The sequence below is a fragment of the Streptomyces sp. 63XJN7_1_ISO-PGPR-S23-121 genome (genome assembly GCF_056173025.1).
Window position 1 is genome coordinate 5,731,421 of the sequence record NZ_CM149653.1, and the last position, 223,618, is coordinate 5,955,038.

Consider the following 223,618-nt stretch of genomic DNA (forward strand, 5'->3'; position numbering starts at 1 on the left):
GACGGCGGCGTGCGACTCCTGCCACGTTCGGTTCAGCTCCTGTGTTCGTGCGGCCGTGGGGGCACCGGAGGTCCCGGGCGGGCGTCGAGCGCGGTGAGCGCGTCGCGCAGCCCCCGGTGTACATCCTCGTACACCGCGACGTGGCCGTCGGTGGCGAGGTGGTCGGCGTCGGCCAGGCGGCGCAGCGCGGCGTCCACCTCGGCGTCGCCGGTCGCGGTGCGGGGGACGCCCAGGGGCGCGGGGGCGGCCGGGTCGTGCGCGGGCGCCGCCTCCTGCTGCCCGGCCTCGGCCGCGGCACCGGCGGTGGCCTCCTGGAACCCCGTCTCCGGGACTGCGTCGCTCATGCCCCGACGCTACCGCGAACCGCTGCGGTACGGTCTGTCCCGATGGCGACGACTGAGGAGTGCCGTGCCGCACTCGAAAAGCTCTCGGACAGCATGGGCGGTGCCGAAGGGGACCTGCGGTCGGCGACGGCTTTGGACCGCTCGGTGAGCTGCCACATCACCGACCTGGACATCACCTTCGCGGGCCGCATGGCGGACGGCCGGATCGACGTGCGCGAGACCCTCGAGGGGCCGCCGCGCGAGAAGGCCGAGATCAGACTGGCGATGACCGGCGACGACCTGGTGGCCCTGGTCGACGGCGAGCTGAACTTCGCCAAGGCGTGGGGTTCGGGCCGGGTGCGGCTGGAGGCGGGTCTGCGTGACCTGTTCCGCCTCCGGAAGCTTCTGTGACCGCCGTCAGGACGCCTTGGTCGCCGACACCTTCTCCCGCTCGGCGCCGCCCGTGACGCGTGCCTTGCGCGCGGCCGGCACCACCAGCGGCGTGCCCGTCTCCGGGTCGTCGATGATCTGGCAGCGCAGTCCGAAGACCTCCTCGACCAGTTCGGCCGTGACGATGTCGTTCGGCGCCCCCTCCGCGATGACCTCGCCGCCCCGCAGGGCGATGAGGTGGGTGGCGTACCGGGCGGCGTGGTTGAGGTCGTGCAGGACGGCCACCAGGGTGCGGCCCTGGGTCTCGTGGAGCTCCGCGCACAGGTCAAGGACGTCGATCTGGTGCTGGATGTCCAGGTAGGTCGTCGGCTCGTCGAGCAGCAGCAGCGGGGTCTGCTGAGCGAGTGCCATGGCGATCCACACGCGCTGGCGCTGACCGCCGGAGAGCTCGTCGACGTACCGGTCGGCGAGTTCGGTGATGCCGGTCTGGGCCATCGACTCCCGGACGACGCGCTCGTCCTCGGCCGACCACTGGCGCAGCAGGCCCTGGTGCGGGTAGCGGCCCCGGCCCACCAGGTCGCCGACGGTGATGCCGTCGGGCGCGATGGACGACTGCGGCAGCAGGCCGAGGGTCCGGGCGACCTGCTTGGCGGGCATCGACTGGATGACCGACCCGTCCAGGAGCACCCGGCCCCGGGCCGGCTTGAGCATCCGCGACAGGGCGCGCAACAGGGTCGACTTGCCGCAGGCGTTGGGACCGACGATCACCGTGAAGGAGTTGTCGGGTATCTCCACCGACAGCTGCTCGGCGATGACCCGCTGGTCGTAGGCGAGGGTGACGTTCTCGGCGGACAGACGGTTCACGAGGCTCCCTTGGTTGTTCAGTCCGCCGGCGGCGGCGTCGGCGCTCATATCCTGCCCGCCCTGCGCTCGGTGACCAGCAGCCACAGCAGGTAGACACCGCCGACGACACCGGTGACGACGCCCACGGGCAGCTGGTCGGCGCCGAAGGCCCGCTGCGAGACCCAGTCGGCGCCGACCAGCAGGGCGGCACCCATGCACAGCGACGGCAGCAGGTTGGGCCCGGGCGAGCGGGTCAGGCGCCGGGCGAGCTGCGGCGCGGTGAGCGCGACGAAACTGACCGGCCCGGCGGCGGCGGTCGCGGCGGCGGTGAGCAGCACGGCGGCCACCATCAGCAGCATCCGCACCCGCTCGACGCGCACCCCGAGGGCGTACGAGACGTCGTCGCCCATCTCCATCAGCCGCAGCGCCCGGCCGTTGGCGAGGACGAGCGGCACGAGCACCGCGCACAGCGCCAGCAGCGGCCACACCTGGGCCCAGTCACGGCCGTTGAGGGACCCGGTCATCCAGACGACGGCCCGGGCGGCATCGACGATGTCGGCCCGGGTCATCAGGTAGCCGTTGACCGCGGTGACGATCGCGGACATGCCGATGCCGACCAGGACCAGCCGGTAGCCGTGCACCCCGCGCTTCCAGGCGAGGACGTAGATGCCGATGCCGGTCACCAGGCCGCCCGCGAGCGCGCCGGCGGTGACCTGGGTGGCGGTTCCGGAGAACAGGACGATCATCACGAGGGCGCCGGCCGTCGCTCCCTGGCCGAGGCCGAGGACGTCCGGACTGCCCAGCGGGTTGCGCGAGATGGCCTGGAACAGGGCGCCGCCCAGCCCCAGCGCGGCACCGACCAGCAGCCCGACCAGGACCCGCGGCAGCCGCAGTTCGTCGACGATGAACTCCTGGCTGGGGTTGCCGTCGCCGAGCAGGGTCTTCAGCACGTCCCCGGCGGGTATCTCGAACTCGCCGGTGCCGATCAGCAGGACGCTCGCGGCGAGCGCGACGACCAGCAGCAGGGCGACGACGACCACGGCCCGGACGTCGAGGCGCAGCGACAGCCCTCCCGGACTCCGTACCGCACGATGGGTCCTCACAGCTGCGCCGTCCTCCGTCGTCGTACGAGAAAGATGAACACCGGTCCGCCGAGGACCGCGGTGACGATGCCGACCTGGAGCTCCGAGGGCCGCGCGACGATCCGGCCGAGCACGTCCGCGCCGAGCAGCAGCACGGGCGACAGGATCGCGGCGTACGGCAGGATCCAGCGCAGGTCCGGCCCGGTGAAGGACCGCACGATGTGCGGGACCATCAGGCCGACGAAGACGATCGGCCCGCAGGCGGCGGTCGCGGCCCCGCACAGCACGGTGGCGGCGAGCATGGCCAGCGCCCGGGTGCGGTTCAGGTTGGCGCCGAGCGCCTTGGCCGTGTCGTCGCCCATCTCCATGGCGTTGAGCGGCCGGGCCAGCGCGAGGGCGAGGACCGTGCCGACGGCGAAGAACGGCAGCACCTCCTTGATGGTCCCGTTCGTCGCCGAGGACAGCGAACCGACGGTCCAGAAGCGCATCCGGCCCAGTGCCGCGTCGTCCATGATCATGACGGCCTGGAGGTAGCCGAAGAGCGCGGCGCTGATCGCGGTGCCGGCCAGCACCAGCCGCACCGGCGTGGCACCCCGGCTGCCGCCCAGGAACCACACCAGCGCGCCCACGCCGGCCGCGCCGAGGAAGGCGAACCAGACGTAGCCGGTCAGTGAGGTGACGCCGAGGAAGGTGATGGCCGTGACGACCGCCGCCGAGGCCCCCGCGTTGATGCCGAGCAGGCCGGGGTCGGCCAGCGGGTTGCGGGTGAGCGCCTGGAGCACGGCCCCGGCGAGGCCGAGCGCGGCGCCGGCCAGCAGACCGAGCGCGGTCCGCGACAGCCGCTCGCCCACCACGACGTCGCCGTAGGTGCCCGAGTCGTGGAACAGGCCGTGCCAGACCTGCGCCAGCGACAGGTCCTTCGCGCCGACCGCGATGCTCGTCATCGCGATCAGCACCAGGACCGCCGCGGAGACGGGCAACCCAACGGCACGGAGCGCACGGCGCTTCGGGGGCGCGGGGGCGGTCTCCGCGCGCTGTTCGGGGGGACTGTCGACCAACACGCAGTTAGGTTAGCCTACCCTGCCAATCGATCACGATCCCGAGGACGCCACCGCGGCACCGCCCGGCCGGGCCACTTCCCTCCTTCCAGCGCCCGACCCCGGCTCACAGCCCGAGCCGCGCCAGCGCCTTGCCCCCGTCCAGCGTGCATCCGTTCTCCCCGCCCGCCGTCCAGGCCGCCGCGCACAGCGCGCGCAGACCGTCCAGCGCCTCGCCGTCGCCGTCCAGCTCCAGCCGTTCGTCGCCCGCGGTCGCCGTCCAGCCGCCGCAGCGGAACCCGCCGTCCGCGTCCCCCGTGACCTCCGGCTGCCCGGTGAGCAGTCCGCGCAGGTCGGCGTCCACGTACGTCGGCCGGTGCTGCGGGGGCGCGGCCAGCAACTGGCGGCCGTCGGTCACGCCGGTCAGGACGAGCAGCGAGTCGACGTCCCCGTTGAACGCGCCCTCGATGTCGGTGTCCAGCCGGTCCCCGACCACCAGGGGCCGCTTCGCGCCGGTCCGCAGGATCGTCTCCCGGTGCATGGGGGGCAACGGCTTCCCCGCGACCTGGGGGTCGGCCCCGGTGGCGATCCGCACGACCTCCACCGCCGCCCCGTTGCCCGGCGCGATCCCCCGGGCACCCGGGATCGTGAGGTCGGTGTTGGAGGCGTACCACGGCACGCCCCGCGCGATCGCGTAGCACGCCTCGGCGAAGCGTCCCCACGGCAGCTCGGGCCCGCCGAAGCCCTGCACCACGGCCGCGGGGTCGTCGTCCGCCGACTCGACCGGCTCGAGCCCGCGCTCGCGCAGCGCGACGCGCAGCCCCTCCCCGCCGATCACCAGCACCCGCGCGCCCGACGGCACCTGCTCGGCGATCAGCCGCGCGACCGCCTGCGCCGAGGTGATGACGTCGCCCGCGTCCGTCGGTATGCCCAGTTCACTCAGGTGCGCGGCGACCGCGTCGGGCGTCCGCAGCGCGTTGTTCGTGACGTACGCCAGGTGCATGCCGCCCGATCCGGCCGTGGCGAGGGACTCCACCGCGTGCGCGATCGCGTTCCCCCCGGCGTACACCACGCCGTCCAGGTCCAGCAGCGCCGTGTCGTACGCCTCGCTCAGGCCCCGGTCGCTGCCGTCGGGGCTCGTCCTGACGCTGCGGCCCATTGCGCATCGCTCCTCTTCGTTCGCCTTTCCCCCGATCATCCCTCATGGCACCGTCACACGTACGATGCCGGGATGGATACTGCGGGTCACCCGGAAGCAACGGCGCCCCGGGGCCTGGAACTCACCCCGTTCCGAGGCCTCCGTTACGACCCCGACCGGGTCGGCAGTCTGGCCGCCGTGACATCCCCTCCGTACGACGTCGTGGTCCGCCCCGACGGGCTGCTCCATCTCGAGTCCGCCGACCCGTACAACATCGTCCGGCTGATCCTGCCCCAGGCCGCCACGCCGGAGGCCCGCAACGAGCAGGCCGCCGACACGCTGCGCCGCTGGCGGTCCGAGGGCGTCCTCACCGCCGACGCGGAACCGGGCCTGTACGTGTACGAGCAACGCGACGGTACGGGCCTGCTGCAGCGCGGCATCATCGGCGCCCTGCGGGTGTCCGACCCCGCGGACGGGGTGGTGCTGCCGCACGAGGACGTCATGTCGCGGGTCGTCGCCGACCGCGCGGCGCTGATGCGGGCCACGTCGGCGAATCTCGAGCCGCTGCTGCTGACCTACCGGGGCAACGGCGCGACGGCGGCGACGACCACCGTCGTGGAGCGCGCCGCCGGCCGGCCGCCACTCCTGTCGACGACCACGGAGGACGGCTTCTCCCACCGCCTGTGGTCGCTGACCGATCCGGACGACGTGGCCCGTGTCCGGGCCGAACTGGCGGAGCACCAGGCGCTGATCGCCGACGGTCACCACCGCTGGGCGACCTACCGCAAGCTCCGCGCGGAGCACCCCTCCCCCAGTCCCTGGGACCACGGCCTCGTCCTACTGGTCGACACGGCCCGCTATCCGCTCCGGGTCCGTGCCATCCACCGCCTGCTGCACGGCCTGCCGGTGAGCGAGGCGGTGGCGGCCCTGGACGGCCACTTCCGCGTCCGGCGCCTGGAAATCCCCCTGCCCGAGGCCCTGAACGCCCTGGCGGAGGCGGCCGGCGCGGGCAACGCGTTCCTGCTCGCCGGCGACGGCGCCTTCCACCTGGTCGACCGGCCGGACGCGGGCCTGCTGGCCCGCACGGTCCCCACCGGCCGGCCCGAGGCCTGGCGCACCCTGGACGCGACCGTCCTGCACGCCACGCTCCTCGCCCACGTCTGGCACGTCCCCGAGGATTCCGCGGCGCACATCTCGTACATCCACGACACGGCGGCCACGGTCGAGAAGGCGGAACACGACGGGGGTACCGCCGTACTGATGCACCCCGTGCGCGAGGAGGTCGTCCGCGACCTGGCCCGGCAGGGTGTCACGATGCCCCGCAAGTCGACGTCGTTCGGCCCGAAGCCGGCGTCGGGACTGGTGCTGCGCGCGCTGGATCTGTGACCCGGCATGACGAAGGGGCGGGACCGTGTGCCGGTCCCGCCCCTTCGTCATGCCTCGTGGACGTCAGTCCTTCCGGCCGTCCTCGCCGTCCTCGCCGTCCTCTACGTCGTCGTGGGACGGACCGTCGACGTCGCTCCGGCGGGCGTCGTCGTCCTCGCGCTCGTCAAGGGCGTCCACGAACTCCACCCCGTCCAGCTCGGCGAGGCGGTCGGAGGCGTCCGTGCTGCTGTCCCGGTCGGACTCCACGGCCTTGGCGAACCACTCCCGTGCCTCGCGTTCCCGGCCGGCGGCGAGCAGCGCGTCCGCGTAGGCGTACCGCAGTCTCGCGGTCCACGGCTGGACGGAGTTGGAGGCCAGCTCGGGGCTCTGCAGCGTCACGATGGCCGCGTCCAGCTGGCCCATGTCGCGCCGGGCGCCGGCCGCGACGAGCCGCATCTCGACCTGCCCGGCCTTGTCCAGCTTCTGCACCTCGGGGGCACCGGCCATGTCCAGCGCCTTCTCCGGGCGGCCGAGGCCGCGCTCGCAGTCGGCCATGACCGGCCACAGCTCCACGGTGCCGGTCATCCGCCGGGCGGCCCGGAACTCGGCCAGGGCCTCGCCGTACTTCTGGTTGGCGTACGCGGCGAAACCGCCGGCCTCGCGCACAGCGGCCACACGTGACGCCAGTCGCAGGGCCACCTTGGAGTAGCCGTACGCGGCCTCCGGGTCCTCGTCGAGGAGCCGGGCCACCATCACCAGGTTCCTGGCGACGTCCTCCGCGAGCGTCTTGGGCAGGCTCTGCAGTTCCTGCCGTACGTCCTTGTCGATCTCCTCGCCGGTGACGTCGTCCGGGATCGGCAGCCGCTTGATCGGCTCCCGGTCGCGGTCACGGTCGCGCTCCTCGCGGAAGCGACCGCCGCCGCCCTGCCGGTCGTCGCGTCCGCGGAAGCCACCGGGCCGGCCGCCGCGGTCGTCGCGACGGGGACCGCGTCCGCCGCGGTCGTCCCGGTCCCGGAACCCGCCACGGTCGCCACCACGGCTGTCGTCGCGCCGCCCGAAGCCACCACGGTCGTCACGCCGGTCGTCCCGACGGAAGCCGGGACGGTCGCCACGGTCGTCCCGGCGGTCGTCACGACGGAAGGACGGACGGTCCCCCCGGTCGTCCCCCCGGTCGTCACGCCGGTCGTCCCGACGGAAGGACGGACGATCGCCACGGTCGTCGCGACGGAAGGACGGACGGTCGCCGCGGTCACCGCGGTCGTCACGCCGGTCGTCCCGACGGAAGGACGGACGATCGCCACGGTCGTCGCGACGCTCGTCACGACGGAAGGACGGACGGTCCCCCCGGTCGTCACGCCGGTCGTCCCGACGGAAGGACGGACGGTCGCCGCGGTCGTCACGACGGAAGCCGCCACGCTCGTCGCGCCGCGGACCACGGTCGTCCCGCTGCCCGTACCCACCACCGCGGTTGTCGTCACGGCGGAAGCCGCCGCGGTCACCGCGATCGTCACGACGGTCATCCCGGCGGAAGTCACTGCGCGGCCCGCGGTCGTCACTCCGCCGGTCGTCGCGCCGGCCGAAGCCACCACGCTCACCGCGGTCATCGCGACGCTCGTCGCGGCGGAAGACGGGACGGTCTCCGCGGTCACCCCGGTCGTCCCGACGGAAGGACGGACGGTCGCCGCGGTCGTCACGACGGTCGTCACGACGGAAGCCGCCACGGTCGTCGCGCCGCGGGCCACGGTCACGGCCGTCGCGACGCCCGTATCCGCCACCGCGGTTGTCGTCGCGGCGGAAGCCGCCACGGTCGCCGCGATCGTCCCGACGGTCACCGCTGCGGTCACCGCTGCGGTCATCACGGCGGTCGTCGCGGCGGTCATCCCTGCGGAAGCCGCCCCGATCGCGGTCGCCGCCCTCACGGCGGCCGTAGCCGCCGCGGTCGTCGCGACGGAAACCGCCGCGGTCGCCGCGCTGACCGCCACGGTCACCGCGGTCCCCACTGTCCCGTCGCCGCTGGTCGCGCTCCGGTCGATCGTCGGGAGAGTTGGTGGACATCGGTGACTCCTGTCTTCGGTACCGCAAAATCATTTTCGCGCACCGGGTACCCGGTGCGCCCTGGAAAAACGAAAGGACCCCTGGTCCCCAGCTGAACGCTGGGGACCAGGGGTCCTTCCCAAAGATTGTTCGGCGGCGTCCTACTCTCCCACAGGGTCCCCCCTGCAGTACCATCGGCGCTGTAAGGCTTAGCTTCCGGGTTCGAAATGTAACCGGGCGTTTCCCCTACGCTATGACCACCGAAACCCTAATGGTTTCGAGCGAACAAGCACACTCTTCAATTGTGCGTTCTACTCAAAGCCGGCAACGGTCGTTGCCTCAGAACTAACACAGTGGACGCGAGCAACTGAGGACAAGCCCTCGGCCTATTAGTACCGGTCACCTCCACACCTCACGGTGCTTCCAGATCCGGCCTATCAACCCAGTCGTCTACTGGGAGCCTTACCCCATCAAGTGGGTGGGAGTCCTCATCTCGAAGCAGGCTTCCCGCTTAGATGCTTTCAGCGGTTATCCCTCCCGAACGTAGCCAACCAGCCATGCCCTTGGCAGGACAACTGGCACACCAGAGGTTCGTCCGTCCCGGTCCTCTCGTACTAGGGACAGCCCTTCTCAAGACTCCTACGCGCACAGCGGATAGGGACCGAACTGTCTCACGACGTTCTAAACCCAGCTCGCGTACCGCTTTAATGGGCGAACAGCCCAACCCTTGGGACCGACTCCAGCCCCAGGATGCGACGAGCCGACATCGAGGTGCCAAACCATCCCGTCGATATGGACTCTTGGGGAAGATCAGCCTGTTATCCCCGGGGTACCTTTTATCCGTTGAGCGACGGCGCTTCCACAAGCCACCGCCGGATCACTAGTCCCGACTTTCGTCCCTGCTCGACCCGTCGGTCTCACAGTCAAGCTCCCTTGTGCACTTACACTCAACACCTGATTGCCAACCAGGCTGAGGGAACCTTTGGGCGCCTCCGTTACTCTTTAGGAGGCAACCGCCCCAGTTAAACTACCCATCAGACACTGTCCCTGATCCGGATCACGGACCCAGGTTAGACATCCAGCACGACCAGACTGGTATTTCAACGACGACTCCACCCATACTGGCGTATGGACTTCAAAGTCTCCCAGCTATCCTACACAAGCCGAACCGAACACCAATATCAAACTGTAGTAAAGGTCCCGGGGTCTTTCCGTCCTGCTGCGCGAAACGAGCATCTTTACTCGTAGTGCAATTTCACCGGGCCTATGGTTGAGACAGTCGAGAAGTCGTTACGCCATTCGTGCAGGTCGGAACTTACCCGACAAGGAATTTCGCTACCTTAGGATGGTTATAGTTACCACCGCCGTTTACTGGCGCTTAAGTTCTCAGCTTCGCCCCACCGAAATGGAGCTAACCGGTCCCCTTAACGTTCCAGCACCGGGCAGGCGTCAGTCCGTATACATCGCCTTACGGCTTCGCACGGACCTGTGTTTTTAGTAAACAGTCGCTTCTCGCTGGTCTCTGCGGCCACACCCAGCTCAGAGTGCAAGACTCGTCACCAGACGTGGCCCCCCTTCTCCCGAAGTTACGGGGGCATTTTGCCGAGTTCCTTAACCATAGTTCACCCGAACGCCTCGGTATTCTCTACCTGACCACCTGAGTCGGTTTAGGGTACGGGCCGCCATGAAACTCGCTAGAGGCTTTTCTCGACAGCATAGGATCATCCACTTCACCACAATCGGCTCGGCATCAGGTCTCAGCCACAAGTGCGACGGATTTGCCTATCGCACGGCCTACACCCTTACCCCGGGACAACCACCGCCCGGGATGGACTACCTTCCTGCGTCACCCCATCACTCACCTACTAACCGCTTGGTTCAGCGGCTCCACCACTTTCCTTTCCCCGAAGGGTCCGGAACGGCTTCACGGCCTTAGCATCACGATGCTCGATGTTTGACGCTTCACAGCGGGTACCGGAATATCAACCGGTTATCCATCGACTACGCCTGTCGGCCTCGCCTTAGGTCCCGACTTACCCTGGGCAGATCAGCTTGACCCAGGAACCCTTAGTCAATCGGCGCAAACGTTTCTCACGTTTGTATCGCTACTCATGCCTGCATTCTCACTCGTCAACCGTCCACAACTACCTTCCGGTGCTGCTTCACCCGGCAGACGACGCTCCCCTACCCATCACAGCGCCCGTTGGGGCTACATGCTGCAATGACACGACTTCGGCGGTACGCTTGAGCCCCGCTACATTGTCGGCGCGGAATCACTAGACCAGTGAGCTATTACGCACTCTTTCAAGGGTGGCTGCTTCTAAGCCAACCTCCTGGTTGTCTGTGCGACTCCACATCCTTTCCCACTTAGCGTACGCTTAGGGGCCTTAGTCGATGCTCTGGGCTGTTTCCCTCTCGACCATGGAGCTTATCCCCCACAGTCTCACTGCCGTGCTCTCACTTACCGGCATTCGGAGTTTGGCTAAGGTCAGTAACCCGGTAGGGCCCATCGCCTATCCAGTGCTCTACCTCCGGCAAGAAACACACGACGCTGCACCTAAATGCATTTCGGGGAGAACCAGCTATCACGGAGTTTGATTGGCCTTTCACCCCTAACCACAGGTCATCCCCCAGGTTTTCAACCCTGGTGGGTTCGGTCCTCCACGAAGTCTTACCTCCGCTTCAACCTGCCCATGGCTAGATCACTCCGCTTCGGGTCTTGAGCGTGCTACTGAAACGCCCTGTTCGGACTCGCTTTCGCTACGGCTTCCCCACTCGGGTTAACCTCGCAACACACCGCAAACTCGCAGGCTCATTCTTCAAAAGGCACGCAGTCACGAGACATCAGCAAGCTGATGTCCGACGCTCCCACGGCTTGTAGGCACACGGTTTCAGGTACTATTTCACTCCGCTCCCGCGGTACTTTTCACCATTCCCTCACGGTACTATCCGCTATCGGTCACCAGGGAATATTTAGGCTTAGCGGGTGGTCCCGCCAGATTCACACGGGATTTCTCGGGCCCCGTGCTACTTGGGTGTCTCTCAAACGAGCCGCTGATGTTTCGACTACGGGGGTCTTACCCTCTACGCCGGACCTTTCGCATGTCCTTCGCCTACATCAACGGTTTCTGACTCGTCCTGTCGCCGGCAGACGACAGAAGAGAGATCCCACAACCCCCACGACGCAACCCCTGCCGGGTCTCACACGTCGTAGGTTTGGCCTCATCCGGTTTCGCTCGCCACTACTCCCGGAATCACGGTTGTTTTCTCTTCCTGCGGGTACTGAGATGTTTCACTTCCCCGCGTTCCCTCCACACTGCCTATGTGTTCAGCAGCGGGTGACAGCCCATGACGACTGCCGGGTTTCCCCATTCGGAAACCCCCGGATCAAAGTCTGGTTGACGACTCCCCGGGGACTATCGTGGCCTCCCACGTCCTTCATCGGTTCCTGGTGCCAAGGCATCCACCGTGCGCCCTTAAAAACTTGGCCACAGATGCTCGCGTCCACTGTGCAGTTCTCAAACAACGACCAACCACCCATCACCCCGGGACAACATCCCGAGTGCACTGGGGCCGGCACCGAAGACCCAGCCATACGGCCGTGCCCTCAGACACCCAACAGCGTGCCCGACACCCTCGCCACCCGATCCCGTTCCACGCCGAAGCAGTACTAGGAGACCGAGCTGGTCAAGTGTGCCGAGTAGTCAACGTTCCACCCATGAGCAACCAGCATCAGACATTCGCTGATGTACTGGCCTCTGACCTCACCCCGAAGGACTCGGTAAGAAGTGCTCCTTAGAAAGGAGGTGATCCAGCCGCACCTTCCGGTACGGCTACCTTGTTACGACTTCGTCCCAATCGCCAGTCCCACCTTCGACAGCTCCCTCCCACAAGGGGTTGGGCCACCGGCTTCGGGTGTTACCGACTTTCGTGACGTGACGGGCGGTGTGTACAAGGCCCGGGAACGTATTCACCGCAGCAATGCTGATCTGCGATTACTAGCGACTCCGACTTCATGGGGTCGAGTTGCAGACCCCAATCCGAACTGAGACCGGCTTTTTGAGATTCGCTCCACCTCGCGGTATCGCAGCTCATTGTACCGGCCATTGTAGCACGTGTGCAGCCCAAGACATAAGGGGCATGATGACTTGACGTCGTCCCCACCTTCCTCCGAGTTGACCCCGGCGGTCTCCCGTGAGTCCCCAGCACCACAAGGGCCTGCTGGCAACACGGGACAAGGGTTGCGCTCGTTGCGGGACTTAACCCAACATCTCACGACACGAGCTGACGACAGCCATGCACCACCTGTACACCGACCACAAGGGGGGCACTATCTCTAATGCTTTCCGGTGTATGTCAAGCCTTGGTAAGGTTCTTCGCGTTGCGTCGAATTAAGCCACATGCTCCGCCGCTTGTGCGGGCCCCCGTCAATTCCTTTGAGTTTTAGCCTTGCGGCCGTACTCCCCAGGCGGGGCACTTAATGCGTTAGCTGCGGCACGGACAACGTGGAATGTTGCCCACACCTAGTGCCCACCGTTTACGGCGTGGACTACCAGGGTATCTAATCCTGTTCGCTCCCCACGCTTTCGCTCCTCAGCGTCAGTATCGGCCCAGAGATCCGCCTTCGCCACCGGTGTTCCTCCTGATATCTGCGCATTTCACCGCTACACCAGGAATTCCGATCTCCCCTACCGAACTCTAGCCTGCCCGTATCGACTGCAGACCCGGGGTTAAGCCCCGGGCTTTCACAACCGACGTGACAAGCCGCCTACGAGCTCTTTACGCCCAATAATTCCGGACAACGCTTGCGCCCTACGTATTACCGCGGCTGCTGGCACGTAGTTAGCCGGCGCTTCTTCTGCAGGTACCGTCACTTTCGCTTCTTCCCTGCTGAAAGAGGTTTACAACCCGAAGGCCGTCATCCCTCACGCGGCGTCGCTGCATCAGGCTTTCGCCCATTGTGCAATATTCCCCACTGCTGCCTCCCGTAGGAGTCTGGGCCGTGTCTCAGTCCCAGTGTGGCCGGTCGCCCTCTCAGGCCGGCTACCCGTCGTCGCCTTGGTGAGCCATTACCTCACCAACAAGCTGATAGGCCGCGGGCTCATCCTGCACCGCCGGAGCTTTCGAACGTCACAGATGCCTGTGACGGTCAGTATCCGGTATTAGACCCCGTTTCCAGGGCTTGTCCCAGAGTGCAGGGCAGATTGCCCACGTGTTACTCACCCGTTCGCCACTAATCCCCACCGAAGTGGTTCATCGTTCGACTTGCATGTGTTAAGCACGCCGCCAGCGTTCGTCCTGAGCCAGGATCAAACTCTCCGTGAATGTTTACTCGGCCAGTGAATTAACACCGCCGGTGCGACACACACGGGAGCGGAACAGTCGGAGGAATGATCCGACCGTTCACAGCGTCCTCGCTGTGTTTTTTCAAAGGAACCTCGTCCCAGCCTGACGGCCGGAGACGGGGTATCAACATATCTGGCGTTGACTTTTGGCACGCTGTTGAGTTCTCAAGGAACGGACGCTTCCTTTGTACTCACCCTCTCGGGCTTTCCTCCGGGCGCTTCCCTTCGGTCTTGCGTTTCCGACTCTATCAGATCTTTTCTGACCCGATTCCCGGTCGGCGGGACTTGTCAAGGACTTCGGACTTTCGTCCGTCGGCCTTTCGACATTCACTACGTTAGCCGATCTCCCTGCCGACTCATAATCGAGCCGACCGGTTCGAATTCGGACGTGCGAACACGTCGAAATCCGCCCCGCCAGGGGAATCGTTGTAGTGGGTTGGCCGCTCCGGCTGCAGGCGAACGCCGTACCCGGTCCAGCGGCTCGGGCCACGTTACGCGCCTCGGAGGGGAGAGTCAACTCCGGCGGCGCCGGGGCACATGCGCCCGGTACGGACTGACCGTCGGGTCGTCCGCGACCCAGTAGCGCCAGGGGTGGACGCCGCCCTCGCCGGCCACGCCGGTGCGCGGGCCGTTGCGTACCCGGCCGCGCGGCACGGGGGCTCCGGTGAGTATCCGCAGCGGGGTGTCCTCGTCGGTGCACGCGTCCGTGCCGTTCAGGGCGCGGTCCACGCCGAGGGCGGTGGCCAGGCGGGCCGGGCCCTTGGCCAGCTCCTTGTCGTTGCGGGCCGAGAGGCGGCGGGTGCGGGCCAGCTCGGCGCCCTCGACGATCTCGCCGGCACGCAGCAGGACCGCGCTCGACCTGCCCTCGGGACCGCAGACCAGGTTCATGCAGAACCACATGCCGTAGGTGAAGTAGACGTACACGTGTCCGGGGGGACCGAACATGACGTCATTACGGGGTGTGCGACCTCGGTAGGCGTGGGAACCGGGGTCGTTCTCGCCGTCGTAGGCCTCGACCTCCGTCAGGCGGACGGCGATCGGACCGTCCGGGGTGTTCCGCACGAGGGTGCGGCCCAGGAGGTCGGGGGCCACCTCGAGGACGGGCCGGTCGAAGAATTCCCGGGGCAGGGGCGTACGGTCGGGGGTCGCGATCATGCCGTCCGAGCGTAACGCAGGCGGCCCGGTTCGCAGGGGTGGTCAGCGGGCGCCCGCCTTGTCAGGGTGAGGGGCGCGGAACCGGTCACGGCCGGATCGCGTTTCAGGGATCAAGGGTTCACACACAGCCTGGAGAGGGAGAGACATGGCGTTCAAGAAGCTGCTCGCGAGCCTGGGGGCCGGCGGAGCTTCGGTGGAGACCGTGCTGAGTGAGGTCAACGTCGTTCCGGGCGGTGTCGTCCAGGGTGAGGTGCGGATCCAGGGCGGTTCCGTGGATCAGCGGATCGAGGGTCTGTCGGTCGGTCTGCAGGCCAAGGTCGAGGTCGAGAGCGGCGACCAGGAGTACAAGCAGGACATCGAGTTCACGAAGGTGCGGCTCGGCGGCGCCTTCGAGCTGAAGGCGCAGGCGGTGCATTCGGTGCCGTTCGGGCTGGAGATCCCCTGGGAGACGCCGGTCACGATGATCGACGGGCAGCCGCTGCGCGGGATGAACATCGGGGTCACGACCGAGCTGGAGATCGCTCGTGCCGTGGACTCGGGCGACCTGGACGCGATCAACGTGCACCCGCTGCCGGCGCAGAAGGCGATCCTTGACGCGTTCATCCAGCTGGGCTTCCGCTTCAAGAGCGCGGACATGGAGCGCGGTCACATCCGGGGTACACGGCAGCAGCTGCCGTTCTACCAGGAGATCGAGTTCTTCCCGCCGCAGCAGTACCGCGGGCTGAACCAGGTCGAGCTGAGCTTCGTTGCCGACGCGCAGGCGATGGACGTCGTGCTGGAGATGGACAAGAAGCCGGGTCTGTTCAGCGAGGGCAGCGACACCTTCCGGTCGTTCAAGGTGGGGCTGAACGACTACCAGGGGACCGACTGGGTGGCGTACCTCAACCAGTGGCTGTCGGAGGTCGGCAGCAAGCGGAACTGGTTCTGAACGATCTAGGCTCGGTCGTCTCAGCACCAAACGATCAGGAGGTACCGAGGTGACCGAGCTCAAGCGGCGTCCGCTCCCCCATGACTTCCACCCGCCCGTGCCGTCGTTCACGGTCACGAGTGACGACGTCCAGGAGGGGGCGGCGCTCAAGGAAGCCCAGGTCCACGCGGCCGGCAACACCTCGCCGCACCTGCGGTGGGAGGGCTTCCCCGCCGGGACCAAGAGCTTCGCCGTGACGTGCTACGACCCGGACGCCCCCACGGGCAGCGGCTTCTGGCACTGGGTGGTGTTCGACATCCCGGCCTCGGTGACCGAGCTGCCGGCGGGCGCCGGCAGCGGCTCGTTCGAGGGGCTGCCGAAGGGCGCGGTTCAGGCGCGCAACGACTACGGCAGCAAGGACTTCGGCGGTGCCGCCCCGCCGCCCGGGGACGGCCCGCACCGTTACGTCTTCACGGTGTACGCCGTGGACGAGGAGAAGCTCGGCCCGGACGCCGACGCGACACCCGCCGCCGTGGGCTTCAACCTGCGGTTCCACACGATCGGGCGTGCCCAGCTCGTCGGTGAGTACGAGGTGCCCGCCGGCAGCTGAGCAACCGAGCGTTCATGGAACGTTTGCCCGCCCCTGGTCTTGGAAGTGATCAGGGGCGGGCATTTTCGTTGCCGGGGGCCTGGGAGGGGATGCGGGGACGGCCCTCGTGGTGAGCGGCGGATATTGCGTTGTCCATCCCGGCGTGCCCGGCCAGAGTTGATCCCAGCCCGCCAGGGGGTGGGCCGGTGCACACGGGAGGTGGGCTGGTATGCGGGACACGCTGGTGCTGAACGCGAGCTTCGAGCCGCTGTCGACGGTGACGCTGAATCGAGCCGTCGTTCTGGTGCTCCAGGACAAGGCCGTCGTCGAGCAGGCCCACCCCGAGCTGCGCATGCGCGGAGCCGCGCTGGACATACCGGCGCCCCGGGTCATCAGACTGTGCCAGTACGTGCGGGTGCCCTTCCGAAGACGTGCGCCGTGGTCCAGGCGCGGTGTGTTGGTGCGGGACCGGCACCGCTGCGCGTACTGCGGCCGGCGGGCGACGACCGTGGACCACGTGGTGCCGAGGTCGCACGGCGGGCAGGACACGTGGCTGAACACGGTGGCGTCGTGCGCGGAGGACAACCACCGCAAGGCGAACCGGACTCCGGAGCAGGCGGGCATGCCGCTGCTGCGGACGCCGTTCGAGCCGACGCCGGCCGACGCGATGCTGCTGGCGCTGGCGCGAGACGACTTCGCAGCGCTGCCGGAGTGGCTGGTGCTGGACGCGGCGTAGAGCGTCCGCCGGGTCGGGCCGCGTTACGGCTCACGGTCGCGTGCGGCCGGTCCCGTCTGCGCGGCTCAGCCGCATGTCGGCACGTCCCCCGCACCTCCGAGGGGTGCGGGGGACGTCGTTCCAGGGAGTCCGTCAGTCGATGCTCGGCTTCTCGCGGCGTTCCTGGGCGGGGACCGAGCCGCTCGCGGTGCCGCCGCCGCTGCCCGAACCGCCGCCCAGGCCGCCGAAGTTGCCCATGGCGCCGGACAGTCCCTTGAGGGCGTCGCCGATCTCGCTGGGGACGATCCAGAGCTTGTTGGCGTCGCCCTCGGCGATCTTCGGCAGCATCTGGAGGTACTGGTAGGAGAGCAGCTTCTGGTCCGGGTCGCCGGCGTGGATCGCCTCGAAGACCGTACGGACGGCCTGGGCCTCGCCCTCGGCGCGCAGCGCCGCGGCCTTGGCCTCACCTTCGGCGCGCAGGATCTGGGATTGCTTCTCGCCCTCGGCGCGCAGGATCTCGGACTGCCGGACACCTTCGGCCTGGAGGATCGCGGCGCGCTTGTCCCGGTCGGCGCGCATCTGCTTCTCCATCGAGTCCTGGATGGAGGTGGGCGGCTCGATGGCCTTGAGCTCGACGCGGTTGACGCGGATGCCCCACTTGCCGGTGGCCTCGTCGAGGACGCCGCGCAGGGCCGCGTTGATCTCCTCGCGGGAGGTCAGGGTCCGCTCGAGGTCCATGCCGCCGATGATGTTGCGCAGGGTGGTGACGGTGAGCTGCTCGATCGCCTGGATGTAGCTGGCGACCTCGTATGTCGCGGCGCGGGCGTCGGTCACCTGGTAGTAGATGACGGTGTCGATGTTGACGACCAGGTTGTCCTGGGTGATGACCGGCTGCGGCGGGAAGGGGACGACCTGTTCGCGCAGGTCGATGCGGTTGCGGATGGTGTCGATGAAGGGGACGACGATGTTGAGTCCCGCGTTCAGCGTCCGCGTGTAGCGGCCGAAGCGCTCGACGATGGCGGCGCTGGCCTGTGGAATGACCTGGATGGTCTTGATCAGGGCGATGAAGACCAACACCACCAGGATGATCAGAACGATGATGACCGGTTGCATCGTGGCTCCGCGTCCCCTTCTCCGCCTGGGCGCTTCGGCGGATATCCATGACCCTGTCGGTCCTGGTGACCCTGATGACTGCTGATCCTACGACTGTTGAAGATCTTGCTGGTCGAGTCTGACAGACCGTCGCACGACTCGGGGTGCGTTCGGTCCGTTTGCGTCGAGCGGGGTCACATGATGATCGCCGTGGCCCCCTCGATGTCCACGACGTCCACTTCCTGGCCTTCCTCGTAGGCGCGGCCGGTGTCGAGTGCGCGTGCCGACCAGACCTCGCCGGCGAGTTTGATCCGGCCGCCGTTGCCGTCGACCCGCTCGAGCACCACGGCCTGTCTGCCCTTCAGGGCGTCGACGCCGGTGGCGAGTTGGGGCCGTTGGGAACGGTGCTTGGCGGCGACGGGCCGCACCACGGCGATGAGGGCTACCGAGACGAGGACGAAGACGAGTACCTGGACGACGAGTCCGGCCCCGACTCCGGAGGCGACGGCGGCCGCGACCGCGCCGACGGCGAGCATCCCGAACTCCGGCATCGCGGTCACCACGAGCGGGATTCCGAGCGCTGCCGCGGCGACGAGCCACCACACCCATGCGTCGATGTCGTTCACGTGGTCATGGTAGGTCCGTGACACGTACGGGGGACAGGGCGCACGGGGGGCGGTCAGGAGAGGGGCAGCCCCTGGGCGGTCCAGCGGTCGCCGACCTGCTCGACGACGAGCGGGAGGCCGAAGCAGAGGGACAGGTTGCGGGAGGTGAGCTCGAGTTCCAGGGGGCCCGCGGCCAGGACCTTGCCCTGACGGATCATCAGGACGTGGGTGAAGCCCGGGGCGATCTCCTCGACATGGTGGGTGACCATGATCATCGAGGGGGCGATGGGGTCGCGGGCGAGGCGGCCGAGGCGGCGGACGAGGTCCTCGCGGCCGCCGAGGTCGAGGCCGGCGGCCGGCTCGTCCAGGAGCAGCAGCTCGGGGTCGGTCATCAGGGCGCGGGCGATCAGCGTGCGCTTGCGCTCGCCCTCGGAGAGGGTGCCGAACCTGCGGTCCAGGTACTCGGTCATGCCGAGGCGGTCGAGGAAGGCGCGGGCGCGCTGCTCGTCGATGTCCTCGTACTCCTCCTGCCAGCCGGCGGTCATGCCGTAGGCGGCGGTCAGCACGGTCTGCAGGACGGTCTGGCGCTTGGGCAGCTTGTCGGCCATGGCGATGCCGGCCATGCCGATGCGCGGGCGCAGCTCGAAGACGTCGGTGCCGGGCCGGCCGAGGGTCTCGCCGAGGATGGCGGCGGTGCCCGTGCTGGGGTAGAGGTAGCTGGACGCGACGTTGAGGAGGGTGGTCTTGCCGGCGCCGTTGGGGCCGAGGATGACCCAGCGCTCGCCCTCCTTGACCGACCAGGAGACCTGGTCCACCAGAGCCCGGCCCTCCCGGACCACGGATACGTCCTGAAGCTCCAGAACATCGCTCATGAGCGCAGTGTCTCCCCTTGCAGTGTGGCCGGTCTCGGCTGTCGCGTACGCCTGTGGCTCGGGCCGCCGCGCCGGTGGGCGCAGGCCCTCCAGGAAATCTACGCCACCGGTCGGCTTCGCTGTTCCATCGGTCCGGTCCTTAGGGTGGGGGCATGCTCTCGGAACCACGCGCAGGGCGCCTTGCCGCCTGGGGAAATGCCCTTCTTGCCGGAATCGTCCCGCCTGATGACGCCGCGGTGGCGATCGTCGGGGAGGACGCGGTGCACCGGGTGGAGGGGCTGCCGGGCGAGGCGGGGCCCGTCGGTCTCACGCTGGCCCTCGGGCGGTTGCGGGCGCTCGGAGCGACCGGGCTGCGGGTCGCGCTGCCCGCTCCGGGACATCCGCTGGGGCTGAGCGGGCCGCCGGAGTTCAACGCGCGGGCGCTGGAGGCCGAGGAGGCGGTGGTCTGTCATGGGGCCGCGCTGGGGCTGGTGCCGGAGGTGTACGGGGCCGGGCCCTCGGGTGATGTGCACGTCGAGGTGGTCTGGCACTGCCTGCCGGTGCGGGAGGCTCCGCCGGCGGACGTGCCGTCGCTCGGAGAGGCGGAGCGGGAGCTGGCGGAGGCGCTGCGGGACGCGACGGAGGTGCTGACGCGGTTGGACGTCGCCGGGTCGGGTCCGGTGGCGGAGGCGGCGGTGGCGGCGTACCGGGTGCGTGCCGAGCGGGGGCGGGAGGTGCTGGCGCCGGGGTATCCGCCGCGGGCGGTGCGGGTGCTGGAGCTGGCGCAGCGGGTGGGGGCGCTGGTGGCGCTGGCGTACGAGAACGGGCACGGGGGTGCGGTGAGCGCGTCGGAGATGGCGGCGCGGGGGGAGGCGCTGCGGCCGGTGGAGCGGACGGCTCGGCGGGCGCAGGTCGCGGCGTACAACTCCGTTGTGGAGGAGCGGGAGCGGTGACGTCCCTTGGTGGGTGCCCGGCGTCGGCGTGACACGGGGGTGGGGTGCGCGGCCCGGCGCTGACGGGGTGCCGCCTGCGCCCACCCGTGCCGCCCCAGCGGCACGACTGCCCGCAGGCTGGGCGGGGAGGGCGGGACGGCTGACCGCGGGGCCGTGGGTGCGTGTGGCCTCCCGGGTGGGGCGGGAGGCCGGGGGCGTGGGGCGTGGGGTCAGCGGTTGAGGCCCAGGTTGCCGAAGGCCGGGTTCAGCAGGCCGATGACGTTGACGCTGTTGCCGACGGCGTTCACCGGGATGTGGACCGGCGCCTGGATCACGTTGCCCGAGACGACGCCCGGGGAACCGACGGCCTGACCGTGGGCGTGGGAGCCGTCGGTGGCGGAGGCCATGCCCGCGCCGGCGGCGATCAGCCCGCCGGCCACCATCGTCACGGCCGCTGCCTTCTTCAGGTTCTTCACGTGCGAAACCCTCCCTAGCGATGGCCGCGGCACTCGCCGCGGCACGCACTGGAGAACGGCCCGGCGCGCAGAAGGATGCGCCATGTGGGTGACATTCCCACGACGGTATGAATCTCCGACCGGAGGGGAACCCTCCAGGCCGCCGCGGCGTACCGGCCGGGCCGTCAGGCAGGTCAGCCGGCCACACCGTGGCGTACGGCCCACAGCGCGGCCTGGGTGCGGTCCGCCAGGTCGAGTTTCATCAGGATGTTCGAGACGTGGGTCTTCACGGTCTTCTCGGAGAGGACCAGCGCCCGGGCGATCTCCCGGTTGGACCGGCCGTCCGCTATCAGGCCCAGCACCTCCCGCTCCCGTTCGGTGAGGGAATTCCCTCTCCCCTGGCCGGAGCCGCCCTCCTCCTGGGACAGAAGGGCGCCCGCGATCTCGGGCTGGAGCAGGATGTGCCCGGCGCGGACGGAGCGGATGGCGCCGGCCAGCGCGTCGGGGTCGACGTCCTTGTAGACGTAGCCCGCCGCGCCCGCCCGCAGGGCCGGGACGACGGTGCGCTGCTCGGTGAAGCTGGTGACGATCAGCACGCGCGCGGGGTTGTCCAGCTCGCGGAGCCGGCGCAGCGCCTCGACGCCGTCCATGCCCGGCATCTTGACGTCCATGAGGATCACGTCGGGTTTGAGCTGCTCGGCGCGTTCGACGCCCTCGGCGCCGTCGGCGGCCTCGCCCACGACCACGATGTCGTTCTGCACCTCCAGGAACGTGCGCAGCCCCCGGCGGACCACCTGGTGGTCGTCGACGAGCAGCACCTTGATCGCATCAGCCACCGGGAACCTCCATCTCGATCGTGGTGCCCCGGCCGGGGGCCGACTCCACGGTCAGCCTGCCGCCGGCGCCGTTCGCCCGGTCCCGCATCGAGACCAGGCCGAGGTGTCGTCCCGCACGGCGCACCGCGCGCGGGTCGAAGCCGCCGCCGTCGTCGGTGACCCGCAGCACGGCTCCGGGGCCGCGCCGGTCCAGGGTCACGCCGACGTGTTCCGCTCCGGAGTGGCGCAGCGCGTTGTGCAGCGCCTCCTGGGCGACGCGCAGCACGGCCTCCTCCTGGGCGGCGGGCAGTGCCTTCACCCCGTGTCCGGCGAAGGTCACGCGCGCGGTGTGGGCCCGGTCGAGGACCTGGATCTGGGTACGGAGGGTGGCGACGAGCCCGTCCTCGTCCAGGGCGGCGGGGCGCAGCTCCACGACGGCGGCGCGCAGCTCGTCGGCGGCCTCCGCGGCGAGCGCGGCGACCTGCTGGAGCTCGCCCTTGGCGCGTGCGGGGTCGCGGTCGACCAGGGTGGCGGCGGCCTGGGCGGTCAGGCGCAGCGAGAACAGCTTCTGGCTGACGGCGTCGTGCAGGTCGTGGGCGAGGCGGGAGCGTTCCTCGGCGATGGTCAGCTCGCGGCTGCGCTCGTAGAGGCGGGCGTTGGTGAGGGCGATCGCGGCGTGCTGGGCGAGGATGCCGAGCAGCTCCTCGTCCTCCTCGGTGAAGCCGCAGCCGCCACGGGGCTTCTCGTACGGGGGGTGTGGGGGGTGCCCCCCGACAGGGCGCAGCTTGTTCGCCAGGAACAGGGCGCCGATGACCTCGTCGCCGTCCCGGATCGGCAGGCCCAGGAAGTCGGCCAGATCGGGGTGGGCGGACGGCCAGCCCTCGAAGCGGGGGTCCTTGCGGACGTCGGCGAGGCGCTCGGGGCGGGCCTCGCGCAGCATCGCGGCGAGGATGCCGTGCTGGCGCGGGAGGGGCCCGATGGCCTTCCACTGCTCGTCGCTGACGCCGTCGACCACGAACTGCGCGAAGCCGCCGTGGTCGTCGGGGACGCCGAGGGCCGCGTACTGGGCGTCGAGCAGCTCGCGGGCCGAGGCGACGATCGTCTTGAGGACGTCGCGCACCTCGAGGTGCCTGCTCATGGCCAGCAGCGCGGAGCTCACCGCGGCGAGGCCGGACCGGGGGCCGTGACTCATGTCCTCACGGTACCGGCGGGCCGTGACGGCGCGGATCGGACCCGTGACGGCCTCCGCCCGGGACTCCGGACCTAGGTCTTCGGGTCCAGGACCGGGGTCCGGGTCGCGGGGCCCGGAGCGAAGGGCCCCGCGCGGTTGCGGCCCGTGCCCGAGGCCGTTCAGTAACGCCAGTGCACTGGGCGCGGAGCCGCTGGCGCGGCTGGAGGAGCTGCCGCTGGGCGGGCTGCGCCGGGCGCTGGAGGTGAACACGGTGGCCGCGCTGGGTCTGGTGCAGGAGGCGCTGCCGCTGCTGCGGTCGGCCGCGGCGGGCACGGTGGTCACGGTCGGCTCGGACGCCGCCGCCGAGGCCTACGAGACGTGGGCGGTTACGGGGCGTCCAAGGCGGCCCTGGACCAGCGGGCGGCGGTGCTGGCCGCCGAGGAGCCGGGGCTGCGGGTGTGGGCGGTGGACCCCGGGGACATGGCGACGGACCTGTACGCGGCGGCCGTACCGGACGGCGACGGTCCGCGACCCGACCCGGCGGAGGTCGTCCCGGCGCTGCTGCGGCTGCTGGACGAGCGGCCGGCGAGCGGGCGCTACGCGGCTCCGGCGCTGCTGGAGGGACGGCGGTGACGCCGACGACGGGGTCCCCCGCGCGCGGGCCGGTACGGGCGTGGGGGAAGGTGCACGAGGAGAGCCGTGCGGGCGGTGGAGTCGGCGGCCGGTGACGACGGGGTCGTACGGGCCCGGGAGGGGTGGACCGGTCTGGTCGTCACCCCGGAGCGCGGGGTGCGGGTGGTGGACGGGCTGCTGACCGGGCTGCACGAGCCGGAGGCGTCGCATCTGCTGATGCTGGAGGCGGTGGCGGGACGTGCGGCGATCGACCGCGGCTACGAGGCGGCGCTGGCGGGGCGCTACCTGTGGCACGAGTTCGGAGACGTCCACCTCCTGCCGTAGGAGGGGCCCGGAAACCCCCTCACCCATCGCATTGCTCAAGCAACTGGCAGTGAGATGGCTGTGCCCCCGATGTGAGCCCCCGCATAGGGTGCACGTCACGTACGAAGCGGAGTAGGAGAACGACTCGTCCGTTTTGAGCGGGCCTACGGTCCTGTCTGCCCTGTTTTGCCGGACCCTGATCCACTACCCGGGATCGTACGTCACACCTTTGCCTCCCGATTTTGCGGCCGCTAAGAATTGCTCTCGTCGCTCAGTGCGGCGGGTTTGGCCCCGCAGCGCTTGTGCCCCGGAAGCACCCCTGTCCCCACCGGACGAGAGCGACCTCCGCGCTACTCGAAGAGGTCTATCCCGCCATGCCCAAGAACATCCTCACCCGTGGTTATCGTCGTTCCCTGGACCGCGTTCAGCAGCTGAACCGCGCCCAGAAGGCAGCGGTCGCCGGCGTCGGCACGCTCGGCGTCACCGCCGTCGCCCTCGCCGCGTTCCCGGCCGGCGCGCAGACGACGACCACGAGCGAGGCCGCTCCGGCGGCCAAGGTGGCGTACAGCAGCCAGCAGCAGATCAAGGACGTGCACGCCGGCGTCGCCGATCAGCTCGCCGGTGCCAGCCAGAAGGTCGCGGCGATCGAGGCGAAGAAGGAGGCGGCCGCGAAGCAGGTCGCCGCCCAGCAGAAGGCGGCCGCCGCGAAGAAGGCCGCTGCGAAGAAGGCCGCCGCCCAGCGCGAGGCGAAGGAGACCGCGAGCCGGTCCGCCAAGCGCACCGAGGTCAAGAAGGTCTCCTACCCGAACAACCTCGACGGCTGGATCCGCGAGGCCAAGTCCATCATGGCCAAGCACGACATCCCGGGCACCTACAGCGGCATCCACCGCAACATCATCCGGGAGTCCTCCGGCAACCCGAAGGCCATCAACGACTGGGACATCAACGCCATCAACGGCATCCCGTCGAAGGGCCTGCTCCAGGTCATCCCGCCGACGTTCAAGGCCTACCACGTGCCCGGTACGTCCTGGAACATCTACGACCCGGTCGCCAACATCGCCGCGGCCTGCAACTACGCCGCGGACAAGTACGGCTCGATGGACAACGTCGACAGCGCGTACTGAGGTCGGCGCGGACCTCTTCACGCCGACGCTCCGCCGAACGCCGAAGGGCGGCACCCTCCTGACGGGGTGCCGCCCTTCGGGGCGTGAGGCCGGACCTACTTGCGCATGACCTCGGGCTCGTGGCGGCGCAGGAAGCGCGCCACGAAGAAGCCGCAGATCACGCCGAGGGCGATCAGCGCGGCCATGTCCAGGCCCCAGGCGCCGGCGGAGTGCTCCCACAGCGGGTCCGTCCCGGCACCCTCCTCGGGCGGGCTGATCCGGTTGAAGTCCAGCGTGGCACCGGCGGCGGCGACCGCCCAGCGGGACGGCATCAGGTACGAGAACTGGTTGACGCCGACCGCGCCGTTCAGGGCGAAGAGACAGCCGGTGAAGACGACCTGGATGATCGCGAACATGACCAGCAGCGGCATGGTCTTCTCCGCGGTCTTCACCAGCGACGAGATGATCAGACCGAACATCATCGAGGTGAAGCCCAGCGCCATGATCGGCAGCGAGAGCTCGATCATCGTGGCGCTGCCGAGGATCAGGCCCTCCTGCGGGATCTCCCGGCCGGCGAACCCGATCACGCCGACCAGCAGACCCTGGAAGACGGTGATCACACCGAGCACGAACACCTTCGACATCAGGTACGCGGAGCGTGACAGGCCGGTCGCGCGCTCCCGCTCGTAGATGACCCGCTCCTTGATCAGCTCACGGACGGAGTTCGCGGCACCGGCGAAGCAGGCGCCGACCGCGAGGATCAGCAGGACGGTGGTGGCGGTGCCGTTCGGGATGATCCGGCCGGTCTTCGGGTTGGCCGGGTTGGGCAGCAGGCCCTTGTCCGCGTCGATGAGCAGGCTCACCGCGCCGAGCACGGCCGGCAGGATCACCATCAGGGCGAGGAAGCCCTTGTCGGAGGCGATCACCGAGGTGTAGCGGCGCACCAGCGTGACGAACTGCGACATCCAGCCCTGCGGCTTGGGCGGCTTCATCGCCTGCATCGGCGGGACCTGTACGGACTGCGGCGCGACCGCGTCGATGTCCGCGGCGTACATCTGGTAGTGCTGCGAGCCCTTCCAGCGGCCCGCCCAGTCGTAGTCGCGGTAGTTCTCGAAGGCGGAGAAGACGTCGGCCCAGGTGTCGTAGCCGAAGAAGTTCAGCGCCTCCTCGGGCGGACCGAAGTAGGCGACGGAACCGCCGGGGGCCATCACCAGCAGCTTGTCGCAGATCGCCAGCTCGGCCACCGAGTGGGTGACGACGAGGACGGTGCGGCCGTCGTCGGCGAGGCCGCGCAGCAGCTGCATGACGTCGCGGTCCATGCCCGGGTCGAGGCCCGAGGTGGGCTCGTCCAGGAAGATCAGCGACGGCTTGGTCAGCAGCTCCAGGGCGACGGACACGCGCTTGCGCTGGCCGCCGGACAGGGAGGTGACCTTCTTGTCCTTGTGGATGTCGAGCTTGAGCTCGCGCAGCACCTCGTCGATGCGGGCGTCGCGCTCCGCACCGGTGGTGTCGGCCGGGAAGCGCAGCTTGGCCGCGTACTTCAGGGCCTTCTTGACGGTCAGCTCCTTGTGCAGGATGTCGTCCTGCGGGACCAGACCGATGCGCTGGCGCAGCTCGGCGAACTGCTTGTACAGGTTCCGGTTGTCGTAGAGGACCTCGCCCTGGTCGGCGGGCCGGTAGCCGGTGAGCGCCTTGAGCAGGGTCGACTTGCCGGAGCCGGACGGGCCGATGACCGCGATCAGCGACTTCTCGGGGACTCCGAAGGAGACGTCCTTGAGGATCTGCTTGCCGCCGTCGACCGTGACGGTCAGGTGGCGGGCGGAGAAGGACACCTCACCGGTGTCGACGAACTCCTCGAGCCGGTCGCCGACGATGCGGAACGTCGAGTGGCCGACGCCGACGACGTCGGTCGGGCCGAGCAGCTGGGAGCCGCCCTTGGTGATCGGCTGGCCGTTGACGTACGTGCCGTTGTGCGAACCGAGGTCGCGGATCTCCATGCGGCCGTCGGGCGTCGCGTGGAACTCGGCGTGGTTGCGGGAGACCTGGAGGTCGGAGACGACCAGGTCATTCTCCAGGGCACGGCCGATGCGCATGACGCGGCCGAGCGAGAACTGGTGGAACGTGGTCGGGCTGCGGTCCCCGTACACCGGCGGCGCCCCCGCCGCGCCGCCGGGTACGTGCTGCTGGGGGAAGTGCGCCGCGGCCTGCTGCGGCTGCGGTGCGGGCTGCTGCTGCGGTGCGGCCTGTTGCGGCTGCTGCCAGCCGGCCTGGTGCGGCACCTGCGCCTGCTGCGGCGGGGTCTGCTGCCGCGGCGGCTCCTGCACGGGTGCCTGCTGCGCCCAGCCCGCGTTCGCGCCCTGCGCGGCGTACGGCTGGTGCTGCTGCGGCTGGGCCTGCGGCGTGCCGGCGGCGGACTGAGCGGCGGTCAGGCTGAGGCGCGGTCCGTCGGTCGCGTTGCCCAGGTTCACCACCGTGCCGGCGCCGAGTTCCATGTGCTGGATCCGCCGGCCGTGCACGAACGTGCCGTTGGTGCTGCCGTGGTCCTCCACGACCCAACTGCGGCCGTTGAAGGTGATCGTGGCGTGTCGCCAGGACACCCTGGCGTCGTCGAAGACGAGCTCCCCCTGCGGATCGCGCCCGAGCGCGTAGGACCGGGACGGATCGAGCGTCCAGGTCCGTCCATTTGATTCCAGTACGAGTTCCGGCACTCCATGCCCCACTGAGTTGTCCCCCGAATTGCCCCCGTCGCGGGGAGTCTAGGGATGTCGAACATCGGGGGGAACTATTCCAGGCCCGGCCCTCTGACCGAAAGTCGGGCCTTGTGAAAACCGGGCGCACGCCCACCGGCCGTTTCCGTTGACGGGGTTGAAACCTGCCCGGAGAGTGGTAATCCACGCGAGGGGGGACATGCGCGGCAACCCCACCGCGCCGCGGATCGGGGGGTCTGCCATGAGCGCGTGCACGAGCGCCGGGAACGAGGGGTACGGCACGAGGATGCCGTGGGCGGACGTGGTGCTGTCCGCGATCGCCTCCGTGAGCTGGGCGTTGATCGGCATGGCCGGGACCGCGGCGCTCGGTCTGCATCTACTGGACGCGGATACGGAGGGCGCCCTGGGGCCGATGACGGCGGCGGCCGTGGCGCTCGGCGCAGGTGGGTCGGTCACGCCGTCCGGCGATGTGTCCGCCTTCGGACTGAAAGGCGCCGAGGCGCACACGGCCATCGAGATCACGCCACTGGGCGTGGGTCTCGTCGGTGCGGTGCTGCTGTCGTTCTTCTTCCTGCGTTCCCTGCGGGCGGCGGGAGTTGTGGTCGCGCCCGGCGAACTGCTGGCCCGCGCGGGCGCGGTGACGGCCCTGTTCGTGGCGATGCTGGGCGGGCTGGCCTGGGCGGGGCACGACGTCGTCACGATCGACGGCGGCTCGCTCGGGCTCGACGACCTGCCCGGTGGCGGGGGCGGCGGGGTGGAGATCCCGGGGCTCGGTGACCTCGGGGACGTGGGCGGGCTGCTGCCCGACCGGGTCGGTGACCTCGTCGGTGCCGAGGCCGCGGTCGGGTTCCGCGTCGAGACCGCGCCGACGCTGCTGGGCGGGCTGGTCTGGTGCGCCGGCGTCCTGCTGATCGCGCTGCTGGCCTCGCGCCGCACTCCCCTGCCGCGCGGGTGGCAGGCCGTGCACCGGGTGGTGCGGCCGGCGGTGTCCGCCCTGGTCACGGTGGCGCTGACGGCGGTGGCGGCGGGGTACGCGGCGGCGGCGTACGCGGCGGTCGGCGACGACCGTCCCCGCCGGATCGCGGGGGCCGCGCTGCTGGGGGCGCCCAACGGTGTCTGGCTGGGCGCGCCGATCGGCCTGTTCGTGCCGTGGGACGGGCGGGTGACCGGTGCGCTGACCCGGTTCCTGCCGGACCCGCTGGACGAGTTGCTGAGCACCGGTGCCGACGAGCCGGTCACGCTCGGACGGCTGGCGGAGCTGGACGGTCGGGTGTGGCTGCTCGGCGTGGCGGCGGTGTCGCTGATGCTGCTGGCGGGGGTGCTGACGGCGGTACGGACGCCGGTCGCTCCGTCCGCCGCCCGCGCCCCGGGTCTCGCCGGGTGGTGCGCGCTGCGGCTGGGGATCGCCACCGCGGTGGCGCTGCCGCTGCTGGCCCGGCTGACGGAGGTGTCCGTGGACGCCTCGCTGTCGGTGCTCGGCATCGACGCGTTCGGTGCCGGCGTCGTCCTGCACGGGAACACCGGCGCGGCGCTGCTCCTGGGCGCCGCGTGGGGCGCGGGCGCGGGGGCCGCCGGGGCGCTGCTGGCCCGGGCGAGCGGAGCGACGGGACGCCGGGCGACCCCACTGGCACGGGATGCCACGGGGACGGGCCCCGCCGGGGCACCGGGGAGCGCGGGGACGGGGCATGGCGGGGCCGACGGGCGCCGCGGGGTCTGCGGGGCGGGGCCGTACGGCTCGGGCTCCAGGTCGCCGTACGGGGATGCCCCGAACGCCGGGAGCGCCGGCCAGGCGTCGCGCGCCGCCCCTCCGTACGGGTCGCCGGGGCCGTACGGGCCGGGCGGGGTGCCGTATCGGCCGCCGCACCCGGACACCAACCCCTACCTGCGCGCGCCGGAGGACGCCCGGCCCGCGGACGCGGGGGCGGCCGCGCCGGGCGAGCGGCCGGCCGACGACGGGGACGACCTGTACGGCGCCGAGACCGTGGTCGGCCCGCTGGACCCGTCCCCGCGTCGCCCGGAGCGGCCACCGCGCTCCGGGGAACGGCCCGGGGGCCGTCCGTCGTCCCGGTGGGGCGAAGGCCCCCCGCCGCCGCAGCCCCCGCCGCCGGCGCCGCCACGGGGGCCGAGGGGCGGGCAGTGATCCGTCGCCCGCGCCTGGGCGGGAAGGCCGGGACGACCGGCGGGCGCCTCCCGGGCCGGGCGGCGGTGCCGGCGGGACGCCGGTTCCCACGCCCCGCGGCCGTGCGGTCCGGTCACCTCCGGTCCACCCGTGCGTCGCCGATCGTTCCGTGTCCGCCAGGCGGACCTCGCAGGCGGAAGGCACGGCGTGCCGGATACGGTAAGAGCACCATGAGCGCTACGCAGACCTCTGACGTTCCCACTCTTCTCGTCAAGATCTTCGGCAAGGACCGGCCGGGCATCACGGCCGGCCTGTTCGACACCCTCGCCGCCTTCTCCGTCGACGTCGTCGACATCGAGCAGGTCGTCACCCGTGGCCGGATCGTGCTGTGCGCGCTCGTGACCGAGCCGCCCGGGGCGCTGGAGGGTGATCTGCGGGCGACCGTCCACAGCTGGGCGGAGTCGATGAAGATGCAGGCGGAGATCATCTCCGGCCTCGGCGACAACCGGCCGCGCGGCCTCGGCCGCTCCCTGGTGACCGTGCTCGGCCACCCGCTGACCGCGGAGGCGACGGCCGCCATAGCGGCCCGGATCACCGGGACCGGCAGCAACATCGACCGCATCTTCCGGCTCGCCAAGTACCCCGTGACCGCCGTCGAGTTCGCGGTGTCAGGGGTGGAGACCGAGCCCCTGCGCACCGCTCTGGCCACCGAGGCCGCGGCGCTCGGCGTGGACGTCGCGGTGGTCGCGGCCGGCCTGCACCGGCGGGCGCAGCGCCTGGTGGTGATGGACGTGGACTCCACGCTGATCCAGGACGAGGTCATCGAGCTGTTCGCGGCGCACGCGGGCTGCGAGGACAAGGTCGCCGAGGTGACGGCCGCCGCGATGCGCGGGGAGCTGGACTTCGAGCAGTCGCTGCACGCGCGCGTGGCGCTGCTGGCGGGGCTGGACGCCTCGGTGGTGGAGAAGGTGCGCGCCGAGGTGCGGCTGACGCCGGGTGCCCGCACCCTGATCCGCACCCTGAAGCGGCTCGGCTACCAGGTGGGGGTCGTCTCCGGCGGCTTCACCCAGGTCACCGACGATCTGAAGGAGCGGCTGGGGCTGGACTTCGCCCAGGCGAACACGCTGGAGATCGTCGACGGCCGGCTGACGGGCCGGGTCACCGGGGAGATCGTGGACCGGGCGGGCAAGGCGCGGCTGCTGCGCCGGTTCGCCGCCGAGGCGGGCGTGCCGCTGTCGCAGACCGTGGCGATCGGTGACGGCGCCAACGACCTGGACATGCTGAACGCGGCCGGGCTCGGGGTCGCCTTCAACGCCAAGCCGGTGGTGCGCGAGGCGGCGCACACCGCGGTGAACGTGCCGTTCCTGGACACGGTCCTGTACCTGCTGGGCATCACGCGCGAGGAGGTCGAAGCGGCGGACACGCTGGACGACGGCCCCGCCGACGGCCGGGACCCGCTCGACCGGGTCTGACACGCACCGGCCCGTCGTGAGGCCGGAGGGCGGCCTGCCCGCCGGTACCGCGAGGGTCCGGAACCCCGCGCGGATGCCGGGCCCTCGCCGCGTCGGGCCGGGTCAGTCGGTCGGCGCCCAGTAGTCGTCCAGCGAGGCCATGCCCGGCTCCACGGTCTTCCAGGAGCCGGTGAAGGACAGGACGGCGAAGGCGGCGGCCGGGAAGCCGCGGCGGCCCATCCGCTCGCGGACGTCGTCCTCGGCCGAGCCGGCCAGGACCTCGGTGAGCCCCTCCATGCCCGGGTTGTGGCCGATCACCAGCACGTTCCGCAGGTCGTCCGGGGTCTCGTTGAGCAGGGCGATCAGCTCGCCGGGCGAGGCCTCGTAGATCCGCTCCTCGTAGACGGTTTTCGGCCGCTTCGGGAACTCCGCGACGGCGAGCTTCCAGGTCTCGCGGGTCCGCAGCGAGGTGGAGCACAGGGCCTGATCGACGGGGATGCCGGTGTCGGCGAGCCGGCGTCCGGCCTCTGCGGCCTCCTTTCGGCCCCGATCGGCGAGCGGTCGCTCGTGGTCGGACACCTGTGGCCAGTCGGCTTTCGCATGCCGGAAGAGGATGATCCTGCGGGGTTCTGCGACGCTCATGGCATCCAGCTTCGCACGAAACAGGCCACGGGGCGCAGGGAGTTGACATGGGGATTCACCGGGGGAACGCACGACCGGGAGGTGTCGCCGGCCGGTCGCGTGCGCCGGGCCCGCCGTGCGGCGTCAGCGGGCGGTCAGGTGCCGCACCCGTTCCAGGAGGTGCGCGATCACCGGCTCGCCGCCGGCCGCGTGGGCGTCCGAGGGATTGAGCATCAGCAGGAGCAGCGTGACGAAGGCGAGCGCGGGCAGGGCGAGCGCCCACCAGGGCAGCCGCATGTCGAGGCGGCCCCGGGTCGCCGGGTGGGGCCGGGTGTACGTAGGGGCCGGCATGAGTGCCTCCGCTGGTCTTCGGACGTCCCTGGTCCGTGCTCCGCGATCCGTCTGTCGCGGTCACATCTCGAAGCTACGGAAACCGGGGCGCCCGGCCCATCCGGAGGTCCACCCACTCGACCCTGACCCTTGCCCCCTAGGGGACGGGGGGTTAACCCCACCCCCGGTGGGTCACGGCGAGGCGATCGTCGCCACGACGCCGATGACCACGAAGATCGCGAGGATGGCGCCGAAGACGAGCAGCAACTTCTTCTGGCCTTGCTGGGGGTTCGGGTCCAGGACTGGCATGGCCCCAGTCTCGCACCCCGGCCCGGCGCCGCGGTCAGCGGGCCGCCTCCTCCTCCACGGTGCGGTCGCGCCCGGCGAGGACGCCCACCACCATCTGCGGCACCATCAGGGTGGCCATCATCGCGATCGGCAGCCCCCAGCCGCCGCTGTGCTGGTACAGCACGCCCACCAGGAGCGGTCCCGGGATGGAGATGAGGTAGCCGGTGCTCTGGGCGAAGGCGGAGAGCTGGGCGACGCCCGCGCCGCTCCTGGCCCGCATCCCGACCATGGTCAGGGCGAGCGGGAAGGCGCAGTTGGAGACGCCGAGCAGCAGCGCCCAGGCCCAGGCGCCGCCGGCCGGGGCGAGGTACAGCCCGGCGTATCCGGCGAGTCCGCACAGGCCGAGGACGACCACGATGGGGCCCTGCTGGGGCAGGCGGGTGGCGACGCGCGGGATGACGAAGGCCAGCGGGACGCCCATCACCATGATGACGGCCAGCAGCAGACCGGAGGTGCCGGCGGACACTCCCGCGTCCCGGAAGATCTGCGCCGCCCAGCCCATCGTGATGTAGGCGGCGGTGGCCTGGAGGCCGAAGAAGACGGCGAGCGCCCAGGCGGTACGGCTGCGGGTGATCCGCAGGACGGGCTGCCCGGCCGGCCCGTCCGTGCCCGCGGGGGCGATGCGGCCGGCGGTCTCCCGGGCGGCGGGCGCCTTCCGGTCCCGTACGAACGGCAGCCACGGCAGTACGGCCAGGGCGGCCGGCGCGGCCCACACCGCGAGCCCGGGCTGCCAGTCCCCGCCCAGCGCGTTCGTGACGGGCACGGTCGCCGCCGCGGCGATCGAGGTGCCGAAGGCGAGGGCCATCGAGTACAGGCCGGTCATGGAGCCGACGTGGTCGGGGAAGAAGCGCTTGACGATGACCGGCATCAGGACGTTGCTGACGGCGATGCCCATGAGCGCGAGGGCGCTGGCGGCCAGGAAGCCCGCCGTGCCGCCGGCGTACGGGCGGATCAGGAGACCCGCGGCGATGGCGGCCATGCCCGCGCACACCACCGCGCCGGGTCCGAAGCGGCGGGCGAGCCGCGGGGCGGTGACGCCGAAGACGGCGAAGCAGAGCGGCGGGACGGAGGTGAGCAGCCCGGCCACGCTGCCGCTCATGCCGAGCCCGTCGCGGACCTCCTCCAGGAGCGCGCCCAGGCTGGTGATGGCCGGGCGCAGGTTGAGCGCGGCCAGGACGATGCCGAGCGTGAGCAGGCGGGTCGTCCACGTCGTCCATACGCGCGTGCCGGGGTGCCCCGGTTCCGCGGAGCCGCCGGGGCCCCGGGCGTCGGGTGCGGCCGGCTCTCCGACGGTCGTGGAGTCCGGCGTCCGGGTTTCCTCACTAGCCATGAAGCCCATCATAGAATCATGGGATGATTGGTTGTCCACCGCGGCTGGTCCGCCGCGGGATCCGCGTGCGAAGGTGAGCCATGCCCCTGAGCCATCCCCGTCGTTCGGCACTGTCCGAACAGGTCATCACGGCGTTGCGGCAGCAGATCGCCTCGGGCGAGTGGCCGGTCGGCTCGCGCATCCCGACGGAGCCCGAGCTGGTCGAGCAGCTCGGTGTCGCCCGGAACACGGTCCGTGAGGCCGTCCGCGCCCTGGCCCACAACGGGCTGCTGGACATCCGCCAGGGCTCCGGCACCTACGTCGTGGCGACCAGCGAGCTGGCCGGCGTGATGCACCGCCGCTTCGCCGACGCCGACCCGCGGCACATCGCCGAGCTGCGCTCCACGCTGGAGTCGTCGGCCGCCAGACTCGCGGCCGAGCGGCGCACGGAGAAGGACCTCAAGCAGCTCGACGCGCTCCTGGTGCGCCGGGAGGAGGCGTGGGAGTCGGGCGACACCGAGGCGTTCGTGACCGCGGACGCCACCTTCCACCTGGCCGTGGTGGCGGCCTCGCACAACGACGTGATGACCGCGATGTACGCGGATCTCGGCGAGGTGCTGCGGGACTGGCTGCGCGAGGACGTGGGCAGCGAGCTGACGCCGGAGACGCACATGGACCACACCCGGCTGGTCGACGCGATCCGCGCGTCGGACGCGGCGACGGCCGGTCGGGAGGCGGCGGGCTATCCGTTCCTGTGCCGCCCCGGCCGGATCGGCCCGCCCGCCGGTGATGTCAGCCCACCCGCCGGTGGCTGACCCGGGCCGCCCGTACGTCCTTCCGGCACCGCCCGTCCAGCCGCACGGTCCACGCGGGCCCGGCCCCGACCGCCGGCCCGTCGCTGTCGAGGTCCCGCCGGCGGGCGTGCTCAGGACATGCCACGGGCCCGCGCCCCGGCGGGGACACGGGCCCGGGAGGGCGCTCCGTCAGGCGCCGACGGCGTGCAGACCGCCGTCGACGTGGACGATCTCACCCGTGGTCTTCGGGAACCAGTCGCTCAGCAGGGCGACGACGCCCTTGCCGGCCGGCTCCGGGTCCTTCAGGTCCCACTCCAGCGGGGCGCGGTTGTCCCACACCGAGGCGAGCTCGGCGAAGCCCGGAATGGACTTGGCGGCCATGGAGCCGATCGGGCCGGCCGAGACCAGGTTGCAGCGGATGTTCTGCTTGCCGAGGTCACGGGCCATGTAGCGGCTGGTGGCCTCCAGGGCGGCCTTGGCCGGGCCCATCCAGTCGTACTGCGGCCAGGCGTACTGGGCGTCGAAGGTGAGGCCGACGACCGAGCCGCCGTTCTGCATCAGCGGCAGGCAGGCCATGGTGAGCGACTTCAGGGAGTACGCCGAGACGTGCATGGCGGTGGCGACCGACTCGAACGGCGTGTTCAGGAAGTTGCCGCCGAGCGCGTCCTGGGGAGCGAAGCCGATGGAGTGCACGACGCCGTCCAGGCCGCCGAGCTCCTCGCCGACGACGTCGGCGAGGCGGCCGAGGTGCTCGTCGTTGGTGACGTCGAGCTCGATGACCTTGGTGGGCTTCGGCAGCTTCCTGGCGATGCGCTCGGTCAGCGTGGGCCGCGGGAACGCGGTCAGGATGATCTCGGCGCCCTGCTCCTGAGCCAGCTTGGCGGTGTGGAAGGCGATGGAGGACTCCATCAGCACACCGGTGATCAGGACGCGCTTGCCCTCGAGGATTCCGCTCATGGTGTTCAGTGACCCATTCCCAGTCCGCCGTCAACGGGGATGACGGCTCCAGTGATGTACGACGCGTCGTCGGAGGCGAGGAACCGCACCGCCGCGGCGATCTCCTCCGGCTGCGCGTACCGGCCGAGCGGCACCTGCGACACGATGCCGGCCCGCTGCTCGTCGGTGAGCACCTTGGTCATGTCGGTGTCGACGAAGCCGGGCGCGACGACGTTGAAGGTGATGTTGCGCGACCCCAGCTCACGGGCGAGGGACCGGGCGAAGCCGACCAGGCCGGCCTTGGAGGCGGCGTAGTTCGCCTGCCCCGCGGAGCCGAGCAGCCCGACCACCGACGAGATCAGCACGACGCGGCCCTTCTTGGCGCGCAGCATGCCGCGGTTGGCGCGCTTGACGACCCGGAAGGTGCCGGTGAGGTTGGTGTCGACGACGGAGGTGAAGTCCTCCTCGGACATGCGCATCAGGAGCTGGTCCTTGGTGACACCGGCGTTGGCCACGAGCACCTCGACGGTGCCGTGCGCCTCCTCGATCTCCTTGTAGGCCTGCTCCACCTGCTCGCTGTCGGTGATGTCGCACCTGACGGCGAGGAAGCCCTCCGGCGGCTCACCCGAGCGGTACGTGATGGCGACCTTGTCGCCGGCGTCGGCGAACGCGCGGGCGATGGCGAGGCCGATGCCCCGGTTGCCTCCGGTGACGAGAACCGAGCGGCTCAACGGATCACCCTTTCAATTGCGGTCTGGTGTCCGCCCGCCACCCGGTCGACGGGCGGCGATGACAGGCGGCTTCCCCGAAAACCTATCGGTCCCCGCCCCCTCGCGGGGAATCGGGCACCCACAGTGGCTCACCGCACTCACTGTCGGATCCCTACAGAAAAGCACCCGCCGCCGACGGAAAGGTGTGGCCCCCGTACCGGCCGACGCGACATGATGCGGCGCAGCCCCCGGTGCCGCCGCGGACGACCGGTCACGTCGACAGAAAGAGACGCAGGTGCCTCATAGCATCGACGAAGCCTTCACGGCACTGCCCCTACGCGCCCTCGCCGACGCCGCCCTCGCGCGGGCGCGTTCGCTGGGCGCCGAGCACGCGGACTTCCGGCTGGAGCGGGTGCGCAGCGCCTCCTGGCGGCTGAGGGACGCCAGGCCCGCCGGGTCCTCGGACACCACCGACCTCGGGTACGCGGTGCGCGTGGTGCACGGCGGGACCTGGGGTTTCGCGTCCGGTGTGGATCTCACGCTCGACGCGGCCGCCAGGGTCGCCTCGCAGGCGGTGGCGATGGCGAAGCTGTCCGCGCAGGTCATCAGGGCAGCCGGGTCCGACGAGCGCGTGGAGCTCGCCGACGAGCCCGTGCACGCCGACCGGACGTGGATCTCGTCGTACGGGATCGACCCCTTCACCGTGCCCGGCGAGGAGAAGGCGGCCCTGCTGGCCGACTGGAGCGCGCGGCTGCTGGCGGCCGACGGGGTCGACCACGTGGACGCCTCCCTGCTCACCGTGCACGAGAACAAGTTCTACGCCGACACCGCCGGAACCGTGACCACGCAGCAGCGGGTCCGGCTGCACCCGGTGCTCACGGCCGTGTCGGTGGACGACTCCAGCGGCGAGTTCGACTCGATGCGCACCCTGGCGCCGCCGGCCGGGCGGGGCTGGGAGTACCTGACCGGGACAGGCTGGGACTGGGACGCGGAGCTGGCCGGGATCCCGGAGCTGCTGGCGGAGAAGATGCGCGCGCCGAGCGTCGAGGCGGGGCTGTACGACCTGGTCGTCGACCCGTCGAACCTGTGGCTGACCATCCACGAGTCCATCGGGCACGCCACCGAGCTGGACCGCGCCCTCGGGTACGAGGCGGCCTACGCCGGTACGTCCTTCGCGACCCTCGACCGGCTCGGCAGGCTGCGCTACGGCTCGGAGCTGATGAACGTCACCGGCGACCGCACCGCCGAGCACGGGCTCGCCACGATCGGGTACGACGACGAGGGCGTCGAGGGCCAGTCCTGGGACCTGGTGAAGGACGGCACGCTGGTCGGCTACCAGCTCGACCGGCGCATCGCTCGGCTCACCGGGTTCGAGCGGTCCAACGGCTGCGCGTACGCCGACTCCCCCACCCACGTGCCCGTGCAGCGCATGGCCAACGTCTCGCTGCGGCCGGATCCGGCCGGGATGTCCACGGAGGACCTGATCGGGAGCGTGGACCGCGGCATCTACGTCGTCGGGGACCGGTCCTGGTCGATCGACATGCAGCGGTACAACTTCCAGTTCACCGGCCAGCGCTTCTTCCGGATCGAGAACGGTCGGCTCGCCGGTCAGCTGCGGGACGTGGCCTACCAGGCGACGACCACCGACTTCTGGGGGTCCATGGCGGCCGTCGGCGGCCCGCAGACCTACGTCCTGGGCGGCGCCTTCAACTGCGGCAAGGCCCAGCCGGGACAGGTCGCGGCCGTCTCCCACGGCTGCCCGTCCGCCCTGTTCAAGGGAGTCAACATCCTCAACACCACCCAGGAGGCCGGCCGATGAGCGTCCGCACCGGGACCGGCCGGGGGTCCGGGGGTCGTCCCCCGGGTCAGCACAGTCTCAACACCACCCAGGAGGCCGGCCGATGAGCGTCCGCACCGGGACCGGCCGGGGGTCCGGGGGTCGTCCCCCGGGTCAGCACAGTCTCAACACCACCCAGGAGGCCGGCCGATGAGCGTCCGCACCGGGACCGGCCGGGGGTCCGGGGGTCGTCCCCCGGGTCAGCACAGTCTCAACACCACCCAGGAGGCCGGCCGATGAGCGCGCGCAGGAGCAAGCCGCACGAGATCGTCGAGCGGGCGCTGGAGCTGTCCCGGGCGGATGGGTGCGTGGTCATCGCCGACGAGGAGTCGACCGCCAACCTGCGCTGGGCGGGCAACGCGCTCACCACCAACGGCGTCACCCGCGGGCGCACGCTCACCGTCGTCGCGACCGTCGACGGGCAGCGGGGCACGGCGTCCGGGGTCGTCTCGCGCTCGGCGGTGACCGTGGACGAGCTGGAGCCGCTGGTGCGGGCCGCCGAGGCCGCCGCGCGCGGCGCCGGTCCCGCCGAGGACGCGCAGCCGCTGGTCACGGGCGTTCCCGCGTCGCCCGACTTCACCGACGCGCCCGCCGAGACGTCGTCGGCCGTGTTCGCCGACTTCGCGCCGGCCCTCGGGGAGGCGTTCGCCCGCGCGCGGACGGGCGGCCGGGAACTGTACGGCTTCGCCCGTCACGAGCTGACGTCGACGTACCTGGGCACGTCCACGGGGCTGCGGCTGCGGCACGACCAGCCCACCGGGACGCTGGAGCTGAACGCCAAGTCCCCGGACCGCACCCGGTCGGCGTGGGCGGGGCGTTCCACGCGGGACTTCAAGGACGTCGACCCGGCGGCGCTCGACGCCGAGCTGGCCGTGCGGCTCGGCTGGGCCGAGCGGCGGGTGGAGCTGCCCGCCGGCCGGTACGAGACGCTGCTGCCGCCGACCGCGGTCGCCGACCTGCTGATCTACCAGCTCTGGTCGTCCTCGGGCCGGGACGCCGCCGAGGGCCGCACCGTGTTCTCGACGCCGGGCGGCGGCACGCGCGTCGGTGAGCGGCTCGGCGAGCTGCCGCTCACCCTGCGCAGCGACCCGCACGAGCCGGGCCTGGAGAGCGCGCCGTTCGTGATCGCGCACTCCTCCGGCGGCGACCAGTCGGTGTTCGACAACGGGCTGCCGGTGACGGCGACGGACTGGATTCGCGCGGGAGAGCTGAACCGGCTGACCGCCACGCGGCACAGTGCCGGACTGACCGGGCTGCCGGTGGCCCCGGCGGTCGACAACCTCGTCCTGGAGGGCGGCACCGGCCGCTCCCTGGAGGAGGTGGTCGCCGGCACCGGGCGGGGGCTGCTGCTGACCTGCCTGTGGTACATCCGCGAGGTCGACCCGGCGACGCTGCTGCTGACCGGCCTGACCCGGGACGGCGTCTACCTCGTCGAGGACGGCGAGGTCGTCGGCGAGGTGAACAACTTCCGGTTCAACGAGTCGCCGGTCTCGCTGCTGGGCCGGGCCACGGAGGCCGGGCGCACGGAGAAGACGCTGCCCAGGGAGTGGGGCGACTGGTTCACCAGGGCCGCGATGCCCGCGCTGAGGGTGCCGGACTTCAATATGAGCTCCGTCAGCCAGGGCGTATAACCTCGTACCTGATTACGAGCCCACTCGAGGAGACAAGAGAACCGTGACGGACATCGTCGACGAGCTGAAGTGGCGCGGGCTGTTCGCCCAGTCCACCGACGAGGACGCTTTGCGCAAGGCGCTCGCGGACGGTCCCGTCACGTTCTATTGCGGTTTTGACCCGACCGCGCCGTCGCTGCACGTGGGGCACCTGGTGCAGGTGCTCACCCTGCGCCGGCTCCAGCAGGCCGGTCACCGGCCGCTGGCGCTGGTCGGCGGCGCGACGGGCCAGATCGGCGACCCGCGCCCGACCGCGGAGCGCACGCTGAACTCGCCGGAGACCGTCGCTGGCTGGGTCGAGCGGCTGCGCGGCCAGATCGAGCCGTTCCTGACCTTCGAGGGCGAGAACGCGGCCACGATGGTCAACAACCTCGACTGGACGCAGAACCTCTCCGCGATCGAGTTCCTGCGGGACATCGGCAAGCACTTCCGCGTCAACAAGATGCTGACCAAGGACTCCGTCGCCCGGCGTCTGGAGTCCTCCGAGGGCATCAGCTACACGGAGTTCAGCTACCAGTTGCTCCAGGCCATGGACTTCCTCCAGCTCTACCGGCGTCACGGCTGCACGCTCCAGCAGGGCGGCAGCGACCAGTGGGGCAACCTCACGGCCGGCCTGGACCTGATCCACCGCCTGGAGCCGGACGCCGCCGTCCACGCGTACGCGACGCCGCTGATGACCAAGGCGGACGGCACGAAGTTCGGCAAGACCGAGGGCGGCGCCGTCTGGCTCGACCCGGAGATGACCACGCCGTACGCCTTCTACCAGTTCTGGCTGAACGTGGACGACCGGGACATCTCGAGGTACATGCGCATCCTGTCCTTCCGGTCCCGGGAGGAGCTGGAGGAGCTGGAGCGGCAGACCGAGGAGCGTCCGCAGGCCCGGGCGGCGCAGCGCGCGCTGGCGGAGGAGCTGACGACGCTGGTGCACGGCGCCGGCCAGACGGACGCGGTGATCGCCGCGTCCAAGGCCCTATTCGGCCAGGGCGACCTGGCCGGGCTCGACGACCGGACGCTGGCCGCGGCCCTCTCCGAGCTGCCGCACGTGAAGGTCGCCGAGCTGGGCCCGGTCGTCGACCTGTTCGCCGAGGTCGGCCTGGTGGCCAGCAAGTCCGCCGCGCGCCGCACCGTCAAGGAGGGCGGCGCGTACGTGAACAACGTCAAGGTCGGCGGCGAGGACGCGGTCCCCGTCGCCGAGGACCTGCTGCACGGGCGCTGGCTGGTGCTGCGCCGCGGCAAGAAGAACCTGGCCGCGGTGGAGGTCACCGGCGCCTGAGCGCGCGTACGAGGGGCGGTTCCCGGTGCCCGGGTGCCGCCCCTTCGCCGTACGGTGTCAGGCGCGTTCGCGTCGCCTGTTGCCCCGCACCGCCATGTAGGCCGCGTCGCCGACGGCGACGATGATGATCGCGGCCACCAGCTGGAACAGGTGCCGCCACCAGTCGATGCCGGAGGTGGCCTCGACACCGACCCCGCGTGCGACCGCGTTGCCCGCGATGGCGCCCAGCATGCCGAAGATGGTGGTCAGCCACAGAGGGCTGTGCTGCTTCCCCGGAATAATCGCCTTGGCGATCAGACCGAGCACGAATCCGACGATGATCGCCCACAACCAGCCCATGGCTGCCTCCCTCTGACGGCTCCACGCGAGCATTGCCGCCAGTCTTCGGCCGTACCGCGAACGGCGCATGCCGGGTACGGCCGAACGAGGCGTCCGCCTACGCGGCGCGGCGCACGCCGGGCGCGCGCACCGGGGCCGACCCGGCCTCGTGGGAGGCCGGGACGCGGCGTAACGTGGAGTCCGTCCGGGACCGGGGTCCCCGAGCGGCCGCGGACGGAAGCGGGGCGGGGACGGACCGATGCGGGCGGTTGGTGGAACGTGATGCGGAAGATGGGCGCCGGGCAGAAGACCGAGGTGTTCCGGATCACCGGAGCCCGTACGGGTCTCCAGGAGGACGTGCGCGGGCGGCAGCGCCGCTACATCATCTCGATGTCTGTCCGTACGGTTTCGGTCATCCTCGCGGCCTGCCTGTGGAACGTGGAACGGCACGTCGCGATCGTGGCGCTGGTGCTCGGCGCGGTCCTGCCCTACATCGCCGTGGTGATCGCGAACGCCGGTCGGGAGAACGCGCCGTCGCTGCCGTCGACGTTCGTGACGGTGCCCACCCCGCCGATGATCACGCCCCCACGGGCGGACGACGACCGTGCGGAACCGGATTCGGAGGACGCCGCAGGGGATGAGGCGCCGGGTCCTGCGGGTGAGCCGAACGGCCGGCCGTGACCGCCGGGAGGGCCACGACCACGGGTCCGGCGGCCGGCCGGGGCGGGCGTCGATTCCGCGCCAGGCTCAAGAGAAGCTCAGATCAATCATGCTGTTCCGGTGCCAGGCGGCGGGTGACCCATGACATACTTCGTACGCGCTCCGCATCCCCCGTCGGAGCGACGGACCGACGCCGGGCAGCTCCCCCCGTGGCTGCTCGGCGTCGCCTTTTTCCGTGAGTTGTGAGACGAACCTGTGAGTGACGAACCGACCCCCATCTGCTCCGCCAAGGGCTGTCGCGGTGCCGCCGTGTGGGTGCTGGCGTGGAACAACCCGAAGGTGCACACGCCGGAGCGCCGCAAGACGTGGCTCGCCTGCGAGGAGCACCGGGAGCACCTGTCCCAGTTCCTCGGAGTGCGGGGCTTCCTGAAGGACGTCGCCCGGTTCGAGGACTGGCAGGCGGCCGAGCACTCCTGAGACCCTCCCGGTTACGCCTGCGCCTCGCTGCCGCAGACGGCAGGCCGTCGGGTGGTTTGCGTAGCCAGCCGCGTCGACGAGTCCGACCAGCTTCCCCAGGAGCGGCTCCGGCCTGGCCCGCACGCTGACGTCGGTTCCCGGCGGGAGGCTAGCGACGTGCCGCGAGTACGTCCCGGAGTACGTTCTCGAGCGTGACGCGGGACAGCTCGTGTCTCAGGGTCGCCTCGATGCCCTCGTAGATGCCCTGCATCGCCGGCTGGATGCCGTGACCCACCACGCATCCCTGGTCCGGGGTGGTGCGGTGCATCGCGAACAGCGGGCCGGGTTCCACTGCCTCGTACACGTCGAGCAGGGTCATCGACTCCAGCTCGCGCGCCAGCGACCAGCCCGCACCCACGCCCCGCCGCGACTCCACGAGCCCGGCCCTGCGCAGCTCGCCGAGCAGCCGCCTGATCACCACGGGGTTGGTGTTCGCGCTGGTCGCGATCTGCTCGGAGGTGGCGACCTCATGGCCCTGGCGCTGGTAGAGACCGATCCAGGCCAGCGCGTGGGCGGCGATGGTCAACCTGCTGTTGGCGCTCATGAACCCCTCCTCTCGGCCGCAACGCTTCATGTTACGACAGCCAGTCGTAACAGTGAAGGTTGCAACAACCAGTCGTAACAATTAATGTTGCGACTGCCGGGAAGAGTCAATCAACGAGGTGAGAAGAATGAGCAAGCCACTCATGGGCAAGGTCGCCCTGGTCACCGGGGGGTCGCGCGGACTGGGAGCCGCGACCGTACGGCTGCTGGCCGAGCAGGGCGCCGACGTCGCCTTCACCTACGTCAGCTCCGAGAAGCAGGCGCAAGCCGTCGTCGACGAGGTGCACGGCAAGGGAGCCAAGGCCGTCGCCTTCAAGTCCGACCAGGCGGACACGAGCCGGGCGCCGGCGCTGATCGACGACGTGGTCGCGCGCTTCGGCGGCCTGGACATCCTCGTCAACAACGCGGCGATCTCCGTGGCCGGCACGGTGGACGACCCGGACGCCGACACCGCCGCACTGGACCGGATGCACGCCACCAACTACCTCGGCGTGATCGCCGTCATCCGGGCCGCCTCCCGAGTGCTGCGCACGGGCGGCCGCATCATCACGGTGAGTTCCGGACTGGGCTCCCGGGTCGGCGCCCCCGGCCTTGCCGACTACGCGGCGACCAAGTCAGGGATCGAGAGGTACACCATGGGCGTCGCACGCGACCTCGGGCCCCGGAACATCACGGCCAACGTCGTGGAGGCCGGACTGATGGAGGGCGGCATGCAACCGCCGGACTCCGAGACCCTCAAGGCCCTGGTCAGCTCGCTGTCCCTGCAACGCATGGGGCACCCCGACGAAATCGCCGCGGCGATCGCCTTCCTGGCGAGCCCCGCCGCGTCGTACGTCACCGGCGCGGTGCTGGATGCCCACGGCGGCTACAACGCCTGAACCCGAACCCCTGCCACGCACCCGAAGGGCATCGCGCCTTCGGGGCGCGTACCGCTGACGACCCGCGACAAGGCGTACGACTCGAAGGCTGTGCGCGGTGAGCTGCGACGCCGCCGCATCCAGGCGCTGATCTCCCGCAAGGGCTCTTGAACATCAAGGGCCTGGGCAAGCTCCGCTGGTCGCCGAGCAGACCTTCGCCCTGCTCCACCAGTTCAAACGCCTCGCGGTCCGCTGGGGAGTTGCAGCCTCATACGTCTGGTGCCTCTCCGGACGCCGTCGCGGCGCACATAGGCTGGTGCGCATGACCTCAGTGGAGGAGCCACGTCCCCGCGCGCTGCTCGCGGGGGCTTCGCGGCCGTGGGTGCGGCTGCTGCCGTGGGCCGTGGCGTTCGTGCTGTGCGTGGCCCTGCTGCCCACGACGGTCGTGGTCCTCACCGCCGACTACGGCCTGACCGGAGGCGTCGCCGGCGGGCTGGCCGTCGCGCAGGCCGCGCCGCTGCTGCTCGCCGTCGTACGGCCGCTCCAGGCCTGGTACGTGGTCTTCGTCGCGGACGCGGCCGGGGCGCTCGCCCTGCTCACCGTCGACTTCCGGGAGCGGCTGCTGTGGCCGTACCCACCCATGGAGATCGTCGGGTACGTCGGCCTCTGTCTCGCCCTTGGTCTGCGCGAGCGGCGCCGGACGCTGCTGTTGGTGTGGCTGGCTACGGCGGGCGTGAACGTGGCCCTGGGGTTCGCCGCGCCCCACGGCTTCGGTGCCATGGGCCTGCTGTTCACCATCCTCGGGGGCGTCGCGCTCCTGCTGGGCGGTGCGCTGCGTGAGCGGTCCGAGGTGCGGCGCAGGCTGGTCGAACAGGAGACGATCAGCGAGGCCGAGCGTGGCCGGCGGACGCTGCTGGAGGAGCGCGCCCGGATCGCGCGCGAGCTGCATGACGTGGTGGCGCACCACATGTCCGTCATCACGGTGCAGGCGGACACCGCGGAGTACCGCCTCGACAGGCTGCCGCTGGACGTGCGGGAGGAGTTCACGTCCATCGCGGCGACCGCGCGTGAGTCACTCGGCGAGATGCGAAGGCTCCTCGGCGTGCTGCGCGACGAGGAGGCGCACGGCGAGCTCGTGCCCCAGCCGGGCCTGGCGCAGATCGGCCAGCTGGTGGAGGCGACGGCGAGGGCCCGCGGGCCGGTGGAGTTCACCGCCCACGACGTCGAGGTGCCCGAGGCGGTCGGCCTGTCCGCGTACCGGATCGTCCAGGAGGCCCTTTCGAACGTCGTGCGGCACGCGCCGGGTGCCCGCACGCGGGTGTCGCTGTCGGTGACGGAGTCCGATCCGCAGGGCGGTGCGCGGCTCACCGTCCTGGTCGTCAACGGGCCGCCGCCGGAGCCGCCGGCCGGGCCGCTCGAGGCCGGCGGCACCGGGCACGGCCTCGTCGGCATGCGCGAGCGGGTGCGGCTCGTCGGGGGCACCCTCGACGTGGGGCCGCTGACGGACGGCGGCTTCCGGGTCGCCGCACAACTTCCCCTGAATGAAAAGGACTTCACGTGACGACGCGTGTCATTGTCGTGGATGACCAGGCCATGGTGCGGGCCGGTTTCGCCGCCCTGCTGGCCGCCCAGAGCGACATCGACGTGGTGGGCGAGGCCCCCGACGGCGCGCAGGGCGTCGAGCTGAGCCGGCGTACTCATCCCGACGTCGTGCTGATGGACGTGCGGATGCCCGAGATGGACGGGCTGGAGGCCGCACGCCGCCTCCTGGAGCCGGCACCCGGTGTGACGCACCGGCCGCGCGTCCTGATGCTCACCACCTTCGACGTCGACGACTACGTCTACGAGGCGCTCCGGGCGGGCGCGAGCGGCTTCCTGCTCAAGGACGCGCCGCCGGCCGACCTCATCGCGGCGGTCCGCGTCGTGGCCTCGGGTGACGCGCTGCTCGCCCCCTCCGTGACGCGCCGCCTGATCGCGGACTTCGCCAAGCAGCGTCCCGCCGCCCGGGGCAAGCCCGCGCTGCGGCTCAAAGGCCTGACGGAACGCGAGACCGAGGTTCTCACCCTGGTGGCCCGCGGTCAGTCGAACGGGGAGATAGCGCAGGCGCTGGTGCTGGCCGAGCAGACGGTGAAGACGCACGTCAGCCGCGTCCTGACCAAGCTCGACCTGCGCGACCGCGCCCAGGCGGTGGTCTTCGCCTACGAGTCGGGGCTGGTGGTCCCGGGCGAGTAGGACGGCCCCCGCCCCTCCTCCGCCCCCTACCGCGGTAGCACCTCCGCATTGGCTCCCGGGTATGACGCCCGGCGCTCAGCCCTCCCCGCACTCTTCCCCCGTCACGGAAGGTGCACGTGAGAGGGAGACGGGACATGGGGCCACGCAGGGGCAAGCGGCAGAAGGCGGACAACCGGAGGCGGACGACCGGCCGGAGGTGGACAACCGGCCCGGGGTCCCGGTCGCCACGCCCGGTCCCGCCGTTGAACTGCGCGGCGTCCGGCGGCGGTACGGCATGACCACAACCCTGGCTCCCCCGGTCACCATCAGGAAGGGCGCTGTCGGTGCCCTCGGTCTGCTCGCACTGTCCACCGGCGCTCTGGAGTCGGTGGTGTCACCGACGATCCCGCTCCTGGAACGCGAACTGGACATGAGCCAGTCCGAAGGAGCGCTGCTCAGCATCGTGCTCCTCATCACCGGGGCACTCATCACACCGCTGGCGGGCAAGTTCGGCGACCGCTACGGCGGGAAACGGGTCCTCATCCGGCTGATGGCGGTCGTCGCGGTCGGCGGCACGGTGTCCGCCCTGGCCCCGAACCTGCCCGTGCTGCTGCTCGGGCAGGTGCTGCAGGGGGCGATGGTGGGCGCGCTTCCCCTGTCGTTCATCGTCGTGCGCAAGAACCTGCTTCCGGGAGAGGCGAAGGTCGCCATCGGGGTGGTCAGCGGACTCTTCGTCGGGGGAGGGATGGCCGGCATGCTGTCGGCCGGACCGGTGGCGGAAGAGCTCTCCCGGCACTGGATGTTCGCGCTGCCCACGATCGCGGTCATCGGGGCCACGCTGCTCGTGAACAGGCTCATGCCGTCCGACCAGCCGGGCGGGTCGGACGACGCCGGCATCGACTGGCCGGGCCTGCTGCTCCTGAGCGGGATGCTGGTCACGCTCATGCTCGTACTCGCGCTGGTGCCCGAGGCAGCCTCGCGGCCTCTCGTGCTCGGCGCCCTCGTCGTGCTTCTGGCCGTCCTCGTCACCGGTTGGGTGTTCGTCGAACGGCGTGTGGCCTCTCCGGTGATCGATCTGCGCATGCTGGTACGGCCCGCCATCTGGAAGGCATGTGTGCTGACGTTCGTGATCTGCCTCGGGACCTCGATGGCGGTCTATCTCGTTCCGCAACTGCTCGACGAGCGGGGCGACGGGTACGGATTCGGCGCCGGCGCCACCGAGATCGGCTTCTTCCTGCTGCCCGGCGCCGTCGCCGCGACGCTGGCCGGGCCGCTCGGCGGGATCGGGGACCGGCGTTTCGGCTCACGTGCCGTGGTCGGCACCGGGGTCGTCATGATGGCCGTCTCCCTGCTCGTTCTGGCGTCCGTGCACACCGAGGTCTGGCACCTCGTCGTCGGCAAGGCACTGATCGCGCTGGCCAACGGCCTGTGCGTGACGGCGATGACGACCAGCACCGCCACGGCCGTCGATGCCGAGGACACCGGCATCGCCACCAGCCTGGTCCTGGTCAGCCGCGTACTCGGCTACGCCGTGGGCGGGCAGCTCGGTGGCGCGCTCCTCACCGCCGCGACCCCTTCCGGGTCGGAGGTCGCGGCCGAATCGGCCTATGTCACCGGCTTCGTCATAGCCGGCGTCGTCACGTCGCTGGCTCTGTTCGTCACTCGCACCCTGCCCAAAGGAGTCAAGGAATGATCCTCACCGATCAGCTGACGGATGTCCGCAGCACACCGAGGCGCAAGGTCCTGATATCCGGGGCCGGCATCGCGGGGCCCGCCCTCGCGTTCTGGCTGAACCGATACGGATACGCGGTCACGGTCGTGGAGAAGGCGCCCGCCTTGCGCGGGGGTGGCTATCCCGTCGACGTGCGCGGCACCGCACTGGAAGTCGTCCGGAGGATGGGGATCCTGCCGCGGCTGCGAGACGCGCACATCGACCTGCGGCGGCTGACCTTCCTCGACTCGTACGGCAGCGAGGTGACCTCCCTGCACCCGCACGCCGTCACCGGCGGTGTCGCGGGACGGGACCTGGAGGTACGGCGCGGGGATCTGACGGAAGCGCTGTACGCGGCGGTCCGTGACGACGTGGAGTTCCTGTTCGACGACTCCATCGACACCCTCGACCAGAGCGGCCACGGGGTCGCCGTCACCTTCCGCGGGGGCGGCAGCCGTACGTTCGACATGGTGTTCGGCGCGGACGGCATGCACTCGCGCACCCGGGAGATGCTGTTCGGCCCCGAAGTGCGGTTCCGCCGTCATCTCGGCCACTGCTTCGCCGTGTTCACCATGCGCAACACCCTCGGGCTCTCCCACGAGGCCGTGATGTGGAACGCCCCGGGCAGGGCCGCGGCACTCTACGCCGTGGGGGACGACGACGAGGTGCACGCCTTGCTGAACTTCGCCCGGCCGGAGCCGCCCATGGACGTGTTCCGGGACCCGCAGGCCCAACGTGACCTGGTCGCCGAGGTCTTCGCCGACGCGGGATGGGAGGTCCCGGGCATGCTGGCCGCCCTGCGCGACGCGGAGGACGTGTTCTTCGACGGGGCCGGCCAGATCCGCATGCCCCGCTGGTCCAGCGGCAGGGTGGCGCTGGTCGGCGACGCCGCGTACGCGCCCTCGTTCCTCACCGGACAGGGCACCAGCCTCGCGCTCGTCGGCGCGTACATGCTCGCCGGCTGCCTCGCGGACCGGGGCCACGACGCGGGCTTCGCCGCCTACGAACGCGACACTCGGCAGTTCGTGACCGCGAACCAGGGGCTGGCCGGCCAGGGCGGCGCCACCCTCTTCCCCACCACCGCCCAGGCCCTGGAGCAGCGCGACGCACGACTGCGCGGCCTCAGGGCCATGCCCCCGGCGGCGGGAGAACCGGCTCATTCGGCGCTCACCCTGCCCGAGCCCCTGCGCCCGGCATGACCGTCGAGCCGGGTCGGGCCCTCGTCCGGACCCGACGCCGGCCACGGAGGCGGACCTCAGCCGCCGATCGCCGACATCGGCCGGTCCGGCTGGACGAACGACGGGTCGTCGAGGCCCGCGCCCGCCTTCTTGCCCCACATGGCGAGCTTCCAGATGCGGGCGATCTCCTCGTCGGGGGCGTCCGAACGCAGGGCGGCGCGCAGGTCGGTCTCCTCGGTGGCGAACAGGCAGGTGCGCACCTGGCCGTCGGCCGTCAGGCGGGTGCGGTCGCAGGCCGCGCAGAACGGCCGGGTGACGGAGGCGATGACGCCGACGCGGTGCGGCCCGCCGTCCACGAGCCAGCGCTCGGCGGGGGCCGAGCCGCGCTCCTCCGCGCCCTCGGCGGTCAGCTCGAAGCGGGTGCGCAGGGAGGCCAGGATGTCACCTGCGGTGACCATGCCCTCGCGCTTCCAGCCGTGCTGGGCGTCCAGCGGCATCTGCTCGATGAAACGCAGCTCGTAGTCGTGGTCGACGGCCCAGGCCAGCAGGTCGGGGGCCTCGTCGTCGTTGAGCCCCGGCATCAGGACGCTGTTGACCTTGACGGGGGTGAGCCCGGCCTCGCGGGCGGCCTCCAGGCCCTCCAGGACGTCCTTGTGGCGGTCCCGGCGGGTGAGGGTCTTGAAGACGTCCGGGCGCAGGGTGTCCAGGGAGACGTTGACCCGGTCCAGGCCCGCGGCCTTCAGGGCCGCCGCCGTGCGCCTGAGGCCGATGCCGTTGGTGGTGAGGGACATCCGGGGGCGCGACTCCAGGGCGGCGACGCGCTCGACGATGCCGGTCAGGCCGGGGCGCAGCAGGGGCTCCCCGCCGGTGAAGCGGACCTCCTCGATGCCGAGGGAGGTGACCGCGATGCCGATGAGGCGGACGATCTCGTCGTCCGTGAGCAGATCGGGCTTGGCCAGCCACTGCAGGCCCTCCTCCGGCATGCAGTACGTGCAGCGCAGGTTGCAGCGGTCGGTCAGCGAGACCCTCAGGTCGGTGGCCACTCGGCCGTAGGTGTCGATGAGCACGTGGGCCCCCTCCCTCGACGCGGATCGACGGAGCGCTTCGCTCCTCCGACACCTGCGAGCCTACGTGAACCCGCCGACATCGACAGCGGCCCGATCCCTACGACGTACGCCGCGGCCCCGTCGTAGGGATCTACGACGGGGCCGCGGCGGGGCGGGATCAGTGGGCGCCCGTGCCGGTCAGCGACCGGACCTCGAGCTCCGCGTACTTCGCCTTGTCGGGCTCCTCCTTCGACAGGACCGTGCCGAGCCAGCCCATGAGGAAGCCGAACGGGATGGAGATGATGCCCGGGTTCTTCAGCGGGAACCAGGCGAAGTCGACGTCCGGGAACATCGCCTTGGGGTCGCCGGAGACGACGGGCGAGAACAGCACCAGGCCGACGGCGACGATCAGGCCCCCGTAGATCGACCAGAGCGCGCCCTGCGTGGTGAAACGCTTCCAGAACAGGCTGTACAGGAGCGTCGGCAGGTTGGCGGAGGCCGCGACCGCGAAGGCCAGGGCGACCAGGCCGGCCACGTTCAGGTCGCGGGCCAGGGCGCCGAGCGCGATGGAGACGATGCCGATGAAGACGGTCGCCCAGCGGGCCGCCCGCATCTCCTCCTTCTCGGTCGCCTGCCCCTTGCGGATGACGTTGGCGTAGATGTCGTGCGCGAAGGAGGACGACGAGGCGAGGGTGAGGCCGGCGACCACCGCGAGGATGGTCGCGAAGGCCACCGCCGAGATCGTGGCGAGCAGGATCGCGCCCCACGCCGAGTCCACTCCGCCGACGTGCAGCGCGAGCAGTGGCGCGGCCGTGTTGCCGGACGGGTTGGACGCGATGATCTCGTCCTGCCCGATGAGCGCGGCGGCGCCGAAGCCGAGCGCGATGGTCATCAGGTAGAAGGCGCCGATGATGCCGATCGCCCAGTTCACGGACTTGCGGGCGGCCTTGGCGTTGGGCACGGTGTAGAAGCGGATCAGGATGTGCGGCAGGCCGGCCGTGCCGAGCACCAGGGCGATACCGAGGGAGATGAAGTCCAGCTTGGAGGTGCCCGTCGCACCGTACTGGAGGCCGGGCTCCAGGAAGGCGGAGCCCTTGCCGCTGTTCTCGGCGGCCTTGCCGAGCAGGTCGGAGATGTTGAAGTCGAACTTCATCAGCACCAGGAAGGTGATCAGGATGGTGCCGCCGATCAGCAGCACGGCCTTGACCATCTGGACCCAGGTGGTGCCCTTCATGCCGCCGATGGTGACGTACACGATCATCAGGACGCCGACGAGGGCGACGATGAGGATCTTGCCCGCGTCGGAGGTGATGCCGAGCAGCAGGGAGACGAGGACGCCCGCGCCGGCCATCTGGGCCAGCAGGTAGAAGATCGACACGACGATCGTGGAGGTGCCGGCGGCGGTGCGCACAGGGCGCTGGCGCATGCGGTAGGCGAGGACGTCGCCCATCGTGTAGCGGCCGGAGTTCCGCAGCGGCTCGGCCACCAGCAGCAGGGCGACCAGCCAGGCGACCAGGAAGCCGATGGAGTACAGGAAGCCGTCGTAGCCGAAGAGGGCGATGGCGCCGGCGATGCCGAGGAAGGACGCGGCCGACATGTAGTCGCCGGAGACGGCGAGGCCGTTCTGGAAGGCGCTGAACTGGCGGCCGCCCGCGTAGAAGTCGGCGGCGTCCTTGGTCTGCCGGCCCGCCCACACGGTGATGCCGAGCGTCGCGAGGACGAAGACCGCGAAGAGCGTGATGATGAGCGGCCGGTGCTCGCTGGCCTCGTTGGCGGCCAGCTCGGCGGCGATGACGGTCTGTGCGGGGCTCATGCGCCGTTCTCCATCCGGGACTTGATGGCCTCTGCCTTGGGGTCGAGCTTCGCGGCGGCGTGCCGCGAGTACCACCAGGCGATGAGGAACGTGGTGACGAACTGGGCGAGACCGAGGACGAGGGCGACGTTGATGTTGCCGAACAGCTTGGTGCCCATGAAGCCGCCGGCGTAGTTCGACAGCAGCACGTACAGCAGGTACCAGGCGACGAACGCGATCGTCAGCGGGAAGGCGAAGGAGCGGAAGGAGCGGCGCAGTTCGGCGAACTCCGCGCTCTGCTGCACCTCGGAGAACTCCTCGGTGGAGGGGAGTCGGTGTTCCTCTTTCGAGGGGGGCGGTGCGTCGGTGGCCACGGAGTCTCCTCGTACGACGGACATGACGGCTTTGATCTCGGTGTTCTCGCGGGGGCCTGGTCGGGCCCGGGCTCCCTGTCCAACGACACGGCGCCTCACGGGGACCGGTTCAACGCCCGCGGCACTTTCCCAAGTCACTTGTGGGAAGTCATTGCTGGCCAGCGACTTCGGGAGATAGCTTCGCCCTGCACCACTGCGTCATGTACCTGCCCGAGCACGACCAGTGTCCCGGGCCGGTCTCGTGTCCGGATGATGTGGAGACCCCATGATTCATCTGCGTTCCAGACGGCGGCCCGTTCCCGCCGTACCCGTCGTGCTGTCGCCGGCCGGGTCGCTCGGCTTCCCGCCGGGGACCGCGGGGTCGGGGACGCGCTGCGCGCGGTGAAACGACCCGCTCCGCTCGTCCCTTCCCCTTTCTCTCACGAACTGGAGACCCCGCACATGACAGCGCCCCACTCCCGTCGCCGCCGCGCCGTCGCGATCCCGGCCGGCATGGCCCTCGCCACGGCCCTCGCGTTCCTGCCCAACATCCAGGCCTCCGCCGCCGAGGCCGCCCCGGACGCGGGCGCCGAGGCCACCTCGCTCAGCTACGTCGTCAACGTGCAGCCCGGGCACGGGCCTTCGGCGCAGGTGAAGCGTGCGATAGCCGAGGCCGGCGGCACGATCGTGACGTCGTACGACCGGATCGGCGTGATCGTCGTCCACTCGGCCGCCCCGGACTTCGCCAGGACCGTGCGCAAGGCGCGCGGCGTGCAGTCGGCCGGTGCCACCCGCACCGCGCCGCTGCCCTCGGCGGCGACGACCGACGTCGGCACGCCGAAGGTGCTCACCGCGCAGGAGGCCGCCGCCGCTCAGGCCGTCCAGGGCCAGGACCCGCTCGAGTCCCTCCAGTGGGACCTGCCCGCCATCAAGGCGGACAAGGCGCACGAGAAGTCCCTGGGCAGCAGCAGGGTGACCGTCGCGGTGATCGACACCGGTGTCGACGACACGCACCCGGACATCGCGCCGAACTTCGACCGGCAGGCGTCGGTCAACTGCGTGGCGGGCAAGCCGGACACCGCCGACGGCGCCTGGCGGCCGGGCGCGGCGGAGAGCCCGCACGGCACCCACGTGGCCGGGGAGATCGCCGCCGCCAGGAACGGCGTCGGCATGACCGGCGTGGCGCCCGGCGTGAAGGTGGCGGGCATCAAGGTGTCCAACCCGGACGGCTTCTTCTACACCGAGGCCGTGGTCTGCGGCTTCATGTGGGCGGCCGAGCACGGCGTCGACGTGACCAACAACAGCTACTACACCGACCCGTGGTACTTCAACTGCAAGAACGACCCGGACCAGAAGGCGCTCGTCGAGGCCGTCTCGCGCGCCTCGCGGTACGCGGAGAAGAAGGGCGCGGTCAACGTCGCCGCGGCCGGCAACGAGAACTACGACCTCGCCTCCGACGAGATCCTCGACCCGTCCTCCCCCAACGACACCACGCCCGGCGACCGGGTCGTCGACCCGTCGAAGTGCTACGACATCCCGACCCAGCTGCCGGGTGTCGTCACGGTCGCGGCGACCGGTGCGAAGGGCCTGAAGTCGTCCTTCTCCAACCACGGTCTGGGCGTCATCGACATCGCCGCGCCCGGCGGCGACTCGACCGCCTACCAGACCCCGGCGCCGCCGGCCACCAGCGGACTGATCCTGGGCACCCTGCCCGGCGGCAAGTGGGGCTACATGGCCGGTACGTCGATGGCGTCGCCGCACGTCGCCGGTGTCGCCGCGCTGATCAAGTCGACGCACCCGCACGCCACCCCGGCCATGGTCAAGGCGCTGCTGTACGCGCAGGCCGACGCCACTGCGTGCACCAAGCCGTACGACATCGACGGCGACGGCAAGGTGGACGCGGTGTGCGAGGGGTCGGAGAACCGCAACGGCTTCTACGGCTGGGGCATGGCCGACGCGCTGGACGCGGTGACCCGGTAGGGAAACCGCCGTACCGGCGGACATGTTGAGACGGTCAATGCCGCATGGTGCGGTCATGACCGACATCGAGTTCGCCTGGTCCGCCCTGGGCGGTGATCCCGCCCTTCTCCGGCGCGTGACGGCCACCGTGCGGGAAGGTGCCCTGGTGGGGCGCCTTCCCGCACGGGAGTCCGCCCGGATCTGCGTCGGCGTGTGCGCACTGGCCGCCGCCGAGCTGGCGGCGCGTCGCGAGGGGCTCGCGCGCGTGCCCGGGGTACGGGTGGACGACGGAGCCGTCGCCACCGCGTTCACCAGCGAGCGGCACCTGCGCGTCGCCGGACGCGAGCCGGTGTCCTACGCCGGCGGCCCGGACGACTGGGCGCGTCCGCCGGGCCCCTGGGGTGCGGACGCCGCGGCGTGGCGGTGACGTCGCCGCGGGTACTGGACTTGCCCGGTTCTGGGGCAGTTGGTGAAGATCTCGAGGTGACCTCCACAGAACCTCCGTCCCGGTCCGCCGGCACCGGGCCGCACGCGCGGGCCTCCGGCACCGGCCGGGCCGCGGCCGTGCTCGTGCTGGTGGCGCTGGCCGCGCTGATACCCGTGCTCGGCCCCTCCCCCGCCCTGCACGGCACCGGAGAGGCCGAAGCGCCCGGCACCGGTGGCATCGCCCTGCTGCGCACGGTGCTGTTCGCGGCGCTGAGCATCCCGGTCGGTGAACTCTTCGTGCACCGGCTGACCCGGTCCCTCCCCGGCGCTCCCACGGACCGGCCCCGCAGTTGGTCCCCCTGGGCCAACGCCGCCGCGTTCGCCGCCGCGCTGGGCCTGGCGTCGGTCGTGGCCACCGGCAACCTGGTGCCGGGCGGCATCGCCGAGATCGACGTCGGCGGCCTCTACGAGTCCCGGGACGGCAAGCTCGCGCTGCTCGAGGTCAACGCCTTCCTGGTGGCGGGCCTGTGCGCCGCCTCGCGCCGGCCGGGCACCCAGGTCTGGCCCCTGGCCGCGGTGGTCGTCGCGGAGGCCCTGCGTGCCCATCCCACCACCGAGTACAGCCCCCTGATCGGCTCCGGCCTGACACTGGTGCACCTGACGTGCGCGTCCCTGTGGGTGGGCGGCCTGCCGTACGCGCTGCGGATCCTGCGGGGGTGGCGGGGCGCCGCTGCGGGCCCGGCCCTGCTCGGTCTCTACGCGCGCGTGGCGGCCGTCCTGCTCGCCGTCATCACGGCGACGGGCGTGTGCAGTTCGCTGCGCCGGATGCCCGCGGGCACGGTCCTGGACCAGTTGACGGACACGGCGTACGGCAGGGTCCTGCTCGCCAAGGTGGTCCTGGTGGCGGCCGTCGCCGCCCTCGCCCTGTGGGCCCGGGTCCGGCTGGGCCGCGCCACCGACCCGCTGTCCGCCTGCTCGCCCGCACGCGGGGAGGTCGTCGCCCTCGGCGCGGTGGTCGCGGTGTCGGGCCTGCTGACGGCGCTTCCGGTGCCGATCCGCTGGTGAGACCGGGCCGGCGGGGCCCCGGTGCGCGTGGGTTCCGTCACACGGGGAGGGCGCCGTGCGAGGTTCCGGGGCGGCCCCGCCGGCGTGCCGCGGCCGTCCCGGCGAGCCCGGCCGCCGCAATCCCCGTACGGCCGTCCGGACTTGACACGGCGACGGCGCGCGGGGCCCGGAAGGGCACCTGCGGGGCGGGGCTGTCGGTCGTGGCCCGTATCCTCATGGACCATGCTCGAAGACCGCACGACCGCAGCGTCGCCCGCCACCACGTGGCCGGCCGCGTATCCGCAGGGGTACGCGGTCGTTGACGTCGAGACCACCGGCCTGGCCCGCGACGACCGCATCATCTCCGCGGCCGTCTACCGGCTGGACGCGCGCGGAGAGGTCGAGGACCACTGGTACACGCTGGTCAATCCGGAGCGGGACCCGGGCCCGGTGTGGATACACGGACTGACGAGCGAGGTGCTCGAGGGGGCTCCGCTGTTCCGGGACGTCGCCCAGGAGTTCGCGGCCCGGCTCGACGGGCGGGTGCTCGTCGCGCACAACGCCGTCTTCGACTGGCAGATGATCGCCCGGGAGTACGCGCGCGCGGAGGACGCGGCCCCGGTGCGTCAACGGCTGTGCACCATCGCGCTCTCCAAGGAGCTGGCGCTGCCGCTGCCCAATCACAAGCTGGAGTCGCTGGCCGCGCACTTCGGCGTCGTGCAGCAGCGGGCGCACCACGCGCTGGACGACGCGCGCGTGCTGGCGGAGGCGTTCCGGCCGAGCCTGCGCGCCGCGGCGGCGAGCGGCCTGCGGCTGCCGCTGCACGAGTGCCGGCCGCTGACGGAGTGGTCGGACCGGCCCGCGCCCCGGATCGGGCGGCAGGCCGGCTACGGCGGCTCCCGGCCGACCAGTTGGCGCCCCGCCCGCAAAAGGCCCGCATGCCCCTATCCCAACCCGGGCCGGTACGAAGAGGGCAAACGTCTCAAGCAGGGCATGCGGGTCGCCTTCTCGGGTGACACCTCGACCGAGCGGGACCTGCTGGAGGACCGCGCGACCGAGGCCGGGCTGCACGTCGCCGGCAGCCTGTCCCGGCTGACCAGCCTGCTGGTCACCAACGACCCGGACTCGGGCACGTCGAAGGTGGTCAAGGCCCGGCAGTACGGCACGCCGGTGGTGGACGAGGCGGCCTTCGGGCAGCTGCTGCGGGACGTGGAGCCGGCGGACGGCTGAGCCGGGCGCGAGCCGTACGGACGGGTGATTGCCGGGCGACTCGCCCGGCGCCCGCTCGCCCGTGCCGCGCCGACGGCTCACCCTGTGGCGCATGGCGACATGCGAAGTCTGCGGCAACAACTACGGAATGACGTTCGAGGTCCACGCGCAGGGGGCGGTGCACGTCTTCGACTGCTTCTCCTGCGCGATCCACCGGATGGCCCCCATCTGCGAGCACTGCCGGGTGCAGATCATCGGCCAGGGCGTGGAGGCCGACGGCCACTGGTACTGCGGCGCCCACTGCGCCCGCGCCGAGGGGAGGGCGGGCATCGTCGACAGGGCCTGAGGCCGGACGGGCCCACCGGCGGCGCGGGCCGCGGCCCTCGCCCGGACCCTCCGGCGAGGACCGCGTTTCGGCAAGGTACCGTCGATGCGTGTACCGCTTCCTGTTGTCCCGCCAGTGGGTGATCCTCACGCTGGTCGCCCTGCTGCTCATCCCGACGATGATCGAGCTGGGCTTCTGGCAGCTGCACCGCTACGAGGAACGCACCGCCCGGAACGACCTGGTGGCCGACGCGCTCGGCGCGGAGCCGGTGCCGGTGGAGTCGCTGACCGCTCCCGGCAGGAAGATCACCACGCACGAGCGGTACCGCGGCGTGACCGCGAAGGGCCGCTTCGACACGGAGCACGAGGTCGTCGTCCGCCGGCGCACGAACGCCCAGGACAAGATCGGCTACCACGTGCTGACCCCGTTCGTCCTCACGGACGGCAGGGTCCTGCTCGTCAACCGGGGCTGGATCCCCGCGGACGGCCCCAGTCAGACCGAGTACCCCGAGGTCCCCGCACCGCCCCGGGGAGAGATCACCGTGACCGGGCGGATGATGCCCGACGAGACGACCGCCGCGAGCGGCATCAAGGACCTCCAGGGCCTCCCGGACCGGCAGATCATGCTCATCGACAGCGAGCAGGAGGCCGCCCGCCTGAACGCCCGGGTGCTCGGCGGGTACGTCGTCCTGACGGCACCGGAGCCCAAGGGCGGCACCCCCGAGCCGATCGGCCGGCCCGGCAACGAGGACGCGGCGCTGAACTTCGCGTACGCGATCCAGTGGTGGCTGTTCTCCGCGGGCGTCCCGGTCGGCTGGTGGATCCTGGTCCGCCGCGAGCGGCGCGACCGGGAGGCCGCCGAGGACGCGCCGGCCCCGGAGGCGGAACCCGCCACCGTGTAGCGGTGGTCCGCGCGGGCCGCCGGTGCGGAGCCGATTGCTCCGTCACCGGCCGGGCAGACGGACATCCGTGCATTCCCAGATAGAGGACTACGCGCTCATCGGCGACCAGCAGACCGCGGCCCTGGTCGGCACGGACGGCTCGGTGGACTGGCTGTGCCTGCCCCGCTTCGACTCCGCCGCCTGCTTCGCCAGGCTGCTCGGCGACGAGGACAACGGCCACTGGCGCATCGCCCCCGTGGGCGCCGAGCGCTGCACCCGGCGGGCCTACCGTCCCGACACCCTCGTCCTGGACACCGAGTGGGAGACCGCCGACGGCGCCGTCCGGGTCACCGACTTCATGCCCCAGCGCGACCGCGCCCCCGACCTGGTGCGCGTCGTCGAGGGCCTGCGCGGTGAGGTCACCGTGCACAGCGCGCTGCGGCTGCGCTTCGACTACGGCTCCGTCGTGCCGTGGGTGCGCCGGTCCGACGGTCACCGGGTGGCCGTCGCCGGACCGGACTCCGCGTGGCTGCGCAGTGAGCCGGAGGTGCGCAGCTGGGGTCAGGACTTCGGGACGCACGCGGAGTTCACGGTCGCCGAGGGCGAGAAGGTCGCGTTCGTCCTCACCTGGCACCCCTCGCACGAGCCGCGTCCGCGGCTGGTCGACCCGTACGAGTCGCTGGAGCACAGCGTCGAGGACTGGCGCGCCTGGGCCGCCCACTGCCGCTACGACGGTCCGCACCGGGACGCCGTGGTCCGCTCCCTGATCACGCTGAAGGCACTCACCTACCGGCCGACCGGCGGCATCGTGGCCGCCCCCACCACCTCGCTGCCCGAGGAACCGGGCGGCGTCCGCAACTGGGACTACCGCTTCTGCTGGCTGCGCGACTCCACGCTCACCCTGGGCGCCCTGCTGTCGGCCGGGTACCTGGAGGAGGCCGAGGCCTGGCGCGACTGGCTGCTGCGCGCGGTCGCGGGCGACCCGGCCGACCTGCAGATCATGTACGGCCTGGCGGGCGAGCGGCGGCTGCCCGAGTTCGAGCTGCCGTGGCTGTCCGGCTTCGCCGGGTCGGCGCCGGTGCGGGTCGGCAACGACGCGGTGAGCCAGCTCCAGCTGGACGTGTACGGCGAGGTCATGGACTCCCTGTCACTGGCCCGGCTGGCGGGCATGCGTCCCAAGCCGCAGATGTGGGAGCTCCAGTGTGCGCTGATGGACTTCCTGACCACGGCGTGGCGGCAGCCGGACGAGGGGCTGTGGGAGGTGCGCGGCGGACGCCGGCAGTTCGTGCACTCGAAGGTGATGGCCTGGGTGGCCGCCGACCGGGCGGTGCGCACCCTGGAGAGCAGTCCGGAGCTGGGCGGCGACCTGGACGGCTGGCACGCGCTGCGCGAGGAGGTGCACCGGGAGGTGTGCGAGAAGGGCTACGACCCGGAGCGCAACACCTTCACCCAGTCCTACGGTTCGGCGGAGCTCGACGCCGCGCTGCTCCTCCTCCCCCGGGTGGGTTTCCTGCCCGCGGACGATCCGCGGGTCGTCGGCACGGTCGACGCGATCGGCAAGGAGCTGACCCGGGACGGCCTGGTGCGCCGCTACAGCACCGAGGGCCCGGCCGTGGACGGACTGCCGGGCGGCGAGGGCACGTTCCTGGTGTGCTCGTTCTGGTACGCGGACGCGCTGCACGCGACCGGCCGGACCGAGGAGGCCCGGGAGCTGTTCGAGCGGCTGGTGGGGCTCGCCAACGACGTGGGACTGCTGGCGGAGGAGCACGACCCGGTGGCGGGCCACCAGCTCGGCAACTTCCCGCAGGCGTTCAGCCACGTCGGCCTGGTGAACACCGCCCTCGCCCTGTTCGGGGACGAGGGGGCAGGATAGGAACCATGGATCTTGGACTGAAGGACCGGGTGTACGTCGTCACCGGAGCCACCCGTGGCCTGGGCAACGCCACCGCGCGCGCACTGGTCGCCGACGGCGCGAAGGTGGTCGTCACGGGGCGGGACGGGAAGAGCGTCGAGGACGCCGCGTCCGCGCTGGGCCCCGACGCGGTGGGCGTGGCCGCCGACAACGCCGACCCCGGGGCCCCCGCGCGGCTGGTCGCGACCGCCCGCGAGCGCTTCGGGCGCTTCGACGGCGTGCTGATCAGTGTGGGCGGGCCGCCGCCCGGCTTCGTCGCCGACAACACCGACGAGCAGTGGCAGGCCGCGTTCGAGTCGGTGTTCCTCGGCGCGGTGCGGCTGGCCCGCACGGCGGCCGCCGAGCTGGAGGACGGCGGTGTCATCGGCTTCGTGCTGTCGGGTTCCGTGCACGAGCCGATCCCGGGCCTGACCATCTCCAACGGCCTGCGTCCGGGACTGGCGGGCCTCGCCAAGTCCCTCGCCGACGAGCTGGGCCCGCGCGGCATCCGCGTCGTCGGCCTGCTGCCGGGCCGGATCGACACCGACCGGGTGCGCGAGCTGGACGGCCGGTCCGCCGACCCGGAGGCGACCCGGGCGGCGAGCGAGTCCCGCATCCCGCTGCGCCGCTACGGCACCCCGGAGGAGTTCGGCCGCGCGGCGGCGTTCCTGCTGTCGCCCGCGGCGTCGTACGTGACGGGCGTGATGCTGCCGGTGGACGGCGGGAGCCGGCACGGCTTCTGAGGCCTGTCGCCCGCCCCCGGCTGCCCGGCCGGGGGCAACGGCCGGGTCAGCTGACCCGTTCGGCGTGGTGCTTGACGCCGTGGAGGCGTACCTCCGCCGGGAGGGCGGCGAGGCCGGCCGAGTCGCGGGCGTGGGTGAGGGCGTGCGCGGTGAGGTCGTCGAGCGCGGTGCCGGGGTCCACGTGCGGGGCCAGCAGCAGCCGGACGCGGGCCCGTGGGGCGTCGCGCCGTCCGGTGAGCCGGACACCGACCCGTTCGACCCCGTCCACCCGGTCCGTCTCCTGGGCGAGGACGCCCTCCAGGGCCCGGCCGCGCAGCACCGCGCCCTCGCCGTCGCCGGTCCGGACGAGGACCTCGGAGAGCCGGCGGCGGCGCAGGACCGCGACGAGCCACCACAGGGCGAGCAGCAGCAGGACGGCGAGCGCGGCGATGACGACCGGCCACCACCAGCCGGAGTCCCGCCAGCGGGTCCGCTCGGCATTGCTGAGCAGCACGTCGTGCGGCCCCTGGTGCACCCACCAGGAGGGCGGTGACACGCCGTACGACACCGCGAGCACGGCGCCGCCCACGGCGATCAGCACCAGGCCCACGAGTCCCAGCAGTACCCGGTCGACGGTCCTGAGCACGTTCCTCACCCCTTCCGTCCGGGCCGCGACACGCGGACCGACACGGCGGGCGGCCGGGCCAGTCCGAGCCCGCGCACGGCGTCGTCGAGCACGCCGTCCAGGTCGCCCCGTACGTCGTCCAGTTCCCTGAAGTGCGCGAGCGCCCGAACCCGGACCCTCCCGCGTCGCATCCGCACGTGCGCCGACTGCACGCCGGCCACCTCCACGGCCCGGTCGCGCAGCACCGCGGAGGCGGCGTCCCGGTGCAGTCCCGCGCGTACGTCCGGGCGGGTGCGCCGCATCGGCAGCATCTTGCGCAGGCCGGGCGTTACCGCCAGCACGAGCAGCCAGAGCCCGAGGGCGGCGGCGACGCCCGCGCCGACCCGCACCCAGATGTCGTCGAGGGGGCGCTGGGCGAGCTGCCGGGCCAGTTCCCGGCGCCAGCCCAGGGCCGAGCGGCCGGCGCGGACGGCGACGACGTCGTAGAGGAAGGCGCCGGCGGCGATCAGCAGCAGGAGGGCGACGATGCCCGCGGGGACGCGGCGCGCCGACCAGAAGCGGCCGCGCGGTCCGCGCTCGCCCTCGGCCGGGGGCGGCGGCGGGGAGCCGGTGCCGGCCGGCTTCTCCATGACGGGCAGGCCCCGCGTGCTGCCCTCGGTGCCCCGGGGTTCGCTCATCGCGTCCTCCGCTGCCGCGCGCCGTACTCCGCCGCCAGGTGCAACCGCTCCACCTGGACGCCGACCTCCGGCACCGCCATGCCCGCCAGCCCGCCGACCCGCTGGACGACCCGGTGGCGCACCTGCCCGCAGCGGGCGCCGATGTCGCAGGGGTAGTCGAGTTCGACGTGGACGCGTACGCGGGCGATGTCGTGGTGGACGACGACGGAGGCGTGCGGGCGCTCGGCGTCCGGATGGAGCACGCCGACCGCCTCGCGTGCCGCCTGGGCGGCGATCTTGGCGACGACCCGGTCGGCGATCCGCGTGGCTCCGCGCTCGCCCGCGGGGACCGGCGTCAGGGCGTCGCGGACCTCACCGGGCGCCTCGCTCACGCCGGTCACCGCCGCCGGTCGTCACGGGTGCGGAACAGGTCGCCGAGGTCCATGTCCCCCTCGAGGAACCGGCCGACGACGAACCCGACGGCGCCCAGGGCCGCCACCAGCACGAAGGCTCCGAAGCCGCCGAAGTACCCGGCGAACCCCAACGCCATCCCGGCGATCATGCCGACCACCGCCATGTTCATGGTGCGCTCTCCTCAGTCCGTCGTCCCGTCACCTGATCCGCGGCTCCGCCGGCTCCTCGTCCTCCTCGTCCGGCAGCTTCACGTCGCTCACCGCGATGTTGACCTCGACGACCTCGAGGCCGGTCATCCGCTCCACCGCCGCCACCACGTTCTCCCGTACGTCCCGGGCCACGTCGCTGATCGACACGCCGTACTCGACGACGATCTCCAGATCGAGCGCGGTCTGCTTCTCGCCGACCTCGGCCTTCACGCCCCGCGTCACCGACTTGCCTCCGCCGGGCACGCGGTCCCGCACGGCTCCGAAGGTACGCGCCATCCCGCTGCCCAGGGCGTGGACACCCGAGACGTCGCGTGCCGCCATTCCGGTGATCTTCTCGACGACGCCGTCGGCGATGGTGGTCCGGCCACGGGTGCCGGGGTCGCCGCCGCCGCGCCGGACCGCCTGCGCCCTCCCGGTCTCCGGTGTGTCCTTTTCCGTCAAGTCACTCATGTCCGCACATCCCTCCAGTCGTCGCTTATTCACCACCGTAAGCACGGCGACGCGATTGCGCGCCGGGAATGCGGCAGGCTGAAGCAATGACAACGCCTGATCGGTGGACGCGGACGGTACGGGAGCAGCTGGGGCTCGGCAGGCTGCTGCCCCTGGGCGGGCCGCGGGACGGCGCGTGGATCGCCGAGCGCGCGGCGCGGGAGGCGCTGCTGGCCGCGGTCCGGGACGTGCCGGGCGTGCGCCCGGGGCGCCTGCGCATCACCCTCGCCGCTCCGCAGGAGGCTCCGGAGCCGGTCGTGCCGGCGCCGCCGAGCGCCCTGCCGCCCGGTCCGCTGCGGGTGTCGGCCGACTTCGCGGCGTCGGCGGCCGAGCCCGTGCCGGCCGCGGCCGACCGTCTGCGCGCCGCCCTGGCCGACGCGGCGGCGCGGCGGATCGGTCTGACCGTGACGGACGTCGATCTGCGGGCGACGGACCTGCTCGACGCGGAGCCGGCGCCGCGTCCCGTCCTGGAGCCGGAGCCGGAGCCGGAGCACGGGACCGCGGGCGGCCCGCCAACCCGGGAGGAGGCGGACGGCACGGACGAGGGCCGGGCGGCGGGCGCCGCGCTCGCGGTCCCCGGCGTCAGGGGGCTGACCGGCACGCTGGGCCGCCCGGTGCACATCACGGTGCCGGACGCGCGGCTGGAGGCGGCCCTGCCGCGTCGCCACGTACGGGTGGAACTGGCCGTCGGCGCGGACCGGCCGGCCGCGGAGGTGGCCCGGCGGGTCAGGGCAGCGGTGACCGAGGCCCTGCCGGACCACCCCACGGTGGCCGTACTGGTGACGGCGATCGGCTGAACCCACGGGCCGGACCACGCCCGTCGTCACGGCGCCGGCCGGGTGGGCCGGCCGGCCGCCGGGGGCTCAGTCCCCGAGTCCGGCCAGGTCGCGCAGCCGGCGGCCCTGGGCGGCGCGCTCCGCGGCGCGCTGGGCCTCGTAGTCCCGGCTCTGGGCGCCCTGGAGCAGCGCCTTGGTCTCGACGACGGCGTCGCGCGGCGCGGAGAGGATCGCGGACACCAGGTCGTGCACGGCGCCGTCGAGCTGTTCCCCGGGGACGGCGAGGTTGGCGAGGCCGGTGTTCACGGCCTCCTCGGCCGTGACGAAGCGTCCGGTCGCGCAGATCTCCAGCGCGCGGGCGTATCCGACCAGGGACACCAGCGGATGCGTGCCCGTGAGGTCAGGCACGAGGCCGAGGCTGGTCTCGCGCATGGCGAACTGCACGTCGTCCGCGACGACCCGCAGGTCGCAGGCGAGGGCCAGCTGGAAGCCGGCCCCGATGGCGTGCCCCTGCACGGCGGCGACGGACACGAGGTCGCTGCGCCGCCACCAGGTGAACGCCTCCTGGTACTCGGCGATGGTCCCGTCCAGCTCGGCGTCGCCGCCCCGGGCGAGGTCGATGAACGACGGTTCGCCGTCGAAGCCCTCGGGCGTGAACGCCTGCCGGTCGAGGCCGGCCGAGAAGGACTTGCCCTCGGCCCGCAGCACGACGACCCGGACGGAGCCCGGCAGCAGCCGGCCGGCCTCGGTGAGCGCTCGCCACAGAGCGGGGCTCTGCGCGTTGCGCTTGGCGGGGTTGGTCAGCGTCACCGTGGCGATCGCGTCGTCGACGGTGAGCCGCACGCCGTCCTTGTCGAGTGCGGGACCGGGGTCGTGGGCGGGCGAAGCCATGGAGCGCCTCCGAAGGGTGCGGTCGTCGTCCCTGCCGTGTGCCGACTGCCTCGCCGTGCCGCGACAGAGCTAAGTGACTGCACAGTAACCACCCGGTCGGCCGGACGACCGACCGGGTGGCCACCATCGGAGCCGAGGGGCCACCCGGGGTGGATCAGGCCGATGCGGCCTTCTTGCCCCGGGTCGCCCCGCCACGCCCTCGCAGCGTGACACCCGACTCGCTGAGCATGCGGTGCACGAAGCCATACGAGCGGCCGGTTTCCTCGGCCAACGCCCGGATGCTCGCACCGGCGTCGTACTTCTTCTTCAGGTCTGCCGCGAGCTTGTCGCGCGCGGCGCCGGTCACCCGGCTGCCCTTCTTCAGAGTCTCGGCCACCCGTGCCTCCTCATGGGAAGTGCGCTCTGGTCTCCTCATGATCACCCCTCATGGGCCTCATGGCCACCCATTCGGCAAGGTCGATGAGACAGGGATGTGACGACAGGAGCGCGTCCCCACATACGGAATGCGCAATTCCAAAGCGTCCGGCGACGACAGCCGCGCGGATCTTCCGGCGAAAGCGCAGGTCAGAAAGGCGACGCGGCCGGGGCCCCCAGAATGGGGCCCCGGCCGCGAAATCGATGTAGGACACACCTCATGATGAGGAGATCTCACACAGATGGTGGATCACGGATCGGCCGAATGATCCATACCCAGTGGATCATCCGTTCGATCAAGCAAGGGCGACGAGGTCCGCGTAGCCCGCGCCCCACAGGTCTTCGACGCCGTCCGGGAGCAGGATGATCCGCTCCGGCTGGAGCGCCTCGACCGCGCCCTCGTCGTGGGTGACGAGCACGACCGCGCCCTTGTAGGTGCGCAGCGCGCCGAGGATCTCCTCCCGGCTGGCCGGGTCGAGGTTGTTCGTCGGCTCGTCGAGGAGCAGCACGTTCGCCGAGGAGACCACGAGGGTGGCCAGCGCGAGGCGGGTCTTCTCGCCGCCCGAGAGGACACCGGCCGGCTTGTCGACGTCGTCGCCGGAGAACAGGAACGAGCCGAGCACCTTGCGGACCTCGACGAGGTCCATGTCGGGCGCGGCGGACCGCATGTTCTCCAGGACGGTGCGCTCGGGGTCGAGGGTCTCGTGCTCCTGCGCGTAGTAGCCGAGCTTGAGGCCGTGGCCCTCGACGACCTCGCCCGTGTCGGGCTTCTCCACGCCGCCGAGCAGGCGCAGCAGGGTCGTCTTGCCGGCGCCGTTGAGACCGAGGATGACGACGCGGGAGCCCTTGTCGATGGCCAGGTCGACGTCGGTGAAGATCTCCAGGGAGCCGTACGACTTGGACAGGCCCTCCGCGGTCAGCGGGGTCTTGCCGCAGGGTGCCGGCTCGGGGAAGCGGAGCTTGGCGACCTTGTCGGACTGGCGGACGGCCTCCAGGCCGGCCAGCAGCTTGTCGGCGCGGCGGGCCATGTTCTGCGCGGCGACGGTCTTGGTGGCCTTGGCGCGCATCTTGTCGGCCTGCGAGTGCAGGGCGGCGGCCTTCTTCTCGGCGTTGGCGCGCTCGCGCTTGCGCCGCTTCTCGTCGGCCTCGCGCTGCTGCTGGTAGAGCCTCCAGCCCATGTTGTAGACGTCGATCTGGGAGCGGTTGGCGTCCAGGTAGAACACCTTGTTGACGACCGTCTCCACCAGGTCGACGTCGTGGGAGATCACGATGAAGCCGCCGCGGTAGGTCTTCAGGTAGTCGCGCAGCCAGACGATCGAGTCGGCGTCGAGGTGGTTGGTCGGCTCGTCGAGCAGCAGCGTGTCCGCGTCGGAGAACAGGATCCGGGCCAGCTCGACACGCCGGCGCTGACCGCCGGAGAGCGTGTGCAGGGGCTGGCCGAGCACGCGGTCGGGCAGGTTGAGCGCGGCGGCGATGGTGGCGGCCTCGGCCTCGGCGGCGTATCCGCCCTTGGTGAGGAACTCCGTCTCCTGGCGCTCGTACTGCCTGAGCGCCTTCTCGCGGGTGGCGCCCTGGCCGTTCGCGATGCGCTGCTCGTTCTCGCGCATCTTGCGGATCAGGGTGTCGAGGCCGCGGGCGGAGAGGATGCGGTCGCGGGCCAGCACGTCGAGGTCGCCGGTGCGCGGGTCCTGCGGGAGATAGCCGACCTCACCGGAGCGGGTGACGGTACCCCCGGCGGGGATGCCCTCGCCGGCGAGGACCTTGGTGAGGGTGGTCTTGCCGGCGCCGTTGCGGCCGACCAGGCCGATGCGGTCGCCCTTGGCGATGCGGAAGGTGGCGCTCTCGATGAGGACACGGGCACCGGCGCGCAGCTCGATGCCGGAGGCGGAGATCACGGTCAGACTCCAGGGCGGGTGGGTGACGGGATGGACGGCTGAGGACGTTTCCCGCCGTCTAATGCGCGAGGAGAATGGCCATGGGGCCAGTCTAACGGGGCCGTGCAACCGCTTTTCCCGGGTGCCGGTCCCCGCGGCCGTCCGTCCGGGACTCCCCCGTCCGCGGGGCGTGGATCGCGGGCACTGCCGGTGGCCGGTGCGAAACTGGGCGCCGGGGCGGATTCCGGGACTTTCCCGGCGTCCGGTCACCGGTACCGGCTCACGAGGGAGTGATCGGCATGGCAGGCACGGACGGCGGCCGCCCGAGCGTCTTCCCGACGCTGCTGTACGCGGACGCCAAGGCGGCGGTCCGCCGGCTCACGCGGGCCTTCGGCTCCACGGAACTGGCCGTGTACGAGGGCGAGGACGGCTCGGTCGCGCACGCGGAGCCGGCCCAGGGCAACGGCGCGGTGATGCTCGGTTCCAGGGGCACGGGCAGCCGCTTCGACGAGGCGATGGGGAACGCGGGCACGATGGGGGTGTACGTCGTGGTGGACGACGTCGACGCACACCACCGGCGGGCCGTGGAGCACGGCGCGGAGATCCTGATGCCCCCGACGGACCAGGACTACGGGTCCCGGGACTACATGGCCCGGGACCTCGAGGGCAACGTCTGGAGCTTCGGGACGTACGCGCCCGATGTCCGCGGCTGACGTCCGCCGTCGGCTGACGTCCGCCGGCCGGTCTCCGGTCAGCTGCCCCCGGTGTGCACCTGGAACGCGGCCCGGCGGACGGCCTTGGCCAGGGCCGGGTCGGGGTGGGCCGCGGCGAGGGCGACCAGGACCTGCACGGTGCGCGGGTGCCCGACGGCGCGGACCTCGTCGAGGAGGGCCGGGACGGTGGGCTGCACGGCGGACTCCAGGTGCCGCACCAGCAGCGGGGCCTCGCCGTGGTCGGCGACGGCGGCGGCCGTGTCGACCCACAGCCAGGTGGCCTCCTGGCGGGTGAGGACCTCGTGGGCGTCCTCGGGGTCGGCGCCGTCGTGCTCGGCCAGCCACAGCAGGGCGTACGGGCGCAGCGTGGGCTCGCCGAGCACGGCGCGGACGTCGGGCTCGGCGGGGGCGCCGACGACGCGCAGCGCCTCGAAGGCGAGGCCGCGCAGCAGGGCGTCCTCGCCGCGGGCGGCGGCGAGCAGCTCGGTGACGGCGCTGCCGACGGGGCGGGCGGCGAGCCAGGCGCGGTACTCGGCGCGGGCCGCGTTGGGGCGGAGCCGGCCGCAGCCGCGGAGCATGGCCTCGGCCGACTGCTCGATGTTCCCGGCGGGGCTCTGCGCGGCCACGCAGATCTGCTCCAGCTTGACCCAGACCGCCCAGCTGCCCAGCGGTGTGAGGGTGGCCTGGCCGTCGCCGCAGGTGAGGGCGCCGACGGAGGACAGGGCGTGCAGGGCCCAGTCGAGCAGGGGGGCGAGGGGGGTGCCGTCGGTGCCGTCCGCGGCCTGCGGGGGCTGCGGGGCATCGGGGGTGCCCGGTTCGAGCCGGGGGCCGTAGGGGACCTCGCAGCGCTCGGTGCGCAGTTCGGTGACGCGCTGCTCCAGCAGGTCGAGGAGCTGTGCGACGGGCACCGGTCCGGCGGAGAGCTGGAGGAAGGAGAGCACCTGCGGCATCGCGGAGACGACCTCGGCGACGGCGGCGGGCTCCTGCCCGTCGGGCTCCGGGTGGGCGAGCGACCAGGCGTCGAAGAGGGCGACCCAGCCGCGCAGTACAGCGCTGTCGTCGCGGTTCCAGGCGCGCAGGCGCCAGCCGGGGCGGGCGGTGTCGCCGTGGACCTCGACCAGCCCGGCGAGGCGGGCGGTGTCCCAGTCGGCGCGGACCTCGGCCGGGGTCAGGCCCAGTTCGCGGGCCGCGTGTTCGGCGGTCGCGTCGGAGAGGGTGGCCTTGCCGTCGGCGGTCGCGCTGCCGCGGCCGGGGCCGAGGGCGGCGTCGGCCCAGCGGGCGATGCGGGCGGCGCCGGCCAGGCCGGAACGCGCCATTCGGGCCAGTTCCGAGCGGGCCGGTGTGCCCTCCGGGGGGCGCGGTGCGGCGCGGTGCGCGCGCCGCTGGTTGATCGCTCTGGGGGCGTCGGCCAGGGGTCGCGGACGGACGAGTCGAAGCCTGGAGTCGCGCGGGATACGGGACGTCACGGGTGCAGTCTTCCGGTTGACGGTCCGAAAACCCAAACGGAATGCCCGGGGTGGTGGCGAGGAGGGTCTGTGCGGGGCCTCGGCAGGCGGCCCGGGCGGTGGATCCGGCCATGGGTACGGCCCTGAACGGAACCTGAGCGGCGCGCGGCGGGGCGGGGCCCGCCGGGGTCACACCAGGGGGGTCATGAAGCGGCGGAGGGTCTCCTGGTAGGCGTCCGGGTCGACGTTCCACATGGCGCCGTGCGGGGCGCCCTCGACGGTGTGGAGGGAGACGAGCCGGGGGTGGGCGTCGGCGAAGCGGCGGGTGAACCGCCAGGGGGCGACCGTGTCGTCGGGGCCGTGGAAGACCAGGGTCGGCACCGAGAGGGCCTCGTGTCCGGCCCGTTCGGCGCCGCCGTCGGCGTGCAGTCCGGCGCGGCCCTGCGCGGCGCGGACCGCGAGCGGCAGCAGTACGCCGGGCGTGCGGCGGGCGGCGGCCAGGGCGCGCAGGGTGGTCTCCCAGCTGAGGACCGGGGAGTCCAGGACGAGCCCCGCGATGCGGTCGCGGGCGGCGGAGCGCGCGGCGGTGCGCAGGGCCATGGTGGCGCCGGTGGACCAGCCGAGCATGACGACCTGGCGGGCACCGTGGCCGAGGGCGTAGTGGACGGCGGCGTCCACGTCGTGCCACTCGGTCTCGCCGAAGTGGTGCAGGCCGTCCGGCGAGGGCGGGGCGCCGGCGTCGCCGCGGTGGGTGGGGACCAGCACCGGGACGTGCCGTTCGTGCAGGGGCGCCATGAGGTTCAGGGCGTGCTCGCGGGTGGCTCCGAGGCCGTGCACGGCGATGATCCAGGTGGGGCGGGCGCCGGTCACGAACCAGGCCGGGAGCGGGCCGAGTTCGCCGGGGACGTCGACGTCGGTGTAGTCCAGGCCGAGGGCGGTGCCGGGGGTGCCGACGTACAGGTTGGGGGTGAACCAGGCCCGGTCGCCGGCGTCGAAGGAGCCGTGGGTGACGCCTTCGAGGCGGCGTACGACGGTGTCGGCGCCGTGCTGGGCGCCGTCGAGCACCGGGCCGACGACGGCGTGGGACGCGTCGCCCGCGAGGCCGTAGCGGCCGGGGCGGAGCGCGGCGAGGTCCCGGGTGAGGGTGATCTGCCCGGCGGCGGTCCCGTGCACGGTGAGCCGGGGTTCGGTGGGCAGGGGGCGGCCGGGGGGCGCCTTGAGCGCGGCGTCGCTGGCCAGGCGGCCGGCGGCGACGCTCGCTGCGCCGGCCGCCGCCAGGGCTGCGGTGACTGCGGCGGCCGTTGCTGTGACAGTGCGCATGGGGCCAGTCTCCCGGTGGGGTCCGTGGGCGGCCAGCGGGCGGACGACACGGAGTGACGGCGCCCGGCCGGGCCCGGTGCCATGGGCCGGCTCGACTGCCGGTACCCCGGAAGCCGCCCGGTAACCTCTCCGGCCCCCGTCAGCGGGACCCGGCCGGCCCGCGGGTGCCCTGCGACAGGCAACTCCCGTCCCGCCTCGCAGCTCGCTGCGGGCCGTCGCCCGGCGGAACGTGCCGGTCAGGTCGGCTGGCCGTAGCCGTGCAGGCGTTCCGTCACCTCGTCCAGCTGGGCCGGTGTCAGCAGGGACGGGGTGCGGCCGGGGACCGAGGAGGCCGTGAGCCACAGGCGGCACATCCACTCCAGCTGGGCGGTGCGGTCGTAGGCCTGGTCGAGGGTGGCGCCGTAGGTGACCGTGCCGTGGTTGCGCAGGAGGCAGCCGGTGCGGCCGGCGAGGGCGGCCAGCATGTGGCGGGCGAGTTCGTCGGTGCCGTAGGCCGCGTAGGGGGCGACCCTGACGGGGCCGCCGAGCGCGGCGGCCATGTAGTGGACCAGCGGGAAGCTCGGGGACGAGCAGGGAGACGGCCGTCGCGTGCACGGCGTGGGTGTGGACGACGGCCCGGGCGCCGGTGGTGCGGTACACGGCGAGGTGCATGGGCAGCTCGCTGGTGGGGACCAGCGTGCCCAGCACCTGCCGGCCGTCCAGGGCGACGCCGGTCACGTCGCCGGGGGCCAGCCGGTCGTAGGGCACGCCCGACGGGGTGACCAGCACCGTGTCGCCGACCCGCACCGAGACGTTGCCGGAGGTGCCGACCACCAGCCCGTCGGACACCGTCCGCCGGGCCGTAGCGACGAGCGCCTCCCACGCCCCGGACTCCTCCGCGGACACCTCTCCGGCCTTCGACTCCGTCACAGTCCACGCCTCCCGTCGGGCGTCCCGCACGCCCCTCGCCGCGCCGTGGTCCGGCGCCTCGCGGCGATCCTGCCAGGCACGTCTCCGGAGAGCGTCGGCGCGGGTACGCAGCGCAGGCGTTCACGGAGGTCACGACCCCGTTTCCGGTCACCATGACGCCCGGTCCAGTTCACCTTCCGTTCACTCTGGTTGCCTACGTTCGACGCGCCAATGACCTCGAACGATTGCCTGGGTAAATGGAAAGCTTCTCGCTGATCCTCGCGATTGTGGTGGTAACCGCACTCGCGTTCGATTTCACGAACGGTTTCCACGACACCGCGAACGCGATGGCAACGACCATTTCGACCGGTGCGCTCAAACCCAAGGTCGCGGTGGCCATGTCCGCCGTGCTGAACCTTGTGGGCGCCTTTCTCTCGGTGGAGGTCGCCAACACGATCTCCAAGGGTCTCGTCGACGAGACCGGCATCCGTCCCGAGGTCATCTTCGCCGCGTTGGTCGGCGCGATCCTCTGGAACCTGCTGACCTGGCTGGTCGGACTCCCGTCCAGTTCCTCGCACGCCCTCATGGGCGGCCTGATCGGCGCCGCCGTCGCCTCGGCGGGCATCGGCGCCGTCCACGGCGACGTCCTCGTCACCAAGGTGCTCCTGCCGGCCGTCGCCGCCCCGATCGTCGCGGGTGTCGCGGCGATGCTCGCCTCCCGGCTGACGTACTCGCTCGGCCGCAAGGCCGACGGCAGGGCCGCGGAGAAGGGCTACCGCGCCGGGCAGATCGCCTCGGCCGGCCTGGTCTCGCTCGCCCACGGCACCAACGACGCCCAGAAGACGATGGGCATCATCACCCTCGCCCTGATCGCGGGCGGCTCCCTCGCCCCCGGCTCGAACCCGCCCGTGTGGGTCATCCTGTCCGCGGGCCTGGCCATCGCGCTCGGCACCTACCTCGGCGGCTGGCGCATCATCCGCACCATGGGCAAGGGCCTGACCGACCTCCAGCCGCAGCAGGGCTTCGCCGCCCAGACCAGCGCCGCCACGGTCATCCTGGCCTCCTCCCACCTCGGCTTCTCCCTCTCCACCACGCACTCGGTCTCCGGCGCGGTCATGGGCGCGGGCCTCGGCCGCAAGGGCGGCGTGGTGCGCTGGTCGACGGCCACCCGCATGTTCGTCGCGTGGGGCCTCACCCTGCCGGCCGCGGCCCTGGTCGCCGCGCTCGCCGAGTGGGTCTGCGGCTTCGGCGACTGGGGCACGGCGCTCGTCGCGGCCTTCCTCGTCGCCTCCAGCTTCGCGATCTGGCGGATCTCCCGGCGCGAGGTCGTCGACCACACCAACGTCAACGGCGGCGACGAGCCGGAGCGCGAGCCGGCCGGCGTGGTGACCACGGCGATCGCCGCCGTCGTCCCGCCGCCCGCGGGCACCGCGTCCGACGCCCTCGCGGCGTCCTTCCCGGCCCAGGCCGGCACCGACTCCAAGGCCCCGTCGGCCGCCACCACCGTCTGAGCCCGCGTCCCGGGTACGAAGGAAGAGAACCATGTCTATCGACTGGGCAGCCCTCGGCTCCGTCTTCGGGGTCAGTCTCGTGGCCACCGTGGCTCTGGTGGCCCTGTTCACCCTCGGCATCGTCGGCCTCTCCCGCCAGGAGCGGGCCGCCGCCCGGGGCGGGTCCGCGGCGCTCGCGGTCACCGGCGCCTACGCGTGCTTCGCTTCCTGCGCGGCGGCGGTGGCGTACGGGATCTATCTGATCGTCGCCTGACCACAGGGCGCACACCGTGCGGGGCGCGGGACGGACTCCACCGTCCCGCGCCCCGCGCTTTTCACACGCCGGCGCACACCACCCGCGTGTGGGCTCTCGCACACTCCCCCGGCGCAGGTCAACAGCGAGTTGACGGGTGTTCGCGGGCCGTGGTGGACTGCCGGAGCCATTACGGCGGCAGGAGAGGAAGCCGGTGCGAGTCCGGCGCGGTCCCGCCACTGTCACCGGGGCAGTACGCAGGTACGGCCCCGGGAGCCAGGAACTCTCACCGCCGATTTCGTCGAACCAGGGCGTGGACACCCTGAGTGAGGACATATCGCCATGCGCGGCTGCCGTTCCGGGCTCACCAGCGACACACTTCCGCTTCCCCTTCCCGCGGCCGGCTGAGCCGTGCGCGCCGAACGCGTCTTCGCGTACGGCGCCGCCGCCGGCCTCCTCGGCGACCTCCTCCTCGGCGATCCGCGCCGTGGACACCCGGTCGCCGTGTTCGGCCGTGCCGCCGGCGCCGTGGAACGGGTGCTGTGGCGTGACCACCGGGGCTGGGGCGCGCTGCACACCGCCGTGTGCGCCGGTGGCGCCGTCGCCCTGGGGGCCGCCGCCGAGCGCGCCGTCCGCCGCTCCCCCGCCGCCTCCGTCGCGCTGACCGGCGCCGCCACCTGGGCCGTCGTGGGCGGGACCTCGCTGGCCCGGGAGGCCCGCGCCGTCGGCCGGGCCCTGGAGGCCGGGGACGTCGAGGGGGCCCGGGCCCGGCTGCCGCACCTGTGCGGACGGGACCCGCAGGCGCTGGACGCCGACGGGATCGCCCGGGCCGTCGTGGAGTCCGTCGCCGAGAACACCTCCGACGCGGTCGTGGGCGCCCTGGTGTGGGGCGCGCTCGGCGGAGTGCCGGGGCTGCTCGGCTTCCGGGCCGTGAACACCCTGGACGCCATGGTCGGCCACCGGTCCCCCCGCTACCGGCGGTACGGCTGGGCCTCGGCCCGGCTCGACGACCTCGCGGGCTGGCCGGGCGCCCGCCTGACCGCCGTCCTGACCACCGCGGCCGGCGGCAGCCCCGCGGGCGCCGTACGGGCCTGGCGGGCCGACGCCGCACAGCACCCGAGCCCCAACGCCGGGCCCGTGGAGGCGTCCTTCGCGGGGGCCCTGGGCGTGCGGCTCGGCGGGACCCTGTCGTACGGCGGGCGGGTGGAGCACCGGCCCGTCCTCAACGGGGCGGCGGGTCGCGCCGTCCGGGCCGGATCCGGTGACATCGAGCGGGCGGTGAGGCTGTCCCGGCGCGTGGGCTGGCTGGCGCTGGGCGTGTGCGCGGGCGCGCGGCTGCTCGTCCGCGGGGCCGGCCGGAAGGGACGTACGTCATGAGCGGTGGCCTCCTCGTCGCCGGCACCACCTCCGACGCCGGCAAGAGCGTCGTCACCGCCGGGATCTGCCGCTGGCTGGTGCGGCAGGGCGTGAAGGTGGCGCCCTTCAAGGCGCAGAACATGTCGCTCAACTCCTTCGTGACCCGCGAGGGCGCCGAGATCGGGCGTGCGCAGGCCATGCAGGCCCAGGCGTGCCGCGTCGAGCCGACCGCGCTGATGAACCCGGTGCTGCTCAAGCCGGGCGGCGAGCGGAGCAGCCAGGTCGTGCTGCTCGGCAAGCCGGTCGGGGAGATGAGCGCCCGCGGCTACCACGGCGGGCGGCAGCGGCAGCTGCTCGGCACGGTGCTCGACTGCCTGGCCGGGCTGCGGGACACGTACGACGCGGTGATCTGCGAGGGAGCGGGCAGCCCGGCCGAGATCAACCTGCGCCGGACCGACATCGTGAACATGGGGATCGCCCGGGGCGCCGGTCTGCCGGTCCTGGTCGTCGGCGACATCGACCGCGGGGGCGTCTTCGCGTCCTTCTTCGGCACGGTGGCCCTGCTGTCGCCCGAGGACCAGGCGCTGGTCGCCGGGTTCCTCGTGAACAAGTTCCGCGGCGACGTGTCGCTGCTGGAGCCCGGCCTCGACATGCTGCACGGCCTCACCGGGCGGCGGACGTACGGCGTCCTGCCCTTCCGGCACGGGCTCGGCATCGACGAGGAGGACGGGCTGCGTGTCTCATTGCGCGGGACGGTGCGGGAGTCCACGGTCGCGCCGCCGGTCGGCGAGGACGTGCTGCGGGTCGCGGTCTGCGCGGTGCCGCTGATGTCCAACTTCACGGACGTGGACGCGCTCGCCGCCGAACCCGGTGTCGTGGTGCGCTTCGTGGACCGGCCGGAGGAGCTGGCCGACGCCGACCTCGTGATCGTGCCGGGGACGCGCGGTACCGTCCGGGCGCTTCGGTGGCTGCGGGAGCGGGGGCTGGCGGACGCGATCGCGCGCCGGGCCGCCGAGGACCGGCCGGTGCTCGGCATCTGCGGCGGGTTCCAGCTCCTCGGCGAGCACATCGAGGACGAGGTCGAGTCCCGCGCCGGGCACGTCGACGGGCTCGGGCTGCTGCCCGTGCGGGTGCGGTTCGCCCGCGAGAAGACCCTCACGCGGCCGGTGGGCGAGGCCCTCGGCGAGCGCGTCGAGGGGTACGAGATCCACCACGGGGTCGCCGAGGTGACGGGCGGGACCCCCTTCCTCGACGGCTGCCGGGCCGGCCGGACCTGGGGCACGCACTGGCACGGCTCGCTGGAGTCGGACGGCTTCCGGCGGGCCTTCCTGCGCGAGGTGGCCGCCGCCGCGGGCCGCCGCTTCGTGCCGGCCCCCGACACCTCGTTCGCCGCGCTGCGCGAGGAGCAGCTCGACCGGCTCGGCGACCTGATCGAACAGCACGCGGACACGGACGCGCTGTGGCGGCTCATCGAGTCCGGCGCGCCGCAAGGACTGCCCTTCATTCCACCGGGAGCGCCCGCATGAGCACAGTGTTGTTGTTGTCGACCGCCGACACGGACCTGCTGGCGGCCCGCGCGTCGGACGCCGCCTACCGGATCGGCAACCCGACCCGGGTCGACGTCCGGGAGGACCTGCCGGCCCTCGTCGAGGGCGCCGACGTCGCCGTCGTACGCCTGCTGGGCGGCAAGCGCGCCTGGGAGGACGGGCTCGCCGCGCTGAAGGCCGCGGGCGTCCCGACCGTGCTGCTCGGCGGCGAGTCCGTGCCGGACGCGGAGCTGATGGCGGAGTCGTCGGTGCCGGCCGGGGTCGTGGCGGAGGCGCTGCGCTACCTGGTCGAGGGCGGCCCCGCCAACCTCACCCAGCTCGCCCGGTTCCTGTCGGACACGGTGCTGCTGACCGGCGAGGGCTTCGACGAGCCGCGGAAGATGCCGGAGTACGGCGTCCACGGCTCCCGGGCCGTCCTGGAGGACCGCCCGACGGTCGGCGTGCTCTTCTACCGCGCCCACCAGCTCAGCGGCAACACCGCCTTCGTGGACACGCTGTGCGACGCGATCGAGGCGCGCGGCGCCAACGCGCTGCCCGTGTACTGCGGTTCGCTGCGCGGCGCGGACGCGGGGCTGTACGAGCTGCTGGGCCGGGCCGACGCCCTGGTCGCCACCGTCCTCGCCGCGGGCGGCACGCACGCCTCGCAGGCGTCGGCGGGCGGCGACGAGGAGGCGTGGGACGTCGGCGCGCTGGCCGACCTGGACGTGCCGGTGCTCCAGGGACTCTGCCTCACCTCGTCGCGCGCCGCCTGGGAGGCGTCCGACGCGGCGCTCTCCCCGATGGACGCGGCGATGCAGGTGGCGATCCCGGAGTTCGACGGGCGCCTGGTCACCGTGCCGTTCTCCTTCAAGGAGCAGGGCCCCGACGACGTGCCCGTCTACGCGGCCGACCCCGAGCGGGCCGGGCGGGTCGCCGGGATCGCCGTACGGCACGCGGCACTCAGGCACAAGCCGAACGCCGACAAGAGGCTCGCGCTGGTCTTCACCGCGTACCCGACCAAGCACTCCCGGGTGGGCAACGCGGTGGGGCTCGACACCCCGGCGTCCGCGGTCCGCGTCCTGGACGCGCTGCGGGACGCGGGGTACTCGCTCACCGACTACCCGTCCGGCGGCGACGAGCTGATCCACCGGCTGATCGAGGCCGGCGGCCACGACGTGGAGTGGCTGACGGAGGACCAGCTCACCGCCGCCCCCGCGCGGGTGCCGCTGGCCGACTACCGGGCCTGGTTCGAGAAGCTGGACACGGAGCTGCGGGACGCGATGCGGGAGGCGTGGGGCGAGCCGCCGGGCTCGCTGTACGTCGACGGGGACGACATCGTGCTGGCCTCTCTCCAGTTCGGGAACGTCGTCGTCATGATCCAGCCGCCGCGCGGCTTCGGGGAGAACCCGATCGCGATCTACCACGACCCCGACATGCCGCCGTCCCACCACTACCTGGCGGCCTACCGCTGGCTGGAGCACGGTTTCGGCGCCGACGCGGTCGTGCACATGGGCAAGCACGGCACGATGGAGTGGCTGCCGGGCAAGGGCCTCGGACTGAGCGCCGGCTGCGCGCCGGACGCGGTGCTGGGCGACCTGCCGCTGATCTACCCGTTCATCGTCAACGACCCCGGCGAGGGCACCCAGGCCAAGCGGCGCGGACACGCCACGGTGGTCGACCACCTCGTCCCGCCGATGGCGCGCGCCGACACCTACGGCGACCTGGCCAAGCTGGAGCAGCTGCTCGACGAGTACGCGCTCGTCTCCGACCTGGACCCGGCGAAGGCACCGGCGGTCCGCGCGCAGATCTGGACGCTGGTCAAGGCGGCCGAGCTCCACCACGACCTGCACGTGGACGACCAGCCGGACGAAGACGCGTTCGACGAGTTCGTCATGCACATCGACGGCTACCTGTGCGAGATCAAGGACGTGCAGATCCGCGACGGCCTGCACATCCTCGGCGCCGGTCCGGTCGGCGAGCCGCGCGTCAACCTGGTGCTGGCGGTGCTGCGCGCCTCGCAGGTGTGGGGCGGGCGGGCGAACGCGCTGCCGGGTCTGCGGGCCGCGCTGGCCGCGCAGTTCGGGCTGGTGGAGAAGGAGCTGCTGGCCGAGCCGGGCGCTCCGGTGAAGGTGCCGGCGGAGCTGACCGGCCTGGTCGAGGGCCCCTCCCGGTCGGCCGCCGACGCGATCGACCTGCTGGAGCAGCTGTGCCGGCGGTTCGCGGAGGGCATGGAGTCCCGGGACTGGGACGTCGCGGCCGTACCGGGTCTGGTGCGGGAGGTGCTCGGCGCCGAACTGCCCGACGCGGTCGCCGTGCTGGAGTTCGCCTGCCGGGAGGTCGTGCCGCGGCTCACCCGGACGACCGACGAGATCGGGCACGTCCTGCACGCGCTGGACGGCGGTTACGTCCCGGCCGGGCCGTCCGGCTCGCCGACCCGCGGTCTGGTCAACGTCCTGCCGACCGGCCGGAACTTCTACTCCGTCGACCCCAAGGCGATTCCCTCCCGGCTGAGCTGGGAGGTCGGGCAGTCCCTCGCGGACTCGCTGCTCCAGCGCTACCTCCAGGACACGGGCGAGTACCCGAAGTCCGTCGGCCTGACGGTGTGGGGCACGTCCGCGATGCGCACCCAGGGCGACGACATCGCCGAGATCCTCGCGCTGCTGGGCTGCCGTCCGGTCTGGGACGACGCCTCGCGCCGGGTCACCGGCTTCGAGGTGATCCCCCCGGCCGAGCTGGGCCGGCCGCGCATCGACGTCACGGTGCGCATCTCCGGCTTCTTCCGGGACGCGTTCCCGCACGTCGTCGGGCTGATCGACGACGCGGTGCGGACGGTGGCGGAGCTGGACGAGCCGGCCGGGGCCAACTACGTGCGGGCGCACGCCGACGAGGACACCGCCGAGCACGGCGACCGGCGCCGGGCCACGGCCCGCGTCTTCGGCTCCAAGCCCGGCGCGTACGGGGCCGGTCTGCTGCCGCTGATCGACGCCCGCAACTGGCGCTCCGACGCGGACCTCGCCGAGGTGTACGCGGTGTGGGGCGGCTACGCCTACGGCCGCGGGCTCGACGGGCGGGCGGCGCGCGGGGACATGGAGACGGCGTTCCGGCGCATCGCGGTGGCGGCGAAGAACGTCGACACCCGCGAGCACGACCTCGTGGACGCCGACGACTACTTCCAGTATCACGGCGGCATGGTCGCCATGGTGCGGCACCTGACGGGCGCCTCTCCCGAGGCGTACGTCGGCGACTCCGCCACGCCCGACCAGGTGAGGACCAGGACGCTCGGCGAGGAGACCCACCGCGTCTTCCGCGCCCGGGTCGTCAACCCGCGCTGGATGGCGGCGATGCGGCGGCACGGCTACAAGGGCGCCTTCGAGATGGCGGCCACCGTGGACTACCTCTTCGGCTACGACGCCACGGCCGGGGTCGTGGACGACTGGATGTACGAGAAGCTCAGCGCCGAGTACGTCTTCGACGCGGAGAACCGGGACTTCATGAGGAAGTCCAACCCCTGGGCACTGCGCGGCATCACCGAGCGGCTGCTGGAGGCCGCCGACCGGGGGCTGTGGGCGGAGCCGGACGCGGAGACGCTGGAGCGGCTGCGCGCCACCTATCTGGAGCTCGAAGGCGACTTGGAGGGCGACGACAAGTGAGTACCCCGTTCCCGTTCACGGCCGTCGTCGGACAGGACGACCTCCGCCTGGCCCTGCTCCTCAACGCCGTGAGCCCGGCCGTCGGCGGTGTGCTCGTGCGTGGTGAGAAGGGCACCGCCAAGTCCACGGCGGTGCGCGCCCTGTCCGCGCTGATGCCGGAGGTGGACGTCGTCTCCGGGTGCCGGTTCTCCTGCGACCCGGACTCCCCCGACCCCGCCTGCCCGGACGGACCGCACGCGCCGGGGGCCCGTGAGTCCCGGCCGGCGCGGATGGTCGAGCTGCCCGTCGGCGCCTCCGAGGACCGGCTCGTCGGCGCCCTGGACATCGAGCGGGCCCTGTCGGAGGGCGTGAAGGCCTTCGAGCCGGGCCTGCTGGCCGACGCGCACCGCGGGATCCTCTACGTCGACGAGGTCAACCTCCTCCACGACCACCTGGTCGACCTGCTGCTGGACGCCGCCGCGATGGGCGCCTCGTACGTGGAGCGCGAGGGGGTGTCCGTGCGGCACGCCTCGAAGTTCCTGCTCGTCGGCACGATGAACCCCGAGGAGGGCGAGCTGCGGCCGCAGTTGCTCGACCGGTTCGGGCTCACCGTCGAGGTCGCCGCCTCGCGCGAGCCCGACCTGCGGGTGGAGGTCGTGCGGCGCAGGCTGGCGTACGACGACGACCCGGCCGGTTTCGCCGCCCGGTGGGCCGGCGAGGAGGCCGCCGTGCGGCAGCGCATCGTGGCCGCCCGCCAGCTGCTGCCGTCGGTGCGGCTGGGCGACGGGGCGCTGCGGCAGATCGCGGCGACCTGTGCCGCCTTCGAGGTGGACGGCATGCGCGCCGACATCGTGATGGCGCGCACCGCGACCGCGCTGGCCGCCTGGGCCGGGCGGACCGACGTGCTGGCGGAGGACGTGCGGCAGGCCGCGCTGCTGGCTCTCCCCCACCGGCGGCGGCGCAACCCCTTCGACGCTCCGGGGCTGGACGAGGACAAGCTCGACGAGACCCTGGAGGAGTTCGGCGGGCAGGACCAGGGCGACGACGATCCGGACGATCCGGGTCCCGGCGGCGGCCCCGGCGGGCAGCCGGAGCCCGACGACGCGCCCGGGGGCGACGGCGACACCGCCGCGCGTCCCGAGGCCGGGGAGGGCGGGGAGGGCGGGGAGCCGCGACCCTCGTCCGGCGGCGCCGGCGAGCAGTCGCCCGTGCGGGCCGCCGAGCCGTTCCGCGCGCGCGTGCTGAGCGTGCCCGGGCTCGGCGAGGGTGCCGCCGGGCGGCGCTCGCGGGCGCGGACCGAGCACGGGCGGACCACCGGGGCCCGGCGTCCCCGGGGGGCGCTGACCAAGCTGCACCTCGCGGCCACCGTGCGGGCGGCCGCCCCGCACCAGCGGGCGCGGGGGCGCAGCGGGCCCGGGCTGGTGGTGCGCCGGGACGATCTGCGGCAGGCGGCCCGTGAGGGGCGCGAGGGCAATCTCGTGCTGTTCGTCGTGGACGCGTCCGGGTCGATGGCGGCGCGGCAGCGGATGGGCGCGGTGAAGGGTGCCGTGCTGTCGCTGCTGCTGGACGCCTACCAGCGGCGGGACAAGGTGGGGCTGGTGACCTTCCGGGGGTCGGCGGCCGATGTGGCGCTGCCGCCGACGTCGTCGGTGGACGCGGCCGCCGCCCGGCTGGAGTCGCTGCCGACCGGGGGCCGTACGCCGCTCGCGGCCGGGCTGCTGAAGGCGCACGAGGCGCTGCGCGTGGAGCGGCTGCGGGACCCGGCGCGACGGGCGCTGGTCGTGGTGGTGACGGACGGGCGGGCGACCGGTGGCCCCGAGCCCGTGGCGCTGGCCTCGCGGGCCGCGCGGCTGTTCGCGGCCGAGGGCGTCGCCTCCGTGGTCGTGGACTGCGAGTCGGGGCCGGTGCGGCTCGGGCTGGCCGGGCGGCTCGCGGGTGACCTGGGCGGTACGGCGGTGACGCTCGACGAGCTGCGGGCGGATTCCATCGCCGGTTTGGTGAAGGACGTGCAGAGGAGGGCCGCGTAATGCCGAAGGGGCAGCCGAGTGTGGTGCCGGACGACGGGCTGACGACGCGTCAGCGGCGCAACCGTCCGCTGGTCGTCGTGCACACGGGCGTGGGGAAGGGCAAGTCGACCGCGGCCTTCGGGCTGGCGCTGCGGGCCTGGAACCAGGGGTGGCCGATCGGGGTGTTCCAGTTCGTCAAGTCGGCGAAGTGGAAGGTCGGCGAGGAGAACGCGCTGCGGGTGCTCGGCGCCAGCGGTGAGGGCGGGTCCGTCGACTGGCACAAGATGGGCGAGGGCTGGTCCTGGGTCCAGCGGGACATCCAGGGCGACAACTCGACCAACGAGGAGAAGGCCCGCGAGGGCTGGGAGCAGGTCAAGCGCGACCTCGCCGCCGAGACGTACCGGCTCTACGTGCTGGACGAGTTCGCCTATCCGATGCACTGGGGGTGGGTCGACACCGACGAGGTCGTGTCCGTGCTGCGCGACCGGCCCGGGACCCAGCACGTGGTGATCACCGGGCGGAACGCGCCGGAGCCGCTGGTGGAGTTCGCCGACCTCGTCACCGACATGTCCAAGGTCAAGCACCCGATGGACGCGGGGCAGAAGGGGCAGAGGGGCATCGAGTGGTGACCTCCGCCGTTCCCCGGCTGGTCGTCGCCGCGCCCTCCTCGGGCAGCGGCAAGACCACCGTCGCCACCGGGCTGATGGCCGCGCTCGCCGCGCGGGGGCTCGCCGTGTCCCCGCACAAGGTGGGGCCGGACTACATCGATCCCGGGTACCACGCGCTCGCCACCGGGCGCGTGGGGCGGAACCTCGACGCGTACCTGTGCGGGCCGGAGCTGGTCGGGCCGCTCTTCGCGCACGGTGCGCGGGGCTGTGACATCGCCGTGGTCGAGGGCGTCATGGGGCTGTACGACGGGGCGGCGGGCGAGGGGGAGCTGGCGTCCACCGCGCAGGTGGCGAAGCTGCTGCGGGCGCCGGTGGTGCTGGTCGTGGACGCGTCGTCGCAGTCGCGGTCGGTGGCGGCGCTGGTGCACGGGTTCGTGTCCTTCGATCCGGAGGTGCGGATCGGGGGCGTGATCCTCAACAAGGTCGGCTCGGACCGGCACGAGGCGCTGCTGCGGGAGGCGCTGGACTCCGTCGGGGTGCCGGTGCTGGGGGTGCTGCGGCGGGCCGCTCAGGTCGAGACGCCGTCCCGGCATCTGGGGCTGGTGCCGGTCGCCGAGCGGGGTGCCTCGGCCGTCGAGGCCGTTGCCGCGATGGCCGCGCAGGTCGCCGGCGGCTGTGATCTGGAGGCGTTGGTCGGGCTGGCGCGTGGTGCGGGTGCCTTGGCGTGTGCGGCCTGGGACGCGGGTGAGGCCCTGGTCCCCTCGCCCCCGCCGCCCCCTCCCTCCCCCACTCTCGGCTGCGCTCGAGCGGGGGGACCCCCATCGACCCCGGGGGCTGCCGCCCCCGGACCCCCGCTTCGGCCTGGACGGCCTCGTCCTCAAGCGCCGGACGGGCCGAAGCGCGTCGCCGTCGCCGGTGGGGCCGCGTTCACCTTCTCCTATGCCGAGCACGCCGAGTTGCTCGCCGCCGCCGGGGCCGAGGTCGTCACCTTCGACCCCTTGCGGGACGAGGAGCTGCCCGAGGGGACCGGCGGGCTGGTGATCGGGGGCGGGTTCCCGGAGGTGTACGCCTCCGAGCTGTCCGCCAACGAGGGACTGCGGAAGTCCGTCGCCGAGCTGGTGCTGAGCGGGGCTCCCGTCGCCGCCGAGTGCGCGGGGCTGCTGTACCTGTGCCGGGAGCTGGACGGGCTGCCCATGTGCGGGGTGCTGGACGCCTCCGCGCGGATGTCGGAGCGACTGACCCTGGGGTACCGGGACGCCGTGGCCGTGAGTGACGGCGTGCTGGCCGCCGCGGGGACGCGGATGCGGGGGCACGAGTTCCACCGGACGGTCGTGGAGCCGGGGGCCGGGGCGGCGCCGGCGTGGGGGATGCGGGCGCCGGAGCGGCGCGTCGAGGGATTCGTGGAACGCGGTGTGCACGCGAGCTATCTGCACACACACTGGGCGTCCGAGCCCGGTGTCGCCCATCGGTTCGTGGAGAGGTGCCGGACGTCATGAGCAGCAGGCTGATCGGGGTGGGTGTCGGGCCCGGGGACCCGGAGCTGGTCACCGTCAAGGGCGTGAACGCGCTGCGCGCCGCCGAGGTCGTCGTCGTTCCCGTGATGGCCGCCCCCGACGGAGGGGACGACGGTGAACCGGGCCGCGCCGAGGCGACCGTGCTGCACTACGTGAGCGCCGGGAAGGTCGTCCGGGTCGTGTTCGCGCTGAACGAGCGCGCCGACCGGGGACGCCGGGAGGCGGCGTGGGACGCGGCCGGTGAGCGGGTGGCCGGGCTGCTGCGGGGCCACGGGTCCGTCGCCTTCGCGACCATCGGCGACCCCAACGTGTACTCGACGTTCACGTATCTCGCGCAGACCGTCGGCGAACTCGTTCCGGGCACCGTCGTGGAGACCGTGCCGGGCATCACCGCGATGCAGGACCTCGCCGCCCGGTCGGGTGCCGTGCTGACGGAAGGCACCGAGCCGCTGACGCTGGTGCCGGTGACCGCCGGGGCCGCGGTGCTCAGGGACGCGCTGAACGGGCCGGGGACGGTCGTCGCCTACAAGTTCGGCCGGCAGGCGGCCGAGGTCGCCGAGGCGCTGCGGGAGACCGGGCGGCTCGACGACGCCGTGTGGGGCTCGGCGCTGGGCCTGCCGGAGGAGTCCGTACGGCCGGCCGCGGAACTGGACGGGGCGCCGCTGCCCTATCTGTCCACGCTCATCGCCCCGGCACGGCGCGGGGGCGGGCGGGGCGGCAAGCTGTGAGCCGTCCCGGGCCCGGGACGTCACTCGGCGAGGCCCACCACCAGCCAGATGAACGCGGCGCCCGCGACCGTGCACAGCAGGGTCGACCGGGCGGGGTGCTCGTGGTGGGCCTCGGGCAGGATCTCGGCGGCTGCGAGATAGAGCAGTACGCCGCCGAAGAGACCCAGATAGGCGCCCAGCACGCCCTGCGGGATCGTGAGGAAGAGCGTGGAGGCCGCGCCGGCGACCGGGGCCACGGCGTCGGCGACGAGCATGGCGACGGCCCGGCGGCGGGCGTTGCCGTACAGATTCGTGAGCGTGTAGGTGTTGAAGCCGTCCGCGAAGTCGTGGGCGATCACGGCCAGCGCGACCGCCGTGCCCATCCCGCCGCCGACCTGGAACGCGGCACCGATCGCCACGCCGTCCATCGCGCTGTGCCCCACCATCGCGGCGGCGGCCGTCAGGCCCACCTCGGGCGTGCGGTGGCCGTGCTCCTCGGCGCCGTGCGCGGCGCGGCGGGCGGCCAGCAGGCGCTCCACCAGGTGGGCGAGCAGGAATCCGGCGACGAACAGCAGCAGTGCCGCCGGCACGCCGAACACCTCCCGGCCCGCCGCCCGAAGCGCCTCCGGCAGCAGGTCGAGTCCGACCACGCCCAGCATCAGGCCGCCGGCCAGGCCCAGGACCAGGTGGCGCCGGTCGGTCACGCGCTGTGCCGTCCAGCCCCCGGCCAGCGTCATCAGGAACGCGCCGAGCGCGACGAGGACCGCCATGGGCCCTTGGTATCCGATCACCCCGCGCTCACGCGCGTCCGACAGCAGCAACCGCAGTAAATATGCGCAGGAGAGGACCGATTCCCATGGACCCCATGGCTCCCACCGCCGGTACCGGTACCGGCAAGGTGACCTTCGTCGGTGCCGGTCCCGGCGCCGCCGATCTGCTGACGTTCCGCGCCGCCCGCGCCATCGCCGAGGCCGACGTCGTGATCTGGGCGGCGAGCCTGGTCCAGGCGGAGGTCCTCCAGCACGCGCGCGAGGACGCCGAGGTCCTGGACTCGGCGACGATGTCGCTGGAGGACGTCGTCGCCGTGTACCGGCGGGCCCTCGGGGAAGGGCTGCGCGTGGCCCGCATCCACTCCGGCGACCCGGCCCTGTGGGGCGGTACGCAGGAGCAGCTCGACCGGTGCGCGGAGATCGGCATCGCGACCGAGGTCGTGCCGGGCGTCTCCGCCTTCTCGGCGGTCGCGGCGCTCGCGCGGCGGGAGCTGACCATCCCGGAGGTCGCGCAGTCCGTCGTCCTCACCCGGCTCGGCGGCGGCAAGACGCCGATGCCGCCCGGGGAGGAGGTCCGGGAGTTCGCGAAGCACGGCACGACCATGGCGGTGTTCCTGTCGGCGGCGCGCAGCGGACAGCTGGTGCGGGAGCTGCTGGAGGGCGGCTACCCGACCGAGACGCCGGTCGTCGTCGCCTACCAGGCGACCTGGCCGGAGGAACTGGTCGTGAAGTGCACGATCGGCACGCTGGAGGAGACCGTCAAGGAGCACAAGCTCTGGAAGCACACCCTGTTCCTGGTCGGTCCGGCGCTCGACGCGCACGGCACCCGGTCGCACCTGTACCACCCGGGGCACTTCCACGGCTACCGCAGGGCCGACCCCGAGGCCCGCAGGGAGCTGCGCGCGCGGGGTGCGAGCACGTGATCACGGTGGTCGGGGCGGGGACCGGTGCCCCGCTGCCCGAGGACGTGGCCGACGGGGCGGCACTGGTCGTCGGCGGGCGGCGCCACCTGGACGCTGTACGGCTGCCCGAAGGGGCCGGGCGGATCGTCCTCGGGGCGCTGGCACCGGCCCTGGACACGGTCGCGGAGTACGTGGCGAAGGAGCGGCCGGTGCTCGTGCTGGCCTCCGGCGACCCGGGGTTCTTCGGGATCGTGCGGGCGCTGGCCGAGCGGTTCGGGCCGGAGCTGCTCGACGTACGGCCCGGAGTGTCGTCCGTCGCCGCCGCGTTCGCTCGGGCCGGGCTGCCGTGGGACGACGCCGTGGTGGCCAGCGCGCACGGGCGGGACCTGCGGACGGCGGTGAACCTGTGCCGCGCCCACCCGAAGGTGGCCGTGCTGACGGGGCCGGGCGCGGGACCGGCGGAGCTGGGGGCCGCGCTCGTGGGCGACTCCCGGGTGCTGGTCGTCGCCTCCGCGCTCGGGTCCACCGGGGAGCGGGTGGAGCGGGTGACGCCCGCCGAGGCCGCCGCGCGGGACTGGGGTGCGGCGGTGAGCGTGGTGCTGTGCCTGGACGAGGCGCGGGCACTGGGCCCGGTGCGCTCGGTGGCCGGGCCGCGGCCGGGGCCCGCCGGGTGGGCGCTGGACGAGGCCGCGTTCGCCCACCGGGACTCGATGATCACCAAGTTCGAGGTGCGGGCGCTGGCCCTGGCCCGTCTCGGTCCGCGCCCCGGCGACCTGGTGTGGGACGTCGGCGCGGGCTCGGGGTCCGTGGCCGTGGAGTGCGCGCGGCTCGGTGCCGCCGTCACCGCCGTGGAGAGGACGCCGGACGGTGCCGAGCGCGTACGCGCCAACGCCGCGGCGCACGGCGTCGACGTCCGGGTGGTGCGCGGCGCCGCGCCCGGGGTGCTGTCGGGCCTCGCCGACCCGGACGCCGTGTTCGTCGGCGGCGGCGGACGCGACCTGCCGGCGATCGTCTCGGCCTGTGCGCGGCGCGCCCGGCGGGCCGTGGTGGTCGCGATGGCCGCGCTGGACCGGGTGCCGGCGGCCCGCGAGGCGCTGCTCGGCACCGGGCTGGAGTGCGACGGGGTGCTGCTGCAGTCGTCCCGGCTCGCTCCGCTGCCGGGCGACGTGACGCGGCTGGCGGCGACCAATCCCGTTTTCCTGCTGTGGGGCGTCAGGCCCGGCAGCCGTACCGAAGAAGGAGGGGCCCAGTGATCGGCCTCATTTCCGCCACCGCGGCGGGGGCTGCGGCACGGGACCGGCTGGCCGGGGCGTGGCCGGACCGCACGCGCGTGTACGGGGGTCCCGTCGCGGACGCCGTGCGGGCCGCGTTCGCCGAGTGCGAGCAGCTCGTGTGCTTCCTGGCCACGGGGGCCGTGGTCCGCCTCGTGGCCCCGCTGCTGGACGACAAGCGGACCGACCCGGGTGTGGTGTGCGTCGACGAGGGCGGGCGGTTCGCCGTGTCGCTGGTCGGCGGGCACGGCGGCGGCGCCAACGAACTCGCCCGCGCGGTGTGCGGGGTGCTGGGCGCCGAGCCGGTGGTGACGACGGCGACGGACGCCGTGGGCCTGCCGGGCCTGGACACGCTGGGCCTGCCGGTCGAGGGCGACGTAGCCGGGGTCTCGCGGGCCCTGCTGGACGGCGAGCCGGTGGCGCTGCGGGCCGAGGTGGCCTGGCCGCTGCCGCCGCTGCCGCTCGCCGGGGAGGGTGCGTACGCGGTCCGGGTGACGGACCGTCTGGTGGAGCCGGCCGGGCGTGAGGCCGTGCTGCGTCCGCCGACCCTGGTCGTCGGCGTCGGGGCGTCGAAGGGTGCGCCGGTCGAGGAGGTGCTCGGGCTGGTGGAGTCGGCCCTGCGGGACGCCGGGCTGTCGCCGGCGTCGGTCGCGGAGCTGGCCACCGTGGACGCCAAGGGCGGGGAGCCCGGCATCGTCGAGGCGGCCGGGCGGCTGGGCGTGCCGCTGGTGACGTACCCCGCCGGGGAGCTCGCGGGCATCGAGGTGCCCAACCCCTCCGACGCGCCGCTCGTCGCGGTCGGCACCCCGTCGGTCGCGGAGGCGGCGGCGCTGGCCGGCGGGGGCGAACTCCTCGTGCCCAAGCGGAAGTCGGCGGCCGTTCCCGCCATGGCGACCTGTGCCGTCGTACGGCGGCCGGGGCGCGGGCGGCTCGCGGTGGTCGGACTCGGGCCGGGCGCCCGGGACCTGCTGACGCCGCGTGCGCTGGCGGAGCTGCGGCGGGCCTCCGTGCTGGTCGGGCTGGACCAGTACGTCGACCAGATCCGCGACCTGCTGCGGCCCGGCACCCGGGTGATGGAGTCGGGGCTCGGGGCGGAGGAGGAGCGGGCGCGGACGGCCGTGGCCGAGGCCCGGCGCGGGCAGGCGGTGGCGCTCATCGGCAGCGGCGACGCGGGCGTGTACGCCATGGCGTCGCCGGCGCTGGCCGAGGCGTCCGACGACATCGACGTGGTCGGGGTGCCGGGCGTGACGGCGGCGCTGGCCGCCGGGGCGATCCTGGGCGCGCCGCTGGGCCACGACCACGTGTCGATCAGCCTGTCCGACCTGCACACGCCGTGGGAGGTCATCGAGCGGCGGGTGCGGGCGGCGGCCGAGGCGGACCTCGTCGTGACCTTCTACAACCCGCGCAGCCGGGGCCGCGACTGGCAACTGCCGAAGGCGCTGGCGGTCCTCGCGGAGCACCGGACGCCCCGGACGCCGGTGGGGATCGTGCGCAACGCGTCGCGGGCCGACGAGTCGAGCCGGCTCACCACGCTGGCGGACCTCGACCCGGCGACGGTCGACATGATGACGGTCGTGACGGTGGGCAACACCGCGACCCGGGAGATCGCCGGGCGCATGGTGACCCCGCGCGGCTACCGCTGGCAGGAGGAGCCGAAGTGAAGCGCGTCGTCCATCCCATCGAGGAGGAGTCCTACCGGCGGCTGCGCGCCCGTCTGGACACCTCGCACTTCCCGCCGCTGACCCGGGCGGTGGTGGAGCGGGTCGTCCACTCCGCCGCCGACCTGGAGTACGCGACCGACCTCGTCATGGACGAGGGCGAGCTGGAGAAGGCGCATGCGGCGCTGCACGCCGGGGCGCCCGTCGTCGTGGACGTCGAGATGGTCGGCGCGGGCATCACGCGGCGGGAGACCGTCTGCCGGCTGCGGGACGCCGTCGCCGGCCCGGGGGTGACCCGCTCCGCGCACGGCATGCGGCTGGCGTACGAACAGGTCGGGCCCGGTGCCCTCTGGGTGATCGGCAACGCGCCGACCGCGCTGGAGGAGCTGCTCACCCTCGACGCCTCCCCCGCGCTCGTCGTCGGGCTGCCCGTCGGCTTCGTCGGGGCGGTCGAGTCCAAGGCCGCGCTGCGCGAGAGCGGGCTGCCCGCCGTGAGCAACGTGTCCGAGAAGGGCGGGTCGGCGGTCGCCGCCGCCGCGCTCAACGCCCTGCTGTACCACCCCGCCTCGCCCGAGGCGCCGAAGGAATCCGAGGAGACCCTGTGACCACCCCGCCCGCCCTGCTCATCGCCGGCCACGGCACCCGGGACGAGGCCGGAGCCGAGGCGTTCCGCGACTTCGTGCGTGAACTGGGCCGCCGCCACCCCGAACTGCCCGTCGCGGGCGGCTTCATCGAGCTGTCCCCGCCGCCGCTGGGCGAGGCGGTCGCCGAACTGGTCGAGCGCGGCGTGCGCCGGTTCGCCGCGGTGCCGCTGATGCTGGTGTCCGCCGGGCACGCCAAGGGCGACATCCCGGCGGCGCTGTCCCGCGAGAAGGAGCGCCACCCCGGCATCTCGTACACGTACGGGCGTCCGCTGGGCCCGCACCCGTCGCTGCTGCGGGTGCTGGAGCGACGGCTGGCCGAGGCGATCGACCCCTCCTGGGACCCGTCCGAGGTGACCGTGCTGCTGGTGGGGCGGGGTTCGACGGACCCGGACGCCAACGCCGAGGTGTTCAAGGCGGCGCGGCTGCTGTGGGAGGGCCGCGGCTACGCGGGCGTGGAGACCGCGTTCGTGTCGCTGGCCCGGCCGGACGTGCCGGGCGGCCTGGACCGGTGCGCGCGGCTGGGCGCCGGACGGGTCGTGGTCCTGCCGTACTTCCTGTTCACCGGCATCCTCCCGGACCGGGTCCGGCACCAGACCGAGGAGTGGGCCGCCGCGCACCCGGAGACCGAGGTGCTGTCGGCCGACGTCATCGGGCCCGAGCCGGAGCTGCTCGACCTGGTGTGGGAGCGGTACGAGGAGGCGGTGCGGGGCGACCTGCGGATGAACTGCGACAGTTGCGTGTACCGGATCGCGCTGCCCGGTTTCGAGGACAAGGTGGGGCTGCCCCAGCAGCCGCACTTCCACCCCGACGACGACGGCGATCACCACCACGGGCACCATCACGGGCATGGACACGCACACTCCCATGCACACTGACCCCGGCGGTCCCGACCTGCGGCACCACGGGGACGCGGAGGTCCGCGACGACGGTTCGGCGCTGGTGGACCTCGCGGTGAACGTCCGCGCGGACACGCCCCCGGCGTGGCTGCGGGAGCACGTGGCCGGCTCGCTCGGCTCCCTCGCGGCCTACCCGGACGGGCGGGCCGCGCGGGCGGCGGTGGCGGCACGGCACGGGCTGCCGGTGGAGCGGGTGCTGCTGACGGCGGGCGCGGCGGAGGCGTTCGTGCTGCTGGCGCGGGCGCTGAAGGTGCGCCGGCCGGTGGTCGTGCACCCCCAGTTCACGGAGCCGGAGGCGGCGTTGCGGGACGCGGGGCACACGGTCGGCCGGGTGCTGCTGCGGGAGGCGGACGGCTTCCGGCTGGACCCGGCGGCCGTCCCGGAGGACGCCGACCTGGTGGTGGTCGGCAACCCGACGAACCCGACGTCGGTGCTGCACCCGGCGGACACGGTCGCGGAACTCGCCCGTCCCGGGCGGACGCTGGTCGTGGACGAGGCGTTCATGGACGCGGTGCCGGGTGAACGGGAGGCGCTGGCCGGGCGGACGGACGTGCCCGGGCTGGTCGTCCTGCGCAGCCTCACCAAGACATGGGGTCTGGCCGGCCTGCGCGTCGGGTACGTGCTGGCGGACCCGGAGACGGTCGCGGACCTCGAGCGCGCCCAGCCGCTGTGGCCCGTGTCCACGCCCGCGCTGGCGGCGGCGGAGGCATGCGTGGCGCCGCGCGCGCTGGCGGAGGCGGCTCACGCCGCCCACCGCACCGCGGCCGACCGGGCTCATCTCGTCGCCGGGCTGGGGCGGTTCGCCCCGGCCGGGGTCCGGGTCACCGGGCCCGCCGAGGGGCCGTTCGTCCTCGTCGGGCTGCCGGACGCCGCGACCGTGCGGCACCGGCTGCGCGACCTCGGGTACGCGGTCCGGCGCGGGGACACGTTCCCGGGGCTCGGCGGGGAGTGGCTGCGCCTCGCGGTGCGGGACCGGACCACGACGGACGGCTTCCTGTCGGCCCTGGAGCACGCGCTGACGCCCCCGGCCGCCTGAGCCGGAGGCCGGCCCGCCGGGCTCCGCCTCTGCCGCGCGCCGCCCGGCGCCCGTCGCCGTCCGCTCCATGGTCAGCCGCGCCTGCGGCGGGCGAGGAGCAGGGCTCCGCCGCCCGCCAGGACGAGCGCGGCGGCGCCGGCCGCGAGGTACGGGGTGGCCGAGCCGCCGCCGGTCTCGGCCAGGTCGGCCTCGGCGGGGGCACCCTGGGGCTTCACGTCCGCGGCCGGCCCGGCGGGCGGCTGCTCGTCCTCGGCCGCCGGGGCCGCCGGGGCCTCGCAGGTGGCGCTCGCCAGGGTCAGGGTGCCGTCGACCTCGGCCACGCCCAGGTCGAGCGGGTCGACGTGCACCGCGAGTTCGAGCGCGGTGGCGGCGGCCGTGCGCGAGGTGGTCTCCGTCCTCGACAGGTCGAGCCGCACCTCGCCGACGCCGGGCACCTTCACGTCCGTCGTACCGCCGGTGGTCAGGGTGACCTTCCTGCCGAGGACCGTGACCGCGCCCAGCAGGTTCGAGGAGGCGACGGGCTTCTTCCCCGCCTCGCAGGTGGCCGTGGAGGTGACCTGCTCGATCTCGACGACCGACAGCAGCGGCAGTCCGGGGACGTGGACCCTGGCCCGGGCCAGGCCGGTGTGTCCCTCCGCCTTGTCCGCGGTGGTCGTGGCCCTGGCGTCGGCCACGTCGGCGCGCAGGACGCTGAAGGGTTCGCCGCCGTCGACGCCGTCGAGCCGGGCGGTCAGCGCCGTCTTCCGGGCGCTCTCGGGTGCCTGCACTTCGTCGAGGGTGACCGTGAGCGGGACGTTCACGGTCCTGTTGAGCAGGGACACGTCCAGGTCGGTGCGCAGGACGGAGGCGCTCGCGCGGCCGTGGTCGCCGGTCGCGTGGGCGGTGCCCGCGCCGGCCAGGACCGCGGGACCGGCGGCCAGGGCCGTGGCCGCCGTGACGGTGACGAGGCGGCGGGCGGGCATGCGGAAGGCGTTGCCGTTCAAGGTGGAGGGACCCCCAGGGAGACATGCGTGCGGGACACGCATGAGCGACGTGCTCGGGACCCGCAAAGGATGTCCCCGCCCGGCCCCAACGGTCAGCGATCCCAGGGCACTTCACCCCTTCGTGGGGTTTCCGCGTGCCTTTTCGATTCCGCCGGTATGTGTGTTCCCCGGCGTCACCCGGGCCGGCTAGCCGACGACCCGCCCGTTCAGCACCACCCGGCGCGGAGCGCCGAGCACGCGCACGTCCGCGCGCGGGTCCTGCTCGTACACCACCAGGTCGGCCGGCGCGCCCTCGTCGAGGCCGGGACGGCCGAGCCAGCTCCGGGCGGCCCAGGTCGTCGCGGCGAGGGCCTCGACGGGCGGGATGCCGGCGGTGACCAGCTCGGCGACCTCCGCCCCCGCCAGGCCGTGGGCCAGGGAGCCGCCCGCGTCGGTGCCGACGAAGACCGGGATGCCGGCGTCGAAGGCGTTGCGGACGGTGTCGTACCGGCGGGCGTGGAGCCGGCGCATGTGGTCCGACCAGCGTGGGAACCTGCCCTGGCCGCCGTCGGCCAGCGCCGGGAAGGTGGCGATGTTGACCAGGGTGGGCACGATGGCGACGCCCCGCTCGGCGAAGAGGGGGATCGTGTCGTCGGTCAGGCCGGTCGCGTGCTCCACGCAGTCGATGCCGGCCTCGACCAGGTCGCGCAGCGAGTCCTCGGCGAAGCAGTGCGCGGTGACGCGGGCGCCCAGGCGGTGGGCCTCGGCGATCGCCGCCTCGACGGCACCGCGCGGCCAGCAGGCGGACAGGTCACCGAGGTCGCGGTCGATCCAGTCGCCGACCAGCTTCACCCAGCCGTCGCCGCGCCGGGCCTCCTGGGCGACGAAGGCGACCAGGTCCTCCGGCTCCACCTCCCAGGCGTAGTTGCGGATGTAGCGGCGGGTGCGGGCGATGTGCCGGCCCGCACGGATGATCTTCGGGAGGTCCTCGCGGTCGTCGATCCAGCGGGTGTCGGAGGGCGAGCCCGCGTCGCGGATCAGGAGGGTGCCCGCGTCCCGGTCGGTCAGCGCCTGCTTCTCGGCGACGTCCCCCGGCACGGCGCCGTGCTGGTCGAGGCCGACGTGGCAGTGCGCGTCGACCAGACCGGGCAGCGCCCAGCCCTCGACGGTGCGGACGTCGCCGGCCCCGGCGGGACGGTCGTACGAGATCCGGCCGTCGACGACCCACAGTTCGTCGCGGACCTCCTCCGGCCCGACGAGAACCCGGCCCTTCACGTGCAGCACCGCGCGATCGCTCATGCCCCGCACCTTAGACGGGGCCGCCGGGGCCGTTCGAGTGCCCCGTCACCGGTTGCCGTCCGGCGCGGGCTCGCCGCTCGGTCGCGTATCCGGCCGCGACGGCGCTCGCGCCGGCGGTGAGGGCGAGGGCGGCCGCGCCGGGATTGACGTAGCCGGGGACGTCCGCGGACGCGTAGCCGTCGCCGTCGGCGGTCTCGCAGCGGAAGCCGAGGGGCAGGTAGGAGACGGAGTAGTCGACGATCCGCCCGGACAGCTCCGGGGACACGCCGGTACGGCACGGTCGCAGCGGCGCGGAACCCGTTCCGCCGTCCTCCGCCTCCATGGCCGCGAAACCCACGCACACCAGGCCCCAGAGGTACAGCAGGGCGGCGGCCCCGCCGGCGGCCGCGGCGACGACGCGCAGGGGCGCGCCCGGCCGGGGCGGCGCGGGGACGCCCGGGGCGCCCGTCCGCGGGGCGGGCCGGCGGGGGTAGGTGCCGGCGCCCCGCCCGAGGACGACGGCCGTCACCACGGCGACGAGGACGAGCAGGAGGAGGATCACGGGGCCGAGTCCATCACCCCGGCGATCACCGCCGCTATGGCGGAAGCCACGATTCCGGGCGTGGGGGTGTCGCAACGGACGGGCTCCCCCGCGAGTGATGGCGGGGCCCGCGGTTACTCTCGACTCCGTACGCGTCGTACACCTGACCGTGAGTGAAGAGAGCACCGCCGTGACCCACCCCTTCCTGGACCTCGCCCCGCTGAGCGCCGCCCGTTTCGCCGCGATCGAGGACCGGGTGGCGCGCCTGCTCGGCACGCGGCAGGACGTCGTGATCACGCAGGGCGAGGCGCTGCTGCCGCTGGAGGGCGCGATCCGCGGCTGTGCCGGGCCGGACACCGTCGCGCTGAACATCGTCACCGGGCCGTACGGGCAGACGTTCGGCAACTGGCTGCGGGACTGCGGCGCGACCGTGCACGACCTCGCCGTGCCGTTCCACACCGCCGTCACGGCCGACCTGGTCCGGCAGGCCTTCGCCGAGCACCCGGAGATCGACTTCGTGTCCCTGGTGCACGCGGAGGCGGCGACCGGCAACACCAACCCGGTCGCGGAGATCGGCGAGGTGGTCAGGGCCCGGGGCGCGCTGTTCTACCTGGACGCGGTGGCCTCGGTGGGTGCCGAACCGGTGCTGCCGGACGCGTGGGGCGTGGACCTGTGCGTCATCGGCGCGCAGAAGGCGATGGGCGGTCCGGCCGGGGTGTCGGCGGTGTCGGTGAGCGAGCGGGCGTGGGCGCGGATGGCGGCCAACCCCGGGGCGCCGCGCCGGTCCTACCTCTCCCTGCTGGACTGGAAGGAACGCTGGATCGACGGCGGCCGCACGGCGCTGCTGCACGCGCCGGCGCAGCTGGAGATGCTGGCGCTGGAGGCGTGCCTCGAGCGCATCGAGGCGGACGGCCTGCCGGCGGTGATGGCGCGGCACACCTCGGCGGCGGCGGCCACCCGGGCCGGGGCGCTCGCGCTCGGCGGCGGCCTGGAGCCCTACGTGCACGAGGCCCGCGAGGCGGCGCCGGTGGCGACGACCCTCCGGGTGCCCCCGGACCTGGACGCCTCGGAGCTGGTGGCCCGGGCGCTGGAATCCGACCCGGCGCTGCCGCTGGCCGCGGGCGGCGGCGCCCTGGCCGCGGAGATGATCCGGGTCAACCACTACGGGCCGGACGCGACGCGCGAGGCCGTGCGGGGCTGTCTGGCGGCACTGGGTGCCGCGCTGGCCGGGAAGGGCCTGGCGACCGATCCGGAGGCGGCCCTTCGCGCCGTCGAGGCCGCCTGGGACCGGCCGTCCGCCGCCGGTTTTACGGGAGCATGAATTCGCGTAATTACCGAAGCTCACGGAAAGTAAATTCGGTAATTACAAACGATGAGCCTCCGCCATTCTCCTGCCCGGTTTTCGCGACCCTAAACCCCCTGATTTCCTGACCGTCGAACACCGGCAGCCGGACACGCGCCGACGGGTTACATGATTGTGACCCGTTGCACATGCTGACCGTTTTGCGGCTTATACACCGGTCATTTACTACCAAATCGCCGCCGTTTCGCGCGGAAGCACGCGCCCGCGCGATAACACACGAGGCGTCCACACGTAACCCCATCCGGCGATGCATTTTTTAAAGCCACTGGGTAAATTCAATTTGCATGACCGCCGTGCAAGCAGACCTGCGAATCGATCGCCCGGAAGTGGCCGACGGAGCCGCCCTGTGGCGGATAGCGAAGGATTCCAAGGTCCTCGACGTGAACTCGTCCTACAGCTATCTGCTCTGGTGCCGCGACTTCGCGGCCACCTCTGCCGTTGCCCGCGACGGGCACGGAGTGCCGGTCGGCTTCGTCACCGGCTACCTGCGGCCGGACCGGCCCGACACGCTGCTCGTGTGGCAGGTCGCCGTGGACGAGGCTTACCGTGGACGAAAGCTCGCGGCTTCACTGCTCGACGAGCTGGCCGCCCGGACTTCCGCGGAGTGCGGGACGGTGACGATGGAGACCACCATCTCCCCCGACAACACCGCCTCCCAGCGGCTGTTCACCTCGTTCGCCGAACGGCACGGAGCCCGGCTTGAGCGCGAGGTGCTGTTCGAGACGGACCTCTTCCCCGACGGACCGCACGAGCCCGAGGTGCTGTACCGCATCGGTCCCCTCCCCGCCGCGGCCCGCGGCTGACCGCCCCGCTCCCGGGCGACCCGGCACCCCGGCCCCCTCACACTTCCCGGCAGAGACCGCACCGGTCCCCGGATCCGTACGACCTTCCTCTCCCACCCTCACCCCACGAGGAGCGATTCGTCGTGACCATCACCCAGCCCGACCTCAGCGTTTTCGAAACGGTCGAATCCGAGGTGCGCAGCTACTGCCGCGGCTGGCCCACCGTCTTCGACCGTGCGCACGGCAGCCGCATGTACGACGAGGACGGCCACGAGTACCTCGACTTCTTCGCCGGCGCCGGCTCGCTCAACTACGGGCACAACAACCCCGTGCTGAAACGTGCGCTGATCGACTACCTGGAGCGGGACGGCGTCACGCACGGGCTCGACATGTCGACCACCGCCAAGCGCCGCTTCCTGGAGACGTTCCAGGACCTCGTGCTGCGGCCGCGCGACCTGCCGTACAAGGTCATGTTCCCGGGCCCGACGGGCACCAACGCCGTGGAGTCCGCGCTGAAGCTGGCGCGGAAGGTGAAGGGGCGCGAGTCGATCGTGTCGTTCACCAACGCCTTCCACGGCATGTCGCTGGGCTCGCTCGCGGTGACAGGCAACGCCTTCAAGCGGGCCGGCGCCGGCATCCCGCTGGTGCACGGCACGCCCATGCCGTTCGACAACTACTTCGACGGCACCGTCGAGGACTTCCTCTGGTTCGAGCGGCTCCTCGAGGACCAGGGCTCCGGCCTCAACAAGCCGGCCGCCGTGATCGTCGAGACCGTCCAGGGCGAGGGCGGCATCAACGTCGCCCGTCCCGAGTGGCTGCGCGCCCTGTCCGAGCTGTGCGCACGCCAGGACATGCTGCTCATCGTCGACGACATCCAGATGGGCTGCGGCCGTACCGGCGCCTTCTTCTCCTTCGAGGAGGCGGGCATCACCCCGGACATCGTCACCGTCTCCAAGTCGATCAGCGGCTACGGCCTGCCCATGTCGCTGTGCCTGTTCAAGCCGGAGCTGGACGTCTGGGAGCCGGGCGAGCACAACGGCACCTTCCGCGGCAACAACCCGGCCTTCGTGACGGCGACCGCCACGCTGGAGGCGTACTGGGCCGACGGGTCGGCGATGGAGAAGCAGACCCGCACCCGTGGTGAGCAGGTCGAGCAGCACATGATCGCCATCACCGAGGAGAACCTGGCCGACGTCAAGGAGTACCGGGGCCGCGGCCTGGTCTGGGGCCTGGAGTTCCACGACAAGAGCCGCGCGGGCCGTGTGGCCCGGCGCGCCTTCGAGCTGGGGCTGCTCATCGAGACGTCCGGCCCCGAGAGCGAGGTCGTCAAGCTCCTGCCGGCGCTGACCATCACGCCCGACGAAGTGGACGAAGGCATGAAGACCCTCGCCCGCGCCGTGCGCGAGACCGCCTGACACCCCACCGCTTCCGGCGCCCCGGGCCCGCGTGGCCATGGGCGCCGGAGACCCTGCACACCCTCACCTAGGAGGCATCGCAACACCGTGATCGTCCGTTCGTTCAAGGAGCTCGAAGGCACCGACCGGCACGTGAAGTCGGCGTCCGGCACCTGGGAGAGCAAGCGCATCGTCCTCGCCAAGGAGAAGGTCGGCTTCTCCGTGCACGAGACGATCCTGTACGCGGGTACGGAGACGTCCATGTGGTACGCGAACCACATCGAGGCCGTCGTCTGCACCAAGGGCGACGCCGAGCTCACCGACCGCGAGACCGGGAAGACCTACCACATCACCCCGGGCACGATGTACCTCCTGAACGGCCACGAGCGGCACACGCTCAAGGTCAAGGAGGACTTCCACTGCATCTGTGTCTTCAACCCGCCCGTGACCGGACGGGAGGACCACGACGAGAACGGCGTCTACCCGCTGCTCACCGAGGAGGTGTGAGTCATCGTGACCATCACGACAACGAACATCACCGATCTGTACCCCACCCGTGGTGCCACCGAGGTGGCCACTCCCCGGCAGGACCCGGTGGTCTGGGGCAGCCCCGACACCCCCGGGCCCGTCCCGGCCGCCGATCTCGAGGCGCTGGACCGTGACGGCTTCCTCGCCGTCGACCAGCTCATCGGACCGGACGAGGTCGCCGTCTACCAGCGCGAGCTGGAGCGGCTGACCACCGACCCGGCGATCCGGGCGGACGAGCGCTCGATCGTCGAGCCGCAGTCCAAGGAGATCCGGTCGGTCTTCGAGGTGCACAGGATCAGCGAGGTGTTCGCGAAGCTGGTGCGCGACGAGCGGGTCGTCGGCCGGGCCCGGCAGATCCTCGGCTCGGACGTCTACGTCCACCAGTCGCGGATCAACGTCAAGCCCGGCTTCGGCGCCAGCGGCTTCTACTGGCACTCGGACTTCGAGACCTGGCACGCCGAGGACGGCCTGCCGAACATGCGCACCGTCTCGGTCTCCATCGCGCTCACCGAGAACTACGACACCAACGGCGGTCTCATGATCATGCCGGGGTCGCACAAGACGTTCCTCGGGTGCGCGGGGGCCACGCCGAAGGACAACTACAAGAAGTCCCTGCAGATGCAGGACGCGGGGACGCCGTCCGACGAGGCGCTGACGAAGATGGCGTCGGAGTACGGCATCAGGCTGTTCACCGGCAAGGCCGGCTCGGCGACCTGGTTCGACTGCAACGCCATGCACGGCTCCGGCGACAACATCACGCCGTTCCCGCGCAGCAACGTGTTCATCGTGTTCAACAGCGTGGAGAACACGGCGGTCGAGCCGTTCGCGGCACCGATCCGGCGCCCGGAGTTCATCGGGGCGCGGGACTTCACGCCGGTGAGGTGACCGGCGTCCCCGGATTCGGGCAGGGGCCTTCTCGTGTGGGACGGGAGGCCCCTGCCCGCTGCCGTCCGGGCCCGGCCGGCTCAGCCCGCCAGCACGTCCAGCAGCCGGTCGACGTCGGCCGCCGTGTTGTACAGGTGGAACGCGGCCCGCAGATGGCCCGCGCGGTCGGAGACCTGCACGCCCGCGCGGCTCAGGTCGCCCTGCCGGTGGCCGAGTCCGGGCACGGACACGACCGCCGACCCGGGCGCGGGGACCGCCTCGTGGCCCAGGGAGCCCAGGCCCTCGCGGAACCGGTCGGCGAGGGCCGTGTCGTGGGCGTGCACGGCGTCCACGCCGAGTTCCTCGAGGAGCGCCAGGGAGTGCCGGGCGCCCGTGTAGGAGAAGAGGGCGGGGCTCTCGTCGAAGCGCCGTGCGGAGTGGGCGAGTTCCTCGACGGGGCCGTAGCAGCTGTCCCAGGGACGTTCGCCCGACGCCCATCCGGCGAACAGCGGCGTCAGTCCGCCCAGGTCCTCCGGGACGACGAGGAAGGCGACGCCGCGCGGGCAGAGCGTCCACTTGTAGGCGACGGCGGTCACGTAGTCGAAGTCGTCCGCCGCCAGCGGCAGCCATCCGTTCGACTGGGAGCTGTCGACCAGGGTCCGCGCCCCGTGCGCCCGGGCGGCGTCCCGCAGCGCCGCGAGGTCGGCGATCCGCCCGTCGGCCGACTGCACGGCGCTGACCGCGACGAGCGTGGTGCCGGGGCCCACCGACTCGGCGATCCGCTCCAGCGGCACACTGCGCACCTTCAGGTCGCCCCGCATGTGCAGCGGGTTCACCAGGGAGCTGAAATCGGCCTCGGCGGTGAGGACTTCGGCGCCCGCGGGCAGTGAGGCGGCAACGAGTCCGCTGAAGGTGGCGACCGACGCCCCGGCCGCCACCCGGGAGGCGGGGACCCCGAGGAGGCGGGCGAAGGCGGACCGGCTCGCCTCGACGTCGGCGAACATGTCGAGGGGCTGCCCGGCCGCCGCGGACTCGGCCGCGTCACGCAGGGCGACGAGGGTCCGGGCGGGCAGCAGGCCGGTGCTGGCGGTGTTCAGGTACGTGGTCTTCGGATCGAACTCGGCACGGACGAGGGTCTCGAAGCTCTCCATGGCACCACTGTGCGGCCCCGGGACCTCCCCGTCCATCGCGTATTTCTTCGCGGTATCCCCAAGGACCGCTTATGCGAGCCCCGCGACCTGGGTGTTTCAGTTCTGCGGCACCGCACAGCCGTCCGGGCCGCACGCCTGGGCGGCCGCGTCCCCGCCGTCGACGGGCTTCAGGGGGGCGCGCTCGCCCCACGCCTGCGTCAGCGCCTGGGCGAAGACCTCGGCGGGCTGGGCGCCGGAGACGCCGTAGGCCCGGTCGAGCACGAAGAACGGCACCCCGGTGGCCCCGAACCGCGCGGCCTCCCGCTCGTCCGCCCGCACTTCCTCCGCGTAGGCGGTCGGGTCGGCCAGCACCTCGCGGACGGCGTCCGCGTCCAGCCCGGCGCCGACGGCCAGGTCCACGAGCCGTTCGTCGTCGTCGAAGACCGAACGCTCCTCGGCGAAGTTGCCCCGGTAGAACGCGTCCAGCAGCGCCTCCTGCCGGCCCTCCGCCTTGGCCAGGTGCAGCAGCCGGTGCATGTCGAAGGTGCTGCCGTGGTCGCGGCCCCGGGTGCGGTAGTCCAGGCCCTCGGCGGCGGCCTGCGCGCCGAGGTTGTCCTCACCGGCCCGGGCCTGCTCCTCGCTCATGCCGTACTTCGCGGTGAGCATCGTCAGCACGGGCTGGACGTCGTCCTTGGCGCGCCCCGGGTCCAGTTCGAAGGACCGGTGCACCACCTCGACGCCGTCCCGGTGCTCGAAGGCCGCCAGCGCCTTCTCGAAGCGGGCCTTGCCCACGTAGCACCAGGGGCAGGCGATGTCGCTCCAGATCTCGACGCGCATGTGTCGGCTCTTCTCCAGGTCGTCGGGTGCGGAGGCACCCCCTCCGCCGGATACCCGAACGTCCGGGCGCCGCGTCTCATTCCCCGGGCACGTCGAAGCGCAGGTACCGGTGGTGGTCGCCCTCGGCGGGCGGGTCGTCCCGGTCGGGGTACCAGCCGCGGCGGGCGTAGAAGGCCTGGGCGCGCCGGTTGCCGACGTGCACGTCGAGGACCGCCGTCCGCACGCCGTCGGCCTGCCACTGCTCGACGCAGGCCGCGTGCAGGGCGGTGCCGATGCCGGTGCGCCAGTGGCCGGGGTCGACGTGGAACTGGTTCAGCTTCACCGTTCCGGCCGGGGCGTCCTCCGGGGCGCGGAACGAGGCGATGGCGACGACGCTCCCCCGCTCCACGGCGCACAGCACCTGCCCGTCGGTCCGCTCGACGGCGGTGCGCCAGGCCGCGGTCCAGTCGTAGCCGTCGTCGGGGAGTCCTTCGGGGTAGTACGTCGCCCGGGCGCGGGCGTGCAGGGCGGTCACCGTGCCCACCTCGGCGGGCAGGACGGTGCGGATCACCCGGCTCTCGGTCACGCGTTCGTCGATCATGCAACGCAGGACGCGGGAGCCGGGCTTCCGGTTGCCTCAGCCGCCGTCGCGCAGGTCCGCCGGCGCGCCCGGCCGGAACTCCAGGTGGTCGAACCGCACCACGCAGCCCTCGCCCGTCGGCGACTGGGCCAGGAAGCCGGCCAGCGCCGCGCCCGTCTCCTTCTCGTCGCCGAGGGTGAACAGGCGGACGAAGGTCCAGCGTTCGCCGTCGCGGGAGGCGTGGAAGGCGAAGGCCCGTCCGGTGCGGCTGACCCGGAGCCACGCCGAATTCCCCTCCACGGTGAAGGAGTTGCAGTCGTCGGAGTGCCCCCGGGTGACCACCGTGCAGACGGTGGGCACGTCCGGGGAGTACTCCAGGCACAGCTTGGCCCAGGCCCGCTCGCCGACGTGGACGTACAGCACCCCGGCGTCGAAGGCCGCGCCGAACCCGACGGTGACCCGGGCGATCAGCTGGAAGTCCCCGTCGGGCGCCCCCAGCAGCCGCGGCGCGTCGGACGCGGGCTCCAGCGCCTCCCCGGCCGGCGGCACGAACCGGTCCTGCCGGGGCCCGGCGACGCCGGTGAGCACCCCGCCCTCGTAGGACCACTCCCCGTCGGGTCCGTAGGGACGGAGGGGGAAGGGCAGTTCGGGAAGTTCGAGATCCACTGTGTCATCCTCTCAGGCGCCGGTGAACGCCCCTCAGGGCGCGGGGCTTTGTCGACGTGCGGCTCCGCCTCGTGGGCGCGACCGGCGACAGCGGCGCGCCACCCCGCTCCCGAGCCGCACCCCGGCGGCGCTAGCGCTCCAGAACCCCGTTGAACCGACGGGGAAGCCCCAGCGGGTTGCCGTCCCGCAGCTCGGCCGGCAGCAGGGCCTCGGGCACCCCCTGATACGCGACCGGCCGCAGCCAGCGCTCGATGGCCGTGCCTCCCACCGAGGTGGACGTCGACGTCGTGGCCGGGTACGGCCCCCCGTGGTGCTGGGCCGCGGCGACCGCGACCCCCGTCGGCCAGCCGTTGACCAGCACCCGCCCCGCGAGCGGCGTCACCTCCGCGAGGAGCGACGCCCCGCGTCCCTCCCCCGCGGCCTCCTCGGCGGAGAGCTGCACGGTCGCCGTGAGGTTCCCCGGCAGCCGGGACAGCACGCCCCGGACCTCGGCCTCGTCGGTGTAACGGGCGACCACGGTGACCGGGCCGAAGCACTCCTCGAGGAGCAGGTCGTGCTCGCCCCCGTCGGCCAGCCGCCCGGCCGGCACGGTCAGGAAGCCGGGGCTGACGGTGTGCTCGCCGCCCGATCCGGGCGTCACCGGGGACTCCACGTCGGGCAGCGCCGCGCGCTCGGCGACCCCGGCGACGAAGTTGTCCCGCATGCGGTGGTCGAGCAGCACCCCGGCGTCGGTGTCGCTGACGGCGTCCGTGAGGGTCTTCACCAGGCCGTCACCGGCGGCGCCGGACGGCACCAGGACCAGGCCCGGCTTCACGCAGAACTGGCCGACGCCCAGGGTCATCGAGCCGGCCAGCCCGGCGCCGATGGCCTCGGCCCGCTCGGCCGCCGCGGCCTCGGTGACGACGACCGGGTTCAGGGAGCCCAGTTCGCCGTGGAAGGGGATCGGCACGGGACGGGCCGCCGCCGCGTCGAACAGGGCCCGGCCACCGCGCACGGAGCCGGTGAAGCCGGCCGCGGCGACCAGCGGGTGCCTGATCAGCTCGACGCCGGCGTCGAAGCCGTGCACCAGGCCGAGGACGCCCTCCGGAATGCCGTGCCGGGCGGCGGCCCGGCGCAGCACGCTCGCGACCAGCTCGGACAGGGCCGGGTGGTCGGGGTGGGCCTTGACGACGACCGGGCAGCCGGCCGCCAGCGCGCTCGCGGTGTCGCCGCCGGGCACGGAGAAGGCGAAGGGGAAGTTGGAGGCCGAGTAGACGGCGACGACGCCGAGCGGCACCTTGTAGCGGCGCAGGTCGGGGATCGGCGGGGTGGCCGTGTCGTCGGGGTGGTTGATGACGACGCCGAGGAACTCGCCCTCGTCGACGATGTCGGCGAAGGCCCGCAGCTGGTAGCAGGTGCGGGCGAGTTCACCGGCGAGCCGGACCGGGCCGAGCGCGGTCTCGGCGTCGGCCACCTCGACGAGGGAGCCCTCGGCCGCCTTCAGCTCGTCGGCGGCCGTGCGCAGAAAGGCCGCGCGGACGGTGCGGTCGGCGAGGGCCTCGCGCGCCGCGTGGGCGGCCCGGACGGTGGCGTCGACCTCCTGGTCCGTGGCCTCCACCGCGACCTGTTCACGCTGCTTCCCGGTACGGGGGTCGACACTCCAGACTGGTGCTGCTGCCACCGCGGGTCCCTCCACGTGCTCTGCGTTCTCTGCATCGGGGTGGTCGCGTTCGATATACTGAACGCTGTCTCCGATGATGAATACGGTGGACATTATTTCCCGTCGAACGAAGGGGTCAAGGGCGATGTCGGCTGGCGAGACGGGGGGCGGAGCGCAGGTCAAGTCCGCCGTGCGGACGGTTGAACTGCTCGAGTACTTCGCCGGACGCCCCGGCATGCACTCCCTCGCGTCGGTCCAGGAGGCCGTCGGCTACCCCAAGTCGAGCCTGTACATGCTGCTGCGCACGCTGGTCGAGCTGGGCTGGGTGGAGACGGACGCGACGGGCACGCGGTACGGCATCGGCGTCCGGGCTCTGCTGGTCGGCACGTCGTACATCGACGGCGACGAGGTGGTCGCGGCGGCGCGGCCCACGCTGGACCGGCTCTCCGACGACACCACGGAGACCATCCACCTCGCCCGGCTGGACGGCACGAACGTCGTCTACCTGGCCACCCGCCAGTCCCAGCACTACCTGCGGCCCTTCACCCGCGTCGGCCGCCGGCTGCCCGCGCACTCGACCTCGCTGGGCAAGGCGCTGCTGAGCACGTACAGCGACGAGCAGGTCCGCAAGATGCTCCCGGAGACCCTGCCGGCGCTGACCGAACACACCCTCACCGACCGGGAGAAGCTCATCGAGGAGCTGCACCAGGTGCGGGAGCAGGGCTTCGCGGTGGACCGCGAGGAGAACACGCTGGGGCTGCGCTGCTTCGGCGTGGCGATCCCCTACCGCACCCCCGCACGGGACGCGATCAGCTGCTCGGTGCCGGTGGCGCGGCTGACGCCGGCGCACGAGCAGATGGTGAAGGACGCGCTGTTCGACGCGCGCGACCGGCTGACCCTGGCGACGCGTAGGCTCTGACGCATGCACATCGCACTGCGCGAGGTCCACGACAGTGATCTGCCCGTCTTCTTCCGGCAGATGAACGATCCGGAGGCCCTGCGCATGGCGGCCTTCACCCCGCCCGATCCCGCGGACTGGGACGCGTTCACCACCCACTGGAACACGATCCGGACCTCGCGCGACGTCGTGCGGACCATCCTCGGCGACGGCGACGTCGTCGGCAACGCCGCGGTGTACGGGGAGCCGGGCGAGCGCGAGGTGACGTACTGGGTGGACCGGGCGTACTGGGGCCGGGGCGTGGCCACGGCCGCGCTGCGGGCCCTGCTCGCCGAGGTCGTGGACCGCCCCCTGTACGCGCGGGCGGCGGCGGACAACGCGGGGTCGCGCCGCGTGCTGGAGAAGTGCGGCTTCGAGACGAGTGCCCGGGCCCGGGGCTTCGCTCCGGCGCGCGGCGAGGTGATCGACGAGGTCGTCCTCCACCTCGCGGACTGATCCGTCTCCGCCGCGCGGCGGAGGCGGATCGTCGGTGCGCGGGACGTGCCCGGGGGCGCTTGGGCGGGAGCGTGGAGCCATGACGCAGACGCTCACACCCGCCCCGGCCGCTGCCGCCGGCCCCACCACGGCACGCCGTCTCCTGGGGGCGGCCGCCGTCGTCGCCTGCCTGCCGTACCTCGGGCTCAAGGCCGCCTGGATCGCCGGGAGCCGGGTCGGCATCCCCGACGGCAGCGCCCTGCTGGACCACCGGGTGACCATGGCCGTGGCCAACGGATTCTCCGTAGTGCTGGACAGCGGTGTGATCGTGCTGGCGCTGGTGCTGACCCGCCCCTGGGGCCGGCGGGTGCCCGCGTGGCTGCTGGCGCTCCCGGCGTGGGTCGCCACCGGGCTGCTCGCGCCGATCATGACCGGGTTCCCGTTGCAGCTCCTCGCCCGGGCCTTCGCGGGCGGTGTCGCCACGGGGGCCGACGCGCGGCGGGAGCCCTTCCTGCACGAGTGGGTGTTCGGGGTGGTGTACGGGGGGTTCATCGTGCAGGGCCTCGCCCTCGGCGCGCTGTTCGTCCTGTACGCCCGGGACCGCTGGGGGCACGTGTGGCGGGGGCGGACGGGGGACCTGCCGGTCCGTGCCGTCGGGCGGGGCCGGCGAGCCGTCGCCGTCGTGGCAGCGGTCCTCGCGCTGTTCCCCGCCGCCGTCCGGCTGCTGTGGGCCTGCGGCGGCACGGCCGGGCTCGGCGCGGGCCGGGCGGCGGACCGCACCAGTGACTTCTACGTGCTGGAGGCCCTGTACGTCGTCTTCCTCGTCGCTGCCGTCACCGGCACCCTGCTGCTCGCCTTCCGCCGCGGGCCCGTCCTGCCGGTCATGGTGCCGCTCGCCCTCACCTGGGTCTGTTCGGCCGCCGTGGCCTGCTGGGGCGGCTGGATGCTGCTCGGCACGCTCGCCGTGGCGGGCGATCCCGCCGACCGCCCGACAGGCCTGATGGTCCTCACCTACGCTGCCCAGATGATCGTCGGCCTCCTCCTCGCCTCCGTCGGCGCGCGCTTCCTGGCCCGCAGGCCGGCCCCGGCGCGCGTGCTGCCGTGACCGCGGCCGTCCGGTCCCTGGTGGGCCGGCGGGCGCGCCTGCGGTGGGTCCACCTGATCCTCGGCGGCGCGCTCGCCATGCCGTACGTGCTGGTCGGGTCGCTCGTCGTCGGCCCGGTCGCCGGCGACGACGACATCTTCGGCTCCCTGCCCCTGCAACTCGGCTCCTTCGCCCTCGGGTTGCCGCTCGCCGCCGTCACCTCGCTGTTCCCGCCGACCCGGCCGCTGGAGTCGGGGGTGGTGCGCTGGCTGTGCGGCGTGGAGGGCGACCGGCTCGCCTACGGGCCCGCCCGGACGAAGGGCGAGAAGGGGCGCACCGCCGCATGGTTCGCGCTGCACCTGGGGACCGGGGGGATCGTCGCGGGCATGTCGCTGGCGGTGCCGCCGTTCGCCGTCGCGCTGATCCTGCTGCCCTTCGTGCCGGCGCTGCGCGACCGGATGGAGCTGCCCCGTCTCCTCGACCACGCCTGGGCGCTCGCGCTCACGCCGGCCGCGGGTGCCGCGCTGCTCGTCGCGCTCGCCGGGTGCGCGGCCGGCTGCGGCGCGCTGCTGGCCCGCTGGGCGCCCGCGTTGCTCGGCCCCTCCCCCGAGGACCGGATCGCGGCGGCCGAGGCGCGGGCCACCGACCTCGCCGTGCGCAACCGGCTCGCGCGCGAGCTGCACGACTCGGTCGGCCACGCGCTCAGCGCGGTGGGGCTCCAGGCGAGTGCGGCCCGGCGGGTGCTGGACACCGACCCCGGATTCGTCCGCGAGGCGCTCGCCGCGATCGAGGACACCACCCGGCGCACCGTCGGCGAACTCGACGCCGTCCTGGGGCTGTTGCGGGACGGCGACGCGCCGGGCACCGCTCCGGCGCCCACGCTCGCCGCCGACCTCGACGGCCTGCTGCGCCGCACCCGCGCGGGCGGGGCACGGGTGGCGGCCACCGTCGCCGCCGACCCCGCCGCGCTGCCGCCGCCGGTGTCCCGCGAGGCGTACCGCATCGTGCAGGAGGGACTGAGCAACGCCCTGCGGCACGCGGGTGAGCGGGTCACCGTGACACTGCGGATCGACGTGGTGGACGGCCAGCTGCGCATCACCGTCGAGAATCCTCCCGGTGAGCCCCGCGTCCCGCGCCCCGGCGGCGGTCACGGCCTGCGCGGCATCGCCGACCGGGCCCGTCTGCTGGGCGGCGCCGCCGAGGCGGGCGCCGCCGACGGGGTGTGGCGGCTCCACGTACGCCTGCCGTTGAAGGGACCCGCATGACCGCTACGCCGATCAGGATCGTCCTCGCCGACGACGAACGCATGGTCCGCACCGCCCTGCGCGCCATCCTCTCCGCCGAGGCGGACCTGGAGGTCGCCGGCGAGGCGGCCACCGGGGCCGAGGCCGTCTCCGTCGTGCGCGAGACCCGGCCGGACGTCGTCCTCATGGACGTCCGCATGCCCGGGGTCGACGGCATCCGCGCCACCGAGCGGATCCTCGCCACGCTCGCCGAACCGCCGCGTGTCGTCGTCGTCACCACGTTCGAGAACGACTCCTACGTCTACGACGCCCTGCGCGCCGGGGCGGCGGGCTTCCTGCTCAAGCGCGCCGACGCCGACACGCTCGTCCAGGCCGTGCGGCTGGTGGCGCGCAGCGACACGCTGCTGTTCCCGTCGGCGGTCCGGGCGCTGGCGGCCGAGCACGCGCGCGCCAGGCCCGCCCCGCCGGCCTGGGTGGCGCGGCTCACGGAGCGCGAGGGCGAGGTGCTGCGGCTGATGGCGACCGGGCTGACCAACGCCGAGATCGCCGGGCGGCTGCGGGTGGGACCGGCCACGGTGAAGACGCACGTGGCGTCGGTGCTCGCCAAGACCGGTACGCGCGACCGCACCCAGGCGGTCATCCGGGCCTACGAGGCCGGTTTCGCGAAGCCCGTGTCATGAACGGACGATGAGAAAGATGAGAAAACGGGTCGCATGGGAACGATCCGGTCCGGCCAGTTCGTCCTGTGGGCGGGATGAACAAGACGATCAGGCGCGCCTCGGTCTTCACGCTGCTCCTGGTGTTCGCTCTGCTGGTGCGGGCGACCTGGGTGCAGTTCTACGAGGGCCGGGCGCTCGCGGACCACAAGGACAACCGGCGCAACGCGATCGAGACGTACGCGGAGCCGCTCGGGAACATCATCGTGGCCGGACGGCCGGTCACCGGCTCGGCGCCGACGAAGGGCGGCGACCTCACGTACAAACGCTCGTACACGGACGGCAGGCTGTACGCGGCGGTGACGGGCTACGCCTCGCAGGCGTACGCGCCGACCCAGCTCGAGGGCATCTACCAGGACCTGCTCAACGGCACCGACCCGCGGTTGAAGACCCTGATGGACACGGTCACCGGCCGGCGGGCCGATCCGGGCAACGTGCTCACGACGATCGACCCGGACGTGCAGAAGGCCGGACTGGAGGCGCTGGGCGACAAGAAGGGCGCCGCCGTCGCGATCGACCCGGGGACGGGCCGGATCCTCGGGATCGTGTCCACCCCGTCGTACGACCCGTCGTCGCTGACCGACGCCAACACCGCCGGTGAGGCGTGGCAGCGGCTGACGAGCGACCCGGACAAGCCGCTGACCAACCGCGCGCTGCGCCAGCCGCTGCCGCCGGGCTCGACGTTCAAGCTCGTGGTGGCGGCGGCCGCGCTGGAGGACGGGCTGTACGGGTCGGTGGACGAGCGGACCGACAGCCCGGACCCCTACCGGCTGCCGGACACCACGACCGACCTGTCCAACGAGAACCCGGACGCCCCCTGCGAGAACGCCACGATCCGCACCGCGCTGCAGTACTCGTGCAACAACGTCTTCGCGAAGATGGCCGTGGACCTCGGCCAGGACAAGCTGCGCGCGACGGCCGAGAGGTTCGGGTTCAACGACGAGACGCAGGACGTGCCGGTGCGGGCCTACACGAGCGTGTACCCGAAGGACATGAACCGGCCGTCGACCGCACTGACGGGTATCGGCCAGTTCGACGTGACGGCGACCCCCCTCCAGATGGCCATGGTGTCCGCGGCCATCGCCAACGGCGGCCGGCTGGTCTCGCCGCACATGGTGTCCCGGATCACCGGCGGCGCCGGCGACGTGCTGGAGGACTACGACGACTCGGCGGAGACGAAGCGGATCGTCAGCTCAGCCACCGCCGAACAGCTGCGGTCGGCCATGCGGACGGTGGTCGACGAGGGCACGGGGTCGAACGCGCAGATCCCCGGCGCGACCGTGGGCGGCAAGACGGGCACGGCCCAGCACGGCGAGAACAACAGCAAGACGCCGTACGCCTGGTTCACGTCCTACGCCAAGTCCGACTCGTCCGACCGGGAGGTGGCCGTGGCCGTGCTCGTCGAGCAGTCCGACGCGGCCCGCTCCGAGGTCAGCGGCAACGGCCTGGCGGCACCGGTGGCCAAGGCGATGATGGAGGCGGCGCTCAAGGGCTAGTGCCTCGGCACTGGAACGCGGGTCTTCCGGCGAGAGGGCCGGAACTCCCCTCCTCTTCCGGTTCGGTGCGCCATACGGTGTTCGGCGCACCGTACGGTCGGCGCGGCCGGCGCTGCTACAGTTCCGGATTCCGGCCCGGCGCACGGCTGTTCGACGCCGGGGAAGCCGCTGCGAGGAGAGTCCGCCCGTGGGCACAGTCGTCGACGACGCCGCCTCCGTGGAGTTCCACGCCTTCTTCGAGCGCCACTACGCCGAGCTGTCCCGGCTCGCCCATCTGCTGACGGGCGAGCCGGACGCCGCCGACGACCTGGCGGCGGACGCCCTGCTCGCGCTGTGGCACCGCTGGGACCGGGTGCGGGCGGCCGACCACCCGGTGGCGTACGCGCGCGGCGTCGTCGCCAACCTCGCCCGCAGCCGGATCCGCAGCGCGGTGCGCGAGCGCCGGCGCGTCGCCCTGTTCTGGTCGCAGCGCGAGGAGAGGACGGAGAACCCGGACGTCGCGGGCGTGGTGGACGTGCAGGAGGCCTTGCGCGCCCTGCCGTTCCGCAAGCGGGCGTGCGTGGTGCTGCGGCACGCGTTCGACCTCTCCGAGAAGGACACCGCACTCGCCCTGGGCATCTCGGTGGGTACGGTGAAGAGCCAGACGTCGAAGGCAATGGCCGAACTGCAGCGGGTGCTCGGCACGCGGGGAGCACCGCAACAGGTGCACGCGGCGATCGCACGCACCGGCGAGACCGCGGGAAGGAAGCGATGACCGGGCGGCGGGTGGACGAGGAGCTGCGTGCCCGGCTGCACGAGGCGGCCGGGGCGCACGAGCCCGACCGTGCGCGCATCCTGGCCCGTGTCGAGCGCGGCATGGCGGGGCAGGACCACCTTGGCCGCCGGGCGCCCCGGCCGCCGGCGCTGGGCTGGGCCCGGGTGGCCGGCGCGACGGCCGCGGTGGCGGGCGTCCTGGCGGTCGGCGGGTACGCCGTCGCGTCCGCCGTGAAGGACGACGCTCCCGCGCAGCGCTCGGTCGCCACGTCGCCGACGGCCCCGTCCTCCCCGTCGCAGGCCGGCCCCACGAGCCGCGCGCCCGGGCCGCCGCCCGTCGTGCCGGAACCGAGCACCTCCCCCGCGACGCGGGCGCCGGACCGGCCGGCGCCGGCCGACCCCCCGGCGGGCACCGCGACCGCCACCACCCGTCCGCCGGCCGCCTCGGTCGAGGACGGCGCGCTGTGGTCGGACGGCTCGGTCGACCCGCACAGCAACGACTACTGGGCGCAGAGCAACATCACCCTGCGGACGAGCGCTCCGCTGACCGCGCTCACCGTCGAGCTGAGGGTGGCGCAGACCGGCGGGGTGGCCTCCACCGGCGCCTGGCGGTCGCTGCCCGAGGACGACTTCACGTTCACGGTCGACGAGCGGGACGGCTTCCTGGTCCACCGGTGGACGCTCAAGCGGGGCCGTACGGTCCCGGCGGGCGAGTGGGTCTTCGCGGGCCAGTACAACCACGAGCGCGGCGGCCGCGACGCGCACGGCGACCGCTACGCCGCGACGGCCACCGCCGGGTCCGGACACCTGGCGGTCCGGGGCGACTTCGCACCCCACGACGACGGTTCGTGAAAAAAATCCGCGGACCCGGCAACCCTTTCCCCGCGTGCGGCGACCAGGAGACGCAAGGTCCCCCTCCCCACGCAAGGACATGAGCATGACTGCACGAGCTGAACAGCGCGTCCGCCACCGCCGCCGGGTCACCCGGCGCCGCGCGGTGATCGCCTCGGCCACCGCCTTCGGCCTCACGGGTGCGGCGATCGTCACGACGACGATGCTGTCCACCGCCGGCGCCGCCTCGTCCGCTCCGGCCTGGCCCAAGGACACCGGCAGCAAGCCGGTCTCCTCGACGATCCCGGTCTCCGGCACCTACGACGGCAAGCTGAAGAAGTTCTACGGCACCGGCGACCTCGGCACCTCCGGCCAGGACGAGGACCAGGGCCCGATCTTCGAACTGGCGGACGGCGCCGTGCTGAAGAACGTGATCATCGGCACCCCGGCCGCGGACGGCGTCCACTGCAAGGGCTCCTGCACCCTGCAGAACGTCTGGTGGCTGGACGTCGGCGAGGACGCCGCCAGCTTCAAGGGCACGTCGCCGTCGGCCGTGTACACCGTGTACGGGGGCGGCGCGAGGAACGCCGACGACAAGGTGCTCCAGTTCAACGGCGCGGGCAAGCTCGTCGTCACCAAGTTCCAGGTCGAGGACTTCGGCAAGCTGGTCCGCTCCTGCGGCAACTGCAAGAAGCAGTACCAGCGCACGATCGTCATCAACGACGTGGACGTCACCGCGCCCGGCAAGTCGATCGTCGGCGTCAACCAGAACTACGGCGACACGGTCTCGCTGCGCAACATCCGCGTCCACGGCGACAGCAAGAAGAAGATCGAGACCTGCGTCCGCTTCCAGGGCAACAACACCGGCAAGGAGCCCAAGGCGCTCTCCCCGGTCGGCCCCTACGGCAAGACCTGCGACTTCACCGCCGCGGACATCAGCTACGAGTGACGCGTCCGGGCCCCCGCCGGTGACGGCCGGCGGGGGCGCTCCCCCGGCCGCGGCGGGTCGCCCGGCGGCGCGGGGGTTCACGCGAGGACCGTGTCCAGCCAGTCGAAGGCGTCGTCCTGCATGGCGCCGGTGAAGGCGTGTCCCACGCCGGGCACGACCTCGGTGCGCAGCCGGTCACCGGCCCCCAGGGACTCCCAGACCGCCCGGAGCCGGGCGTGGGCGGCGCGGACGCCCTCGGACGTGAAGAGCGGGTCGTGGGCGCCGCCCAGGAACAGCATCGGTCCGGGTGCCGCGAGGCTCGCCACGTCGGGCAGGTCGAGGTGCCGGGCCAGCCCGGGGTGCAGCATGTGGAAGGCCGACTGTCCGCGCAGGGTGTTGCTGCCGGGGACCGTCATCTCCTTCAGGCCGGTCATCCAGCACACGCTCACGGCGGCGGTGACGTCGTCGCTGAGCGCGGCCGTCTGCCAGGCGCGGTAGCCGCCCAGGGAGAAGCCGAGGGCCGCCACCCGGCGGGCGTCCACCCGGTCGAGGCCGGCCAGGAAGCCGGCGGCCCGGACGTCCTCACGGGCCATCAGCCCGGCGAGGGAGCTGCCGAGGTGGAAGAGGGTGCTCGCGAGGGCCTGCTGCCGCTCGTAGGCGAGCGGGTCGCGGTCGCCCCAGCCGAGGGCGTCCAGGCACAGCACCACGTAGCCGCGCCGGGCCAGTTCGTCGCCGGGGAACCGCCGGTCGAAGTGGCGGTCCGCCCAGTCCCGCGCGGCGGCCAGGCGCGTGTCGTCGTACCAGGGCCGGACCAGTTTCTCCTTGCCGATGTCGAAGCGGGAGCCGTGGTCGTGCAGGAGGAGGACGGCCGGGAAGGGCCCGGCGCCCCGCGGGGTGAGCAGGGCGCCGCGGACCCGGCCGTAGCGGGTGAGGGAGAGGGTGACCGTCTCCCTCGTGTATCCGTCGCCGTCGTGGCGGGCGGCGAACTCGGGCGCGTACGGCGTGTCCTCCTGCCGGTCGACGAGCAGGTGTGCCTCGACCGTGGCGCGCGCCGTGCGCCGCCACGCCGCGAAGTCGCGGATCGGCGAGGTGCCCCAGGCGAGCGGGAAGGTCAGCTCGTCCCGGAGCGCCCGGTGGAAGGCGGGCAGGTCACCGGTGGCCGGCACAGGGACGCCAGTCGCCGAGGTACGCCTCCCTGGTGTGTGCCGCGGCCTCGGCGCGGGTCAGCTGCGGACGGTTCGCCGGAACGGTGACCGCCGCGCCGGGGCCGGTGTTGCGGTACTCGCGGAACCGCTGTTCCTGCCACGGGTAGGCGTCGCGCATGTCGGCATAGGGCGCGACCGCGTCGATGCCGCGGCCCAGGTGGGTCTCGCGCACGGTGAGCATCGGGCGGGCGGTGGTGTCGGAGCTGGGCACCCAGGGACGGGCCAGCTTGTAGTAGCCGTCGGGTGCCTCGCTGGTGACACGGCCCCGGGTCACCAGGTAGCCGCGCGGGTTGGCGCCCGCCGTGGACGGCGCGAACACGAAGCCGTAGGGGGCGGCGGCGAGGTCGGTGCGGGTCAGGGTGCGGAAGTGGCAGTCCTCGTAGACCGCGGTCGCCCGGCCGAAGACGAAGTCGACGTCGCCCTCGACGTAGCAGTGGGCGTAGTACTGGCGGGCGAAGTGGTCGAGGGCGCGGGTGTCGGCGTAGAGGGTGTCCTGGTGGCCGAGGAAGCGGCAGTGGTGGAACGCCGTGCGGTCGCCCTGGGCCTTGAGGGCGACGGCCTGGGTCCCGGTCCAGTCGGGGTGGCGGGCGCGCAGCCAGTCGTTGGCGAAGGTGATCCGGCGGGCGGTGAAGCCGTCGGCCTGCACGGTGACGGTGGCCGAGCCGCTGGTGCCGTAGGTGCCGGAGCCGTCGGGCCTGGGGGTGCCGGCCGCGTTGTCGTACACGACGACGGTGTCGCGGGGGTCCTCCGAGGCGCCGATCCAGGTGGCGTCGGTGCGGGTGGCGTCGACGGTGACGGTCTCGCGGTAGGTGCCGGGGGCGAGGACGAGCGTCCAGCCGCCGCCGGTGGCGGCGGTCACGGCGGCCTGGACGGTGGTGAAGTCGCCACGGCCGTGCGGGTCGACGTACAGGGTCTTCGGGGTGCGGCGGGCGGACGGCGAGCCGTGGCGGCCGAACGGGCGGGGGCGGCCGCCGGCGAGGGCCGGAGCGGCGGTGAGGCCGGCGGCGGCGCCCGCGCCCGCGGTGGCGAGCAGGAAGCCTCGGCGGGACAGGGCGGGTCGGTGCATGCGCGGTGCTCCTTCGGGGACGGGGGGTGGGCCGGGGCGGTGCGGACGCCCCGGCCCGGTTCGGGGGTGCGTCAGCGCAGGCGGCCGGCGCCCGCTCCGTGGTCGACGACCGCGGGGACGGCCTTCGCCGGCAGGACCTTGGTGCGCAGGGTCGGCGTCCAGCCCGCGCCCGGCCGGAGGGTCTCGCCCGGGATCTGGGCGTTGTGCACGGCGATCAGGTCGACGGTGCGGCCGTTGACCTGGTTGTGCGCGGCGGTGACGGGTGCCTCGCTCCACTTCTTCAGGACCTTCGCGGCGCTGACCCCGGCCGGGAGCGTGAAGGCGTTGTGCTCGGCGACGAGCGCGGACTCCTTGCCGACGCCGAAGCTGTAGGCGTAGTCGTCCGCGGCCACGAAGTGGTTGTTGTAGACGTCGACCTGGCCGAAGCGGACGCGGGGCGCGCGCTCGACGAGGTTCTCGAACAGGTTGTGGTGGAAGGTCACCTTGAGGTGGCCCCGGTCGCCGACGGCGGTGGACTCGCTGTCGCTGTTGCCGATCAGGATCGTCTTGTCGTGCTCGCTGAAGACGTTCCAGGATGCGGTGACGTAGTCGGCGCCCTTGACGATGTCGAGCTGGCCGTCGTGCTGCTGGTAGAGCATGCCGAAGTGGGTGGGGGCCGCGCTGTCGGGGTGTTCGCCGTCGGTGAAGGTGTTGTGGTCCAGCCAGACATGGGTCGAGCCGTGGACCACGGCACTGTCGTACTCGGAGTTCCAGTTGCCCTTGTCGCCGTCCGTGGGGTCCCACTGCGGGAAGCAGTCCACGGGGCTCTCGAAGGTGAGGTTGCGGACGATGACGTTGTCCACGCCCTTGATCTGGAGGCTGGCGCCCTTGAATCCGGCGTTCCTGCCGACGCCGATGACGGTGGTGTCGGCCGGGACGTTCGCCTTGATCGACTGGTCCTGCCGGGCGGCGGAGGTGCGGCGCAGGCCCTCGGGGCTGTCGTCGGGCTCGTCGGCCAGGTCGGTGTCCAGGCCCCAGTTCTCGGGCGAGTACTTCTCCAGATAGGCGTCGAAGTCGTAGCCGGGGGCGGCGAAGGCGTCGCAGCCCTCGGACACGGCGTCGATAGTCCCCTTCACCTTGATGATCCTCGGCCCGTCGCCGCCGGCGGCGAGGGCGGCCCTGAACTCGGCCCAGGTGGTGACCGTGTAGACGTGCGCGGCGTCGGCGGCGGCGCCGCCCGTGGTGCCGGTGCCCTGGGAGGCCCAGCCGTCCTTCGCCGGCAGCGTCTGCCGGGCGGCGTCCCGGGAGTGGTGGTGGCCGGGTCGGGCCTCGGCGGCGGCGGCGGTCAGGCTCAGGACGAGGGCGGTGCAGCCGGCCAGCGCGGCCGCCTTCTTTATGGCATGCCCATGCCATCTCTGTGTGCTCATGGTGCGGCTCTCCTTCTCGGGTTCGGGGGTGTTACGCGGTACCCGGCCGCGGCCAGGTGATCCAGGACGCGGGGATGTCCTCGTCCGCCCGGCGCACGTCCCGGGGCGCCAGCACCCGCGTGCGCAGCAGCTCCCGCGCGACCAGCCGGGCCACCTCGATCGCGCCCGGCGGGTTGAAGTGGGTGTTGTCCTGTTCGGTGGCGGTCCAGTTGAAGTACGTCTTGGTCTCCTCGACGCCGAGCCGCTGCCACAGCGCGAGCGACAGCGCCTGAACGTCGAGCAGCGCCACGCCCTCCTCGGCGGCCAGCGCCCGCATCGCCGCCGGGTACTCGCCGTGACTGGGCTGCGCGTCGCCGACCGCGTCGAACCGGCGCCGCTCGACGGGCGTGGCCAGCACCGGCCGTGCCCCGCGGCTCCGGGCGCCGTCGACGTACAGGCGCAGGTGGTCCTGGTACGTGGTCCAGGGCTCGGTGTAGCGGGTGGGGTCCTCGCGCTTCTCGTCGTTGTGCGCGAACTGGACCAGGAGCAGATCACCGGGCCGGATCAGGCCGAGGACCGCGTCCAGCCGGCCCTCGTCCACGAAGCTCTTGGAACTCCGCCCGTTCACCGCGTGGTTCGCGACGGGCGTCCGCCTGTGGAGGAAGAACGGCAACGCCATGCCCCACCCGGTCTCGGGCGCGGCGTCGGCGTACTTCTGCGCGGCGGTGGAGTCGCCGGCGATGTGGAGGGTGCGGGGCCGGTGCCCGCCGGCCCGCGCGGTGCCGGCGGCGGCGAACGCGAGGGGAACGGCGGCGGCGGCCGCGGTGACTTGCCTTCGGCTGAGTGACACGCCGGGCGACCTCTCATGACGGGGGACGGACGGCTCCCGGGGGGAGCGGGGCTGTATCGGTATGCGGCTCCGCCGCTTGGGCGCGACCGGCCGGGGACGGCCCGCGGCCTGCGATCCGCAGGCCGCCCCACGGCGATGTCCGGCTCAGGGAGGTCAGCCCATCTGCTCGTTCCACTCGGCCTGCGCCTCGTTGAGCTGCTCCGCCATCGTGTCGAGGAACGCCTTCGCGCTCATCTTGCCGAGCAGCACCTTCTGGAAGTTCGGCTCGTTGTCCGCCTTGGAGATGGTGTTCCAGTCCGGCAGGTAGTACGGCAGCTGGACGATGGTCGTGGACCCGTCGTTCAGCGCCTCCGCGGCCAGCTTCGTCGGCTCGGCCTTGGAGATCCACGCGTCCTTCGCGGCATCGGTGTTGGACGGCACCTGCCCGGCCGCCTCGTTGAACCTCGAGTTCTGCTCCTTCGAGGTGGCGAACTCGATGAACTTCCAGGCGGCCTCCTTGTTCTTGGAGCTCTTGAAGAGTCCCAGCCCGTCGACCGGGTTGGACACCTGGACCCGCTTGCCGGACGGGCCGGCCGGCTGCGGGATGCCGCGGAACTTGCCGACGCCGAGCGCCTTCACGTGGTCCTGGTAGGAGCCCAGGTTGTGGTTGAGCATGCCGATCGTGCCCGAGTCCCACTGGGCGACCATCTTGGCGAAGTCGTTGTTGACGTCGGCGGCCGGCGTGACCTTCTTGTAGAGGGCCGCGTACTTCTCCAGCGCCTCGACGTTCTTCGGGTCGTTGACGGTGGTCTTCTTCTTGTCCGCGTCCCAGAACGAAGTGATGCCGGACTGCCCGTACATCGCGTCGAGCGCCTGCGCGATGGAGCCGGAGCCGCCGCGGATGGTGTAGCCGAACTCGTTCTTGCCCGCGGCGGTGAGCTTCTCGGCCGCCGTGTAGAAGGCGTCCCAGGTCGTGGGTGCCTCGAGGCCCGCCTTGTCGAACAGGTCGGTGCGGTAGTAGAGGACGCCGTTGTTGGCCGACGTCGGCACCGAGTACAACCGGCCGTCGCCGCCGCCGGCGGCCCGCAGCGACTCGATCATGTCCTTGTTGACCCTGCCGTTCAGGGACGACCCGGTGAGCCGGTTGTCCAGCGGCTCCAGCGCGTTCTGGGCGGAGAAGCCGGCGAGCATCGCCGCTCCGACGCCGCCGACGTCCGGCAGACCGCCGCCCTGGATGGCGGTGTCGACCTTGGACTGGTACTCGGTGGCGGCGATGCCGACGTACTCGACGTCGATGTCCGGGTTCGCCTTCTCGAAGTCGGCGATGACCTCCTTCCAGACGGCCGTGCGGATACCGCCGTTGTTGTCCCAGAAGACGATCTTCCCCTTGCCGCTGCCCTCGGCGCCCTCGTCGCCGCCCGCCCCGCTGCCGTCGTCACCGCAGGCGGTGGCGGTCAGCGCGAGCACGGCGCCCAGGGCGACGGCGACGGACGTCCGGCGCCTGGCGGTGCTTCTGCTGCTGCGCATGCTGATCTTCATTGGTCGGCTCTCTTCTTCTGGATCCAACAGTGCGGTGCTGAACGACGTGGGGGGGATGGTGCCGTGAGTGGTTCAGGGGGTTCTGCCGGCGTCCGGCAAGCGCTTGCTCCGGAAGTGCGTCATTGCGGCTCCCAACAGGCGTACGGGTGGACGGGGTTATCGGGGTCCGATCCGGAACCGGGTGAACTCGGCGGCACCGGCGGGTCCCCGGCCCGCGGGCGCGAGCGCGAACAGGCCGAGCAGGGCGCCGACCCAGCGCCAGGGGGTGGCGGCGAAGACCTGGCCGGTGGGCCGGTGGCCGTCGCCGAGGTCGTAGGAGAAGCGGCAGCGTGCCCCGGGCGCCGTCTCGATCCGCAGCCGCACCCGGCCCTCGGGGGCGACGCGGGGACGGTCGGCGTCGCGCTCGGCCTCCGCCACCGACTCGGCGAACCGGTGCACCAGGTGCACCGCCCCGTCCGCGCCCCGCTGGAGCCCGATCCAGCGGTAGGCGTCGCCGAGCACCGCGAGTCCGGCCCGGGCGCCCGGCTCCGTGCTGTCCAGGCGCAGTTCCACCTCTACGGCCGACGGCAGGCCGGGCAGCCGCTGCGTCAGGACGTTGGGCAGCCTGCGCAGGTCGTGCGCGTCGTCCGTGCGGACGCAGGCGAGCCGGAGCCCGTCCCCGGAGTGCCGGGTGGCCCAGCCGTCGCCGGGGTTGGCGGTCCACGACCACTGCCGTCCGTACCGTCCGCCGGGGAAGTCGTCGTCGGTCGCGGGCGCGGCGGGCGGCTGCGGCGGCAGCGCGGGACGCCGGTGGGCGGTCACCGGGGCGCCGTCGTCGCCCAGGACGGGCCAGCCGTCCGTCCCCCAGCTCATCGGCTGGAGGTGGACCACCCGGCCGTACGCGCCGCGCTGCTGGAAGTGCAGGAACCAGTCCTCGCCGGCCGCGGTGCGCACCCAGCCGCCCTGGTGGGGGCCGTTGACGTCGGTGTCCTTCTGCTCCAGGACGACCTTCTCCTCGTACGGTCCGAAGAAGTCGCGGGAGCGGAAGGCGCCCTGCCAGCCGGTCTCCACTCCCCCGGCGGGCGCCAGGATCCAGAACCAGCCGTCGTGCCGGTACAGCTTGGGGCCCTCCAGGGTGAACCAGCCGGGGATGCGGTCGGCGTCGACGATCACCTTGCCCTCGTCGAGGAGCCCGGTGCCGTCGGGGTGCATGCGGTGTCCCGTGAGGCGGTTCTTGATGCCGGAGCGGGAGCGGGCCCAGGCGTGCACGAGGTAGGCCTCGCCGGTCTCCTCGTCCCACAGGGGGCAGGCGTCGATCAGGCCCTTGCCGGGCTTGACCAGGTGCGGCTCGGTCCACGGACCTTCGATCCCGGGGGCGTTGACCTGGAAGACGCCCTGGTCGGGGTCGCCCCAGAAGATCCAGAAGCGGCCGGCGTGGTGACGCAGGGACGGGGCCCAGACGCCGCAGTCGTGCCGGGGCGCGGCGAAGGCGTCCGCCGGTTCCAGGCGGTCCAGCGCGTGGCCCGCCAGGGTCCAGTTGACCAGGTCCCGGGAGTGCAGCAGCGGCAGGCCGGGGGCGCGGCCGAAGCTGGAGGCGGTCAGGTAGAAGTCGTCGCCGACGCGGACGACGTCCGGGTCGGACCAGTCGGCGTTCAGGACCGGGTTGGTGTACGTGTCCGCGTTCTCGGGGGTCGTGGGGGTCATGGGCTCACCGCCTTCCGTACGAGGGCCGCGGCGCCGCCGGCGTCGAGGCGGCCGTCGGCGACGACGGTGACGACGCGACGGACGAGGGTGTCGCCGGGGGCGAGGGGCAGCCGCTCGTCGTGGGCCAGGGAGGAGCCCACGCCGGGGTACTCCTCGGTGCGCACGAACCAGGGGTCGCGCCGGGTGCGTTCGGTGGCCCCGGCGAACACCAGCGACCAGGTGTCGCCGGTCAGGGCGAGCCAGTCGGCGCGGCGGCCGTGGACCGCCTGCGTGCCCTCGGCGTGGGCGGTGAGGACGTGGGGGGCCGTGCTCTCCTTGCGGGCCCGCCAGAAGAAGCCGCCGTAGGCCGCTCCGGGGCGCCCGTTGGTCGCGGGGCTGCCGATGGTGAGGGGGTCCGGGGTGACGTTGGTGAGGGAGAAGGTGAAGTCCAGTGCCCAGGCGGTGTCCGTGAGTCCGGTGGCGGCGACGGTGCGGCGCTCGCGCAGCAGCTCGGTGCCGGCGGCGACCCAGCGCAGCTCCTCGACGAAGCCGTCGGGGTCGCGGAGCTGGAAGGCGGAGTGCCGCTGGGCGCCGTGGTTGTCGAGCTCGGTCGGCCCCCGGTCGCGGACGTAGGTGCGCCCGCCCCAGAAGTTGTGGCCCTCGACGTCGGGAACGGCGACACCGACGCCGAGGTGATGGAGGTGGTCGGCGGGGCTGAACTCGGTGACCGCGGTGCCGGCCAGGGTGGTGACGGGGTGCAGGTAGGGGCGCGGGGAGAGGCGGGCGGGCAGTTCGGGTCGGACGACGTACCGGCCGACGGGGCGGCCCGCCACGCGCAGCACCGCGGAGTCGGCGCCGGTCATCGGGTGCTCACCTCTTTCAGCGGCTGCTCCGTGCGCGGCGCCCACGGGGCGCCGAGTTCGGAGTAAAGGGAGAGGGTGTCGGCGGCGGCGGCCACGAGTGGGTCGATGCCGGGGACCACGCGGCGGCGCTCGCCGGGGACGCGGTGCCAGGCGCCGTCGGGCAGCGGCTCCGGGTCGGAAGCCCGGCGGATCGCCTCCACGACCTTCATGAACGCACCGGTCCCGTCCGGCGGGACGAGGAGCGCGGCGCCGGTGGTGAGGTGGTCGACCAGGTTCTCCAGCAGGTCGGTGCGGCCGTGGACGTACTCCTCGGGGCCGTGGCCGGCGCGCTGGAGCAGGACGCGGTCCTGCTTGTACCAGAAGGTGATCCGCCCGCTGGTGCCGTGCACCAGGACGTAGGGCTCGTCGGCCCGCTCCGCGCACAGGGTCGCGGCGACGGTGACGCGGTGTCCCCGCGTGGTGGTGATCCGCACGCAGGACGTGTCGTCGGCCTCGATGTCATTGGCGTGGCCGAGCTCGGTCTCGATGCCGGCGACGTCCTCGGCGCGGTCGGTGCCGCCCAGCGCGAGGGCGGTGGCGACGGCGTGCGCGAGGGGGTTGGTCAGCGCGCCGTCGATCACGTCGGCACCGTCCAGCCGCCGCCGGCCCGCCCAGGGCGCCCGGCGGAAGTAGGCCTCGTCGCGCACCCAGGCGCCGGCCCCGCCGACGCCCGTGACATCGCCGATGGCGCCGTCGGCGATCAGCGCGCGGATCGCGGGCACGGCGTGCGAGCCCAGCGACTGGAATCCGACCTGGCAGGCGACGCCGGCCTCGGCGACCCCGTCGGCCATGCGCCGGAACTCGGCGTACGACGGTGCCGGGGGCTTCTCGAGCAGCAGGTGCACGCCCCGGCGGGCGGCGGTCAGCGCCAGGTCGGTGTGGGTGGGGATCGGCGTGCAGACGACGGCGATCCGGGCGCCGGTGGAATCGAGCAGTGCTCCGAAGTCGGCGGACTGCTCGGGGAGTTCGCCGCCGGCCTCCTGCTCGGTCAGCGGGGTGAGCTCGCAGATGCCGGCCAGGCGGACCAGGCCCGCCCGCTCCAGTCGGCGGATGTTGGCGACGTGCCAGCGGCCGTGGCCGCGGGCGCCGGCGAGGACGACGGGAACCCGGCTCATCCCTTCACCGCCCCCGCGCTGAAGCCGGTGATCAGCCACTTCTGGATGAAGGCGAAGACGATCACGACGGGGACCGCGGCGATGATGCCGCCCGCGGCGAGCGCGCCGAGGTCGACGCTGTCCGCGCTCATCAGGGTGTTGAGGCCGACCGGGATGGTCTGCTTGTCCTGGTTGTTGAGGAACATCAGGGCGAACAGGAAGTGGTTCCAGGAGTGCACGAAGGCGAAGGAGCCGACGGCGATCAGGCCCGGCCGCAGCAGCGGCAGCACGACGACCAGGAAGGCCCGCATCCGGCCGCAGCCGTCGACCCAGGCGGCCTCCTCCAGGGAATAGGGGACGTTCTTGATGAAGTTGCTGATGAGGATTATCGACAGCGGCAGCTGGAAGACCGTCTCGGCGATGATGACGCTGACGAGCGAGTTGATCATCTGGAGCTCGGCGAAGATCTCGAACAGCGGGACCAGCAGCAGCGCGCCGGGCACGAACTGGGAGCAGAGCAGGCCGAGCATGAAGCCCCGCTTGATCTTGAAGTCGAACCGGGCGAGGGCGTAGCCGCCGGCCAGGGCGACGAGCGTCGTCATGACCAGGGTGGCGAGGCCGACCAGCACGCTGTTCTGGAAGAAGGTGCCGAAGCTGCGGTCGGTCCAGACCTTCTCGAAGTGCTCGAAGGTGATGGGCCAGGGCACGAGCGAGGTCGAGCCCGCGGGCCGCACCGCGAAGAGCAGGATCCAGTAGAACGGGATCAGGGTGAAGACCAGGTAGATCCCGAGCGGCAGGTAGATCTGCCAGCGGGGGACCTCGTCCCAGGCGGGGCGCTTCCTCTTCGCCGGGCGCGGCGGCTCGTGGCCGGTGCGCACGGGCGCGGGGGCGGGCGCGGGGGCCTCCTTGGTGATCACTTGTTCTCGCCTCCGAACTTGCTCAGCCGCAGGTAGACGATCGAGCAGAAGAGCAGGATCACGAACGCGACCGTGGTGAGGGCCGACGCGTAGCCGAAGTCGTGCGCGTCGACGCTGGTGTTGGCGATGTAGAGGGGCAGGGTGGTGGTCTCGCCCGCGGGTCCGCCGCCGGTCAGGGTGTAGAGCAGGTCCACGTTGTTGAACTCCCACACCGCTCGCAGCAGGGTGGACAGGATGATGGCGTCCTTCAGGTGCGGCAGCGTGATGTGCCAGAACTGCTTGAGCCGGCTGGCCCCGTCGACCTCGGCGGCCTCGTACAGGTCCTTCGAGACGGACTGGAGGTCGGCGAGGATGAGGATCGCGAAGAAGGGGACGCCGCGCCACAGGTCGGCGACGACCGCCGCGGAGAACACGGTCGAGGTGTCCGACAGCCAGCTGGTGCCGTAGGAGCCGATGCCCATGTCGGCGAGGTAACGGGTCACGCCGGTCTGGGAGTTGTAGAGCAGCACCCAGATCGCGGAGGTCAGCACGCCGGAGACCGCCCACGGGGAGAAGACCAGGGCGCGCCCGACCCCCCGGCCCACGAAGGTCTGGTTGACGATGAGCGCCAGCGCCAGGCCGAACAGCAGCTGGAGCCCGACCTCGACGAAGACCCACTTGGCGCTGAAGACGAGCGTGTCCCAGAACTGCGGGTCGTCGGTGAAGATCCTGACGAAGTTGTCGAGGCCCGCGAAGCCGTTCCGCCACGGCTTGGTCGGGTTGTAGTTCTGCAGGCTGTAGTAGAAGACGCTGACGACCGGGTAGGCGATGAAGCCCAGCATCAGCAGGGCGGCCGGGCCGATCAGCAGGTACGGGAGCCTGCGCGGCGTGGCGGAGGCACGGCGCCGCCTCGGTGGCGCGGGCGGTTTCGCCACGGCTGCGGCTTGTGCCATGACAGTTCTCCGTTCTCGTACGACGTGCGTGGGTGGTGCGTGTGCGGTGCGCGCCCGCGGGGCGGGAAGCGCTTTCTCCGGGTGCATGGGTGTGCGGTGTCCCGCTGCCGCGGGGTCAGCCGGCGTACGGGTCCTGCACCGTGCCGGGGCGGGCCAGGAACTCGAAGTCGCAGCCGGTGTCGGCCTGGGTGATCTGTTCGTTGTAGAGCGCGCCGTAGCCGCGTTCGTACCGGGCGGGCGGCGGTGTCCAGGCGGCCCTGCGGCGCTCCAGCTCCGCGTCGTCGACGTCGAGCCGGAGGGTGCGCGCCTCGACGTCGAGGGTGATCGTGTCGCCGGTGCGCACCAGCGCGAGCGGCCCGCCGACGTACGACTCGGGTGCCACGTGCAGGACGCAGGCGCCGTAGCTCGTGCCGCTCATCCGGGCGTCGGAGATCCGCACCATGTCGCGCACGCCCTGCTTCAGCAGGTGGTCGGGGATGGGCAGCATGCCGTACTCGGGCATGCCCGGCCCGCCCTTGGGGCCGGCGTTGCGCAGGACCAGCACGCTGTCGGCGGTGATGTCCAGGGAGGGGTCGTTGATGGTGCGCTGCATCGTCCGGTAGTCGTCGAAGACGACCGCGGGGCCGGTGTGCTTGAGCAGGTGCGGTTCGGCGGCGATGTGCTTGATGACGGCGCCGTCCGGGCAGAGGTTGCCGCGCAGGACGGCGACCCCGCCCTCGGGCGCGACCGGGTTGTCCCGGGGGCGGATGACGTCGTCGTGGTGGACCAGGGCGCCCGCGATCTGCTCGCGCATCGTGTCGTGCGAGACGGTGGGGCGGTCCAGGTGGAGCAGGTCGGGGATGCGGGACAGGAAGCCGGGCAGGCCGCCGGCGAAGTGGAAGTCCTCCATCAGGTACGTCCGTCCGCCGGGGCGGACGTTGGCCAGCACCGGGACGGTGCGGGCGATGCGGTCGAAGTCGTCGAGGGTGAGGGTGACCCCCGCGCGGCCCGCCATCGCGATCAGGTGGATCACGGCGTTGGTGGAGCCGCCGAGGCCGAGCACGGTGGTGACGGCGTCCTCGAAGGCGTCCGCGGTGAGGATGTCGCTCAGCTTCCGGTCCCGGTGGACGAGTTCGACGATGCGCAGCCCGGCCGCGGCGGCCATCCGGTCGTGCCCGGAGTCGACGGCCGGGATGCTGGAGGCGCCCGGGACCGTGACGCCGAGGGCCTCGGCGGCGGCGGTCAGCGTGGAGGCGGTGCCCATCGTCATGCAGTGGCCGGGCGAGCGGGCCAGGCCGCTCTCCAGCTCCTGCATCTCGCAGTCGCCGATGAGGCCGGCCCGCTTGTCGTCCCAGTACTTCCACATGTCGGTGCCGGAGCCCAGGGTCTCGCCGCGCCAGTGCCCGGGGAGCATGGGCCCGGCGGGCACGAACACCGCCGGCAGGTCCACGGAGGCGGCGCCCATGAGCAGGGCGGGCGTGGACTTGTCGCAGCCGCCCATCAGCACGGCGCCGTCGACCGGGTAGGAGCGCAGCAGCTCCTCGGTCTCCATGGCGAGCAGGTTGCGGTAGAGCATCGGGGTGGGCTTCTGGAAGGTCTCGCTGAGCGTGGAGACCGGGAACTCCAGCGGGAAGCCGCCCGCCTGCCACACGCCCCGCTTCACGGCCTGGGCGCGGTCGCGGAGGTGGACGTGGCAGGGGTTGATGTCGGACCAGGTGTTGAGGATCGCGATGACCGGCTTGCCGAGGTGCTCCTCGGGCAGGTAGCCGAGCTGGCGGGTGCGGGCGCGGTGGCTGAAGGAGCGCAGGCCCGACGAGACGCCGCTGCCGTACCACTGGTGGCTCCTGAGCTCCTCCGGGCGCTTCGCCGGCGTGTTCTCCCGGCTCATATCGCCCACCCCGCGGCGATGGCGGCGACCTCGGCGCGCTCGCTCTCGGGCAGCGGCCTGCTCGGCGGGCGGACCTCGCGGCGGCACAGCCCGAGGGAGGCGAGGGCCTCCTTGACGACGGTGACGTTGTTGGCGGAGCCGTTGGCGGCGCGCAGTTCCTCGAAGCGGCGGATCTGCTCCCAGACCTTCATGGCGGCCCGGTAGTCACCGGATCGAAGTGCTTCGATCATGTTCAGCGAGACCGCCGGGGCGACGTTCACCAGGCCCGAGGTGAAGCCGGTGGCGCCCGCGGAGAAGTAGGAGGGCGCGTACGGCTCGGCGAGCCCCGCCACCCACACGAAGCGTTCGAGGCCGGCGTCGCGGGCGAAGGCGGCGAACCGGGCCGCGTCCGGGACGGCGTACTTGACGCCGAGCACGTTGGGGCAGTGGTCGGCGAGTTCGGCGAGACGCGCCCCGGGGAGCTGGGGGTTGCGCAGGTAGGGCACGACGCCCAGTTCGGGCACGGCCTCGGCGATCGCGCGGTGGTAGTCGACCCAGCCGGCCTGGGAGACGTAGGGGTGGACGGGCTGGTGGACCATCACCATCTGGGCACCCAGCTCGCGGGCGTGCCGCGCGGAGGCCACCGCGGTCGGCACGTCGTGGCCGACGCCGACCAGGATGGCGGCTCCGTCCCCGGCCTCCTCGACGGTCAGCTCGGTGACGAGGCGGCGCTCGGCCGGGGAGAGGGCGTAGAACTCACCGGTGTTGCCGTTGGGCGTGAGGGTCGTGATGCCGGCGTCGAGGAGACGACGCAGCAGGGCCCGGTAGGTGGCCGGGTCGACGGAGCCGTCCTCGGCGAACGGGGTCACCGGGATCGCCACCACGTCGGCCAGGGCCGCCCGCTGGGTCTCGAACGTCGTTGTCATGCCTGACCGACCTCTTCCTGGGCCTCGGAACCCGCGTGCGGGAAGGCCCGTTCGACGAACGACGCGATATGGGCGTGGAGGGCGCCCGCGGCGCCGTCCGCGTCGCCCGCGAGGGCGAGGCGCAGGATCTCCTGGTGCTCGCACGCCTCCCGTTCCCAGGAGGGATCGGCTGCCCAGGCGACGGCCGAGACGAGGGCCGCCTGGTCGCGCACCTCGTCGAGCATCCGGCCGAGCAGCGGGTTGCCGCACGGCACGTACAGGGCGCGGTGGAACTCGCGGTTGGCGAGCGACCGTTCGGCCGTGTCCGTGGCCTGGTCGGCCCGGGACAGCGCGTCGCGGGCGGCGTCCAGGGAGGCGCCCCGGCGGACGGCTCGCCTGAGGGCCTCGGGCTCCAGGAGCAGCCGCACGTCGTAGACCTCGCGCGCCATGTCCGCGTCCACCATGCGCACGGTGACGCCCTTGTACTGGCTCATCACGACCAGTCCGGTGCCGGCCAGGGTCTTGAGCGCCTCGCGCACCGGTGTCTTGGACACCCCGAACTGTGCGGCGAGGTCGGTCTCGACCAGGGCCTGACCGGGCGTCAGGCGTCCGGTGAGGATGCGGCGTTTGATCTCCTCCAGCACGTACTGCGTGCGGGAGGGGATCGGCGTGGGCACAGAGGTCATGCGCGCCTCTCGGATCTCACATATCGCGTCTCATATATGACGTACGGAGTACGACGCGTTGAAGGTAGGAGGGGCGCTGGGCCGCGTCAATGCTTCTGACAAAGAAAGTTCGGAGGGCACGCGAAGACCGGTGCCGGGCTCGCACGCACGGCGGCGCGGCTCCGGCGGGGGTGCGCGCGCTCCCGGCGCGACGACGAGTGGGCACCGGGCGGCGGCCCGGCGGGGTGTTCCCCGCACCCCCTGAGCCCTCGGGGTCGGCTGTTCGCCTTCGCGATGCGTAAACCGGAGGAAGGGGTCGCCTCACCTGCGCAACCGGCCCGCAGCGTGGCGTTCGGCGCCCGGATCAGCCGCGAGCGGGTACGGGCCGGGTCGTCGCCCCGCAGGGCGAGGATGGTGTGCCTCCGCAACCATGCGAACGCGCCGGGAACCGGGAAGCGCTCCCGGGAACAGCGGGCGGCAGGCACGGCGACCGGAGTCGCCGCGCCTGCCGCCGGCGCCCAGGTTCCGGCGGGCCCGGTCCGGCCACCGGCTCCGTACGCGTCCTCAGCGGCCCGGGGCGCGAGCCGCCGAGGACGACGGACCGAACGGCGTCAGCCGCACAGGCAGGGCTCGGTCTCGTGCCCCAGGGCCATGACGTCCCGGTCGCGCAGCGCGCCGGCGTACGGCTGGAGCTCGTCGACGTCGCCCTTCAGGTACTCCCAGCCCTCGGCCGTGCCGGCGCGCCCCACCTGGAGGGGACCGGTGCTCGCCCAACCGTGGGGGAGGTGGACGGTGGCCCCGTCGTTGGTGTAGCCGTCGGCGTACAGCTTGACCGTGTCGGTGCCGTCGTCGTAGACGACGACGGCCAGCCGCGTGCCGAAGTCATCGGCGCCGGACGGCCTCGTGATCTGCGACACGACCCTTTCGGGCGCACCCGCCTCGTCCCGCTCCGGCATGACCAGCTGCCAGGCGAACGCCGACGGGGCGTAGCGCAGCCGGAACGCGTCGGTGTGCTCACCGGCCTGCGAGAGGACCGTCATCGGCCGGGTGGCGTCCGCGTCGTCGATCCTGGCGACGACGGCGAGGGTGAAACTGTCACCGGTGTCCACCAGCGGGCCGCCGAGCGCCGCGTGGCCGCTTCGGCCGTCCAGCGTCAGGTGCCCTTCACCGACCAGCGGGTACGGCTTCCAGACGCAGCCGGGGTCGAGGTCGGGGATGCAGGAGTTGTCAGGGGCTTGGTAGATCGACGCGCCCGTTCCGAGCCGCAGCGGCGAACCGCCGCCCGACGTAGGCCGGTGTGTCACCCGTCGCGCAGTCCTTGTACTCCGCCTGCAGCTCCCGGACCACGGGCGACAGATTCCCCTGTTGTGCCGCGTGCGCGGTGCCCGGCGCGCAAGCGCCGCCAGGCAGCTGCCCAGCAGCGGCCCCCGTCCGCCGGATCGTCCGGCTCTTCCTGACATCGATGGCTCTCCTCCCCTTGGTGCCCGATCTTCGAGCGGCAGGAGGCCAGCAGTGACCACCGACAACAGTGATCAGCTTTTTCGAGGCCGGGTGCGCCGGTCGTCGGGGCTCGTGAGCATGCTCGCGGTCGTGCCGCGCTCCCCTACCGCGCGGGACGCGAGGGGCGGGTCCAACCGGGGTCGCGGCCGCTGAGGCCCACCGCGCGGTCCAGGAGCGGGGCGTCGGCCGGGACGGGGACGACGGGGCCGAAGATGCCGTCGCCCCGGTCGGACTCCTCGGCGGCGGCGGACAGGAGGCCGTGCGAGACCTGGAGCGCGGCCGGGTCGGGCGTGTACTCCTGGCCGGTGGCGCGGGCCAGGTCCCAGGCGTGGATCACCAGCTCGTCGGCCGCCACGGCACCGGCGACCGCGCCGGGCAGGTCGATGCCGCCGGCCCGGGTCATGCCGGTCCAGGCCTCCGGGTCCCGCCAGGCGTCGGCGAGTGCGTCGAGCACCTTGGGCAGCTCCTCGCGCCAGCCGGGGCCGATGTCCGGCACGCTCGCGTCGGGAGCGGTGTCGGTGCGGGCGCCCAGGTCCTTGCGGGCCGCGTCGAGGAAGGCGGCGGCCAGGCCGGTCAGGTGGCCGAGCAGGTTGCGCACGGCCAGGTCCGGGCACGGCGTCGGGTCGCCGAGGCTCGCGTCGCTCACGCCCTCGGCGAGGCGCGCCACGATCCGCGTCTGCGGCCCGAGGTCGAGCGTGGGGGTGGGGGCGGTGGTGTCCTGGGTCATCAGTTGCTCCTCGGTGACGCGTGGCAGGCTCTCTCAGGAGGTGGACCGGTCGCGGCCGCGGAACTCATCGGTCACGCGACCGGCCACCCGCCGGACGCCGAGCGCACCGCCTCCGCGTCACCGTCCGACCCGGCACGGCCCACCCCGCCCGTCACGACCGGGGCCCCCGCAGGCACCGTCCCGCTCACGCGCCGCCAGTGCCGTGCGCACCGCCCCCGCTCACCTCGCCGCCAGCGCCGAGCGCACCGCCTCCAGGTCCGCGTCCGATGCCAGCCCCGCGTGGTAGAGCCGCAGTTCCGTGGCGCCCAGGTCGCGGGCGTGGGCAGCGTCCGCGGCGAGGGTGCCCGGGCTGCCGCCCATGCCGGAGACCACCGTGAGGTTGGCGGCCAGGACGGCCCCGGCACGGGCCTGCCCGGCGAAGGGCGTCAGCAGGCCCGCCCCGCCCGTGCAGGGCACGACGACGCCGTCCGCGACGGACAGGACGTGCGCGGGGTCGACGCCGGCGTTGGCGCCGCAGTGGTAGGACACCGGGTCGGCGTGCAGCAGTACCTGGAAGCCGTCGGGCGCGGCGGCCCGGACGGCCGCGACCGCCGCCTCCTGGAGCGTGCGGGCGGTCTCGTCCCGCCACGCGCGCGTGGCGTTCGCCGGCGTCTCGCCGAGCAGTTTCTCCACGCCCGCCCAGCCCCCGTCCGACGGCGCCGCGCCCCGCCACACCGGCTCCAGCGCGGCCCGTACGTCCGCTGCCAGTTCCTCGGGGTCGAGTCCCCGTGCGCCGTATCCCGCGAGGCAGTCCGGGCAGAAGCAGAGCGACATCAGGTACTGCCCGGCGTCGCCGAGGCCGACCCCGCCGGTCTTGTCGTGGGCGTGCAGGTGCGCCAGTCCGTACCAGCCGAGGGACTCCAGTTCGGTGCCGCGCGCCCCCGGCCGCACCGCCGCCTCGGCGGCCAGGCCGGTGAGGTACGCGCGCGTGGCGGGCTGCGCGATGCAGGGCGCCCAGGGGTAGCGGTCGCCGTAGGCGTTGACGACGGAGGTGTGCGGCTGCTCGGCGCCGAGGCGGGAGTTGTGGGCGAGCACGACCCAGGTGTGCACCTCGAGGCCCGCGTCCGCGAGGGCGGCGGCGGCCTCGCCCCAGGCGTCGCCGGGGGCCCAGTCGCCGGCCGGGTACGGGCGCGGCTCGCGGCCCTCCCAGCGGGCGGGGTCCGGCGGGTAGAGGACGGCGGCGTACTCGGCGGTGACGACGCGGTGGCGCGGGTGCCGCGGGGTGAGGGCGCGGGTGGAGTGGTAGGCGGCGGCGAGCGTCACCTGTTCCACGCCGATGCCCGCGACGAACCCGGCCGCGCCGGGGTCGCCGTTGACGTCCCAGGGGTAGACGAACGCCGACGTCCTCACTTGCCCTCCCCCTCGCCCTCGTCCCCGTCGGCGAGCAGCGCGTGTCCCCGCTCGATGAGCCGGGCGAGCTGCTTCACGTGGTCCTCGCCCGGCTCGTGCAGCGGCGCCCGCACCTCCCCCACGTCCAGTCCGCGCAGCCGTACGCCCGCCTTGACCAGGGCGACCGCGTACCCGCGGCCCTGGGCGCGCAGTTCGACGAACGGCCGGTAGAAGCCGTCCAGCAGGCGGTGCGCGGTGGCGTCGTCGCCCGAGCGGAGCGCCCGGTGGAAGGCGAGGGCGATCTCGGGGGCGAAGCAGAACACGGCGGACGAGTAGAGCGTGATGCCGAGGGCGCGGTACGCGAGCTGGGTCTGCTCGGCGGTCGGCAGCCCGTTGAAGTACAGGAAGTCGCCGCCGGGGACCTCGGTGCGCACGGCGCTGACGATCCGCTGCATCAGGTCGAGGTCGCCGAGCCCGTCCTTGAGGCCGATGACGCCGTCCGTGCGGGCCAGTTCGACGACGCTCTCCGGGGTGAACACGGCGTTGTCCCGCTGGTAGACGACCACGGGCAGGGAAGTCGCGGCCGCCACCTCCCGGTAGTGCCGCAGCAGCCCCTCCTGGCCGGCGACGACGAGGTACGGCGGCATGGCGAGCAGCCCGTCGGCCCCCGCCTCCTCGGCGAGGCGGGCGTAGCGCACGGCGAGGGCGGTGCCGTAGCCCGCGCCGGCGACGACGGGCACCCGCCCGGCGGTCTCCTCCACGGCCGCCCGCACGCAGGCCTGGAACTCCTCGGGGGTGAGCGCGTGGAACTCCCCGGTGCCGCAGCAGGCGAACACGGCGGCGGCCCCGGCCTCGACGCCGCGGCGCACGTGTGCCCGGTAGACGTCGAGGTCGACCTCGCCGCCCGGGCCGTACGCCGTGACGGGGAAGAACAGCGGCCCGCTGGGGGCAGTGAGCCGGACGGCGAGAGGGGCTGAGGTCACGGGCGCTCCCCATTCCATATGTATGATCCGCGTCTATATTTCTGAACGCCTCCACGCTAAGCCGCCGCCGGGAGGGCGGTCAAGCGCGTCAACTCCCGACACACCAGCGGATTCTTCACTTCCGCACCGGTCCGCCCGGATACTTGACGGGCCGCGCCTCCCCTCCTTAGCGTGTCCACGCATATGAACGCCGTGCGTGCATGCGTACGGCGGCCGATTCGTGGAGACCCCAGGAGACCCCGAGGATGCCCGCTCCCCGCACCGTTCTGCTCACCGGCGCCGCCGGCGGCCTCGGCACCCTGATGCGGGACCTGCTCCCCGGCTACGGCTACGAGCTGCGCCTGCTCGACCTGCGCCCCGTCGAGGGCGAGCCGGACGCGATCGTCGCCGACCTGGCCGACAGGGACGCCGTGCGCGAGGCGGTCCGGGGCGTCGACGCGATCATCCACCTCGCCGGCATCTCCCTGGAAGCCTCCTTCGACAAGATCCTCAAGGCGAACATCGAGGGCACCTACCACCTCTACGAGGCCGCCCGCGAGGAGGGCGTCGGACGCATCGTGTTCGCCTCCTCCAACCACGCCGTCGGCTACACCCCGCGCCCGCAGGGCGACGACCCCCTCATCCCGGTCGACACCCCGCGCCGCCCGGACACCTTCTACGGCCTGTCCAAGTGCTTCGGCGAGGACCTCGCCCAGCTCTACTGGGACAAGCACGGCCTGGAGACCGTCTCCGTCCGCATCGGCTCCTGCTTCCCCGAGCCGACCAGCGTGCGCATGCTCTCGGTGTGGATGAGCCCCGCCGACGGCGCCCGGCTCCTGCACGCGGCCCTCACCGCGGAGAACGTCGGCCACACGGTCGTCCACGGCTCCTCCGCCAACACCCGGCTGTGGTGGGACCTCACCTCCGCGCGGGCGCTCGGCTACGAACCGCGGGACGACTCCGAGCCGTACGCCGCCAAGCTCATCGCCGAACAGGGCGACCTCGACCCGGACGACCCGGCGCACGCGCGCCTCGGCGGCCACTTCGTGACCGACCCTCCGATCTGGCCGTACTGACCGGGACACGACCCCACGACGGGCGGGCGGGCACCGAACGGGCCCGCCCGCCCCCCTATGCGGGCATCCGCCCTGCCCGTTCCCACCCCGCACCCCGCCGCCTCCCAGGTCCGCGGCGGGCACCCGGTGGCCGAAGCGGGCGCAACCGGGCAGCATCGGGCCCGCAACAGGCCTGGTCAGTGCCGCGGAGCCGCTGTAGAACTTCACCCAGGGTCCGCACCGGGCCCGAACGGGCAGGGTCACGGCGACGAGGCGGTGAGGCGGGTGTTCGGCATGGGCACGAGGACGGCGGAGGAACGGCAGCGCGAGATCGTGCGGACCGCCCGCGCCACCGGCTCGGTCGACGTCACCGCGCTCGCGGCCGAGCTGGGCGTGGCCAAGGAGACCGTACGGCGCGACCTGCGCGCCCTGGAGGACCACGGCCTGGTGCGCCGCACCCACGGCGGGGCCTACCCCGTGGAGAGCGCCGGCTTCGAGACCACACTCGCCTTCCGCGCCACCAGCCACGTCCCCGAGAAGCGCAGGATCGCCTCCGCCGCCGCCGAACTGCTCGGCGACGCCGAGACGGTCTTCGTCGACGAGGGCTTCACCCCGCAGCTCATCGCCGAGGCCCTCCCCCGGGACCGGCCGCTGACCGTGGTCACCGCCTCCCTGCCGGTCGCGGGCGCCCTCGCCGGGGCCGGCGACACCTCCGTACTGCTGCTCGGCGGCCGGGTCCGGCCGGGCACGCTCGCCACCGTCGACCACTGGACGACGAAGATGCTCGCCGGGTTCGTCATCGACCTGGCCTACATCGGCGCCAACGGCATCTCCCGCGAGCACGGCCTGACCACCCCCGACCCCGCGGTCAGCGAGGTCAAGGCCCAGGCCGTCCGCGCCGCCCGCCGCACCGTGTTCGCCGGGACGCACACCAAGTTCGGCGCCGTCAGCTTCTGCCGCTTCGCGGAGATCGGCGCGCTGGAGGCCGTCGTCACCAGCACCCTGCTGCCCGCGGCCGAGGCCCACCGCTACTCGCTGCTCGGGCCGCAGGTCATCCGCGTCTGACGGTCCGTCCCACCTCCCCACCGGGCACCCCCACGCCCGCCACTGCCCCATACCTCCCCATATGTTCAGGAGCGATCCATGCGAACCCAGAGCCGACGGAGGCCGCGAGCCCTGCTCGCCACGGCCGCCGCAGGGACGCTGCTCGCCCCGCTGCTCTCCGGCTGCTGGGTCGGGGCGGGCGGAGCGGGGTCGGGCGGCGACGCCATCAACGTCCTGATGGTCAACAACCCGCAGATGACCGAGCTGCAGAAGCTCACCGCCGACCACTTCACGAAGGAGACCGGCATCAAGGTGAACTTCACCGTCCTGCCGGAGAACGACGTCCGCGACAAGATCAGCCAGGACTTCGCCAACCAGGCCGGCCAGTACGACGTCGCCACCCTCTCCAACTACGAGATACCGATCTACGCCCGCAACGAGTGGCTCCACGAGATGGACCCCTACGTCGCGAAGGACCCCGCGTACGACGAGAAGGACATCCTCGGGCCGATGCGCGAGTCCCTCACCGGCGACGACGGCAAGCTCTACGGCCAGCCCTTCTACGGCGAGTCGTCCTTCCTCATGTACCGCAAGGACCTCTTCGCCGCCAAGGGCCTCACGATGCCCGCCCACCCCACCTGGACCCAGGTGGCGGAGTTCGCCGCCGAACTGGACGGGGCCGAGCCCGGGATGAAGGGCATCTGCCTGCGCGGACTGCCCGGCTGGGGCGAGCTGATGGCGCCGCTGACGACGGTCGTCAACACCTTCGGCGGCACCTGGTTCGACAAGGACTGGCAGGCCCGCCTCGACTCGCCCGAGTGGGAGAAGGCGACGAAGTTCTACGTCGACCTCGTCCGCGAGCACGGCGAGTCCGGCGCCGCCCAGTCCGGCTTCGCCGAGTGCCTGAACAACCTGACCCAGGGCAAGGTCGCCATGTGGTACGACGCCACGTCGGCGGCGGGCTCCCTGGAGTCGGCCAAGTCCCCGGTCAAGGGAAAGATCGGCTACGCGCCGGCCCCCGTCGAGCGGACCGAGTCCTCCGGCTGGCTCTACACCTGGGCCTGGGGCATCCAGAAGGCGTCCCGCAACGCCGAAAAGGCCTGGAAGTTCGTCTCCTGGGCCTCGGGCAAGGACTACGAGCAGCTGGTCGGCGACAAGGTCGGCTGGTCCGACGTCCCGGCCGGAAAGCGCGCCTCGACGTACGAGAACCCCGCCTACCGCGCCGAGGCCGCCGCCTTCCAGGAGATGACCCGGGAGGCCATCGAGGGCGCCAGGCCGGGCGACCCCGGCGTGCAGCCGCGCCCCGCGCCCGGCATCCAGTTCGTCGGCATCCCCGAGTTCACCGACCTCGGCACCAAGGTCTCCCAGGAGATCAGCGCGGCCATCGCCGGCCGTCAGTCCGTCGAGGAGGCCCTGAAGAAGTCCCAGCAGCTCGCCGAGAAGATCTCCGAGGAGTACGAGGGACGATGACCGCCACGACCCCGGCCCCCGCGGCCGCACCCGACCACGTCCGCCCCACCGTCCGCCCGCCGTCCTCCCGGCTGCGGGCCTGGGCCACCCGGGCCCCTCTCCTCCCCGCCCTGATCTTCATGATCGCGGTCACCCAGCTGCCCTTCGTGGCCACGCTGGTGATCTCCCTGTTCGACTGGAACGCCCTCTACCCCGACGCCCGCCACTTCACCGGCCTCGCCAACTACGGCGACGTCCTCTCCGACCCCGACCTGCGCAAGTCGGTGTGGACGACGATCCTGCTGACGGCGGCCGTGGTGCTGGCCAGCCTGGTCCTCGGCCTCGGCCTCGCCCTGCTCCTCGACCGCCGCTTCAAGGGCCGGGGCGTGGTCCGCACCCTGCTGATCGCCCCCTTCCTGGTCGTCCCGGTGGCGGCGGCCCTGCTGTGGAAGCACGTCCTGTACAACCCGGAGTACGGCCTGCTCAACGGCCTGCTGCACTACGTCGGAGGCCCGCAGCCGGACTGGATCTCGGACACCCCGCTGCTCGCCGTCGAGGCGTCACTGGTGTGGCAGTGGACGCCGTTCATGATGCTGATCCTGCTGGCGGGACTCCAGAGCCGGGACCAGCAGCAGATCGAGGCCGCCCGGGTGGACGGCGCGAGCGACTGGCAGATCTTCGTCCACCTCACGCTCCCCCACCTGCGCCGCTACCTCGAACTGGGCGCCCTGCTCGGCTCCATCTACATCGTCCAGAACTTCGACGCGGTCTTCACCCTCACGTCCGGCGGCCTGGGCACGGCCAACCTGCCCTACACCGTCTACCAGAGCTTCTACCAGGCCCACGAGAACGGGCTCGCCTCGGCCGCGGGCGTCCTGGTGGTCATCGGCTCGATCGTCATCGCCACCTTCGCGCTGCGCGTGGTGTCGTCCCTGTTCCGCGAGGAGGTCGGCCGCGCATGACCGCCACCGCCGTACGCCCCGTCGTCACCGACGCCGAGCCCGTCCGTACCCGCCGCAGGGCAGGTGCGGGCCTGGGCCTGGCGGCCTGGCTGGCCGGCATCGTGTTCTTCCTGCCCATCGCCTGGATGGCGCTGACCTCGTTCCACTCGGAGTCGGACGCTGCCACCAACCCGCCGTCCTTCGCCGCCTCGCTCACCCTGGACGGCTACCGGGAGTTCTTCGGTGCCGACGGCGGCGCGAGTCCGTGGCCGTCGCTGGTCAACTCCGCGGTGGCATCGGTCGCCTCGACGCTGTTCGTCCTGGTGCTGGCCCTGCCGGCCGCCTACGCGCTCTCCATCCGCCCGGTGAAGAAGTGGACGGACGTCCTGTTCTTCTTCCTGTCCACCAAGATGCTGCCGGTGGTGGCGGGCCTGCTGCCGATCTACCTGTTCGCCAAGAACACGGACATGCTGGACAACATCTGGCTGCTGGTCGTCCTCTACACGTCCATGAACCTGCCGATCGCGGTCTGGATGATGCAGTCGTTCCTGGCCGAGGTCCCGGTGGCGATCATCGAGGCGGCCCGGGTGGACGGCGCGAGGCTGCCGACGATCCTGGCCCGGGTGGTCGCCCCGATCGCCCTCCCCGGTATCGCCGCGACCTCCCTGATCTGCTTCATCTTCAGCTGGAACGAACTGCTCTTCGCCCGGGTGCTGACGGGCGTGGTCGCCGAGACCGCCCCCGTCTTCCTGACCGGCTTCATCACCAGCCAGGGCCTTTTCCTGGCCAAGGTGTGCGCCGCGTCGCTCGTCATCTCCCTGCCGGTGCTCGCCGCGGGGTTCGCCGCCCAGGACAAACTCGTCCAGGGCCTGTCGTTGGGAGCCGTGAAATGAAGGCCGCCGTCATCGAGTCCGTGGGCCGTGCCGTCGTCGGCGAGGTCCCCGACCCGACGCCAGGGCCGCGCGAGGTCGTCGTCGAGGTCGCGGCCTGCGGCCTGTGCGGCACCGACCTGCACATCCTCCAGGGCGAGTTCGCGCCCAAGCTGCCCATCGTGCCGGGTCACGAGTTCGCCGGCACGGTGGTCGGCGTCGGCACCGCGGTCACCGAGGTGTCGGCCGGCGACCGGGTCGCCGTCGACCCGTCCCTCTACTGCTACGAGTGCCGCTACTGCCGCACCGGCCACAACAACCTCTGCGAACGCTGGGCGGCCATCGGCGTCACGACGGCGGGCGGCGCGGCGCAGTACGCGGTGGCACCGGTGGCGAACTGCGTGAAGCTCCCCGAGCACGTCCGCACCCAGGACGCCGCCCTGATCGAGCCCCTGTCCTGCGCGGTCCGCGGCTACGACGTCCTCCAGTCCCGCCTCGGCGCCCACGTCCTGATCTACGGCTCGGGCACGATGGGCCTGATGATGCTGGAGCTGGCCAAGCGGACCGGCGCGGCGAGCGTGGACGTGGTGGACCTCAACCCGGCCCGCCTGGAGACGGCCCGCGGCCTGGGCGTCTCCGCGTCGGCCGCGACCCCGGACGAGCTGGACCGCCCCCAGGGCTGGGACCTGGTCGTCGACGCGACGGGCAACGCGGCGGCGATCCAGGACGGCCTGGGACGGGTCGCGAAGGCGGGCACGTTCCTCCAGTTCGGCGTGGCCGACTACGCGACGCGGGTGGAGATCGACCCGTACCGCATCTACAACCAGGAGATCACCATCACCGGCTCGATGGCGGTCCTGCACAGCTACGAGCGCGCGGCCGAACTGTTCGCGAACGGTGTCCTGGACCCGGACGTCTTCATCAGCGACCGCATCCCCCTCGAGCGCTACCCGGAGGCGCTCGAGCAGTTCGCGGCGGGCGTGGGCCGCAAGATCGTGGTGGTGCCGTAGCGCCCGGCGGTGCTCCGGGGGCGCCGGCCCCCGGAGCACCGCCCGCCCCCCGATCGGCCCCGGGTAAGGGAACGGTAAAACGCCCTCGCTCGTTCACCCGGCATGACAGCTATGACCCCCGGCTCGAACATCCCCCTCTCCGCCGCCCGCGTGACGGTGGACGTCGCCGCGCCCGTGCGGCTCGACGTATCGGGCCTGCTGCTCACCGCCGACGGCAAGGTGCGCTCAGACGACGACTTCATCTTCTACAACCAGCCCACCGGCCCGGGCGTGACCTACCGCTCCGGCGGCGGCACCGCCCCGGACGCGATCACGGTCGACACCACCGCCGTCCCGCCCGGCATCGAGAAGATCGTCGTCACCGCAAGCCCGGACGCCGCCGGACAGACCTTCCAGGGCATCGAACCGACCGCCACCGTCCGCAACGCGGACGACAACTCCGTCCTCGCCACCTTCACGCCCCCGCAGCTCGGCAGCGAGACGGCGCTCGTCATCGTGGAGGTCTACCTGCGCAACGGCGCCTGGAAGGCCCGCGCCGTCGGCCAGGGGTACGCGAACGGCCTCGCGGGCATCGCCACCGACTTCGGCGTCACGGTGGAGGAGCCGGCGGCGCCCGCCCAGCCGGCCGCGCCGCAGGCGGTCACCCCGCCGCCGGCCCCGCCCGCCGCCGCGCCGACGATGCCCGCCGCTCCGCCGGCCGCGCCGCCCGCGCCCGCCCCCGGCACCGGGAAGATCAACCTGGACAAGGGCCGGGTCAGCCTCCAGAAGAACCAGACCGTCTCCCTGATGAAGGGCGGCCGCCCGCTGCTGTCCCAGGTCACGATGGGCCTCGGCTGGGAGCCGGCCTACCGCGGCAAGGACATCGACCTGGACGCCTCGGTCATCGCCTACGGCCCGCAGCGCAACCACGTCGACAGCTGCTACTTCGGCAAGCTCCAGATCGTGGGCGGCGCCATCCGCCACTCCGGCGACAATCTCACCGGCGAGGGCGGCGGGGACGACGAGACGATCACCGTCGACCTCGGCCGGCTCCCCATGGACGTCACCGGACTGGTCTTCACCGTCAACTCCTTCTCCGGCCAGAAGTTCACGGAGGTCGCCAAGGCCTACTGCCGCCTCCTGGACACCACCACCGGCGAGGAACTGGTCCGCTTCGACCTCACCGGCGCGGAGCCGCAGACCGGCGTGATGATGGCGAAGCTGATCCGCCAGTTCTCCGGCGAGTGGGAGATGACCGCCATGGGCGACTTCGTGAAGTCCCGCACGGTGCGAGGCATGGTGAAGCCGGCGAGCCAGGCGCTGTAGGGGGCCGGGCCCAGGGCCGCCCCCGGGTCCCCCGGCGCGGCCCTACGCCCGCAGGCCGTCCACCACCAGCGACAGATACCGCCGTACGGAGGTCCCGTCCTCCGCACCGGCCATCTCGGACGCCGTCACCACCCCGTGCACGAGCCGCAGCACCTCGACCGGTTCGACGTCCCGACGCAGCGCGCCCTCGTCCTGCGCCGCCCGGACCAGCCGCGTCGCCGCGCCCCGCACGCAGTCGCCGCACACCGCGCCCATCGCGGCGCCGGTGACGGCCGTGCCCAGCAGTGCCTTCAGTCCGCGCACCTGGAGCATTCCGGCGGCGAGTTCGCCGAGCCACGCGACGAGCGCCTCGCCCGCCGGCCGTCCGGCCGCGATCGTGTCGGCGCGGGCGGCGATCGCCTCGATGCGCTCCAGGTAGGCGGCCTCCAGCAGCGCCCGGCGCGTCGGGAAGTGCCGGTACAGGGTGCCGACGCCGACGCCCGCGCGCTTGGCGATGTCGTCCAGCGAGGCGCCCTCACCACGTTCGGCGAAGGCCTCCGCCGCCACCGCGAGCAGCCGCTCGCGATTGCGCCGGGCATCCGCACGCATGGGCCTGACCTGCGTCATCCCCGTCTCCTGCCCGGCGGTATTCTTCCGTCCAGCCTATCTGAGGTACCCACGGCCGCCGTTGCCGACCGTCGCGCGTTGTACTCGGAGAACGCGTTTCCTGCCTGCCGGTTCGACGTTCGCGACTCTGTCCAAGGCGACGCTCTCGTCGTATCCGTGCATGTCACTTCGAGCAGGCTCGACATGACCAACCGCCTGCGCGATACCCCCGAGCCTGGTCGCCTTGTACCCGATACGAAGATGCAGAAGGTTCGCAAGACGCACCACCGCCGTGGCGCGAGAAGCGTCAACGATGTGGATCGGAAGCCGTCCCTTGATGCGGTAGCCGTTGACCCAGTGTGCGGTCTCGGAGCGCCTTTCGATCACGCGGTGCCTACTGGTGACGCCCAGCCGCAGAAGGGCATCGGCTACCTGCCTCGCCAGTACTGATGAGACGGTGGCGTACTCGACCGAGCCGTGCACCGTGCCCTTGGGATTGCGCCTTTCGCGCACGTGGCCGTCCGTGTCGATCAGCCCGGAGACGCACCCGATCCAGAAGTCACGACTGAACAGCTCGTCAGGCAGGTGCTTCTCCGCACAGCTTTGACCCCATACGCCGAAACGCCTGAGGCATTGAGTCATAGGATTGCGCCGTCCTGAAAGGTACGGGAATCTCAAACGCACGATGCTCCCCGTGGGCATCTCACGCACACCGCACCCGTACTCCGCAGCCAGGCCACGCATGAACGACACCGCACCGTCCGCGGGGTCACCATGGAATTCGGGGGTACAGGACGTCATTCCACCATCACCGAGCATGGCGCCCACGAAGTAGCCCTCGTCCGAGTTTCCCTGGCTCCCGAAACGACCGGCCGTCAACGCGATCGGGATCCGGTCGCCAGGCACAAGGGTGTCTGAGCGCTTCCATTCCCATGCCTGGCGACCGCGTCGGCGTTGCGTCACCCATTCCTGGCCGGGAGCCGTTCGCACGACACGGCCGCGACGGAGTGCCCCTGTCGCCACACCCGTTCCATCGCCCTCCCCTTGCCGATCAACCGTGCACACGACACGGGAACGTTATTTCGACAAGGGGAACTGTCGTGACCCGACTCGAATGGACCACTCGTCCGAGGGATGAAAGGTATTACTGGCGCTTCTGGTGCTTCTGCCGCTTCCACGGCCCGGTGATGGCGAGCATGATGCCGGGGGTCTGGATGTTGGCGTACAGGGTGCGGCCGTCGGGCGAGAAGGTGACGCCGGTGAACTCGCTGTACTCGGGCTCCTCCTCGGACCCGATGTTCAGCTCGTTGCGGGCGATGGGATAGGTGCGGCCGCTGTCGGTGGCGCCGAACAGGTGCTGGACGCCGTCGCCGTCCTCGGCGATGACGAGGCCGCCGTACGGCGAGACGGTGATGTTGTCGGGGCCGTCGAAGGCGCCGTACGCGGAGGAGTCGGGGTTGACGCCGAGGAGGACCTTCAGGGTGAGGGTGCGGCGCTTGGGGTCGTAGAACCAGACCTGGCCGTCGTGCGGCCGGCCGGGGCTCTCGTCGCGGGCGAAGGAGGAGACGACGTAGGCGCCGCCGTCGGCCCACCACATGCCCTCCAGCTTGCGGGCGCGGGTGACCTGGCCGGTGGTGAACTGCTTGCGCACGGAGGTGGTCCTCGCGTCACGGTCGGGGACCTCGACCCAGTCGACGCCGTAGACGGTGCCGGTCTTCGTGGCACGGGAGAGGTCGTCGACGAACTTGCCGCCGGAGTCGAAGCACTTGAACGCCTCGAGGACACCGGCGTCGTCGGCGAGGGTGCGCAGCCGGCCCCGGCCGTGCCGGAAGCCCTGCGGCGGGGTCCAGCGGTAGAACAGGCCGTTGGGGCCGGAGGCGTCCTCGGTGAGGTAGAGGTGGCCGCGCTTGGGGTCGACGACGACGGCCTCGTGGGCGTAGCGGCCGAGGGCCTTGACCGGCTTGGGGTCGCGGTTGGCGCGCCGGTCCTCGGGGTCGACCTCGAAGACGTAGCCGTGGTCCTTGGTCATGCCGTTCCTGCCGGCCTTGTCCTCGGTCTCCTCGCAGGTCAACCAGGTGCCCCACGGGGTGCTGCCACCGGCGCAGTTGGTGGCGGTACCGGCGATGCCGACCCACTCGGCGACGTGGCCGCCGCGGCGGACCTCGACGACCGTGCAGCCGCCGGCGGCGGCGGGGTCGTAGACCAGGCCCTCGGTGAGCGGCACGGGGTGGGGCCAGCCGTCGCGGTGGCCGCCGAGTTCGTGGTTGTTGACGAGGAGGGTGGTGCCGCGCGGGCCCTCGAAGGTGGCGGTGCCGTCGTGGTTGGAGGGGGTGTACTCGCCCGTCTCCAGCTTGGTCCGGCCGCAGTAGGTGACGATCTCGTACCGGAAGCCGGCGGGCAGGGCGAGGATGCCGTCCGGGTCGGGGACCAGCGGTCCGTAGCCGACTCCGCCGTGGCCGTGGCCGTGCGCGTCCCCGGCGCTCTCGGTGTCGGTGGACGCGAGGGCCTGCGGGGCGGTGGCGAGGGCGCCGACGCTGCCCGCCAGTACGACTCCGGCTCCGGTGAGAGCGGATCGACTGGCGAAGTCCCTGCGGGTGAGCGACATGGTGTCTCCTGTGACGATGAGCGTGCCGTGGAGGGTGGCGGACCTCGGTTCGGCGTCACGTTGTCGCCCACGTCTGAACAGCAGTTGAACTGAGCGAGGCCGCACCCTGCCCACTTGCGTGAATCCGCACGGGGCGTACGGAGCGAGCCCTCGCGACCGCGGGCACCCGTGCCGCCCGGGGCGGCACGGGCGGGCGGTGGGGGTCCCCCGCTCGAGCGAAGCCGAGAGTGGGGGAGGCACCCCGCGGGCGCCGGGCCGCGTCACCCGCCCGCCGGTCCGCCGGACCAGGGGCTCCGGGACACCCCGGTCACCCACGCACGCTCAGCCCCCGTGCTGCGACCTCGCCTTGAACGCCGCCTTCCGCGCCTCCTTGGCCACCTTCTTGTCGGGGTGCAGCCGCCCCATCGCCTCCAGGACGTCCGCCGTGGCCGGGTGCCCGACCCGCCAGGCCGTGTCGAAGAACCCGCTGTGCTGCCTGGCCAGGCCCTCCACGAGGGCCTGCAGTTCCTCGGAGTTGCCCTCGGCGGCGAGCTGCGCGGCCACGGTGTCGATGGTCAGCCAGAAGACCATCTCCTGCGGCGGTGCGGGCACGTCCCGCGCCCCGTGCTCGGTCAGCCAGACCCGGGCCAGTCCGCCGAGTTCCGCGTCGTCGAGGACCTCGCGCAGCGCGGGCTCGGCGCCGGCGCCGACCAGGGAAAGCGCCTGCTGGCAGCGCAGCCGGCGCAGGGGCGCGCCGGCGTCCGAGCCGCGGGCGGCGGCCAGCAGTTCGCGCGCCGCGGCAAGCGGTTCGCGGTGGGCCAGCCACAGCTCGGTCTCGGCGTGGGCCGACACGGGCGGGAAGGACGCCGTGCCGTCCAGCAGCGCGTCGGCGCCCTTGTCGGCGAGGTCGCCGACGGCCGGCGCCTCGAAACCGGCCTCCAGCAGCCGGGTGCGCAGTGCGTACAGTCCGAGCGGGGTGAGCCCGACCATGCCGTAGCGGGCGACGTCGGTCTCGTCGACGGGCGCCGCCGGCTCCTCGTCCGCGTCGGCCATCAGCGCCTCGTCCACCGGGCGGTACGTGACGAGACCGACGGGCTCCAGCAGCCGGAACTGGTCGTCCAGCCGCATCATCGCGTCGGAAACCTGCTCCAGCATGTCGTTGGTGGGCTCGCCCGTGTCGCTGGGCACGATCACGGACGCGGCCAGCGCGGGCAGCGGCACCGGGGAGCCGTCGGGCCCGTCCTCGCCGACGGTGAGCAGGTACAGGTTGCCCAGCACGCCGTCGAGGAACTCCGCCTCGGCCTCCGGGTCCCAGCCGAGGGACGACAGGTCGACCTCGCCGCCCTCGGCCATCGCGTCGACCAGGTCGTCCAGGTCGGGCACGCTCGCGTCGGCGAGCACGGTCTCCAGGGCGGTGAGCCACACGCCCAGCACGTCCTGCGGGGAGCCGCCGGTGAGCAGGGCGAGGTCCTCGCCCGTCGTGACGGTGCCCTCCTCCTCGTCGGTGATCTCCACCAGCCCGGTGTCCACCGCGATCCGCCACGCCTCGCTCGCGTACGCCGCGGCGTCGTCCCCGGTCAGCCCGAGCACCTCGGCCGCCGCGGGCAGCTGTTCCTCGACGAGCCCGCCGCCGGCGTCGACCCGGGTGTCCGGCCCTGCCCAGCGGGCGAGCCGGGCGGCCCGGGAGAGCACCGGCGTCGACAGCGCGTCGCGGGCCAGCTCCGCTTCGGGACGCAGCCGTGCGGGCGGCAGGGTGGAGCTGTCTGACATCGGCTGTTTCTCCTCGCGCGCCTCGACCGCCGTACGGCCATCCTCACCGCCGTACGGCTCAGCCGCTCAGCCTAGACGGGTTTCCACCCATGCCGCCCGGTTCATCTCCCCGTCGGGTGCCGTACATGGCCGAAACCTTGACAACCGGCCCGGGCAGGCAGGAGATTGACGCGCGTAGAAAACGGGGGGACAAGTGTTCACTCAGGGCCTCGTACGGCCCCGTGGCCCCTCGCGTCCCACCCTCGTCCCGGCGCTCCGTCACGTCCCCGGAGGGATCCCGTTGGCCAGCAAGTCCTCCGCGCGCCTCGCCGCGCTCACCGTCGCCGCCGTCTGCTCGGCGGCGTCCACCGTCGTCCTCACCTCGCCCGCGCACGCCGAGTCGGTGCGCATCCACGACATCCAGGGCACGACCCGGCTGTCGCCGTACGCCGGCCGGCAGGTCGCGGACGTGACCGGAATCGTCACCGGCGTCCGGGGCTACGGCTCGTCCAAGGGCTTCTGGATGCAGGACCCGGACCCGGACGCGGATCCGGCCACCAGCGAGGGCGTCTTCGTCTTCACGAGCTCCACGCCGAAGGTCGCCGTCGGTGACGCGGTCACCGTCTCCGGCACGGTCTCGGAGTACGTCCCGGGCGGCGCCTCGTCCGGCAACCAGTCGCTGACCGAGATCACCCGGACGACGTTCACGGTCCTCTCCGGCGGCAACCCGGTGCCGGCCGCGACGACCGTCTCCGCCCGGTCCGTGCCGCGCGCCTACGCCCCCGCCGGCGACCCGGCCGCGAACGGCTCGGTCGACGCCCTGCCGCTGCGCCCGGCGGAGTACGCCCTGGACTACTACGAGTCCCTCGAGGGCATGAACGTCCGGGTCGCCGACGCCCGCGTGGTCGGCGCCTCCGACCCGTACACCGAGCTGTGGGTCACGGTGAAGCCGTGGGAGAACGCCAACCGCCGCGGCGGCACGGTCTACGGCTCATACGCCTCCCAGAACACCGGCCGGCTCCAGATCCAGTCCCTGGGCAAGCCGGCCGACTTCCCCGCCGCGACCGTGGGCGACACGCTCGCCGGCACGACCGCGGGCCCCCTGGACTACAACCAGTTCGGCGGCTACACGCTGGTCGCGAGCGAGATCGGCGCCCTGGAGGGCGGCGGCACCGAGCGCGAGTCGACGCGTGCGCAGAGCGGCCACGAGCTGGCGGTGGCGACGTACAACGTCGAGAACCTCGACCCGTCCGACGACACCTTCGCCGCGCACGCCGACGCGATCGTGCACCGCCTGAAGTCGCCCGACATCGTGTCCCTGGAGGAGATCCAGGACAACAACGGCGCCGAGGACGACGGCACCGTGGCCGCCGACGTGACGGTCGGCAGGCTGATCGACGCGATCGTCGCGGCGGGCGGCCCGCGCTACGAGTGGCGGGGCGTCGACCCGGTCGACAAGGCGGACGGCGGCGAGCCCGGCGGCAACATCCGCCAGGCGTTCCTGTTCAACCCGCGGCGGGTCTCCTTCACCGACCGCGAGGCCGGTGACGCGGCCACCGCGACCGGGGTGGCGAAGGTGCGCGGCAAGGCGGTGCTCACGCACTCCCCCGGCCGTGTCGACCCGGCGAACCCGGCCTGGGAGAACAGCCGCAAGCCGCTGGCCGGCGAGTTCGTCTTCCGCGGCCGGACGGTCTTCGTCATCGCCAACCACTTCAACTCCAAGGGCGGCGACCAGGGCCTGACCGCGCGGTACCAGCCGCCGGCGCGCAGCTCGGAGACCCAGCGCCACCTCCAGGCGAAGGCCGTGAACACCTTCGTCAAGGAGATCCTCTCCGCCCAGAAGAACGCGGACGTCATCGCCCTCGGTGACATCAACGACGTCGAGTTCTCCGGGACGGCGAAGATACTGGAGGACGGCGGCGCGTTGTGGTCGGCGGTCAAGTCGCTGCCGCCGAGCGAGCGTTACTCGTACGTCTACCAGGGCAACAGCCAGGTCCTCGACCAGATACTGGTCAGCCCGTCGATCCGGCGCGGCGGGCACCTGTCCTACGACAGCGTGCACGTCAACGCCGAGTTCCCCGACCAGATCAGCGACCACGACCCGCAGGTGCTGCGGTTCCGTCCGTAGCCGGCGTCCTGGCATCCCGGGTTCGCGCGCGGGGGCGGGTTCAGGGCACCAGGCCGAGGGCGTGGTCGTAGCGGTCGACCGTGCTGCCCTTCAGGCCCGGCCAGTTCTGCACCCGCTCCCACTGGGGTGTCGCCGAACCGACGCCGTCGCCGGGGGCGGCGAGGGCGTCGATGTGGGCCCGGGCGCTCTCCCACTCGGCGTAGTTGAGGACCCGGGTGCCGTCGGTGCTGAGGTGGAAGTGGGCGGAGATGCCGCCGGGGGCGGGCTTCGGCTCGCTGTCCAGGGCCTCGAAGACCGCGTCCACCCAGGCACGTTGCCGCTCGGGGTCGGGCCCTTCGAACTCGATGTCGACGACGACGATGCAGCCCGGGACGGGCGCCGTCCCGCCGGCCCGGGTGCCACTGCGGTAGCGCCGGTACCGGCCGAGCCGCAGGCGTTCGATGCCCGGCACGGCGGTGTCGATCTCGTCGACGCGCTCCTGCCGGTGCGTCTTGACGAAGGCCTCGTACGCCTGCTCGCTCGCCCACTGCGAGTGATGCAGCAGCGTGCTGCCGTCGTGGCCGGTGTAGACGTGGTAGCCCAGCAGGCCGTCGGCGGGCCAGGGGCGGCGCTCCCAGGTGCGGGCGATGGCGTCGACGGTCTCCCGCTGCCGCTCGGGGGTGCCGACACGCCAGGTACTGAAGAAGGGGGCCCGCACGTCGGGGCGTTCGAGTTCGGGGTGGGCGTCGGTACGGCGGGTCATGCCGGCCTCCACGGGTCGGTGGTCGTCGGGTGCACGCACCACCCTCCGACCTCGACCATGGTCGAGGTCAAGTGCGGGATGCCGCCGCCGCACAACGACGACGAGGGGCCCGTCGCCGGAACCCCTCGTCGCGCCGCCTCCGGATCCTGCGGTGCCCGGTCGGCCGTGCCGGGTCAGCAGTGCCCGTGCCGCCGGCGCCGCAGCACACCCGCCGCGACCGCCGCGCCGGCCGCAGTTCCGGCGACGAGCAGCGGACGCGGATGCCGCATACCGGCCCGGACCACGCCGCGCACCCGCTCGGGCACCCGTTGCCGGGCCTCGTAGCGGGCGGTGTCCCCGGCGCTGCCCGCCTTGTCGTGCACGGTGTGACCGGCGCGGCTCGCCCTGTCGTGCGCGGTGTGACCGGCCTGCGCGGCCGAGCTGCGCAGCTGCACGGTCAGGGCTCCCGCCTTGTCCCTGAGGTCGGCGGCCCGGGCCTTGGCGCGGCCCTTCACGTCCGCCTTCCCCGCCAGCTCCTCGACGGTGTCGCCGAGCTGGCTGCGGGTCAGTTCGATCTGCCGTCGCAGCTCGTCGGGCCCCTTGGCACCGCCGGTCGGCTGCGCGGTGGAGCCGGTCCTCGCGCCGTCTCCGCTCGTCGCGTCGGTCATCGATGCGCCCTTTCCCTGATCTCGTCCACGTCGGCCTTCACGCTGCCGATGGTCTGCTCGGGCGTGGGGGGTGTGGCACGGCGGAGCTGGGCACGGCCGAGCATGGCCAGGACGCCCGCGATCACGAAGAGCACCGCCGTCACGATGAGCGCCGCGGCCCAGACCGGCAGCACCAGCGAGAGTGCGGCGGTGGCCGTCCCGGCCAGGGCGAACAGGCCCACGTAGGCGATGGCGCCCGCGGCACCGAGCATTCCGCCGCCGCGTCCGACGCGCTTGCCCTTCGCGGCGAGCTCCTCCTTGGCAAGGGCCACTTCCTGGCGCACGAGCCGGGAGAGCTGTTCGGTGGCCTGACCGACGAGTTCGCCCACGGAGTGGTGCTCGTCGTGCACTGGCCTGGTGTGCAAGGTCCCGGTCACGGTATTCGCCTCCTCTCGGTTCGGAGGCTTCCGGGTACCCCCGGCGGACGGGCACTACCCCGAGGCTCAAACGATCAGCATTTCTTACCGATACCGCGTAGAAAATTTAAGTAGAACTGCACCGTTCGGGGGCCGAGACTACCCGCATGACGACAGAGACGACGGCGGAGACCCACCCGCCGCCCGCAGCCCCTGCCCGCCCCTTCGGCCGCGTCCTGTGCGCCATGGTCACGCCCTTCACCGAGGCGGGCGCGCTCGACCTCGACGGCGCGCAGCGGCTCGCGGACCGGCTGGTGTCCCGGGGCTGCGACGGCCTGGTGCTGTCCGGCACGACGGGCGAGTCGCCGACCACCACGGACGCGGAGAAGGCGGCGCTGGTCACGGCGGTGCGCGAGGCGGTCGGGGACCGGGCGGCGCTGGTCGCCGGGGTGGGCACCGCCGACACCCGGCACACGGTGGAGCTGGCGCGGGCCGCCGAGAAGGCCGGCGCGGACGGCCTGCGCGTCGTGGCCGTCAAGGACTGCTCCTACGACCTGCTCGGCACCCAGAAGGTGCTCTCCCGCACCGGCCTGGCGTACTACGCGGGCTGCGACGAGCAGGTCCTCGCCCTGTACGCGATCGGCGCCGCCGGCTGCGTCAGCACCGTCGCGAACGTCGCGCCGGAAGCGTTCCGGAACGTTCTGGACGCCTTCGACGCGGGCGACGTCCGGGAGGCGGCCCGGCTCCAGCGGCGGACGATCGCCCTCACCGAACTGATGACGGCCTCGGACCTGCCCGGCACGGTCACCGCCAAGGCCCTCCTGAACGCGCTGGGCCTGCCCGCGGGCCCGGTCCGCACACCGCTGCGCCCCGCGGACGCCGGGACGACCGCCCGGCTGCTGGCGGCCCACGGCGACCTGACCGCCGACGCCGCGCCGCTCCCGGCGTGACCGCCCGGTCCCGCGAACGGACGAGTGCCCTCCCGGACGGGCCCGCGGGGGGGGCGTCCGGAAGGGCACTCGGAAACGCGGCGACCGTTCGGGACGGTCAGTTGTGGCTGTGGAGGACGTCGTTCAGACCGCCCCAGACCGCGTTGTTCGGGCGGGCCTCGACCGCGCCCGAGACCGAGTTGCGGCGGAAGAGGATGTTCGAGGCGCCGGAGAGTTCGCGGGCCTTGACGATCTGGCCGTCGGGCATGGTGACGCGGGTGCCGGCGGTGACGTACAGGCCGGCCTCGACCACGCACTCGTCGCCGAGCGCGATGCCGACGCCCGCCTCGGCGCCGACCAGGCAGCGCTCGCCGATGGAGATGATCACGTTGCCGCCGCCGGACAGCGTGCCCATGGTGGAGGCCCCGCCGCCGATGTCCGAACCGTCGCCGACGACGACGCCCGCGGAGATGCGGCCCTCGACCATCGACGTGCCGAGCGTGCCGGCGTTGAAGTTGACGAAGCCCTCGTGCATGACGGTGGTGCCCTCGGAGAGGTGAGCGCCGAGACGGACGCGGTCGGCGTCGGCGATGCGGACGCCCTTGGGGGCGACGTAGTCCGTCATGCGGGGGAACTTGTCGATCGAGGTGACCTGGAGGTGCAGGCCCTCGGCGCGGGCGTTCAGGCGGACCTTCTCGACATCGTCGACGGCGACCGGTCCGAGCGAAGTCCAGGCGACGTTGGCGAGGTGGCCGAAGATGCCCTCGAGGTTCTGGCCGTGCGGCTTGACCAGGCGGTGCGAGAGCAGGTGCAGGCGCAGGTAGACGTCGTGGGCGTCGATCGGCTTGTCGTCGAGCGAGGCGATGACCGTGCGGACCGCGACCACCTCGACACCGCGACGGGCGTCCGGACCGACCGCCGCGGTCGCGCCGCCGCCGAGCAACTGGGCGGCCTGCTCGGCGGAGAGCCGCTCGGTGCCGGCCGGGCCGGGGCCCTCGGCAGTCGCAGCGGACAGTTCGGGGGCGGGGAACCAGGTGTCGAGGACGGTGCCGTCGGCGGCGACCGTGGCAAGGCCGGCGGCCACGGCGCCGGTGGTGCGGGGAGCAGTCGTGTCGGTCATGGGGGCAACCTAACCGGCCGGGGCCGTCGGGTGCGAACCGACCGACGGGGCGTCTCAGGTGGCGGGCCGGTGCAGACGCCTGCGGCCGGAGCGACCGCTCGGTTCAGGCCAGCACCCGCCCCAGCACCACCCGCACGTACCCCTCGTCGTACGGCGCACCGGTCAGCAGGACCTGGAGGCAGACACCGTCGAGCACGGCCACCAGCGCCCGCGCCGTGACCGGGTCCGTGCGGGCGGCGAGGAGGGCGCCGACCTCCTCCGCCCACTCCGCCGCGACCGGACGCAGTGCCGGACGGCGCAGGGCCGCCAGGTACAGCTCGTACTCCAGCTCCACGCCCGTACGGTCGCCGGCCAGCCACTCGCCGAGGACGCGGGCCAGCGCGGCGGCCAGGTCCGCGGCGGGGTCCGACAGCGCCGGGTGGGCGGCGACGACCCGGGCGAAGCCCTCGTTGGCCTGCCGCAGGGCGGCGACCAGGAGGTCGTCGAGGGTCGCGAAGTGGTACGTCGTGGAGCCGAGCGGCACGTCCGCCTCCGCGGCGACCGCGCGATGGCTGAGCCCCGCGATGCCCTTCGCCCCGACGACCCGGATCGCCGCGTCGATGATCCGCTGCCGGCGCTCGGGGTCGTAGCGCCGTGCCATCAGTGCGCCCCGCCCAGGTTCAGCACCACCACGCCGACGATGATCAGCGCGATGCCGGCCGCCTTGGTGAGCGTCACCCCCTCCCCCAGGAACGCCACCCCGATCGTGGCGATGGCCGCCGTGCCCACCCCGGACCAGATGGCGTACGCCGTGCCGACGGAGAGGGTCTTCAGGGTCTGCGCGAGCAGCGCGAAGGAGATCAGGTAGCCGAGGGCGGTGAGGACCGACGGCACCAGCCGGCTGAAGCCCTCGCTGTACTTCATGGCGGTGGTCCCGGCGACCTCGGCGGCGATGGCTCCGGCCAGGAGCAGGTATCCCATGTGTACGAGCGTACATAACGGAGCCGTCGCAGACAGGAGAACGGCGGCACCCGGTGGGTGCCGCCGTTCTCGCGAGTGTGTGTCTCAGACGTTGAACCCGAGCGCCCTGAGCTGCTCGCGGCCGTCGTCCGTGATCTTGTCCGGGCCCCACGGCGGCATCCAGACCCAGTTGATGCGCAGCTCGCTGACGAGGCCGTCCGTGGCGGACTTGGCCTGGTCCTCGATCACGTCCGTCAGCGGACACGCCGCCGACGTCAGGGTCATGTCGACGGTCGCGATGTTCGCGTCGTCGACGTGGATGCCGTAGATGAGGCCCAGGTTGACGACGTCGATGCCCAGCTCGGGGTCGACCACGTCCATCAGGGCCTCGCGGAGCTCCTCCTCCGAGGCCGGCTTCATCTCCACGGTCTCGCTCATGCCGTCGTCTCCTTCTCGGCGTCGGCGCCCAGCGCCTGGGCCGTCGCGTCCTTCCAGGCCATCCAGCTCAGCAGGGCGCACTTGACCCGGGCCGGGTACTTCGACACCCCGGCGAACGCGACCGCGTCCTCCAGGACGTCCTCCATGGCGTCGTCGGGCTCGATCCTGCCCTTGGACTGCATCAGCTCCAGGAAGGTCTCCTGGATCCTCTGCGCCTGCGCGAGGTCCTTGCCGACCAGCAGGTCGTTCAGTACGGAGGCGGAGGCCTGGCTGATCGAGCAGCCCTGCCCCTCGTACGAGACGTCGCTGATCGTCGTGCCGTCGTACTTCACGCGCAGCGTGATCTCGTCACCGCACGTCGGGTTGACGTGGTGCACCTCGGCGTCGCCATCCCTCAGACCACGCCCGTGCGGGTGCTTGTAGTGGTCCAGGATGACTTCCTGGTACATGGAGTCCAGCTTCATGCGATTCGCTCGTCCCGTCAGCCGAAGAAGTTCCGTACGTGCTCCAGGCCGTCGACCAGCGCGTCGATCTCGCCCGGCGTGGAGTACAGATAGAACGACGCTCGCGTGGTCGCAGGAATTCCGTACCGCAGGCAGACCGGCCGCGCGCAGTGGTGGCCGACCCGGACCGCGATGCCCTGCTCGTCCAGGACCTGGCCCACGTCGTGCGGGTGGATGTCGCCCAGGGTGAAGGAGATCGCGGCGCCGCGCTCCTCGGCCGTGGTGGGGCCGATGATGCGCAGGTCGGGGACCTCCAGCAGCCGCTTGACCGCGTACTCGGTCAGCGCGTGCTCGTGGGCGAGAATCCTGTCCATGCCGATCGTGTTGAGGTAGTCGATCGCCGCGCCGAGACCGACCGCCTGCGCGATCGGCGGCGTGCCCGCCTCGAACTTGTGGGGCGCCGGGGCGTAGGTGGAGGAGTGCATCGAGACGGTCTCGATCATCTCGCCGCCGCCGAGGAACGGCGGGAGGTCCTCCAGCAGCTCCTGGCGGCCCCACAGGACGCCGATGCCGGTCGGGCCGCACATCTTGTGGCCGGTGAAGGCCACGAAGTCGGCCTGGAGGGCCTGCACGTCCAGCGGCATGTGCGGCGCGGCCTGGGAGGCGTCGACGCACACCAGGGCGCCGACCTCCTGGGCGCGGCGCACGATCGCCTCGACCGGGTTCTGGGTGCCCAGGATGTTGGAGACCAGCACGAAGGAGACGATCTTGGTCTTCTCCGTGATGACCTCCTCGATGTTCGAGAGGTCCAGGCGGCCGTCGTCCGTGAGACCGAACCAGCGGAGCTTCGCGCCCGTGCGCTGCGCGAGCAGCTGCCACGGCACGATGTTGGAGTGGTGCTCCATCTCCGTGATGACGATCTCGGTCTCGTGGTCCACGCGGTAGGGCTCGTCGGCCCAGCCCAGCATGTTCGCCACGAGGTTCAGGGACTCCGAGGCGTTCTTGGTGAAGATCACCTCGTCGCGCGACGGTGCGTTGATGAACTCCGCGACCTTGTCACGCGCGCCCTCGTACAGCGCCGTGGCCTCCTCGGCGAGGACGTGCACGCCACGGTGGACGTTGGCGTTGTGCTGCTCGTAGTACTCGTCGAGCACGTCGATGACCTGGCGCGGGGTCTGCGAGGTCGCGGCGTTGTCGAGGTAGACGAGCTTCTTACCGTCGTGGAGCACTCGGTCCAGGATCGGGAAGTCCTTGCGGATCGCCTCGGTGTCGAGGAGGCCCGGCAGCTGTGTCACGCGGATGCGCCACCCTTCGTGTATGCCTCGTAGCCCTCTTCCTCCAGCTTGTCGGCGAGTTCGGCGCCGCCGGACTCGACGATGCGGCCGGCCGAGAAGACGTGGACGTAGTCGGGCTTGATGTAGCGCAGGATGCGCGTGTAGTGCGTGATCAGCAGGGTGCCGACCTCGCCCGTCTCGCGGACGCGGTTGACACCCTCGGAGACGACGCGCAGCGCGTCGACGTCCAGGCCGGAGTCGGTCTCGTCGAGGATCGCGACCTTCGGCTTGAGCAGCTCGAGCTGGAGGATCTCGTGGCGCTTCTTCTCACCGCCGGAGAAGCCCTCGTTGACGTTGCGCTCGGCGAAGGCGGGGTCCATGTTGAGGCGCTCCATGGCCTCCTTGACCTCCTTCACCCAGGTGCGCAGCTTGGGGGCCTCGCCGCGGACGGCGGTGGCGGAGGTGCGCAGGAAGTTGGAGACCGAGACGCCGGGGACCTCGACCGGGTACTGCATGGCGAGGAACAGGCCGGCACGGGCGCGCTCGTCGACGGACATCTCCAGGACGTCCTCGCCGTCGAGGGTGACGGTGCCGCCGGTGATCGTGTACTTGGGGTGACCCGCGAGCGAGTAGGCGAGGGTCGACTTGCCGGAGCCGTTGGGGCCCATGATGGCATGCGTCTCGCCCTGCTTCACGGTGAGGTCGACGCCCTTGAGGATCTCCTTCGTGGCGTTGTCGGCCTCGACGGTGACGTGCAGGTCTCGGATTTCAAGCGTTGCCATGGGTGCCTCAGGACTCCTGGGTGAGGGAGACGAGCACGTCGTCCCCTTCGATCTTTACGGGGTATACGGGGACGGGGCGCGTCGCCGGAAGACTGTCGGGTTTGCCCGAGCGGAGGTCGAAGCGCGAGCCGTGCAGCCAGCACTCGATGTGGCAGTCGTCGACCTCGCCCTCGGACAGCGAGACGTTCGCGTGCGAGCAGATGTCGTGGATCGCGAAGACCTCGCCCTCGGTCCGCACGACGGAGATCGGCGTGCCGTCGAGTTCCACCCTCTTGGGGGTGTCCTCCTCCAGCTCGCCTGCTCCACAGACGCGTACGAAGGTCATGCGACCGACGCCTCCAGCTCCTCTTCGATCTTGGCGAGGAGGCGCTCCTCGATGTCCGGGACACCGATCTGCTGGACCAGCTCGGCGAAGAAGCCGCGGACCACGAGGCGGCGGGCGTCGATCTCGGAGATGCCGCGCGCCATCAGGTAGAAGAGCTGCTCGTCGTCGAAGCGGCCGGTGGCGGAGGCGTGGCCGGCACCGACGATCTCGCCGGTCTCGATCTCCAGGTTCGGCACCGAGTCGACCCGCGCGCCGTCCGTGAGGACGAGGTTGCGGTTCATCTCGTAGGTGTCCGTGCCCTCGGCCATGGCCTCGATGAGCACGTCGCCGATCCACACCGCGTGCGCGTCCTCGCCCTGGAGCGCGCCCTTGTAGACGACGTTCGACTTGCAGTGCGGGACGTTGTGGTCGACCAGGAGGCGGTGCTCCTGGTGCTGGCCGGCGTCGGTGAAGTACAGACCGAACAGCTCGGCCTCGCCGCCGGGGCCGGCGTAGGCCACGCGCGGGTGCAGCCGGACCAGGTCGCCGCCGAAGGTGACGAGGAACGACTTGAAGGTGGCGTCCCGGCCGATCAGCGTGTTGTGCTGGCCGGCGTGCACGGCCTTGTCGTCCCAGTCCTGGACGGAGACGACGGTCAGCTTGGCGCCGTCGCCCAGGACGTATTCGACGTTGGCGGCGAGCACCGCGTCACCGGTGTGGTCGATCACGACCACGGCCTCGGCGAAGGCACCCAGCTCGACGATCTGGTGGGCGTAGGCGGTCCCGCCCTCGCCGCGGACGGCGATGCGGATCGGCTCGGTGAGGACCGTCTCCTTGGGGACGGTGATCACACCGGCCTTCTCGAACGCCGAGTAGGCCTGGGCGGCGACCCGGTCCACCGGGGCGCCCGCCCTGCCGATGCGGGCGTCGTCACGGCCGACGGTCTCGACGACGACGCCCTCGGGCGCGTCGATCTCGACCCGCACGCCGTCGCCGGCGACCGCGGTGCCGTCGTGCAGCCCGCGCAGCCGCTCCAACGGCGTGAACCGCCACTCCTCCTCGCGGCCGTGGGGGACCGCGAAGTCCGCCACGTCGAAGGACGGGGGCGCGCTCATGCGCGTGGCGACGGTCGACTCGGCGGCCACCGCGATCTGGCCCGCGGTGGTGGACCCCACGGGTGGGGGTCCCCCCGCCCGAACGGAGTTGAGGGTGGGGGAGTTCTGAGCCTCAGCCATGGCTGTCGGTCTGCTCTCTTCCTGCGTCAAGAAAATCTGGGAATGCTGCGAAGGACGGGCCTCAGCCGACCGCGCCTTCCATCTGCAGCTCGATCAGCCGGTTGAGCTCGAGGGCGTACTCCATGGGCAGCTCCTTGGCGATCGGCTCGACGAAGCCGCGCACGATCATCGCCATCGCCTCGAACTCGCTCAGACCCCGGCTCATCAGGTAGAAGAGCTGGTCCTCGGAGACCTTGGAGACGGTCGCCTCGTGGCCCATGGACACGTCGTCCTCGCGGACGTCCACGTAGGGGTACGTGTCGGAGCGGGAGATGGTGTCGACGAGCAGCGCGTCGCACAGCACGTTCGACTTGGAGCCGTGGGCGCCCTCGCCGATCTCGACGAGACCGCGGTAGGACGTGCGGCCGCCGCCGCGCGCCACGGACTTCGACACGATGTTGGAGGAGGTGTTCGGCGCCATGTGGACCATCTTGGAGCCGGCGTCCTGGTGCTGGCCCTCGCCCGCGAAGGCGATGGACAGGGTCTCGCCCTTGGCGTGCTCGCCCATCAGGTAGACGGCCGGGTACTTCATCGTCACCTTGGAGCCGATGTTGCCGTCGATCCACTCCATGGTCGCGCCCTCGTACGCCACGGCGCGCTTGGTGACCAGGTTGTAGACGTTGTTCGACCAGTTCTGGATGGTCGTGTAGCGGCAGCGGGCGTTCTTCTTGACGATGATCTCGACCACGGCGCTGTGCAGGGAGTCCGACTTGTAGATCGGAGCCGTGCAGCCCTCGACGTAGTGCACGTAGGCACCTTCGTCGACGATGATCAGGGTCCGCTCGAACTGGCCCATGTTCTCCGTGTTGATGCGGAAGTAGGCCTGGAGCGGGATCTCGACGTGCACGCCCGGGGGCACGTAGATGAAGGAGCCGCCGGACCACACCGCGCTGTTCAGCGACGCGAACTTGTTGTCACCGACGGGGATGACGGTCCCGAAGTACTCCTTGAAGAGCTTCCGGGTGCTCCTTCAGTGCGGTGTCGGTGTCGAGGAAGATGACGCCCTGCTCCTCCAGGTCCTCGCGGATCTGGTGGTAGACGACCTCGGACTCGTACTGCGCGGCGACACCGGCGACGAGGCGCTGCTTCTCCGCCTCGGGGATGCCGAGCTTGTCGTACGTGTTCTTGATGTCCTCGGGCAGGTCCTCCCAGGACTCCGCCTGCTTCTCCGTGGAGCGCACGAAGTACTTGATGTTGTCGAAGTCGATGCCCGACAGGTCCGAGCCCCAGTTCGGCATGGGCTTCTTCTCGAAGAGGCGCAGGCCCTTGAGACGGAGCTTGGTCATCCACTCCGGCTCGTTCTTCTTCTCGGAGATGTCCCGGACGACGTCCTCGTCGATGCCGCGCCTGGCAGAGGCGCCGGCCGTGTCGGAGTCGGCCCAGCCGTATTCGTACTTGCCCAGGCCCTCGAGCTCAGGGTGAGCAGTCTCCGTGGGGAGAGTCATGCGGGGTTCCTCCCGGCCGTGCTTGCAGATGCGTTGTCGATGGTCTTGGAAGTCTTCGGAACGTACGTGGTGCAGACGCCGTCGCCGTGCGCGATGGTCGCGAGCCGCTGTACATGCGTACCGAGCAGCTCGGCGAAAAATTCCGTCTCCGCCTCGCACAGCTGCGGGAACTGTTCGGCGACGTGGGCGACCGGGCAGTGGTGCTGGCAGAGCTGCTCGCCCTGCTGGGGCCGGGGCGCGCTGCGCGCGGTAGCAGCGTACCCGTCCGCGCTCAGGGCCTTGGCCAGTGCCTGGGTGCGCTGTTCGGGTGCGGCGCCCTCGACGGCCTTGCGGTACGCGCCCGCCTGGGCGGCGATCCGGGCTCGGGCGAAGGCGGCGATCGCCTGCTCCCCGCCCTCCTGCTCGGCGATCCAGCGCAGGGCGTCCGCGGCGAGCTTGTCGTACGACTGGTCGAAGGCGTCGCGGCCGCAGTCGGTGAGCGCGAAGACCTTGGCCGGGCGTCCGCGCGTGCGCGTGCCGTAGACCCGCTGTTCACGGGCTTCGACCACGTCGTCGGCGACCAGGGCGTCGAGGTGGCGCCGGACGGCGGCCTGGGTCAGGCGCAGGCGTCCGGCGAGCTCGGCGACGGTCGACGGCCCGTGGTCCAGGATGGAGCGCGCGACACGGTTGCGGGTGGACCGCTCACCGGTCGCGAGTTCCTCCTGCGGAGCCTCGCCAACGTTTTTCACAACGCCATTGTTGCGTAATTCTTCAGAGGGGGGCAACCCGCGCCCGGACGGCCGGACGGTGCCCTGCGTCACTTAGGTATACCTAATGTGATACCTGACGTGACCTGCGGAAACGATCTCCGGTCGATCAGGAAGGTGGCATTCGGGGCGCGCTTCGGCGAGACTCGCCCGCATGCCCGCACCCGCTCCGACCGGCCCACTCGTCACCCGCGGCACGATCGCCGCCGGACTGCGCGAGCTGGGCGTCCGGACCGACGACACCCTCCTCGTGCACTCCTCCCTCAGCTCCCTCGGCTGGGTCTGCGGAGGCCCCGTCGCGGTCGTCCAGGGGCTCCTCGACGCACTCGGCCCGGACGGCACCCTGGTGGTCCCCACCCAGACCGGGGACCTCTCCGACCCGGCCCTGTGGAGCGATCCGCCGGTACCCGCGCGGTGGTGGGACGCCGTCCGCGCGGCGATGCCCGCCTACGACCCGCTGATCACCCCCTCGCGCGGGGTCGGCGTGATCCCCGAGACCGTGCGCACCTGGCCGGGCGCCCGGCGCAGCGCGCACCCGCAGACGTCGTTCGCCGCCCTCGGCCCGCGCGCCGCCGAGGTGGTCGCGGGGCACGCGGCCGACTGCCGGCTGGGCGAGCGCAGCCCGCTGGCGACCCTGGAACGGATGGGCGCGCGAATACTCCTGCTGGGCGCCGGCTACGACGCCTGCACCGGCTTCCACCTCGCCGAGTACCGGATCCCCTCCCCGCTCGTCGAGGTGGGGCGGCCGGGGCTGATGGGCTGGGAGCGTGTGACCGAGGTCTCGATCACCTCGGAGCGGTTCGACGAGCTGGGCCACGACTTCGAGCGGGACCGGGACGTCGTCCGCGGGCGGATCGGCGCGGCCGACGTGCGGCTGTTCCCGCTGGCGGACGCCGTCGCCTACGCCGAGCGGTGGCTGCCGCTGCACCGGCCCCGTGCGGAGGACATCGCGCACCCCCGCGCCTGAGCCCTCGCGGGCGTACCTAGACTCGTGACCCATGCGAAGCGAGCCCGTGGTCCAGGTCCAGGCCCTGGTGAAGCGGTACGGCGACAAGACCGCGGTGGACGGCCTCGACCTGGTGGCCCGAACGGGTGTCACCGCCGTACTCGGCCCCAACGGGGCCGGCAAGTCGACCACCGTCGAGACCTGCGAGGGGTACCGCACGCCGGACTCCGGCACCGTGCGTGTACTGGGCCTGGACCCGGTACGGCAGGGGCCCGAGCTGCGCCCCCGGATCGGCGTGATGCTCCAGTCCGGCGGCGTCTACTCCGGCGCCCGCGCGGACGAGATGCTGCGCCACGTCGCGAAGCTGCACGCCCACCCCCTGGACGTCGACGTCCTGATCGAGCGGCTCGGACTGGGCTCCTGCGGCCGCACCACGTACCGCAGGCTCTCCGGCGGCCAGCAGCAGCGGCTCGCCCTGGCGATGGCCGTGGTCGGCCGCCCGGAGCTGGTGTTCCTGGACGAGCCGACCGCGGGTCTCGACCCGCAGGCCCGGCGCGCCACCTGGGACCTCGTGCGGGACCTGCGCGGCGACGGCGTCTCGGTGATCCTCACCACGCACCACATGGACGAGGCCGAGCAGCTGGCCGACGACGTGGCGATCATCGACGCCGGCCGGGTCGTGGCCCAGGGCTCCCCCGAGGAGCTGTGCCGCGGCGGCGCCGAGAACACGCTGCGCTTCACCGGCCGGCCCGGGCTCGACGTGGCCTCGCTGCTCAAAGCGCTCCCCGCGGACTCCGCGGCCGCCGAGCAGGCGCCGGGCTCGTACCGCGTCGTCGGCAGGATCGATCCGCAACTGCTGGCCACGGTGACGTCCTGGTGCGCTCAGCACGGGGTGATGCCGGACCGCATCTCGGTGGAACGGCACACCCTGGAGGACGTCTTCTTGGAGCTCACGGGCAAGGAACTGCGCGCATGACGACCACCACCGGCACGTACACCCCGAGGCCCGGCGCCGCGCCGCTCGGCCGCATGATCGCGACCCAGGCCGCGCTCGAGACGAAGATGCTGCTGCGCAACGGCGAGCAGCTGCTGCTGACGGTGATCATCCCGACGCTGCTGCTGGTGCTGTTCAGCTCGGTCGACATCGTCGACACCGGCGAGGGCGAGGCCGTGGACTTCCTCGCCCCCGGCGTCCTGGCGCTGGCCGTGCTGTCGACGGCGTTCACCGGGCAGGCCATCGCCACCGGCTTCGAGCGCCGCTACGGGGTGCTGAAGCGACTCGCCGCGTCGCCGCTGCCGCGCTGGGGCCTGATGACCGCCAAGACGGTGTCCGTGCTGGTCACCGAGGTGCTCCAGGTCGTCCTGCTGACCGTGATCGCCTTCGCGCTGGGCTGGTCTCCGCACGGCGGCCCGTTCCCCGTGCTGCTGCTCATGGTGCTCGGCACGGCTGCCTTCTCCGGGCTCGGGCTGCTCATGGCCGGCACGCTCAGGGCGGAGGCCACGCTCGCCGCGGCCAACCTGGTCTTCCTGCTGCTGCTGGTGGGCGGCGGCGTGATCGTGCCGCTGGACAAGTTCCCGGACGCGGCCCGGGACGTGCTCGGCCTGCTGCCGGTCTCCGCCCTGTCCGACGGACTGCGGGACGTCCTCCAGCACGGGGCCGGGATGCCGTGGGGCGACCTGGGGATCCTCGCCGTGTGGGCGGTCGTGGGGCTCGCGGCCGCCGGGAGGTTCTTCCGCTGGGAGTAGGCGGGGACCCCGGACGGGCGACCCTCGTGAACGCGCGCACAAGCGGCCGCCTACGATGGACGGCGTGCCAAACGTGACCCGCGCCGACGCCGCAGCCGCCGTGCGCAATCCGCTCGCCTTCATCGCCGCGCGCTGGACCCCGGAGCCCCGGACGGTCCGGCGGGCGGCGCTCGCCGCCCTCGTCATGGCCGTGCTCATCGTGGTCACCGGCGGTGCCGTACGCCTGACGGGGTCCGGCCTCGGCTGCCCGACCTGGCCGAAGTGCACCGACGACTCGCTGACCACCACGAGCGCGATGGGCTTCCACGGCGTCATCGAGTTCGGCAACCGCCTGCTCGCCTACGTGCTGTGCGCCGCGGTCGGCTGGGCGATCATCGCCGCCCGGTCGCAGAAGCCGTACCGGCGCGATCTGACCCGGCTGGGCTGGCTCCAGTTCTGGCTGGTCATGGGCAACGCGATCCTCGGCGGGATCGTGGTCCTGGTCGGCCTGAACCCGTACACCGTCGCCGCGCACTTCCTGCTGTCGACCGCGCTGATCGCCGTCGCGACGGTGATGTGGCAGCGCACCCGGGAGGGTGACGCGGTGCCGCGCCCGCTGGTCGGCAAGGCCGTCGAGCAGCTCGTCCGGGTCCTGGTCGCCGTCTCGTTCCTGCTGATCGCGGTCGGCACGGTGGTCACCGGTTCGGGCCCGCACGCGGGCGACTCCAGCGACGTCCCGCGGATGCCGGTCGACTGGGAGACCGTCACCAAGGGGCACGCCGTGCTGGCGTGGATCGTGGTGACGCTGACGTTCGCGCTGTGGTTCGTGCTGAAGGCGGTCGACGCGCCCAAGGGGCCGCTGGACCGCACCCGCGACCTGTTCCTGATCCTGCTCGCCCAGGGCGTCATCGGCTACGTGCAGTACTTCACCGACCTCCCCGAGATCCTGGTCGGCCTGCACATGCTCGGCTCGTGCCTGGTGTGGATCGGGGTGCTGCGGGTGCTGCTGTCGCTGCGGGAGCGTCCCGAGGAGACGGCGGCCGGGCTGCCGGTTCAGGAGTACGACGCCACCAGCGTGTCGATGGCCGGGCCCAGGTAGTCCCGGGTCAGCTCGCCGCGGCGCGCGGTCCACTCCTCGGTGGGCGGCACGGGAGTGCCGTAGCGCCGCCGCGCGATGTCCTCGACCACCTCGCCGGGCGCGCCGAGGCCGGGCAGTTCCGCCAGCGCCTCGCGCTTGGTGATCAGACGGCCGTCCCGCAGCGTGACCGTGGCGCGGGCGAAGGTCAGCAGGCCCAGGTCGACCCACACGTCCTGCCGCCACAGCTCCGCCTTGCGCACGACCGGCCGCCAGTAGTCCCGCTCGTTGCGGACGACGTACTCGGCCAGTTCCGCGTCCGGCACCGGCGGCAGCAGGAGGTCCGGCGACTCGCCGTACAGGACACGCCCGAAGCTGTGCAGCTCCCGCCGGGTGACCGGGGTGACCGTCCGCTTGAACAACTGGCGGTGGGCCCAGGTCAGGTGCCGTCGCTCGGGGTCGGCGGCGGTGCCGGGCGAGAGGTAGGTGCAGTGCAGCTGCCCGGCCAGGGGGTCGGCGCGCAGGCGGGCGTGGAGCCGCCCCAGCCGCCAGGCCGTGCGCGTCGTGGCCGGCCGGGGCAGGACCGCGATCAGGTCGAGGTCGCTGCGGCCCTCCTGGTAGTCGCCGCCGCCCAGTGAGCCGTGGGCCCAGACGGCCACGGGCTCGAGGGGCAGCAGGCCGGTGACGAAGCGGTCGAGCAGGGCGTCGGTGGGCATCGGCCCAGTCTCTCCGGTTCAGTCCAGGCCGTAAACCCGGCGCGCGTTGCCCGAGGCGATCATGGTCGCCACCCGTTGGGCGTCCGCCCGCGCCCACGCCCCCTCGGTCACCCAGGTGCCGAGCACCCGGGTGAGGCCCTCGCGGAACAGGCGGGCGCCCACGACGTGCAGCTCGGGCAGGCCCTGGGCACCGCTGGAGAACAGGATCTTGCCGAACGGGGCCAGCTCCAGGATCTCCGCGAGCACGGTGGCGGCCCGGGCTCCGGTGCGCACCAGGGCGGCCCCGGAGTCGGCGTAGACGTGCGGGAAGACGCCGGCGAGGTGGGCGGCGTGGCGGTGGTAGGGGTAGCCGTGCAGCAGGACCAGGTCGGTGCCGAGGCCGGCGGTGGCCCGTACGAAGTCGGTCAGCAGCACGGGGTCGGTGCGGTCGATGCGCAGGCCCGGTTCGCCGAGCCCCGCGTGCAGCTGGAGCGGCCGTCCGGAGGCGACAGCGCTCCACAGCAGGTGACGCAGCAGCACGGGGTCGCTCAGCTCACCGCCGACCTCGCGTCCGGCCAGCCAGCGGGCGGCGGCGCCGCGCACCTCGACGGGGCCCGGCGGCTCCGGGGCGAGCGACAGCCCGTGCCGGACACCGGCGACGGAGGTGAAGGCGACGGCGTACGCGGCGGCGCCGTGCACGGCCTCGGCGAGGTTGGCGAGGAAGGCCCGGACGGTGCCGGAGGTGTCGGCGACCTGTTCGGCCAGCGGTTCCAGGCGCACGATCTCGTGGGCGTCGGCGTCCGCCGCGCTGGCCAGCTCGGCGGGGCCGGTGAGGTCGCCGGGCAGGTCCGCGTCGACCAGGTAGGTCGTGATGCCGCTGCCACGCAGCAGCCTGCGGTCCGCCTCCAGGACTCCCAGTTCGCGGCGCCGGGCGAGGTAGCGGGCGGGCGCGCAGTGCGGTTCCAGGCCGAGCAGGGGCGGGCACCAGCGGCGCACCGCGAAGCCGGTCTGGGTGTCGAAGAGGGTGGTGCCCGGCGCGGGCGGTCCCTCGGTGCGGGCCAGCTGGGCCTCGAAGGTGCCGAGGCCCAGCTCCGTTCTCAGCACGCCGTGGCAGTACTGGTCCACGAGGGACGGCGTTTCGATCATCCGGACTCCCCGCGTCGGGACCGTGCGCCTCACGGCTTCCTACGGTCCTAACGGGTGAACCGGCGTCAGGTGTTGCTCGGCCCGCCGACCTGGATGCCCGCCATGCGCGACCACTCGTACGGGCCGGTCGCGACCTTGGCCGCGAACTCGCCGTCGAAGTCCTCGTGGACGGTGATGCCGGACTTCTCCACCGCCTTGCGCGCGATCTCGGGGGTGGTCGCGACCAGGTCGCCCCAGCCGCCGTCCTCGCCGACGAGGACGATCCGGGCGCCGCGCTCGCCGATGTGGGCCACCTGGCCCTCGGCGCCGCCGTGCGCCTTGGAGAAGGAGTCGATCCGCCGGGCCAGCCGGGTCACCTGGCGCTCGGCCTTCGCGTCAACCTGCTGCGTGTCTGCCATGCCCAGGATGCTACCGACGGGTAGATCAAACGGCGACGGGCGGGGTGCGTGGCCTTGACCACGCGCCCCGCCCGTCGGGCGGCCGTCGGCTCAGCGCAGGAAGGGGTCCACCGCGATCGCCAGGAACAGCACCGACACATAGGTGATGGACCAGTGGAACAGCCGCATCTCCTTGAGCTTGGCGCCCGTGACCTCGGCCTTGGCGCGGTTCTGCAGCCCGTGCGCCTCCCACAGCCACATGCCGCCGGCCGCGACGGCGACCGCCGTGTAGAACCAGCCGGTGTAGCCCAGCGGCGTCAGCAGCAGCGACACCGCGACCATCACCCAGCTGTAGATCACGATCTGCCGGGCGACGACCTTGTTGGAGGCGACGACCGGGAGCATCGGCACGCCGACGCGCGCGTAGTCCTCCTTGACCTTCATGGACAGCGGCCAGTAGTGCGGCGGCGTCCAGAAGAACATCACCGCGAAGAGGATGATGGGCGCCCAGGACATCGAGTCGGTGACGGCGGACCAGCCGATCAGCACCGGCAGACAGCCGGCGATGCCGCCCCAGACGATGTTCTGCGAGGTGCGGCGCTTGAGGATCATCGTGTAGACGACGACGTAGAACAGGAGTGCGCCGAGCGACAGCCACGCCGAGAGCCAGTTGACGGTGAGTCCGAAGAGCAGGGTCGAGACGACCGCCAGGGTGATGCCGAAGGCGAGGCACTCCCGCGGGCTGACCATGCCCGTGACCAGCGGACGCTGCGAGGTGCGGTCCATCAGCGCGTCGATGTCGCGGTCGATGTACATGTTCAGCGCGTTTGCGCCGCCCGCGGACAGGTACCCGCCGACACAGGTGAGCAGCACCAGCCACAGATCCGGTACGCCCTGCTCGGCCAGGAACATCACCGGAACGGTGGTGATCAGCAGAAGCTCGATGATCCGCGGCTTGGTCAGCGCCACGAACGCCTTGACACGGGCCCCGAACGGCCGGTGACTCGGGCTCTGGCTCGTCCCGATTACCCCCGCAGGACGGGATTCAACGGCCGTCACGCACACCCCTGACAGAGACTCCCAGCGAGCCTGCCCGGTGAAGTGGCGGTGAGGGCTCGCGCGTACCACGCCACTTTAGACGTTGCCCAGACCCCGGCATTCGCGGGGGTGCGTTCGTGTTGAGGGGGACGCTCCGACGTGCATACGGAGAGTCGATTGAGCAGTCAGATGAGCGGCTGCGTATTCACTTGCCGAATGCGGTTTCGCCCGGTCGGCGGGCGGATCCACCGGAGTCCCTGCAGTCTGGTTTCCAGCGGAAAAACGCACGTACTTGCGGGGGTAGGCTCGACAGCGGCCGGCCGACGCACGACCGCGCCGGCAGCCGGTGGGCGCCACGTGCACCGGCATCCGACATGTGGAGAGGAGCCCTGACTCAGGGTGAGCACCAAGCCGACCACCACAGACCTCGAGTGGACCGAACTGGACCAGCGGGCCGTGGACACCGCCCGCGTCCTGGCCGCCGACGCCGTACAGAAGGTTGGCAACGGCCATCCGGGTACGGCGATGAGCCTGGCGCCCGCCGCCTACACCCTCTTCCAGAAGGTGATGAGGCACGACCCGGCCGACGCGAACTGGGTCGGACGCGACCGTTTCGTGCTGTCCGCGGGCCACTCGTCCCTGACCCTCTACACCCAGCTGTACCTGGCCGGCTTCGGCCTGGAGCTGGACGACCTGAAGTCCTTCCGGACGTGGGGCTCCAAGACCCCGGGTCACCCCGAGTACGGTCACACCACGGGCGTGGAGACGACGACCGGACCGCTGGGCCAGGGCGTGGCCAACGCGGTGGGCATGGCGATGGCCGCCCGCTACGAGCGCGGTCTGTTCGACCCGGAGGCCGCCGAGGGCACCTCCCCGTTCGACCACTTCGTCTACTGCATCGCCGGTGACGGCTGCCTCCAGGAGGGCATCTCCGCCGAGGCCTCCTCCCTCGCGGGCCACCAGAAGCTCGGCAACCTGATCCTGCTGTGGGACGACAACCACATCTCGATCGAGGGCGACACCGAGACCGCCGTCTCCGAGGACACCGCTCTGCGCTACGAGGCCTACGGCTGGCACGTGCAGCGCGTCCAGCCGAAGGCGGACGGCGACCTGGACCCGAACGCCCTGTACGAGGCGATCGAGGCGGCCAAGCAGGTCACCGACCGGCCGTCCTTCATCGCGATGCGCTCGATCATCGCCTGGCCCGCCCCCAACGCGCAGAACACCGAGGCCGCCCACGGCTCGGCGCTCGGCGACGACGAGGTGGCGGCCACCAAGCGCGTCCTGGGCTTCGACCCGGAGAAGACCTTCGAGGTCTCCGACGAGGTCATCGGCCACACCCGCAAGGCCCTGGAGAAGGGCCGGGCGGCCCGCGCCGTGTGGGACAAGGCCTACCAGCAGTGGCGGGACAACAACCCCGAGCGCGCCGCCGAGTACGACCGGATCGCCAGGGGCGAGCTCCCCAAGGGCTGGGAGGAGAAGATTCCGGTCTTCGAGACCGGCAAGGGCGTGGCCACGCGTGCCGCCTCGGGCAAGGTCCTCCAGGCGCTCGGCGCGGTGATCCCCGAGCTGTGGGGCGGCTCCGCCGACCTGGCCGGCTCGAACAACACCACGATCGACAAGACCTCGTCGTTCCTCCCGGCGGGCAACCCGCTGCCCGAGGCCGACCCGTACGGCCGCACCATCCACTTCGGCATCCGCGAGCACGCGATGGCCGCGGAGATGAACGGCATCGCCCTGCACGGCAACACCCGCATCTACGGCGGCACCTTCCTGGTGTTCTCCGACTACATGCGCAACGCCGTGCGCCTGTCCGCGCTGATGCACCTGCCGGTGACCTACGTGTGGACGCACGACTCCATCGGCCTCGGCGAGGACGGCCCGACCCACCAGCCGGTCGAGCACCTGGCCTCGCTGCGCGCCATCCCGGGCCTGAACGTGGTCCGCCCGGCCGACGCCAACGAGACCGCCATCGCCTGGCGCGAGATCCTGCGCCGCTGGACGAAGGAGTTCGGCAAGGGCCAGCCGCACGGTCTGGCGCTGACCCGTCAGGGCGTGCCGACGTACGAGCCCGACGAGAACGCGGCCAGGGGCGGCTACGTGCTGTTCGAGGCCGACGGCGGTGACGCCCAGGTCGTGCTGATCGCCACCGGCTCCGAGGTGCACGTCGCCGTGGAGGCGCGCGAGCGGCTCCAGGCCGAGGGCGTGCCGACCCGTGTGGTGTCCATGCCGTCCGTGGAGTGGTTCGAGCAGCAGGACCAGGGGTACCGGGACAGCGTCCTGCCTCCGTCCGTGAGGGCCCGTGTCGCGGTGGAGGCCGGTATCGGTCTCACCTGGCACAAGTACGTCGGGGACGCCGGCCGCATCGTTTCCCTGGAGCACTTCGGTGCTTCGGCCGACGGAAAGCTGCTCTTCCAGGAGTTCGGCTTCACTGCCGAGAACGTGGCCGCGGCCGCCCGGGAATCGATCGCCGCAGCCCAGCGCTGACGCTCGTATACGACACGTAGGAGATGCATTTCCCATGACAGACGCACTCAAGCGCCTCTCCGATGAAGGCGTCGCGATCTGGCTGGACGACCTGTCGCGCAAGCGGATCACGTCCGGCAACCTCGCCGAGCTGATCGACCAGCAGCACGTCGTGGGCGTCACCACCAACCCGTCGATCTTCCAGAAGGCGATCTCGCAGGGCGACGGCTACGACACGCAGCTCACCGACCTCGCCGCCCGCGAGGTCACGGTCGAAGAGGCCATCCGGATGATCACCACGGCGGACGTCCGCGACGCCGCCGACATCCTGCGTCCGGTCTTCGACAACACCGGCGGCAAGGACGGCCGGGTCTCCATCGAGGTCGACCCGCGCCTCGCGCACAACACCCGGGCGACGGTCGCCGAGGCCAAGCAGCTCGCCTGGCTGGTGGACCGCCCCAACACGCTGATCAAGATCCCGGCGACCGAGGCCGGCATCCCGGCGATCGCCGAGACCATCGGCCTGGGCATCAGCGTCAACGTCACGCTGATCTTCTCGCTGGAGCGCTACCGCAAGGTCATGGACGCCTTCCTGACCGGCCTGGAGAAGGCCAAGGAGCGCGGCCTGGACCTGTCGCAGATCCACTCCGTGGCGTCCTTCTTCGTGTCCCGCGTGGACACCGAGATCGACAAGCGGATCGACGCGCTCGGCACCGACGAGGCCAAGGCGCTGCGCGGCAAGGCCGCCGTCGCCAACGCCCGCCTCGCGTACCAGGCGTACGAGGAGATCTTCTCGTCCGACCGCTGGAACGCCCTGGAGAAGGCCGGCGCCAACAAGCAGCGTCCGCTGTGGGCGTCGACCGGCGTGAAGGACAAGGCGTACAGCGACACCATGTACGTCACCGACCTGGTCGCACCCAACACGGTGAACACCATGCCGGAGGCGACGCTGTTCGCCACCGAGGACCACGGCGAGATCACCGGCGACACCGTCGCCGGCACCTACGAGCAGGCCCGTGCCGACCTCGACGCCGTCGAGAAGCTCGGCATCTCCTACGACGAGGTGGTCAAGCTCCTGGAGAAGGAGGGCGTCGACAAGTTCGAGGACGCCTGGAACGACCTGCTGAAGTCGACGGAGGCGGAGCTCAAGCGCCTCGCTCCCTCGGAGGGCTGACAATTTGTCAAGCAGCAACCCGCTGCGTGACCCCGGAGACCGACGGCTCCCGCGTATCGCGGGGCCGTCGGGTCTGGTCATTTTCGGCGTCACCGGCGATCTGTCCCGCAAGAAGCTCATGCCCGCCGTGTACGACCTCGCCAACCGGGGTCTGCTGCCGCCGGGCTTCTCGCTCGTCGGGTTCGCCCGGCGCGACTGGGAGCACGAGGACTTCGCCCAGGTCGTGCACGACGCCGTCAAGGAACACTCCCGTACGCCGTTCCGCGAGGAGGTCTGGCAGCAGCTCATCCAGGGGATGCGCTTCGTCCAGGGCACCTTCGACGACGACGAGGCGTTCGAGCGGCTGCGCGGCACCATCGAGGAGCTGGACAAGGCACAGGGCACGGGCGGCAACTTCGCCTTCTACCTCTCGGTGCCCCCGAAGTCCTTCCCGGTGGTCATCCAGCAGCTGAAGAAGCACGGCCTCGCCGACCAGACGGACGGCTCCTGGCGCCGCGCGGTGATCGAGAAGCCGTTCGGCCACGACCTGAGGTCGGCCGAGGAGCTCAACGCGATCGTCCACGAGGTCTTCGCCCCGGACCAGGTCTTCCGCATCGACCACTACCTGGGCAAGGAGACCGTCCAGAACATCCTGGCGCTGCGCTTCGCCAACACGATGTTCGAGCCGATCTGGAACCGGTCCTACGTGGACCACGTGCAGATCACCATGGCCGAGGACATCGGCATCGGCGGCCGGGCCGGCTACTACGACGGCATCGGCGCCGCCCGTGACGTCATCCAGAACCACCTGCTCCAGCTCCTCGCGCTGACCGCGATGGAGGAGCCCGCCTCCTTCGACGCGGACGCGCTGGCGGCGGAGAAGACCAAGGTGCTCGGCGCGGTGCGCCTGCCGAAGGACCTCGGCCGGGACACCGTGCGCGGCCAGTACGCGGCAGGGTGGCAGGGCGGCGCGAAGGCCGTCGGCTACCTGGAGGAAGAGGGCATCGACCCCAGGTCGAAGACCGACACCTACGCCGCGATCAAGGTCGGGATCGACAACCGCCGCTGGGCGGGCATCCCCTTCTACCTGCGCACCGGCAAGCGCCTGGGCCGCCGGGTCACCGAGATCGCGGTGGTCTTCCAGCGGGCCCCGCACTCCCCCTTCGACACGACGGCCACCGAGGAGCTGGGCCAGAACGCGATCGTCATCCGCGTCCAGCCCGACGAGGGCGTCACCGTCCGCTTCGGTTCCAAGGTGCCGGGCACGTCGATGGAGATCCGGGACGTCTCCATGGACTTCGCGTACGGCGAGTCCTTCACCGAGTCCAGCCCGGAGGCGTACGAACGGCTGATCCTGGACGTGCTGCTCGGCGACGCCAACCTCTTCCCGCGCACGGAGGAGGTCGAGCTGTCCTGGAAGATCCTCGACCCGATCGAGCAGTACTGGGACGAGCACGGCACGCCCGCGCAGTACCCGTCCGGTACGTGGGGACCCGTCGAGGCGGACGAGATGCTCGAGCGAGACGGACGGAGCTGGCGCCGGCCATGAAGACAGACCTCACGGACACCACATCCAGCAAGATCAACAAGGCGCTGGTGCTGGGCCGCCGGGCGATCGGCACGCCGGCCGTCGGCATGGTGCTCACCCTGGTCATCGTCACCGACGAGGAGAACGCCTACGACGCGCTGAAGGCCGCGAGCGACGCCGCGCACGAGCACCCCTCGCGCACGCTCGTCGTCATCAAGCGCGTCTCGCGGTCGCCGCGGGACCGCACCCAGTCCCGCCTGGACGCCGAGGTCCGCCTCGGCGCCGACGCGGGCACCGGCGAGACGGTGGTGCTGCGCCTGTACGGCGAGGTGGTCGACCACGCCCAGTCGGTCGTCCTGCCGCTGCTGCTGCCGGACGCCCCGGTCGTCGTGTGGTGGCCGGTGAACGCGCCGCTGGACCCGGCGGGCGACCCGCTGGGCGCGCTGGCCCAGCGCCGGGTGACCGACACCTACGCCTGCGAGGAGCCGGTACGGGAGCTGGCGGCCCGCGCCGACGCCTACACGCCGGGTGACACGGACCTGTCCTGGACCCGCATCACCCCGTGGCGGTCGATGCTCGCGGCGGCCCTGGACCAGGTCGACTGCCGGGTGCAGAGCGTCGTGGTGGAGGGCGAGGAGTTCAACCCGAGCTGCGAGCTGCTGGCGATGTGGCTCGCGGACCGGCTGGACGTCCCGGTGCAGCGCACCGCGTCGAGCGGCCCGGGCCTGACCGCGGTCCGTATGGACACCGACTGCGGTCCGGTCGTCCTGGACCGGGCCGACGGCTCGCTCGCGACGTTGTCCATCCAGGGGCAGCCGGCCCGTGCGGTGGCGCTCAAGCGCCGCGAGACGGCCGAACTGATCGCGGAGGAGCTGCGGCGCCTCGACCCGGACGACACGTACGCCTCGGCGCTGCGCTTCGGGGTGGACCGGCTGAACGCGCCGGCCTCGTCCGAGGCGAAGGCGGACGAGGGGCCCGTCGCGGTGCCCGCTCCCGTCGGGACGGCCGCGAAGGCGCCCGCGAAGGACGCGGCGCGGGCGAAGGCACCGGTGAAGAAGGCGGCGGCGAAGTGAGCGACACTCCCCAGCTGGTCGTGCACCGGGACAAGGAGCTGATGGCCGAGGCCGCGGCGGCCCGGCTGATCACGAAGGTCGTGGACGCCCAGTCCTCCCGGGGCTCGGCATCCGTGGTCCTGACCGGCGGCCGCAACGGCAACGGCCTGCTGGCCGCGCTGGCGGCGTCCCCGGCCCGGGACGCGATCGACTGGGCCCGCCTCGACCTGTGGTGGGGCGACGAGCGCTTCCTGCCGGAGGGCGACCCGGAGCGCAACGTCACGCAGGCCCGCGAGGCCCTGCTGGACGCGGTGCCGCTGGACCCGGAGCGGGTGCACGCGATGCCCGCCTCGGACGGTCCGCACGGCTCCGACGTGGAGGCCGCGGCGGCGGCGTACGCGCGGGAGCTGGCGAAGGCGGCCGCGCCGGAGAACCACGCGGCGGTCCCGTCCTTCGACGTCCTGCTGCTCGGCGTCGGCCCGGACACGCACGTGGCCTCGCTGTTCCCGGAGCACCCGGGAGTGCGGGAGACGGAGCGCACGGTGATCGGCGTCCACGGTTCCCCGAAGCCGCCGCCCACCAGGGTCTCCCTGACCCTGCCCGCGATCCGCACGGCCCGTGAGGTGTGGCTGCTCGCGGCGGGCGAGGACAAGGCGAACGCCGTGGCGATGGCGCTGTCGGGCGCCGGCGAGATCCAGGCGCCGGCGGCCGGGGCGCGGGGCCGTGCCCGCACCCTGTGGCTGCTGGACGCGGCGGCGGCCTCCCGGCTGCCGCGCACGATGTATCCGCCGGCCTCGGCGTAGCCACCGCCGCACACCGAGAACGCCGGGTCCCGCGACGGGGCCCGGCGTTTCGTCGTGCGGCTCCGGACGCGGCGTCAGGTCCCGTTCGGGCCCGGGGAGTAGGGGTTGCCGTGCCCGTTCGGGTGGGGCCCGTACGGCGGCTGCGGCGGCGGCGCGTAGGGGTTGCGCGGTCCGGGGGCGTACGGGTGGCCGGCTCCGGCGGGCGGGTACGGGTGGCCGTAGGGGTTGCCCTGCGGCGGCACGTGCGGCAGCCCGGTCGGCGGGAGGTGCCCGGGGACCGGCGGGAGGTGCCCGGGGGCCGGCGGGACGTGTCCGGGGAGCGGCGGGAGGGTCGCCGGGTGGGCCTTCAGCCGGATGCCGTAGCGGCGCCTGAGCCGCCCCGTCTCCAGCAACGCGATCGCGGTGACCGTCACGGGCGCGCCCAGGATGAAGACGACGCCCAGGGTGAGGCTGAGCCCATGCAGGTCGCCGGTGACCAGGTCGGGGATGGCCATCAGCCAGCTCGTCACGGTGGCCAGCAGCGCGGGCAGGCAGCGGTGGACGGCGGCGGTGCCGAAGAAGTTGCCCGAGACCCTGATGGCCCCCCAGACCACGAATCCGAGCATCCACAGCATCGTCAGGCCGCCGAAGATGATCAGCAGGGGGTTGCCCGAGGCGTTGATCGTGGTGACGAGCACCACCAGGGCGGCGACGCAGCCGACGAACAGCAGCAGCAGCTTGAGCGCGTTGAACAGCGGCCCGCGCAACTGCCCGACAGTGCCGGTGCGCCGCCAGACGAAGAGCATCGCGCCGACCGCCAGCGGGGTGATGAACAGCAGGACGACGGAGGCCGTCAGCGCGTTCTCCAGCAGCTGGGTGACGTCGAAGCCGCCCTCGAAGATGGTGTAGACGCCGAGCGAGGCGACCGCGCCCGCGATGACCCGGAACCGTTTGAGCTGCTCGATCGAGGGATCGACCGAGGGCGGGATCCACGCGGGGTGGAACACGGCGGTCGCCGCCTGCTTGGGATTCAGCAGGGACCGGGCCGTCAGTCTGCCGCCCGTCCAACTGCCGTGCGTACGTGCCATCCTGCTCCCCCGAGCACTCGCTGTGATGATCGCCGGGGGATTCTACGACAGGTGGACGACATCCCGCCGTCCACCTGTCCGCGCCGGGCTCACCGCGGGCCGCGCAGCTCGCGGTAGGCGCCGACCAGCGCCTTCGTGGAGGCGTCCAGGCCGGGGACGCCGGCGCCCTCGGTGAGGGCGGGTTCGACGCGCTTGGCGAGGACCTTGCCGAGCTCGACGCCCCACTGGTCGAAGGAGTCGATGTTCCACACCGCGCCCTGGACGAACACCTTGTGCTCGTAGAGGGCGACGAGCTGACCGAGCACCGACGGGGTCAGCTCGGGGGCGAGGACGGTGGTCGTCGGGTGGTCGCCGCGGAACGTCCTGTGCGGGACCAGTTCCTCCGGCACTCCCTCGCCCCGCACCTCGTCGGCGGTCCTGCCGAAGGCGAGGGCCTGGGTCTGGGCGAAGAAGTTGGCCATCAGCAGGTCGTGCTGGGCCTCGAGTTCGCCGCTCAGCCCGGCCGCGGGCCGGGCGAAGCCGATGAAGTCCGCCGGGATCAGCTCGGTGCCCTGGTGGATGAGCTGGTAGTAGGCGTGCTGCCCGTTGGTGCCGGGCGTGCCCCACACCACCGGGCCGGTCTGCCACCGGACCGGACGGCCCTGGCGGTCCGTCGACTTGCCGTTGGACTCCATGTCGAGCTGCTGGAGATAGGCGGTGAACTTCGACAGGTAGTGCGAGTACGGCAGCACGGCGTGCGACTGGGCGGCGTGGAAGTTGCCGTACCAGATGCCCAGCAGGCCCATCAGCAGGGGGACGTTGGACTCGGCGGGCGCGGTGCGGAAGTGCTCGTCGACGAGGTGGAAGCCGTCGAGCATCTCGCGGAAGCGGTCCGGGCCGATGGCGATCATCGGGGACAGGCCGATCGCCGAGTCGTACGAGTAGCGTCCGCCGACCCAGTCCCAGAACTCGAACATGTTGGCCGTGTCGATGCCGAACTCGGCGACCTTCCCGGCGTTGGTCGACAGGGCGACGAAGTGCCGGGCGACGGCGTCCTTGTCGCCGAGCGCGTCCAGCAGCCAGCTCCGTGCGGAGGTGGCGTTGGTGACCGTCTCGATGGTGGTGAACGTCTTGGACGCCACGATGAAGAGGGTCTCCGCCGGGTCCAGGTCCCGGACCGCCTCGTGCAGGTCGGCGCCGTCCACGTTGGACACGAACCGGAAGGTGAGCGAGCGGTCCGTGAAGGCCCGCAGCGCCTCGTACGCCATGGCGGGGCCGAGGTCGGAGCCGCCGATGCCGATGTTGACGACGTTGCGGATGCGCTTGCCGGTGTGGCCCTTCCACTCCCCCGAGCGGATCCGGTCGGCGAAGCCGGACATCCTGTCCAGCACGGCGTGCACGGCGGGGACGACGTTCTCCCCGTCGACCTCGATCACCGCGTCGCGGGGGGCGCGCAGCGCCGTGTGCAGCACGGCGCGGTCCTCGGTGATGTTGATGCGCTCGCCGCGGAACATGGCGTCGCGCAGCCCGAACACGTCGGTGGCAGCGGCCAGTTCGCGCAGCAGGGCGAGCGTCTCGTCGTTGACCAGGTGCTTGGAGTAGTCGACGTACAGGTCACCCACCCGCAGGACGTACCCCGTGCCGCGTCCGGGATCGGCGGCGAACAGGTCGCGCAGCCGTACCTCGCCGAGCTCCTCGCGGTGCGCCGCCAGCGCCCTCCATTCGGGCGTCTGGTCGATCATGGTACGGCCGTCTGCGTTCATGTCGGACTTCAGCCTTCTTCCTCGGTGTCCCAGCTGTCCCGGCTGTCCCCCAACCTAATTGATCAGTGGTGAGGAAGGCCGAAGAGGAGGAAGACCGCGGGTGAACCGGGCCAGGCCGGTGAGAAGGCCGAAGCGACGCAACGCGCCGACGGCGGACCGCCGTACTAGATCTCGCCCCGCAGCTTGGCGAGCGCCTCCGCGAGGATCGCCTCGCCGTCCGCGTCGCTGCGGCGCTCGCGCACGTACGCCAGGTGCGTCTTGTAGGGCTCGGTGCGCGGCGGGTCCGGCGGATTGTCCCGGTCCTGTCCGGCGGGGAAGCCGCAGCGCGGGCAGTCCCAGGTCTCGGGGACCTGTGCGTCGCTCGCGAAGCTCGGCTGCGTCTCGTGTCCGTTGGAGCACCAGAAGGAGATGCGCAGACGCGGCGCGGACTCGCCGCGCTCGGCCTCGCCCATCGGCCCCGCCCCGACCCGGCTTCCCCGGATCGCGTTGCCACTTGCCACGGTCGTAACTCCCTGCGTGATGGTGCCGCAAAGCGAGTCGGCGTTTCGCTTCGCTGCGAGCGCCTCAGTCTACGTAAGGCCCAACGCGCGTCCAGTGGTTGGAGTTACAAGCTCCCGCACACAGACGCAAGCCCCATGATAGGCCGCGCAACGGGGCGCGTACCGGACATGGGGCATTGCGTACTCAGTGCGTGCCGGGTCAGTTGTTCGCCTTCATCACCAGGCCGAGCACGACGATGCACGCGAACCACAGGAGACCGACCACCACGGTGATCCGGTCGAGGTTGCGCTCGGCGACCGAGGAGCCGCCGACGGACGACTGCATGCCGCCACCGAACATGTCGGAGAGGCCGCCGCCCTTTCCCTTGTGCATCAGCACCAGCAGCATCAGCAGCAGGCTGAAGACGATCAGGGCGATCGAGAACCCCAAAACCACGGCTGGACCAACTTCCTCGGATTCTGACGGACGACGGGGGCACGGCGGCCACGGCCACCATGCCCCCGCAAGGGTACGACGTATCGTCGCTACCGCCTACTCACCGGCCGCTCTACTGGTCGCGGAAGCGGACGATCTTGACGAACTCGTCGGAGTCCAGCGAGGCGCCGCCGACCAGGGCACCGTCGATGTCGGGCTGCGCCATGATCTCGGCGACGTTCCCGGACTTCACCGAGCCGCCGTACTGGATGCGGACCTTGTCGGCCAGCTCCTGCGAGTACAGCTCGGCGACCTTGCCACGGACGGCCGCGCAGACCTCCTGCGCGTCCTCGGCGCCGCAGACCTTGCCGGTGCCGATGGCCCACACGGGCTCGTAGGCGATCACGACGGTCTCGGCCTGCTCGGCGGTGAGGTCCTTCAGACCGCCCTCGACCTGGGCGAGCGTGTGGGCGACGTGGTTGCCCGCCTCGCGGACGTCCAGCTCCTCGCCGACGCACAGGATCGGGGTCAGACCGTGCTTGTAGGCGGCCTTGACCTTGGCGTTCACCAGCTCGTCCGACTCCGCGTGGTACTGCCGGCGCTCGGAGTGACCGACGGCGACGTAGGCGCAGCGCAGCTTGGCCAGCATGGGGCCGGAGATCTCGCCGGTGTAGGCGCCGCCGTCGTGGGCGGAGACGTCCTGGGCGCCGTACTTGATCTTGAGCTTGTCGTGCTCGACCAGCGTCTGCACCGAGCGCAGGTCGGTGAAGGGAACCAGGACGGCGACCTCGACGGCGTCGTAGTCCTTGTCCGAGAGGGCGAAGGCGAGCTTCTGGACGTGGGCGATGGCCTCGAGGTGGTTGAGGTTCATCTTCCAGTTGCCCGCCATCAGCGGCGTGCGGGTGCTCATTGAGGTCAGTCCTCCAGTGCGGCGAGGCCGGGGAGCGTCTTGCCCTCGAGGTATTCGAGGGAGGCGCCGCCGCCGGTAGAGATGTGGCCGAATGCCTTCTCGTCGAAGCCGAGCGTACGCACGGCGGCGGCGGAGTCGCCGCCGCCGACCACGGTGAAGCCCGGGGCTTCGACGAGGGCCTGGGCGACCGCCTTGGTGCCCTCGGCGTAGTCGGGGTGCTCGAAGACGCCCATGGGGCCGTTCCAGAAGACGGTGGCCGCGTCGGCGAGCTTCGAGGCGTAGAGCTTGCGGGTCTCGGGACCGATGTCCAGACCCTCCTGGTCGGCCGGGATGGCGTCCGCGGCGACGGTAGAAGGGTTGGCCGGGGCCTTGGTCTTCAGGTCCGGGAATTCCGGCGCGACCAGCACGTCGACGGGGAGGACCAGCTCGACGCCGTTCTTCTCCGCCCGCTCGATGTACTCCTGCACGGCCGGGACCTGGTCCTCCTGGAGGAGCGAGATGCCGACCTCGTGGCCCTTGGCCTTGAGGAAGGTGTACGCCATGCCGCCGCCGATGAGGAGCCGGTCGGCCTTGCCGAGCAGCTCGTCGATGACGGCGAGCTTGTCGGAGACCTTGGCGCCGCCGAGCGCGACGACGTAGGGGCGCTTGACGTCGTCGGTGAGCTTCCGCAGGACGCCGACCTCGGTGGCGATCAGGTAGCCGGCGTAGTGCGGCAGCCGCTTGGGCAGGTCGAAGACCGAGGCGTGCCCCCGGTGCACGGCGCCGAAGCCGTCGCCGACGTAGACGTCCGCGAGGCCGGCCAGCCGGTCGGCGAAGGCGGCGCGCTCGGCGTCGTCCTTGCTCGTCTCGCCGGCGTTGAAGCGCAGGTTCTCGATGACGGCCACCCGGCCGTCGGCGAGGCCGGCCACCGTGGACTCGGCGGACTCGCCGACCGTGTCCTCGGCGAAGGCGACGTCCGCACCGAGCAGTTCACCGAGCCGGGCGGCGGCCGGGGCCAGCGAGAAGGCCGGGTCCGGGGCGCCCTTGGGCCGGCCCAGGTGCGAGGCGACGATCACGCGCGCGCCCGCCTGTGCCAGGGCCTTGACGGTGGGCAGCACGGCACGGATGCGGCCGTCGTCGGTGATGGTGGTGCCGTCCAGCGGCACGTTGAGGTCGGCGCGGACGAAGACGCGCTTGCCCGCGACGCCTTCGGAGAGCAGTTCGTCGATCGTCTTCATGCAGAGGGCTCCTGGGTTCTCGTGCTCGCTCGTGATCCTACGAGGGCTGGTCGCTGCGGACGCGACGCAGGGCTCGGGCAGCGCGACCTTGCGCTGCCCGAGCCCTGCTACCGCATTCGAGGTGCCGCTTGGGTCTGAGTCGATCAGAGCTGGTTGCCGACGAAGACCGTGAGGTCGACGAGGCGGTTGGAGTAGCCCCACTCATTGTCGTACCAGCCGATGACCTTCACGTTCTTGCCGTCCTGGACCATGGTCAGGGACGAGTCGAAGGTGCAGGACGCCGGGGCGTTGACGATGTCCGAGGAGACGATCGGGTCCTCGGTGTACTCGATGATGCCCTTCAGCTCGCCCTCGGCGGCCTTCTGGAAGGCGGCGTTGACCTCTTCCTTGGTGACCTCGCGGCCCAGCTCGAGGACGAGGTCGGTGACCGAGCCGGTGGGGACCGGGACGCGCATCGCGATGCCGTCCAGCTTGCCCTTGAGCTGCGGGAGGACCAGCGCGGTGGCCTTGGCGGCGCCCGTGGTGGTCGGGATGATGTTCTCCGCGGCGGCACGCGCGCGGCGCAGGTCCTTGTGCGGGAAGTCCAGGATGCGCTGGTCGTTCGTGTACGCGTGGACCGTCGTCATCAGGCCCTTGACGATGCCGAAGTTCTCGTCGAGGACCTTGGCCATCGGCGCCACACAGTTGGTGGTGCAGGAGGCGTTGGAGATGACGTGGTGGTTCGCCGGGTCGTACTTGTCCTGGTTGACGCCCATCACGATGGTGACGTCCTCGTCCTTGGCCGGGGCCGAGATGAGGACCTTCTTCGCGCCGCCCGTGATGTGCTTCTCGGCGTCGGCCTTCTTGGTGAAGATGCCGGTCGACTCGATGACGATGTCGACGCCCAGCTCGCCCCACGGGATGTCGGCCGGGTTGCGCTCGGCGAGGACCTTGATGGTCTTGTCGCCGACGGTGATGGTGTCCTCGGTGTGCGAGACCTCGTAGGGGAGGCGGCCGAGGATGGTGTCGTACTTCAGCAGGTGGGCGGTGGTCGCGGTGTCACCCAGGTCGTTGACAGCCACGATCTCGATGTCTGCACCCTGCTCCAGCAGCGCGCGGAAGTAGTTACGACCGATGCGGCCAAAGCCGTTGATGCCTACGCGGATCGTCACGAACCGATCTCCTCGTTGGTACGCCGGCCCGATGTGCCGGCGAGCTGTATTTGGGATGTCCCCGACCACCTCCGACCCTACCTCTCCGAGGCGGCCGGGGTGACATCGAGACGGCCCATACCCGGCACGGCGGTCCGTACCCGCCAGTAGGGGTACGGACCGCCCGGGCCCCGGGAACCGATCACCCGATTTGGCTACACGGTGTCAGTTCCCGAAGACCGCGTTGTCACTCGTCCAGGGCACGCAGTGCCTGCCGCACGAGGGCCGCGCGGTCGGCCGGTGCGGTGAGGTGCTCGAGGCCGAAGCCCAGCAGCACGGTGTCGTCCGTGGTGACCGCGCCGTAGGTCTGGAACAGGGTGCCGGTGCGGGCCCAGTCCTTCAGTACGGCGGGGCTGCCCGCGGGCGGCCCCGGCACCTGCCAGGCGCCGAGCGAGGTCTCGAAGCCCTCGGTCCCGGTCGCCGTGCCGCCGACGACCAGCGACGCCTCGTCGGCGAGGACGCCGCGTCCGCCGCTGCCGGGGTCGGTGACGTAGGCGACCGACACCTCGACGGACTTCCCGGCGTAGGCGCTCAGGTCGAACTCCACCTGCCGCCAGCCGCCGGAGGAGCCGGTGAGGCTGTTCCACTGCCCGGTCGTGCCGGCCGCGGTGCAGCCCTCGTCGGTCTGGGTCAGGTAGTGCTCCAGCCAGGGGTGGTCGGCGATGTAGAAGCCCGCCCCGCACTCCTCGGGCACGGCGGTGCCGGTCGCACCGCCGGCCTCGGGCAGCGTGGTCCAGTCCCCGGCGCCGGTGGTGTGGGCCTCGACCAGTGCGTGGTCGTAGCCGCGCTCGGTGTCCCACAGGAGCTGGGTGCGCAGCGTGGGCCGGTCGGCGGCGGTGACACCGGTGAGGTCGACGGTGCGGGTGAGGCGCTTGTAGGCGTCGTCGGTGTGGACGGCGGCCGCCATCCAGTCGCCCGCGTAGGGCCCGTAGGGGTTCACCGTGCCGGCGAATCTGCCCGCGCCCGCGCTCGCGAACTGCGGGTAGCCGGCGACGGGCAGCTCGTCCGCGGTCACGCTGTACGTCCCGGCCGTGTCCAGCGGGTTGCCGGGGGCACCGCCGAGCGCGCCGGAGGTGCCGGCGAGCTTGCCGGAGCCGGTGAAGCCGGTGGCGCCGGAGGTCGACGTACGGGTGTAGGCGCCCAGGTAGTACTGGCTGAAGTCGTTGGACGGGGTGCCGTCGCCGAGGTCGACGCTGCCGCCCGCCCGCTCGCCCGCCTCGATCAGCCGGCCGCCCTCGTTGAGGAAGGCGCGGAGCTGGAGCTGGGTGGCGTTGCCCGGGGTCGCCGCGCCGGTGTAGTGCACGACGGTGTCGAAGTGGCCGAGGACGCCGAGCGCGTCGGGCGCGCCCTGGGTGGCGACGTCCCACACGGCCGCCCGCCGGCCGCTCGCCCTGAGCGCGTCCACGTACGTCTGCGTCTGCGTGGCCTTCGCGCCCTCCTCGGCGACGACGAGGACGTCCGCGCGGGGCCGCTCGGCGACGGTGTAGGTGAAGTGCGTGCTGGAGACCTTCCTGCCCTGGGGCGTCTCGCCGGTGAACCAGACCTCGACCTTGTCGCCCGGGACACCGTCCTTGACCTTGGCCCGGTACTCGTCGAAGTACAGGTTGTCCTCGCCGCCGTACGTCTCGCCGCCGCGCCACGGCTTGAGTGCCATGTCGAGGGTGCGGCCGCCGTTGACGCGGTACTTCAGCTCCTTGTCGCGCACCGCCTTGCGGACGACGACCGAGACCTCCTGGTCGGCGCCGCGCGAGTAGGAGGTGGTGAAGGCCGCCGGGGTGAAGTCGGCGGCCTCCAGGCCGACCGCGGAGGACGGCCGGTCGGGGTGGGCGGCGGTCTCCGCGACGGAGAGCGCGAAGGGAACGTTCTTGGCGAACTCCTGCTGGATCAGCTTCTCGTCGTCGGGGAAGGTGAAGCCCGACCGGCAGTCCCGCGCGTTCCACCGGTCGTCGGGGTCGACGTCGGAGGCCGTCTGGCAGGTCGACATCTCCGGGGTGAACATCGCCATGCCGTTGACGTTGGCCGCGTGGCCGTCGGCCTCGCCGTTGGTGGTGTACAGCTCCGAGGAGACCTGCGGGTGGTAGCCGGGGATCGCGGAGTTGTCCGGCGTGCCGGCGAGTGCCTTGTAGAGGACGTCGTCCGGGGTGTCCGTGGCCACCTGCCAGCCGACGCCGTAGAGGAGCAGTTCGGCGGCGGAGTGGTAGTTGATGCCGTACTTGAAGCCGATCCGCTTCTCGAAGGCGTCCAGCGCCTTGGTCTCGGGCTCGGAGGCCGGGCTCGCGCCCCGGTAGGTCTCGCTGGTGGGGTTGGGGGACGAGCCCTCGTCGTCGTAGCCCCACTTGTAGGCGAAGTTGCGGTTGAGGTCGACCCCGTCGCCGGTGCTGATGACGCCGTCGCCGTTGACGTCGCGCAGGTTCTTGCGCCAGAGCCGGTTGGCGGGGTCCTGGAAGGTGTAGTCGTAGCCGTCGGGGTTGGCCGACAGGACGAACCACAGTTCGGTGGAGTCGACGATCTTCTTGACCCGCCGGTCCTTCGTGTAGTTGTCCAGATAGTGGTGCATCAGCCGCCGGGTCATCTCCGGGGTGATCCACTCGCGCGCGTGCTGGTTGGACATGTAGAGGACGGAGGGCCTGGAGCCGTCCTCCGCCTTCTTCGCGTTCCTGGTGAGCTTGAGGGCCAGGATGTCCTGCCCCCGGACCGTCTTGCCGATGGAGACGACCTTGGTGAGGCCGGGGTTCTGCTGGGCGGTACGGAGGATCTCCTCCTGGAGGCCGCCGCTGCCGCTGTACGGGCGGAAGACGCCGTCGGCCGCGGCCTCGACGCGGTTCGCGGCCCGGGCGGAGAGGGTGTGCTCGGTGAGGTCGACACCCTTCTTCTCCAGCGCCTTCGCCTGCCGGTCGGTGAGGAGGACTTCGACGGCGGCCGTTCCCCCGTCGGGAACCCGCTCTCCGAGTTCGTGGGCGTCCTGGCCGGCCGCCAGCAGCAGGGGCACCTGCTGCTGGGTGACGTCGGCGCGGAACACCTTCACTTCGTCCGCGTCCGGGGTCCCCGGATCCGCGGGTCGTGCCTGGGCGATGGGTGCGAAGCTCGCTCCGCCGATCAGGAGCGCGCCGACAGCGAGGATCGATCTCGCTCTTCGTCTCATGAACCCCCCTAGCGTGGGTCCGCCACAGCAGCGAACAGATGCCAGGCTCATGACACCTCATGATCGAGTCAAGAGCGCGGTACGGACACGCCGCAGCCGGTGCCGGTCACCCAAGTGGACGGCGGCACCGGCCGGTTGACGGCCCGTGATCGGGCGGTCGGTACGGTCGCGGCAGGGGGGCGGGCGACCCGGTCAGCCGACGAGGTTGTCGGCGAGCTCGTCCTCGCCAAGGTTGGCCTCGGTGCCCGGGATGCCGAGGTCCGAGGCCCGCTTGTCGGCCATCGCCAGCAGGCGGCGGATGCGGCCGGCGACGGCGTCCTTGGTCAGCGGCGGGTCGGCCAGGGCGCCCAGCTCCTCCAGGGAGGCCTGCTTGTGCTCCATGCGCAGCCGGCCGGCGGCCGCGAGGTGCTCGGGCACGTCGTCGGCGAGGATCTCCAGGGCCCGCTGGACCCGGGCACCGGCGGCGACGGCCGCGCGGGCCGAGCGGCGCAGGTTGGCGTCGTCGAAGTTGGCGAGGCGGTTGGCGGTGGCCCGCACCTCGCGGCGCATCCGCCGCTCCTCCCAGGCCAGCACGGACTCGTGGGCGCCGAGCCGGGTGAGCAGCGCGCCGATCGCGTCGCCGTCGCGGACGACGACCCGGTCCACGCCGCGGACCTCACGGGCCTTGGCGGCGATCGAGAGCCTGCGGGCGGCACCGACCAGGGCGAGGGCGGCCTCGGGGCCCGGGCAGGTCACCTCCAGGGAGGAGGAGCGGCCGGGCTCGGTGAGCGAGCCGTGCGCCAGGAAGGCCCCGCGCCAGGCGGCCTCGGCGTCGCAGGTGGCCCCCGAGACCACCTGCGGCGGCAGGCCGCGGATCGGCCGGCCCCGGCCGTCCACCAGGCCGGTCTGGCGGGCCAGCTGGTCGCCGCCGGCCACCACCCGTACGACGTAACGCGAGCCGCGGCGCAGCCCGCCCGGCGCCATCACGATCAGCTCGGAGCTGTGCCCGAAGATCTCCAGGATGTCCCTCTTGAGTCGGCGGGCCGCCATCGCGGTGTCCAGCTCCGCCTCGATCACGATGCGCCCGCTCACCAGGTGAAGGCCGCCGGCGAACCGCAGAACGGCGGAGACCTCCGCCTTCCTGCAGCAGGTCCGGGTGACGGGAAGCCGGGAGATCTCATCCTTCACCGCTGCCGTCATCGCCATGGGCCGATCCTTCCATGCATCCGAAAAATACGGTCGTACGCGGCGGCCAGCAGCTCCGGGTCGTGCCTCGGGGTCCCGTCGGTCCGGGCGACCGGAGCGAGTTCTACCGCGGCGCCGAACCGTTTCGCGGCGTCGGCGAGCGAGTCACGGTCCGGCACGGCGGCCTCGTCGGCCAGCACCACGTCCAGGGCGAGTTTAGGGGCGTGTCGTCCCAAAACCTCCAAATGACGCTGCGGGGAGAAGCCCTCGGTTTCTCCGGGCTGCGGCGCGAGGTTCAGGGAGAGCACCCGGCGCGCCTTCGTCTCGGCCAGCGCGTCCAGCAGGTCGGGCACGAGCAGGTGCGGAATGACCGACGAGAACCAGGAGCCGGGGCCGAGCACCACCCAGTCCGCGTCCAGGACGGCCTCGACCGCCTCGGGGACGGCGGGCGGGTCGTTCGGCACCAGGTGCACGGACTGCACCTCGCCGGGGGTCAGGGCGACGGTGGCCTGTCCCCGTACGGTGTCGACCTCCTCGGGCCGCTCCGGGTCGTGGCCCCTGACCAGGGCCTGGAGCTCCAGCGGGACGGCGGACATGGGCAGCACGCGCCCGTGCGCGCCGAGCAGCTTGCCGACCAGGTCGAGAGCCTGGACGTGGTCGCCGAGCTGCTCCCACAGGGCGACGATCAGCAGGTTGCCGACCGCGTGCTCGTGCAGGTCGCCCTGGGACTGGAAGCGGTGCTGGATGACCCGGGCCCAGGTCTGACCCCAGTCGTCGTCACCGCACAGCGCGGCCAGCGCCTTGCGCAGGTCGCCGGGCGGCAGGACGCCCAGCTCGTCGCGCAGCCGTCCGCTGGAGCCGCCGTCGTCGGCCACGGTGACGACGGCGGTGAGGTCGCCGGTGATCCGGCGCAGTGCGGCGAGCGAGGCGGACAGGCCCATGCCGCCGCCGAGGGCGACGACCTTGGGCTGGGCGCCCCGGCGGCGCGGCCTGCCGCCGCGCGCCTGCTCGGGCCGGGCGGCGCGGGCGTCGGCGGGTCTGCCGCCGCGGCCCTCGGGCACCACCCGGCGCAGCCTGCTCAGCCGCGGAGTTCGTCCTGTCATTCCCGTCCCATGTCCCGGTGGACGACCACCGTCTCCACGCCCTCGGCGGCGAGCCGGGCGGCGAGCTTCTCCGACATGGCCACGGACCGGTGCTTGCCGCCGGTGCAGCCGACGGCGACGGTCACATAGCGCTTGCCCTCACGACGGTAGCCCGCGGCGATCAGCTGGAGCAGCTCGGCATAGCGGTCGAGGAACTCCTTGGCCCCGGGCTGGTTGAGGACGTACGACGAGACCTCCTCGTTCAGGCCGGTGAACGGGCGCAGCTCCGGGACCCAGTGCGGGTTGGGCAGGAAGCGCATGTCCACGACCAGGTCGGCGTCGACCGGCAGGCCGTACTTGAAGCCGAAGGACATGACCGTGGCCCGCAGCTCGGGCTCCTCCTCGCCGGCGAACCGGGCGTCCATCTTGGCGCGCAGCTCGTGCACGTTGAGGCTGGAGGTGTCGATCACCAGGTCGGCGTCGCCGCGCAGCTCGCGCAGCAGCTGCCGCTCGGCGGCGATGCCGTCGACGATGCGGCCGTCGCCCTGCAGGGGGTGCGGGCGGCGCACCGACTCGAAGCGGCGTACGAGGGCCTCCTCGGAGGACTCCAGGAAGACGATTCGCCGGGTGACACCGCGCGCGTCGAGGTCGGCCAGGGACTCGCGCAGGTTGTCGAAGAAGCGCCGGCCGCGGACGTCGACGACGACCGCGATCCGCGCCACGTTGCCCTGCGAGCGGGCACCGAGCTCCACCATGGTGGGGATCAGCGCGGGCGGCAGGTTGTCGACGACGAACCAGCCCAGGTCCTCCAGACACTTGGCGGCCGTCGAACGGCCCGCCCCGGACATGCCGGAGATGATCACCAGCTCGGGGATGGCCGCCTCGTGCGCCCCGGCTGTTTCCTTGCCCGTACTCACCTGTGCTCCGTTGTCCTGGCGTCCGTCGGGCGGGGCCGTCTGCGGGCCCGCCTCCCCGCCGGCCGTGGCGTGGGTCTGTTCTCGTCCCGATGCGGGATGTGTGCCGTGCTCGGTCATCTCTCCTGCCCCCGTCGTTCGTCCGGGGTGCCCGCGGACACGGGCTCCCCCGGGGCATCCGCCGTCGTCCCGGGTGCCCCGTCGTCGTCTTCCATGATCTCTCCCGTCGCCGTGTTCACGGCGGGCGTGGCCGGGGTCGCCCGGGCGAGGCTCACGGCGACCGTCTCGGCCGTCTTGCGGCCTATGCCGGGCACCTCGCAGATCTGGTCGATCGTGGCCGACCGGAGCTTCTTCACCGAACCGAAGTGCTTGATCAGGGCCTGCTTGCGGGTCTCCCCCAAGCCGGGCACGTCGTCCAGGGGGCTCGACCGGAAGCGCTTGGCGCGCTTGGCGCGCTGATAGGTGATCGCGAAGCGGTGGGCCTCGTCGCGGACCCGCTGGAGCAGATACAGGCCCTCGCTCGTGCGGGGCAGCACGACCGGGTCGTCCTCGCGGGGCAGCCAGACCTCCTCCAGGCGCTTGGCGAGGCCGCACACGGCGATGTCGTCGATGCCGAGCTCGTCGAGGGCCCGCTGCGCCGCCGCGACCTGCGGCTGCCCGCCGTCGACGACGACGAGCTGGGGCGGGTAGGCGAAGCGCCTCGGACGGCCGTCCTCGTCCTTGAGGGGCTCGCCCTCCGGGACGTCCTCGCCGTCGGCCCACTCGCCGGTCCGCTCCTTCTCGGCGAGGTAGCGCCGGAAGCGGCGGGTGATCACCTCGTGCATGGAACGGACGTCGTCCTGGCCCCGGAAGCCCTTGATCTGGAACCGGCGGTATTCGCTCTTGCGGACCAGTCCGTCCTCGAAGACGACCATGGAGGCCACCACGTCGTCGCCCTGGAGGTGGGAGATGTCGTAGCACTCGATCCGGAGCGGGGCGCTGTCCAGGCCGAGGGCCTCGGCGATCTCCTCCAGGGCGCGCGAGCGCGTGGTCAGGTCGGAGGCGCGCTTGGTCTTGTGCAGGACGAGGGCCTGCTGGGCGTTGCGCTGCACGGTCTCCATGAGCGCCCTCTTGTCGCCGCGCTGCGGGATGCGCAGCGAGACGCCCGAGCCGCGGCGGTCGGTGAGCCACTGCTGCACCGGCTCGACCGGGTCGGGCAGGGCCGGGACCAGGACCTCCTTGGGGACGGCGTCGCCCCTCTCCTCGCCGTAGAGCTGCTGGAGCGCGTGCTCGACGAGGGCGGCGGTGGTGATGTCCTCCACCTTGTCGGTGACCCAGCCGCGCTGTCCGCGCACGCGCCCGCCGCGCACGTGGAAGATCTGGACGGCCGCCTCCAGCTCGTCCTCGGCGACGGCGATCAGGTCGGCGTCGGTCGCGTCGGCGAGCACGACCGCGCTCTTCTCCATGGCCTTCTTCAGGGCCCCGATGTCGTCGCGCAGGCGGGCCGCCCGCTCGTACTCCATGTCCTCGGCCGCCTCGGCCATCTGCTTCTCCAGGCGGCGCAGGTACGTGCCCGTACGGCCGGCCATGAAGTCGCAGAACTCGTCGGCCAGGTCCCAGTGGTCGTCGGCGGAGATGCGCCCGACGCAGGGCGCGGAGCACTTGCCGATGTAGCCGAGCAGGCAGGGGCGGCCGGTGCGGGCGGCGTTCTTGAAGACACCGGCCGAGCAGGTGCGCACCGGGAAGACGCGCAGCAGGAGGTCGACCGTGTCGCGGATCGCCCACGCGTGCGTGTACGGCCCGAAGTAGCGCACGCCCTTCTTCTTGTGGCCGCGCATCACCTGGGCGCGCGGGAACTCCTCCTGCATCGTCACCGCGAGGTAGGGGTAGCTCTTGTCGTCGCGGTACTTGACGTTGAACCGTGGGTCGTACTCCTTGATCCAGGAGTACTCCAGCTGCAGGGCCTCGACCTCCGTGGACACCACCGTCCACTCCACGGACGCGGCCGTGGTGACCATGCTGCGGGTGCGGGGGTGGAGGTTCGCCAGGTCCTGGAAGTAGTTCGCCAGGCGCTGGCGCAGGCTCTTCGCCTTTCCGACGTAGATCACCCGGCGGTGCTCGTCACGGAACCTGTACACCCCCGGGGAGTCCGGGATCTCTCCCGGCCTGGGGCGGTAGCTGGAGGGGTCGGCCATGACTCACACCCTACTGGCGGGGACCGACAGTCCGGCGGGGCTGTGGACGACGGGCGCGGCCCCTGTGGACGACCGGCGGACGGGACTCGCGGAAGGCAGCCGGCGGGAGGCCGCCCGGAGACCGTCCGGGGCCGGCCGGTCACGCGCGGTGGCCCCGACGCGGCGGGCCCGTGCGTTCTCGGCCAGGAGTGGGCCGGGGTCCCGCCGAAGGTGTTGTCGGGACCAGGCCGACACGCTTCAATGCGGGGAAACCCGGGGGCCTGAGCGCGGCGTACGGATGTGCAGACCTCCCCTGCGCCGCGACCGGGGGCGGGCCCCGCGGATCGGCGCCGGACGGTCCGACCAGCCGTTGTGAACCTTCACAGAAAGGCCCCTGCATGCCGCACGCCACACAGCACGCGGACGCCGAGACCGCCGGCACCGTGGACGTCATGGACGCCACGGACGCCAGCACCGCGGGTGCCGACGCCGCGGAGCTCGCCTCGGCCCTGCGCGGCGGTCCCTTCCACGTCGCCCTGCGCGCCGCGATCGCCGCCCGCGGGCTGCCGTTGCAGCGCGTCCAGCACCATCTGTCGCGGCACGGGGTGACGGTGGGCGTCACGAGCCTCAGCTACTGGCAGCAGGGCGCCCGGCGTCCGCAGCGGCCGGAGTCGCTGCGGGCCGTGCGGGCCCTGGAGGAGATACTCCAGCTGCCGGAGGAGTCGCTGATCCGCCTGCTCGCCGAGGCCGACGGCCCCGCCCACCGGCCCGCGGTGCGCACCTACCGGGCCCGCGTCGAGGCCTCGGGCGTCCTGGACCGGCTGCTGGGCGAGCTCGGCCTCTCGTCCGCGGACGACGGGCTGCACACCCTCGGGCACCACGAACGGGTCCGGATCGGGGCCCGGCGCGAGCTGGCGGGGCGCGAGTCGCACCACATCGTCCGCGCCCACCGGGACGGCGTCGACCGCTTCGTCGCCGTCCACCACGGCGACCCGGGGTGCGCTCCCGCGCGCATGGCCGTCCACGCGCTGGAGAACTGCCGTGCGGGACGCGTCCGCGTCCACCACGACACCGGCGTGCTGGTGACGGAGCTGCTGTTCGGCACCCGCCTGCGGGCCGGGGACACCTATCTGTTCCGCTACGGCGTCGAGGACGGCACCGCGGGCGTGTCGCACGAGTACGTCCGCGCCTTCGGCGCGGCGGGCGGGCAGTACGCGCTCCAGGTGAGGTTCGACGCGGCGGCACGGCCCGCACGCTGCCGGCGGTTCACGCAGCCCTCGGCGGCGGCGCCGCGCGGCGGCCGGCGGGAGCTGGCCGTGAGCGGACCGCACCACTCGGCGCACCTCGTGGAGGCGCGGGTGCGGCCGGGTCTGCTGGGGATCGCGTGGGACTGGGAGTGAGCGGGCGGCGCCGCTGACGCGTGGCGGTCAGGTGCCGGGGCTCGCGACGATCCGGCCCTGCTTCACGTCGACCCGCAGTTCCATGAGCGCCACGGTCGCCGGGGGGTGCAGCACCTCGCCGCTGCGGGCGTCGAACTCACTGCCGTGGCAGGGGCAGACGAGCTTCGTCCCCTCCAGCTTCTTGATGGGGCACCCCGCGTGCGTGCAGATCGTGCTGAACGCCTTCAGGGAGCCGTCCTCGGCCCGGCTGACCACCACGTTCCGCTCCCGGTAGAGCTTGACGTCGCCCTTGGCGACCTCGCCGTCCGTGCCCAGGTCGACGGGCGCGGTCGGCTGTGCGGCGGCACCGTCGTCGCCCGGCGAGCAGGCGGCCAGGCCGAGCCCGGCGACTGGCGTGAGGGCCGCCGAGCGCAGGACGGTACGGCGGCTCGGGACGGGGCGGCCGGGCATGGGCGTCTCCACTGGTCGGGGATGTGCAGGGCGACGATATCCGGCGGTCCCCGACGTCCGGCCGGGCGGGTCGCGGTGTGGGCCTGCACCGCGCAACCGCCCGCGTAAGCGCTTGCGCAAGCGTTTACGCCGACCGTCGGACGGGATACGCTCCCCGGCAGCACGCCGGCGGCACGACGAGAGGGGGCGTACCGGTGGCGACCATGGCCGACGTGGCGCGGTGCGCCGGGGTATCCGTGGCGACGGTCTCGCACGTGCTCAACGACACCCGCCCCGTGCTGCCGCACACCCGCCGGGCGGTGCTGGACGCCGTCGACGAGCTGGGCTACATCCCGAACACCCTCGCCCGCTCCCTGGTGACCTCCCGGACCCGATCCCTGGGTCTCGCGGTCTCGGCGATCGGCAACCCCTATTTCACCGAGATCCTCCAGGGCGTCGAGGCCGAGGCCCTGGAGCACAATTACAGCCTGCTCGTCGCCGACCCGCACGACGACCCCGGGCACGAGGTCGAGGTCGCGCGGCTGCTGCACGAGCGGCGCGTGGACGGCATGATCGTCGCGCCCTCCGCCGGCCCGGACGCCCTCGTCGCCTACCTGGCACGCCACCGGGTGCCCGCCGTGTTCCTCGACCGGGTCGTCGACGCACCACCGGGCGACGGCCTCCCCTTCGACCAGGTGTGCGCGGAGAGCGCCGGGCCCACCACCGGGCTGGTCGGCCACCTCGCCGGGCTCGGTCACCGCCGGATCGGCCTGGTCGCGGGCCGGCCGGGACTCAGCACGACGGCCGAGCGGATCACCGGGTACCGGGACGGCCTCGCCGCCGCCGGGCTGCCGTTCGACGAGCGGCTGGTGGTGCACGGCGACTCCGACGCGGCCGGCGGAGCACGGGCCACGGCGGCCCTGCTGTCCCTCCCCGCGCCGCCCACCGCACTGGTCACCGCCAACAACAACATGACCCTCGGCGCGCTGCGCGCCCTGCGGGACCGCGGCCTGTCCGTGCCCGGCGACCTCGCGCTGTGCTGCTTCGACGACTTCGCCTGGGCGGACCTGTTCACACCCCGGCTGACCGCCGTCGCGCAGCCCGGCAAGGACGTCGGTGCCCGGGCCGTCCGGCTGCTGCTGGAGCGGCTCGCCGCGCCGAACCGGCCGGCCCGGACCGTGCGGCTGCCCTGCGCCTTCGTCCACCGCACGTCCTGCGGCTGCCCCGAGCAGCCCCGGCAGGCCTCCGAACCGGACCATGAAAGGACCCTCCCGTGATCGTCGTCGCCGGTGAGGCACTGATCGACCTGGTACCGCAGGGCACGGGTGCCCTCGCCGCGCTGCGCCCGGCGCTCGGTGGCGGCCCGTTCAACACCGCCGTCTCGCTAAGCCGCCTCGGCTCCCCCGCCGCCTTCTGCTCGCGGGTGTCGTCCGACGCCTTCGGCGAGGCCCTGCTGGACCGGCTGCGCGAGACCGGCGTGGACGTGTCGCCGGTGCAGCGCGGGGCCGAGCCGACGACGCTCGCCGTTGCCACGGTCGGCGCGGACGGTTCGGCCGCGTACACCTTCTACGTGGAGGGCACCGCGGACCGGCTGTTCACGGTGCCCTCCGTGCTGCCGCCGGGCACCCGGGCGGTGTCCTTCGGCACCTGCTCCCTGGTGCTGGAGCCGGGGGCGAGCGCGTACGAGGAACTGCTGCGCGAGACGGCCGCGCGGGGCGTGTTCACGGCGCTCGACCCGAACATCCGGGCGGGGCTGATCCCGGACCCGGACGCCTACCGGGCCCGGTTCGCCGGCTGGCTGCCGTCGGTGTCGCTGCTGAAGCTGTCCGAGGAGGACGCCCAGTGGCTGGGCGGCACTCCCCGGGAGTGGCTGGCGGCCGGTCCGGCGGCGGTGGTGATCACCCGTGGCGGCGACGGGCTGACGGCCTTCACCCGCGACGGCGGTGAGTACACCGTGCCGGGCGAGCGGGTCGAGGTGGTGGACACCATCGGCGCGGGCGACACGGTCAACGCGGCGCTGCTGCACGGCCTGGCGGTGCGGGACGCGCTGTCCGGGCACGCGGTGGCCGCCCTGGGGCCCGACGGCTGGGCGGACCTGCTGGGGTTCGCCGCCCGCGCGGCGGCGGTCACCTGTTCGCGCGCGGGCGCGGAGCCGCCGTACGCCCACGAGGTCTCCCTCTGACGGCCCGCCGGTCTCAGCCGGCCGGCCGTACCGCACGCAGGGCTCCGGGGCGGCGTCCGTCGAGGCGGTCCAGGGCGGTGGCCGTGGCGTCGTCGGCGGGCAGGTGCACGACGATCCACTGGCCGTCCTCGGGGAGCGCGAGCGTCTCGTGCAGCAGGCTCAGCGCACCGGCCTCCGGATGCCGGACGCGCTGGGTACCGACGCGTCGCGGGGTCAGCGCGAGGTCGGCGAACCGGTCGGTGAACTCCGCGCCCGCCGTCACCGTCAGCTCGTCGGCCAGCTCGGTGACGTACGGGTCCCGCAGCGGGGAGTTGTGCCGGAGCCGGGCGACCTGGTCGTCGGCGACGCGGTCCCAGTCGGGGTAGGCGGCGCGGGCGCGCTCGTCGGTGAACAGGTGGCGCAGCAGGTTGGGCCGCTCGGCGTCGAGCAGGCCGAGCGGGCCGGTGAGCCGGGCGTAGCCGGCGGTGTGGGCGAGGACGTCGCCGATCCAGTTCAGCACCGCGGCGGGGGCGGGTTCCAGCCGGTCCAGGACGGCACGCACGGTGGGCCGCGCCTCACGGGAGAGCGGCGGGGCCGCCGCGCACAGGAGCGGGTCGCCGCCGTCGGCCTCCTTGGTCAGCCGGCGCAGCACCATCCGGTTGCTCAGGGACAGGTTCAGCGCGTCCGCGAGGGCGCCGAGCACCTGGGCGGACGGGTGCCGGTCGCGCCCCTGCTCCAGCCGGGTGAGGTACTCGACGCTGACGCCGGCGAGCGTCGCCAGTTCGGCGCGGCGCAGTCCGGGCGTGCGGCGGCGGGGGCCGGCGGGCAGCCCCACCTCGGCGGGGCCGACGGACTCGCGCCAGCTGCGCAGAAACGTGCCCAACTCGTTGTCGCTCACCCGGGGAACGTACCAACCCGTGCGGGCGGGAGGGTGGCCCTGCGACTACCACGCTCAGGCCGGTCTCCCTCGCGGGGCGCGGGGCCCGCAGGGTGGTCGGCATGACCAACGACATCGCCACCACCGCCACCGCTCCCCTGCCGATCGCGCCCGGTCAGTGGGCTCTCGACCCCTTTCACTCCGCCGTGAACTTCACTGTCCGCCATCTCGGCATCGCCAAGGTGCGGGGGCGGTTCACCGGTGTGGAGGCGGATCTCTTCGTCGGTGAGACGGCCGGGGACGTCCGGGTGTCCGCGACGGTCGACCTGGCCTCCGTCGACACCGGCAACGCCGACCGGGACGCGCACGTACGCGCCGCCGGTCTGCTCGACGTGGAGAAGCGTCCGACGATGACCTACCGCTCGACCCGGGTGTCGGGCGAGGGCGAGGACTGGGTCATGGAGGGCGAGCTGACGATCGGTGAGGTGACCCGGCCGGTGACGCTCGCCGTGGAGTTCGGCGGGCTGGTGGACGTGCCGATGGACGGCAGCCGGCATGCCGGGTTCGAGGCGGCGGGTGAGATCCGGCGCAGCGAGTTCGGGCTGGACTTCGCTCCGGGGCTGCTCGGGGAGGTCGTGAAGATCCAGCTCGACATGCAGTTCGTGGAGCCGGCGGGCTCCTGAGCGCCGGACGCGCGGACGCGCCGTGTCCCACGGGTTCTTCCATGGGACACGGCGCGTCCGGGTGCCGGCGGGCGCCCTGTGCCGGGGCTGCGGGCGTCCGCCCGGCGGGTCAGGCCTTGCTCGCCCGTGTCGTCTTCTTCGCGGCCGGCTTGGTGGTATTGGCCGCCTTCGCGGTCTTCGCCGCGGTGGCGCCCACCTTCTTGGTGGCCGTCTTCCTGGCGGTGGACTTGGCCGCCACCGTCTTCGCCGCCTTGCGCGTGGCCTGCGCCGGGATGGCGTCGCTGACCCGGTCGGCGCCGAGGATGTCCCTCAGGAACTTGCCGGTGTGGCTGGCCGGTACGCCGGCGATCTGCTCCGGCGTGCCCTCGGCGACCACCAGGCCGCCGCCCGCGCCGCCCTCGGGGCCCATGTCGACGACCCAGTCGGCGGTCTTGATCACGTCGAGGTTGTGCTCGATTACGATGACCGTGTTGCCCTTCTCGACCAGGCCCGACAGGACCGTCAGCAGCTTGCTGATGTCCTCGAAGTGCAGACCGGTGGTCGGCTCGTCCAGGACGTAGACCGTGCGGCCGGTGGAGCGGCGCTGCAGCTCGCTGGCGAGCTTCACGCGCTGTGCCTCACCGCCGGACAGGGTGGTCGCGGACTGGCCGAGCCGGACGTAGCCGAGGCCGACGTCCTTGAGTGTCTTCATGTGCCGGGCGATCGCGGGGACCGCCTCGAAGAAGTCGGTCGCCTCCTCGATCGGCATGTTCAGGACGTCGGCGATGGACTTGCCCTTGTAGTGGACCTCCAGGGTCTCCCGGTTGTACCGGGCACCGTGGCAGACCTCGCACGGGACGTAGACGTCCGGGAGGAAGTTCATCTCGATCTTGATGGTGCCGTCGCCCGCGCAGTTCTCGCAGCGGCCGCCCTTGACGTTGAAGGAGAACCGGCCGGGCATGTAGCCGCGGACCTTCGCCTCGGTCGTCTCGGCGAACAGCTTGCGGATGTGGTCGAAGACGCCGGTGTACGTCGCCGGGTTCGACCGCGGGGTGCGGCCGATGGGCGACTGGTCGACGTGGACGACCTTGTCGACGAGGTCGTCGCCGTCCACGCGTGTGTGCCGTCCGGGCACGCTGCGGGCACCGTTCAGCTCCCGCGCGAGGTGCGTGTAGAGGATGTCGTTGACCAGCGTCGACTTGCCGGAACCGGAGACGCCGGTGACGGCGGTGAACAGGCCGAGCGGGAAGGACACGTCGATGTCCTGCAGGTTGTTCTCCCGGGCCCCGTGCACGGTGAGCCTGCGGGACGGGTCCTGCGGACGCCGGACCTCGGGCAGCGGGATGGCCTTCTTGCCCGACAGGTACAGGCCGGTCTGCGACTCGGCGTTGTCGAGCAGCTCCTTCACGGAGCCGCTGTGCACGACCTTGCCGCCGTGCTCACCGGCGCCGGGGCCGATGTCGACGATCCAGTCGGCGACCTTGATGGTGTCCTCGTCGTGCTCGACGACGATCAGTGTGTTGCCCATGTCGCGGAGCCGGACGAGGGTCTCGATCAGCCGGTGGTTGTCGCGCTGGTGCAGGCCGATGGACGGCTCGTCGAGGACGTACAGAACGCCGACGAGGCCGGAACCGATCTGGGTGGCCAGGCGGATGCGCTGGGCCTCGCCGCCGGAGAGCGTGCCGGCCGCCCGGTTCAGCGAGAGGTAGTCCAGGCCGACGTCGACCAGGAAGCGCAGCCGCTCGTTGACCTCCTTCAGCACGCGCTCGGCGATCTTCTTGTCCCGGGCGCTGAGCTTCAGCCGGCCCAGGAAGTCGGCGCAGTCGCTGATGGACATCGCCGCGACCTCGGCGATCGACTTGTCCATGACGGTGACCGCGAGGACGAGCGGCTTGAGGCGGGTGCCCTCACAGGTGGGGCAGGGCACCTCGCGCATGTAGCCCTCGAAGCGCTCGCGGCTGGCGTCGCTCTCGGACTCGCTGTGCCGGCGCTTGACGAAGGGGACGGCGCCCTCGAACGCCGTGGTGTACCGGCGCTCGCGCCCGTAGCGGTTGCGGTAGCGGACCTCGACCTGCGTCCTGTGCCCGTGCAGCAGGGCCTTGCGGGCACGCAGCGGCAGCCCGGCGAAGGGGATGTCCGTACGGAAGCCCAGCGCGTCCGCGAGGGCCCCGATCAGGCGGGCGAAGTAGTCCTTGGTGTGTCCGTGCGACCAGGGGTGGATGGCGCCCTCGTCCAGCGACTTGTCCGGGTCCGGGACGATCAGCTCGGGGTCGACCTCCATGCGCGTGCCGATGCCCGAGCAGTCGGGGCAGGCGCCGAAGGGCGAGTTGAAGGAGAAGGAGCGGGGCTCCAGCTCCTCGAAGGACAGGTCGTCGTACGGGCAGTACAGGTGCTCCGAGTACATGCGCTCGCGCTCGGGGTCGTCCTCGGGGAGGTCGACGAAGTCGAGCACGACCATGCCGCCCGACAGACCGAGCGCGGTCTCGACGGAGTCGGTGAGGCGGCGCTTCGCCGAGTCCTTCACCGTGAGGCGGTCGACGACCACCTCGATGGTGTGCTTCTCCTGCTTCTTCAGCGTGGGCGGCTGGGAGAGCTGGACGGTCTCGCCGTCGACCCGCGCGCGGGAGTAGCCCTTGGTCTGGAGGTCCGAGAAGAGGTCGACGAACTCGCCCTTGCGCTCGCGCACCAGCGGCGACAGCACCTGGAAGCGGCTGCCCTCGGGCAGCTCCAGCACCTTGTCGACGATGGCCTGCGGCGACTGGCGCGAGATGGGCCGGGAGCACTCGGGACAGTGCGGCTTGCCGATGCGGGCGAAGAGCAGGCGCAGGTAGTCGTAGACCTCGGTGATGGTGCCGACCGTGGAGCGCGGGTTGCGCGAGGTCGACTTCTGGTCGATGGAGACCGCCGGGGAGAGACCCTCGATGAAGTCGACGTCCGGCTTGTCCATCTGGCCGAGGAACTGCCGGGCGTACGAGGAGAGCGATTCCACGTAGCGCCGCTGGCCCTCGGCGAAGATCGTGTCGAAGGCCAGGGAGGACTTGCCCGACCCGGACAGGCCCGTGAAGACGATGAGCGAGTCGCGAGGCAGGTCGAGCGAGACGTTTTTCAGATTGTGCTCGCGCGCGCCACGGACGATGAGACGGTCGGCCACGCCGGTCCGCACCTTTCTTGAGAGAAGTGACAGGGGCGGGGCCCCCGTCTTTCTCAGACTAGGGGGAGCCACTGACAACGCCGGTCGGATTCACCGGTTGTCAACAAACCCCGACTCCCCAGCATGCCCGACGCCGCACCCGACCATATAGCACGTGCATTCGATTTGCGGGCGTCGTCCGCCGCCTTCACCCGAACGTGTGGTGCCGTCTAGGGTCGACGACATGATTGATCACGCGCGTGACCTGGCGTCTGTACACGACGCCACCGAACGGCTGCTGAGCGCGGTCGGCAAACTGGACAACGCGGGCGTGACGGACCAGTCACGGCTACCCGGCTGGACCCGCGGCCATGTCCTCGCCCACCTCGCCCGCAACGCGGACGCCCTCGTGAACGTTCTGGAGGGCCGCCCCATGTACGTCTCCGCCGAGGCCCGCGACGCCGACATCGAACGGGACGCCCCGCGCCCGCTCGACGCCCAGCTCGCCGACGTGCGCGAGAGCGCGGCCCGCTTCCAGGAGGCGGGCGCCGTCCCCGCCGACTGGTCGCGCACGGTCGCGCTGCGCAATGGCGTCACGGACTCGGCGTCACGGGTGCCCTTCCGGCGGTGGGCCGAGGTGGAGCTGCACCACGTGGACCTCGGGATCGGCTACGAGCTGGAGGACCTGCCGGAGGAGTTCACCGAGCGGGAGACCGCCTTCCTGGCCGCCCGCTTCACGGGGCACCCGGACGTGCCGTCCACGCGCCTCACGGACGGCACGCGCGCGTGGAGCACGGGCCGCGAGGAGGGCGCGCGGACCATCATCGTCACCGGGACCCCCGCCGACCTGCTGGGCTGGCTCGCCGGGCGGCGCGAGGGAACCGCGCTGACCGTGGAGGGGGGCACGCTGCCCGCGCTGCCGCCGCTGTAGCCGAGGGCTCCGGGAGGCGGTCGCGGCGGCGTCCCGGCGCCAGGGTCCGGCGTTCGGACCATGCCGCAGGAGACGGGCGGTGCCTTGCCGTTCCCGCGTCTGCGGCGTGATGCGAACGACAGGCCCTAGGCTGGCGGTCATGACCTACAGCGGAGAGGTGCGGGTCGGCGGCCCCGCCCAGGTGCACGAGCTCAAAGATCTGATGATCACCAAGATCGCGGTCGGCCCGATGGACAACAACGCCTATCTGCTGCGCTGCCGGGCCACCGACGAACAGCTGCTGATCGACGCCGCGAACGACGCGCACACGCTGCTCGGCTCGATCGGTGACGACGGCATCGCCTCCGTCGTCACCACCCACCGCCACGGCGACCACTGGCAGGCGCTGGCCGAGGTCGTCGCGGCCACCGGCGCCCGCACGTACGCGGGCCGGCACGACGCCGAGGGCATTCCCGTGCCCACCGACGTGCCGGTCGACGACGGCGACGTCATCCGGGTGGGCCAGGTGGAGCTCACTGCCCGCCACCTCGTCGGACACACCCCGGGCTCGATCGTCCTCGTCTACGACGACCCGCACGGGCACCCGCACGTGTTCACGGGGGACTGTCTCTTCCCCGGCGGCGTGGGCAACACCTTCAAGGACCCGGAGGCGTTCGCGCGTCTGATCCGCGATGTCGAGACCAAGGTCTTCGACGTCCTCCCGGACGAGACGTGGGTCTACCCGGGGCACGGCGACGACACCTCGCTGGGCGCGGAACGCCCGCACCTGCCGGAGTGGCACGCGCGCGGGTGGTGAACGCCCTCCGTTCGCACCCCGTGTGATCCGTTCACCGGCGCCGCCCCTCCGCGCGCGCTGCCGGACCGAGCGGAGGGGCGGTCGACTGGGGGCAGCCCCGCGCAGGACGACGGCTCCTGGGCGGCGTGGGCCGCCGGTCCCCCCTTTCCCGCCCTCGGCCGGCGGCCCCGGCTCCTCAGGTGTCGGCCCGGCCCGTCCCCGCCAGCGCCGCGATCCGCTCCACACCGAACGCGTATCCCTGCACACCGCACCCGGCGATGACTCCGTCGGCGCGCTGCGACACGTAGGAGTGGTGCCGGAACGGCTCACGCTGGTGGATGTTGGAGATGTGGACCTCCACCACCGGCAGCCCGTCGCAGGTGTTGAGCGCGTCCAGGATCGCGACGGACGTGTGCGAGTAGGCGGCGGGGTTGATCACGATCCCGCAGTGGTGCAGCCGTGCCTCGTGGATCCAGTCGACCAGTTCGCCCTCGTGGTTGGACTGGCGGAAGTCCACCGTGCCGCCGTGCGCCGCGGCGGTCTTGACGCACAGGGCCTCGACGTCGGCGAGCGTGTCGGAGCCGTAGATCTCCGGCTGGCGCTGGCCGAGCAGGTTCAGGTTGGGCCCGTTGAGGATCATGATCGGGGCGTTGGCCAGGGTGCGGGGCACGGTTCCTCCGGTCCGTTCGAGGTGCGGCGGTCCTTGGCCGACCGCTCGCTGGCCCCCGGTTTATCACGGTGCACCTCCGTCCCGGCCGGCCCTACCCTCGCCGCATGACGACGATCATGTACCCGCCCAAGCCCTCGCCCGGAGACCGCGTCGCGGTGATATCCCCCGCTTCGGGACTGCCCGGACTGTTCCCGTTGCCCTACGAGTTGGGCCTGGAACGGCTGCGCGCCGAGTACGGCCTGGAACCGGTCGAGTATCCGGCCACCCGCAAGATGGGGGCGACGCCGCGGGAACGGGCCGACGACATCCACGCGGCCTTCGCCGACCCGGACATCAGGGCCGTGTTCGCGTCGATCGGCGGCGACGACCAGATCACCGTCCTGCCGCACCTGGACCGGGAGTTGCTGCGAGCCGACCCGAAGCCGTTCTTCGGGTGGAGCGACAACACCAACCTCCTCGCCTTCCTTCGCAACACGGGCATCGTCGCGTACCACGGCGCGAGCGTGATGTGCGAGCTGGGCCGGTCCGGTGCCATGCATCCGCAGACCGCCGATTCCCTGCGGGCGGCGCTGTTCACCTCGGGGCCCTACGAGCTGCGGCCCGCCGAGCGCTGGAACGACGTCGACCGGGACTGGGCCGACCCCGCGGCGCTCGGGACGGAACCGGGGTCCCGGCCCGGTTCGGGCTGGTCGTGGGTCAACGGCGACCGGGTGGTCGAGGGCCGCAGCTGGGGCGGCTGCCTGGAGATCGTCGGCCAGCTGCTGATGGCGGACCGCGAGATCGCGCACGATCCGGGCGAGTACGACGGGGGCGTGCTGTTCCTGGAGACCTCGGAGGAGCTGCCGAGCGCCGCGGAGGTCTTCCGGACGCTGCGCGGCATGGGTGAGCGGGGCCTGCTCCGGCGGTTCTCCGCCCTGCTGATGGGCCGCCCGAAGACGTGGTCCTTCGAGCACCCCAACAGCCCCGGGGAAGGCGCCCGCTACGCGGCGGAGCAGCGGGAGGCCGTGCTGCGGGCGATGCGGACCTACGCCCCCGACGCGACGATCGTGTTGGACGTGGACCTCGGCCACACCGATCCGCAGGTCGTCGTCCCCTACGGCGGACTGGTCCGCGTCGACGGGCCCGCCCGGCGGATCGTCGTCACGTACTGATCCACCTACTGGTCCGCGTACCGGGCGCGTACCGGTCCGGGCGGCCCGGCGCGGTGCCGGCTACGGGTTGATCGCGAGTTCCAGGTACGCGGCGAACAGCACCAGGTGGACGCCTCCCTGCAGGGGCGTAGCTCGCCCCGGCACGACCGTCAGCGAGGCCACCACCACAGTCAGCGCGAGCAGGATGATGTGGGTGGGACCGAGGCCCAGGACCAGTGGCCCGGAGAGCCAGACGGAGGCCAGGGCGACCGCCGGGATGGTCAGTCCGATGCTGGCCATCGCGGAGCCGAGGGCGAGGTTCAGGCTGGTCTGCACCCGGTCGCGGCGGGCGGTGCGCAGGGCGGCGATGGTCTCCGGGAGGAGTACCAGCAGGGCGATGATCACGCCGACGACGGCGTGATGGAGTCCCGCGGCCTCCACTCCGTCCTCGATGGTGGGCGAGACCCCTTTCGCCAGTCCGACCACGCCGATCAGCGCCAGGGCCAGCAGCCCCAGGCTGATCAGTGCGGTACGGGCGGACGGCGCGTGGGCGTGGTCCTCGACGGTGATCACCTCGCCCTGCCGGGTGATCGGGAGGAAGTAGTCGCGGTGGCGCACGGTCAGGGTCGTGATGAACAGCCCGTAGAGGACCAGTGAGGAGAGCGCCGCGAAGGTCAGCTGGACGGTGGAGAACTCCGGGCCCTGCGCGCTGGTCGTGAACGTGGGCAGTACCAGGCTGAGGGTGGCCAGGGTCGCCACCGTGGCGAGGGCGGCGCCGGTGCCCTCCGGGTTGAACACCGCCGTGCCGTGGCGCAGGGAGGCGACGAGCAGGCTGAGCCCGACCACACCGTTGCAGGTGATCATCACGGCCGCGAAGACGGTGTCCCTGGCGAGGGTCGCGCTCTTGTCACCGCCGTCCGCCATCAGGGTCACGATGAGGGCGACCTCGATGACGGTGACGGCGATGGCGAGGACGAGGGAGCCGAAGGGCTCACCGACCCGGTGGGCGACCACCTCCGCGTGGTGCACGGCGGCCAGGACGGACAGGGCGAGGACGATGGTCAGCACCGCCACGACCACGCCGGGCAGGCCGCGACCCCAGGTGAGGATCAGCAGCACGACCGCGATCACGGGCGTAACGGTCGTCCACTGTGCGAGGAGCGCCCTGGGCCGAGTGATCATGCAGCGATCGTCGCAGAGGCGAACGGCCCCCGCATTCCCGGTCACACGGACGAGGACCGCTCTCGGCCGCCAGCGGCGCGCCGGGCACCTCTCTCACGAGAGGCGCCGGCGGGCAGTCGTGCGCGGGTCAGGCCTCGACGTCGTGCTTCTCCGCGTCCCGGGCGTCCGCTTCCGCCTGCTTCCGGGAGGCCCGGAGGCTGGTGATCGTGGTGACGATCAGGACCGAGCAGATCACGCCGAGCGAGACCGGGATGCTGATCTCGGGCACGTGGACGCCGGACTCGTGCAGGGCGTGCAGCACCAGCTTCACGCCGATGAACCCCAGGATGATCGACAGGCCGTACGAGAGGTGGACCAGCTTCCTCAGCAGACCGCCGATGAGGAAGTACAGCTGACGCAGACCCATCAGGGCGAAGGCGTTGGCCGTGAACACGATGTACGGGTCCTGGGTCAGGCCGAAGATCGCCGGGATGGAGTCGAGCGCGAACAGGACGTCGGTGGTGCCGATCGCGAGCATCACGACCAGCATCGGCGTCATGACGCGCTTGCCGTTCTCCTCGATCCACAGCTTGGTGCCGTGGTACCGGTCGGCGACGCCGAACCTGCGCTCGGCGGCCTTGAGCAGCTTGTTCTCCTCGAACTCCTCGTCCTCCTCCTCGGCCCGGGCCTCCTGGATGAGCTTCCAGGCGGTCCAGATCAGGAAGGCTCCGAAGAGGTAGAAGACCCACGAGAAGCTGGCGAGGATCGCGGCGCCGGCGGCGATGAAGACGGCCCTGAGGACCAGGGCGATGAGGACACCCACAAGGAGCACTCGCTGCTGGTACTGCGAGGGCACCGCGAACTTCGCCATGATCAGGACGAAGACGAACAGGTTGTCTACGCTCAAGGACTTCTCGGTGATGAAGCCCGCGGAGAACTCGCCGGCGGGCTGGCCGCCGCCGAAGACGAGGAGCCCCAGTCCGAAGAGCCCGGCGAGCGCGATCCAGACGACCGTCCAGATCCCGGCTTCCTTGATCGACACGTCGTGCGGCTTGCGGCCGATGAAGAAATCGACCGCGATGAGGGCGGCGAGGCCCACGATGGTCAGGACCCAAAGGGTCACGGAAACTTCCACTTACGCCTCCGGCAGTACGTCACACGGCAGATGTCAGCGTCGTCGCTGCCGGAGGTCTCTTCCACCCCGGGCGTCCGGTGCGCGAGGCGCGTCCGGAGCCCACGGGCCGACGCCCCGGGATCTGGCCTGATCCGTATTGACGGGTACGCCGCAGCTGGCAGGGAGTACTCCCCTCCGTACGGAAAACAGTACCCGAATCACCAAGGAAAGGTAAAGAGGCAGGTAAAGGAGAAGCCAAAACGCCAGGTCAGGATGGCTTTACGAGGACTTGGCCCGAGCTTTGGCTCACCGGTTCCACGAGCGACGGGCCGCGGCCACCGCGGTGAGCACCTGCCCAAGGACCTGGCTGCCGGGCGGCACGAGCGAGGGCTCGTACGTCCAGGCGTGGCCCACCCACGGGTCGGCCAAATGGTCGTCGGCCACCGGGGTCAGACGGAGCAGGGAACGCCACAGCGGGTCGAGCAGCGGTCCGTATCCCGCGGACTCCTCGCGGTCGGCGACCAGCATCAGGTGCACACCTACGGCCGGGCCCTCGTCCGCGAGGTAGCGCAGCTGGTTCACCGCCCGGTCGTCGAAGCCGTGCGGGAAGTCGTTGACGATCAGGAGCTGCTGGGACGTGTCGAGACCGGGCGGCAGCGCGTCGGCGGCGCCTCCGCGCAGCGCCATCTGCACCAGGTCGACGCGCTGGGTGAGCCGGGCCAGCACGTCCGCCGTCCCCGCGGCGCCCTGGGCCGGCGGGGCGGCGAGCACTCCGCTCCGCACCAGCGGTGCCAGGGCCTGTGCCCCCGCTCCGGCCGGGTCGACGACGTGGACGGTGAACTCGCCCGCCGGGTAGACGGCGAGCAGCCGGGCCGCGTGCGCGACCGCCGACTCCAGCGCCAGGCGTCCCCTCTCGTGGGAGTCGGCGAACGAGCCGTCGAGGGAGCCGCCGGAGCGCCCGCTGTCGATCCACAGGCCCCGTTCGAGCGGCAGCCGGACGAGCATCGGTATGCGTATCCGGTCGGCCTCGGGCAGCCGGAGGTCGCCCAGGCGCGCGGCCATGGGGATCTCCATGGGCACGCGGTAGGCGTGCCAGACGGGGTTGTCCCAGCGGGCGTAGGCGGCCGGCAGGGCGGGCTCGACGACCTCGGCCTCGGCGGCCAGCTGGGCGAGGTCCCGGTCGAGGGCTTCCCTGGCCTGCGCGACGAGCCGGTCGTAGCGGGCGCGGGCGGCCTCGCGGGCGGCGTCGCCCTGCCCGCCGATCCGGCTGCGCGGATCGGCCAGGGCCTGGTCGATCTCCTTGTCCCTGCGCGACTCGGCGAAGTCCACGGCGCTGCGGTACGCGGCCGCGGTGCGGGCGAGGTCCTCGAACATGCCCCACACCTGGTTGTACAGCCGCTCGTCCATGGACCAGCCGGTGGCGTCGCCCGCGACGGGCCGGGCGGGCTGCCCGGGGGCGGCCGGGGGCGCGGTCGGGGCGGGCGCGGGCGGAGCCGCGTGCCGGCGGCGCGGGTGGCTGTAGTCGATGGGGCCGCTGCCCGCGGGGGCCGGCGGCGGGGTGACGCCGGAGGAGTCCCCCACCGCGGCGCCGCCCGGGTACGGCGGCTGCGGTGCGGACCGGCCCGGGCCGGCCGGTGTCTGCGGGCCGCCGGCGACCTGGGGGCCGTACGGGGAGGCAGCCGGGGCGGAGCCGGGCGTGCCCTGGGGAGCGGCCGCCCCGTGGTCCGGGGCGGCCGGCTGCCGGGCGCGGTCGCCGTCCGCCGTACGCGGCGCGGGAGCGGGCACGGAGCGGGCCAGGCCGCCGGCCACCGCCTCCTGGACCTGTCCGGCGAGCTGCCGGGCCTGCGGCAGGCCCTGGTCGGTGAGGAGCTCGGCGAGACCGCCCGCGTAGCCCTGGCCGACGGCCCGCACCTTCCAGGCACCCTGCCGGCGGTAGAGCTCCAGCGCGACGACGGCCGACTCGGCCTCCAGGCCGGTGAGGGTGTAGCTGGCGACCTCGGTGCCGTCGAGGCCGGTGACGGCGACGAAGGGTGCGGCGACGGCGCCGAAGCGGGACGGGCCCGCCCCGCCGGCCGCGGCCAGGGCGAGCAGCACACTGACCCGGTGCACGGCGTCCGGCACGGCGTCCAGGTCCACCGCGAGCCGGTGGTCGGCGGCCGCCTGCCGGGAGACCTCCAGTCCGGGCAGCGTGGGCGAGCCCGGGTGGGCCACCCACTCGACGCCGTGGACCGTGCCGTCCTCGTCGCCGAGCGTGGCCGCGGCCACCACCGGCGTGCCGGCCGAGACCCGGACCTCCAGACGGGCCTCGGGAAGCGGGTGGTTCTGCCCCCGCACCAGCTCGGCCGTCATCGCCTTCCCCCCTGTGTCACTCGTTGCGACGCGTGTCGTGTGCCGCGCCGGCCGCCCGACCCCCGACGGGACGGCCCGGCGTCCGGCCCTACAGGACCGGCAGGATCGCCGGCATCAGGTCCTGGAAGGTGCGGCCGTTGGCCGGGGAGCCGAGGGCGGTCATCGCCCAGCCCTGTCCCGCCCGGTGCACCTTGGCCATGATCTGGGCCGTGAAGGCGCCGCCGCCGGCCAGCGTGTACCGGGCGAGCTCCTCGCCGTTGGTCTCGTCCACCAGGCGGCAGAACGCGTTCTGCACCTCCTGGAACGTCTGTCCCGTGAAGGAGTTCACGGTGAAGACGATCTGGTCGATGTGGACCGGGACGCGCTGCAGGTCGACGAGGATCGCCTCGTCGTCGCCGCCCTGGCCGACACCGCCGACCAGGTTGTCCCCGGTGTGACGCACCGAGCCGTCGTCGCTCACCAGGTGACGGAAGAAGACCACGTCGACCGGCTGCTTGTCCGCGAACAGCACGGCGGAGGCGTCGAGGTCGATCTCCCGGGTGCGCGAGCCGAACAGGCCGCGCCGGGGAGCCGCCTGCCAGCCGAGACCCATGCGCACCGACGTCAGGCTGCCGCCGTCGTTCTTCTGCAGACTGATGGCCTGACCCTTGGTCATGTTGACGGTCACGCGCTGATTCCCCTCTACGAACTGTCCCCTGTTGCCGCGGCGCCCGCGGTTGACCAGAACCCTACGCAGAGCCACCGACAGTGCCGTACCCAGGTCCGCACTTTGTGTCGGTCTTGCAACACACCGCGTGCCGGACGGGCCGTCAGGCCAGACCGGCCTCCTTCATCTGGCGCAGCTCCTTCTTCATCTCGGAGACCTCGTCGCGCAGACGGGCCGCGATCTCGAACTGGAGGTCCGCGGCGGCGGCCCGCATGCGGGTGGTGAGGTCCTCGATCTGCCCGGCGAGCTCCGCCGCGGGGCGGTCGGTGGGCGCCGCCTCGGTCTTCCTGCCCTTGGCCGCCTTGGCGCCGGCCGCCGCCTTGCCCCCGAGGGCGGGCACGGGGGCCTTCGCGGCCTTGCCGTCCTTCGACTGGCGGTAACCCGAGCCGAGGAGCTGCTCGGTGTCGACGTCCTCGCGGGCGATCTGCGCCACGATGTCGTTGATCTTCTTGCGGAGGGGCTGCGGATCGATGCCGTTCGCCGTGTTGTAGGCGATCTGCTTTTCCCGGCGGCGGTTGGTCTCGTCGATGGCCTTCTCCATCGCCGGGGTGATCTTGTCGGCGTACATGTGGACCTGGCCGGAGACGTTGCGCGCCGCGCGGCCGATGGTCTGGATCAGGGAAGTGCCGGAGCGCAGGAAGCCCTCCTTGTCGGCGTCGAGGATGGCCACCAGGGAGACCTCGGGCAGGTCGAGGCCCTCGCGCAGGAGGTTGATGCCGACCAGGACGTCGTACTCGCCGGCGCGCAGCTCGCGCAGCAGCTCCACGCGGCGCAGCGTGTCGACGTCGCTGTGCAGGTAGCGGACCTGGATGCCGAGCTCCAGGAAGTAGTCGGTGAGGTCCTCGGCCATCTTCTTGGTGAGCGTGGTGACGAGGACGCGCTCGTCCTTCTCGGTCCGCTGACGGATCTCGTGCACCAGGTCGTCGATCTGGCCCTCGGTGGGCTTGACGACGACCTCGGGGTCGATGAGTCCGGTGGGGCGGATGATCTGCTCGACGGCGCCGTCCGAGCGGGAGAGCTCGTAGGTGCCGGGGGTCGCCGACAGGTACACCGTCTGCCCGATGCGCCCCTGGAACTCCTCCCACTTCAGCGGGCGGTTGTCGAGGGCGGAGGGCAGCCGGAACCCGTGGTCGACCAGGGTCCGCTTGCGGGAGGCGTCGCCCTCGTACATGGCGCCGATCTGCGGCACCGTGACGTGCGACTCGTCGATGACGAGCAGGAAGTCGTCCGGGAAGTAGTCCAGCAGGGTGTTGGGCGGCGAGCCGGGCAAGCGGCCGTCGAAGTGCATCGAGTAGTTCTCGACGCCGGAGCAGCTGCCGATCTGGCGGAGCATCTCGAGGTCGTACGTCGTGCGCATCCGCAGACGCTGGGCCTCCAGGAGCTTGCCCTGCTTCTCCAGCTCGGTCAGGCGCTCGGCCAGCTCCTTCTCGATGTCGTTGACCGCGCGCTCCATGCGCTCGGGGCCCGCGACGTAGTGGGAGGCCGGGAACACGTACAGCTGCTGGTCGTCGCTGATGATCTCGCCGGTGACCGGGTGCAGCGTGGACAGGGCCTCGATCTCGTCGCCGAACATCTCGATGCGGACGGCGAGCTCCTCGTAGACCGGGAAGATCTCGATGGTGTCGCCGCGGACACGGAAGGTGCCGCGGGCGAAGGCCATGTCGTTGCGCGTGTACTGGATGTCGACGAAGCGGCGCAGCAGCTCGTCCCGGTCGTGCTCGTCGCCGACGCGGAGGGGGACCATGCGGTCGACGTACTCCTGCGGGGTGCCGAGACCGTAAATGCAGGAGACCGAGGCGACCACGACGACGTCGCGGCGGGTGAGCAGCGAGTTGGTCGCGGAGTGGCGCAGGCGCTCCACCTCCTCGTTGATCGAGGAGTCCTTCTCGATGTACGTGTCCGACTGCGGGACGTAGGCCTCGGGCTGGTAGTAGTCGTAGTACGAGACGAAGTACTCGACGGCGTTGTTCGGCAGGAGCTTCCCGGAACTCGTTCGCCAGCTGGGCGGCCAGTGTCTTGTTCGGCGCCATCACGAGGGTGGGGCGCTGGAGCTTCTCGATCATCCACGCGGTGGTGGCGGACTTGCCGGTGCCGGTCGCGCCGAGTAGCACGACGTCCTTCTCGCCTGCTTCGATGCGCCGGGCGAGGTCGGCGATGGCCGTCGGCTGGTCGCCGCTCGGCTGGTAGGGGCTGACGACCTCGAAGGGCGCCACCGTGCGTTCGATCTGAGAAACGGGCCGCATGGGATCCACCGTACGACCCCGCACTGACAACCGGTCCGGATCAGCGGTTCTGCGGGGTGCGGGGGCGCCGGTGGGCGAGGTGGCGGCGGGTGTGGTGCGCGGGGTGGTGCGCCGGGCGGTGGGCCCGGGGCGGGAACTCGGGGTGGGCGGGGATGCCCGGCTTGTGCTCGAGGGGCACCCCGGCCGGCCGCCCCATGATCATCAGCGGGTCGAGGAGCACCACGACGCCGGCGAGGAGGAGGAAAGCGAGGGGCCCGATCAGCATGGGGGCGAGCAGCTCGGCCGGTGAGCCGCCGACGGAGGGGACGGCCGTGCCGTGCAGGTGCACGTCGAGCGCGGCCATGCCGGTGTAGTGCATGCCGGTGACGGCGAGGCCCATCACGAGGCTGGCGCCCACGCTCCAGAGGAATCCCCGGACCTGCCCGGCCGCCCACAGGGCCGCGGTGGCGGCGGCCATGGCGATGGCGACGGACGCGGACACGGTGAGCGTGTTGTACTCCAGCTGCCCGTCCAGCCGCATACCGGCCATTCCCAGGTAGTGCATCGAGGCGATCCCCAGGCCGGTGATCGTGCCCCCGGTGAACAGGGCCGTTCCCCGCGCGCCCCGGTAGCCGACGATGAAGACGCCCACGCCCACCATGACGATGGCGACGGCGAGGCTCGCGAACGTCATCGCCCAGTCGTAGCGGATCGGCGTGTGCTCGATCGTGAACCCCATCATCGCGATGAAGTGCATGGTCCATATCCCGGAGCCGATCGCCGCCGAGCCGAGGGCCAGCCATGCCGGGCGCCACGATCGGGTGACAACTATCGATCTGGTGGTGCAGCGCAGACCGAGGGCGCCGCCGAGGCAGGCCATGAGGTAAGCCACCAGCGGTGTGACGAGTCCGTAGCTGAAGCCGTCGACCGTGTCGTGCATGTGCGGCTACCCTTCCGCCTTTTTATGTCCCGGAATGCCCTGATTGCGCACCCTTCCCAGGACCGTACAAACGGTCAGGGCCGAGGCAGAGAGTATGACTCCCACCGGAACGGACGAACGATTCTCCGGCAAAGAATCACGGCCTTGCCGCAGTTGTGCCGCCCCGGTGAGCGGAGTTGAGCAACTCCCATTCAGCCTGTGGCCATTCTGCACCCATCTCTCGTTGACGCTCTGCTGTCACAGTAGTGCTGTCCGTGAACGCTCGACGCGAGGAGTACGCATGCACGCGCGCGCAGTTGCCGTCCTGACCACCGCGCTCGTGGGGGTCGTCCTCATGGCTCCCAGTTCCCACGCAGACACTCCGGACAACGGGGACGCGCCGACGGTCGTCGCCCACCGGGGCGCCTCCGCCTACGCGCCGGAGAACACGCTGGCCGCCGTCGACAAGGCGGCCGAGCTCGGCATCCGCTGGGTGGAGAACGACGTCCAGCGCACCAAGGACGGCGAACTCGTCGTCATCCACGACGACAGCCTGCAGCGCACCACCGACGTCGAGGAGGTCTTCCCCGACCGCGCACCCTGGAAGGTGAAGGACTTCACCGCCGCCGAGATCGCCCGTCTGGACGCCGGGAGCTGGTTCGGCCCCGCGTACGCGGGCGCGCGCGTGCCGACCCTGGAGCAGTACGTGCGACGCGTGGAGCTCCACCACCAGAAACTGCTGCTGGAGCTCAAGAGCCCGGGGCTCTACCCGGGGATCGAGCGCCAGACCCTGAAGGCTCTCGCCAACGAGGGGTGGCTCGACCGGCGGCACGTGGCGGGCCGGCTGGTCGTCCAGAGCTTCGACGCGGACAGCATCCGGACCGTCCACGACCTGAAGCCCGCCGTCAAGACCGGGTTCCTCGGCACCCCGGCCGTGGCGGACCTGCCCGAGTACGCGAAGTTCACCGACCAGATCAACCCCTCCTACGGCTCGATCTCCCAGAGCTACGTCGCCACCGTCCACACCTTCACCGGGCCGCACGGCAGGGTCATGGAGGTCTTCACCTGGACGGTCGACGACGCGGACACCGCCCGGCGGGTGGCCGGCTACGAGGTGGACGGCGTCATCACCAACAAGCCCGACGTGGTGCGGGACGCGGTGGGCGAGGCGGCGGACTCCGCCGAACTGTGATCGCCCGACGCTCGGGGCGGGCGTCCGCGCGCCCCGGGCGTTGTCGGTGGCGGGCCGTACGGTGGGCGCATGGACAGCCACGGGCAGGACGAGCAGCAGGTCGTGTGGACCGTCGTCGGCACCGGCATCGGTCCGCTGCTGCTGGCCGCGAGCCGGACGGGACTGGTCAACGTCGTGTTCCACGCCACGGACGCCGTGCGCGACCGGGCACTGGAGCGGCTCGCGTCCCGGCTGGGCACCCGGCCCGTCGAGGCGCCCGGTTCCCCGCTGCTGGCCGAGGCGGCACGGCAGGTGGAGGCGTACTTCGCGGGCGAGCGGCACGACTTCGAGCTGCCCCTGGACTGGTCGCTGATATCGGGCTTCAACCGGCAGGTGCTGCGGGAGCTGGCGTCCGGCGTGCCGTACGGCTCGGTCGTCGGCTACGGCGATCTGGCCGAGCGTGTGGGCCAGCCCGGGGCCGCCCAGGCGGTGGGCGCGGCGATGGGGGCCAATCCGCTGCCGGTCGTCGTGCCGTGCCACCGGGTCGTGGGGAGCGACGGCGGCATCGGCGGGTTCGGCGGCGGCGTGGACACCAAGCGGCGGTTGCTCGCGCTGGAGGGTGTGCTCCCCGAGCCGCTGTTCTGAGCGGGGCCGCCGTCCCCCTGGTTTGATCCGGCGCCCCGCCCGCCAGGCATGAGGGAGAACCGACGGACTGGGGAGGCAGGCGCGTGGTGCTGGTGGTGTCGGAAGAGGTAGGGGAGGCGATCGCCGGGCGTCGCCCCGTGGTGGCCCTGGAGTCCACGATCATCGCGCACGGGCTGCCGCGCCCGCGGAATCTGCTGGTGGCCCGGGAGCTGGAGGCCGCCGTGCGGCAGGAGGGCGGCGTACCGGCGACGATCGCCGTGCTGGACGGGCGGCCGCATGTCGGCCTGGACGAGGAGCAGCTGGAGCGGGTCGCGACCGAGGACGGCATCCGCAAGCTGGGCCACCGCGATATGCCGCTCGCGCTGGCCGCCGGGGCGAGCGGCGCGACCACGGTGTCGGCGACCGCGCTGCTGGCCGCCCGGGCGGAGGTGCGCGTCTTCGCGACCGGCGGGCTCGGCGGGGTGCACCGGGAGTGGACCGTGACACAGGACGAGTCGGCCGACCTCGGTCTGCTGGCGCGCACCCGGATCACGGTGGTGTGCGCGGGCGTGAAGTCCATCCTCGACGTGCCGGCGACCCTGCAGCGGCTGGAGACGCTGGGCGTCGCGGTGGCCGGGTACGGCACGGACCGCTTCCCCGGCTTCTACCTGTCCGACTCGGGGCATCCGGTGGACTGGACGCTGCGCACCCCGGAGCAGGTGGCGGCGGTGATGCGGGCGCAGGACGCGCTCGGCGGGCCGGAGTCGGCGCTCGTCGTCGCCAATCCCGTCGCCCCGGAGGAGCAGCTCGACCCCGCGCTGCACGCGCGCGTGCTCGCCGACGCGCTGCGCGCGTGCGCGGAGGAGGGCGTCACGGGCCAGGCGGTCACGCCGTTCCTGCTGGACCACCTGGTGCGGCACACGGACGGCGCGTCGCTGAGCGCCAACCTGGCGGCGGTGCGCGGCAACGTCCGGCTGGCGGCACGGGTCGCGGCGGCGTGGACCGGGGCGTGACCGCCGCGGCGGGCGGCGGGCTGCTGGTCGTCGGGGACGTCGTCACCGATGTCGTCGCCCGGCACCGGGGGCCGCTCGCCGCCGGGACGGACACGGCCGCGTCGATCCGGCGGCTGCCCGGCGGTGCGGGGGCCAACGTGGCCTGCTGGGCCGCGTACGAGGGGTGCGGGGACGTGCGGCTGCTGGGGCGGGTCGGCGCGGACTCCTCGGACTGGCACGAGCGGGAGCTGCTGGCGCACGGGGTGCGGCCCCTCCTGGTCGTCGACCGGTCGGCGCCGACGGGGACGGTCGTCTGCCTGGTCGACACGGGTGCCTCGGCCGAACGGACGTTCCTCACCGACAGCGGGGCGTCGCTGCGGGCGGAGCCCGGTGACTGGTCGGACACGCTGCTCGACGGCGTCGCGCGTCTGCACCTGTCGGGTTACCTCCTCTTCTCGGAGCCGAGCCGCGCCCTGGTGGCGGTCGCGCTGGCCGCGGCACACGCGCGGGGGGTGCCGGTGAGCCTGGATCCGGCGTCGGCGGGCTTCCTGACGGCCTTGGGCGCCGGCCGTTTCCTGGGGCTGGTCGAGGGGGTCGACGTCCTGCTGCCCAGCCGGGACGAGGCGTGCCTGCTCACCGGGACGCCGGACGCCGCGGACGCCGCTGCCGAGCTGAGCCGGCACGTTCCGCTGGTGATCGTCAAGCAGGGCGCAGAGGGGGCCCTGGTGGCCCGGTCCGGTGCCGTGTGCGCGCGGCTCCCGGCCGTCCCGGCGTCTCCGCGGGACAGTACGGGCGCCGGTGACGCCTTCACGGGCGCGTTCCTCGCCGCGCTGGTCGCGGGTGCGCCGCCCGAGGAGGCGGTGGCGCAGGGGTGCCGGGCGGGAGCGGCGGCGGTCGAGCGGGTGGGCGGGAGACCTCCGCGAGCCGGGTGCGACGCCTGACCGGCGGCCCGCCGGGGCGGACGCCCCGGGCTCCCGGGGCGCCGTTCTATGTCCTCGTCGGTGGCCACGCCCGCGCCGACCAGCTGAGCGCGGATCTGCCGGACCGTCGCGGACTCCAGCGCGGAACAGGCGGGTGAGGTGACCGGGAAGTAGGCGTCGGCCTCCACGCGCTGCAGGCCGCTCTCCCGCAGGAGGCGCGGGAGCCTGCGTCCGTAGGAGAGGTCGGCGCCGTGGCGGGCTAGCAGTTCGCGGAAGCCTTGCCGCAGCCGGTTCGCCAACTGCTGCTCGGGGCCGTGCTCGTCGGGGCAGAGCAGGGGCTGCAGTGCGGGATCGGCGTCCTCGACGAGCAGCCGGCCGCCCGGGCGCAGTGCCTCGACCATCGAGCGCAACGCCCTTTCCCGATCGGGGACATGGACGAGCACGAGGCGGGCGTGCACCAGGTCGAAACCCTCCCCCGGGGGTTCCTCCGCGGCCACGTCGTGGACGCGCACCTCGACCGGCGGGCGGGCGGCCGGGGCGACTCGTGAGGTGTCGATGTCGGTCGCGACGACCTCGCCGGTCGGTCCCACCTTCCGGGCCAGCCAGGACACCACGGACGTGCCGCCGGCCCCGACCTCCCAGCAGCGCCGGCCCGGTCCGACGCCGAGCGCTTCGAGGTGCCGGAACGTCGTGGGATCGAAGAGGGTGGCGAAGGCGTCGAAGCGCTCCGCCGCCTCGTCCTGCCGGTTGTCGAGGAGGTATCCGTCGGTTCGCGTCATGACCCGATCATCCCAGTTGCCCGACTTGCCGGAAGCGGACGACGCTCCGGGCGAGGGGCGACGGGCGGCCGCGTCCGCGTCCGCGTCCGCGGTCGCCCGAAGCGGAGCGCGCGACTCCTCCACAGGCGGAAACGGAACGGAATCTGCCCTTTCCACAGGCTCGAACGACGCTCGCGCGGACCCGGCAGACTGGCCCCGGGGACGGCGGCACGACGGCCGGCGGGACTCGGGGATGCCGTCCGGTCACCCGTTCCACGCCGGGTGGCGCGGGTCGTCGGCACGCACCAGCACGTCGGCGGTGGCGGCGGGGTCGGCCTCCTCCGCATAGCGGCCGAAGGCCGGGAGGGTCCAGTGCTCGGTCTCGGGCGTGCGGCGGCGCAGGGCGCCCGGGGTCAGGACGAGGTGGACGCTGAGATCGAGGGGGAACCAGTGACGCAGCAGGAAGGGCCCGTGCAACAGCAGCACGCCGCCCGCCGGGAGGTGGACGTAGGGACTGCGGGTGGCCCGGTCGGTCACCGGGTCCCACAGGTCGGGCAGCACCCGCCCGTCCCCACCGGGACCGAGGGGGTCGAAGACCTCACGCCACAGGGCGCCGGTGTCGTGCCAGCCGTTGTAGTAGGCCTCGACGTCCTGCCGTCCGTACTCCAGGCGGACGGAGGCGGGACGCAGGAAGCCCTCCGTCCCGACGGTGAGGGAGGGGCGGCCGCGCAGGCGCAGCGCCTCGCCGACCCGTTCGGCGAGGTCGCCGGGGCGGGCGGCGGGCGCGCCGTCGAAGGCGACGCGCTGCCAGGGGCTGCCGTCGGCCGGCTCCAGGTCGAGCAGTCGCTCGGCGAGCCGGTCGCCGAGCCGGTCCCAGGTGATCGCTTCCAGTCGCACGTGCCCATGATGCGCCGTCGGCCGTCCGGCACGCGTGGCGGCCCGTCCGGACGCCCCCGCGTGATCCCGCGCCGCCCGGCCGTGGTCACCGTGCTCGTGCGGGAGTTGACTGGGGGCGATCGACGACAGCCGGTGCCGGCGGGGCACCGGTCCGACGGGTGGGAGTGGACGCGACATGATCGACGGGCCGTACTTCGTGCTGGCGGTACTGGGGGTGCTCGGGACCGGTCTGGCGGCCGGGGTCTTCTGCGCCTTCTCGACGTTCGTCATGCGGGGTCTCGCCGCGCTGCCGCCCGCCCAGGGCGTCGCGGCGATGAACGCGATCAACAGGGACGCGGTGCGCCCGGCGTTCATGCTCGTGTTCCTCGGCACGACGGTGCTGTCCGTGGTGATCGCGGTGGTGACGTTCGTGCGGTGGCCGGACGAGGGCGCGGTGGAGCTGCTGCTGGGCAGCGCGCTGTACCTGATCGGGTCGTTCGGGGTCACCGTGGCCGCGAACATACCGCGCAACGAGGCGCTGCTCCGCCTGGAACCGGCCTCGGCGGAGGCGGCCGGCCGGTGGCCCGGCTACGTGCGCGAGTGGACCGCGTGGAACCACGTCCGTGCGGGTGCCTCCGCCGCCGCGGCGGTGGCGTACGTGCTGGCCCTCGCCTGAGCGCGAGCAGCCGCCGGACCTGTGGCGGCTGCGCGCGGAGGACGGCCGGCGGTGGCCGCAGGGCCGGGGAAGAGGCACGTCCGGTGCCCTGCGGGCGGCTGCGGCCGGACGTAGGGTGACGGCGAGAGCGTTGTTCGGCGACGCCCGGCCTGCCAGCCCGCACGCAAGGAAGACGGCCATGGCCGACCCCAAGGGATTCCTGACCACGCCCCGCGAGGACTGGCCCCGCAGGCCCGCCGGGGAACGCGTGCGGGACTGGGACGAGGTGTACGTCCCGGGCGCGCTGCTCCCCCTGATCGGTCCGCAGGCCGACCGGTGCATGGACTGCGGTGTGCCCTTCTGCCACGAGGCCTGCCCGCTCGGCAACCTGATCCCGGAGTGGAACGAGCTGGTCGCGCGCTCGGACTGGCGGGCGGCGAGCGACCGGTTGCACGCCACGAACAACTTCCCCGAGTTCACGGGCCGGTTGTGCCCGGCGCCGTGCGAGGCGGGGTGTGTGCTCGCCATCAACCAGCCGGCGGTCACCATCAAGAACGTCGAGTGCGCCATCGCCGACCGGGCCTGGGAGGAGGGTTTCACCTCCCCGCGCCCGCCGGACCGGCTGTCCGGGCGGACGGTGGCGGTGATCGGGTCGGGGCCCGCCGGTCTCGCGGCCGCCCAGCAGCTGACCCGGGCCGGGCACACGGTCGCCGTCTACGAGCGGGCCGACCGGATCGGCGGGCTCATGCGGTACGGCATCCCCGCGTTCAAGATGGAGAAGCGTCATCTGGAGCGGCGCATCGACCAGATGCGGGCCGAGGGGACGAGGTTCCGTACGGCGACGGCGGTCGGGCGGGACGCCGACGCCGCCGAGCTGCGGACCCGCTACGACGCGCTCGTGATCGCCGTCGGGGCGACCGCCTGGCGCGAACTGCCCGTGCCGGGCCGGGAGCTGGCCGGGGTGCACCAGGCGATGGAGTACCTGCCGCTGGCGAACCGCGTGTGCGAGGGGGACCTGGAGGCGTCCCCGCTGTCCGCCGCCGGCCGGCACGTCGTCATCGTCGGCGGGGGCGACACGGGTGCGGACTGCCTAGGCACGGCGGTGCGGGAAGGGGCCGCGTCCGTGACCCAGCTGGACATCTACGCCCAGCCGGGCGCGGCACGCGACGAGGAGGCCGAGCCCTGGCCGACGTACCCGAAGCTCTACCGGCTGTCGGTCGCGCACGAGGAGGCAGGTCATCTGCGGTCGGCGCCGGCCGCCGACGCGGACGCGCGGCTGTTCGCGGCGTCCACGCTCCGCCTCACCGGCGACGCGGAGGGGCACGTGCGAAGGCTGCACCTGGTCGGGGTGGACGCCGGGCGGCGTCCGCTGCCCGGTACCGAGCGGGCGCTCCCCGCCGACCTGGTGCTGCTCGCCCTCGGCTTCGCCGGGCCGGACCGGACGGACGGGCTCGTCGACGGGCTGGGGCTGGAGCTGGCGCCCCGGGGCACGATCGTCCGGGACCGGGACTTCGCCACCAACGTTCCGGGGGTGTTCGCCGCCGGGGACGCCGCCCGCGGGCAGTCGCTCATCGTGTGGGCGATAGCCGAGGGGCGGGCGGTGGCGGCCGCCGTCGACCGCCACCTGTCGGGCGGCAGCACGCGTCTGCCGGCGCCCATCGGGCCGTACGACCGGCCGATGACGGCCTGAAACCGGCCGTCCCCGCACCCCGGCGGGCCGCCCTGCCCCCGGTCACGGCTTGCGGGCCACCGCCCCGTATCCCGGGATGACCCCGTCGTCCTGCCCGGCGACCGGCTCGCCCAGCTCCGGGTGCCACAGGTGGGGCACCTCGATGCCCGGTTCGACCAGGTCGAGTCCCTCGAAGAAGCGGGCGAACTCCTCGCGCGAGCGCAAGGCCAGGGTGACGCCGGCGGCCCTGAGCTTCTCCGTGGCCGCCCGCGACTCCTCGGGCGTGAAGTCGGCCGTGGCGTGGGTCATCACCAGATGACTGCCGGAGGGCAGCGCCGCCAGCAGCCGGCCGACCAGGTCGTGGGCGCCGTCCTCGTCGGAGACGAAGTGCAGCAGCGCGACCAGCGACAGCGCCACGGGCTCGTCGAAGTCCAGGATCTTCCTGGCGCCGTCCAGGACGGCGTCGGGGTCCCGCACGTCGGCCGCGAGGTACTCGGTCGCCCCCTCGGGCGTGCCGCGCAGCAGGGCCGCCGCGTGGGCCAGCACGATCGGGTCGTTGTCGCAGTAGACGACGCGGGCGTCGGGCACGGTCTCCTGGGCGACCTGATGGAGGTTGGGCTCGGTGGGGATGCCGGTGCCGACGTCCAGGAACTGCCGTACGCCGTGGCGGGCCAGCCAGCGCGTGGCCCGGTGCATGAAGGCGCGGTTGACCCGCGCCATCACCGGCACCCTCGGGTCCAGGGCGAGCATCTGCCGGCCCATCTCCTCGTCGACCGGGTAGTTGTCCTTGCCGCCGAGATACCAGTCGTACATCCGCGCGGGATGCGGCCTGCTCGTGTCGATGCCGGCAGGGGGCTGCCCGGTCATGGCGCGCTCCAAGGTGTGAAGTTTTCGCAGCAATCGGTGATCGGCTCAGTGCCAAACAGCTTAAGAACAAGCAACAACAGGGCCGTGCGATTCAGGACAGCAGGAAGTCCGCCTCTCCCGCCTTCGCTCCCTCGATGAAGGCCGTCATCTCGGCGGAGGTGTAGATCAGCGCCGGTCCGTCGGGATCGGTGGACTGCCGTACGGCGATCCGGCCGTCGGCGAGCTTCATCGCCTCCAGGCAGTTGCCGCCGTTGCCGCCGCTCCACGGCTTGTGCCAGCCCTCGCTGCCCAGTTCGCGGGCGGGCATGCCGTTGTAGATCCGCTCGGCGCGGCCGCGTGGCGATGGCTGGGACTTTATGCGGTTCATTCACAACTCCTTGCGGAGATCCCGGAGGATCTCCTTCGTGCGATGTGCCGTGGCGGCCTGCGCCGCCATGCGGTCCATGACCTCGAGGTGGGTCGCCACCTCGGTGCGCGCGTCGAGGTAGACGGCGCCGGTCAGGTACTCGCTGTAGACCATGTCGGGAAGTTCCGGCACGGCGAATCGGAACAGCACGAAGGGCCCGTACGTGCCGGGGTGCGGCCCGTTCGCGAACGGGGCGATCTGCAGCGTCACGTGGGGCAGCTTCGTGGCGTCGAGCAGCTTGTCGATCTGGCCGCGCATCACCTCCGGTCCGCCGACCGGGCGGCGCAGCGCGGTCTCGTCCATGACGACCCACAGCCGGGGCGCGTCCTCACGGGTGAGGAGGTCCTGGCGTTGCATGCGCAGGGCGACGTGGCGCTCGATGTCCTCGGGCCGGGTCTGGCCGATGGCGCCCGAGCGGAGCACGCCGCGCGCGTAGTCCTCGGTCTGCAGCAGCCCCGGGACGAAGTGGGGCTCGTAGGAGCGGATCAGCGCGGCCGCGCCCTCCAGGCTGACGTACATGGAGAACCAGCCCGGCAGGATGTCGTGGAAGCGCTGCCACCACCCTGGCTTGTTGGCGTCCTCGGCCAGCTGGACGAAGACCTCGGCCTCCTCGTCCCCGATGCCGTAGGCCTTCAGCAGCAGCTGGAGGTACGGGATCTTGAGGCCGACCTCGGCCATCTCCATGCGGCGGACCGTCGCGGGGGCCACGCGCAGGATGCGGGCGGCCTCCTCGCGCTTGAGCCCCGCGCGTTCGCGCAGGTCCAGCAGGCGCCGGCCGAGGACGACCTGGCCGACCGTCGGCGCCGACCGCGGCTCGCTCACCGTCCCACCTCCACGCAGATTCCTGAATTGTTCCGTGCACGGGTGATCCCCGGACCCGGCGATCCCGTGATCGTCGACGAGCCGGCCGCCGTGTGTGCGGACAGCCCGGCGGCGCCATTCGAAGACCATTTCGAAAGTCCGGGCAGACCTTCGGTGATCTGAAGTGGCGCCGCTCGACGTGCTGTTGCGAAGCAGTGTGCCACGGCCGTCCAGACCGTCACACAGCACTCTGCACTTTTCAGAGTGACACTTGCCAAGTGTTCACGGCGGGGCGATAGTGGCAAGCGTGATTCCGTCCGCGCCCTTAGGAACAGACGCCGTCGCGGCCCCCCGGGGCCTCGGCGCCGCCGTGGGAGCCGGCCCCGCGGGGGCCGCCGCTGCCGAGCGCCGGTTCCGTTTCGAGCTGGCCGCACACCCGGGCTCCCCCGCGCAGGCCAGACGCCTGACACGCGCCCGGCTGAACGGCTGGTCGGTGTGCGAGGACACCTGTGACACCGCGGCCCTGGTGGTCTCCGAGCTGGTGACCAACGCGATCGTGCACACCGCGAGCCGGTACGTCGTGTGCGAGCTGCACGACGGCGACGAGCTGGTGCGCATAGCCGTGCGCGACGAGGGCTGCGCGCCCGGCCAGCCGCACCCGTCGGACGGCCAGCGGCCCGACGACGAGCACGGCCGGGGACTCCTCCTCGTCGACGCCCTGTGCGACGCCTGGGGCGCCCACGAACACGGGCCCGGCCTGCTGGTCTGGGCCGAACTGCCGCGCGGCACCAGCGCACCGCACGACCCCGCCGAACCCCGCGACGACCTGGGCTGGGGCGCCCGCCCGAAGCCCGGGCCCGCCGACGGCACCGGCGACGAGGACGAGGCGGAAGCACACCACCCAGAGGCACGCCGTGGAACGGGGACCGCATGGCTATGAGGGCTTCGTCCGGCGTCCGCCCGCTCGGACTGGACACCGTGGTCCGGCTGCAGCGCGCGCTGCTCGAGCCCGGGAGCCTCCGGCGACTGCCCGTGCCCGACGGCATGACGGCCCCGCTGGGCTGCGACGCCGTGACGGTGCCGGCGCGTCTCGGCCCGCTGGTGCTGCCCCGGCTGCCCCGCGTGGGATGCGTCTACGCCGACGACGCCCACTGGTGGTGGATCGTCCCGTCGGACTCCGACTACGCCCTGGAGTGGCCCGCCCCGGCGCGGTACGCAACCGGCGCGGTCGTCCCCGACACCCCCGGCACCCCCGGTTTTCCCGGCCTGATCCACCGGCCGGACGGCACTGTCCCCTACACCCCGCCCATCCCGCTCTACCTGGCGCTGTGCCGCCTCACGGACACGACGCCGACGTGGTCGCGGGTGAGCGCGTAGCCGCCGGGACGCTTTGCACCGTTCCCCCGCCCGCCGCCCGGGCCCTCGGGCTCCGCGCGCGCCTTCGCGCCCTCCCGCGCACGACTCACGCCCGGTCGCGTCCTTCCGCGCCCTCACGCGCCGCCGGCCCCCGTGCCGTCGCTCCGCGCTCCCTTCCGAGCCACCCACTCCTCCTCGTGCGTCCCGGCACGCCCCCGTCCGCTCCGGCCGGTCCGGCATGCGCCCGCGCGCTCCGGTCTCCCCCGCTCGCGCCCTGCCCGTGGTGAGCCCGCCCCCGCGATAGTGGCCCTTCGTCCACGAACGGGGGCTCGCGGTGGGGAAGAGGGGCGGCGCGGAGCAGGCCGGGGTGTCGGAGTCGGAGCGGCTGCTCTTCGGCGGGCCCCTGCGCTACGACATGGGCTGGAGCCAGCACGCGGACGCGTTCCTGGAGCTGGGGTTCCGGGCCATGGTGACCCGGTTGCCGTCCCTGCTGCTGTCCAGTCTGCGGCTCGCCCGGCAGGCCGATCCGCAGGCGGCGCGGACCGTGCTGGCGGCCGAGGTGGGCCGGGGCGTGGCCCAGGCGGTCAGCCTGCTCGCCGTCAACACCGCGCTGGCCGGGCTGATGGCCGCCGGCCCGATCGGGGAGCGGCTGCGCGGAACCGTCCCCGCACTGGTCACCGTGGCCGCCGTGATGCTGGTCGCGGCGCTGCTGCGGGCGGCCTCGACGTACGCGACCGGGCGGCTGGAGCCCAAGGTGGAACGGGTGGCCACCGAACGCTACCTGGAGCGGGCGGCGGCCGTGGAGCTGGCCGCCATCGAGGACCACGCCTTCCACAAGCTGCTGGACACCGCCCAGTACGGCGCGGCCTCCGCACGACGCATGATCATGTACGGCACGCGCGTGGTGAACGCGATGATCTCGCTCGTCGCCGCGGCCGGTGTGCTGACCGTGCTGCACCCGGCGCTGCTGCCGCTGCTGTTGACGATGACGCTGCCGAGCGCCTGGAGCGCACTGACCCTGGCCCGCCGCCGGTACGAGTCCTTCCACGCCTGGGTGCAGCACGAGCGGGCGGGACGGCTGCTGGCCGGCCTGCTCATCGAACCGGCGGCGGCCCCCGAGATCCGGGTGCACGGCGTGGGTCCCTTCCTGCTGCGGCACTTCCGCGCGATGTCGGAGACCGCCGAGGCGGAGCAGGCCCGGCTGGCCCGGCTGGCGGCCCGTACGGGACTGATCGCGGCGGCGTGGACCGGCCTGGCGACGGCCGCGACGTACGCGACCCTCGGCGGGCTGCTGCTGGGCGGCGCGATGGCCCTGTCGGTGGCGGGCACGGCCGTCATCGCGATCCGCACCGGCTCGCAGAGCCTCGGCACGCTCGTCGTGGAGCTGAACGCGCTGCACGAGGAGGCCCTGTTCGTCGGCGACCTGGAGCGTCTGCACGTGGAGGCGGCCGGCCGGGCCATCCCGGTCGGCGGCACCGCGCTGCCGGAGGACGCGAAGGAGGTCCGGTTCGAGAACGTCACGTTCCGCTACCCGGGCGACGCCACCCGCCCCGCGCTCGACGACGTCACGCTCTCGCTGCCGCTGGGCCGGATCATCGCGCTGGTCGGCGAGAACGGCTCGGGGAAGTCGACCCTGGTCAAACTACTCGCCGGGCTGTACACCCCGGACGGTGGCCGCATCACGTGGGACGGCGTCGACGCGGCGACCGCGGACCGGCACGCGCTCGCCGAACGCGTCGCGATGGTCGCCCAGGACTTCAAGCGCTGGCCGTTCACCGCCCGGGTGAACGTCGCCGTGGGCCGCTCCTCCGTGCCGCTGGGCGACGACCGCGTGGCCGACGCGGTCGCCGAGGCCGGGGCCGAGGAGGTGGTCGCGGACCTGCCCCGCGGCCTGGACACCCTGCTGGCCCGCAACTTCAGCGGCGGCCACGAGCTGTCCGGCGGACAGTGGCAGCGGATCGGGATCGCCCGGGCGGCGTACCGGCGCGGCCGGATCCTCATCGTGGACGAGCCGACGGCCGCCCTGGACGCCCGGGCCGAGCTGGAGGTCTTCGAAAAGATCCGCGCCCTGGCCGGCAGTGGACAGACGGTCGTCCTGATCACCCACCGGCTGGCGTCCGTGCGCCACGCGGACCTGGTACACGTCCTCGACCAGGGCAGGCTGGTGGAGTCCGGGACACCGGACGAGCTGCTCGCCACGGGCGGGGTCTACGCGGAGCTGTACTCGCTCCAGGCGGAGCAGTTCACGCAGGCGCCGGTGCCCGCACCCGGGGCGGGCTGATCCCGCCGTTCACCCGGTGTGCCGGCCGTCCGCCGTCACGCGGCCGCGTCACCGGTGGTCCCGCCGCCGCGGACGACGACCAGGAACATGTCCGAGGCGAGGTCCATGACGACCTCGGCGGGCAGGCCCTCCAGACGCCGCGCGTGCGCGAACTCCTCCGCCGGCCAGGAACCGCGCGGCCCGCCGGCGGGAAAGCGCTCGAGCACCGTTCGCCCGTTCACCCTGCACCTCCATGTAGCGCTGTACTCGTAGAGTTAAACGCCAACCATGGAGCGAACACCTCGTGAAGTGATGGTACTGAGACTAAGTTGACACTCGTTCACCGCAAAGTGTGAGCGCCGTCTCGTCCGTCCGGGTCCCTTCGCCACGGTGCGTGTCAGTCGTCGTACTCGTCGTGGTACCGGATCCGGTCGCTGCCCGCGGGCGCCCCGAGAGCCGACGCGCGCCCCTCCGGCCGCTCCCACTGCTCCTGCCGGCCGAGCGCGGTCAGGTCGAGGAGACTGGTGGTCGAGCCGAGCCCGTCGAGGCCGCGTTCGTACGTCGAGTAGGTGTGGAAGACCCGGTCCCGGTCCCGCAGGAAGCAGCTGAGGCCCGGGCGCTCGCCGAGTTCCCCCTCGTGTTCCAGGGTCGCCTCGAAGTCGGTGTTGAAGTCGCTGAGGTACGACGAGTACCAGGGCAGGGTCCAGCCCATCCGCGCCTTGAACGGCAGGATCCTCGGGTACGGCGCGCGGGACACCGCCGCGAAGGACGTGCCGCGTGCCCTCAGGTGCGCCAGGTGCCCGATCTGGTCGAGGAACGCCGAACAACTTCGGCACCCGGCGTCCCACTCGGGCGCGAACATGAAGTGGTGGACGATGAGCTGGTCGCGCCCCTCGAAGAGGTCGAGCAGGGTGGCCTTGCCGTCGCCGCCCTCGAAGACGTACTCCTTGTCGATCTCCACCATGGGCAGTGAGCGCCGCTCGGCGTTGAGCGCGTCCCGCGCTCGGGTGGCCGCCTTCTCCTGGGCCAGTAAGGCCGCGCGCGCCGCGCGCCAGTCCTCGCGCGAGACGATCTCGGGAAGCGACATGGGCTCCAGCTCCTCCTGTGCAACGGTCCGTCGGGGGTGCTGACCGGTGGGAGGCGCGGAACTCATCGCGGTGCGGTGGGATTTCTTTCCGGACCGGCGGTCCGGTGCGGCGGCTGCCCGGCGACCGGCAGCTCCGGCAGGCGCAGCCCCGCGCGTTCGCGCCGCTCGGCCAGCTCGTCGCGCAGCTCGGCGAGCCGCTCGGTGAGCCGGGGTGTGAGGCGGCCGCTGTCGTCGAGGTGCACGGCGCACGCGGTGGTGGTGTCGACGAGCCGTTCCAGGACGGCGGCGACCTCGTCCGCGCCCGCGGAGTGCCGGGCGAGCGCCGGCAGCTCGGCGGCGGCGAGGGCGACGGCGGTGCGGGCCTCGGCGAGCGTGCGGTAGGCCTCCCGGCGCAGCCTCCACCGGGCGGCGCGGTCGTCGGGCTCGCTCAGTACGTGGGCGAGGTAGGCGTGTGCGGCGCCACCCGCCGCCTCGAGCCGGGCGCGGACCGTGCCGCCGCGCTGCCCCGGCATCGGCAGATGCCCGACGATCAGGACGATCGCGCAGGCCAGCAGGGTCTCCGCGATGCGGCTGAGCGCGGCCTGGGGTTCGCCGCCGGTCATGACCAGGGCGAGGACGAGGACGGTGACGACGGCGGTCTGGGCGGCGAAGTGCCGGGCGGCGACGGGCACGAGCGCCCCGCTGAGGACGACGACCGCGACGAACCCCTCCGGCCGGGGCAGCACGGCGGCGAACGCGGCGAAGACGAGCGCCCCGAGGACG

The 223,618-nt window shown here is 72.4% G+C and carries 203 protein-coding genes, 3 rRNA genes, 8 pseudogenes and 1 riboswitch (2 of these 215 cut by a window edge); of the genes and pseudogenes, 95 read left to right on the top strand and 119 right to left on the bottom strand.

The window, feature by feature from the left end:
- Together AC0VYN_RS25555 and AC0VYN_RS25560 are read right to left on the bottom strand one after the other, a co-directional pair.
- Positions 1–25, bottom strand: partial view of a hemolysin gene (locus AC0VYN_RS25555; protein ID WP_475532853.1) — the 5' end (the start) only. Its footprint begins 791 nt before the window's first position; the window shows 25 of its 816 coding nt (coding positions 1–25); its start codon is at positions 23–25; its stop codon lies beyond the left edge, outside the window.
- 7 nt (positions 26–32) lie between these two features.
- Complete coding sequence (locus AC0VYN_RS25560; protein WP_385468333.1) at positions 33–344, bottom strand: hypothetical protein; 312 nt, start codon at positions 342–344, stop codon at positions 33–35.
- A 42-nt stretch (positions 345–386) separates the two neighbouring features.
- Between AC0VYN_RS25560 and AC0VYN_RS25565 the strand changes: the two genes are divergently transcribed.
- The gene (locus AC0VYN_RS25565) at positions 387–734 is read left to right on the top strand and encodes a sterol-binding protein (RefSeq protein WP_385468336.1); all 348 of its coding nucleotides are present in this window, start codon (positions 387–389) and stop codon (positions 732–734) included.
- A gap of 6 nt (positions 735–740) precedes the next feature.
- Here AC0VYN_RS25565 and AC0VYN_RS25570 read toward each other — a convergent pair whose 3' ends face one another.
- The 4 genes from AC0VYN_RS25570 to AC0VYN_RS25585 form a co-directional block, all read right to left on the bottom strand.
- Positions 741–1,625, bottom strand: coding sequence for an ABC transporter ATP-binding protein (locus AC0VYN_RS25570; protein ID WP_385468340.1), 885 nt, complete (start codon positions 1,623–1,625; stop codon positions 741–743).
- Complete coding sequence (locus tag AC0VYN_RS25575; RefSeq protein WP_475532854.1) at positions 1,622–2,659, bottom strand: FecCD family ABC transporter permease; 1,038 nt, start codon at positions 2,657–2,659, stop codon at positions 1,622–1,624. The genes AC0VYN_RS25570 and AC0VYN_RS25575 overlap by 4 nt, the downstream gene beginning before the upstream one ends.
- Positions 2,656–3,699 carry a FecCD family ABC transporter permease gene (locus tag AC0VYN_RS25580; RefSeq protein WP_475532855.1) on the bottom strand — a complete coding sequence of 348 codons (1,044 nt, stop codon included), beginning with the start codon at positions 3,697–3,699 and terminating at the stop codon, positions 2,656–2,658. The genes AC0VYN_RS25575 and AC0VYN_RS25580 overlap by 4 nt, the downstream gene beginning before the upstream one ends.
- 103 nt (positions 3,700–3,802) lie before the next feature.
- Positions 3,803–4,834, bottom strand: coding sequence for an HAD hydrolase-like protein (locus tag AC0VYN_RS25585; RefSeq protein ID WP_386926765.1), 1,032 nt, complete (start codon positions 4,832–4,834; stop codon positions 3,803–3,805).
- A gap of 72 nt (positions 4,835–4,906) precedes the next feature.
- Here AC0VYN_RS25585 and AC0VYN_RS25590 point away from each other — a divergent pair, with 72 nt between their 5' ends.
- Positions 4,907–6,199, top strand: coding sequence for a DUF1015 domain-containing protein (locus AC0VYN_RS25590; RefSeq protein ID WP_475532856.1), 1,293 nt, complete (start codon positions 4,907–4,909; stop codon positions 6,197–6,199).
- 63 nt (positions 6,200–6,262) lie between these two features.
- Here the strand turns inward: AC0VYN_RS25590 and AC0VYN_RS25595 are convergent, their stop codons facing one another.
- The 6 genes and pseudogenes from AC0VYN_RS25595 to AC0VYN_RS25620 form a co-directional block, all read right to left on the bottom strand.
- The gene (locus AC0VYN_RS25595) at positions 6,263–7,039 is read right to left on the bottom strand and encodes a tetratricopeptide repeat protein (protein ID WP_475536990.1); all 777 of its coding nucleotides are present in this window, start codon (positions 7,037–7,039) and stop codon (positions 6,263–6,265) included.
- A gap of 156 nt (positions 7,040–7,195) precedes the next feature.
- Positions 7,196–7,987: pseudogene (locus AC0VYN_RS25600) on the bottom strand (hypothetical protein); the annotation flags it as partial.
- Between the two features lie 373 nt (positions 7,988–8,360).
- Positions 8,361–8,477, bottom strand: a 5S ribosomal RNA gene (gene rrf / locus AC0VYN_RS25605).
- A 104-nt stretch (positions 8,478–8,581) separates the two neighbouring features.
- Positions 8,582–11,702: ribosomal RNA gene (locus AC0VYN_RS25610) — 23S ribosomal RNA — on the bottom strand.
- Positions 11,703–12,011: 309 nt separating this feature from the next.
- Positions 12,012–13,537 (bottom strand): 16S ribosomal RNA (locus AC0VYN_RS25615).
- The 16S, 23S and 5S rRNA genes sit together here, the layout of an rRNA operon.
- A gap of 533 nt (positions 13,538–14,070) precedes the next feature.
- Positions 14,071–14,712 (bottom strand): DNA-3-methyladenine glycosylase, encoded by a 642-nt coding sequence (locus tag AC0VYN_RS25620; RefSeq protein WP_475532857.1) that lies wholly within the window; start codon positions 14,710–14,712, stop codon positions 14,071–14,073.
- A 145-nt stretch (positions 14,713–14,857) separates the two neighbouring features.
- Between AC0VYN_RS25620 and AC0VYN_RS25625 the strand changes: the two genes are divergently transcribed.
- The 3 genes from AC0VYN_RS25625 (at position 14,858) to AC0VYN_RS25635 (ending at position 16,944) form a co-directional block, all read left to right on the top strand.
- Positions 14,858–15,640, top strand: coding sequence for a sporulation protein (locus tag AC0VYN_RS25625; RefSeq protein ID WP_475532858.1), 783 nt, complete (start codon positions 14,858–14,860; stop codon positions 15,638–15,640).
- Between the two features lie 49 nt (positions 15,641–15,689).
- A complete protein-coding gene (locus AC0VYN_RS25630) occupies positions 15,690–16,229 on the top strand; it encodes a YbhB/YbcL family Raf kinase inhibitor-like protein (protein ID WP_475532859.1) in 540 nt (179 codons plus the stop codon).
- A gap of 208 nt (positions 16,230–16,437) precedes the next feature.
- A complete protein-coding gene (locus AC0VYN_RS25635) occupies positions 16,438–16,944 on the top strand; it encodes an HNH endonuclease (RefSeq protein ID WP_385467537.1) in 507 nt (168 codons plus the stop codon).
- Between the two features lie 132 nt (positions 16,945–17,076).
- Here the strand turns inward: AC0VYN_RS25635 and AC0VYN_RS25640 are convergent, their stop codons facing one another.
- The 3 genes from AC0VYN_RS25640 to AC0VYN_RS25650 all read right to left on the bottom strand — a co-directional run bounded on the left by AC0VYN_RS25640 (position 17,077) and on the right by AC0VYN_RS25650 (position 19,492).
- Entirely contained in the window at positions 17,077–18,036 is a 960-nt protein-coding gene (locus AC0VYN_RS25640) for an SPFH domain-containing protein (protein WP_385467539.1), read from the bottom strand.
- Positions 18,037–18,209: 173 nt separating this feature from the next.
- Positions 18,210–18,641 carry an NfeD family protein gene (locus AC0VYN_RS25645; RefSeq protein ID WP_385467542.1) on the bottom strand — a complete coding sequence of 144 codons (432 nt, stop codon included), beginning with the start codon at positions 18,639–18,641 and terminating at the stop codon, positions 18,210–18,212.
- Between the two features lie 53 nt (positions 18,642–18,694).
- A complete protein-coding gene (locus AC0VYN_RS25650; protein WP_475532860.1) occupies positions 18,695–19,492 on the bottom strand; it encodes an ABC transporter ATP-binding protein in 798 nt (265 codons plus the stop codon).
- Between the two features lie 152 nt (positions 19,493–19,644).
- Between AC0VYN_RS25650 and AC0VYN_RS25655 the strand changes: the two genes are divergently transcribed.
- Positions 19,645–20,424 carry a hypothetical protein gene (locus AC0VYN_RS25655; protein WP_475532861.1) on the top strand — a complete coding sequence of 260 codons (780 nt, stop codon included), beginning with the start codon at positions 19,645–19,647 and terminating at the stop codon, positions 20,422–20,424.
- Between the two features lie 209 nt (positions 20,425–20,633).
- On the opposite strand, the gene chpE is transcribed toward AC0VYN_RS25655, so the two are convergent.
- From chpE to AC0VYN_RS25670, 3 genes are all read right to left on the bottom strand, one after another.
- A complete protein-coding gene (gene chpE / locus AC0VYN_RS25660; RefSeq protein ID WP_451690204.1) occupies positions 20,634–20,879 on the bottom strand; it encodes a chaplin ChpE in 246 nt (81 codons plus the stop codon).
- Between the two features lie 173 nt (positions 20,880–21,052).
- Positions 21,053–21,694, bottom strand: coding sequence for a response regulator (locus tag AC0VYN_RS25665; RefSeq protein WP_475532862.1), 642 nt, complete (start codon positions 21,692–21,694; stop codon positions 21,053–21,055).
- Positions 21,687–22,865 carry a GAF domain-containing sensor histidine kinase gene (locus tag AC0VYN_RS25670; protein WP_475532863.1) on the bottom strand — a complete coding sequence of 393 codons (1,179 nt, stop codon included), beginning with the start codon at positions 22,863–22,865 and terminating at the stop codon, positions 21,687–21,689. Before AC0VYN_RS25670 ends, AC0VYN_RS25665 begins: the two co-directional genes overlap by 8 nt.
- A 160-nt stretch (positions 22,866–23,025) precedes the next feature.
- On the opposite strand from AC0VYN_RS25670, the pseudogene AC0VYN_RS25675 reads away from it, so the two are divergent.
- From AC0VYN_RS25675 to AC0VYN_RS25685, 3 genes and pseudogenes are all read left to right on the top strand, one after another.
- Positions 23,026–23,477 (top strand): annotated as a pseudogene (locus AC0VYN_RS25675) (SDR family NAD(P)-dependent oxidoreductase); the annotation flags it as partial.
- A gap of 60 nt (positions 23,478–23,537) precedes the next feature.
- Positions 23,538–23,854, top strand: a pseudogene (locus tag AC0VYN_RS25680) (S-adenosylmethionine:tRNA ribosyltransferase-isomerase); the annotation flags it as partial.
- A gap of 300 nt (positions 23,855–24,154) precedes the next feature.
- Entirely contained in the window at positions 24,155–24,904 is a 750-nt protein-coding gene (locus tag AC0VYN_RS25685; protein WP_475532864.1) for a transglycosylase SLT domain-containing protein, read from the top strand.
- Positions 24,905–24,999: 95 nt separating this feature from the next.
- Here AC0VYN_RS25685 and AC0VYN_RS25690 read toward each other — a convergent pair whose 3' ends face one another.
- The gene (locus AC0VYN_RS25690) at positions 25,000–27,591 is read right to left on the bottom strand and encodes an ABC transporter ATP-binding protein/permease (protein WP_475532865.1); all 2,592 of its coding nucleotides are present in this window, start codon (positions 27,589–27,591) and stop codon (positions 25,000–25,002) included.
- Between the two features lie 241 nt (positions 27,592–27,832).
- On the opposite strand from AC0VYN_RS25690, the gene AC0VYN_RS25695 reads away from it, so the two are divergent.
- Positions 27,833–29,731: a streptophobe family protein gene (locus AC0VYN_RS25695; RefSeq protein ID WP_475532866.1), complete on the top strand. Its 1,899-nt coding sequence runs from the start codon at positions 27,833–27,835 to the stop codon at positions 29,729–29,731.
- Positions 29,732–29,940: 209 nt separating this feature from the next.
- Positions 29,941–31,182, top strand: a complete 1,242-nt coding sequence (gene serB, locus AC0VYN_RS25700; protein WP_385467571.1) for a phosphoserine phosphatase SerB — start codon at positions 29,941–29,943, stop codon at positions 31,180–31,182.
- A gap of 102 nt (positions 31,183–31,284) precedes the next feature.
- Here the strand turns inward: serB and AC0VYN_RS25705 are convergent, their stop codons facing one another.
- The 4 genes from AC0VYN_RS25705 to AC0VYN_RS25720 all read right to left on the bottom strand — a co-directional run bounded on the left by AC0VYN_RS25705 (position 31,285) and on the right by AC0VYN_RS25720 (position 33,799).
- The gene (locus AC0VYN_RS25705; RefSeq protein ID WP_475532867.1) at positions 31,285–31,803 is read right to left on the bottom strand and encodes a SixA phosphatase family protein; all 519 of its coding nucleotides are present in this window, start codon (positions 31,801–31,803) and stop codon (positions 31,285–31,287) included.
- Positions 31,804–31,926: 123 nt separating this feature from the next.
- Entirely contained in the window at positions 31,927–32,133 is a 207-nt protein-coding gene (locus tag AC0VYN_RS25710) for a hypothetical protein (RefSeq protein WP_475532868.1), read from the bottom strand.
- Between the two features lie 171 nt (positions 32,134–32,304).
- Complete coding sequence (locus AC0VYN_RS25715; RefSeq protein WP_385467579.1) at positions 32,305–32,421, bottom strand: SGM_5486 family transporter-associated protein; 117 nt, start codon at positions 32,419–32,421, stop codon at positions 32,305–32,307.
- Positions 32,422–32,455: 34 nt separating this feature from the next.
- Positions 32,456–33,799, bottom strand: a complete 1,344-nt coding sequence (locus tag AC0VYN_RS25720; protein WP_475536991.1) for a CynX/NimT family MFS transporter — start codon at positions 33,797–33,799, stop codon at positions 32,456–32,458.
- 71 nt (positions 33,800–33,870) lie between these two features.
- Here AC0VYN_RS25720 and AC0VYN_RS25725 point away from each other — a divergent pair, with 71 nt between their 5' ends.
- Positions 33,871–34,584 carry a FadR/GntR family transcriptional regulator gene (locus tag AC0VYN_RS25725; protein ID WP_475532869.1) on the top strand — a complete coding sequence of 238 codons (714 nt, stop codon included), beginning with the start codon at positions 33,871–33,873 and terminating at the stop codon, positions 34,582–34,584.
- 168 nt (positions 34,585–34,752) lie between these two features.
- Here the strand turns inward: AC0VYN_RS25725 and fabI are convergent, their stop codons facing one another.
- Complete coding sequence (gene fabI / locus AC0VYN_RS25730) at positions 34,753–35,520, bottom strand: enoyl-ACP reductase FabI (RefSeq protein WP_475532870.1); 768 nt, start codon at positions 35,518–35,520, stop codon at positions 34,753–34,755.
- A gap of 5 nt (positions 35,521–35,525) precedes the next feature.
- Positions 35,526–36,230, bottom strand: coding sequence for a 3-oxoacyl-[acyl-carrier-protein] reductase (fabG, locus tag AC0VYN_RS25735; protein WP_385467588.1), 705 nt, complete (start codon positions 36,228–36,230; stop codon positions 35,526–35,528).
- Between the two features lie 274 nt (positions 36,231–36,504).
- On the opposite strand from fabG, the gene AC0VYN_RS25740 reads away from it, so the two are divergent.
- The 3 genes from AC0VYN_RS25740 (at position 36,505) to tyrS (ending at position 40,989) form a co-directional block, all read left to right on the top strand.
- A complete protein-coding gene (locus AC0VYN_RS25740) occupies positions 36,505–38,028 on the top strand; it encodes a TldD/PmbA family protein (RefSeq protein ID WP_475532871.1) in 1,524 nt (507 codons plus the stop codon).
- A gap of 254 nt (positions 38,029–38,282) precedes the next feature.
- Positions 38,283–39,677, top strand: coding sequence for a metallopeptidase TldD-related protein (locus tag AC0VYN_RS25745; protein WP_475532872.1), 1,395 nt, complete (start codon positions 38,283–38,285; stop codon positions 39,675–39,677).
- A gap of 43 nt (positions 39,678–39,720) precedes the next feature.
- Entirely contained in the window at positions 39,721–40,989 is a 1,269-nt protein-coding gene (gene tyrS / locus AC0VYN_RS25750) for a tyrosine--tRNA ligase (protein WP_386923755.1), read from the top strand.
- Positions 40,990–41,046: 57 nt separating this feature from the next.
- Here tyrS and AC0VYN_RS25755 read toward each other — a convergent pair whose 3' ends face one another.
- Positions 41,047–41,328 carry a GlsB/YeaQ/YmgE family stress response membrane protein gene (locus tag AC0VYN_RS25755; RefSeq protein WP_385467600.1) on the bottom strand — a complete coding sequence of 94 codons (282 nt, stop codon included), beginning with the start codon at positions 41,326–41,328 and terminating at the stop codon, positions 41,047–41,049.
- Between the two features lie 261 nt (positions 41,329–41,589).
- Between AC0VYN_RS25755 and AC0VYN_RS25760 the strand changes: the two genes are divergently transcribed.
- Together AC0VYN_RS25760 and AC0VYN_RS25765 are read left to right on the top strand one after the other, a co-directional pair.
- Positions 41,590–41,988: a DUF3099 domain-containing protein gene (locus AC0VYN_RS25760; RefSeq protein ID WP_475532873.1), complete on the top strand. Its 399-nt coding sequence runs from the start codon at positions 41,590–41,592 to the stop codon at positions 41,986–41,988.
- A gap of 234 nt (positions 41,989–42,222) precedes the next feature.
- Positions 42,223–42,444, top strand: coding sequence for a hypothetical protein (locus AC0VYN_RS25765; RefSeq protein ID WP_475532874.1), 222 nt, complete (start codon positions 42,223–42,225; stop codon positions 42,442–42,444).
- 148 nt (positions 42,445–42,592) lie between these two features.
- Here AC0VYN_RS25765 and AC0VYN_RS25770 read toward each other — a convergent pair whose 3' ends face one another.
- Complete coding sequence (locus AC0VYN_RS25770) at positions 42,593–43,027, bottom strand: Rrf2 family transcriptional regulator (RefSeq protein WP_475532875.1); 435 nt, start codon at positions 43,025–43,027, stop codon at positions 42,593–42,595.
- Between the two features lie 127 nt (positions 43,028–43,154).
- On the opposite strand from AC0VYN_RS25770, the gene AC0VYN_RS25775 reads away from it, so the two are divergent.
- The 5 genes from AC0VYN_RS25775 (at position 43,155) to AC0VYN_RS25795 (ending at position 49,004) form a co-directional block, all read left to right on the top strand.
- On the top strand, positions 43,155–43,904 hold the full coding sequence (locus AC0VYN_RS25775) for an SDR family NAD(P)-dependent oxidoreductase (protein ID WP_475532876.1): 750 nt from the start codon (positions 43,155–43,157) through the stop codon (positions 43,902–43,904).
- A 301-nt stretch (positions 43,905–44,205) separates the two neighbouring features.
- On the top strand, positions 44,206–45,444 hold the full coding sequence (locus AC0VYN_RS25780; protein WP_475532877.1) for a sensor histidine kinase: 1,239 nt from the start codon (positions 44,206–44,208) through the stop codon (positions 45,442–45,444).
- On the top strand, positions 45,441–46,115 hold the full coding sequence (locus tag AC0VYN_RS25785) for a response regulator (protein WP_475532878.1): 675 nt from the start codon (positions 45,441–45,443) through the stop codon (positions 46,113–46,115). The genes AC0VYN_RS25780 and AC0VYN_RS25785 overlap by 4 nt, the downstream gene beginning before the upstream one ends.
- Before the next feature lie 274 nt (positions 46,116–46,389).
- Positions 46,390–47,787 (top strand): MFS transporter, encoded by a 1,398-nt coding sequence (locus AC0VYN_RS25790; RefSeq protein ID WP_475532879.1) that lies wholly within the window; start codon positions 46,390–46,392, stop codon positions 47,785–47,787.
- Entirely contained in the window at positions 47,784–49,004 is a 1,221-nt protein-coding gene (locus AC0VYN_RS25795) for an FAD-dependent monooxygenase (RefSeq protein ID WP_475532880.1), read from the top strand. The genes AC0VYN_RS25790 and AC0VYN_RS25795 overlap by 4 nt, the downstream gene beginning before the upstream one ends.
- A 56-nt stretch (positions 49,005–49,060) precedes the next feature.
- Here the strand turns inward: AC0VYN_RS25795 and moaA are convergent, their stop codons facing one another.
- From moaA to AC0VYN_RS25810, 3 genes are all read right to left on the bottom strand, one after another.
- Complete coding sequence (gene moaA, locus AC0VYN_RS25800) at positions 49,061–50,050, bottom strand: GTP 3',8-cyclase MoaA (RefSeq protein ID WP_475532881.1); 990 nt, start codon at positions 50,048–50,050, stop codon at positions 49,061–49,063.
- 157 nt (positions 50,051–50,207) lie between these two features.
- Positions 50,208–51,842: a solute symporter family protein gene (locus tag AC0VYN_RS25805; protein ID WP_475532882.1), complete on the bottom strand. Its 1,635-nt coding sequence runs from the start codon at positions 51,840–51,842 to the stop codon at positions 50,208–50,210.
- Positions 51,839–52,195 (bottom strand): DUF485 domain-containing protein, encoded by a 357-nt coding sequence (locus AC0VYN_RS25810; RefSeq protein WP_385469279.1) that lies wholly within the window; start codon positions 52,193–52,195, stop codon positions 51,839–51,841. Before AC0VYN_RS25810 ends, AC0VYN_RS25805 begins: the two co-directional genes overlap by 4 nt.
- Before the next feature lie 441 nt (positions 52,196–52,636).
- Here AC0VYN_RS25810 and AC0VYN_RS25815 point away from each other — a divergent pair, with 441 nt between their 5' ends.
- The 8 genes and pseudogenes from AC0VYN_RS25815 (at position 52,637) to AC0VYN_RS25850 (ending at position 60,651) form a co-directional block, all read left to right on the top strand.
- Positions 52,637–54,154 (top strand): S8 family peptidase, encoded by a 1,518-nt coding sequence (locus AC0VYN_RS25815; protein ID WP_475532883.1) that lies wholly within the window; start codon positions 52,637–52,639, stop codon positions 54,152–54,154.
- 55 nt (positions 54,155–54,209) lie between these two features.
- Positions 54,210–54,527 (top strand): annotated as a pseudogene (locus AC0VYN_RS25820) (CoA transferase); the annotation flags it as partial.
- Between the two features lie 89 nt (positions 54,528–54,616).
- Positions 54,617–55,624 (top strand): CopD family protein, encoded by a 1,008-nt coding sequence (locus tag AC0VYN_RS25825; RefSeq protein ID WP_475532884.1) that lies wholly within the window; start codon positions 54,617–54,619, stop codon positions 55,622–55,624.
- A gap of 222 nt (positions 55,625–55,846) precedes the next feature.
- Positions 55,847–56,833: a DEDDh family exonuclease gene (locus tag AC0VYN_RS25830; protein ID WP_475532885.1), complete on the top strand. Its 987-nt coding sequence runs from the start codon at positions 55,847–55,849 to the stop codon at positions 56,831–56,833.
- 91 nt (positions 56,834–56,924) lie between these two features.
- Positions 56,925–57,158 (top strand): hypothetical protein, encoded by a 234-nt coding sequence (locus tag AC0VYN_RS25835; RefSeq protein ID WP_385469289.1) that lies wholly within the window; start codon positions 56,925–56,927, stop codon positions 57,156–57,158.
- 88 nt (positions 57,159–57,246) lie between these two features.
- Positions 57,247–58,038: an SURF1 family cytochrome oxidase biogenesis protein gene (locus AC0VYN_RS25840; protein WP_475532886.1), complete on the top strand. Its 792-nt coding sequence runs from the start codon at positions 57,247–57,249 to the stop codon at positions 58,036–58,038.
- Positions 58,039–58,105: 67 nt separating this feature from the next.
- The gene (locus AC0VYN_RS25845; RefSeq protein WP_475532887.1) at positions 58,106–59,890 is read left to right on the top strand and encodes a glycoside hydrolase family 15 protein; all 1,785 of its coding nucleotides are present in this window, start codon (positions 58,106–58,108) and stop codon (positions 59,888–59,890) included.
- Positions 59,891–59,895: 5 nt separating this feature from the next.
- Positions 59,896–60,651: an SDR family oxidoreductase gene (locus AC0VYN_RS25850; RefSeq protein ID WP_475532888.1), complete on the top strand. Its 756-nt coding sequence runs from the start codon at positions 59,896–59,898 to the stop codon at positions 60,649–60,651.
- A gap of 46 nt (positions 60,652–60,697) precedes the next feature.
- Here AC0VYN_RS25850 and amaP read toward each other — a convergent pair whose 3' ends face one another.
- The 5 genes from amaP to AC0VYN_RS25875 are packed head-to-tail and all read right to left on the bottom strand — an operon-like array spanning position 60,698 to position 62,984.
- Positions 60,698–61,285: an alkaline shock response membrane anchor protein AmaP gene (amaP, locus tag AC0VYN_RS25855; protein ID WP_385469297.1), complete on the bottom strand. Its 588-nt coding sequence runs from the start codon at positions 61,283–61,285 to the stop codon at positions 60,698–60,700.
- Entirely contained in the window at positions 61,282–61,932 is a 651-nt protein-coding gene (locus AC0VYN_RS25860) for a DUF6286 domain-containing protein (protein WP_475532889.1), read from the bottom strand. The genes amaP and AC0VYN_RS25860 overlap by 4 nt, the downstream gene beginning before the upstream one ends.
- Positions 61,929–62,312 (bottom strand): Asp23/Gls24 family envelope stress response protein, encoded by a 384-nt coding sequence (locus tag AC0VYN_RS25865; protein WP_385469301.1) that lies wholly within the window; start codon positions 62,310–62,312, stop codon positions 61,929–61,931. The genes AC0VYN_RS25860 and AC0VYN_RS25865 overlap by 4 nt, the downstream gene beginning before the upstream one ends.
- A complete protein-coding gene (locus AC0VYN_RS25870) occupies positions 62,309–62,494 on the bottom strand; it encodes a hypothetical protein (protein ID WP_475532890.1) in 186 nt (61 codons plus the stop codon). The genes AC0VYN_RS25865 and AC0VYN_RS25870 overlap by 4 nt, the downstream gene beginning before the upstream one ends.
- Positions 62,495–62,522: 28 nt before the next feature.
- Positions 62,523–62,984 (bottom strand): Asp23/Gls24 family envelope stress response protein, encoded by a 462-nt coding sequence (locus AC0VYN_RS25875; RefSeq protein WP_475532891.1) that lies wholly within the window; start codon positions 62,982–62,984, stop codon positions 62,523–62,525.
- Between the two features lie 86 nt (positions 62,985–63,070).
- Between AC0VYN_RS25875 and AC0VYN_RS25880 the strand changes: the two genes are divergently transcribed.
- Positions 63,071–63,820 carry a nucleopolyhedrovirus P10 family protein gene (locus AC0VYN_RS25880; RefSeq protein ID WP_475532892.1) on the top strand — a complete coding sequence of 250 codons (750 nt, stop codon included), beginning with the start codon at positions 63,071–63,073 and terminating at the stop codon, positions 63,818–63,820.
- Positions 63,821–63,886: 66 nt separating this feature from the next.
- On the opposite strand, the gene AC0VYN_RS25885 is transcribed toward AC0VYN_RS25880, so the two are convergent.
- The 3 genes from AC0VYN_RS25885 to AC0VYN_RS25895 form a co-directional block, all read right to left on the bottom strand.
- Positions 63,887–64,690 carry an enoyl-CoA hydratase/isomerase family protein gene (locus AC0VYN_RS25885; protein ID WP_475532893.1) on the bottom strand — a complete coding sequence of 268 codons (804 nt, stop codon included), beginning with the start codon at positions 64,688–64,690 and terminating at the stop codon, positions 63,887–63,889.
- A 154-nt stretch (positions 64,691–64,844) separates the two neighbouring features.
- Positions 64,845–65,066 carry a helix-turn-helix domain-containing protein gene (locus AC0VYN_RS25890; protein ID WP_018567695.1) on the bottom strand — a complete coding sequence of 74 codons (222 nt, stop codon included), beginning with the start codon at positions 65,064–65,066 and terminating at the stop codon, positions 64,845–64,847.
- 334 nt (positions 65,067–65,400) lie between these two features.
- On the bottom strand, positions 65,401–66,999 hold the full coding sequence (locus AC0VYN_RS25895) for an ABC-F family ATP-binding cassette domain-containing protein (protein WP_475532894.1): 1,599 nt from the start codon (positions 66,997–66,999) through the stop codon (positions 65,401–65,403).
- 278 nt (positions 67,000–67,277) lie between these two features.
- Between AC0VYN_RS25895 and AC0VYN_RS25900 the strand changes: the two genes are divergently transcribed.
- Entirely contained in the window at positions 67,278–67,691 is a 414-nt protein-coding gene (locus AC0VYN_RS25900) for a VOC family protein (RefSeq protein ID WP_475532895.1), read from the top strand.
- Between the two features lie 38 nt (positions 67,692–67,729).
- Here the strand turns inward: AC0VYN_RS25900 and AC0VYN_RS25905 are convergent, their stop codons facing one another.
- From AC0VYN_RS25905 to AC0VYN_RS25915, 3 genes and pseudogenes are all read right to left on the bottom strand, one after another.
- Entirely contained in the window at positions 67,730–69,157 is a 1,428-nt protein-coding gene (locus AC0VYN_RS25905) for a hypothetical protein (protein ID WP_475532896.1), read from the bottom strand.
- 168 nt (positions 69,158–69,325) lie between these two features.
- Positions 69,326–70,456 (bottom strand): alpha/beta hydrolase family protein, encoded by a 1,131-nt coding sequence (locus AC0VYN_RS25910; protein ID WP_475532897.1) that lies wholly within the window; start codon positions 70,454–70,456, stop codon positions 69,326–69,328.
- Positions 70,457–70,692: 236 nt separating this feature from the next.
- Positions 70,693–71,365, bottom strand: a pseudogene (locus AC0VYN_RS25915) (class II aldolase/adducin family protein).
- Positions 71,366–71,601: 236 nt separating this feature from the next.
- Between AC0VYN_RS25915 and AC0VYN_RS25920 the strand changes: the two are divergent.
- The 9 genes from AC0VYN_RS25920 to cobI all read left to right on the top strand — a co-directional run bounded on the left by AC0VYN_RS25920 (position 71,602) and on the right by cobI (position 84,454).
- Positions 71,602–72,855 (top strand): inorganic phosphate transporter, encoded by a 1,254-nt coding sequence (locus AC0VYN_RS25920; protein WP_475532898.1) that lies wholly within the window; start codon positions 71,602–71,604, stop codon positions 72,853–72,855.
- Between the two features lie 31 nt (positions 72,856–72,886).
- Positions 72,887–73,108, top strand: a complete 222-nt coding sequence (locus AC0VYN_RS25925) for a hypothetical protein (RefSeq protein ID WP_475532899.1) — start codon at positions 72,887–72,889, stop codon at positions 73,106–73,108.
- Positions 73,109–73,244: 136 nt separating this feature from the next.
- Positions 73,245–73,392, top strand: a riboswitch (cobalamin riboswitch).
- Positions 73,393–73,498: 106 nt separating this feature from the next.
- Positions 73,499–74,464, top strand: coding sequence for a cobalamin biosynthesis protein (locus AC0VYN_RS25930; RefSeq protein WP_475532900.1), 966 nt, complete (start codon positions 73,499–73,501; stop codon positions 74,462–74,464).
- Positions 74,461–75,969: a cobyric acid synthase gene (locus AC0VYN_RS25935; protein ID WP_475532901.1), complete on the top strand. Its 1,509-nt coding sequence runs from the start codon at positions 74,461–74,463 to the stop codon at positions 75,967–75,969. The genes AC0VYN_RS25930 and AC0VYN_RS25935 overlap by 4 nt, the downstream gene beginning before the upstream one ends.
- Positions 75,966–79,619: a cobaltochelatase subunit CobN gene (cobN, locus tag AC0VYN_RS25940; RefSeq protein ID WP_475532902.1), complete on the top strand. Its 3,654-nt coding sequence runs from the start codon at positions 75,966–75,968 to the stop codon at positions 79,617–79,619. Before AC0VYN_RS25935 ends, cobN begins: the two co-directional genes overlap by 4 nt.
- The gene (locus tag AC0VYN_RS25945; protein WP_475532903.1) at positions 79,616–81,625 is read left to right on the top strand and encodes a putative cobaltochelatase; all 2,010 of its coding nucleotides are present in this window, start codon (positions 79,616–79,618) and stop codon (positions 81,623–81,625) included. Before cobN ends, AC0VYN_RS25945 begins: the two co-directional genes overlap by 4 nt.
- Positions 81,625–82,233, top strand: coding sequence for a cob(I)yrinic acid a,c-diamide adenosyltransferase (cobO, locus tag AC0VYN_RS25950; RefSeq protein WP_451690136.1), 609 nt, complete (start codon positions 81,625–81,627; stop codon positions 82,231–82,233). Before AC0VYN_RS25945 ends, cobO begins: the two co-directional genes overlap by 1 nt.
- Positions 82,227–83,708: a cobyrinate a,c-diamide synthase gene (locus AC0VYN_RS25955; RefSeq protein WP_475532904.1), complete on the top strand. Its 1,482-nt coding sequence runs from the start codon at positions 82,227–82,229 to the stop codon at positions 83,706–83,708. Before cobO ends, AC0VYN_RS25955 begins: the two co-directional genes overlap by 7 nt.
- Entirely contained in the window at positions 83,705–84,454 is a 750-nt protein-coding gene (gene cobI, locus AC0VYN_RS25960; RefSeq protein ID WP_475532905.1) for a precorrin-2 C(20)-methyltransferase, read from the top strand. Before AC0VYN_RS25955 ends, cobI begins: the two co-directional genes overlap by 4 nt.
- A gap of 20 nt (positions 84,455–84,474) precedes the next feature.
- Here the strand turns inward: cobI and AC0VYN_RS25965 are convergent, their stop codons facing one another.
- Positions 84,475–85,203: a ZIP family metal transporter gene (locus AC0VYN_RS25965; protein WP_475532906.1), complete on the bottom strand. Its 729-nt coding sequence runs from the start codon at positions 85,201–85,203 to the stop codon at positions 84,475–84,477.
- 95 nt (positions 85,204–85,298) lie between these two features.
- Between AC0VYN_RS25965 and cobM the strand changes: the two genes are divergently transcribed.
- Genes cobM through cobC form a run of 6 tightly spaced genes read left to right on the top strand, consistent with a single transcriptional unit; the run spans position 85,299 to position 91,610 of the window.
- Positions 85,299–86,126 (top strand): precorrin-4 C(11)-methyltransferase, encoded by an 828-nt coding sequence (gene cobM, locus AC0VYN_RS25970; RefSeq protein WP_475532907.1) that lies wholly within the window; start codon positions 85,299–85,301, stop codon positions 86,124–86,126.
- Positions 86,123–87,358 carry a precorrin-6y C5,15-methyltransferase (decarboxylating) subunit CbiE gene (cbiE, locus tag AC0VYN_RS25975; protein ID WP_475532908.1) on the top strand — a complete coding sequence of 412 codons (1,236 nt, stop codon included), beginning with the start codon at positions 86,123–86,125 and terminating at the stop codon, positions 87,356–87,358. The genes cobM and cbiE overlap by 4 nt, the downstream gene beginning before the upstream one ends.
- The gene (gene cobJ, locus AC0VYN_RS25980) at positions 87,355–89,037 is read left to right on the top strand and encodes a precorrin-3B C(17)-methyltransferase (RefSeq protein WP_475532909.1); all 1,683 of its coding nucleotides are present in this window, start codon (positions 87,355–87,357) and stop codon (positions 89,035–89,037) included. Before cbiE ends, cobJ begins: the two co-directional genes overlap by 4 nt.
- Positions 89,034–89,639, top strand: coding sequence for a precorrin-8X methylmutase (locus AC0VYN_RS25985; protein ID WP_475532910.1), 606 nt, complete (start codon positions 89,034–89,036; stop codon positions 89,637–89,639). Before cobJ ends, AC0VYN_RS25985 begins: the two co-directional genes overlap by 4 nt.
- A complete protein-coding gene (locus AC0VYN_RS25990; RefSeq protein ID WP_475532911.1) occupies positions 89,636–90,553 on the top strand; it encodes a sirohydrochlorin chelatase in 918 nt (305 codons plus the stop codon). Before AC0VYN_RS25985 ends, AC0VYN_RS25990 begins: the two co-directional genes overlap by 4 nt.
- On the top strand, positions 90,525–91,610 hold the full coding sequence (gene cobC / locus AC0VYN_RS25995) for an Rv2231c family pyridoxal phosphate-dependent protein CobC (protein WP_475532912.1): 1,086 nt from the start codon (positions 90,525–90,527) through the stop codon (positions 91,608–91,610). Before AC0VYN_RS25990 ends, cobC begins: the two co-directional genes overlap by 29 nt.
- 71 nt (positions 91,611–91,681) lie before the next feature.
- On the opposite strand, the gene AC0VYN_RS26000 is transcribed toward cobC, so the two are convergent.
- The 3 genes from AC0VYN_RS26000 to AC0VYN_RS26010 all read right to left on the bottom strand — a co-directional run bounded on the left by AC0VYN_RS26000 (position 91,682) and on the right by AC0VYN_RS26010 (position 94,412).
- A complete protein-coding gene (locus tag AC0VYN_RS26000) occupies positions 91,682–92,593 on the bottom strand; it encodes an SCO1860 family LAETG-anchored protein (RefSeq protein WP_475532913.1) in 912 nt (303 codons plus the stop codon).
- A gap of 186 nt (positions 92,594–92,779) precedes the next feature.
- The gene (locus tag AC0VYN_RS26005) at positions 92,780–93,871 is read right to left on the bottom strand and encodes an amidohydrolase family protein (protein ID WP_475532914.1); all 1,092 of its coding nucleotides are present in this window, start codon (positions 93,869–93,871) and stop codon (positions 92,780–92,782) included.
- A gap of 10 nt (positions 93,872–93,881) precedes the next feature.
- Entirely contained in the window at positions 93,882–94,412 is a 531-nt protein-coding gene (locus AC0VYN_RS26010) for a hypothetical protein (protein ID WP_475532915.1), read from the bottom strand.
- Positions 94,413–94,560: 148 nt separating this feature from the next.
- On the opposite strand from AC0VYN_RS26010, the gene AC0VYN_RS26015 reads away from it, so the two are divergent.
- The 5 genes from AC0VYN_RS26015 (at position 94,561) to thpD (ending at position 99,343) form a co-directional block, all read left to right on the top strand.
- Entirely contained in the window at positions 94,561–95,712 is a 1,152-nt protein-coding gene (locus tag AC0VYN_RS26015) for a pyridoxal-phosphate-dependent aminotransferase family protein (protein WP_475532916.1), read from the top strand.
- Between the two features lie 326 nt (positions 95,713–96,038).
- A complete protein-coding gene (gene ectA, locus AC0VYN_RS26020) occupies positions 96,039–96,557 on the top strand; it encodes a diaminobutyrate acetyltransferase (protein WP_385468719.1) in 519 nt (172 codons plus the stop codon).
- Positions 96,558–96,679: 122 nt separating this feature from the next.
- Entirely contained in the window at positions 96,680–97,951 is a 1,272-nt protein-coding gene (gene ectB, locus AC0VYN_RS26025; protein WP_475532917.1) for a diaminobutyrate--2-oxoglutarate transaminase, read from the top strand.
- A gap of 87 nt (positions 97,952–98,038) precedes the next feature.
- Positions 98,039–98,437: an ectoine synthase gene (locus AC0VYN_RS26030; RefSeq protein WP_385468713.1), complete on the top strand. Its 399-nt coding sequence runs from the start codon at positions 98,039–98,041 to the stop codon at positions 98,435–98,437.
- 6 nt (positions 98,438–98,443) lie between these two features.
- On the top strand, positions 98,444–99,343 hold the full coding sequence (gene thpD / locus AC0VYN_RS26035) for an ectoine hydroxylase (RefSeq protein ID WP_475532918.1): 900 nt from the start codon (positions 98,444–98,446) through the stop codon (positions 99,341–99,343).
- A gap of 80 nt (positions 99,344–99,423) precedes the next feature.
- Here the strand turns inward: thpD and AC0VYN_RS26040 are convergent, their stop codons facing one another.
- The 5 genes from AC0VYN_RS26040 to AC0VYN_RS26060 form a co-directional block, all read right to left on the bottom strand.
- On the bottom strand, positions 99,424–100,509 hold the full coding sequence (locus AC0VYN_RS26040) for an aminotransferase class V-fold PLP-dependent enzyme (protein WP_475532919.1): 1,086 nt from the start codon (positions 100,507–100,509) through the stop codon (positions 99,424–99,426).
- A 60-nt stretch (positions 100,510–100,569) separates the two neighbouring features.
- Positions 100,570–101,289 carry a DsbA family oxidoreductase gene (locus AC0VYN_RS26045; protein ID WP_475532920.1) on the bottom strand — a complete coding sequence of 240 codons (720 nt, stop codon included), beginning with the start codon at positions 101,287–101,289 and terminating at the stop codon, positions 100,570–100,572.
- Between the two features lie 76 nt (positions 101,290–101,365).
- Complete coding sequence (locus tag AC0VYN_RS26050; protein ID WP_475532921.1) at positions 101,366–101,869, bottom strand: N-acetyltransferase family protein; 504 nt, start codon at positions 101,867–101,869, stop codon at positions 101,366–101,368.
- A 36-nt stretch (positions 101,870–101,905) separates the two neighbouring features.
- A complete protein-coding gene (locus tag AC0VYN_RS26055) occupies positions 101,906–102,514 on the bottom strand; it encodes a DUF1349 domain-containing protein (protein WP_475532922.1) in 609 nt (202 codons plus the stop codon).
- Positions 102,515–102,644: 130 nt separating this feature from the next.
- Positions 102,645–104,174 carry an aldehyde dehydrogenase (NADP(+)) gene (locus AC0VYN_RS26060; RefSeq protein ID WP_475532923.1) on the bottom strand — a complete coding sequence of 510 codons (1,530 nt, stop codon included), beginning with the start codon at positions 104,172–104,174 and terminating at the stop codon, positions 102,645–102,647.
- A 124-nt stretch (positions 104,175–104,298) separates the two neighbouring features.
- On the opposite strand from AC0VYN_RS26060, the gene AC0VYN_RS26065 reads away from it, so the two are divergent.
- The 9 genes from AC0VYN_RS26065 to AC0VYN_RS26105 all read left to right on the top strand — a co-directional run bounded on the left by AC0VYN_RS26065 (position 104,299) and on the right by AC0VYN_RS26105 (position 112,598).
- Entirely contained in the window at positions 104,299–105,072 is a 774-nt protein-coding gene (locus tag AC0VYN_RS26065; protein ID WP_385462245.1) for an IclR family transcriptional regulator, read from the top strand.
- Positions 105,073–105,075: 3 nt separating this feature from the next.
- On the top strand, positions 105,076–105,546 hold the full coding sequence (locus AC0VYN_RS26070) for a GNAT family N-acetyltransferase (RefSeq protein ID WP_475532924.1): 471 nt from the start codon (positions 105,076–105,078) through the stop codon (positions 105,544–105,546).
- A gap of 79 nt (positions 105,547–105,625) precedes the next feature.
- The gene (locus AC0VYN_RS26075) at positions 105,626–106,630 is read left to right on the top strand and encodes a hypothetical protein (protein ID WP_475532925.1); all 1,005 of its coding nucleotides are present in this window, start codon (positions 105,626–105,628) and stop codon (positions 106,628–106,630) included.
- Positions 106,627–107,874, top strand: a complete 1,248-nt coding sequence (locus AC0VYN_RS26080) for a sensor histidine kinase (protein ID WP_475532926.1) — start codon at positions 106,627–106,629, stop codon at positions 107,872–107,874. Before AC0VYN_RS26075 ends, AC0VYN_RS26080 begins: the two co-directional genes overlap by 4 nt.
- Complete coding sequence (locus AC0VYN_RS26085; RefSeq protein ID WP_385462233.1) at positions 107,871–108,533, top strand: response regulator transcription factor; 663 nt, start codon at positions 107,871–107,873, stop codon at positions 108,531–108,533. Before AC0VYN_RS26080 ends, AC0VYN_RS26085 begins: the two co-directional genes overlap by 4 nt.
- Positions 108,534–108,607: 74 nt before the next feature.
- Positions 108,608–110,065 (top strand): peptidoglycan D,D-transpeptidase FtsI family protein, encoded by a 1,458-nt coding sequence (locus tag AC0VYN_RS26090; protein ID WP_475532927.1) that lies wholly within the window; start codon positions 108,608–108,610, stop codon positions 110,063–110,065.
- Positions 110,066–110,252: 187 nt separating this feature from the next.
- A complete protein-coding gene (locus AC0VYN_RS26095; protein WP_475532928.1) occupies positions 110,253–110,819 on the top strand; it encodes a SigE family RNA polymerase sigma factor in 567 nt (188 codons plus the stop codon).
- Positions 110,816–111,670 (top strand): hypothetical protein, encoded by an 855-nt coding sequence (locus AC0VYN_RS26100; RefSeq protein ID WP_475532929.1) that lies wholly within the window; start codon positions 110,816–110,818, stop codon positions 111,668–111,670. Before AC0VYN_RS26095 ends, AC0VYN_RS26100 begins: the two co-directional genes overlap by 4 nt.
- An 85-nt stretch (positions 111,671–111,755) precedes the next feature.
- Positions 111,756–112,598, top strand: a complete 843-nt coding sequence (locus AC0VYN_RS26105; RefSeq protein WP_475532930.1) for a pectate lyase — start codon at positions 111,756–111,758, stop codon at positions 112,596–112,598.
- Between the two features lie 77 nt (positions 112,599–112,675).
- Here the strand turns inward: AC0VYN_RS26105 and AC0VYN_RS26110 are convergent, their stop codons facing one another.
- The 17 genes from AC0VYN_RS26110 to AC0VYN_RS26190 all read right to left on the bottom strand — a co-directional run bounded on the left by AC0VYN_RS26110 (position 112,676) and on the right by AC0VYN_RS26190 (position 132,102).
- Complete coding sequence (locus tag AC0VYN_RS26110; protein ID WP_475532931.1) at positions 112,676–113,743, bottom strand: dienelactone hydrolase family protein; 1,068 nt, start codon at positions 113,741–113,743, stop codon at positions 112,676–112,678.
- Positions 113,727–114,848 carry a pectinesterase family protein gene (locus tag AC0VYN_RS26115; RefSeq protein ID WP_475532932.1) on the bottom strand — a complete coding sequence of 374 codons (1,122 nt, stop codon included), beginning with the start codon at positions 114,846–114,848 and terminating at the stop codon, positions 113,727–113,729. The genes AC0VYN_RS26110 and AC0VYN_RS26115 overlap by 17 nt, the downstream gene beginning before the upstream one ends.
- A gap of 71 nt (positions 114,849–114,919) precedes the next feature.
- Positions 114,920–116,254 carry a pectate lyase family protein gene (locus AC0VYN_RS26120; protein WP_475532933.1) on the bottom strand — a complete coding sequence of 445 codons (1,335 nt, stop codon included), beginning with the start codon at positions 116,252–116,254 and terminating at the stop codon, positions 114,920–114,922.
- Positions 116,255–116,285: 31 nt separating this feature from the next.
- The gene (locus tag AC0VYN_RS26125; RefSeq protein ID WP_475532934.1) at positions 116,286–117,083 is read right to left on the bottom strand and encodes a rhamnogalacturonan acetylesterase; all 798 of its coding nucleotides are present in this window, start codon (positions 117,081–117,083) and stop codon (positions 116,286–116,288) included.
- Between the two features lie 153 nt (positions 117,084–117,236).
- Positions 117,237–118,601, bottom strand: coding sequence for an ABC transporter substrate-binding protein (locus tag AC0VYN_RS26130; protein ID WP_475532935.1), 1,365 nt, complete (start codon positions 118,599–118,601; stop codon positions 117,237–117,239).
- Positions 118,602–118,757: 156 nt separating this feature from the next.
- Positions 118,758–120,284, bottom strand: coding sequence for a glycoside hydrolase family 43 protein (locus AC0VYN_RS26135; protein WP_475532936.1), 1,527 nt, complete (start codon positions 120,282–120,284; stop codon positions 118,758–118,760).
- Entirely contained in the window at positions 120,281–121,126 is an 846-nt protein-coding gene (locus AC0VYN_RS26140) for a DUF6807 domain-containing protein (protein WP_475532937.1), read from the bottom strand. The genes AC0VYN_RS26135 and AC0VYN_RS26140 overlap by 4 nt, the downstream gene beginning before the upstream one ends.
- Positions 121,123–122,280: a Gfo/Idh/MocA family protein gene (locus AC0VYN_RS26145; RefSeq protein WP_475532938.1), complete on the bottom strand. Its 1,158-nt coding sequence runs from the start codon at positions 122,278–122,280 to the stop codon at positions 121,123–121,125. Before AC0VYN_RS26145 ends, AC0VYN_RS26140 begins: the two co-directional genes overlap by 4 nt.
- On the bottom strand, positions 122,277–123,176 hold the full coding sequence (locus AC0VYN_RS26150; protein WP_475532939.1) for a carbohydrate ABC transporter permease: 900 nt from the start codon (positions 123,174–123,176) through the stop codon (positions 122,277–122,279). The genes AC0VYN_RS26145 and AC0VYN_RS26150 overlap by 4 nt, the downstream gene beginning before the upstream one ends.
- On the bottom strand, positions 123,173–124,108 hold the full coding sequence (locus tag AC0VYN_RS26155; protein WP_475532940.1) for a carbohydrate ABC transporter permease: 936 nt from the start codon (positions 124,106–124,108) through the stop codon (positions 123,173–123,175). Before AC0VYN_RS26155 ends, AC0VYN_RS26150 begins: the two co-directional genes overlap by 4 nt.
- Positions 124,109–124,223: 115 nt before the next feature.
- On the bottom strand, positions 124,224–125,975 hold the full coding sequence (gene araD, locus AC0VYN_RS26160; RefSeq protein WP_475532941.1) for an L-arabinonate dehydratase: 1,752 nt from the start codon (positions 125,973–125,975) through the stop codon (positions 124,224–124,226).
- Positions 125,972–126,880 carry a dihydrodipicolinate synthase family protein gene (locus AC0VYN_RS26165; RefSeq protein WP_475532942.1) on the bottom strand — a complete coding sequence of 303 codons (909 nt, stop codon included), beginning with the start codon at positions 126,878–126,880 and terminating at the stop codon, positions 125,972–125,974. The genes araD and AC0VYN_RS26165 overlap by 4 nt, the downstream gene beginning before the upstream one ends.
- Positions 126,877–127,545: a GntR family transcriptional regulator gene (locus AC0VYN_RS26170; RefSeq protein ID WP_385472153.1), complete on the bottom strand. Its 669-nt coding sequence runs from the start codon at positions 127,543–127,545 to the stop codon at positions 126,877–126,879. Before AC0VYN_RS26170 ends, AC0VYN_RS26165 begins: the two co-directional genes overlap by 4 nt.
- A gap of 590 nt (positions 127,546–128,135) precedes the next feature.
- Positions 128,136–128,828, bottom strand: coding sequence for a LamG-like jellyroll fold domain-containing protein (locus tag AC0VYN_RS26175; RefSeq protein WP_475532943.1), 693 nt, complete (start codon positions 128,826–128,828; stop codon positions 128,136–128,138).
- Positions 128,829–129,127: 299 nt separating this feature from the next.
- The gene (locus AC0VYN_RS26180) at positions 129,128–129,751 is read right to left on the bottom strand and encodes a TIGR03086 family metal-binding protein (protein ID WP_475532944.1); all 624 of its coding nucleotides are present in this window, start codon (positions 129,749–129,751) and stop codon (positions 129,128–129,130) included.
- Between the two features lie 219 nt (positions 129,752–129,970).
- Complete coding sequence (locus AC0VYN_RS26185; protein WP_475532945.1) at positions 129,971–131,140, bottom strand: hypothetical protein; 1,170 nt, start codon at positions 131,138–131,140, stop codon at positions 129,971–129,973.
- Complete coding sequence (locus AC0VYN_RS26190; protein ID WP_475532946.1) at positions 131,137–132,102, bottom strand: 5-dehydro-4-deoxyglucarate dehydratase; 966 nt, start codon at positions 132,100–132,102, stop codon at positions 131,137–131,139. Before AC0VYN_RS26190 ends, AC0VYN_RS26185 begins: the two co-directional genes overlap by 4 nt.
- A gap of 245 nt (positions 132,103–132,347) precedes the next feature.
- Here AC0VYN_RS26190 and AC0VYN_RS26195 point away from each other — a divergent pair, with 245 nt between their 5' ends.
- The 7 genes from AC0VYN_RS26195 to AC0VYN_RS26225 all read left to right on the top strand — a co-directional run bounded on the left by AC0VYN_RS26195 (position 132,348) and on the right by AC0VYN_RS26225 (position 139,754).
- Positions 132,348–133,157 carry an NAD-dependent epimerase/dehydratase family protein gene (locus tag AC0VYN_RS26195; protein ID WP_475532947.1) on the top strand — a complete coding sequence of 270 codons (810 nt, stop codon included), beginning with the start codon at positions 132,348–132,350 and terminating at the stop codon, positions 133,155–133,157.
- 273 nt (positions 133,158–133,430) lie between these two features.
- Entirely contained in the window at positions 133,431–134,201 is a 771-nt protein-coding gene (locus AC0VYN_RS26200; RefSeq protein WP_386927308.1) for a DeoR/GlpR family DNA-binding transcription regulator, read from the top strand.
- 78 nt (positions 134,202–134,279) lie between these two features.
- Positions 134,280–135,650, top strand: coding sequence for an ABC transporter substrate-binding protein (locus AC0VYN_RS26205; protein ID WP_475532948.1), 1,371 nt, complete (start codon positions 134,280–134,282; stop codon positions 135,648–135,650).
- Positions 135,647–136,591: a carbohydrate ABC transporter permease gene (locus AC0VYN_RS26210; RefSeq protein WP_385465189.1), complete on the top strand. Its 945-nt coding sequence runs from the start codon at positions 135,647–135,649 to the stop codon at positions 136,589–136,591. The genes AC0VYN_RS26205 and AC0VYN_RS26210 overlap by 4 nt, the downstream gene beginning before the upstream one ends.
- A complete protein-coding gene (locus tag AC0VYN_RS26215; RefSeq protein ID WP_475532949.1) occupies positions 136,588–137,463 on the top strand; it encodes a carbohydrate ABC transporter permease in 876 nt (291 codons plus the stop codon). The genes AC0VYN_RS26210 and AC0VYN_RS26215 overlap by 4 nt, the downstream gene beginning before the upstream one ends.
- Positions 137,460–138,449, top strand: coding sequence for a zinc-dependent alcohol dehydrogenase family protein (locus tag AC0VYN_RS26220; protein ID WP_475532950.1), 990 nt, complete (start codon positions 137,460–137,462; stop codon positions 138,447–138,449). The genes AC0VYN_RS26215 and AC0VYN_RS26220 overlap by 4 nt, the downstream gene beginning before the upstream one ends.
- A gap of 111 nt (positions 138,450–138,560) precedes the next feature.
- Positions 138,561–139,754, top strand: a complete 1,194-nt coding sequence (locus AC0VYN_RS26225) for a TerD family protein (protein WP_475536992.1) — start codon at positions 138,561–138,563, stop codon at positions 139,752–139,754.
- 42 nt (positions 139,755–139,796) lie between these two features.
- Here the strand turns inward: AC0VYN_RS26225 and AC0VYN_RS26230 are convergent, their stop codons facing one another.
- The 4 genes from AC0VYN_RS26230 to AC0VYN_RS26245 form a co-directional block, all read right to left on the bottom strand.
- Entirely contained in the window at positions 139,797–140,360 is a 564-nt protein-coding gene (locus tag AC0VYN_RS26230; RefSeq protein WP_451690063.1) for a TetR/AcrR family transcriptional regulator, read from the bottom strand.
- A gap of 36 nt (positions 140,361–140,396) precedes the next feature.
- Positions 140,397–141,158: an LAGLIDADG family homing endonuclease gene (locus tag AC0VYN_RS26235; protein ID WP_475536993.1), complete on the bottom strand. Its 762-nt coding sequence runs from the start codon at positions 141,156–141,158 to the stop codon at positions 140,397–140,399.
- A gap of 325 nt (positions 141,159–141,483) precedes the next feature.
- A complete protein-coding gene (locus AC0VYN_RS26240; protein WP_475532951.1) occupies positions 141,484–142,944 on the bottom strand; it encodes an alkaline phosphatase PhoX in 1,461 nt (486 codons plus the stop codon).
- Between the two features lie 321 nt (positions 142,945–143,265).
- Complete coding sequence (locus AC0VYN_RS26245; RefSeq protein WP_475532952.1) at positions 143,266–144,693, bottom strand: hypothetical protein; 1,428 nt, start codon at positions 144,691–144,693, stop codon at positions 143,266–143,268.
- Positions 144,694–144,973: 280 nt separating this feature from the next.
- Here AC0VYN_RS26245 and AC0VYN_RS26250 point away from each other — a divergent pair, with 280 nt between their 5' ends.
- Entirely contained in the window at positions 144,974–146,800 is a 1,827-nt protein-coding gene (locus AC0VYN_RS26250; RefSeq protein ID WP_475532953.1) for an endonuclease/exonuclease/phosphatase family protein, read from the top strand.
- A gap of 40 nt (positions 146,801–146,840) precedes the next feature.
- Here AC0VYN_RS26250 and AC0VYN_RS26255 read toward each other — a convergent pair whose 3' ends face one another.
- The 3 genes from AC0VYN_RS26255 to AC0VYN_RS26265 all read right to left on the bottom strand — a co-directional run bounded on the left by AC0VYN_RS26255 (position 146,841) and on the right by AC0VYN_RS26265 (position 148,605).
- Positions 146,841–147,542 carry an antibiotic biosynthesis monooxygenase gene (locus AC0VYN_RS26255; protein ID WP_475532954.1) on the bottom strand — a complete coding sequence of 234 codons (702 nt, stop codon included), beginning with the start codon at positions 147,540–147,542 and terminating at the stop codon, positions 146,841–146,843.
- A 173-nt stretch (positions 147,543–147,715) separates the two neighbouring features.
- Positions 147,716–148,189 (bottom strand): DUF3618 domain-containing protein, encoded by a 474-nt coding sequence (locus AC0VYN_RS26260; protein WP_475532955.1) that lies wholly within the window; start codon positions 148,187–148,189, stop codon positions 147,716–147,718.
- A complete protein-coding gene (locus AC0VYN_RS26265) occupies positions 148,186–148,605 on the bottom strand; it encodes a phage holin family protein (protein ID WP_475532956.1) in 420 nt (139 codons plus the stop codon). The genes AC0VYN_RS26260 and AC0VYN_RS26265 overlap by 4 nt, the downstream gene beginning before the upstream one ends.
- Before the next feature lie 146 nt (positions 148,606–148,751).
- Between AC0VYN_RS26265 and AC0VYN_RS26270 the strand changes: the two genes are divergently transcribed.
- Positions 148,752–149,534, top strand: a complete 783-nt coding sequence (locus AC0VYN_RS26270) for a dihydrodipicolinate synthase family protein (protein WP_475532957.1) — start codon at positions 148,752–148,754, stop codon at positions 149,532–149,534.
- 97 nt (positions 149,535–149,631) lie between these two features.
- Here the strand turns inward: AC0VYN_RS26270 and dapD are convergent, their stop codons facing one another.
- The 11 genes and pseudogenes from dapD to AC0VYN_RS26325 form a co-directional block, all read right to left on the bottom strand.
- Positions 149,632–150,633, bottom strand: coding sequence for a 2,3,4,5-tetrahydropyridine-2,6-dicarboxylate N-succinyltransferase (gene dapD / locus AC0VYN_RS26275; RefSeq protein ID WP_385465152.1), 1,002 nt, complete (start codon positions 150,631–150,633; stop codon positions 149,632–149,634).
- A gap of 103 nt (positions 150,634–150,736) precedes the next feature.
- Positions 150,737–151,273, bottom strand: coding sequence for a TetR/AcrR family transcriptional regulator (locus AC0VYN_RS26280; protein WP_475532958.1), 537 nt, complete (start codon positions 151,271–151,273; stop codon positions 150,737–150,739).
- Positions 151,273–151,593, bottom strand: coding sequence for a DMT family transporter (locus AC0VYN_RS26285; RefSeq protein ID WP_475532959.1), 321 nt, complete (start codon positions 151,591–151,593; stop codon positions 151,273–151,275). The genes AC0VYN_RS26280 and AC0VYN_RS26285 overlap by 1 nt, the downstream gene beginning before the upstream one ends.
- A gap of 84 nt (positions 151,594–151,677) precedes the next feature.
- Positions 151,678–152,010: a metal-sulfur cluster assembly factor gene (locus tag AC0VYN_RS26290; protein WP_030403776.1), complete on the bottom strand. Its 333-nt coding sequence runs from the start codon at positions 152,008–152,010 to the stop codon at positions 151,678–151,680.
- Positions 152,007–152,474, bottom strand: coding sequence for a Fe-S cluster assembly sulfur transfer protein SufU (gene sufU / locus AC0VYN_RS26295; RefSeq protein ID WP_385465143.1), 468 nt, complete (start codon positions 152,472–152,474; stop codon positions 152,007–152,009). Before sufU ends, AC0VYN_RS26290 begins: the two co-directional genes overlap by 4 nt.
- 17 nt (positions 152,475–152,491) lie before the next feature.
- Positions 152,492–153,748, bottom strand: coding sequence for a cysteine desulfurase (locus tag AC0VYN_RS26300; protein ID WP_385465140.1), 1,257 nt, complete (start codon positions 153,746–153,748; stop codon positions 152,492–152,494).
- The gene (gene sufC, locus AC0VYN_RS26305; protein WP_350721656.1) at positions 153,745–154,509 is read right to left on the bottom strand and encodes a Fe-S cluster assembly ATPase SufC; all 765 of its coding nucleotides are present in this window, start codon (positions 154,507–154,509) and stop codon (positions 153,745–153,747) included. The genes AC0VYN_RS26300 and sufC overlap by 4 nt, the downstream gene beginning before the upstream one ends.
- Positions 154,510–154,516: 7 nt before the next feature.
- Positions 154,517–154,834, bottom strand: a complete 318-nt coding sequence (locus tag AC0VYN_RS26310) for a non-heme iron oxygenase ferredoxin subunit (RefSeq protein WP_385465135.1) — start codon at positions 154,832–154,834, stop codon at positions 154,517–154,519.
- Positions 154,831–156,048 (bottom strand): Fe-S cluster assembly protein SufD, encoded by a 1,218-nt coding sequence (gene sufD, locus AC0VYN_RS26315; RefSeq protein ID WP_475532960.1) that lies wholly within the window; start codon positions 156,046–156,048, stop codon positions 154,831–154,833. Before sufD ends, AC0VYN_RS26310 begins: the two co-directional genes overlap by 4 nt.
- A gap of 61 nt (positions 156,049–156,109) precedes the next feature.
- Positions 156,110–157,532 (bottom strand): annotated as a pseudogene (gene sufB, locus AC0VYN_RS26320) (Fe-S cluster assembly protein SufB).
- Positions 157,529–158,260, bottom strand: a complete 732-nt coding sequence (locus tag AC0VYN_RS26325) for a helix-turn-helix transcriptional regulator (protein ID WP_475532961.1) — start codon at positions 158,258–158,260, stop codon at positions 157,529–157,531. Before AC0VYN_RS26325 ends, sufB begins: the two are co-directional and overlap by 4 nt.
- A gap of 172 nt (positions 158,261–158,432) precedes the next feature.
- On the opposite strand from AC0VYN_RS26325, the gene AC0VYN_RS26330 reads away from it, so the two are divergent.
- Genes AC0VYN_RS26330 through AC0VYN_RS26345 form a run of 4 tightly spaced genes read left to right on the top strand, consistent with a single transcriptional unit; the run spans position 158,433 to position 162,048 of the window.
- Positions 158,433–159,245 carry an AAC(3) family N-acetyltransferase gene (locus AC0VYN_RS26330; protein ID WP_475532962.1) on the top strand — a complete coding sequence of 271 codons (813 nt, stop codon included), beginning with the start codon at positions 158,433–158,435 and terminating at the stop codon, positions 159,243–159,245.
- 31 nt (positions 159,246–159,276) lie between these two features.
- Entirely contained in the window at positions 159,277–160,200 is a 924-nt protein-coding gene (locus AC0VYN_RS26335; protein ID WP_386926174.1) for an ABC transporter ATP-binding protein, read from the top strand.
- The gene (locus AC0VYN_RS26340) at positions 160,197–160,970 is read left to right on the top strand and encodes an ABC transporter permease (RefSeq protein ID WP_475532963.1); all 774 of its coding nucleotides are present in this window, start codon (positions 160,197–160,199) and stop codon (positions 160,968–160,970) included. The genes AC0VYN_RS26335 and AC0VYN_RS26340 overlap by 4 nt, the downstream gene beginning before the upstream one ends.
- A gap of 55 nt (positions 160,971–161,025) precedes the next feature.
- A complete protein-coding gene (locus AC0VYN_RS26345) occupies positions 161,026–162,048 on the top strand; it encodes a COX15/CtaA family protein (RefSeq protein WP_475532964.1) in 1,023 nt (340 codons plus the stop codon).
- On the opposite strand, the gene AC0VYN_RS26350 is transcribed toward AC0VYN_RS26345, so the two are convergent.
- The 4 genes from AC0VYN_RS26350 to AC0VYN_RS26365 form a co-directional block, all read right to left on the bottom strand.
- Positions 162,003–162,740 carry a nucleotidyltransferase gene (locus tag AC0VYN_RS26350; RefSeq protein WP_475532965.1) on the bottom strand — a complete coding sequence of 246 codons (738 nt, stop codon included), beginning with the start codon at positions 162,738–162,740 and terminating at the stop codon, positions 162,003–162,005. The genes AC0VYN_RS26345 and AC0VYN_RS26350 overlap by 46 nt on opposite strands.
- An 18-nt stretch (positions 162,741–162,758) precedes the next feature.
- Positions 162,759–163,865: an amidohydrolase family protein gene (locus AC0VYN_RS26355; protein ID WP_475532966.1), complete on the bottom strand. Its 1,107-nt coding sequence runs from the start codon at positions 163,863–163,865 to the stop codon at positions 162,759–162,761.
- Between the two features lie 65 nt (positions 163,866–163,930).
- On the bottom strand, positions 163,931–164,263 hold the full coding sequence (locus tag AC0VYN_RS26360) for a hypothetical protein (RefSeq protein WP_385465108.1): 333 nt from the start codon (positions 164,261–164,263) through the stop codon (positions 163,931–163,933).
- Between the two features lie 90 nt (positions 164,264–164,353).
- Complete coding sequence (locus tag AC0VYN_RS26365; protein WP_475532967.1) at positions 164,354–165,307, bottom strand: heme o synthase; 954 nt, start codon at positions 165,305–165,307, stop codon at positions 164,354–164,356.
- Positions 165,308–165,679: 372 nt separating this feature from the next.
- Between AC0VYN_RS26365 and tkt the strand changes: the two genes are divergently transcribed.
- The 5 genes from tkt to pgl are packed head-to-tail and all read left to right on the top strand — an operon-like array spanning position 165,680 to position 172,282.
- A complete protein-coding gene (gene tkt / locus AC0VYN_RS26370) occupies positions 165,680–167,767 on the top strand; it encodes a transketolase (protein ID WP_475532968.1) in 2,088 nt (695 codons plus the stop codon).
- Positions 167,768–167,801: 34 nt separating this feature from the next.
- A complete protein-coding gene (gene tal / locus AC0VYN_RS26375) occupies positions 167,802–168,920 on the top strand; it encodes a transaldolase (RefSeq protein WP_475532969.1) in 1,119 nt (372 codons plus the stop codon).
- Between the two features lie 4 nt (positions 168,921–168,924).
- A complete protein-coding gene (gene zwf / locus AC0VYN_RS26380) occupies positions 168,925–170,448 on the top strand; it encodes a glucose-6-phosphate dehydrogenase (protein WP_475532970.1) in 1,524 nt (507 codons plus the stop codon).
- A complete protein-coding gene (opcA, locus tag AC0VYN_RS26385; protein ID WP_475532971.1) occupies positions 170,445–171,500 on the top strand; it encodes a glucose-6-phosphate dehydrogenase assembly protein OpcA in 1,056 nt (351 codons plus the stop codon). The genes zwf and opcA overlap by 4 nt, the downstream gene beginning before the upstream one ends.
- Positions 171,497–172,282: a 6-phosphogluconolactonase gene (gene pgl / locus AC0VYN_RS26390; protein WP_475532972.1), complete on the top strand. Its 786-nt coding sequence runs from the start codon at positions 171,497–171,499 to the stop codon at positions 172,280–172,282. The genes opcA and pgl overlap by 4 nt, the downstream gene beginning before the upstream one ends.
- Before the next feature lie 74 nt (positions 172,283–172,356).
- Here pgl and AC0VYN_RS26395 read toward each other — a convergent pair whose 3' ends face one another.
- From AC0VYN_RS26395 to uvrC, 12 genes are all read right to left on the bottom strand, one after another.
- Positions 172,357–173,349 (bottom strand): DUF3824 domain-containing protein, encoded by a 993-nt coding sequence (locus tag AC0VYN_RS26395; RefSeq protein WP_475532973.1) that lies wholly within the window; start codon positions 173,347–173,349, stop codon positions 172,357–172,359.
- 89 nt (positions 173,350–173,438) lie between these two features.
- Positions 173,439–175,091 (bottom strand): glucose-6-phosphate isomerase, encoded by a 1,653-nt coding sequence (pgi, locus tag AC0VYN_RS26400; RefSeq protein ID WP_475532974.1) that lies wholly within the window; start codon positions 175,089–175,091, stop codon positions 173,439–173,441.
- Between the two features lie 164 nt (positions 175,092–175,255).
- Complete coding sequence (locus tag AC0VYN_RS26405; RefSeq protein ID WP_003976875.1) at positions 175,256–175,591, bottom strand: RNA polymerase-binding protein RbpA; 336 nt, start codon at positions 175,589–175,591, stop codon at positions 175,256–175,258.
- Between the two features lie 199 nt (positions 175,592–175,790).
- On the bottom strand, positions 175,791–176,027 hold the full coding sequence (gene secG, locus AC0VYN_RS26410; RefSeq protein WP_385470272.1) for a preprotein translocase subunit SecG: 237 nt from the start codon (positions 176,025–176,027) through the stop codon (positions 175,791–175,793).
- 112 nt (positions 176,028–176,139) lie between these two features.
- Positions 176,140–176,916 (bottom strand): triose-phosphate isomerase, encoded by a 777-nt coding sequence (gene tpiA, locus AC0VYN_RS26415; protein WP_385470274.1) that lies wholly within the window; start codon positions 176,914–176,916, stop codon positions 176,140–176,142.
- A gap of 5 nt (positions 176,917–176,921) precedes the next feature.
- Positions 176,922–178,133, bottom strand: a complete 1,212-nt coding sequence (locus tag AC0VYN_RS26420; protein WP_475532975.1) for a phosphoglycerate kinase — start codon at positions 178,131–178,133, stop codon at positions 176,922–176,924.
- A 143-nt stretch (positions 178,134–178,276) separates the two neighbouring features.
- Positions 178,277–179,284 (bottom strand): type I glyceraldehyde-3-phosphate dehydrogenase, encoded by a 1,008-nt coding sequence (gene gap, locus AC0VYN_RS26425; protein ID WP_385470278.1) that lies wholly within the window; start codon positions 179,282–179,284, stop codon positions 178,277–178,279.
- Between the two features lie 226 nt (positions 179,285–179,510).
- Positions 179,511–182,465, bottom strand: coding sequence for a M14 family metallopeptidase (locus AC0VYN_RS26430; protein ID WP_475532976.1), 2,955 nt, complete (start codon positions 182,463–182,465; stop codon positions 179,511–179,513).
- Between the two features lie 192 nt (positions 182,466–182,657).
- Positions 182,658–183,650 carry a DNA-binding protein WhiA gene (gene whiA / locus AC0VYN_RS26435; RefSeq protein WP_385470282.1) on the bottom strand — a complete coding sequence of 331 codons (993 nt, stop codon included), beginning with the start codon at positions 183,648–183,650 and terminating at the stop codon, positions 182,658–182,660.
- On the bottom strand, positions 183,641–184,732 hold the full coding sequence (locus AC0VYN_RS26440; RefSeq protein WP_451685271.1) for a gluconeogenesis factor YvcK family protein: 1,092 nt from the start codon (positions 184,730–184,732) through the stop codon (positions 183,641–183,643). Before AC0VYN_RS26440 ends, whiA begins: the two co-directional genes overlap by 10 nt.
- The gene (gene rapZ, locus AC0VYN_RS26445; RefSeq protein ID WP_475532977.1) at positions 184,729–185,745 is read right to left on the bottom strand and encodes an RNase adapter RapZ; all 1,017 of its coding nucleotides are present in this window, start codon (positions 185,743–185,745) and stop codon (positions 184,729–184,731) included. Before rapZ ends, AC0VYN_RS26440 begins: the two co-directional genes overlap by 4 nt.
- Positions 185,742–187,799, bottom strand: a complete 2,058-nt coding sequence (uvrC, locus tag AC0VYN_RS26450; protein ID WP_475532978.1) for an excinuclease ABC subunit UvrC — start codon at positions 187,797–187,799, stop codon at positions 185,742–185,744. Before uvrC ends, rapZ begins: the two co-directional genes overlap by 4 nt.
- Positions 187,800–188,176: 377 nt before the next feature.
- Here uvrC and AC0VYN_RS26455 point away from each other — a divergent pair, with 377 nt between their 5' ends.
- Positions 188,177–189,178, top strand: coding sequence for a hypothetical protein (locus AC0VYN_RS26455; protein WP_475532979.1), 1,002 nt, complete (start codon positions 188,177–188,179; stop codon positions 189,176–189,178).
- Positions 189,179–189,205: 27 nt separating this feature from the next.
- Here the strand turns inward: AC0VYN_RS26455 and AC0VYN_RS26460 are convergent, their stop codons facing one another.
- The gene (locus AC0VYN_RS26460; protein WP_475532980.1) at positions 189,206–189,628 is read right to left on the bottom strand and encodes a Rieske (2Fe-2S) protein; all 423 of its coding nucleotides are present in this window, start codon (positions 189,626–189,628) and stop codon (positions 189,206–189,208) included.
- Positions 189,629–189,822: 194 nt separating this feature from the next.
- Here AC0VYN_RS26460 and AC0VYN_RS26465 point away from each other — a divergent pair, with 194 nt between their 5' ends.
- Complete coding sequence (locus tag AC0VYN_RS26465) at positions 189,823–190,884, top strand: LacI family DNA-binding transcriptional regulator (protein WP_475532981.1); 1,062 nt, start codon at positions 189,823–189,825, stop codon at positions 190,882–190,884.
- A complete protein-coding gene (locus AC0VYN_RS26470; RefSeq protein ID WP_475532982.1) occupies positions 190,881–191,789 on the top strand; it encodes a carbohydrate kinase family protein in 909 nt (302 codons plus the stop codon). The genes AC0VYN_RS26465 and AC0VYN_RS26470 overlap by 4 nt, the downstream gene beginning before the upstream one ends.
- 13 nt (positions 191,790–191,802) lie before the next feature.
- Here the strand turns inward: AC0VYN_RS26470 and AC0VYN_RS26475 are convergent, their stop codons facing one another.
- Positions 191,803–192,666 (bottom strand): helix-turn-helix domain-containing protein, encoded by an 864-nt coding sequence (locus AC0VYN_RS26475; protein WP_475532983.1) that lies wholly within the window; start codon positions 192,664–192,666, stop codon positions 191,803–191,805.
- Positions 192,667–192,767: 101 nt separating this feature from the next.
- Between AC0VYN_RS26475 and AC0VYN_RS26480 the strand changes: the two genes are divergently transcribed.
- Complete coding sequence (locus AC0VYN_RS26480) at positions 192,768–193,328, top strand: YceI family protein (protein WP_475532984.1); 561 nt, start codon at positions 192,768–192,770, stop codon at positions 193,326–193,328.
- Positions 193,329–193,437: 109 nt separating this feature from the next.
- Here AC0VYN_RS26480 and uvrA read toward each other — a convergent pair whose 3' ends face one another.
- Positions 193,438–196,458: an excinuclease ABC subunit UvrA gene (gene uvrA, locus AC0VYN_RS26485; RefSeq protein ID WP_475532985.1), complete on the bottom strand. Its 3,021-nt coding sequence runs from the start codon at positions 196,456–196,458 to the stop codon at positions 193,438–193,440.
- Between the two features lie 223 nt (positions 196,459–196,681).
- Here uvrA and AC0VYN_RS26490 point away from each other — a divergent pair, with 223 nt between their 5' ends.
- The gene (locus AC0VYN_RS26490) at positions 196,682–197,368 is read left to right on the top strand and encodes a maleylpyruvate isomerase family mycothiol-dependent enzyme (protein WP_475532986.1); all 687 of its coding nucleotides are present in this window, start codon (positions 196,682–196,684) and stop codon (positions 197,366–197,368) included.
- Positions 197,369–197,507: 139 nt separating this feature from the next.
- The gene (locus tag AC0VYN_RS26495; protein ID WP_385463844.1) at positions 197,508–198,164 is read left to right on the top strand and encodes an MBL fold metallo-hydrolase; all 657 of its coding nucleotides are present in this window, start codon (positions 197,508–197,510) and stop codon (positions 198,162–198,164) included.
- Between the two features lie 175 nt (positions 198,165–198,339).
- On the opposite strand, the gene aroQ is transcribed toward AC0VYN_RS26495, so the two are convergent.
- The gene (aroQ, locus tag AC0VYN_RS26500) at positions 198,340–198,813 is read right to left on the bottom strand and encodes a type II 3-dehydroquinate dehydratase (protein ID WP_475532987.1); all 474 of its coding nucleotides are present in this window, start codon (positions 198,811–198,813) and stop codon (positions 198,340–198,342) included.
- A gap of 104 nt (positions 198,814–198,917) precedes the next feature.
- Between aroQ and AC0VYN_RS26505 the strand changes: the two genes are divergently transcribed.
- Positions 198,918–199,964 (top strand): S66 family peptidase, encoded by a 1,047-nt coding sequence (locus AC0VYN_RS26505; protein WP_475532988.1) that lies wholly within the window; start codon positions 198,918–198,920, stop codon positions 199,962–199,964.
- A gap of 60 nt (positions 199,965–200,024) precedes the next feature.
- Here the strand turns inward: AC0VYN_RS26505 and AC0VYN_RS26510 are convergent, their stop codons facing one another.
- From AC0VYN_RS26510 to AC0VYN_RS26535, 6 genes and pseudogenes are all read right to left on the bottom strand, one after another.
- The gene (locus AC0VYN_RS26510) at positions 200,025–201,125 is read right to left on the bottom strand and encodes a calcium:cation antiporter (RefSeq protein ID WP_385463851.1); all 1,101 of its coding nucleotides are present in this window, start codon (positions 201,123–201,125) and stop codon (positions 200,025–200,027) included.
- 127 nt (positions 201,126–201,252) lie between these two features.
- Complete coding sequence (locus tag AC0VYN_RS26515; RefSeq protein WP_475532989.1) at positions 201,253–202,239, bottom strand: TerC family protein; 987 nt, start codon at positions 202,237–202,239, stop codon at positions 201,253–201,255.
- Positions 202,240–202,524: 285 nt separating this feature from the next.
- Positions 202,525–204,567, bottom strand: coding sequence for a TerD family protein (locus AC0VYN_RS26520; protein WP_475532990.1), 2,043 nt, complete (start codon positions 204,565–204,567; stop codon positions 202,525–202,527).
- Between the two features lie 88 nt (positions 204,568–204,655).
- Positions 204,656–205,234, bottom strand: coding sequence for a TerD family protein (locus tag AC0VYN_RS26525; RefSeq protein ID WP_475532991.1), 579 nt, complete (start codon positions 205,232–205,234; stop codon positions 204,656–204,658).
- Positions 205,235–205,376: 142 nt separating this feature from the next.
- A pseudogene (gene uvrB, locus AC0VYN_RS26530) lies at positions 205,377–207,516 on the bottom strand (excinuclease ABC subunit UvrB).
- Between the two features lie 40 nt (positions 207,517–207,556).
- Complete coding sequence (locus AC0VYN_RS26535; RefSeq protein WP_475532992.1) at positions 207,557–208,435, bottom strand: MHYT domain-containing protein; 879 nt, start codon at positions 208,433–208,435, stop codon at positions 207,557–207,559.
- A 280-nt stretch (positions 208,436–208,715) separates the two neighbouring features.
- On the opposite strand from AC0VYN_RS26535, the gene AC0VYN_RS26540 reads away from it, so the two are divergent.
- The 4 genes from AC0VYN_RS26540 (at position 208,716) to AC0VYN_RS26555 (ending at position 212,142) form a co-directional block, all read left to right on the top strand.
- A complete protein-coding gene (locus AC0VYN_RS26540; RefSeq protein ID WP_475532993.1) occupies positions 208,716–209,606 on the top strand; it encodes a glycerophosphodiester phosphodiesterase in 891 nt (296 codons plus the stop codon).
- Positions 209,607–209,675: 69 nt separating this feature from the next.
- The gene (locus tag AC0VYN_RS26545) at positions 209,676–210,230 is read left to right on the top strand and encodes a methylated-DNA--[protein]-cysteine S-methyltransferase (RefSeq protein WP_475532994.1); all 555 of its coding nucleotides are present in this window, start codon (positions 209,676–209,678) and stop codon (positions 210,228–210,230) included.
- An 83-nt stretch (positions 210,231–210,313) separates the two neighbouring features.
- Positions 210,314–211,222 (top strand): pseudouridine-5'-phosphate glycosidase, encoded by a 909-nt coding sequence (locus AC0VYN_RS26550; protein ID WP_475532995.1) that lies wholly within the window; start codon positions 210,314–210,316, stop codon positions 211,220–211,222.
- Positions 211,219–212,142 carry a carbohydrate kinase family protein gene (locus AC0VYN_RS26555; protein ID WP_475532996.1) on the top strand — a complete coding sequence of 308 codons (924 nt, stop codon included), beginning with the start codon at positions 211,219–211,221 and terminating at the stop codon, positions 212,140–212,142. The genes AC0VYN_RS26550 and AC0VYN_RS26555 overlap by 4 nt, the downstream gene beginning before the upstream one ends.
- A 41-nt stretch (positions 212,143–212,183) precedes the next feature.
- Here the strand turns inward: AC0VYN_RS26555 and AC0VYN_RS26560 are convergent.
- A pseudogene (locus AC0VYN_RS26560) lies at positions 212,184–212,900 on the bottom strand (methyltransferase domain-containing protein); the annotation flags it as partial.
- A gap of 243 nt (positions 212,901–213,143) precedes the next feature.
- Positions 213,144–213,776: a nucleoside/nucleotide kinase family protein gene (locus AC0VYN_RS26565; RefSeq protein WP_475532997.1), complete on the bottom strand. Its 633-nt coding sequence runs from the start codon at positions 213,774–213,776 to the stop codon at positions 213,144–213,146.
- A gap of 175 nt (positions 213,777–213,951) precedes the next feature.
- On the opposite strand from AC0VYN_RS26565, the gene AC0VYN_RS26570 reads away from it, so the two are divergent.
- Both AC0VYN_RS26570 and AC0VYN_RS26575 read left to right on the top strand, forming a co-directional pair.
- A complete protein-coding gene (locus AC0VYN_RS26570; protein ID WP_475532998.1) occupies positions 213,952–214,431 on the top strand; it encodes an anthrone oxygenase family protein in 480 nt (159 codons plus the stop codon).
- A 178-nt stretch (positions 214,432–214,609) separates the two neighbouring features.
- Positions 214,610–216,100 carry a glutamate synthase subunit beta gene (locus AC0VYN_RS26575; RefSeq protein ID WP_475532999.1) on the top strand — a complete coding sequence of 497 codons (1,491 nt, stop codon included), beginning with the start codon at positions 214,610–214,612 and terminating at the stop codon, positions 216,098–216,100.
- Positions 216,101–216,142: 42 nt separating this feature from the next.
- Here AC0VYN_RS26575 and AC0VYN_RS26580 read toward each other — a convergent pair whose 3' ends face one another.
- The 3 genes from AC0VYN_RS26580 to AC0VYN_RS26590 form a co-directional block, all read right to left on the bottom strand.
- On the bottom strand, positions 216,143–216,946 hold the full coding sequence (locus AC0VYN_RS26580) for an SAM-dependent methyltransferase (protein ID WP_475533000.1): 804 nt from the start codon (positions 216,944–216,946) through the stop codon (positions 216,143–216,145).
- A 91-nt stretch (positions 216,947–217,037) separates the two neighbouring features.
- Positions 217,038–217,313, bottom strand: coding sequence for a DUF397 domain-containing protein (locus AC0VYN_RS26585; RefSeq protein ID WP_161168324.1), 276 nt, complete (start codon positions 217,311–217,313; stop codon positions 217,038–217,040).
- Positions 217,314–218,174 (bottom strand): helix-turn-helix domain-containing protein, encoded by an 861-nt coding sequence (locus AC0VYN_RS26590; RefSeq protein WP_385463890.1) that lies wholly within the window; start codon positions 218,172–218,174, stop codon positions 217,314–217,316.
- A 277-nt stretch (positions 218,175–218,451) separates the two neighbouring features.
- Between AC0VYN_RS26590 and AC0VYN_RS26595 the strand changes: the two genes are divergently transcribed.
- The 3 genes from AC0VYN_RS26595 (at position 218,452) to AC0VYN_RS26605 (ending at position 221,790) form a co-directional block, all read left to right on the top strand.
- Positions 218,452–219,093 (top strand): ATP-binding protein, encoded by a 642-nt coding sequence (locus AC0VYN_RS26595; RefSeq protein ID WP_475533001.1) that lies wholly within the window; start codon positions 218,452–218,454, stop codon positions 219,091–219,093.
- Positions 219,090–219,530, top strand: a complete 441-nt coding sequence (locus AC0VYN_RS26600; RefSeq protein WP_475536994.1) for a hypothetical protein — start codon at positions 219,090–219,092, stop codon at positions 219,528–219,530. Before AC0VYN_RS26595 ends, AC0VYN_RS26600 begins: the two co-directional genes overlap by 4 nt.
- Positions 219,531–219,924: 394 nt before the next feature.
- Positions 219,925–221,790: an ABC transporter ATP-binding protein gene (locus tag AC0VYN_RS26605; RefSeq protein ID WP_475536995.1), complete on the top strand. Its 1,866-nt coding sequence runs from the start codon at positions 219,925–219,927 to the stop codon at positions 221,788–221,790.
- Between the two features lie 35 nt (positions 221,791–221,825).
- Here the strand turns inward: AC0VYN_RS26605 and AC0VYN_RS26610 are convergent, their stop codons facing one another.
- The 3 genes from AC0VYN_RS26610 to AC0VYN_RS26620 all read right to left on the bottom strand — a co-directional run.
- Positions 221,826–222,011: a hypothetical protein gene (locus AC0VYN_RS26610; RefSeq protein WP_385463895.1), complete on the bottom strand. Its 186-nt coding sequence runs from the start codon at positions 222,009–222,011 to the stop codon at positions 221,826–221,828.
- A gap of 155 nt (positions 222,012–222,166) precedes the next feature.
- Positions 222,167–222,856: a DUF899 domain-containing protein gene (locus AC0VYN_RS26615; protein ID WP_475533002.1), complete on the bottom strand. Its 690-nt coding sequence runs from the start codon at positions 222,854–222,856 to the stop codon at positions 222,167–222,169.
- 62 nt (positions 222,857–222,918) lie between these two features.
- Positions 222,919–223,618 carry the 3' portion of an FUSC family protein gene (locus tag AC0VYN_RS26620; RefSeq protein ID WP_475533003.1) on the bottom strand. The gene runs 1,229 nt beyond the window's last position, so 700 of the gene's 1,929 nt are visible here — the last part of the coding sequence; its start codon lies off the right edge, out of view; the stop codon is at positions 222,919–222,921.

What these genes read in the sequence shown, in the direction of transcription:
- AC0VYN_RS25560 (WP_385468333.1), bottom strand. Translation starts at nt 344, where the DNA reads ATGAGCGACGCAGTCCCGGAGACGGGGTTCCAGGAGGCCACCGCCGGT.
- AC0VYN_RS25565 (WP_385468336.1), top strand. Translation starts at nt 387, where the DNA reads ATGGCGACGACTGAGGAGTGCCGTGCCGCACTCGAAAAGCTCTCGGAC.
- AC0VYN_RS25570 (WP_385468340.1), bottom strand. Translation starts at nt 1,625, where the DNA reads ATGAGCGCCGACGCCGCCGCCGGCGGACTGAACAACCAAGGGAGCCTC.
- AC0VYN_RS25585 (WP_386926765.1), bottom strand. Translation starts at nt 4,834, where the DNA reads ATGGGCCGCAGCGTCAGGACGAGCCCCGACGGCAGCGACCGGGGCCTG.
- AC0VYN_RS25590 (WP_475532856.1), top strand. Translation starts at nt 4,907, where the DNA reads ATGGATACTGCGGGTCACCCGGAAGCAACGGCGCCCCGGGGCCTGGAA.
- AC0VYN_RS25620 (WP_475532857.1), bottom strand. Translation starts at nt 14,712, where the DNA reads ATGATCGCGACCCCCGACCGTACGCCCCTGCCCCGGGAATTCTTCGAC.
- AC0VYN_RS25625 (WP_475532858.1), top strand. Translation starts at nt 14,858, where the DNA reads ATGGCGTTCAAGAAGCTGCTCGCGAGCCTGGGGGCCGGCGGAGCTTCG.
- AC0VYN_RS25635 (WP_385467537.1), top strand. Translation starts at nt 16,438, where the DNA reads ATGCGGGACACGCTGGTGCTGAACGCGAGCTTCGAGCCGCTGTCGACG.
- AC0VYN_RS25640 (WP_385467539.1), bottom strand. Translation starts at nt 18,036, where the DNA reads ATGCAACCGGTCATCATCGTTCTGATCATCCTGGTGGTGTTGGTCTTC.
- AC0VYN_RS25650 (WP_475532860.1), bottom strand. Translation starts at nt 19,492, where the DNA reads ATGAGCGATGTTCTGGAGCTTCAGGACGTATCCGTGGTCCGGGAGGGC.
- AC0VYN_RS25655 (WP_475532861.1), top strand. Translation starts at nt 19,645, where the DNA reads ATGCTCTCGGAACCACGCGCAGGGCGCCTTGCCGCCTGGGGAAATGCC.
- AC0VYN_RS25670 (WP_475532863.1), bottom strand. Translation starts at nt 22,865, where the DNA reads ATGAGTCACGGCCCCCGGTCCGGCCTCGCCGCGGTGAGCTCCGCGCTG.
- AC0VYN_RS25685 (WP_475532864.1), top strand. Translation starts at nt 24,155, where the DNA reads ATGCCCAAGAACATCCTCACCCGTGGTTATCGTCGTTCCCTGGACCGC.
- AC0VYN_RS25695 (WP_475532866.1), top strand. Translation starts at nt 27,833, where the DNA reads ATGAGCGCGTGCACGAGCGCCGGGAACGAGGGGTACGGCACGAGGATG.
- serB (WP_385467571.1), top strand. Translation starts at nt 29,941, where the DNA reads ATGAGCGCTACGCAGACCTCTGACGTTCCCACTCTTCTCGTCAAGATC.
- AC0VYN_RS25705 (WP_475532867.1), bottom strand. Translation starts at nt 31,803, where the DNA reads ATGAGCGTCGCAGAACCCCGCAGGATCATCCTCTTCCGGCATGCGAAA.
- AC0VYN_RS25710 (WP_475532868.1), bottom strand. Translation starts at nt 32,133, where the DNA reads ATGCCGGCCCCTACGTACACCCGGCCCCACCCGGCGACCCGGGGCCGC.
- AC0VYN_RS25715 (WP_385467579.1), bottom strand. Translation starts at nt 32,421, where the DNA reads ATGCCAGTCCTGGACCCGAACCCCCAGCAAGGCCAGAAGAAGTTGCTG.
- AC0VYN_RS25720 (WP_475536991.1), bottom strand. Translation starts at nt 33,799, where the DNA reads ATGGGCTTCATGGCTAGTGAGGAAACCCGGACGCCGGACTCCACGACC.
- AC0VYN_RS25725 (WP_475532869.1), top strand. Translation starts at nt 33,871, where the DNA reads ATGCCCCTGAGCCATCCCCGTCGTTCGGCACTGTCCGAACAGGTCATC.
- fabI (WP_475532870.1), bottom strand. Translation starts at nt 35,520, where the DNA reads ATGAGCGGAATCCTCGAGGGCAAGCGCGTCCTGATCACCGGTGTGCTG.
- AC0VYN_RS25745 (WP_475532872.1), top strand. Translation starts at nt 38,283, where the DNA reads ATGAGCGCGCGCAGGAGCAAGCCGCACGAGATCGTCGAGCGGGCGCTG.
- AC0VYN_RS25755 (WP_385467600.1), bottom strand. Translation starts at nt 41,328, where the DNA reads ATGGGCTGGTTGTGGGCGATCATCGTCGGATTCGTGCTCGGTCTGATC.
- AC0VYN_RS25760 (WP_475532873.1), top strand. Translation starts at nt 41,590, where the DNA reads ATGCGGAAGATGGGCGCCGGGCAGAAGACCGAGGTGTTCCGGATCACC.
- AC0VYN_RS25770 (WP_475532875.1), bottom strand. Translation starts at nt 43,027, where the DNA reads ATGAGCGCCAACAGCAGGTTGACCATCGCCGCCCACGCGCTGGCCTGG.
- AC0VYN_RS25775 (WP_475532876.1), top strand. Translation starts at nt 43,155, where the DNA reads ATGAGCAAGCCACTCATGGGCAAGGTCGCCCTGGTCACCGGGGGGTCG.
- AC0VYN_RS25780 (WP_475532877.1), top strand. Translation starts at nt 44,206, where the DNA reads ATGACCTCAGTGGAGGAGCCACGTCCCCGCGCGCTGCTCGCGGGGGCT.
- AC0VYN_RS25790 (WP_475532879.1), top strand. Translation starts at nt 46,390, where the DNA reads ATGACCACAACCCTGGCTCCCCCGGTCACCATCAGGAAGGGCGCTGTC.
- AC0VYN_RS25795 (WP_475532880.1), top strand. Translation starts at nt 47,784, where the DNA reads ATGATCCTCACCGATCAGCTGACGGATGTCCGCAGCACACCGAGGCGC.
- AC0VYN_RS25805 (WP_475532882.1), bottom strand. Translation starts at nt 51,842, where the DNA reads ATGAGCCCCGCACAGACCGTCATCGCCGCCGAGCTGGCCGCCAACGAG.
- AC0VYN_RS25815 (WP_475532883.1), top strand. Translation starts at nt 52,637, where the DNA reads ATGACAGCGCCCCACTCCCGTCGCCGCCGCGCCGTCGCGATCCCGGCC.
- AC0VYN_RS25830 (WP_475532885.1), top strand. Translation starts at nt 55,847, where the DNA reads ATGCTCGAAGACCGCACGACCGCAGCGTCGCCCGCCACCACGTGGCCG.
- AC0VYN_RS25835 (WP_385469289.1), top strand. Translation starts at nt 56,925, where the DNA reads ATGGCGACATGCGAAGTCTGCGGCAACAACTACGGAATGACGTTCGAG.
- AC0VYN_RS25850 (WP_475532888.1), top strand. Translation starts at nt 59,896, where the DNA reads ATGGATCTTGGACTGAAGGACCGGGTGTACGTCGTCACCGGAGCCACC.
- AC0VYN_RS25860 (WP_475532889.1), bottom strand. Translation starts at nt 61,932, where the DNA reads ATGAGCGAACCCCGGGGCACCGAGGGCAGCACGCGGGGCCTGCCCGTC.
- AC0VYN_RS25870 (WP_475532890.1), bottom strand. Translation starts at nt 62,494, where the DNA reads ATGAACATGGCGGTGGTCGGCATGATCGCCGGGATGGCGTTGGGGTTC.
- AC0VYN_RS25875 (WP_475532891.1), bottom strand. Translation starts at nt 62,984, where the DNA reads ATGAGTGACTTGACGGAAAAGGACACACCGGAGACCGGGAGGGCGCAG.
- AC0VYN_RS25880 (WP_475532892.1), top strand. Translation starts at nt 63,071, where the DNA reads ATGACAACGCCTGATCGGTGGACGCGGACGGTACGGGAGCAGCTGGGG.
- AC0VYN_RS25885 (WP_475532893.1), bottom strand. Translation starts at nt 64,690, where the DNA reads ATGGCTTCGCCCGCCCACGACCCCGGTCCCGCACTCGACAAGGACGGC.
- AC0VYN_RS25900 (WP_475532895.1), top strand. Translation starts at nt 67,278, where the DNA reads ATGGCAGGCACGGACGGCGGCCGCCCGAGCGTCTTCCCGACGCTGCTG.
- AC0VYN_RS25910 (WP_475532897.1), bottom strand. Translation starts at nt 70,456, where the DNA reads ATGCGCACTGTCACAGCAACGGCCGCCGCAGTCACCGCAGCCCTGGCG.
- AC0VYN_RS25920 (WP_475532898.1), top strand. Translation starts at nt 71,602, where the DNA reads ATGGAAAGCTTCTCGCTGATCCTCGCGATTGTGGTGGTAACCGCACTC.
- AC0VYN_RS25925 (WP_475532899.1), top strand. Translation starts at nt 72,887, where the DNA reads ATGTCTATCGACTGGGCAGCCCTCGGCTCCGTCTTCGGGGTCAGTCTC.
- AC0VYN_RS25935 (WP_475532901.1), top strand. Translation starts at nt 74,461, where the DNA reads ATGAGCGGTGGCCTCCTCGTCGCCGGCACCACCTCCGACGCCGGCAAG.
- cobN (WP_475532902.1), top strand. Translation starts at nt 75,966, where the DNA reads ATGAGCACAGTGTTGTTGTTGTCGACCGCCGACACGGACCTGCTGGCG.
- cobO (WP_451690136.1), top strand. Translation starts at nt 81,625, where the DNA reads ATGCCGAAGGGGCAGCCGAGTGTGGTGCCGGACGACGGGCTGACGACG.
- cobI (WP_475532905.1), top strand. Translation starts at nt 83,705, where the DNA reads ATGAGCAGCAGGCTGATCGGGGTGGGTGTCGGGCCCGGGGACCCGGAG.
- AC0VYN_RS25965 (WP_475532906.1), bottom strand. Translation starts at nt 85,203, where the DNA reads ATGGCGGTCCTCGTCGCGCTCGGCGCGTTCCTGATGACGCTGGCCGGG.
- cobM (WP_475532907.1), top strand. Translation starts at nt 85,299, where the DNA reads ATGGCTCCCACCGCCGGTACCGGTACCGGCAAGGTGACCTTCGTCGGT.
- cobC (WP_475532912.1), top strand. Translation starts at nt 90,525, where the DNA reads ATGGACACGCACACTCCCATGCACACTGACCCCGGCGGTCCCGACCTG.
- AC0VYN_RS26005 (WP_475532914.1), bottom strand. Translation starts at nt 93,871, where the DNA reads ATGAGCGATCGCGCGGTGCTGCACGTGAAGGGCCGGGTTCTCGTCGGG.
- ectA (WP_385468719.1), top strand. Translation starts at nt 96,039, where the DNA reads ATGACCGCCGTGCAAGCAGACCTGCGAATCGATCGCCCGGAAGTGGCC.
- AC0VYN_RS26040 (WP_475532919.1), bottom strand. Translation starts at nt 100,509, where the DNA reads ATGGACGGGGAGGTCCCGGGGCCGCACAGTGGTGCCATGGAGAGCTTC.
- AC0VYN_RS26045 (WP_475532920.1), bottom strand. Translation starts at nt 101,289, where the DNA reads ATGCGCGTCGAGATCTGGAGCGACATCGCCTGCCCCTGGTGCTACGTG.
- AC0VYN_RS26050 (WP_475532921.1), bottom strand. Translation starts at nt 101,869, where the DNA reads ATGATCGACGAACGCGTGACCGAGAGCCGGGTGATCCGCACCGTCCTG.
- AC0VYN_RS26065 (WP_385462245.1), top strand. Translation starts at nt 104,299, where the DNA reads ATGTCGGCTGGCGAGACGGGGGGCGGAGCGCAGGTCAAGTCCGCCGTG.
- AC0VYN_RS26070 (WP_475532924.1), top strand. Translation starts at nt 105,076, where the DNA reads ATGCACATCGCACTGCGCGAGGTCCACGACAGTGATCTGCCCGTCTTC.
- AC0VYN_RS26075 (WP_475532925.1), top strand. Translation starts at nt 105,626, where the DNA reads ATGACGCAGACGCTCACACCCGCCCCGGCCGCTGCCGCCGGCCCCACC.
- AC0VYN_RS26085 (WP_385462233.1), top strand. Translation starts at nt 107,871, where the DNA reads ATGACCGCTACGCCGATCAGGATCGTCCTCGCCGACGACGAACGCATG.
- AC0VYN_RS26090 (WP_475532927.1), top strand. Translation starts at nt 108,608, where the DNA reads ATGAACAAGACGATCAGGCGCGCCTCGGTCTTCACGCTGCTCCTGGTG.
- AC0VYN_RS26100 (WP_475532929.1), top strand. Translation starts at nt 110,816, where the DNA reads ATGACCGGGCGGCGGGTGGACGAGGAGCTGCGTGCCCGGCTGCACGAG.
- AC0VYN_RS26105 (WP_475532930.1), top strand. Translation starts at nt 111,756, where the DNA reads ATGACTGCACGAGCTGAACAGCGCGTCCGCCACCGCCGCCGGGTCACC.
- AC0VYN_RS26115 (WP_475532932.1), bottom strand. Translation starts at nt 114,848, where the DNA reads ATGCACCGACCCGCCCTGTCCCGCCGAGGCTTCCTGCTCGCCACCGCG.
- AC0VYN_RS26120 (WP_475532933.1), bottom strand. Translation starts at nt 116,254, where the DNA reads ATGAGCACACAGAGATGGCATGGGCATGCCATAAAGAAGGCGGCCGCG.
- AC0VYN_RS26130 (WP_475532935.1), bottom strand. Translation starts at nt 118,601, where the DNA reads ATGAAGATCAGCATGCGCAGCAGCAGAAGCACCGCCAGGCGCCGGACG.
- AC0VYN_RS26135 (WP_475532936.1), bottom strand. Translation starts at nt 120,284, where the DNA reads ATGACCCCCACGACCCCCGAGAACGCGGACACGTACACCAACCCGGTC.
- AC0VYN_RS26140 (WP_475532937.1), bottom strand. Translation starts at nt 121,126, where the DNA reads ATGACCGGCGCCGACTCCGCGGTGCTGCGCGTGGCGGGCCGCCCCGTC.
- AC0VYN_RS26145 (WP_475532938.1), bottom strand. Translation starts at nt 122,280, where the DNA reads ATGAGCCGGGTTCCCGTCGTCCTCGCCGGCGCCCGCGGCCACGGCCGC.
- AC0VYN_RS26155 (WP_475532940.1), bottom strand. Translation starts at nt 124,108, where the DNA reads ATGGCACAAGCCGCAGCCGTGGCGAAACCGCCCGCGCCACCGAGGCGG.
- araD (WP_475532941.1), bottom strand. Translation starts at nt 125,975, where the DNA reads ATGAGCCGGGAGAACACGCCGGCGAAGCGCCCGGAGGAGCTCAGGAGC.
- AC0VYN_RS26165 (WP_475532942.1), bottom strand. Translation starts at nt 126,880, where the DNA reads ATGACAACGACGTTCGAGACCCAGCGGGCGGCCCTGGCCGACGTGGTG.
- AC0VYN_RS26170 (WP_385472153.1), bottom strand. Translation starts at nt 127,545, where the DNA reads ATGACCTCTGTGCCCACGCCGATCCCCTCCCGCACGCAGTACGTGCTG.
- AC0VYN_RS26180 (WP_475532944.1), bottom strand. Translation starts at nt 129,751, where the DNA reads ATGACCCAGGACACCACCGCCCCCACCCCCACGCTCGACCTCGGGCCG.
- AC0VYN_RS26195 (WP_475532947.1), top strand. Translation starts at nt 132,348, where the DNA reads ATGCCCGCTCCCCGCACCGTTCTGCTCACCGGCGCCGCCGGCGGCCTC.
- AC0VYN_RS26200 (WP_386927308.1), top strand. Translation starts at nt 133,431, where the DNA reads ATGGGCACGAGGACGGCGGAGGAACGGCAGCGCGAGATCGTGCGGACC.
- AC0VYN_RS26205 (WP_475532948.1), top strand. Translation starts at nt 134,280, where the DNA reads ATGCGAACCCAGAGCCGACGGAGGCCGCGAGCCCTGCTCGCCACGGCC.
- AC0VYN_RS26210 (WP_385465189.1), top strand. Translation starts at nt 135,647, where the DNA reads ATGACCGCCACGACCCCGGCCCCCGCGGCCGCACCCGACCACGTCCGC.
- AC0VYN_RS26215 (WP_475532949.1), top strand. Translation starts at nt 136,588, where the DNA reads ATGACCGCCACCGCCGTACGCCCCGTCGTCACCGACGCCGAGCCCGTC.
- AC0VYN_RS26220 (WP_475532950.1), top strand. Translation starts at nt 137,460, where the DNA reads ATGAAGGCCGCCGTCATCGAGTCCGTGGGCCGTGCCGTCGTCGGCGAG.
- AC0VYN_RS26225 (WP_475536992.1), top strand. Translation starts at nt 138,561, where the DNA reads ATGACCCCCGGCTCGAACATCCCCCTCTCCGCCGCCCGCGTGACGGTG.
- AC0VYN_RS26230 (WP_451690063.1), bottom strand. Translation starts at nt 140,360, where the DNA reads ATGACGCAGGTCAGGCCCATGCGTGCGGATGCCCGGCGCAATCGCGAG.
- AC0VYN_RS26235 (WP_475536993.1), bottom strand. Translation starts at nt 141,158, where the DNA reads ATGCTCGGTGATGGTGGAATGACGTCCTGTACCCCCGAATTCCATGGT.
- AC0VYN_RS26240 (WP_475532951.1), bottom strand. Translation starts at nt 142,944, where the DNA reads ATGTCGCTCACCCGCAGGGACTTCGCCAGTCGATCCGCTCTCACCGGA.
- AC0VYN_RS26245 (WP_475532952.1), bottom strand. Translation starts at nt 144,693, where the DNA reads ATGTCAGACAGCTCCACCCTGCCGCCCGCACGGCTGCGTCCCGAAGCG.
- AC0VYN_RS26255 (WP_475532954.1), bottom strand. Translation starts at nt 147,542, where the DNA reads ATGACCCGCCGTACCGACGCCCACCCCGAACTCGAACGCCCCGACGTG.
- AC0VYN_RS26260 (WP_475532955.1), bottom strand. Translation starts at nt 148,189, where the DNA reads ATGACCGACGCGACGAGCGGAGACGGCGCGAGGACCGGCTCCACCGCG.
- AC0VYN_RS26270 (WP_475532957.1), top strand. Translation starts at nt 148,752, where the DNA reads ATGACGACAGAGACGACGGCGGAGACCCACCCGCCGCCCGCAGCCCCT.
- dapD (WP_385465152.1), bottom strand. Translation starts at nt 150,633, where the DNA reads ATGACCGACACGACTGCTCCCCGCACCACCGGCGCCGTGGCCGCCGGC.
- AC0VYN_RS26280 (WP_475532958.1), bottom strand. Translation starts at nt 151,273, where the DNA reads ATGGCACGGCGCTACGACCCCGAGCGCCGGCAGCGGATCATCGACGCG.
- AC0VYN_RS26285 (WP_475532959.1), bottom strand. Translation starts at nt 151,593, where the DNA reads ATGGGATACCTGCTCCTGGCCGGAGCCATCGCCGCCGAGGTCGCCGGG.
- AC0VYN_RS26290 (WP_030403776.1), bottom strand. Translation starts at nt 152,010, where the DNA reads ATGAGCGAGACCGTGGAGATGAAGCCGGCCTCGGAGGAGGAGCTCCGC.
- sufU (WP_385465143.1), bottom strand. Translation starts at nt 152,474, where the DNA reads ATGAAGCTGGACTCCATGTACCAGGAAGTCATCCTGGACCACTACAAG.
- sufC (WP_350721656.1), bottom strand. Translation starts at nt 154,509, where the DNA reads ATGGCAACGCTTGAAATCCGAGACCTGCACGTCACCGTCGAGGCCGAC.
- AC0VYN_RS26310 (WP_385465135.1), bottom strand. Translation starts at nt 154,834, where the DNA reads ATGACCTTCGTACGCGTCTGTGGAGCAGGCGAGCTGGAGGAGGACACC.
- sufD (WP_475532960.1), bottom strand. Translation starts at nt 156,048, where the DNA reads ATGGCTGAGGCTCAGAACTCCCCCACCCTCAACTCCGTTCGGGCGGGG.
- AC0VYN_RS26330 (WP_475532962.1), top strand. Translation starts at nt 158,433, where the DNA reads ATGCCCGCACCCGCTCCGACCGGCCCACTCGTCACCCGCGGCACGATC.
- AC0VYN_RS26335 (WP_386926174.1), top strand. Translation starts at nt 159,277, where the DNA reads ATGCGAAGCGAGCCCGTGGTCCAGGTCCAGGCCCTGGTGAAGCGGTAC.
- AC0VYN_RS26340 (WP_475532963.1), top strand. Translation starts at nt 160,197, where the DNA reads ATGACGACCACCACCGGCACGTACACCCCGAGGCCCGGCGCCGCGCCG.
- AC0VYN_RS26345 (WP_475532964.1), top strand. Translation starts at nt 161,026, where the DNA reads ATGGACGGCGTGCCAAACGTGACCCGCGCCGACGCCGCAGCCGCCGTG.
- AC0VYN_RS26350 (WP_475532965.1), bottom strand. Translation starts at nt 162,740, where the DNA reads ATGCCCACCGACGCCCTGCTCGACCGCTTCGTCACCGGCCTGCTGCCC.
- AC0VYN_RS26355 (WP_475532966.1), bottom strand. Translation starts at nt 163,865, where the DNA reads ATGATCGAAACGCCGTCCCTCGTGGACCAGTACTGCCACGGCGTGCTG.
- AC0VYN_RS26360 (WP_385465108.1), bottom strand. Translation starts at nt 164,263, where the DNA reads ATGGCAGACACGCAGCAGGTTGACGCGAAGGCCGAGCGCCAGGTGACC.
- tal (WP_475532969.1), top strand. Translation starts at nt 167,802, where the DNA reads ATGACAGACGCACTCAAGCGCCTCTCCGATGAAGGCGTCGCGATCTGG.
- opcA (WP_475532971.1), top strand. Translation starts at nt 170,445, where the DNA reads ATGAAGACAGACCTCACGGACACCACATCCAGCAAGATCAACAAGGCG.
- AC0VYN_RS26395 (WP_475532973.1), bottom strand. Translation starts at nt 173,349, where the DNA reads ATGGCACGTACGCACGGCAGTTGGACGGGCGGCAGACTGACGGCCCGG.
- pgi (WP_475532974.1), bottom strand. Translation starts at nt 175,091, where the DNA reads ATGAACGCAGACGGCCGTACCATGATCGACCAGACGCCCGAATGGAGG.
- tpiA (WP_385470274.1), bottom strand. Translation starts at nt 176,916, where the DNA reads ATGAGCACCCGCACGCCGCTGATGGCGGGCAACTGGAAGATGAACCTC.
- AC0VYN_RS26420 (WP_475532975.1), bottom strand. Translation starts at nt 178,133, where the DNA reads ATGAAGACGATCGACGAACTGCTCTCCGAAGGCGTCGCGGGCAAGCGC.
- AC0VYN_RS26430 (WP_475532976.1), bottom strand. Translation starts at nt 182,465, where the DNA reads ATGAGACGAAGAGCGAGATCGATCCTCGCTGTCGGCGCGCTCCTGATC.
- whiA (WP_385470282.1), bottom strand. Translation starts at nt 183,650, where the DNA reads ATGGCGATGACGGCAGCGGTGAAGGATGAGATCTCCCGGCTTCCCGTC.
- AC0VYN_RS26440 (WP_451685271.1), bottom strand. Translation starts at nt 184,732, where the DNA reads ATGACAGGACGAACTCCGCGGCTGAGCAGGCTGCGCCGGGTGGTGCCC.
- rapZ (WP_475532977.1), bottom strand. Translation starts at nt 185,745, where the DNA reads ATGACCGAGCACGGCACACATCCCGCATCGGGACGAGAACAGACCCAC.
- uvrC (WP_475532978.1), bottom strand. Translation starts at nt 187,799, where the DNA reads ATGGCCGACCCCTCCAGCTACCGCCCCAGGCCGGGAGAGATCCCGGAC.
- AC0VYN_RS26455 (WP_475532979.1), top strand. Translation starts at nt 188,177, where the DNA reads ATGCCGCACGCCACACAGCACGCGGACGCCGAGACCGCCGGCACCGTG.
- AC0VYN_RS26460 (WP_475532980.1), bottom strand. Translation starts at nt 189,628, where the DNA reads ATGCCCGGCCGCCCCGTCCCGAGCCGCCGTACCGTCCTGCGCTCGGCG.
- AC0VYN_RS26480 (WP_475532984.1), top strand. Translation starts at nt 192,768, where the DNA reads ATGACCAACGACATCGCCACCACCGCCACCGCTCCCCTGCCGATCGCG.
- AC0VYN_RS26490 (WP_475532986.1), top strand. Translation starts at nt 196,682, where the DNA reads ATGATTGATCACGCGCGTGACCTGGCGTCTGTACACGACGCCACCGAA.
- AC0VYN_RS26495 (WP_385463844.1), top strand. Translation starts at nt 197,508, where the DNA reads ATGACCTACAGCGGAGAGGTGCGGGTCGGCGGCCCCGCCCAGGTGCAC.
- AC0VYN_RS26505 (WP_475532988.1), top strand. Translation starts at nt 198,918, where the DNA reads ATGACGACGATCATGTACCCGCCCAAGCCCTCGCCCGGAGACCGCGTC.
- AC0VYN_RS26510 (WP_385463851.1), bottom strand. Translation starts at nt 201,125, where the DNA reads ATGATCACTCGGCCCAGGGCGCTCCTCGCACAGTGGACGACCGTTACG.
- AC0VYN_RS26520 (WP_475532990.1), bottom strand. Translation starts at nt 204,567, where the DNA reads ATGACGGCCGAGCTGGTGCGGGGGCAGAACCACCCGCTTCCCGAGGCC.
- AC0VYN_RS26535 (WP_475532992.1), bottom strand. Translation starts at nt 208,435, where the DNA reads ATGCACGACACGGTCGACGGCTTCAGCTACGGACTCGTCACACCGCTG.
- AC0VYN_RS26540 (WP_475532993.1), top strand. Translation starts at nt 208,716, where the DNA reads ATGCACGCGCGCGCAGTTGCCGTCCTGACCACCGCGCTCGTGGGGGTC.
- AC0VYN_RS26545 (WP_475532994.1), top strand. Translation starts at nt 209,676, where the DNA reads ATGGACAGCCACGGGCAGGACGAGCAGCAGGTCGTGTGGACCGTCGTC.
- AC0VYN_RS26570 (WP_475532998.1), top strand. Translation starts at nt 213,952, where the DNA reads ATGATCGACGGGCCGTACTTCGTGCTGGCGGTACTGGGGGTGCTCGGG.
- AC0VYN_RS26575 (WP_475532999.1), top strand. Translation starts at nt 214,610, where the DNA reads ATGGCCGACCCCAAGGGATTCCTGACCACGCCCCGCGAGGACTGGCCC.
- AC0VYN_RS26580 (WP_475533000.1), bottom strand. Translation starts at nt 216,946, where the DNA reads ATGACCGGGCAGCCCCCTGCCGGCATCGACACGAGCAGGCCGCATCCC.
- AC0VYN_RS26585 (WP_161168324.1), bottom strand. Translation starts at nt 217,313, where the DNA reads ATGAACCGCATAAAGTCCCAGCCATCGCCACGCGGCCGCGCCGAGCGG.
- AC0VYN_RS26600 (WP_475536994.1), top strand. Translation starts at nt 219,090, where the DNA reads ATGAGGGCTTCGTCCGGCGTCCGCCCGCTCGGACTGGACACCGTGGTC.
- AC0VYN_RS26605 (WP_475536995.1), top strand. Translation starts at nt 219,925, where the DNA reads ATGGGCTGGAGCCAGCACGCGGACGCGTTCCTGGAGCTGGGGTTCCGG.
- AC0VYN_RS26615 (WP_475533002.1), bottom strand. Translation starts at nt 222,856, where the DNA reads ATGTCGCTTCCCGAGATCGTCTCGCGCGAGGACTGGCGCGCGGCGCGC.